The 171751-nt window shown below is 38.2% G+C and carries 177 protein-coding genes, 2 pseudogenes and 1 other annotated feature; of the genes and pseudogenes, 140 read left to right on the top strand and 39 right to left on the bottom strand.

Annotation, left to right across the window (positions count from 1 at the left end; translation table 11 throughout):
* Positions 1-1549, top strand: a 1549-nt coding sequence (locus HMPREF1518_RS08675) for a Cna B-type domain-containing protein (RefSeq protein ID WP_033585579.1), incomplete at its 5' end; no start/stop codon positions are given.
* 133 nt (positions 1550-1682) lie between these two features.
* Here HMPREF1518_RS08675 and HMPREF1518_RS08680 read toward each other — a convergent pair.
* A complete protein-coding gene (locus tag HMPREF1518_RS08680; RefSeq protein ID WP_033585581.1) occupies positions 1683-2042 on the bottom strand; it encodes a DUF3397 domain-containing protein in 360 nt (119 codons plus the stop codon).
* A 91-nt stretch (positions 2043-2133) separates the two neighbouring features.
* Here HMPREF1518_RS08680 and HMPREF1518_RS08685 point away from each other — a divergent pair, with 91 nt between their 5' ends.
* The 5 genes from HMPREF1518_RS08685 to HMPREF1518_RS08705 are packed head-to-tail and all read left to right on the top strand — an operon-like array spanning position 2134 to position 6834.
* Positions 2134-3090, top strand: coding sequence for a TIGR01212 family radical SAM protein (locus tag HMPREF1518_RS08685; protein ID WP_033585583.1), 957 nt, complete (start codon positions 2134-2136; stop codon positions 3088-3090).
* Entirely contained in the window at positions 3074-3631 is a 558-nt protein-coding gene (locus HMPREF1518_RS08690; protein WP_000828421.1) for a tRNA (mnm(5)s(2)U34)-methyltransferase, read from the top strand. Before HMPREF1518_RS08685 ends, HMPREF1518_RS08690 begins: the two co-directional genes overlap by 17 nt.
* Positions 3624-3878 (top strand): hypothetical protein, encoded by a 255-nt coding sequence (locus HMPREF1518_RS08695; RefSeq protein ID WP_000361100.1) that lies wholly within the window; start codon positions 3624-3626, stop codon positions 3876-3878. Before HMPREF1518_RS08690 ends, HMPREF1518_RS08695 begins: the two co-directional genes overlap by 8 nt.
* Before the next feature lie 11 nt (positions 3879-3889).
* Positions 3890-5944 carry a cation:proton antiporter gene (locus tag HMPREF1518_RS08700; RefSeq protein ID WP_033585584.1) on the top strand — a complete coding sequence of 685 codons (2055 nt, stop codon included), beginning with the start codon at positions 3890-3892 and terminating at the stop codon, positions 5942-5944.
* Between the two features lie 29 nt (positions 5945-5973).
* On the top strand, positions 5974-6834 hold the full coding sequence (locus HMPREF1518_RS08705) for a YihY/virulence factor BrkB family protein (protein ID WP_000759514.1): 861 nt from the start codon (positions 5974-5976) through the stop codon (positions 6832-6834).
* A 39-nt stretch (positions 6835-6873) separates the two neighbouring features.
* Here HMPREF1518_RS08705 and queA read toward each other — a convergent pair whose 3' ends face one another.
* Entirely contained in the window at positions 6874-7902 is a 1029-nt protein-coding gene (queA, locus tag HMPREF1518_RS08710) for a tRNA preQ1(34) S-adenosylmethionine ribosyltransferase-isomerase QueA (RefSeq protein WP_001090131.1), read from the bottom strand.
* 150 nt (positions 7903-8052) lie between these two features.
* Between queA and HMPREF1518_RS08715 the strand changes: the two genes are divergently transcribed.
* The 24 genes from HMPREF1518_RS08715 to HMPREF1518_RS08830 all read left to right on the top strand — a co-directional run bounded on the left by HMPREF1518_RS08715 (position 8053) and on the right by HMPREF1518_RS08830 (position 26114).
* Entirely contained in the window at positions 8053-8760 is a 708-nt protein-coding gene (locus tag HMPREF1518_RS08715) for a glucosamine-6-phosphate deaminase (protein WP_000864599.1), read from the top strand.
* A gap of 104 nt (positions 8761-8864) precedes the next feature.
* On the top strand, positions 8865-9482 hold the full coding sequence (locus HMPREF1518_RS08720; RefSeq protein ID WP_033585585.1) for a class I SAM-dependent methyltransferase: 618 nt from the start codon (positions 8865-8867) through the stop codon (positions 9480-9482).
* Between the two features lie 12 nt (positions 9483-9494).
* Positions 9495-10115 (top strand): Type 1 glutamine amidotransferase-like domain-containing protein, encoded by a 621-nt coding sequence (locus HMPREF1518_RS08725; protein WP_033585586.1) that lies wholly within the window; start codon positions 9495-9497, stop codon positions 10113-10115.
* 117 nt (positions 10116-10232) lie between these two features.
* On the top strand, positions 10233-10790 hold the full coding sequence (locus HMPREF1518_RS08730) for a hypothetical protein (RefSeq protein ID WP_000695593.1): 558 nt from the start codon (positions 10233-10235) through the stop codon (positions 10788-10790).
* A gap of 93 nt (positions 10791-10883) precedes the next feature.
* Positions 10884-11060, top strand: coding sequence for a 30S ribosomal protein S21 (gene rpsU, locus HMPREF1518_RS08735; RefSeq protein ID WP_000048054.1), 177 nt, complete (start codon positions 10884-10886; stop codon positions 11058-11060).
* 131 nt (positions 11061-11191) lie between these two features.
* Complete coding sequence (hprK, locus tag HMPREF1518_RS08740; protein ID WP_033585588.1) at positions 11192-12127, top strand: HPr(Ser) kinase/phosphatase; 936 nt, start codon at positions 11192-11194, stop codon at positions 12125-12127.
* Positions 12120-12908, top strand: coding sequence for a prolipoprotein diacylglyceryl transferase (gene lgt / locus HMPREF1518_RS08745; RefSeq protein WP_033585590.1), 789 nt, complete (start codon positions 12120-12122; stop codon positions 12906-12908). Before hprK ends, lgt begins: the two co-directional genes overlap by 8 nt.
* Positions 12909-13292, top strand: a complete 384-nt coding sequence (locus HMPREF1518_RS08750; RefSeq protein ID WP_033585592.1) for a DUF948 domain-containing protein — start codon at positions 12909-12911, stop codon at positions 13290-13292.
* A 15-nt stretch (positions 13293-13307) separates the two neighbouring features.
* Complete coding sequence (locus HMPREF1518_RS08755) at positions 13308-13706, top strand: YtxH domain-containing protein (RefSeq protein WP_033585593.1); 399 nt, start codon at positions 13308-13310, stop codon at positions 13704-13706.
* Positions 13707-13779: 73 nt separating this feature from the next.
* Complete coding sequence (hemW, locus tag HMPREF1518_RS08760) at positions 13780-14910, top strand: radical SAM family heme chaperone HemW (RefSeq protein ID WP_033585595.1); 1131 nt, start codon at positions 13780-13782, stop codon at positions 14908-14910.
* 4 nt (positions 14911-14914) lie between these two features.
* Entirely contained in the window at positions 14915-15652 is a 738-nt protein-coding gene (locus HMPREF1518_RS08765; protein ID WP_033585597.1) for an acyl-[acyl-carrier-protein] thioesterase, read from the top strand.
* Positions 15653-15662: 10 nt separating this feature from the next.
* A complete protein-coding gene (locus HMPREF1518_RS08770) occupies positions 15663-16436 on the top strand; it encodes a TIGR01457 family HAD-type hydrolase (RefSeq protein WP_033585599.1) in 774 nt (257 codons plus the stop codon).
* The gene (locus HMPREF1518_RS08775; protein ID WP_033585600.1) at positions 16426-17043 is read left to right on the top strand and encodes a TIGR01906 family membrane protein; all 618 of its coding nucleotides are present in this window, start codon (positions 16426-16428) and stop codon (positions 17041-17043) included. Before HMPREF1518_RS08770 ends, HMPREF1518_RS08775 begins: the two co-directional genes overlap by 11 nt.
* Positions 17044-17263: 220 nt before the next feature.
* Positions 17264-17665, top strand: coding sequence for a Spx/MgsR family RNA polymerase-binding regulatory protein (locus tag HMPREF1518_RS08780; RefSeq protein ID WP_002875821.1), 402 nt, complete (start codon positions 17264-17266; stop codon positions 17663-17665).
* Positions 17666-17944, top strand: coding sequence for a UPF0223 family protein (locus tag HMPREF1518_RS08785; RefSeq protein ID WP_001041959.1), 279 nt, complete (start codon positions 17666-17668; stop codon positions 17942-17944). It begins immediately after the preceding gene.
* On the top strand, positions 17934-18707 hold the full coding sequence (locus tag HMPREF1518_RS08790) for an inositol monophosphatase family protein (protein ID WP_033585601.1): 774 nt from the start codon (positions 17934-17936) through the stop codon (positions 18705-18707). The genes HMPREF1518_RS08785 and HMPREF1518_RS08790 overlap by 11 nt, the downstream gene beginning before the upstream one ends.
* Complete coding sequence (locus HMPREF1518_RS08795; RefSeq protein WP_033585603.1) at positions 18708-20012, top strand: RsmF rRNA methyltransferase first C-terminal domain-containing protein; 1305 nt, start codon at positions 18708-18710, stop codon at positions 20010-20012. It abuts the gene before it with no gap.
* Positions 20013-20222: 210 nt separating this feature from the next.
* Entirely contained in the window at positions 20223-21101 is an 879-nt protein-coding gene (locus tag HMPREF1518_RS08800) for a phosphate ABC transporter substrate-binding protein PstS (RefSeq protein ID WP_007520299.1), read from the top strand.
* On the top strand, positions 21101-22018 hold the full coding sequence (pstC, locus tag HMPREF1518_RS08805; RefSeq protein WP_033585606.1) for a phosphate ABC transporter permease subunit PstC: 918 nt from the start codon (positions 21101-21103) through the stop codon (positions 22016-22018). The genes HMPREF1518_RS08800 and pstC overlap by 1 nt, the downstream gene beginning before the upstream one ends.
* Entirely contained in the window at positions 22008-22892 is an 885-nt protein-coding gene (pstA, locus tag HMPREF1518_RS08810; protein WP_000543050.1) for a phosphate ABC transporter permease PstA, read from the top strand. Before pstC ends, pstA begins: the two co-directional genes overlap by 11 nt.
* A gap of 10 nt (positions 22893-22902) precedes the next feature.
* On the top strand, positions 22903-23706 hold the full coding sequence (pstB, locus tag HMPREF1518_RS08815; RefSeq protein WP_000049851.1) for a phosphate ABC transporter ATP-binding protein PstB: 804 nt from the start codon (positions 22903-22905) through the stop codon (positions 23704-23706).
* Between the two features lie 12 nt (positions 23707-23718).
* The gene (gene pstB / locus HMPREF1518_RS08820; protein WP_000138671.1) at positions 23719-24477 is read left to right on the top strand and encodes a phosphate ABC transporter ATP-binding protein PstB; all 759 of its coding nucleotides are present in this window, start codon (positions 23719-23721) and stop codon (positions 24475-24477) included.
* An 11-nt stretch (positions 24478-24488) separates the two neighbouring features.
* A complete protein-coding gene (phoU, locus tag HMPREF1518_RS08825; protein ID WP_000946475.1) occupies positions 24489-25142 on the top strand; it encodes a phosphate signaling complex protein PhoU in 654 nt (217 codons plus the stop codon).
* Between the two features lie 156 nt (positions 25143-25298).
* Entirely contained in the window at positions 25299-26114 is an 816-nt protein-coding gene (locus HMPREF1518_RS08830; RefSeq protein ID WP_033585614.1) for an ABC transporter substrate-binding protein, read from the top strand.
* Between the two features lie 20 nt (positions 26115-26134).
* Here the strand turns inward: HMPREF1518_RS08830 and HMPREF1518_RS08835 are convergent, their stop codons facing one another.
* A complete protein-coding gene (locus tag HMPREF1518_RS08835) occupies positions 26135-27406 on the bottom strand; it encodes an aminotransferase-like domain-containing protein (RefSeq protein WP_033585616.1) in 1272 nt (423 codons plus the stop codon).
* A 145-nt stretch (positions 27407-27551) separates the two neighbouring features.
* Here HMPREF1518_RS08835 and budA point away from each other — a divergent pair, with 145 nt between their 5' ends.
* The 9 genes from budA to alaS all read left to right on the top strand — a co-directional run bounded on the left by budA (position 27552) and on the right by alaS (position 37381).
* Positions 27552-28283 carry an acetolactate decarboxylase gene (gene budA / locus HMPREF1518_RS08840; protein ID WP_000375405.1) on the top strand — a complete coding sequence of 244 codons (732 nt, stop codon included), beginning with the start codon at positions 27552-27554 and terminating at the stop codon, positions 28281-28283.
* A gap of 9 nt (positions 28284-28292) precedes the next feature.
* Positions 28293-29045: a YhfC family intramembrane metalloprotease gene (locus tag HMPREF1518_RS08845; protein WP_033585618.1), complete on the top strand. Its 753-nt coding sequence runs from the start codon at positions 28293-28295 to the stop codon at positions 29043-29045.
* Positions 29046-29153: 108 nt separating this feature from the next.
* Positions 29154-30059 (top strand): UDP-N-acetylmuramate dehydrogenase, encoded by a 906-nt coding sequence (murB, locus tag HMPREF1518_RS08850; RefSeq protein ID WP_033585619.1) that lies wholly within the window; start codon positions 29154-29156, stop codon positions 30057-30059.
* Between the two features lie 158 nt (positions 30060-30217).
* Positions 30218-31375: an ABC transporter ATP-binding protein gene (locus tag HMPREF1518_RS08855; RefSeq protein WP_033585621.1), complete on the top strand. Its 1158-nt coding sequence runs from the start codon at positions 30218-30220 to the stop codon at positions 31373-31375.
* The gene (locus tag HMPREF1518_RS08860) at positions 31356-32162 is read left to right on the top strand and encodes an ABC transporter permease (RefSeq protein ID WP_033585623.1); all 807 of its coding nucleotides are present in this window, start codon (positions 31356-31358) and stop codon (positions 32160-32162) included. The genes HMPREF1518_RS08855 and HMPREF1518_RS08860 overlap by 20 nt, the downstream gene beginning before the upstream one ends.
* Positions 32159-32932 (top strand): ABC transporter permease, encoded by a 774-nt coding sequence (locus HMPREF1518_RS08865; RefSeq protein WP_000712722.1) that lies wholly within the window; start codon positions 32159-32161, stop codon positions 32930-32932. The genes HMPREF1518_RS08860 and HMPREF1518_RS08865 overlap by 4 nt, the downstream gene beginning before the upstream one ends.
* The gene (locus HMPREF1518_RS08870) at positions 32929-33999 is read left to right on the top strand and encodes an ABC transporter substrate-binding protein (protein ID WP_033585625.1); all 1071 of its coding nucleotides are present in this window, start codon (positions 32929-32931) and stop codon (positions 33997-33999) included. The genes HMPREF1518_RS08865 and HMPREF1518_RS08870 overlap by 4 nt, the downstream gene beginning before the upstream one ends.
* A gap of 257 nt (positions 34000-34256) precedes the next feature.
* Positions 34257-34742 (top strand): LURP-one-related/scramblase family protein, encoded by a 486-nt coding sequence (locus HMPREF1518_RS08875; protein ID WP_033585627.1) that lies wholly within the window; start codon positions 34257-34259, stop codon positions 34740-34742.
* 20 nt (positions 34743-34762) lie between these two features.
* On the top strand, positions 34763-37381 hold the full coding sequence (gene alaS / locus HMPREF1518_RS08880; protein WP_033585629.1) for an alanine--tRNA ligase: 2619 nt from the start codon (positions 34763-34765) through the stop codon (positions 37379-37381).
* An 87-nt stretch (positions 37382-37468) separates the two neighbouring features.
* Here the strand turns inward: alaS and HMPREF1518_RS08885 are convergent, their stop codons facing one another.
* Positions 37469-38917: an alpha-amylase gene (locus tag HMPREF1518_RS08885; protein ID WP_033585631.1), complete on the bottom strand. Its 1449-nt coding sequence runs from the start codon at positions 38915-38917 to the stop codon at positions 37469-37471.
* Positions 38918-39189: 272 nt separating this feature from the next.
* Between HMPREF1518_RS08885 and HMPREF1518_RS08890 the strand changes: the two genes are divergently transcribed.
* The 16 genes from HMPREF1518_RS08890 (at position 39190) to HMPREF1518_RS08965 (ending at position 57146) form a co-directional block, all read left to right on the top strand.
* Positions 39190-40353 (top strand): class I SAM-dependent rRNA methyltransferase, encoded by a 1164-nt coding sequence (locus tag HMPREF1518_RS08890; protein ID WP_033585634.1) that lies wholly within the window; start codon positions 39190-39192, stop codon positions 40351-40353.
* Entirely contained in the window at positions 40350-41027 is a 678-nt protein-coding gene (gene aroD / locus HMPREF1518_RS08895) for a type I 3-dehydroquinate dehydratase (RefSeq protein ID WP_033585635.1), read from the top strand. Before HMPREF1518_RS08890 ends, aroD begins: the two co-directional genes overlap by 4 nt.
* Positions 41017-41871 (top strand): shikimate dehydrogenase, encoded by an 855-nt coding sequence (locus tag HMPREF1518_RS08900; protein WP_033585636.1) that lies wholly within the window; start codon positions 41017-41019, stop codon positions 41869-41871. Before aroD ends, HMPREF1518_RS08900 begins: the two co-directional genes overlap by 11 nt.
* An 18-nt stretch (positions 41872-41889) precedes the next feature.
* Complete coding sequence (aroB, locus tag HMPREF1518_RS08905; protein ID WP_033585638.1) at positions 41890-42957, top strand: 3-dehydroquinate synthase; 1068 nt, start codon at positions 41890-41892, stop codon at positions 42955-42957.
* 9 nt (positions 42958-42966) lie between these two features.
* Positions 42967-44133 (top strand): chorismate synthase, encoded by a 1167-nt coding sequence (aroC, locus tag HMPREF1518_RS08910; RefSeq protein ID WP_001269893.1) that lies wholly within the window; start codon positions 42967-42969, stop codon positions 44131-44133.
* 9 nt (positions 44134-44142) lie between these two features.
* On the top strand, positions 44143-45246 hold the full coding sequence (locus HMPREF1518_RS08915; RefSeq protein WP_033585640.1) for a prephenate dehydrogenase: 1104 nt from the start codon (positions 44143-44145) through the stop codon (positions 45244-45246).
* 10 nt (positions 45247-45256) lie between these two features.
* The gene (locus HMPREF1518_RS08920; RefSeq protein WP_033585642.1) at positions 45257-45595 is read left to right on the top strand and encodes a YlbF/YmcA family competence regulator; all 339 of its coding nucleotides are present in this window, start codon (positions 45257-45259) and stop codon (positions 45593-45595) included.
* Between the two features lie 90 nt (positions 45596-45685).
* Complete coding sequence (aroA, locus tag HMPREF1518_RS08925) at positions 45686-46969, top strand: 3-phosphoshikimate 1-carboxyvinyltransferase (protein WP_033585644.1); 1284 nt, start codon at positions 45686-45688, stop codon at positions 46967-46969.
* Positions 46962-47438, top strand: a complete 477-nt coding sequence (locus HMPREF1518_RS08930; protein ID WP_001151347.1) for a shikimate kinase — start codon at positions 46962-46964, stop codon at positions 47436-47438. Before aroA ends, HMPREF1518_RS08930 begins: the two co-directional genes overlap by 8 nt.
* Positions 47435-48283 carry a prephenate dehydratase gene (pheA, locus tag HMPREF1518_RS08935; RefSeq protein ID WP_033585646.1) on the top strand — a complete coding sequence of 283 codons (849 nt, stop codon included), beginning with the start codon at positions 47435-47437 and terminating at the stop codon, positions 48281-48283. The genes HMPREF1518_RS08930 and pheA overlap by 4 nt, the downstream gene beginning before the upstream one ends.
* Positions 48280-49575, top strand: coding sequence for an LCP family protein (locus tag HMPREF1518_RS08940; protein ID WP_033585650.1), 1296 nt, complete (start codon positions 48280-48282; stop codon positions 49573-49575). The genes pheA and HMPREF1518_RS08940 overlap by 4 nt, the downstream gene beginning before the upstream one ends.
* Before the next feature lie 145 nt (positions 49576-49720).
* A complete protein-coding gene (locus HMPREF1518_RS08945) occupies positions 49721-50557 on the top strand; it encodes a LicD family protein (protein WP_009730304.1) in 837 nt (278 codons plus the stop codon).
* Positions 50554-51522: a glycosyltransferase family 2 protein gene (locus HMPREF1518_RS08950; protein ID WP_033585653.1), complete on the top strand. Its 969-nt coding sequence runs from the start codon at positions 50554-50556 to the stop codon at positions 51520-51522. The genes HMPREF1518_RS08945 and HMPREF1518_RS08950 overlap by 4 nt, the downstream gene beginning before the upstream one ends.
* Positions 51523-51543: 21 nt before the next feature.
* Positions 51544-53703 carry a LicD family protein gene (locus HMPREF1518_RS08955; RefSeq protein WP_033585654.1) on the top strand — a complete coding sequence of 720 codons (2160 nt, stop codon included), beginning with the start codon at positions 51544-51546 and terminating at the stop codon, positions 53701-53703.
* 57 nt (positions 53704-53760) lie between these two features.
* The gene (locus HMPREF1518_RS08960; protein WP_033585656.1) at positions 53761-54573 is read left to right on the top strand and encodes a LicD family protein; all 813 of its coding nucleotides are present in this window, start codon (positions 53761-53763) and stop codon (positions 54571-54573) included.
* A 44-nt stretch (positions 54574-54617) separates the two neighbouring features.
* Entirely contained in the window at positions 54618-57146 is a 2529-nt protein-coding gene (locus HMPREF1518_RS08965; RefSeq protein WP_033585658.1) for an MBL fold metallo-hydrolase, read from the top strand.
* A 45-nt stretch (positions 57147-57191) separates the two neighbouring features.
* Here HMPREF1518_RS08965 and HMPREF1518_RS08970 read toward each other — a convergent pair whose 3' ends face one another.
* Positions 57192-58670 (bottom strand): oligosaccharide flippase family protein, encoded by a 1479-nt coding sequence (locus tag HMPREF1518_RS08970; protein ID WP_000789709.1) that lies wholly within the window; start codon positions 58668-58670, stop codon positions 57192-57194.
* Positions 58671-58792: 122 nt separating this feature from the next.
* Here HMPREF1518_RS08970 and mecA point away from each other — a divergent pair, with 122 nt between their 5' ends.
* The 16 genes from mecA to HMPREF1518_RS09055 all read left to right on the top strand — a co-directional run bounded on the left by mecA (position 58793) and on the right by HMPREF1518_RS09055 (position 73367).
* A complete protein-coding gene (gene mecA, locus HMPREF1518_RS08975) occupies positions 58793-59533 on the top strand; it encodes an adaptor protein MecA (protein ID WP_033585659.1) in 741 nt (246 codons plus the stop codon).
* Positions 59534-59691: 158 nt separating this feature from the next.
* Positions 59692-60978 carry a homoserine dehydrogenase gene (locus HMPREF1518_RS08980; RefSeq protein WP_033585660.1) on the top strand — a complete coding sequence of 429 codons (1287 nt, stop codon included), beginning with the start codon at positions 59692-59694 and terminating at the stop codon, positions 60976-60978.
* A gap of 1 nt (position 60979) precedes the next feature.
* Complete coding sequence (gene thrB, locus HMPREF1518_RS08985) at positions 60980-61849, top strand: homoserine kinase (RefSeq protein ID WP_033585661.1); 870 nt, start codon at positions 60980-60982, stop codon at positions 61847-61849.
* 259 nt (positions 61850-62108) lie between these two features.
* Positions 62109-63047: a peptide-methionine (R)-S-oxide reductase MsrB gene (gene msrB / locus HMPREF1518_RS08995; protein ID WP_033585662.1), complete on the top strand. Its 939-nt coding sequence runs from the start codon at positions 62109-62111 to the stop codon at positions 63045-63047.
* A 59-nt stretch (positions 63048-63106) separates the two neighbouring features.
* Complete coding sequence (locus HMPREF1518_RS09000) at positions 63107-64831, top strand: ABC transporter ATP-binding protein (protein WP_033585664.1); 1725 nt, start codon at positions 63107-63109, stop codon at positions 64829-64831.
* Position 64832: 1 nt separating this feature from the next.
* The gene (locus HMPREF1518_RS09005) at positions 64833-66581 is read left to right on the top strand and encodes an ABC transporter ATP-binding protein (RefSeq protein WP_033585666.1); all 1749 of its coding nucleotides are present in this window, start codon (positions 64833-64835) and stop codon (positions 66579-66581) included.
* Between the two features lie 100 nt (positions 66582-66681).
* Complete coding sequence (locus tag HMPREF1518_RS09010; RefSeq protein WP_033585668.1) at positions 66682-67941, top strand: TRZ/ATZ family protein; 1260 nt, start codon at positions 66682-66684, stop codon at positions 67939-67941.
* A 61-nt stretch (positions 67942-68002) separates the two neighbouring features.
* Positions 68003-68138, top strand: a sequence feature (ribosomal protein L10 leader region).
* A 38-nt stretch (positions 68139-68176) separates the two neighbouring features.
* Entirely contained in the window at positions 68177-68677 is a 501-nt protein-coding gene (rplJ, locus tag HMPREF1518_RS09015; protein WP_001287266.1) for a 50S ribosomal protein L10, read from the top strand.
* Between the two features lie 74 nt (positions 68678-68751).
* Positions 68752-69120, top strand: a complete 369-nt coding sequence (rplL, locus tag HMPREF1518_RS09020) for a 50S ribosomal protein L7/L12 (RefSeq protein WP_001196962.1) — start codon at positions 68752-68754, stop codon at positions 69118-69120.
* Between the two features lie 201 nt (positions 69121-69321).
* Positions 69322-69495, top strand: a complete 174-nt coding sequence (locus HMPREF1518_RS09025; protein ID WP_000159606.1) for a hypothetical protein — start codon at positions 69322-69324, stop codon at positions 69493-69495.
* Positions 69492-70271, top strand: a complete 780-nt coding sequence (locus HMPREF1518_RS09030; RefSeq protein ID WP_000822774.1) for a replication initiator protein A — start codon at positions 69492-69494, stop codon at positions 70269-70271. The genes HMPREF1518_RS09025 and HMPREF1518_RS09030 overlap by 4 nt, the downstream gene beginning before the upstream one ends.
* Positions 70272-70369: 98 nt before the next feature.
* On the top strand, positions 70370-71725 hold the full coding sequence (gene dcm, locus HMPREF1518_RS09035; RefSeq protein ID WP_000668587.1) for a DNA (cytosine-5-)-methyltransferase: 1356 nt from the start codon (positions 70370-70372) through the stop codon (positions 71723-71725).
* On the top strand, positions 71709-72158 hold the full coding sequence (locus HMPREF1518_RS09040; RefSeq protein WP_000645892.1) for a hypothetical protein: 450 nt from the start codon (positions 71709-71711) through the stop codon (positions 72156-72158). The genes dcm and HMPREF1518_RS09040 overlap by 17 nt, the downstream gene beginning before the upstream one ends.
* Complete coding sequence (locus HMPREF1518_RS09045) at positions 72151-72531, top strand: arsenate reductase family protein (protein WP_000566534.1); 381 nt, start codon at positions 72151-72153, stop codon at positions 72529-72531. The genes HMPREF1518_RS09040 and HMPREF1518_RS09045 overlap by 8 nt, the downstream gene beginning before the upstream one ends.
* Positions 72532-72543: 12 nt before the next feature.
* Entirely contained in the window at positions 72544-72777 is a 234-nt protein-coding gene (locus HMPREF1518_RS09050; RefSeq protein ID WP_000840776.1) for a hypothetical protein, read from the top strand.
* Positions 72778-72779: 2 nt separating this feature from the next.
* Positions 72780-73367, top strand: a complete 588-nt coding sequence (locus HMPREF1518_RS09055; protein ID WP_000821303.1) for a CPBP family intramembrane glutamic endopeptidase — start codon at positions 72780-72782, stop codon at positions 73365-73367.
* A gap of 175 nt (positions 73368-73542) precedes the next feature.
* Here HMPREF1518_RS09055 and HMPREF1518_RS09060 read toward each other — a convergent pair whose 3' ends face one another.
* The 4 genes from HMPREF1518_RS09060 to HMPREF1518_RS09075 form a co-directional block, all read right to left on the bottom strand.
* Positions 73543-74760 carry a tyrosine-type recombinase/integrase gene (locus HMPREF1518_RS09060; protein ID WP_001291561.1) on the bottom strand — a complete coding sequence of 406 codons (1218 nt, stop codon included), beginning with the start codon at positions 74758-74760 and terminating at the stop codon, positions 73543-73545.
* 81 nt (positions 74761-74841) lie between these two features.
* A complete protein-coding gene (locus HMPREF1518_RS09065; RefSeq protein ID WP_000814511.1) occupies positions 74842-75045 on the bottom strand; it encodes an excisionase in 204 nt (67 codons plus the stop codon).
* Between the two features lie 460 nt (positions 75046-75505).
* On the bottom strand, positions 75506-75736 hold the full coding sequence (locus HMPREF1518_RS09070) for a helix-turn-helix domain-containing protein (protein ID WP_000857133.1): 231 nt from the start codon (positions 75734-75736) through the stop codon (positions 75506-75508).
* Complete coding sequence (locus tag HMPREF1518_RS09075) at positions 75733-76155, bottom strand: sigma-70 family RNA polymerase sigma factor (protein ID WP_016399599.1); 423 nt, start codon at positions 76153-76155, stop codon at positions 75733-75735. Before HMPREF1518_RS09075 ends, HMPREF1518_RS09070 begins: the two co-directional genes overlap by 4 nt.
* Before the next feature lie 503 nt (positions 76156-76658).
* On the opposite strand from HMPREF1518_RS09075, the gene HMPREF1518_RS09080 reads away from it, so the two are divergent.
* On the top strand, positions 76659-77012 hold the full coding sequence (locus HMPREF1518_RS09080; RefSeq protein WP_001227347.1) for a helix-turn-helix transcriptional regulator: 354 nt from the start codon (positions 76659-76661) through the stop codon (positions 77010-77012).
* 59 nt (positions 77013-77071) lie between these two features.
* On the opposite strand, the gene HMPREF1518_RS10760 is transcribed toward HMPREF1518_RS09080, so the two are convergent.
* Positions 77072-77263, bottom strand: coding sequence for a cysteine-rich KTR domain-containing protein (locus tag HMPREF1518_RS10760; RefSeq protein ID WP_001860868.1), 192 nt, complete (start codon positions 77261-77263; stop codon positions 77072-77074).
* 521 nt (positions 77264-77784) lie between these two features.
* Here HMPREF1518_RS10760 and HMPREF1518_RS09090 point away from each other — a divergent pair.
* The 3 genes from HMPREF1518_RS09090 (at position 77785) to msr(D) (ending at position 81141) form a co-directional block, all read left to right on the top strand.
* A complete protein-coding gene (locus tag HMPREF1518_RS09090; protein ID WP_000873143.1) occupies positions 77785-77955 on the top strand; it encodes a hypothetical protein in 171 nt (56 codons plus the stop codon).
* A 385-nt stretch (positions 77956-78340) separates the two neighbouring features.
* Positions 78341-79558: a macrolide efflux MFS transporter Mef(A) gene (gene mef(A) / locus HMPREF1518_RS09095; RefSeq protein ID WP_000417519.1), complete on the top strand. Its 1218-nt coding sequence runs from the start codon at positions 78341-78343 to the stop codon at positions 79556-79558.
* A gap of 119 nt (positions 79559-79677) precedes the next feature.
* Complete coding sequence (msr(D), locus tag HMPREF1518_RS09100; protein ID WP_000420313.1) at positions 79678-81141, top strand: ABC-F type ribosomal protection protein Msr(D); 1464 nt, start codon at positions 79678-79680, stop codon at positions 81139-81141.
* 117 nt (positions 81142-81258) lie between these two features.
* Here the strand turns inward: msr(D) and HMPREF1518_RS09105 are convergent, their stop codons facing one another.
* From HMPREF1518_RS09105 to HMPREF1518_RS09185, 17 genes and pseudogenes are all read right to left on the bottom strand, one after another.
* Entirely contained in the window at positions 81259-81558 is a 300-nt protein-coding gene (locus HMPREF1518_RS09105; RefSeq protein ID WP_001072467.1) for a DUF5960 family protein, read from the bottom strand.
* Positions 81545-81913: a hypothetical protein gene (locus tag HMPREF1518_RS09110; protein WP_000567222.1), complete on the bottom strand. Its 369-nt coding sequence runs from the start codon at positions 81911-81913 to the stop codon at positions 81545-81547. The genes HMPREF1518_RS09105 and HMPREF1518_RS09110 overlap by 14 nt, the downstream gene beginning before the upstream one ends.
* 12 nt (positions 81914-81925) lie before the next feature.
* Positions 81926-82261: a DinB/UmuC family translesion DNA polymerase gene (locus tag HMPREF1518_RS09115; RefSeq protein ID WP_000806926.1), complete on the bottom strand. Its 336-nt coding sequence runs from the start codon at positions 82259-82261 to the stop codon at positions 81926-81928.
* Positions 82258-82503, bottom strand: a complete 246-nt coding sequence (locus HMPREF1518_RS09120) for a hypothetical protein (protein WP_001813542.1) — start codon at positions 82501-82503, stop codon at positions 82258-82260. The genes HMPREF1518_RS09115 and HMPREF1518_RS09120 overlap by 4 nt, the downstream gene beginning before the upstream one ends.
* Positions 82504-82866: 363 nt before the next feature.
* Positions 82867-84786: a tetracycline resistance ribosomal protection protein Tet(M) gene (tet(M), locus tag HMPREF1518_RS09130; protein ID WP_000691745.1), complete on the bottom strand. Its 1920-nt coding sequence runs from the start codon at positions 84784-84786 to the stop codon at positions 82867-82869.
* Between the two features lie 15 nt (positions 84787-84801).
* Positions 84802-84849: pseudogene (locus HMPREF1518_RS11095) on the bottom strand (hypothetical protein); the annotation flags it as partial.
* Between the two features lie 313 nt (positions 84850-85162).
* A complete protein-coding gene (locus HMPREF1518_RS09135) occupies positions 85163-86098 on the bottom strand; it encodes a conjugal transfer protein (RefSeq protein ID WP_033585681.1) in 936 nt (311 codons plus the stop codon).
* Positions 86095-87096: a bifunctional lytic transglycosylase/C40 family peptidase gene (locus tag HMPREF1518_RS09140; protein WP_000769868.1), complete on the bottom strand. Its 1002-nt coding sequence runs from the start codon at positions 87094-87096 to the stop codon at positions 86095-86097. Before HMPREF1518_RS09140 ends, HMPREF1518_RS09135 begins: the two co-directional genes overlap by 4 nt.
* On the bottom strand, positions 87093-89270 hold the full coding sequence (locus HMPREF1518_RS09145; RefSeq protein WP_000804748.1) for a CD3337/EF1877 family mobilome membrane protein: 2178 nt from the start codon (positions 89268-89270) through the stop codon (positions 87093-87095). Before HMPREF1518_RS09145 ends, HMPREF1518_RS09140 begins: the two co-directional genes overlap by 4 nt.
* 2 nt (positions 89271-89272) lie before the next feature.
* A complete protein-coding gene (locus HMPREF1518_RS09150) occupies positions 89273-91720 on the bottom strand; it encodes an ATP-binding protein (RefSeq protein ID WP_000331151.1) in 2448 nt (815 codons plus the stop codon).
* Entirely contained in the window at positions 91704-92096 is a 393-nt protein-coding gene (locus HMPREF1518_RS09155) for a conjugal transfer protein (protein WP_000723888.1), read from the bottom strand. Before HMPREF1518_RS09155 ends, HMPREF1518_RS09150 begins: the two co-directional genes overlap by 17 nt.
* Positions 92097-92184: 88 nt before the next feature.
* Positions 92185-92682, bottom strand: coding sequence for an antirestriction protein ArdA (locus tag HMPREF1518_RS09160; protein ID WP_000342539.1), 498 nt, complete (start codon positions 92680-92682; stop codon positions 92185-92187).
* Positions 92683-92798: 116 nt separating this feature from the next.
* Positions 92799-93020: a hypothetical protein gene (locus tag HMPREF1518_RS09165; RefSeq protein ID WP_001009056.1), complete on the bottom strand. Its 222-nt coding sequence runs from the start codon at positions 93018-93020 to the stop codon at positions 92799-92801.
* Between the two features lie 42 nt (positions 93021-93062).
* The gene (gene mobT, locus HMPREF1518_RS09170; protein ID WP_033585684.1) at positions 93063-94268 is read right to left on the bottom strand and encodes a MobT family relaxase; all 1206 of its coding nucleotides are present in this window, start codon (positions 94266-94268) and stop codon (positions 93063-93065) included.
* A 220-nt stretch (positions 94269-94488) separates the two neighbouring features.
* Positions 94489-95628, bottom strand: a complete 1140-nt coding sequence (locus HMPREF1518_RS09175) for a tyrosine-type recombinase/integrase (protein ID WP_017771662.1) — start codon at positions 95626-95628, stop codon at positions 94489-94491.
* Entirely contained in the window at positions 95615-95818 is a 204-nt protein-coding gene (locus tag HMPREF1518_RS09180) for a DUF3173 domain-containing protein (RefSeq protein ID WP_017771663.1), read from the bottom strand. The genes HMPREF1518_RS09175 and HMPREF1518_RS09180 overlap by 14 nt, the downstream gene beginning before the upstream one ends.
* Positions 95815-96807: a replication initiation protein gene (locus HMPREF1518_RS09185; protein ID WP_017771664.1), complete on the bottom strand. Its 993-nt coding sequence runs from the start codon at positions 96805-96807 to the stop codon at positions 95815-95817. The genes HMPREF1518_RS09180 and HMPREF1518_RS09185 overlap by 4 nt, the downstream gene beginning before the upstream one ends.
* Positions 96808-97325: 518 nt before the next feature.
* Between HMPREF1518_RS09185 and HMPREF1518_RS09190 the strand changes: the two genes are divergently transcribed.
* The 3 genes and pseudogenes from HMPREF1518_RS09190 to lsa(C) all read left to right on the top strand — a co-directional run bounded on the left by HMPREF1518_RS09190 (position 97326) and on the right by lsa(C) (position 99382).
* Positions 97326-97619, top strand: a complete 294-nt coding sequence (locus HMPREF1518_RS09190; RefSeq protein WP_017771665.1) for a helix-turn-helix transcriptional regulator — start codon at positions 97326-97328, stop codon at positions 97617-97619.
* 32 nt (positions 97620-97651) lie between these two features.
* Positions 97652-97771: pseudogene (locus tag HMPREF1518_RS11065) on the top strand (type IIL restriction-modification enzyme MmeI); the annotation flags it as partial.
* A gap of 132 nt (positions 97772-97903) precedes the next feature.
* A complete protein-coding gene (gene lsa(C), locus HMPREF1518_RS09200; RefSeq protein ID WP_033585689.1) occupies positions 97904-99382 on the top strand; it encodes an ABC-F type ribosomal protection protein Lsa(C) in 1479 nt (492 codons plus the stop codon).
* Between the two features lie 294 nt (positions 99383-99676).
* Here the strand turns inward: lsa(C) and HMPREF1518_RS09205 are convergent, their stop codons facing one another.
* Genes HMPREF1518_RS09205 through HMPREF1518_RS09215 form a run of 3 tightly spaced genes read right to left on the bottom strand, consistent with a single transcriptional unit; the run spans position 99677 to position 101807 of the window.
* A complete protein-coding gene (locus HMPREF1518_RS09205) occupies positions 99677-101062 on the bottom strand; it encodes an FtsK/SpoIIIE domain-containing protein (protein ID WP_033585690.1) in 1386 nt (461 codons plus the stop codon).
* A 28-nt stretch (positions 101063-101090) separates the two neighbouring features.
* The gene (locus HMPREF1518_RS09210; RefSeq protein WP_000985015.1) at positions 101091-101477 is read right to left on the bottom strand and encodes a YdcP family protein; all 387 of its coding nucleotides are present in this window, start codon (positions 101475-101477) and stop codon (positions 101091-101093) included.
* 15 nt (positions 101478-101492) lie between these two features.
* On the bottom strand, positions 101493-101807 hold the full coding sequence (locus tag HMPREF1518_RS09215) for a YdcP family protein (protein WP_000420682.1): 315 nt from the start codon (positions 101805-101807) through the stop codon (positions 101493-101495).
* Between the two features lie 674 nt (positions 101808-102481).
* Between HMPREF1518_RS09215 and HMPREF1518_RS09220 the strand changes: the two genes are divergently transcribed.
* The 8 genes from HMPREF1518_RS09220 to HMPREF1518_RS09255 are packed head-to-tail and all read left to right on the top strand — an operon-like array spanning position 102482 to position 111816.
* Positions 102482-102781: a hypothetical protein gene (locus HMPREF1518_RS09220; RefSeq protein WP_003042486.1), complete on the top strand. Its 300-nt coding sequence runs from the start codon at positions 102482-102484 to the stop codon at positions 102779-102781.
* The gene (locus tag HMPREF1518_RS09225; protein ID WP_033585694.1) at positions 102771-103259 is read left to right on the top strand and encodes a hypothetical protein; all 489 of its coding nucleotides are present in this window, start codon (positions 102771-102773) and stop codon (positions 103257-103259) included. Before HMPREF1518_RS09220 ends, HMPREF1518_RS09225 begins: the two co-directional genes overlap by 11 nt.
* Complete coding sequence (locus tag HMPREF1518_RS09230; RefSeq protein WP_033585753.1) at positions 103259-105136, top strand: VirD4-like conjugal transfer protein, CD1115 family; 1878 nt, start codon at positions 103259-103261, stop codon at positions 105134-105136. Before HMPREF1518_RS09225 ends, HMPREF1518_RS09230 begins: the two co-directional genes overlap by 1 nt.
* A 20-nt stretch (positions 105137-105156) precedes the next feature.
* Positions 105157-105399: a hypothetical protein gene (locus HMPREF1518_RS09235; RefSeq protein WP_000627865.1), complete on the top strand. Its 243-nt coding sequence runs from the start codon at positions 105157-105159 to the stop codon at positions 105397-105399.
* 16 nt (positions 105400-105415) lie between these two features.
* Positions 105416-106270 carry a conjugal transfer protein TrbL gene (locus tag HMPREF1518_RS09240; protein ID WP_033585696.1) on the top strand — a complete coding sequence of 285 codons (855 nt, stop codon included), beginning with the start codon at positions 105416-105418 and terminating at the stop codon, positions 106268-106270.
* A gap of 53 nt (positions 106271-106323) precedes the next feature.
* Complete coding sequence (locus HMPREF1518_RS09245; protein WP_001097584.1) at positions 106324-106683, top strand: PrgI family protein; 360 nt, start codon at positions 106324-106326, stop codon at positions 106681-106683.
* On the top strand, positions 106634-108991 hold the full coding sequence (locus HMPREF1518_RS09250) for a VirB4-like conjugal transfer ATPase, CD1110 family (RefSeq protein WP_033585698.1): 2358 nt from the start codon (positions 106634-106636) through the stop codon (positions 108989-108991). The genes HMPREF1518_RS09245 and HMPREF1518_RS09250 overlap by 50 nt, the downstream gene beginning before the upstream one ends.
* Positions 108992-109002: 11 nt before the next feature.
* Entirely contained in the window at positions 109003-111816 is a 2814-nt protein-coding gene (locus HMPREF1518_RS09255; RefSeq protein ID WP_033585700.1) for a phage tail tip lysozyme, read from the top strand.
* Here HMPREF1518_RS09255 and HMPREF1518_RS10940 read toward each other — a convergent pair.
* Positions 111801-112034, bottom strand: a complete 234-nt coding sequence (locus tag HMPREF1518_RS10940) for a hypothetical protein (RefSeq protein WP_197018567.1) — start codon at positions 112032-112034, stop codon at positions 111801-111803. The two genes, HMPREF1518_RS09255 and HMPREF1518_RS10940, sit on opposite strands and share 16 nt — an antisense overlap.
* A gap of 142 nt (positions 112035-112176) precedes the next feature.
* Here HMPREF1518_RS10940 and HMPREF1518_RS09265 point away from each other — a divergent pair, with 142 nt between their 5' ends.
* From HMPREF1518_RS09265 to HMPREF1518_RS09280, 4 genes are all read left to right on the top strand, one after another.
* Entirely contained in the window at positions 112177-112587 is a 411-nt protein-coding gene (locus HMPREF1518_RS09265) for a thrombospondin type 3 repeat-containing protein (protein ID WP_033585704.1), read from the top strand.
* A 47-nt stretch (positions 112588-112634) separates the two neighbouring features.
* Positions 112635-118859, top strand: a complete 6225-nt coding sequence (locus HMPREF1518_RS09270; RefSeq protein WP_197018568.1) for a DEAD/DEAH box helicase family protein — start codon at positions 112635-112637, stop codon at positions 118857-118859.
* A 74-nt stretch (positions 118860-118933) separates the two neighbouring features.
* On the top strand, positions 118934-119218 hold the full coding sequence (locus tag HMPREF1518_RS09275; RefSeq protein ID WP_023916199.1) for a DUF5962 family protein: 285 nt from the start codon (positions 118934-118936) through the stop codon (positions 119216-119218).
* Between the two features lie 13 nt (positions 119219-119231).
* Positions 119232-119528: a DUF5966 family protein gene (locus HMPREF1518_RS09280; protein ID WP_000998893.1), complete on the top strand. Its 297-nt coding sequence runs from the start codon at positions 119232-119234 to the stop codon at positions 119526-119528.
* Between the two features lie 13 nt (positions 119529-119541).
* On the opposite strand, the gene HMPREF1518_RS10780 is transcribed toward HMPREF1518_RS09280, so the two are convergent.
* A complete protein-coding gene (locus HMPREF1518_RS10780) occupies positions 119542-119739 on the bottom strand; it encodes a hypothetical protein (protein ID WP_081730850.1) in 198 nt (65 codons plus the stop codon).
* Between the two features lie 159 nt (positions 119740-119898).
* Here HMPREF1518_RS10780 and HMPREF1518_RS09285 point away from each other — a divergent pair, with 159 nt between their 5' ends.
* The 35 genes from HMPREF1518_RS09285 to HMPREF1518_RS09460 all read left to right on the top strand — a co-directional run bounded on the left by HMPREF1518_RS09285 (position 119899) and on the right by HMPREF1518_RS09460 (position 153970).
* On the top strand, positions 119899-120540 hold the full coding sequence (locus HMPREF1518_RS09285; RefSeq protein WP_033585709.1) for a hypothetical protein: 642 nt from the start codon (positions 119899-119901) through the stop codon (positions 120538-120540).
* 9 nt (positions 120541-120549) lie between these two features.
* Positions 120550-121635, top strand: a complete 1086-nt coding sequence (locus tag HMPREF1518_RS09290; RefSeq protein ID WP_033585711.1) for a toprim domain-containing protein — start codon at positions 120550-120552, stop codon at positions 121633-121635.
* A 50-nt stretch (positions 121636-121685) separates the two neighbouring features.
* Entirely contained in the window at positions 121686-121919 is a 234-nt protein-coding gene (locus HMPREF1518_RS09295; protein ID WP_033585713.1) for a DUF5965 family protein, read from the top strand.
* Complete coding sequence (locus HMPREF1518_RS09300; protein ID WP_001845547.1) at positions 121916-122299, top strand: DUF5945 family protein; 384 nt, start codon at positions 121916-121918, stop codon at positions 122297-122299. Before HMPREF1518_RS09295 ends, HMPREF1518_RS09300 begins: the two co-directional genes overlap by 4 nt.
* 37 nt (positions 122300-122336) lie before the next feature.
* Positions 122337-122606, top strand: a complete 270-nt coding sequence (locus tag HMPREF1518_RS09305; protein WP_033585715.1) for a hypothetical protein — start codon at positions 122337-122339, stop codon at positions 122604-122606.
* A gap of 70 nt (positions 122607-122676) precedes the next feature.
* Positions 122677-123153, top strand: a complete 477-nt coding sequence (gene pezA / locus HMPREF1518_RS09310; RefSeq protein ID WP_033585717.1) for a type II toxin-antitoxin system antitoxin PezA — start codon at positions 122677-122679, stop codon at positions 123151-123153.
* Positions 123153-123923 carry a type II toxin-antitoxin system toxin PezT gene (gene pezT / locus HMPREF1518_RS09315; RefSeq protein ID WP_033585719.1) on the top strand — a complete coding sequence of 257 codons (771 nt, stop codon included), beginning with the start codon at positions 123153-123155 and terminating at the stop codon, positions 123921-123923. Before pezA ends, pezT begins: the two co-directional genes overlap by 1 nt.
* A gap of 254 nt (positions 123924-124177) precedes the next feature.
* Positions 124178-124861, top strand: coding sequence for a LexA family transcriptional regulator (locus tag HMPREF1518_RS09320; RefSeq protein ID WP_033585721.1), 684 nt, complete (start codon positions 124178-124180; stop codon positions 124859-124861).
* A gap of 2 nt (positions 124862-124863) precedes the next feature.
* On the top strand, positions 124864-126279 hold the full coding sequence (locus HMPREF1518_RS09325) for a Y-family DNA polymerase (protein WP_033585723.1): 1416 nt from the start codon (positions 124864-124866) through the stop codon (positions 126277-126279).
* Complete coding sequence (locus HMPREF1518_RS09330; protein ID WP_003042877.1) at positions 126276-126641, top strand: hypothetical protein; 366 nt, start codon at positions 126276-126278, stop codon at positions 126639-126641. The genes HMPREF1518_RS09325 and HMPREF1518_RS09330 overlap by 4 nt, the downstream gene beginning before the upstream one ends.
* On the top strand, positions 126631-126921 hold the full coding sequence (locus HMPREF1518_RS09335; RefSeq protein WP_033585725.1) for a DUF5960 family protein: 291 nt from the start codon (positions 126631-126633) through the stop codon (positions 126919-126921). Before HMPREF1518_RS09330 ends, HMPREF1518_RS09335 begins: the two co-directional genes overlap by 11 nt.
* Before the next feature lie 840 nt (positions 126922-127761).
* Positions 127762-129867, top strand: a complete 2106-nt coding sequence (locus HMPREF1518_RS09340; RefSeq protein WP_033585726.1) for a glycosyl hydrolase family 28-related protein — start codon at positions 127762-127764, stop codon at positions 129865-129867.
* Complete coding sequence (locus HMPREF1518_RS10785; protein ID WP_081730851.1) at positions 129854-130585, top strand: protein phosphatase 2C domain-containing protein; 732 nt, start codon at positions 129854-129856, stop codon at positions 130583-130585. Before HMPREF1518_RS09340 ends, HMPREF1518_RS10785 begins: the two co-directional genes overlap by 14 nt.
* An 82-nt stretch (positions 130586-130667) precedes the next feature.
* Entirely contained in the window at positions 130668-131306 is a 639-nt protein-coding gene (locus HMPREF1518_RS09355; protein ID WP_033585727.1) for a phosphate signaling complex PhoU family protein, read from the top strand.
* Positions 131307-131322: 16 nt separating this feature from the next.
* On the top strand, positions 131323-132798 hold the full coding sequence (gene galT / locus HMPREF1518_RS09360) for a UDP-glucose--hexose-1-phosphate uridylyltransferase (protein ID WP_033585728.1): 1476 nt from the start codon (positions 131323-131325) through the stop codon (positions 132796-132798).
* Between the two features lie 12 nt (positions 132799-132810).
* The gene (galE, locus tag HMPREF1518_RS09365) at positions 132811-133824 is read left to right on the top strand and encodes a UDP-glucose 4-epimerase GalE (protein WP_033585729.1); all 1014 of its coding nucleotides are present in this window, start codon (positions 132811-132813) and stop codon (positions 133822-133824) included.
* 143 nt (positions 133825-133967) lie between these two features.
* A complete protein-coding gene (locus HMPREF1518_RS09370) occupies positions 133968-134624 on the top strand; it encodes a DUF1868 domain-containing protein (protein ID WP_000793817.1) in 657 nt (218 codons plus the stop codon).
* Between the two features lie 37 nt (positions 134625-134661).
* On the top strand, positions 134662-135741 hold the full coding sequence (locus HMPREF1518_RS09375; RefSeq protein WP_033585730.1) for an extracellular solute-binding protein: 1080 nt from the start codon (positions 134662-134664) through the stop codon (positions 135739-135741).
* 103 nt (positions 135742-135844) lie between these two features.
* Positions 135845-136855 carry an ABC transporter ATP-binding protein gene (locus tag HMPREF1518_RS09380; protein WP_000589129.1) on the top strand — a complete coding sequence of 337 codons (1011 nt, stop codon included), beginning with the start codon at positions 135845-135847 and terminating at the stop codon, positions 136853-136855.
* An 11-nt stretch (positions 136856-136866) separates the two neighbouring features.
* On the top strand, positions 136867-138558 hold the full coding sequence (locus tag HMPREF1518_RS09385) for an ABC transporter permease (protein WP_033585731.1): 1692 nt from the start codon (positions 136867-136869) through the stop codon (positions 138556-138558).
* Between the two features lie 2 nt (positions 138559-138560).
* On the top strand, positions 138561-139271 hold the full coding sequence (locus tag HMPREF1518_RS09390) for an MgtC/SapB family protein (RefSeq protein ID WP_001191972.1): 711 nt from the start codon (positions 138561-138563) through the stop codon (positions 139269-139271).
* Positions 139272-139365: 94 nt separating this feature from the next.
* Complete coding sequence (locus HMPREF1518_RS09395; RefSeq protein WP_000870371.1) at positions 139366-139728, top strand: hypothetical protein; 363 nt, start codon at positions 139366-139368, stop codon at positions 139726-139728.
* 129 nt (positions 139729-139857) lie between these two features.
* Positions 139858-140859, top strand: coding sequence for a LacI family DNA-binding transcriptional regulator (locus tag HMPREF1518_RS09400; protein ID WP_000793419.1), 1002 nt, complete (start codon positions 139858-139860; stop codon positions 140857-140859).
* Positions 140860-140955: 96 nt separating this feature from the next.
* The gene (locus HMPREF1518_RS09405; protein WP_003042140.1) at positions 140956-141657 is read left to right on the top strand and encodes an MgtC/SapB family protein; all 702 of its coding nucleotides are present in this window, start codon (positions 140956-140958) and stop codon (positions 141655-141657) included.
* 370 nt (positions 141658-142027) lie between these two features.
* Positions 142028-142384: an SAG1252 family conjugative relaxosome accessory protein gene (locus tag HMPREF1518_RS09410; RefSeq protein ID WP_033585732.1), complete on the top strand. Its 357-nt coding sequence runs from the start codon at positions 142028-142030 to the stop codon at positions 142382-142384.
* A gap of 4 nt (positions 142385-142388) precedes the next feature.
* A complete protein-coding gene (locus HMPREF1518_RS09415; RefSeq protein WP_000401235.1) occupies positions 142389-142754 on the top strand; it encodes a MobC family plasmid mobilization relaxosome protein in 366 nt (121 codons plus the stop codon).
* Positions 142741-144570 carry an SAG1250 family conjugative relaxase gene (locus HMPREF1518_RS09420; RefSeq protein WP_033585733.1) on the top strand — a complete coding sequence of 610 codons (1830 nt, stop codon included), beginning with the start codon at positions 142741-142743 and terminating at the stop codon, positions 144568-144570. The genes HMPREF1518_RS09415 and HMPREF1518_RS09420 overlap by 14 nt, the downstream gene beginning before the upstream one ends.
* A 103-nt stretch (positions 144571-144673) precedes the next feature.
* Positions 144674-144898, top strand: coding sequence for a helix-turn-helix domain-containing protein (locus tag HMPREF1518_RS09425; RefSeq protein WP_033585734.1), 225 nt, complete (start codon positions 144674-144676; stop codon positions 144896-144898).
* A 271-nt stretch (positions 144899-145169) separates the two neighbouring features.
* The gene (locus HMPREF1518_RS09430; protein WP_003042127.1) at positions 145170-145439 is read left to right on the top strand and encodes a DUF3173 family protein; all 270 of its coding nucleotides are present in this window, start codon (positions 145170-145172) and stop codon (positions 145437-145439) included.
* Complete coding sequence (locus tag HMPREF1518_RS09435; RefSeq protein ID WP_033585735.1) at positions 145411-146598, top strand: tyrosine-type recombinase/integrase; 1188 nt, start codon at positions 145411-145413, stop codon at positions 146596-146598. The genes HMPREF1518_RS09430 and HMPREF1518_RS09435 overlap by 29 nt, the downstream gene beginning before the upstream one ends.
* 326 nt (positions 146599-146924) lie before the next feature.
* Positions 146925-150506, top strand: coding sequence for an ATP-binding protein (locus HMPREF1518_RS09440; RefSeq protein WP_033585755.1), 3582 nt, complete (start codon positions 146925-146927; stop codon positions 150504-150506).
* Between the two features lie 251 nt (positions 150507-150757).
* On the top strand, positions 150758-151660 hold the full coding sequence (locus HMPREF1518_RS09445) for a DUF2268 domain-containing protein (RefSeq protein WP_033585736.1): 903 nt from the start codon (positions 150758-150760) through the stop codon (positions 151658-151660).
* A 63-nt stretch (positions 151661-151723) separates the two neighbouring features.
* On the top strand, positions 151724-152092 hold the full coding sequence (locus HMPREF1518_RS09450) for an EXLDI protein (protein ID WP_033585737.1): 369 nt from the start codon (positions 151724-151726) through the stop codon (positions 152090-152092).
* 212 nt (positions 152093-152304) lie between these two features.
* Positions 152305-153309: an NADP-dependent oxidoreductase gene (locus HMPREF1518_RS09455; protein WP_033585738.1), complete on the top strand. Its 1005-nt coding sequence runs from the start codon at positions 152305-152307 to the stop codon at positions 153307-153309.
* Positions 153310-153325: 16 nt separating this feature from the next.
* On the top strand, positions 153326-153970 hold the full coding sequence (locus HMPREF1518_RS09460; RefSeq protein WP_033585739.1) for a TetR/AcrR family transcriptional regulator: 645 nt from the start codon (positions 153326-153328) through the stop codon (positions 153968-153970).
* A gap of 96 nt (positions 153971-154066) precedes the next feature.
* Here HMPREF1518_RS09460 and gdhA read toward each other — a convergent pair whose 3' ends face one another.
* Positions 154067-155413: an NADP-specific glutamate dehydrogenase gene (gdhA, locus tag HMPREF1518_RS09465; protein ID WP_033585740.1), complete on the bottom strand. Its 1347-nt coding sequence runs from the start codon at positions 155411-155413 to the stop codon at positions 154067-154069.
* Between the two features lie 232 nt (positions 155414-155645).
* On the opposite strand from gdhA, the gene HMPREF1518_RS09470 reads away from it, so the two are divergent.
* The 7 genes from HMPREF1518_RS09470 to HMPREF1518_RS09500 all read left to right on the top strand — a co-directional run bounded on the left by HMPREF1518_RS09470 (position 155646) and on the right by HMPREF1518_RS09500 (position 162141).
* Positions 155646-156581, top strand: coding sequence for a dihydroorotate oxidase (locus HMPREF1518_RS09470; protein ID WP_033585741.1), 936 nt, complete (start codon positions 155646-155648; stop codon positions 156579-156581).
* 32 nt (positions 156582-156613) lie between these two features.
* Positions 156614-157648: a DNA polymerase III subunit delta gene (holA, locus tag HMPREF1518_RS09475; protein ID WP_033585742.1), complete on the top strand. Its 1035-nt coding sequence runs from the start codon at positions 156614-156616 to the stop codon at positions 157646-157648.
* 72 nt (positions 157649-157720) lie between these two features.
* Positions 157721-158326, top strand: a complete 606-nt coding sequence (gene sodA / locus HMPREF1518_RS09480) for a superoxide dismutase SodA (protein ID WP_007522228.1) — start codon at positions 157721-157723, stop codon at positions 158324-158326.
* 154 nt (positions 158327-158480) lie between these two features.
* A complete protein-coding gene (locus HMPREF1518_RS09485) occupies positions 158481-159011 on the top strand; it encodes a YutD family protein (RefSeq protein WP_033585743.1) in 531 nt (176 codons plus the stop codon).
* Positions 159012-159031: 20 nt separating this feature from the next.
* On the top strand, positions 159032-160117 hold the full coding sequence (gene rlmN, locus HMPREF1518_RS09490) for a 23S rRNA (adenine(2503)-C(2))-methyltransferase RlmN (RefSeq protein ID WP_033585744.1): 1086 nt from the start codon (positions 159032-159034) through the stop codon (positions 160115-160117).
* Position 160118: 1 nt separating this feature from the next.
* Positions 160119-160598, top strand: coding sequence for a VanZ family protein (locus HMPREF1518_RS09495; RefSeq protein WP_033585745.1), 480 nt, complete (start codon positions 160119-160121; stop codon positions 160596-160598).
* Between the two features lies 1 nt (position 160599).
* On the top strand, positions 160600-162141 hold the full coding sequence (locus HMPREF1518_RS09500; protein WP_033585746.1) for an ABC-F family ATP-binding cassette domain-containing protein: 1542 nt from the start codon (positions 160600-160602) through the stop codon (positions 162139-162141).
* 55 nt (positions 162142-162196) lie between these two features.
* On the opposite strand, the gene HMPREF1518_RS09505 is transcribed toward HMPREF1518_RS09500, so the two are convergent.
* The 4 genes from HMPREF1518_RS09505 to HMPREF1518_RS09520 all read right to left on the bottom strand — a co-directional run bounded on the left by HMPREF1518_RS09505 (position 162197) and on the right by HMPREF1518_RS09520 (position 164419).
* The gene (locus HMPREF1518_RS09505) at positions 162197-163000 is read right to left on the bottom strand and encodes a peptidylprolyl isomerase (RefSeq protein WP_033585747.1); all 804 of its coding nucleotides are present in this window, start codon (positions 162998-163000) and stop codon (positions 162197-162199) included.
* 108 nt (positions 163001-163108) lie between these two features.
* Complete coding sequence (locus tag HMPREF1518_RS10855; protein ID WP_002883133.1) at positions 163109-163270, bottom strand: hypothetical protein; 162 nt, start codon at positions 163268-163270, stop codon at positions 163109-163111.
* A gap of 325 nt (positions 163271-163595) precedes the next feature.
* Positions 163596-163820 (bottom strand): helix-turn-helix transcriptional regulator, encoded by a 225-nt coding sequence (locus HMPREF1518_RS09515; protein ID WP_001041097.1) that lies wholly within the window; start codon positions 163818-163820, stop codon positions 163596-163598.
* Positions 163821-163822: 2 nt separating this feature from the next.
* A complete protein-coding gene (locus tag HMPREF1518_RS09520) occupies positions 163823-164419 on the bottom strand; it encodes a membrane protein (protein ID WP_033585748.1) in 597 nt (198 codons plus the stop codon).
* A 695-nt stretch (positions 164420-165114) separates the two neighbouring features.
* Here HMPREF1518_RS09520 and rpsP point away from each other — a divergent pair.
* The 6 genes from rpsP to HMPREF1518_RS09550 all read left to right on the top strand — a co-directional run bounded on the left by rpsP (position 165115) and on the right by HMPREF1518_RS09550 (position 167676).
* Positions 165115-165387: a 30S ribosomal protein S16 gene (gene rpsP / locus HMPREF1518_RS09525; RefSeq protein ID WP_000268760.1), complete on the top strand. Its 273-nt coding sequence runs from the start codon at positions 165115-165117 to the stop codon at positions 165385-165387.
* Between the two features lie 19 nt (positions 165388-165406).
* Entirely contained in the window at positions 165407-165646 is a 240-nt protein-coding gene (gene kphA / locus HMPREF1518_RS09530) for an RNA-binding protein KphA (protein WP_000379617.1), read from the top strand.
* 43 nt (positions 165647-165689) lie between these two features.
* A complete protein-coding gene (locus HMPREF1518_RS09535) occupies positions 165690-166019 on the top strand; it encodes a MazG nucleotide pyrophosphohydrolase domain-containing protein (RefSeq protein ID WP_033585756.1) in 330 nt (109 codons plus the stop codon).
* A 79-nt stretch (positions 166020-166098) separates the two neighbouring features.
* Positions 166099-166617 (top strand): ribosome maturation factor RimM, encoded by a 519-nt coding sequence (rimM, locus tag HMPREF1518_RS09540; protein WP_033585749.1) that lies wholly within the window; start codon positions 166099-166101, stop codon positions 166615-166617.
* Complete coding sequence (gene trmD / locus HMPREF1518_RS09545) at positions 166607-167326, top strand: tRNA (guanosine(37)-N1)-methyltransferase TrmD (RefSeq protein ID WP_033585750.1); 720 nt, start codon at positions 166607-166609, stop codon at positions 167324-167326. The genes rimM and trmD overlap by 11 nt, the downstream gene beginning before the upstream one ends.
* Before the next feature lie 11 nt (positions 167327-167337).
* Positions 167338-167676 (top strand): ATP cone domain-containing protein, encoded by a 339-nt coding sequence (locus HMPREF1518_RS09550; protein WP_001196045.1) that lies wholly within the window; start codon positions 167338-167340, stop codon positions 167674-167676.
* Between the two features lie 27 nt (positions 167677-167703).
* Here the strand turns inward: HMPREF1518_RS09550 and HMPREF1518_RS09555 are convergent, their stop codons facing one another.
* Complete coding sequence (locus HMPREF1518_RS09555; RefSeq protein WP_033585751.1) at positions 167704-168027, bottom strand: hypothetical protein; 324 nt, start codon at positions 168025-168027, stop codon at positions 167704-167706.
* A gap of 97 nt (positions 168028-168124) precedes the next feature.
* Between HMPREF1518_RS09555 and HMPREF1518_RS09560 the strand changes: the two genes are divergently transcribed.
* Positions 168125-168343 carry a YdbC family protein gene (locus tag HMPREF1518_RS09560; protein ID WP_000807426.1) on the top strand — a complete coding sequence of 73 codons (219 nt, stop codon included), beginning with the start codon at positions 168125-168127 and terminating at the stop codon, positions 168341-168343.
* Between the two features lie 33 nt (positions 168344-168376).
* Here the strand turns inward: HMPREF1518_RS09560 and HMPREF1518_RS09565 are convergent, their stop codons facing one another.
* On the bottom strand, positions 168377-168934 hold the full coding sequence (locus HMPREF1518_RS09565) for a TetR/AcrR family transcriptional regulator (RefSeq protein WP_002878417.1): 558 nt from the start codon (positions 168932-168934) through the stop codon (positions 168377-168379).
* A 559-nt stretch (positions 168935-169493) separates the two neighbouring features.
* Here HMPREF1518_RS09565 and HMPREF1518_RS09570 point away from each other — a divergent pair.
* A partial coding sequence (locus tag HMPREF1518_RS09570) for a Spy0128 family protein (protein WP_033585752.1) occupies positions 169494-171751 on the top strand: 2258 nt, incomplete at its 3' end.

A 171751-nucleotide genomic window follows, 5' to 3' on the forward strand; every position in this document is an offset into this window, starting at 1 on the left:
GGATGACGCGAATAACCAAGACGGCAAACGTCCAACTAAGATTACAATCAATCTTTTAGCAGACGGTCAGAAAGTCGCATCGAAAGAAGTTCAAGCAGCCGCAGACGGAACTTGGACTGCTACATTCGAAAAATTAGCAAAATATAAAGATGGTAAAGAAATCAAATACACTGTAACAGAAGAAGCCGTAGCAGAATACGAATCAACTATTACAGACTTTACCATCACAAACAAATATGCACCAAAAGAAATCGACTACAAGGTAACAAAAGTATGGAACGACGCGAACAACCAAGACGGCAAACGTCCTGAGTCCGTAACGGTTCAACTTTTCAAATCTGTAGATGGATCTAAACCAGTAGCCGTTGAAGGTAAGAAATTGACCTTGACAGCTAAGGATAAGACAGACGCTAACACTTGGGTAGCATCCTTCACAAATCTTCCACAATACGAAGCTGGTAAAGAAATCACTTACTCTATCAAGGAAGTAGATGTATCAGCTGGATACAAAGCCTCTGTGACTGGTCAAGTGGTGACAAACACCCATGACATAGAAACAGTCGTTCTTTCAGGAACTAAGGTTTGGAAAGATAACAACAACCAAGACGGCAAACGTACTAAATCTGTGAAAGTTCAAATTCTTAATGGCGACAAAGTCGTTCAAGAAATTGAAGTATCAGAAGCAACTGGTTGGAAGTTCGAATCAAAACCACTTCCTAAGTATGAAAATGGTAAACTAATCGAGTACAAAGTCAAAGAAGTGGTTGTCAAAGGATATACTTCAACAATCACCACAGAAAAAGAAGGTAAGTACACCATTACCAATGAATATACACCAGAAAAAATTGCTGTAAGTGGACAAAAGACTTGGATTGACAATAACGACCAAGATCGTATCCGTCCAGCATCTATCACAGTGAAGCTACTTGCGAATGGTAAAGAAACTGGCCAAGAAGCTACAGCCACAGCGGAAACAGGCTGGAAGTATGAATTTACTAATCTGGACCGTTACCAAAATGGTAAGCCAATCGAGTACACAGTCAAAGAAGTTGGTGTTCCTACAGGTTACACAGCTACTGAAACTGGTATGAATGTGACCAACGCTCATACACCAGAGAAAACATCTGTAAAAGGTAAGAAGATCTGGAAAGGTGATGAAAACCATACAGATGCTCGTCCAGCATCTATTACAGTTAAACTATTTGCCAATGGTAAAGATACTGGTAAAACTGCAATAGCTTCAGAAGCAAGTGGTTGGACTTATGAGTTTACAGACCTTGATCGTTACAAAGACGGTCAAGAAATCAAGTACTCTGTAGTAGAAGTTCCGGTTAAAGGTTATACATCTAAAGTAGAAGACTTCAATATCACAAATACATACATTCCAGAAAAACCAACACCAGGTGAACCAAATGAACCAGGAAAACCAGGACAAAAACCTCAACTTCCTAACACTGGTGAAAAAGCATCTAACACAGCAGTAGTTGCAGGACTTGCTTTGATGTCAGTGACTAGTGGATTGTACTTTGTAAGCCGTAAAAATAAATAATCTAGCGTGAGAAAGATAGTTTCCATTTGTTTTTCTTAGGTTTAATCTGTGATAAAAAGGCCAGAGGATTCCTCTGGTCTTTTTTAGATATAAGAGTAAAAGAAAGACCCAGCATTTAATACTGGGTTGGTAATTATTTTACCATCATCAATTCGACAATCATTGCTATATAGATGATTAAGGTAAGGAGAAAACCGGCTCTCCAGAAGAATTTGATGAATTTAGGGTAATAAAAACTTCGTTTTTTGACAAGGAAAAAGATTACAAGGAGGATTGCTAGGAGAGAAAGTGCGACACCAAGTCGCGGTAGAAAGTTGTGGGTAAAGGCTTTAGCAGTAATCAGATAGTACTCAAATACCAAAAGTGGAAAAGCTAGATCCGCGAAATTAAATCCTATTTTCCTAAGTCCGAAAAGCTTGGTGACAATAAAGCAAACCACCAAGGTTAATATCAATAATAAAATAGATGCTATTTTCATTAAAATCATACCCATATTGTATCATAAAAAAACGCTAAAGGAAATGAGAAACAAGGGAATTTGTAGGAAAGTCAGGCTTTTGAGATTGTAGGTGTTTTTTGTTATAATGGAAGTTATGAAATCTTATAATACCTTGAATGATTATTATCGAAAACTTTTTGGAGAAAAGACTTTCAAAGTTCCTATTGATGCGGGATTTGACTGTCCCAATCGGGATGGAACTGTAGCTCATGGTGGTTGTACTTTTTGTACAGTTTCAGGTTCGGGAGATGCTATCGTGGCACCGGATGCTCCTATCCGCGAGCAATTTTATAAGGAAATTGACTTTATGCACCGCAAGTGGCCAGAAGTTAAAAAGTATCTGGTTTATTTTCAAAACTTTACCAACACCCATGAAAAGGTGGAAGTGATTCGGGAGCGATATGAGCAGGCTATCAACGAGCCAGGTGTAGTAGGGATCAATATCGGAACACGGCCAGACTGTTTACCCGATGAAACCATCGAATATTTGGCTGAGTTGTCGGAGCGTATGCACGTGACGGTTGAATTGGGCTTGCAGACTACTTTTGAAGCAACCTCTGACCTGATTAACCGTGCCCATTCTTATGAATTGTATGTGGAAACGGTCAAACGCTTGAGAAAATATCCCAGGATTGAGATTGTTTCCCATTTGATCAATGGTTTGCCCGGTGAGACTCATGAGATGATGATTGAAAATGTCCGTCGCTGTGTCACGGACAATGATATTCAAGGAATTAAACTGCACTTGCTTCACCTCATGACCAATACGCGCATGCAGCGGGATTACCACGAAGGACGCTTGCAACTGATGAGTCAGGATGAGTATGTCAAGGTCATTTGTGACCAACTAGAAATCATTCCCAAGCATATCGTCATCCACCGAATCACAGGAGATGCACCCAGAGATATGTTGATAGGTCCCATGTGGAGCCTTAATAAATGGGAAGTGCTAAATGCTATTGAAACTGAGATGCGACGTCGTGGAAGTGTGCAAGGATGCAAGGCTGTAAAACAGGAGTTTAAAAATGAAAAGACCACTTGAGATGGCGCATGATTTTTTAGCGGAAGTCGTGACAAAAGAGGATATCGTAGTGGATGCGACCATGGGCAATGGCCATGATACCCTTTTTTTAGCCAAGCTAGCCAAGCAAGTCTATGCCTTTGATATCCAGGAGCAGGCTTTGGAGAAGACGCAAGAGCGTTTGGATCAGGCTGGAATGACAAATGCCCAGTTAATCTTGCAAGGTCATGAGACACTAGACCAGTTTGTGAAAGAAGCCAAGGCAGGGATTTTTAATCTGGGTTATCTGCCTTCTGCTGATAAATCCGTCATCACTCAACCTCAGACTACTATTGAAGCATTAGAAAAGCTGTGTCACTTGCTTGTCAAGGGGGGACGGATTGCTATCATGATCTACTATGGTCATGAAGGAGGAGACACCGAGAGGGATGCTGTATTGGATTTTGTTAGCCAGTTGAACCAACAAGAGTATACAGCTGCCATTTATCGGACTCTCAACCAAGTTAATAATCCACCGTTTTTAGTTATGATTGAAAAATTAGAAAGGTATAGACATGGATAAACAATACCTTCGTGAGAAGCTTGAGACAATGCGCCAAAATTTTGTCGAGTCAACGCATCACGAGCGAGCAGTCGGGGTGCTCGACGAAGCACATATGAGCAAGAAAATGCTTAAAATTAAGAAAAAATTAGTAGCTCTTGAAATGGAACGGTGCCAGAAAAAAATTGAGCACAAAGACTGCTCTAAGATTGATCAGAAAATCCAAGAGCAAAAGGAGATTTTTGAATCTTGTTGTAAAAAAGATTAAGGAGGAATTGTGTGGAATTACTCATTTACTTGATTCTATTTTTATTTGTCTTAATCATTTCAACTACGACCAATAAACTTCTGCCTTTTTTGCCCCTTCCTCTTGTACAAATCCTTTTGGGGATTGGGATTGGTTTATTTGTTCCCGATGCGGACTTTCATCTCAATACAGAGCTGTTTCTGGCCATGGTTATTGGTCCCTTACTTTTCCGGGAGGCAGAAGAAGTGGATATTACGTCCATTTTGAAGCACTGGCGGATTGTTGTCTTTCTGATTTTTCCTGTGATTTTTATCTCGACCTTAAGCTTGGGGGGCATGGCTCACTTCCTTTGGATGACTCTTCCTTTGGCTGCCTGTTTAGCAGTTGGAGCGGCACTTGGGCCAACAGATTTGGTTGCCTTCGCATCTCTTTCTGAACGTTTTCGTTTTCCCAAACGGGTTTCTAATATTCTAAAAGGGGAAGGACTCTTAAATGACGCTTCTGGTTTGGTTGCCTTTCAGATGGCTCTGACTGCTTGGACAACAGGAACGTTTTCTCTCAGTCAAGCTGGAACTTCCCTAGCACTTTCTATCCTTGGTGGTTTTGTAGTCGGTTTTGTGACGGCTATGGTCAATCGTTTTTTGCATAGCTTTTTACTGAGTGTGCAAGCGATAGATATAGCCAGTGAACTATTGCTAGAGCTAAGTTTGCCGCTCATGACCTTTTTCATCGCAGAAGAGTTTCATGTTTCAGGGATTATCGCAGTAGTGGTTGCAGGTATTTTGAAGGCCAGTCGCTTTAAGAAAATTACGCTCCTTGAGGCTCAGGTAGACACCGTGACGGAGACCGTCTGGCACACCGTGACCTTTATGCTAAATGGATCAGTCTTTGTTCTCTTGGGAATGGAATTAGAGTTGATAGCAGAGCCGATCTTGTCTAATTCTCTCTACAATCCCCTTCTTTTACTGCTTTCAGTTGTCGTTCTGACCTTCTTGCTTTTTGCGATCCGCTTTGTCATGATTGCTGGTTTTTACTTTGTGAGGACGCGTCGACTTAAGAAAAAAATTCATAAGTACATGAAAGATATGCTTCTTTTGACCTTCTCTGGTGTCAAAGGGACAGTATCTATCGCGACCATTCTCCTCATACCAAGTCATTTGGAGCAGGAGTATCCTCTGTTACTCTTCCTTGTAGCAGGCGTTACACTGTTGAGCTTTTTAACAGGTTTACTAGTCCTCCCCCACTTGTCTGAGGAACAAGAGGAAAGCAAGGACCATTTGATGCATATTGCGATTCTGAATGATGTGGCTGCAGAATTAGAAAAAGAGCTGGACCATCACAAGAACAAACTTCCTCTTTATGCAGCTATTGATAATTATCATGGTCGGATTGAAAATCTCATCCTTAGTCAGGAAAATAAAAGAGTCCAAGAGGACTGGGAGTCTCTCAAGCTTCTTATCTTGAGTATTGAGAGTGACGGTTTGGAGCAAGCCTACGAAGAAAATAGAATCAGCGAGCGTGGTTATCGAGTTTACCAACGTTACCTAAAAAACATGGAGCAGAGTATCAATCGGAATTTCGCTTCTAGAGTGACTTATTACTTCCTAGTTTCCTTACGGATACTGCGCTTTCTACTCCATGAAATGTTTACCTTTGGCAAAACTTTCCGTAGTTGGATGAACGAAGAATCTCGTAAACTACAAGCAGTTGACTATGATCAGATTTCAGAGTTGTATTTGGGAAATACAGAGTTGATTATCGAGAGTTTGGAAAACCTCAAAGGGGTTTATAAGAGTTCTCTGATTAGTTTTATGCAAGAGTCTCGTCTACGCGAGACGGCTATTATCGGAAGCGGTGCCTTTGTTGAGCGGGTTATCAATCGCATCAAGCCAAACAATATCGATGAAATGCTACGAGGTTACTATCTCGAACGTAAGGCAATCTTTGAATACGAAGAAGCTAAACTGATAACAGCCAAGTATGCCAAAGAACTACGCCAAAATGTGAATAACTTAGAAAATTATTCTCTGAAAGAGGCCGCAAATACCTTACCTTATGATATGCTAGATTTAATCAGAAGAACTTAGATGATGAAGAAAATGACGGAGGATGGGATATGAAAAAGTGGTGGAAGGAGCTATTGGATAAGCCCTTATTGAAAGCTTTTTTGCATTATTATCAAGCATCGGATAGTGAGTTGACCAGTGTTGCGGTTGCCTACTATTGGTTGGTTTCAATCTTTCCTTTGCTAATGATAATGGTCAATATTTTGCCTTATTTTCAGATTCCAGTCTCAAATTTCTTACTTACAATTAAGGAATTTTTGCCTGATACAGTGTATGATGTGGTCGCTAAGATTGTCCGAGAAGTTCTGACTCAACCATCAACTGGCTTGCTGAGTTTTGCTGTTTTGTCAGCCCTATGGACCTTTTCAAAATCAATGGATTTCCTCCAAAAAGCTTTTAACAAAGCCTATGGAGTGACCAAAAGTCGAGGAATTATCTCCCATCAGTTGATGAGTTTGCTTGTTAGCCTCGGCTTGCAGATCCTTTTTGCTCTAGCCTTGTTTTTGAGTATGTTTGGTCGCATGTTGCTCAACCTTCTCAAAACTTACTGGCAATCAGACAGCCCGCTATTTTCCTACCTGCAAGATTTTACAGGCCCTCTAGTCTATGCTTTGATTTTTGCCATTCTGGTTATGATTTATTACTTCCTTCCAAAAGTAAAAACACCACGAATCCGCTATGTTTTACCAGGAAGTGTCTTTGTATTGCTAACTCTTATCGGTTTATTGAATATCTTTTCTGTTTATTTTAATAACTATGTCAATCACCTAGTCGATGTCCGTTTTTTCAGTTCCATCATCGTGGTAGTCATGATGTTCTGGTTTATTCTTATTGCAAAGATTTTGATTATCGGAGCGGTTATCAATGCCAGTGTTCAGAGCTTGAAAGATCCAAAGTTTAGTATGGAATGATTAGAAAAATCCCTATTAGGTTTCCTAATAGGGATTTTCTTAATAGATAAACATGGCATCACCGAAACTGAAGAAACGGTAGTGTTCTTGAATAGCGTGCTGGTATGCATCTAAGACTAATTCACGGCCGGCAAAGGCAGAAACTAACATGACGAGAGTTGATTTTGGCAGATGGAAGTTGGTTGAAAAGGCATCTACAACCTTCCATTGGTATCCAGGTTTGATAAAGATATTGGTCCAGCCAGAATCAGCCTGGATTTGCCCGTCAAACTTGGAACCAATAGTCTCTAACGTGCGGATAGAGGTGGTTCCGACAGCGATGACGCGTCCACCATTTTCCTTAACAGAGCGAAGGGTGGCAGCTGCTTCCTCAGAAAGTTGGTAGAATTCGGAGTGCATTTCGTGTTCGTCCAGATTGTCCACAGAAACAGGTCTAAAAGTTCCTAAACCAACGTGGAGAGTCAAATAAACCAAATGGACACCCTTGGCTTGGATTTCTGCTAGCAGTTCTTTGGTAAAGTGGAGGCCAGCAGTTGGTGCAGCAGCAGAGCCACTTTCTTTAGCGTAGACGGTTTGATAACGTTCACGGTCATCCAGTTTTTCATGGATGTAGGGTGGTAGTGGCATTTCACCTAGACTTTCCAAGACTTCTAGAAAAATTCCTTGGTATTCGAAGCGGACAATGCGGCCTCCGTGGGTCAATTCTTCCGTAACGACAGCGCTGAGGCGACCATCGCCAAAGTTGACACGAGTACCAACCTTGAGGCGTTTGGCAGGTTTAGCCAGAACTTCCCACTCATCACCACTAGTATTTTTGAGTAGGAGAAGTTCCACATGGCCTCCTGTCTCTTCCTTTTGGCCATAGAGGCGGGCAGGAAGAACGCGGGTGTCATTCATAACAAGAGCATCTCCAGGTTCCAGCATATCGATAATAGAGTGGAAGTGCTTATCCTGAAATTCTCCCGTTTCCCGGTTTACGATGAGAAGCTTGGAGGCATCTCGTTTTTCAAGGGGCGTTTGGGCAATCAATTCCTCAGGCAAGTGGAAATCAAAATCAGCTGTATTCATTTTTTTCATCATTCTTTCTAAGTTCTAATCTTATCCATTATAACACGTTTCAAGTTTGGGCGCTCTTTTTTTAGAAATTAAATCGTTTTCACTTGACAAAAATTGGTCTATACCATATAATAAATATAGATTAAAACGGAGGATGAAAAGATGAAAGTTATAAAAGTTGAAAATCAAGTCGAAGGTGGAAAAGTTGCTTTTGAGATTTTGAAGGAAAAATTGGCCAATGGTGCTCAAACATTAGGACTTGCAACAGGGAGCAGTCCACTTGAGTTTTACAAGGAAATCGTTGAGAGTGACCTTGATTTTTCAAATCTAACCAGTGTAAACCTTGATGAGTATGTAGGACTTGACGGAGACAATCCTCAGTCTTACCGCCACTTTATGCAAGAACACTTATTCAACCAAAAACCATTTAAAGAAAGTTTCTTGCCTCGTGGGATTAAGGACAATGCTGAAGCTGAAGTAGAACGCTACAACCAAATTTTGGCTGATCATCCTGTTGATTTACAAATCTTGGGAATTGGTCGCAATGGACATATCGGCTTTAATGAGCCAGGAACTGCCTTTGATAGCCAGACACACCTTGTAGACTTAGACCAGTCTACAATCGAAGCCAATGCTCGCTTCTTTGACAAGATTGAAGACGTTCCAACTCAAGCCATCTCAATGGGGATTAAAAACATCTTGGATGCCAAGTCAATTATTCTCTTTGCTTACGGTGAGTCGAAAGCAGAAGCCATTGCTGGCACAGTATCAGGCCCAGTGACTGAGAACCTCCCAGCAAGTAGCCTACAAAACCACCCTGATGTGACTATTATTGCGGATGCTGAAGCGCTCAGCTTACTTGAAAAATAAAAATTACAAGAACCGCTTGCTCTTTGGAGTGAGTGGCTTTTTACTTCAAATGTCCACTATCCTGCTAAAGTGGTATAATATAGCTATACGGGGGGGCTCGAACTTTGATTTATATAATCGGTTTTATTTGTTTTTTACTTTTAATGTTTCTGTTTAGTCGCTTAATTCAGCAATCAAAGAATCCTTCGGGCTTTCTAGGAAAACGAATGATGAAATTGTGGAATCGAGCCTATCTCCCCATGTTTGTATGGGCAATTCGTCATCTGGATAGGACATTTTATCCTGTAATCTTAGATGTAGGAGTTGGGAATGGTCGTTCAACCATCCTGCTGAAAGAAACTTTTCCGCAAAGTACCATAACTGGAATCGATATTTCAGATACTGCAATAGCTCAAGCCAAACAGGTAGAGATGACTAATCTAAATTTTGAACGAAGAGACGTTAGGGAGACAGGCTTTTCTGATGAAAGTGTTGATTTAATCACAGCCTTTCAAACTCATTTTCATTGGCGGGACCTAGAGGCTTCTTTTATGGAACTTCGAAGAATACTCAAATCAGACGGGATGCTCTTACTGGCTTGTGAATATAACAAGTTGTCTTACTTTTTACCAGAGGTTCAAAGCGAAGAAGCATTTAGACGATTCTTGTTATCAGTAGGGTTTGAGCTCGTAACTAGTCAAAGAAAGGGATCATGGATCCTTTATAAAATTGTTAAACATTAATGGAGGTACATCATGAAACAATTATTTTTATGTTCACACTTTGCTGGAGTCAAAAAGCTTTTTAGCGATTATGCAAAGGAAAAGAATCTAGAAAATAAGGTTTTATTTATTCCTACCGCTGGGAACAAAGAGGACTATACTGCCTATATCGATGAGGCTCAGCAAACATTCAGGGATTTAGGATTTGAGATAGAGGTTTTAGATATTGCTTCTTGTGATCGAGAAACTGCACAGGCAAAGATTTTCCAAAGTAAGATTCTTTATATCTCAGGCGGGAATACCTTTTATTTATTGCAAGAATTAAAGAAAAAGCAACTCCTATCTCTCATCAAAGAGCAAATAAGAGATGGGTTGGTCTATGTGGGAGAATCAGCAGGGGCTATCATTACAGCCAAGGATATTGACTACAATAAACTTATGGACGACAAGACGGTAGCGACAGAGTTATCTGATACAGCGGGATTGGATGAAGTGGATTTTTACATCCTTCCACATTATGGTGAGGAACCTTTTACTGATAGTAGCAAAAAGACTTTTGAAATGTATAAAAAGCAGCTTGAATTGCTACCGCTTCATAACCACCAAGCAATTATCGTTAACGATGAGCAAATAGATATCTTAACAATAGAATAAAAGCGTGGTTGGAAAAACATTAATATTTTACCACTAAAACGATTAGGGGTTGATAACTCACTTAGCGGGAATCTGCCATGAATAGATTAATTTTATGAATTCAAGAAGGGAAAAGTTATGAAAATAAAAACGTTAGATAAAATAGGTGGGATTGTTTTCTTGTTTCTAACGATTGCTACCATTGTCGTTTTTTTATCAGATACGAGCTTCTTTGAGTGGGCGTTTACTAGACACCAGAATACTCTGAGTTGGTATATTCGCCCTCTCTTTATTATTCCAATTGTAATGGGAGCTTATAAAAAATCCTATAGCCTGATTTTCTTTTCTATATTTTGCCTATTTACTAGTATGTTTTGGTTCCCGAAGCCGGAAATAGTTGATGTAAAAGTAATTGAGTTTTTGAATTTTGAGAAGACTTATTTTACGAGCGGATGGAGTATTGAAAAAGTTATTATTCTGGCGACGATTCTAGCATTTTTTACGGCGATTATATCCTTAACGTGGAGTAGACGTTGGTATGGATTATTAGCAACGGTAGTGATCGGAGCGTTTCTGAAGGTTGCCCATAGTCTTTTATTTAGCGGAGGAAGTGGCATATCGATTGTGAAACCAGCTGTTTTGGGATTGATTCTCTGCATCTTAGTGATTTATTTCATCTTCAAAAGAAGAAAGTAAAAATAATAAAAGTTTATGGTTGCTTTTCTCTTGACAATTATTCACTTTGTGTGTAAAATGGAATAGATCTTGAACTTGAAGGGAGTGAAAAAAATGTCTAAAACAGTAGTACGTAAGAATGAATCTCTTGACGATGCACTTCGTCGTTTCAAACGTGCGGTTACTAAAGCTGGTACTCTTCAAGAAACACGCAAACGTGAATTCTATGAAAAACCTTCTGTAAAACGTAAACGTAAATCAGAAGCAGCTCGTAAACGTAAAAAATTCTAATTTGAAATGAAAGGCTAGACTTGTCTAGCCTTTTTTCTTTCCAAATAAATACTGTAAATCCTGCAAAAAAAGGAAACTTCCTACCACAATTTGATATAATAGTAGGGAGAACTCGATTGAAGGAGGAAATTATGTCGGTTTTAGTAAAAGAAGTCATTGAAAAGCTCAGATTAGACATTGTTTATGGTGAAGGCGATTTACTTGAAAAAGAAATCAATACTGCAGATATTTCTCGACCAGGTCTGGAAATGACGGGTTATTTTGATTACTATACTCCGGAGCGGCTTCAACTGTTGGGAATGAAGGAATGGTCTTATTTAGTCTCCATGTCTTCTCATAACCGTTATCAAGTTTTGAAGAAAATGTTTCTACCTGAAACACCCGCTGTCATCGTTGCTCGTGGCTTGGTAGTGCCAGAAGAAATGTTGAAAGCTGCTAGGGAATGTAAGATTGCGATTTTAACCAGTCGAACATCAACCAGTCGTTTATCTGGAGAGTTATCTAGCTACCTTGATTCCCGTTTGGCTGAACGTACGAGTGTGCATGGTGTCTTGATGGACATCTATGGCATGGGTGTCTTGATCCAAGGGGATAGTGGTATCGGTAAGAGCGAGACAGGTCTTGAGCTTGTGAAACGTGGGCACCGTTTGGTAGCAGACGATCGTGTAGATATCTTTGCCAAGGATGAAATGACCCTTTGGGGAGAGCCCGCTGAAATTTTGAAGCATTTGCTTGAGATTCGTGGAGTGGGTATTATTGACGTGATGAGTCTCTACGGAGCAAGTGCTGTAAAAGATTCTTCACAAGTTCAGTTGGCTGTTTACTTGGAAAATTATGATACCCATAAGACCTTTGATCGTCTAGGAAACAATGCTGAAGAAATCGAGATTTCTGGTGTAACGATTCCGCGTATCCGCATTCCAGTAAAAACAGGACGCAATATCTCTGTTGTTATTGAGGCGGCAGCCATGAACTATCGCGCTAAGGAAATGGGATTTGATGCGACGCGTTTATTTGAAGAACGCTTGACTAATCTCATCTCCAAAAATGAGGTGAAAAATGATTAATCCAGTCGCATTTGAAATCGGTCCTTTTTCTATTCGTTGGTATGCTTTGTGTATTGTGGCTGGTTTGGTTTTGGCAGTCTACCTTGCCATGAAGGAAGCTCCTAAAAAGAAAATTCTATCAGATGATATCTTGGATTTTATCCTGATTGCTTTTCCGATAGCTATTTTAGGTGCTAGACTATACTACGTACTCTTTCGCTTAGATTATTATCTGCAAAATCCAGGTGAAATCATTGCCATCTGGAATGGAGGCTTGGCCATTTATGGAGGTTTGATAGCAGGGGCTATTGTCCTTTATATCTTTGCAGATAGAAAGCTGATTAATACTTGGGATTTCTTAGATATTGCAGCACCAAGCGTCATGGTTGCCCAAAGTTTAGGACGCTGGGGGAACTTCTTTAACCAAGAAGCCTACGGTGCAGCAGTAGATAGTTTGGATTATTTGCCAGGCTTTATCCGTGACCAGATGTACATTGAGGGTAGCTACCGTCAGCCGACCTTCCTATATGAGTCGGTTTGGAATCTGATCGGTTTTGCTTTGATTCTGATTTTTAGACGAAAATTAAAGGGAATCAGACGTGGTCAGATCACTGCTTTCTACTTGATTTGGTATGGCTTTGGTCGTATGATTATCGAAGGAATGCGGACGGATAGTCTCATGTTCTTTGGACTGCGAGTTTCCCAATGGTTATCAGTTATCCTTATCGGACTCGGTATTTTTATCATACTTTATCAAAATCGAAAGAAAGCCCCTTTCTATCATACAGAGGAGGAAAAATAAATGTTAGAAGTTGCATATATACTTGTTGCGATTGCTTTGATTGTCTGTTTAGTCTATTTGACAATCACGATTCAAAAAGCCGGTCGTATGATTGATGAAACAGAGAAAACCATCAAAACGTTGAGCTCAGATGTGAACGTTACCTTGCATCAGACCAATGAATTACTGGTTAAGGTCAATGTGTTAGCAGACGATATCAATATCAAAGTTGCGACGATTGATCCACTCTTTACGGCTGTGGCTGACTTATCTGAGTCAGTATCTGATCTCAACCAACATGCACGTGTTTTAGGTAAAAAGGCTTCATCTGCTGGTTCAAAGACCATTAAAACAGGTGCAAGTTTGTCCGCTCTTCGTTTCGCAAGTAAATTTTTCAAAAAATAGAAAAGGAGAAATCTTATGGGAAAACTATCCTCTATCCTTTTAGGAACAGTTTCAGGTGCAGCTCTTGCTTTGTTTTTGACGAGTGACAAGGGCAAGCAAGTTTGTAGTCAAGCTCAGGATTTTCTAGATGATTTGAGAGAAGATCCAGAATATGCTAGAGAGCAGGTTTGTGAGAAACTAACTGAAGTGAAGGAACAGGCAACTGACTTTGTGCTGAAAACAAAGGAACAAGTAGAATCTGGTGAAATCACTTTTGACAGTTTCCTTGATCAAGCCAAAACCTGTGCTCGACAAGCGACGGAAGCGTCAAAAGAAACCTTTAACAATCTCAAGGAGCAGTGGCAAGAACAGTCAGCAACTCCAGACGTTGCAGAAGACCAAGAAGAAATCATCATCGATATTACTGAAGTATAATGCATCACCATCTCTGGTTTTTGGAGATGGTGATTTTTATCTGCAAGCCTGTCTTTATGGTATAATAAGTACTATGCAGAAAAAACCAACGTCCGCCTACGTGCATATTCCCTTTTGCACACAGATTTGTTATTATTGTGACTTTTCAAAAGTATTTATCAAGAATCAACCAGTAGATAGTTACCTGGAGCATCTGCTAGAGGAGTTTCGCTCTTATGATATCCAAAAGTTGCGAACTCTCTACATTGGAGGTGGGACGCCAACGGCTTTGTCAGCTCCGCAATTAGAAGTGCTCTTGGATGGCTTGACTAAAAATCTAGACTTGTCTGTCTTGGAAGAGTTGACCATTGAAGCAAACCCAGGAGACTTGGATGTGGATAAGATTGCGGTTTTGAAGCAGTCACCAGTCAATCGTGTTTCCTTGGGTGTGCAGACTTTTGATGACAAAATGCTGAAAAAAATTGGGCGCAGTCACTTGGAGAAGGATATTTATGAAAATATCGACCACCTCAAACTGGCTGGTTTTGACAATATTTCTATCGACCTAATCTACGCTCTTCCAGGTCAAACTATGGTTCAGGTCAAGGACAATGTGGCTAAGGCCATTTCGCTTGATATTCCTCATATGAGTCTTTATAGCTTGATTTTGGAAAACCATACGGTCTTTATGAACCGCATGAGACGAGGGAAATTGCCCCTGCCCAAGGAGGAACTAGAAGCGGAGATGTTTGAGTACATCATCGCAGAACTGGAGCGAGCTGGTTTTGAGCATTATGAGATTTCCAATTTCTCTAAACCCGGATTTGAAAGTCGCCACAATCTCATGTACTGGGATAATGCCGAGTATTATGGTATCGGTGCGGGTGCTTCAGGTTATGTGAACGGAGTGCGTTATAAAAACCACGGTCCTATCCGCCACTATCTCAATGCGGTAGAGGCAGGAAATGCTCGGATAGCAGAAGAACACCTGAGTCAAAGGGAACAGATGGAAGAAGAAATGTTCCTAGGCCTCCGGAAAAAATCTGGGGTTTCCATGGCGCGATTTGAGGAAAAATTCGGACGGTCCTTTGATGGATTATATGGAGAAATTGTCAGAGACTTGGTTCAACAAGGTCTCATGCAGATTGACGATGACCGTGTCCGAATGACAAAGAGAGGTCTCTTTTTAGGAGACACTGTAGCAGAACGATTTATTTTGGAGTAGAACAATGGGCTTAACTTATCAAATGAAAATGAAAATTCCTTTTGATATGGCGGACATGAACGGTCATATCAAACTTCCAGATGTGATTTTGCTGTCCTTGCAAGTATCAGGTATGCAGTCGATTGAGCTGGGAGTTAGCGACAAGGATATGTTAGAACGTTACAATCTGGTCTGGATTATTACAGACTATGCGATTGACGTGGTTCGCTTGCCTCGCTTTGCTGAGGAGATTACGATTGAAACAGAAGCATTGACTTACAATCGTCTTTTTTGTTACCGCCGTTTCACTATCTATGATGAAGCAGGTCAAGAAATCATTCGCATGGTAGCAACCTTTGTTCTCATGGACCGCGATAGTCGTAAAGTCCATGCTGTCGAACCGGAGATTGTTGCGCCTTATCAGTCTGAGTTTGATAAAAAACTCATCCGTGGGCCAAAGTATGCAAATCTAGAAAAACCGATCAGTAAAGACTACCATGTTCGTTTTTACGACTTGGATATGAATGGTCATGTCAATAATAGCAAATATCTGGATTGGATTTTTGAGGTCATGGGAGCCGATTTTCTAACCAACTATATTCCAAAGAAAATCAATCTCAAATATGTCAAAGAAGTGCGACCGGGTGGCATGATTGCTTCAGCGTATGAACTCAAGGGATTAGAAAGCAAGCATGAGATTATCAGTGATGGGGAGATCAATGCCCAAGCTATGATTACTTGGCAAGAAATTGAAGGCAATTAGAAAGGACGATATGACTTATAAAGGTTATTTAATTGATTTAGACGGAACCATTTACAAGGGGAAAGACCGAATCCCGGCAGGAGAGGCTTTTGTTCATGAGTTGCAAAAGCGAGAAATTCCTTATCTCTTTGTAACCAACAATACAACCCGCACTCCTGAGAGCGTTCAAGAGATGTTGGCTCAGAATTTTAATATCAACACGCCTCTATCGACGGTTTACACAGCGACTTTGGCAACCATCGACTATATGAATGACTTGGGACTAGAAAAGACAGTCTATGTCATCGGCGAAGCTGGGCTCAAGGATGCCATTCAGGCGGCTGGTTATGTCGAAGATAAGCAAAATCCTGCCTATGTGGTAGTTGGACTGGACTGGCAAGTCGACTATGAAAAATTTGCCACGGCGACTCTAGCCATCCAAAAGGGGGCTCACTTTATCGGAACCAATCCAGACCTCAATATCCCGACGGAACGTGGTCTTTTGCCTGGTGCTGGTTCACTTGTAACTCTGCTTGAAGTGGCAACACGAGTGAAACCAGTTTATATTGGAAAACCAAATGCTATCATTATGGATAAGGCAGTTGAGCACTTGGGTTTGAAACGAGAAGAATTGCTCATGGTGGGGGACAACTACCTGACAGACATCCGAGCAGGGATTGACAATGGTATTCCAACGCTCTTGGTGACGACAGGTTTTACCAAGGCAGAAGAAGTGGCTGACTTGCCAATCGTACCAACTCATGTGGTTTCTAGCCTTGCGGAGTGGAATTTTGATGAAAATTAAACTGACTTTTTGGGGAAGTATGCTCTTTCTCCTCTCACTGTCTATTCTCTTAACCATTTATCTGGCATGGTTTTTCTATCCCATGGAGATTCAATGGCTAAACTTAGCGGGTCGAGTCTATCTAAAGCCCGAAACCATTCAGTACAACTTTCATATCTTGATGAATTACCTGACCAATCCCTTTAGTCAGGTCTTAGAGATGCCAGATTTTCGTTCATCAGCTGCAGGTTTACACCATTTTGCGGTGGTGAAGAATCTCTTCCACTTGGTTCAGCTAGTTGCCCTAGTGACATTACCAAGTTTCTATTTCTTTGTTAGAAAGATTGTGAAAAAAGGATTTCTACCCCTATATCGTAAAAGTATCTTGGCTCTAGTGCTACTGCCTCTAGTCATTGGGCTTGTAGGAGTGTTGATTGGTTTTGAGCAATTCTTTACTCTTTTCCATCAGATTCTCTTTGTGGGAGATGATACCTGGCTTTTTGATCCAGCAAAGGATCCCGTTATTTGGATTTTGCCAGAGACTTTCTTTCTCCATGCCTTTTTACTTTTCTTTGCTTTGTATGAAGGAATGTTTGGTTTCCTTTTTGTTAAAGCTTCAAGGAAATAGTGGAAAAAGTTCTGTATTTTTAATAAAAAACGAGAGAAGTTGCCCTGCTCCCTATTTATTGTTAGGTTATCCTAAAGATAAGCTTGTAAAACGGGTAATTTTTACAGAAAACAGTCTATTTTCTATGAAAAAATAGGCTTTTTTTCTAAAAATACCTAGTCAAGCGCTTTATTTTTTTGTATAATAGAAATAGCAAGTATAGATAAAAGAAGAGAAAAGCATGATTACACTATTTTTATCACCGAGTTGTACATCATGTCGTAAGGCAAAGGCTTGGTTAGAGACGCATAAAGTGCCCTTTCAAGAGCATAATATTATGACTAGTCCTTTAACAAGAAAAGAATTACAACATATTCTTTCCTTGACCGAAAATGGTACTGATGACATCATTTCAACTCGTTCAAAAATCTTTCAAAAATTGGATATTGATGTAGAGAGTATCTCGGTATCGGAGTTGCTTCAGTTGATTGAGCAATATCCTAGTCTTTTGCGTCGCCCAATTATTACAGATACCAAACGCATGCAGATCGGTTTTAATGAAGATGAGATTCGTGCTTTTCTCCCTCGTAGTTACCGTAAACAAGAACTAAAAGAAGCAACATTGAGAGCTGGTATTGGATAGATGAACAAACAGTATAGTTACCCACTAGATTTGTCGTGGAGCACTGAAGAACTTGCTTCAGTGCTTTCTTTTTTTAATGATGTTGAAGCTGCTTATGAAGATAAGGTAGAAGCAAAAAAACTGCTAGATTCCTACAAGGAATTTAAGTCTGTCGTTCCGAGCAAAAGTGAAGAAAAGCGCCTAGGTCGAGAATTTGAGACGGCTAGCGGTTATTCCTTCTATCATGCGGTTCAATTAGCAAAAGAAAAAAGAGAAGGGAAGATTTCTCTTGGAAACTAAATTTGAATTTGCCAAACAGATTGTGCAGGAAGCTGCTGACTATATTTTGGCTCACATGAAAGAAGATTTGCAGGTTGAGTGCAAGTCTTCACCTACTGACTTAGTGACACGTTTGGACAAGGAGGTCCAGGAACTCTTGGTTGATCGGATCAAGTCCTCCTATCCTGAGGACTTGATTTGCGCGGAAGAGGGCTGTTTGCGTGCTGCGGTCAATCAAGGTTCTGTTTGGGTGATTGATCCCATTGACGGTACCAATAACTTTGTCGCTCAGCAGGAAGATTTTGCCGTGATGTTGGCTTATTTTGAGAATGGTGTGGGAAAATTTGGCATTATCTATGATGTTATGAAAGGTGATTGTTACCATGGTGGTGGTGCCTTTCCTCCTTGTCGCAATAATGAGCCCTTACCGCCTTTTAAAAAGAAGCCCCTCAGAGAATTCCTGGTTGCTGGTAACTCAGGTATGTTTGAAAGCAATGAGTGGGGCCTGGCGGATTTGGGGCGAGCAGCTTTGGGAGTCCGTGTCTACGGCAGTGCGGCCATTAGTTTTGCCAAGGTTTTATCGGGTCGTCTTCTGACTTATATTACCTACCTGCAGCCATGGGATTACGCTGCGGCCAGTATCTTAGGGGAAAGTCTGGGTTATCGTCTTCTTACAGTATCAGGTGAGCCCGCTGATTTTAAAACGCGTCAGCCTGTCATGATGGTGCCAATCGAGATGCAAGAAGTGATTCAGTCTTATATCTACGAAAGGAAAGAGAACTAAATGCAATTTCCAGAAGGATTTGTTGAAAAATATGAAGCGATACTAGAAGATGAGGCAAGAGATTTTCTTGCCTCTTTTAAGCAGGAAGCGGTTTCGGCTTTTCGGGTTAATCCCTTAAAAGAAAGTCAGTTATCGTTTGCGGATGCTATTCCCAATACACCTTGGGGGTATTATGGTAAAGTTTCTGGAAAGTCACCAGAGCACGCGACCGGTCTTGTTTATTCGCAAGAGCCTGCAGCCCAAATGGTAGCCCAGGTGGCTCAACCAAATCCTGGCATGAAGGTCTTGGATTTGGCGGCAGCACCAGGTGGGAAATCCACTCAACTAGCAGCTTATCTGGCTAATCAAGGAGTCCTTGTCTCCAACGAAATTTCAAGCAAGCGTGCTAAGATTTTAGTGGAAAATATGGAGCGATTTGGAGCGACAAACGTTGTCGTGACTAATGAATCTGCTGACCGCTTGGCCAAGGTTTTTAAAGGTTACTTTGATGTGATTGTCCTTGATGCACCTTGCTCGGGTGAAGGGATGTTTCGTAAGCAGCCAGATGCCATGGATTATTGGAGCATCGACTATCCGAGCCAATGTGCTAGTCTCCAAAGGGAAATTTTAGAAGATGCAGTGACCATGCTTGCAGAAGGTGGTCGTTTGGTCTATTCGACCTGTACTTGGGCACCTGAGGAAAATGAAGAAATCGTCCACTGGTTACTTGATACTTATGAATTTGAATTGCTTCCAGTCGAGCATGTGAACGGTATGGTGGCAGGAATTGATCTTCCTGAAACTGCGCGGATGTATCCTAATCATTTCAAGGGAGAAGGCCAGTTTGTTGCCCACCTGCAGTTTAAGGGAGAAAATCCAGCACCTAAATTCAAGGCTAGCAAGAGCAATCTCAGTCGTGAACAACTGGCTTTGTGGCATGATTTTGCCCAAAAACACTTGCGGGTCAATCTAACTGGTATCTTGCAGACTTTTGGAGATCAACTTTATCTCTTGCCAGAGATGCTACCTGATCTAGGGAAACTCAAAATTGCCCGAAATGGACTTCATCTGGGGACGTTTAAGAAGAAACGTTTTGAACCAAGCTTTGCTCTCGGTTTGGCCTTGAAACCAAGCCAAGTAAAACAAAGTGTCGAAATCAATGATGAGGACTTTGTAAAATATGTGGCTGGTGAGACCGTTCAATTGTCTGAAGCTCGACCAAATGGCTGGTACCAAGTTGTGGTTCAAGGAAACGGACTAGGCTTTGCCAAGGTAACGGGAAATGTTTTGAAAAATTATTATCCAAAAGGACTCAGATTTAGGTGAAAAAGCTAGTCAAAGAGCCTATTCTATGTTATAGTGGAAGTATGAGTTTTTTCTGATAGTCTTTCATTATTACTTATATTATACGATGGAATTTCCCGCTCCTAAGAATGTCTAGATAAAATAAAGCGGGACAATCATTGATGATAATTGGATGATCAGGACAAACGGAAGAAATCAGAACATTTATCATTATGTTCAAGGAGAATAACAGTGAAAAAAAGAAAAAAGCTCGTCATGTCTCTTGCAGCACTTTTGATGGCAGGTTCTCTAGCAGGATGCGCTAGCTGGATTGATCGTGGAGAATCTATGACAGCTGTTGGTTCCACAGCTCTTCAACCTCTTGTCGAAGCAGCAGCAGATGAATTCGGTTCTAGAAACATCGGAAAAACAGTTAATGTTCAAGGTGGAGGATCGGGTACAGGACTTTCCCAAGTTCAGTCTGGAGCAGTTGACATCGGGAACTCTGACGTCTTTGCAGAGGAAAAAGAAGGAATCGATGCTTCAGCTCTAGTAGACCACAAGGTTGCAGTGGCTGGTCTTGCAGTGATTGTAAACAAGGAAGTGGATGTTGAAAATCTCACAACCGAGCAACTTCGCAAGATCTTTACAGGTGAAGTGACCAACTGGAAAGAAGTTGGGGGCAAAGACCTGGCCATTTCAATCATCAACCGAGCAGCAAGTTCTGGTTCACGAGCGACGTTTGATACGGTGGTTATGAATGGCCAATCGGCTATGCAGAGTCAAGAGCAGGATTCTAACGGGATGGTCAAGTCCATTGTATCCCAAACTCCTGGAGCCATTTCTTATCTAGCCTTTGCCTATGTAGATGATTCCGTGAAAAGCATGAAACTGAATGGGTATGAACCTACGTCTGAAAATGTAACGACCAACAACTGGCCTTTGTGGTCTTATGAACATATGTACACACTTGGTCAGCCAAATGAGTTAGCTGCTGAATTCCTGAACTTCGTCCTCTCAGATGAAGCCCAAAATGGGATTGTTAAGGGAATGGGCTATATCTCTATCAATGAAATGAAAGTCCAAAAGGATGCTTCAGGTACCGTTACAGCAGTAGAAGGAGGTCAATAATGAATCAAGAAGAATTATCTAAAAAATTACTCTCTCCTTCAAAGAACTCTCGCCTTGAGAAGTTTGGTAAAGGTTTGACCTTCACTTGCCTTTCTTTGATTGTCATCATTGTGGCGATGATTTTGATTTTTGTAGCCCAAAAAGGCTTATCGACCTTCTTTGTCAATGGAGTCAACATCTTTGATTTCCTCTTTGGACAAACTTGGAATCCTTCAGGGAAACAATTTGGTGCCCTTCCAATGATTTTGGGTTCCTTTATTGTGACGATTTTATCAGCCCTCATCGCAACACCCTTTGCTATTGGTGCTGCAGTCTTTATGACCGAAGTCTCACCAAAGGGTGCAAAAATCTTGCAACCAGCCATTGAACTCCTCGTTGGTATTCCTTCAGTCGTCTATGGATTTATCGGTTTACAAGTTGTGGTGCCTTTTGTTCGTAGCGTCTTTGGTGGAACTGGTTTTGGGATCTTGTCAGGGATTTTCGTTCTCTTTGTCATGATCCTACCAACTGTAACCTTTATGACAACAGACAGCTTGTGTGCTGTTCCTCGTCATTACCGTGAAGCTAGTTTAGCTATGGGAGCCACTCGTTGGCAAACCATCTGGCGTGTGACCTTGAAAGCAGCACGTTCAGGTATTTTCACTGCAGTGGTCTTTGGGATGGCGCGTGCCTTCGGTGAAGCCCTTGCTATTCAGATGGTTGTCGGAAACTCAGCAGTTATCCCAACCTCGTTAACAACACCAGCTGCGACCTTGACATCTGTATTGACTATGGGTATTGGAAATACCGTCATGGGAACGGTTGATAATAACGTTCTCTGGTCACTGGCGTTGGTATTGCTCTTGATGAGTTTGGCCTTTAACAGTGTGATTAAATTGATTACGAAAGAAAGAGGAAAGAAAAACTATGCACGCTAAGAAATTAGATAAACTTGCAACAGCTGTCCTCTATACCATCGCGGGTATCATCGTTGCCATCTTGGCATCCTTGATTCTCTATATCTTGGTGAGAGGGTTACCGCATATCTCTTGGTCCTTCTTGACAGGGAAATCTTCCTCTTATCAAGCAGGTGGGGGTATCGGAATTCAGCTCTACAATTCCTTCTTCCTTCTGGTCATTACCTTGATTATCTCTGTGCCTTTATCTATGGGGGCTGGCGTATTCCTCGCTGAGTATGCCAAAAAAGGACCTGTGACCAATTTTATTCGCACCTGTATTGAGATTTTGTCTTCTCTACCATCAGTCGTTGTGGGTCTCTTTGGTTACTTGATCTTTGTAGTCCAGTTTGAGTATGGATTTTCAATCATTTCAGGTGCCTTGGCCTTGACGGTCTTTAACCTCCCTCAGATGACTCGAAATGTTGAGGACAGTTTAAAACACGTTCACCATACACAACGTGAGGCTGGTCTGGCTCTTGGAATTTCTCGTTGGGAGACTGTAGTTCATGTTGTCATTCCAGAAGCCCTTCCAGGTATCGTAACGGGTGTTGTCTTGGCATCTGGCCGTATCTTTGGTGAGGCCGCCGCTCTTATCTATACGGCAGGACAATCCGCTCCAGCCCTAGACTGGTCTAACTGGAATATCCTCAGTGTTACCAGTCCTATCTCAATCTTCCGACAAGCAGAAACTTTGGCTGTCCACATTTGGAAGGTCAACAGTGAAGGAACCATTCCTGATGCTACCATTGTATCTGCTGGTTCTGCCGCCGTGCTCCTCATCTTTATCTTGATTTTTAACTTTGGAGCTCGCAAACTCGGAAGCTATTTACACAAGAAATTAACCGCTGCCTAAAGGAGAAGCCATGTCAAAATATAACTGGGATGAAAAGCATATCATCACCTTTCCTGAAGAAAAAGTGGCCCTCTCTACCAAGGATTTACATGTTTACTACGGTAAAAATGAATCTATAAAGGGCATCGATATGCAATTTGAAAAAAATAAAATTACAGCCTTGATTGGTCCTTCTGGATCTGGGAAATCTACTTATCTTCGCAGTCTCAATCGGATGAATGATACCATTGATATTGCCAAGGTCACAGGTCAAATCCTCTACCGAGGGATTGACGTCAACCGTCCAGAAATCAATGTCTATGAGATGCGCAAGCATATCGGAATGGTCTTCCAACGTCCAAATCCATTTGCCAAGTCTATTTACCGCAACATCACTTTTGCTCATGAACGTGCAGGTGTTAAGGACAAGAAAGTACTTGATGAAATTGTAGAAACCTCTCTAAGACAGGCTGCCCTTTGGGATCAGGTCAAAGACGACCTCCACAAATCAGCCTTGATGCTTTCTGGTGGACAACAACAACGTCTCTGTATCGCTCGCGCCATCTCTGTCAAGCCAGATATCCTCTTGATGGATGAACCGGCGTCAGCCTTGGATCCGATTGCGACAGCCCAACTGGAAGAAACCATGTTGGAATTGAAGAAGGACTTTACCATCATCATCGTTACCCACAGTATGCAACAGGCTGCGCGTGCAAGTGACTACACAGGATTTTTCTACTTAGGTGATTTGATTGAGTATGATAAGACATCCAATATTTTCCAAAATGCTAAGTTACAGTCAACCAATGACTATGTAACGGGACACTTTGGTTAGAAAGGAAGCAGTATGACAGAACCGATTTTGCAGGTTAAAGACCTGTCCGTTTATTACAATAAAAAGAAGGCTTTGAATAGTGTTTCCCTTTCTTTCCAACCTAAGGAAATAACCGCCTTGATTGGTCCTTCCGGATCAGGAAAGTCCACCCTGCTCAAAGCCATCAACCGCATGGGCGATCTAAATCCTGAGGTGACAACAACTGGAACAGTGATTTATAATGGCCACAATATCTACAGCCCCCGTACCGATACGGTTGAATTGCGTAAGGAAATCGGTATGGTTTTTCAACAGCCCAATCCCTTCCCTATGTCTATCTATGAAAATGTTGTCTACGGCTTACGTATCAATGGAGTCAGGGATAAACATGTTTTGGATGAAGCGGTGGAAAAAGCCTTGCAACGCGCTTCTATTTGGGATGAGGTCAAGGATCGCTTGCATGATTCAGCCATTGGTCTCTCAGGTGGACAACAACAACGTGTTTGTGTTGCCCGTGTCTTAGCAACCAGTCCCAAGATTATTCTCTTGGATGAACCGACTTCAGCTTTGGATCCTATCTCGGCTGGTAAGATTGAGGAAACCTTGTATGGTCTGAAAGATAAATACACCATGCTCTTGGTAACACGTTCGATGCAACAGGCCTCTCGTATCTCTGATAAAACAGGATTTTTCCTAGATGGGGATTTGATTGAGTTTAACGATACGAAGAAAATGTTCCTAGACCCACAAAACAAGGAAACAGAAGATTATATTACAGGAAAATTTGGATAAGGAGTTGAATGATGTTACGATCTCAATTTGAAGAAGATTTGGAGAAATTGCACAACCAGTTCTATGCCATGGGACAAGAAGTGCTCTCACAAATCAATCGTACAGTGCGTGCCTTTGTCACACATGACCGTGATTTGGCAAAAGAAGTTATTGAGGAAGATGCAGAAGTAAATGGATATGAAGTGAAACTCGAAAAGAAATCATTTGAAATGATTGCGCTTCAACAACCTGTTTCTCAAGACCTCCGTACTGTATTGACCGTTCTTAAGGCAGTATCAGACCTGGAACGCATGGGAGACCATGCAGTGTCAATCGCAAAAGCAACTATTCGTATGAAGGGGGAACAACGCATTCCTGCAGTTGAAGAAGAGATCAAAAAGATGGGACGCGATGTGAAAAACTTCGTCGAAGCGGCTCTAGATCTCTATCTGAACGGTTCGGTGGATCAAGCCTACGAAGTAGCAGCGATGGACGAAAAAATCAACCATTACTTTGATAGCATTCGTGATTTGGCTACAGAAGAAATTAAGAAACATCCTGAAGCCATCGTTACAGGCCGTGATTACTTCCAGGTCATTTCCTTCTTGGAACGTATCGGAGACTACGCTAAAAATATCTGTGAATGGGTTGTTTACTTTGAAACAGGGAAGATTGTCGAGCTATAAGAAACGGTTTAAATATACAGAATAAAAGGCTGATTGTGATAAATCAGTCTTCTTTTTATGAGAAGAATTATTTTACATTCAAAATCTCTAAAAGGGTTGACAACTATTTTTAAAAGAGTTATAATTATTCAGAAATAACAGAAAGGTCGTTTATTTATGAAATTTAAAAAATGGATGTTAGTTGTATGTAGCATGCTTGCCAGCATGGTTTTGGTAGCTTGCCAGTCAGGAACGGATAGCTCCCAGTCTGCTGTGGACGCTATCAAACAAAAAGGAAAGCTAGTCGTTGCGACCAGTCCAGACTATGCACCATTTGAATTTCAATCCTTGGTAGATGGTAAAAACCAAGTGGTTGGGGCAGATATTGATATGGCTCAAGCGATTGCGGATGAGCTTGGGGTTAAACTTGAAATCTCTAGCATGAGTTTTGACAATGTCTTGACTAGTCTTCAAACTGGAAAGGCTGACTTAGCCATTGCGGGAATTAGTGCCACAGATGAGAGAAAGGAAGTCTTTGACTTTTCAATCCCTTACTATGAAAACAAGATGAGTTTCTTGGTTAGAAAAGCCGATTTAGACAAGTACAAGGATCTCTCAAGCCTTGCAAGTGCGAATATCGCAGCTCAAAAGGGAACCGTTCCAGAAACTATGGTGAAGGAACAATTGCCAAATGCCCAACTGACTTCTTTGACTAATATGGGGGAAGCAGTTAATGAATTGCAGGCTGGAAAAGTGGATGCTGTTCATATGGATGAACCAGTTGCTCTTAGCTACGCAGGTAAAAACTCAGATCTTGCCGTTGCAACTGTTAATTTGACAATGAAAGATGGCGAAGCCAATGCTGTTGCTATTAAGAAGAATCAATCAGACTTGAAAGCAGTAGTCGATAAGGTTATCCAAAAACTAAAAGATGACGGAACCTATCAAAGCTATCTAGAAAAAGCAGCGAAACTAACAGAAGTTGAACAATAAGAAAAGAGCAGAGTTGGACTTTAATCCAATTCTGCTTTTAGGTATTCTAATAACTCTTCTAGATTTTCGAGAGAGACTTTGGCAAACTGATAAGGACAGGCGTCCAAATAAGCCTTCTCAAAAAAGTCTAGTTTGAGTGAGCTGTGTTTTAAACTGGTGATTTTAGGATAGTCTCTCAAATCAAGCAAAAGACCATCATGTAGAGGATAGTAAGGCAAGGGACAGGTGTTTTTTTCAAGTAGCTCCTTCATCCGAGTCTGATAGTTCTCTTGAAGGGTAAGACGGGCCAGTCGATTTTTTTCAAATAGCTGGCTATCGATGTAAAGAGAGAGAGCCTTTTGCATGATGAGATTGCTGTCATAGTCTAGGATATTTTTGTAGGAAACAAAGGCCTTTTTTAGGGCATTTGGGAGAATGAGAGCGGTAATACGAAGGGCTGGAAAGAGGCTGGTTGAGAAGGACTTGATATAAATGACCCGATCCTCAGTGTCCAGATAGTGGAAGGTCTGCCCTTTTTTAGGGTCTAAATCTCCTAGATAGTCATCCTCTACGATGTAAACACCATACTGGTTTGCTAGATCTAGAATAGCCCTTTTTTCCTGATCAGAATAGGAATGACCTAGGGGATAGTGGAAGCGAGGAATGGTATAGAAAAACTTGATTTTTCCAGATTTAAACTGTTCTTCCAGTTCTTCAAGGTTAATGCCATCAATTCGGCGTTCAATGGTCTGGTAGGCTAATCCCTGAGCGACCAAGAGGCGGTTCATCCGGTGGTAAGTCGGCTGTTCAACCAAAATCTCAGCTCCCTCGCTCGGAAAGTTAATCTGAGAAAGGATAAAGAGAGCTTGCTGGGTGCCAGAAGTTAGAACCAGTTGGTCGGGTTTGCAGTAGAGGGCTTGGTCAAAGAGGAGTTGATGGACAGATTGTCTGAGTTCCTCAAGGCCTTCTTGGTTATCATAGTAGTTGAAGAGGTAGTTTTCTCGGCCTATCAGGGTTTCGTTGACGCAGAGTCGGAAGTCGTCATAGGCACTAGCATGCTCGTCAGTGACTTCAATTTCCAAGTCTTGGTGCTGTCCTTGTTCTAGAACATAGTAGCCACTTTGGGGTTTGGCATAGAGGTATTGTTCATGGCGTAATTCCAGCAGGGCTCGTTGGATAGTGTCCTTGCTACAGTGAAAGTCTTGGCTCAGTTGACGGATAGAGGGAAGCCGGCTACCTGTTGGAAATTTTCCTGATTCGATACCTTTTTTGAGAAAGGAAACGACTGCTTGGTATTTACTTTCTTTCTTCATTCCAGACCTCCCTTGATTTTGTTACATTGTACCTTTTTTTTGCTTCCTTTGCAATGGGAAAAGTATTTCTCCCTTTCACAACTAGGAGCAAATGTGGTATACTTAGAAAGTATGATGATTCATTGAAAAGAAGTTAAGAAAGAGAATGGATAGAAAAGTGCAGGAACCGGTTAAATTATTTCAATACAATACTCTAGGTGCCCTAATGGCAGGTCTCTATGGTGGAACCATGACAGTGGGAGAATTACTGGAACATGGTGACCTCGGTTTGGGAACCCTTGATTCGATTGATGGGGAGTTGATTGTCCTTGATGGCAAGGCTTATCAAGCCAAGGGGTCTGGTCAAACGCCTGAAATCGTCGAGGTGGCAGCGGATGCTCTTATTCCCTATGCAGCAGTGGTCCCTCATCAGGCAGAAGTGATTTTTCGTCAGCGCTTTGAGATGACGGATAAGGAATTGGAAAAGCGAATTGAGTCCTACTATGATGGGGAAAATCTTTTTCGTTCCATCAAGATTCATGGTGAATTTTCACAAATGCATGTGCGGATGATTCCCAAATCCACACCTGATACCAAGTTTGCTGATGTAGCGACTCACCAACCTGAATATAGCCGTGAAAATGTATCGGGAACTATTGTTGGATTTTGGACACCAGAGATTTTCCATGGAGTGAGTGTTGCAGGCTACCATTTGCATTTTATCTCAGATGATTTGACCTTTGGTGGGCATGTGATGGACTTTGTTATCAAAGAAGGAATGATCGAGGTTGGGGCAGTCGACCAGTTGGACCAACGTTTTCCAGTCCAAGATCGCCAGTATTTATTTGCGAAATTTAACGTTGACGAGATGAAGAAAGATATTGATAAGTCAGAATAGGAGAAAAAGATGACAGTACATATTATCCTCACCATGATCGCTTTAGTTCTCATTCTAGTAGGTGGAACTTGGTATGCCAAAAAACGGTTTAAAATCTCTCTTGCAGTGATGGGCTTGGGGGCAATCGCATTTTTTGTTTCTTCTCAAGTGTTAGAGAAGATGGTTCATCTTCTGGTACTCCATCCGCAAAAAGATGGAGCCATTCCGCTCATGCAGGAGCAGCCTTTCTTATACGTCCTTTATGGAATCGCTATGGCAGCCCTCTTTGAGGAAACAGCTCGTCTTGTCTTTTTTAAATGGTTGGAGAAAAAGAGAAAGTTGGAAGATAGAGATGCTTTGGCTTATGGTTTGGGACATGGGGGCTTGGAAATGCTCTATCTCGGAATGGGAAGCTTGATCAGTCTTTTGATTCTCTTTTCACTCATCCAGTCTTCAAATACTGATGTAGCCAATCTCCTTCCAAAGTCTACACTCGAAACGGTTCAGTCTCTTTCTGTATGGCAGGTTTATCTACTAGGGGTTGAGCGTGTGCTTGCTCTGGTTCTCCAAATTAGCCTTACTGTCTGGGTCTATCAAAGTGTCCGTCAAAAGAAATGGATCTATCTCATTGCTGCCTATGGCTTGCATGCTTTGTTTGACTTGGCTCCAGCCTTATCTCAAGTGGGATGGATTACAAATCCACTTTTAGTTGAGTTCATCCTTCTCGCAGAACTTATAGCTCTTGTCTGGCTAACAAAATCTACATTTTGGAAAAAATCATAAAAAGAGGGTGACCTCTTTTTTTATGTGAAGATTGGATACAGAAATTTCCAGTCGTCAAAAATCTTTAAAAATGGTATAATGAAATCACTTTACAAAAGGATGAGAGATATGACATTAGTAACTAGAATACAAGAACAATTAGAAGGAATTGATATTCGTTTTAAGGAACCATTGAAGCTCTATACCTACACTAAGGTAGGGGGACGAGCGGATTATCTGGTTTTGCCACGGAATCGCTATGAGATGGCGCGTGTCGTTCAATTTGCCAATCAAGAGAGTATTCCTTGGATGGTGCTAGGGAATGCCAGCAATATCATCGTTCGTGACGGTGGAATTCGTGGATTTGTCATCTTGTGTGACAAGCTCAATAACGTTTCAGTTGATGGTTATACCATTGAAGCGGAAGCTGGGGCCAACTTGATTGAAACGACACGTATTGCCCTTCGTCATAGTTTGACTGGTTTCGAGTTTGCCTGTGGCATTCCAGGGAGCGTCGGTGGAGCAGTCTTTATGAATGCAGGTGCCTATGGAGGAGAGATTGCTCATATCTTGCAGTCTTGTCAAGTTTTGACCAAGGAAGGGGAAATCGAGACCTTATCTGCCAAGGAATTGGCTTTTGGTTACCGTCATTCAGCTGTTCAAGATTCTGGAGCTGTTGTTTTGTCAGCTAAATTTGCCCTATCTCCAGGGAATCATCAGATTATCAAGCAAGAAATGGATCGCTTGACGCACCTACGTGAACTCAAACAACCTCTAGAATACCCATCTTGTGGTTCGGTCTTTAAGCGTCCTGTTGGTCATTTTGCAGGTCAGTTGATTTCAGAGGCTGGCTTGAAGGGCTATCGTATCGGTGGTGTTGAAGTATCTGAGAAACACGCAGGATTTATGATTAATGTTGCTGACGGAACGGCGAAAGACTACGAGGATTTGATCCAATCTGTTATTGAAAAAGTCAAGGAACACTCAGGTGTCACCCTTGAGAGAGAAGTCCGAATCTTGGGTGAGAAAGAATAAAATTTAGGCAGAAAAGCTGCTACTATGTCAATGGAAAGGGGGTGAAAGCCTATCGTTAGCGAAGATGCATGTAGGCAGTTCAATCTCCTACACGAGGTAGTAGTGGCCTGACAGAGCCCTGATTTGTTAATTTATGAAAAAGAAGGAATTTATGACAATTGAAAAAACCAATTATTGAATTCAAAAACGTCTCTAAAGTTTTTGAAGACAGCAACACCAAGGTTCTCAAAGACATCAACTTTGAGTTGGAAGAAGGGAAGTTTTACACTCTTTTAGGCGCATCTGGTTCAGGGAAATCAACCATTTTAAACATCATTGCAGGTTTACTGGATGCGACGACAGGGGATATTTTGCTGGACGGTGTCCGTATCAATGATATCCCAACCAACAAGCGAGACGTCCATACAGTCTTCCAATCCTATGCCTTGTTTCCACATATGAATGTGTTTGAAAATGTTGCCTTTCCACTCCGCTTGCGTAAGATTGACAAGAAAGAAATCGAGCAACGTGTAGCGGAAGTTCTCAAGATGGTTCAGTTGGAAGGTTATGAAAAACGTTCCATCCGTAAACTCTCTGGAGGACAACGTCAGCGTGTAGCCATTGCCCGTGCCATCATCAACCAACCCCGTGTGGTCTTGCTGGATGAACCTCTGTCAGCGCTGGACTTGAAATTACGAACAGACATGCAGTATGAACTGCGTGAATTACAACAACGATTGGGGATTACCTTTGTCTTTGTCACTCACGATCAGGAAGAAGCTCTTGCCATGAGTGACTGGATTTTCGTTATGAACGATGGTGAGATTGTTCAGTCTGGAACGCCAGTGGACATCTACGATGAGCCAATCAACCACTTTGTTGCCACCTTTATCGGCGAGTCCAACATTTTGCCAGGAACCATGATTGAGGACTACTTGGTTGAGTTTAACGGCAAACGCTTTGAAGCGGTCGATGGTGGGATGAAGCCAAACGAGCCTGTGGAAGTTGTTATTCGTCCAGAGGACTTGCGCATCACTCTTCCTGAAGAAGGCAAGCTCCAAGTTAAGGTGAATACTCAGCTCTTCCGTGGGGTTCACTACGAAATTATCGCCTATGACGAACTTGGAAATGAATGGATGATCCACTCAACTCGTAAGGCCATTGTGGGTGAGGAAATCGGTCTGGACTTTGAACCAGAAGACATCCACATCATGCGTCTCAACGAAACCGAAGAAGAGTTCGATGCTCGTATCGAAGAATACGTAGAAATCGAAGAGCAAGAAGCAGGTCTGATTAATGCGATCGAGGAGGAAAGAGATGAAGAAAACAACCTCTAAACTCTTTGTAGTGCCCTATATGCTTTGGATTGCCCTTTTTGTTCTCGCACCCTTGATCTTGATTTTCGGTCAATCCTTTTTCAACATTGAAGGGCAGTTTAGTTTAGAAAACTATAAATCCTACTTTGCGTCCCAAAACCTGACCTACCTTAAAATGAGCTTCAACTCTGTGCTTTATGCTGGGATTGTAACTCTAGTGACACTTCTTATCAGCTATCCAACAGCCCTCTTTTTGACTCGTCTCAAGCACCGTCAACTCTGGCTCATGCTGATTATCCTGCCAACATGGATTAACCTGCTCCTTAAGGCTTATGCCTTTATTGGGATTTTTGGTCAAAATGGCTCTATTAACCAATTCTTGGAATTTATCGGAATCGGTTCGCAGCAGTTGCTCTTTACGGATTTCTCCTTTATTTTTGTCGCAAGCTACATCGAGCTTCCATTTATGATTTTGCCGATTTTCAATGTCTTGGATGATATGGATAACAATCTTATCAATGCCAGCTATGACCTCGGTGCGACCAAGTGGGAAACCTTCCGTCATGTTATCTTCCCTTTATCGATGAACGGTGTGAGAAGTGGTGTCCAATCAGTCTTTATCCCTAGTTTGAGTCTCTTCATGCTGACACGTTTGATTGGTGGGAACCGTGTTATCACGCTGGGAACGGCTATTGAGCAGAACTTCCTGACCAATGACAACTATGGAATGGGTTCTACCATCGGTGTGATCCTCATCCTGACCATGTTCATCACCATGTGGGTGACCAAGGAAAGGAGAGAACGATGAAAAAATTTGCCAATCTCTACCTAGCCTTTGTCTTTATCATCCTCTATTTGCCGATTTTTTACTTGATTGGCTATGCCTTTAATGCAGGGGATGATATGAACAGTTTTACCGGCTTTAGTTTGAGCCATTTTCAAACCATGTTTGGTGATGGCCGTCTCATGTTGATCCTCACCCAAACCTTTTTCTTGGCCTTTCTATCAGCCTTGATAGCGACTATTATTGGGACTTTCGGTGCCATCTATATCTATCAATCTCGTAAGAAATACCAAGAAGCCTTTCTATCACTCAATAATATCCTCATGGTTGCGCCTGACGTTATGATTGGTGCTAGCTTCTTGATTCTCTTTACACAACTTAAGTTTTCACTTGGATTTTTGACGGTTCTATCTAGTCATGTGGCCTTTTCCATCCCTATCGTGGTCTTGATGGTCTTGCCTCGTCTCAAGGAGATGAATGATGACATGATTCATGCGGCTTATGACCTTGGCGCCAGTCAGTTTCAGATGTTTAAGGAAATCATGCTTCCTTACCTGACTCCGTCTATCATTGCAGGTTATTTCATGGCTTTCACCTATTCGCTGGATGACTTTGCAGTGACCTTCTTTGTAACAGGAAATGGCTTTTCGACCCTGTCAGTTGAGATCTACTCTCGTGCTCGTAAGGGAATTTCGCTAGAAATCAATGCCCTTTCTGCCCTTGTCTTTCTCTTTAGTATTATCCTAGTGGTTGGATATTACTTTATCTCACGTGAGAAGGAGGAACAAGCATGAAAAAACTCTATTCATTTTTAGCAGGAATTGTAGCGATAATCCTTGTCTTGTGGGGAATTGCGACTCATTTAGATAGTAAAATCAATAGCCGAGATAGTCAAAAACTGGTTATTTACAACTGGGGTGACTACATCGATCCCGAACTTTTGGAGCAATTTACAGAAGAAACAGGCATCCAAGTACAATACGAGACCTTTGACTCCAATGAAGCCATGTATACCAAAATCAAGCAGGGTGGAACAACCTACGACATTGCTATCCCGAGTGAGTACATGATCAACAAGATGAAGGACGAAGACCTCTTGGTACCACTCGATTATTCAAAAATTGAAGGGATTGAAAATATCGGACCTGAGTTCCTCAACCAGTCTTTTGATCCGGGCAATAAATTCTCCATTCCTTATTTTTGGGGAACCTTGGGAATTGTTTACAATGAAACCATGATAGATGAGGCGCCTGAGCATTGGGATGACCTCTGGAAACCAGAATACAAGGATTCCATCATGCTCTTTGATGGGGCGCGTGAGGTGCTGGGACTCGGGCTTAACTCGCTCGGTTACAGCCTCAACTCCAAGGATCCTCAACAGTTGGAAGAAACGGTAGACAAGCTCTACAAACTGACTCCAAATATTAAGGCCATTGTGGCGGATGAGATGAAGGGTTACATGATCCAGAACAATGCTGCTATTGGTGTGACCTTCTCTGGGGAAGCCAGCCAGATGTTGGAGAAAAATTCTAACCTCAAGTATGTCGTTCCGACTGAGGCCAGCAATCTCTGGTTTGACAACATGGTCATTCCCAAAACCGTGAAAAACCAAGATGCAGCCTATGCCTTTATCAACTTTATGCTAAAACCCGAAAATGCTCTTAAAAATGCAGAATATGTAGGCTATGCAACACCAAATAGCACGGCTAAGGAACTGCTCCCAGAGGAGACCAAAGAAGACAAGTCCTTCTATCCAGACGCTGATACCATGAAAAACCTAGAAGTTTATGAGAAATTTGACCATAAATGGACAGGCAAATATAGCGACCTCTTCCTACAGTTTAAAATGTACCGGAAGTAGGAGTGATGCTTTCTTGTCAACTTTCCCAGTTGACGCAGAACCCAAAAAACGATATAATAAGAAAGTTGAGAATTGATTTTCTGTCGTCTTAGTCCAGAGAAATGGCGGTGCTGCGAGCCATCTAAGCTAGGAAGTCATGCTACTCAATCATACAATTGCATAAGAATAAGAGAATGACAAGTTCATTGAATGAAGGTGGTACCGCGGTTTTTCGCCCTTCGTGATGTGAGCTTGTCTTTTGATTTTTGGAGGTGTTTATGAAGACATTTCTCGTGAAACAAAAGTTTCGTCTTGGAGGCGAACGCTTCGATATCAAGGATGATAGAGGAGTAGTGAACTATCAGGTGGAGGGATCTTTCTTCCAAATTCCTAAGACCTTTACCATCTATGACGCCTATGGTGAGCAAGTCAGTGAGATTAGTAAAGAATTTTTCACCTTGCTTCCTCGCTTTACTATCCAGTTACGAAACGGTTCCAATTTCGTCATTCGTAAGAAGTTGACCTTCTTTCGAGATAAGTATGAGTTTGATGATCTAGGTCTCCGTATCGAAGGCAATATCTGGGATTTGAATTTCAAATTGCTGGATGATCGTGATCAGCTTGTCGCCGAGATTCGGAAAGAGATTTTCCATTTGACCTCAACTTACACCGTAACCGTCTATGAAGACTCTTATGCAGACCTAGTCATTTCCCTCTGTGTCGCGATTGACTATGTGGAAATGCTGGAAAGCCAATCAAATTAAACAAGTAATAAGGAGATATTATGAAACAACTATCTAGTGCTCAAGTACGCCAAATGTGGCTAGATTTCTGGGCAAGTAAAGGCCACTCTGTAGAACCATCAGTCAGCTTGGTTCCTGTAAATGACCCAACTCTTTTGTGGATTAACTCAGGGGTAGCAACGCTTAAGAAATACTTTGACGGAACCATTATCCCTGAAAACCCACGTATTACCAATGCGCAAAAAGCCATCCGTACTAACGACATCGAAAACGTAGGGAAAACTGCGCGTCACCATACCATGTTTGAAATGTTGGGGAACTTCTCTATAGGGGATTACTTCCGTGATGAAGCTATCACTTGGGCTTATGAGCTTTTGACAAGTCCTGAATGGTTTGATTTTCCAGCTGATAAACTGTACATGACCTACTATCCAGACGATAAAGATTCTTACAACCGCTGGATTGAAGTAGGAGTGGATCCAAACCACTTAATCCCAATCGAAGACAACTTCTGGGAAATCGGTGCGGGACCTTCTGGACCTGATACAGAGATTTTCTTTGACCGTGGAGAAGCCTTTGACCCAGAAAACATCGGTATTCGCCTGCTTGCAGAGGATATCGAAAACGATCGTTACATCGAAATCTGGAACATCGTTCTGTCACAATTTAACGCAGATCCTGCTGTTCCTCGTAGCGAATACAAGGAATTACCACACAAGAACATTGATACGGGAGCTGGTTTGGAGCGTTTGGTGGCCGTTATCCAAGGGGCTAAGACAAACTTTGAAACTGACCTCTTCATGCCAATCATTCGTGAAGTTGAGAAATTGTCTGGTAAGGTCTATGACCAAGATGGCGACAACATGAGCTTCAAGGTCATCGCTGACCACATCCGTTCTCTTTCATTTGCCATCGGTGATGGTGCGCTTCCAGGAAACGAAGGTCGTGGTTATGTCCTTCGTCGTTTGCTTCGTCGTGCTTCTATGCACGGTCAAAAATTGGGCATCAACGAGCCTTTCCTTTACAAACTCGTTCCAACTGTTGGAAAAATTATGGAAAGCTACTACCCAGAAGTACTTGAAAAACGTGACTTTATCGAAAAAATCATCAAGAGCGAAGAAGAGTCATTTGCCCGTACCCTTCATTCAGGTCAACACTTTGCAGAAACCATTGTAGCTGATTTGAAAGCGAAAGGTCAAAACGTTATCGCTGGGCAAGATGTCTTCAAACTCTACGACACTTACGGATTCCCAGTTGAGTTGACGGAAGAAATCGCTGAAGAAGCTGGGATGACTGTAGACCGTGAAGGTTTTGAAGCAGCCATGAAAGAGCAGCAAGAACGTGCGCGTGCGTCAGCTGTCAAGGGTGGCTCAATGGGAATGCAAAATGAAACCCTCCAAAACATTACAGTGGAAAGTGTCTTCAACTACAATGCCAGTCAATTGCCTTCTAAGTTGGTGGCTATCGTAGCGGACAATGCTGAAGTTGAAGCTGTTTCAGAAGGAACTGCCTCCCTGTTCTTTGCGGAAACACCATTCTACGCTGAAATGGGTGGACAGGTAGCTGACCATGGTCAAATCTTGGATGCTACAGGAAAACTTGTGGCTACTGTGACAGATGTTCAAAAAGCGCCAAACGGACAAGCTCTTCATACGGTTGAAGTTCTTGCACCGCTTGCTTTGAACCAAGAATATACATTGGCCATCGATACCAATCGTCGTCACCGTGTCATGAAAAACCACACAGCAACTCACTTGCTCCATGCAGCCCTTCACAATATCCTTGGAAACCATGCGACACAAGCAGGATCCCTTAACGAAGTCGAATTCCTTCGCTTTGACTTCACACACTTCCAAGCAGTAACTCCTGAAGAATTGCGCGCCATTGAACAACAGGTCAATGAGAAAATCTGGGAAGCAATTGCAGTAGAAACTGTTGAGACAGATATTGACACTGCTAAAGAAATGGGAGCTATGGCCCTCTTTGGTGAGAAGTATGGTAAGGAAGTTCGTGTTGTTACGATTGGTGACTACTCAGTGGAACTTTGTGGTGGTACCCACGTAGGTAATACTTCTGAAATTGGTCTCTTCAAGATTGTCAAAGAAGAAGGGATTGGATCAGGAACTCGCCGTATCTTGGCAGTGACTGGTAAGGAAGCTTTTGAAGCTTACCGCGAACAAGAAGACGCTCTGAAAGCCGTCGCAGCAACCTTGAAAGCCCCTCAACTCAAGGAAGTACCTCATAAGATTGAAGGACTTCAAGAACAACTTCGTCAGCTCCAAAAAGAAAATGCTGAGTTGAAAGAAAAGGCAGCGGCAGCTGCAGCAGGCGATGTTTTTAAGAATGTTCAAGAAGCAAACGGTCACCGTTACATTGCAAGCCAAGTTTCTGTATCAGATGCAGGTGCCCTTCGTACCTTTGCGGACAAATGGAAACAAAAAGACTACTCTGATGTGCTTGTCCTAGTTGCCGCTATTGGTGACAAGGTCAATGTCCTCGTAGCAAGCAAGACTAAAGATGTACACGCAGGAAACCTGATCAAAGAATTGGCTCCAATCGTCGATGGACGTGGTGGTGGTAAACCAGACATGGCCATGGCAGGAGGAAGCAACCAAGCGAAAATCCAAGAACTCTTGGATGCAGTAGCAGGTAAATTGTAAGACAATAAAGATCTATCCATTTGGGTAGGTCTTTTTGTGCATACAAAAAAGCCAAATCTAGTTGGATTTGGCTTGTAACTGATAGGTTTATTTTGCTGCGAAGACACTGACTGAACCCGCTGCTACTGGAAATTCTCCATAACCTTCAGCATTGATTGTAACTTGTGCTGGGTGATTTTTAAGGAGGTCAACAAAGGTTTGGTCAGCCCATTCTTGCCCGACAAACATAGATTTGCTGTTTTCTTGGTCATTTGAGATGAGGACAGCGATTGGAGATTGATGTTCAGCACCTGTACGGACCCATCCGATACAGTTAGGATCATCAAAGTAGTCTGTTTGCTCTCCATAGGCCAAGTCTTTTCGAATGGCTAGGAGACGATCAAGAACTTCTTTGAAATCTTGTTGAGCATATTGCCCTGAAATGCCGTAATAATCTCCGTAAAAGACACATGGAAGACCATCTTGGCGTAATAGAATAAGGGCATAGGCTGCTGGCTTGAACCATTCTTCAACAGTAGACTCAAGGGCTTGACCTCTTTGGGTATCGTGGTTGTCGACAAAGGTCACAGCCTTATCGGGTTTTAGTTCAACCAAGCTATCAGTAAAGATAGTACGAAGGTCGTAGCTTGCTCCAGCCTGACTAGCTTCAAAGAGATTCTGGTGGAGGCGAACATCGACAAGGTCAAAACGTTCTTCTGTTTTTTCAAGGTAGTCTAGATTGGCTTCTTTATCTGGATTCCAAAATTCACCAAAAACATAGAAATCTTGCCCGTATTTTTCCTTCATATCACGGATGAAATTGCGCATAAAGAAAGAGTCAATGTGTTTGACGGCATCCAAGCGGAAACCAGCAATACCAGTCGTTTCCATGAACCAGTCAGCCCAGTCATAGATATTTTTGATCACTTCAGGATGCTTAAAGTCTAGGTCGGCATACATGAGGTAGTCGTAGTTGCCGTTTTCATTATCGACCAATTCCTCGTTTGCCCAGCCCTTGTTGTCCCCCTGGATCAGGTAAATGCCAGATTTACGGCGTTTGGCATCATAGTCTGTACCTGTGAAGTGGTACCAGTGCCAGTGGAAGTCATTGTAGGTATTTTGACGACCATCGAAAGTAAAGTGAGTCCAACCATTGATGGTGAAGGGCTCGCTTAGTTGAACGGTACGGTCCTCAGGGTCCACTTCAATAACCTGAAAGGATTCCATGTGATCGGCTGCAGCCTTGTGATTGAGCACCACATCAGCCATAGGTCGAATTCCCTGAGCCTTTAGAGCTTGAATGGCTTGAAGATAGTCTTCTTTAAACCCATACTTGGTACGGACAGTCCCTTTTTGATGAAATTCACCTAGGTCAAAAAGATCGTAAACACCATAGCCGACATCTTTTTCGTTGGTTGCCTTGAAGGCAGGTGGCATCCAGACATGGCTGATACCAAGGTTTGCTAGGTGCTCTGCGTCTTTTGTCAGTCGAGCCCAGTGTTGGCCGTCGTGGGGCAGATACCACTCAAAGTATTGCATAAGTGTCTGATTTTGCATTGTTTTTCCTCTTGCTTATCAATGATGAGTTATATTCTACCATAAAGTTTAGAACTAGGCAAACGTTTGCGCAATTTTCTATACTCATTTATGTTTTTGTCTATTTTTAGCGAATAGAATCTCTCCTTCCATTATAAGGGAAAAGATGTTTTGGTGAAAAAGTAAATGGAATAAACTTATTTTAACAAAAATGGCATTTAGTAAACTAAAGTAAAAATGGATAAGCGGTTTCTTTTTTGAGAATTGTCATAAAATTTGCTATAATAGTAGTTATGAATAGAATTAGGGTCAGCAGACATGTTGAAAAAAAGCTAGCTAAGGGTCTAGTTCTTTTGGAAGCAAGTGATTTAAGAGATATTGGTCTAACGGATCAGGCAGTAGAAGTTCTTAGTCAAGACGGGAAATTTTTAGGGAGCGCCTATCTTTCCCAGCAAAACAAAGGCATTGGTTGGATGGTCAGTAAGGAAAAGGTTAGCTTTAACCAAATCTTTTTTGAAGCTCTGTTTCGTAAGGCCAAGGAAGTTAGAAAGCCTTATTATCAGGATGACTTGACTACTGCCTTTCGCCTTTTTAACCAAGAGGGGGATGGCTTTGGCGGTCTGACTGTTGATCTCTACGGAGATTATGCTGTCTTTTCGTGGTACAACTCCTTTGTTTACCAGATTCGAAAGTTGATAGTAAAGGCTTTTAAGGAAGTTTTTCCTGAGGTCTTGGGTGCTTATGAGAAGATTCGTTTTAAAGGTCTAGACTACGAGTCTGCCCATGTTTATGGTGAGGAAGCGCCAGACTATTTTACTGTTCTTGAGAATGGCGTGCTCTATCAAGTCTTTATGAATGATGGCTTGATGACAGGGATTTTTCTAGACCAGCATGAAGTTCGTGGGAGTCTGGTTGACGGTCTAGCCATGGGCAAATCCTTGCTCAATATGTTTTCCTATACGGCTGCCTTTTCAGTTGCTGCAGCTATGGGAGGCGCGAGTGAGACAACTTCTGTCGACTTGGCCAAACGGTCCAGAGAGCTGTCAGAAGCTCATTTTCAAGCAAATGGATTCAGCACGGACAATCATCGTTTTATCGTTATGGATGTCTTTGAATATTTCAAGTATGCCAAGCGAAAAGGATTGACCTATGATGTGATTGTCCTAGATCCGCCGAGCTTTGCACGGAATAAAAAACAAACATTTTCTGTGGCGAAGGATTATCACAAGTTGATTTCCCAAAGTCTAGAGATTTTAAATTCGGGAGGCATTATCATTGCCAGTACTAATGCTGCCAATGTTTCCCACCAGAAATTTACAGAACAAATTGATAAAGGTTTTGCAGGAAGAAGGTATCAGATTTTAAACCAATATGGTCTTCCAGCAGACTTTGCCTATAATAAAAAAGATGAAAGCAGTAATTACCTCAAGGTGATTAGTATGAAGGTTAGTAAATGAAATTAGTCGTCTCAGTAATGCCAAGAAGTTTAGAAGAAGCGCAAGAACTGGATGCCACTAGGTATGAAGATGCCGATATCATTGAGTGGCGTGCGGACTTTCTTGCAAAGGACGCTATTTTACAGGTAGCACCCGCTATCTTTGAGAAATTTGCAGGACGCGAACTGGTCTTTACCCTTCGGACTCGCGCTGAGGGAGGAGAAATCGAACTTTCCTCAGAAGAGTATGTTCAAATTATCAAGGAAGTGGCGCAACTCTATCAACCAGACTATATTGATTTTGAGTACTACAGCTACAAGGATGTTTTCGAGGAGATGTTGGATTTTCCAAATCTGGTCTTGAGTTATCACAATTTCCAAGAAACGCCTGAAAACATGATGGAAATCTTGTCTGAATTGACCAGTCTCTCTCCGAAAGTGGTCAAGGTATCTGTCATGGCCCATACGGAGCAGGATGTTTTGGATCTGATGAATTATACGCGAGGTTTCAAGACACTCAATCCTGAGCAAGAGTACGTGACTATTTCCATGGGGAAAATTGGTAAGGTTTCGCGTATCACTTCAGATGTGACAGGTTCTAGCTGGTCTTTTGCTAGCATGGATGCGGCCAGTGCACCAGGTCAGATTTCTCTATCAAGTATGAAGAAAATCAGGGAGATTTTGGATGAAGCTTGATGGCTATACACGTTTAGCTGCAGTTGTTGCAAATCCCATCAGACACTCTATTTCACCCTTCATCCACAATAGGGCCTTTGAGTCGACAGCTACAAATGGTGTCTATGTGGCTTGGGAGATTAAAGCGGGTGACTTGGCAGAAACAGTAGCCAATATTCGGCGTTACCAGATGTTTGGGATCAATCTTTCCATGCCTTACAAGGAGCAAGTGATTCCTTATCTGGATGAGTTGAGTGATGAGGCTCGTTTGATTGGGGCGGTCAACACAGTTGTCAATCAAGACGGAACGTTAATTGGATATAATACAGATGGCAAGGGATTTTTTAAGAGCTTGCCTTCTTTTACAATCTCGGATAAGAAAATAACCATTCTAGGAGCAGGTGGTGCAGCCAAGTCCATTTTGGCTCAGGCTATTTTGGATGGCGCCAGTCAGATTTCAGTCTTTGTTCGTTCAGTTTCCATGGAAAAAACAAGACCTTACCTAGATAAGTTGCAGGAGCAAACAGGCTTTAAAGTGGACTTGTATGCTTTAGAAGATATTTCTGAACTGCAAGAAAAGATTGCCAAGTCGGACCTGCTCGTCAATGCTACTAGTGTGGGGATGGATGGCCAGTCGTCCCCAGTTCCGACAAGTATAGTCTTACCAGAAGATCTCTTGGTGGCAGATATCATTTACCAACCCTTTGAGACGCCGTTTTTGAAATGGGCTAGAAGTCAGGGCAATCCAGCCGTCAATGGTCTGGGGATGTTGCTCTATCAAGCTGCTGAAGCTTTTCAATTGTGGACAGGTAAAGAAATGCCGACAGAAGAGATTTGGCAGTCCTTAACAGAAAAATATAAATAGTGAAAGGGAGACCCTACTATGAAAATCAGAATCGATATTCCGCATCATCCTTATGATATTCAGATTGAAAAAGGTTGTCTGGCCCAGGCTGGTCAATGGTTGCGAGAACTCTGGCAACCACAAAAGGTAGTCATTGTGACAGATAACCATGTAGTTTCTCTCTATGCAGAGAAGGTTAAACTCAGCCTAGAAGATGCTGGTTTTCAGGTAGCTGTTTTTGACTTTTTAGAAGGCGAAGAACGAAAAAATTTAACAACTGTTCAGAAGGTCTATGAATTTTTAGTCAAGCAAGGTCTGACTCGTAGCGATGGGATTGTGGCTCTTGGCGGTGGTGTCGTTGGGGACCTGGCTGGTTTCGTAGCCTCTACCTATATGCGGGGCATTCACTTTGTTCAGATTCCGACTAGTTTGACAGCCCAGGTTGATTCTTCTATCGGTGGAAAGACAGGTGTTAATACTCCATTTGCTAAAAATATGGTGGGGACCTTTGCCCAACCAGATGGGGTTCTGATTGATCCGCTTGTCCTTGAAACACTCGGAAAAAGAGAGTTGATTGAGGGGATGGGTGAGGTTATCAAGTATGGTTTGATTGAGGATCCAGAACTATGGGCTCTCTTAACGGAGCTAGATGGTTCTGTAGAGAGCATTCTTGAACATGCAGAGACTTTGATTGAACATTCTTGTCAGGTGAAGCGCAAGATGGTGGTTGAGGATGAGTTGGATAATGGTGTTCGCCTTTACCTCAATTTTGGGCACACTATTGGCCATGCTATTGAAGCAACGGCCGGTTATGGCAAGGTCATGCATGGTGAGGCAGTGGCTATGGGTATGGTACAGATTTCCAAGGTTGCTGAGGAAAAAGGCCTCATGCCAGCTGGCATAACCCAGTCCATCACAGCTATGTGTCAGAAATTTGGCTTACCTGTTGACTATGAAAACTGGGATGTTGATAAGCTTTATCAGGCTTTGACTCATGACAAGAAAGCGCGTGGCAATACCTTGAAATTGGTCTTGGTGCCAGATCTTGGTTCGGCAACCATTCACCCAGTTTCTCTGGAAGAGATGAAAGACTACTTGGTAAAATAAGGAGAACGTATGAGATATTTAACTGCAGGAGAATCACACGGACCCCGTCTGACGGCTATCATTGAAGGAATTCCAGCTGGACTTCCTTTAACAGTAGAGGACATCAACGAGGATCTGAAACGTCGTCAGGGTGGCTACGGTCGTGGTGGCCGTATGAAAATTGAGAGTGACCAGGTTGTCTTTACATCGGGCGTTCGTCACGGGAAGACGACAGGGGCTCCCATTACCATGGATGTCATCAACAAAGACCACCAAAAATGGCTGGATATCATGTCTGCTGAAGACATCGAAGACCGCCTTAAAAGTAAGCGGAAAATCACCCATCCACGTCCCGGTCATGCCGATTTGGTTGGGGGCATCAAGTACCGTTTTGATGATTTACGAAATTCCTTGGAACGTTCATCAGCTCGAGAAACAACCATGCGAGTTGCAGTAGGAGCAGTAGCCAAACGTCTCTTAGCTGAACTGGATATGGAGATTGCAAACCATGTCGTTGTCTTTGGTGGCAAGGAAATCGATGTTCCAGAAAACTTAACAGTCGCAGAGATTAAGGAACGAGCTGCCCAGTCTGAAGTTTCTATTGTCAACCAAGAACGAGAACAAGAAATCAAGGACTATATTGACCAAATCAAGCGTGACGGTGATACCATCGGTGGGGTTGTGGAAACAGTTGTCGGAGGTGTTCCAGTCGGTCTCGGTTCCTATGTCCAATGGGACAGAAAATTAGATGCGCGATTGGCCCAAGCAGTTGTCTCTATCAATGCTTTTAAAGGGGTGGAATTTGGTCTTGGCTTTGAAGCTGGTTACCGCAAAGGTAGCCAAGTTATGGACGAAATTCTCTGGTCTAAAGAAGACGGCTATACTCGTCGTACCAATAATCTGGGCGGTTTTGAAGGTGGTATGACCAATGGGCAACCGATCGTTGTTCGTGGAGTCATGAAACCCATTCCCACTCTTTACAAACCACTTATGAGTGTGGATATCGAAACCCACGAACCTTACAAGGCAACCGTGGAGAGAAGTGATCCGACCGCCCTTCCAGCTGCAGGTGTGGTCATGGAAGCCGTTGTAGCAACGGTTCTGGCACAAGAAATCCTTGAAAAATTCTCATCAGATAATCTTGAAGAATTAAAAGAGGCAGTTGCCAAGCACCGAGACTATACAAAGAACTATTAAGGAGTCCTTATGGCAAAAACCATCTATATCGCAGGTCTCGGTTTGATTGGTGCTTCGATGGCACTCGGTATCAGGCGTGATCATCCGGATTATGAAATTATAGGTTATAATCGCAGTCAGGCTTCGAGAGACATTGCCTTGGAGCGGGGGATGATTGACCGTGCGACGGATGATTTTGCCAGTTTCGCTCCCCTAGCAGATGTCATCATCCTGACCTTGCCAATCAAACAGACCATTGCTTTTATTAAGGAGCTGGCAAACTTAGACTTGAAGGAAGGCGTCATTATCTCGGATGCAGGCTCGACCAAGTCAGCCATCGTGGATGCGGCGGAGGAACATTTAGCTGGCAATCCTGTTCGCTTTGTCGGGGCCCATCCCATGGCCGGTAGCCACAAGACAGGGGCTGCCTCTGCGGATGTTAATCTCTTTGAAAATGCCTACTATATCTTCACACCTTCGAGCCTGACAAGTCCTGACACACTTGAGGAAATGAAGGATCTGCTTTCAGGCCTTCATGCTCGTTTTATCGAGATTGATGCCAAGGAGCATGATCGGGTGACTTCTCAGATTAGCCATTTTCCTCATATTCTGGCTTCCAGCCTTATGGAGCAGACGGCAGTTTATGCTCAAGAACATGAGATGGCAAGGCGCTTTGCGGCAGGTGGTTTTCGAGATATGACTCGCATTGCGGAAAGCGAGCCAGGTATGTGGACTTCCATTCTCTTGTCCAATCGTGAGACTATTCTAGAGCGAATTGCGGATTTCAAGGAGCGCCTAGATGAGGTTGGACAAGCCATCAGCAAGGGAGATGAAGAGCAAATCTGGAACTTTTTCAACCAAGCGCGTGCGCAACGTCAGGCCATGGAAATCCATAAGCGTGGTGGTGTGGACAGTTCTTATGACCTCTATGTCGATGTTCCCGATGAAGAAGATGTTATCTTGCGGATTTTGGAATTACTTCGTGGGACTTCTTTGGTTAATATCCACATCAACGAAGAAAACCGTGAAGATGTTCACGGGATTCTACAAATTTCCTTTAAAAATGCTCAAGACTTAGAACGAGCTGAGCGCTTAATTACAGAAAATACGGACTACACAGTCGTCATCAAATAAGGAGAAAATCATGTCAAATATTTACGATAGTGCAAATGAACTTAGTCGCGGATTACGCGAATTACCAGAATACAAGGCGGTCAAGGCAGCAAAAGATGCCATCCAAGCTGATGAACAAGCTAGCAAGATTTTTGCAGACTACCTCGCTTTCCAGCAAGAAATCCAAGTCATGGCGCAAACGGGACAAATGCCAGACGCCTCTTTCCAAGAAAAGATGCAGTCTTTCAGCAAACAAATCCAAGAGAACGCTCTTTTGTCAGATTTCTTTACCAAACAGCAACAATTGTCTATATACCTTTCAGACATTGAAAAAATTGTCTTTGAACCTGTTTCAGAATTATTAAAATAGTATTTTATCTGTATAAAAGCCAGAAATTTCAGGAATTTCTGGCTTTTTTGTGATAAAATAAGAAAAAGTGTTGCAAGTATGAGGTCAACTATGAAACTAAAAACAAACATTCGCCACTTACATGGCAGTATCTGGGTTCCAGGTGACAAGTCTATTAGTCACCGTTCGATTATTTTCGGAAGTTTGGCTGAGGGAGAAACCAAGGTATATGATATTTTGCGTGGAGAGGATGTACTTTCAACCATGCAGATTTTTCGTGACCTTGGTGTTGAAATTGAGGATAAAGATGGGGTTATTACCATTCAAGGTGTTGGAATGGATGGCTTAAAAGCTCCGCAAAATGCTCTTGATATGGGTAATTCTGGTACCTCGATTCGCCTGATCTCAGGTGTCCTTGCTGGTGCAGACTTCGAAGTAGAAATGTTTGGAGATGATAGTCTTTCCAAACGTCCTATGGATCGTGTGACGATTCCATTGAAAAAAATGGGGGTTAGCATTTCAGGGCAAACAGAGCGAGACCTGCCTCCCCTTCATTTAAAAGGGACGAAAAACCTAAGACCTATTCAGTATGAGTTGCCAATCGCCTCTGCTCAAGTTAAGTCTGCCTTGATATTTGCAGCCTTGCAGGCTCAGGGGGAGTCCGTGATTATCGAGAAAGAATGTACTCGTAACCACACCGAAGATATGCTACAGCAATTTGGTGGCCATTTAAGTGTGGATGGCAAGAAAATCACAGTCCAAGGGCCGCAAAAATTGACAGGACAAAAAGTGGTTGTTCCAGGAGATATTTCCAGTGCAGCCTTTTGGCTAGTCGCAGGTTTGATCGTTCCAAATTCTCGTGTAGTGCTGCAGAATGTGGGCATCAACGAAACGCGTACTGGTATTATTGATGTCATTCGCGCCATGGGAGGAAAATTAGAAATAACTGAAATCGATCCAGTTGCTAAATCAGCAACCCTAACTGTCGAGTATTCTGACTTAAAAGGAACAGAGATTGGTGGATCCTTGATTCCCCGTTTGATTGATGAATTGCCTATTATTGCCCTTCTAGCGACCCAAGCCCAAGGTGTAACAGTTATTAAGGATGCTGAAGAACTCAAGGTCAAGGAAACTGACCGCATTCAGGTGGTGGCAGATGCCTTAAATAGCATGGGAGCGGACATCACTCCTACAGCAGACGGGATGATTATCAAAGGGAAATCAAGACTTCATGGCGCTAGAGTCAATACGTTTGGTGACCATCGAATCGGAATGATGACAGCCATCGCAGCCCTCTTGGTTGCGGATGGAGAAGTGGAACTTGACCGTGCTGAAGCCATCAATACCAGCTATCCTAGCTTCTTTGAGGATTTGGAGAGCTTGATTCATGGCTAAGGTATTACTCGGATTTATGGGGGCAGGCAAGTCGACAATCGCTAGAGGGTTGGCCCCAGACTACATTGATATGGATTCCTTAATCGAGGAACGTTTGGACATGTCCATTGCGGATTTCTTCGTTGAAAAAGGAGAAGTGGCCTTTCGTCAAGTAGAGTCAGAAGTCCTAGCTGACTTACTAAAAACGGATCACGTTGTGTCAACTGGAGGAGGGGTTGTCATTTCTCAGAAAAATCGCGACTTGCTTAAGACCAATCCTGATAACATCTACCTAAAAGCAGATTTTGAAACCCTCTACCAACGTATCGCAGCTGATAAGGACAATCAGCGCCCGCTTTTTCTTAACAAAAGTAAGGAAGAACTGGCAACTATTTTCCAAGAAAGACAAGCTTGGTATGAGGAAGTAGCCAGTCAAGTTCTTGATGTGACCAAGTTAAGCCCAAAGGAAATTATAGAGGAACTGAGATGAAAATTGCCTATCTAGGTCCCAAGGGATCTTTTTCGCATCATGTTGTGCAGACAGCCTTTCCCAAAGAGGAATTGCAGGCTTTTGCCAATATCACAGATGTTATCAAGGCCTATGAACAGGGCTTGGTGGACTATTCTGTGGTACCAGTTGAAAACTCCATTGAAGGTAGTGTCCATGAAAGTTTGGATTACCTTTTTCACCAGGCTCGCATCCAAGCAGTTGCAGAAATTGTTCAACCCATTCACCAGCAGCTGATGGCAGTTCCAGGTCAGTCAAAAATTGAAAAGATCTTTTCTCATCCTCAGGCTCTGGCTCAAGGAAAGAGGTTCATTGATGCACACTATCCAGATGCTAAAATAGAGGTAACCGCTAGTACTGCCTATGCAGCTCGATTTATTTCAGAACATCCAGACCAGCCATACGTAGCCATTGCACCAAGAAGTTCTGCCGAAGAATATGGCTTGGAATTAATTGCAGAGGATATTCAGGAGATGGAAGCCAATTTCACACGTTTTTGGGTGTTAGGGGCAGAGATACCGAAGATTCCTTTGAACTCGCAAGCTGAAAAAATGAGTTTGGCCTTGACCTTACCAGACAACCTACCTGGTGCTCTTTACAAGGCACTTTCGACCTTTGCTTGGAGGGGGATTGACTTAACAAAGATTGAAAGTCGCCCCCTTAAAACAGCCTTGGGAGAATACTTTTTCATTATCGATATAGACTATAGTGACAAAGAACTGGTTCATTTTGCCAGACAAGAACTAGAGGCCATTGGGATCCAGCACAAGATACTGGGAACCTACCCGATTTTTACCATAACTGATATAGAAAAGGAGAGTCAATGAGCAAAGAAAATCCTTTAAGTCATCACGAGCAGTTACGTTATGACTATCTCTTCAAAAATATTCATTACCTCAACGATCGTGAACGGAGGGAGTTTGATTATCTGCAACAAAAAATGACAGGTCCCAAGTCTGAAGTTCACCACTTCTCCCAAGAAGAAAAAGAAGAAACTTGGGGTAGAGATATTGATCTTCCGACTTATGGCAGTAGAAGTCGATCTAAGAGACGTGAAAAGGTAGCTCCTCTGCCTAAAGTCAAAAAGAAAAAAAGAAGAATTCGCTTCAAACGAATACTGACTTGGTTCTTGTTGTTGATTACATGTGTGGCTGCAGGGATGATTTTCATGTTTCTTCGAGGGTTCCAGTCAGCGGCCAATCCAACAAATAAGCCAGCTGACGCCAAGGCAGCTCAAGTAGAGGTCTTTAACGGTCAGGATACCAAAGACGGTGTGAATATCCTAGTCATGGGGACAGATGGCCGTATCGGTCAAAATAGTGCAGAAACCCGTACCGATACGATCATGGTACTAAATGTCAGCGGATCGGATAAAAAGATCAAGCTAGTCAGCTTTATGCGTGACAACTTAGTTTATATTGACGGATATAGTAAGATTGTAAATGGCCAGAAACAGAGGGATAATAAACTAAATGTTGCTTATGAACTTGGGGAACAAGAAGGGCAAAAAGGGGCAGAAATGGTCCGCAAGGTTCTAAAAGACAACTTTGACTTGGATATTAAGTACTATGCCCTAGTTGACTTTCAAGCCTTTGCAGCAGCTATTGATACCCTCTTCCCTGACGGAGTAACAATTGATGCTCAATTCTCAACATTGAATGGTCAACCTCTGACAGAAGCTACAGTTGGAGATGATCTGCATGCAACAGAGACTGAGTCACCAACCCAAACCATCAAAGTTGGAAAACAGCAGATGAATGGCTCCACCTTGCTGAACTATGCTCGCTTCCGTGATGATGATGAGGGAGACTACGGCCGTACCAAACGTCAGCAACAAGTCATGTCAGCTGTTCTTGAGCAGATCAAAGATCCAACCAAGCTCTTTACAGGATCAGAGGCACTTGGAAAAGTTTTTGGCATGACATCAACAAATCTACCATATAGCTTCTTGTTGACCAATGGATTATCTGTCCTAGAAGGTGCTCAAAATGGCATTGAAAGACTCACGGTACCCGAACTTGGTGACTGGGTAGATGCTTATGATGTCTATGGAGGGCAAGGACTTCTTGTCGATCAAAATAAATACCAAACCAAACTCGCTCAAATGGGAATGAGATAAGAGGCGATAAATGAAAATCAAAGTTTGATTCACTAGTGAAATGGTGGTCTGAGCTTTGGTTTTTCTTACTATCTGATAGATTTTTATAGCTTTTTTATGGTATAATAAAATGATATAACTCGTTATTGGACAGAAGAGGAGAGATATGAGTGATTTGAAAGCGATTCAGGCTCGTAGTCTGGAAATGGCTGAATATTTCGTCGCATTTTGTAAAGAACATGATTTGTTATGCTACCTCTGTGGTGGAGGAGCTATTGGCGCCCTTCGTAATAAGGGTTTCATTCCTTGGGATGATGACTTAGACTTTTTCATGCCACGTAAGGATTATGAAAAATTAGCAGAACTGTGGCCACGTTATGCAGATGAGCGTTATTTCTTGTCAAAGAGTCACAAGGATTTTGTAGACCGTAACCTTTTTATTACCATTCGTGACAAGGAAACCACATGTATCAAACCTTACCAGCAGGATTTGGATTTGCCCCACGGTTTGGCCTTGGATGTTTTGCCTTTAGATTATTATCCGAAAAATCCAGCTGAGCGTAAGAAACAGGTTCGTTGGGCCTTGATTTATTCACTCTTTTGCGCCCAAACTATCCCAGAAAAGCATGGTGCAGTCATGAAATGGGGAAGTCGCATCTTACTCGGTTTAACTCCAAAATCTCTACGCTATCGCATTTGGAAAAAAGCTGAAAAAGAAATGACCAAGTATAGTCTGGCTGAGAGCGATGGAATCACGGAATTATGCTCAGGTCCTGGCTACATGCGAAACAAATACCCAATCGCATCTTTTGAAGACAATCTTTTCTTGCCATTTGAAGGAACAGAGATGCCCATTCCAGTCGGTTATGATGCCTATCTCAGAACTGCTTTTGGGGACTATATGACACCACCACCAGCAGACAAGCAAGTACCGCATCATGATGCTGTCATAGCTGATATGGATAAGTCTTATACAGAATACAAGGGAGAATATGGAGCATGATGGGAGAAAAAATTAGCGTTATCGTTCCAGTCTACAATGTAGAAGCCTATCTGGAGCGATGTGTGGAGTCGATTCTTCAACAAACTTATGCCAATTTTGAACTAATTCTAATCAACGATGGTTCTGCCGATTCCAGCGGACAGATCTGTGATTACTTAGCATCTCAGTATGAGAATATCAAGGTTTATCATATCGAAAATGCTGGTGTTTCAAATGCTAGAAATATGGGAATTCAGCTAGCGACGGGTGCTTGGATCACCTTTATTGATAGCGATGATTTCGTTACCCAGGATTACTTAGCTACTTTAGCAAGTGCAGTTGAGGGGGAAAACATAGGCTTTGTAATTGCTCCTCTGCACCATATTAAAAACGGCATTGTAACAGACCTACCTCCACATTCTGGAAAAACAGAACTCTGGTCAACAGAAGAAACCATGAAGGAACTATTGATGACTACCAGAACGTCATTTTTTCCAGTCGCAAAACTGTTTAAGAGAGACCTGCTTGCGGATGAAAAGTTTAATACAAATTATCACCTAGCTGAAGATGCCTTATTTTTAACTGAATTGCTACTAAAGACAAGATGCAGTTGCGTATTTATTGACAAACCTGTTTATTATTATGATCATCGTGAGGGAAGTGCAACGACATCTGTTAATCGATATGTATTTGATACAATAGAAGTTTATAAGCAAATAATTGCTCAAGTTTCACAAGCCTTCCCTAATTTAAAATACGAATTAATAAATAGAGAATGTTGGTCGTACATTACAGTTTACGATAAAATTATCTTTACTTCACGTGAAGAGTATCAAAAGGAGAAAGCCGAGCTGAGGAATTGGATTGTTCAGCACCGACGCGAAATATGGAAGGATGCTTATTTCACTACTTTTCGCAAGGTAGCGATCCTATCACTTGTCATTTCTCCATGGCTATATAAGAAAATTGTTGGATTAAAAAACTAATATCATGAGAAGGAGTTGAAAATGAATTTTTCAAAAATGGATGAATACTTTGAAAAATCAAAACTATGGATTGCGTATCTATTTGTTTTCATTTCGATTTTAAGTATGAGTTCACTGGTTTATAAGATAGCAAATCCCCTCTATAAGGGATTGTCAGCGATTGTAGTGCTTTATATTTGCTATACTTTATTGTTTAAGTGGAAAGAAATCACAGTAGATCGTAAATTTCTATCCTTATTTGGACTCTTAGCTGGAAGCCATCTGCTATCTGCTATTTTCAATCGCTCGGGACATTTGATTGGAAATGTGATTGAAATACTTTTTATGGTAACCTATGTTTTATTATTTACCATGTTACAATCGGGTCAACTCAAAAAATTATTTGACTGGATTGCCTATACGGTTCAAATTGTATCTTTTTCTTCAGCAATTTTTGCGTTTGGTTTATTGCTAAGTAGAGTCCTTATCCTATTTAAGATTGGCGAGCAATCTTATTATTATGGTGTCATGAATGGACGTCTGTGGGGGATTGTCAATCCTAATGCTAGTGCGATATTTTCATACATTAGCATTATTTTGGCTATGTATTTGATCCATAAAGGAAGTAAATATTCTGTTTATCTTAAACTGAACAATGTGATTCAATTAGTTTACTTCGCTACGATGCAAAGTCGAGGAGCCTTACTTTCTTTACTTCTCATGATTGGACTCTATAGTTTCTTTGCTACTAGAGGAAGTATCGTTAAACGATTCCTCACTTTTATAGTTGCTGGTTTGCTGATTACTGCAACTAATATAGGATTAAGCTATGTAACTTCAATCTACATTTCATCTGAAACTGCGACTGTCTTAGATTTAAACAAAGGACAATCCTATGCTGAAACAGATTCGTCTGTCACTAAGAAGAACGGTGAGCTCCATCTGATTGAAACAACACCAAGTGGTAGAACCTATATCTGGAAAAATGCCATCAAGATGGGAAGTACGAAACCAATTTTTGGTTATGGTGTACGAAATGTTCCAGATTACTACACAGAATATTTCAGTAAATTTGAGATTCAAAACTCTCTTATCGGTGGGAATTTCCATAACATTTTTGTGACCATATTTGTCAGTTCGGGAGTTCTAGGCTTAGCATTCTTCCTTCTTGTACTGGCTTATGTCATCAAGCGCTTTTTAACTTATTTGATTGTTTCCAAGAAAAATACTGATAAATTGATCATGATTCTTTTCTTCGGTATCTTGCTTGGTCAATTATTTGAAAGTCAGATTATGTATTCAACCAACTTTATTAATATCATCTTCTGGCTAGCGATTGGCTATGGACTTGTAGTCTGCAAACAGGATGAAGGAATTCGGTATCAAGAAGTAACAGATGTCAGTGAAATTCAACAGATGGAACTTGGAATCATGGAGTATATTCATGATGTTTGTCAGAAAATTGGGGTTAAGTATTTCTTGGCATATGGAAGTCTAATTGGTGCTGTTCGCCATCAAGGATTTATCCCTTGGGATGATGACATGGATATCTGCATGTTACGAGAAGATTATGAAAAGTTACAAGACTACCTTATCGCTAACCCTGATGAACGTTACGAGGTCATGTCTTATAAAAATAATCTCAACTATGTCTATCCCTTCATGAAAGTGCAGGATAACCATACCTACTTGTTGGAAGAAGATGTTCGCATCGATTCAAATATGGGGATATATGTAGATATTTTCCCTGTAGATGGCTACGAGGATGACGTAGAATTTAAAAACAAGATGACGAAACTGATAAAGAAACGTCAATTGAGTTGCTACACCTTTAAAGGAATTACTAATACGAAAAGTGTACTGAATTCACTGCTACGCTATGTGTCAGTTATTATTTTCTATTTTACCAATACGAACAAATACGTTGCCCAGATTGAAGAGCTTGCAAAATCCCGTAAAGTCTCAGATTATGAGCAAGTAGATTATCTTATCTACAAAGATATGAACAAACCAGTGTGGAGACGTGAATGGCTGGAACAAGCTACTACTGGAACATTTGAAGGTAAGGAATTTACCATTCCGAAAAAATATCATGAAATTTTGACCTCAGACTACGGAGACTATATGCAATTGCCACCGGTTGAACAAAGAGTATCTCATCATGATTTTAAATTGTGGAAGATTATTAAAAGGTCTAAATGACGAGATTGAAATTAAGAAACGTTTAAAAATATAGTCAAATTTAGGAGAATAAAACCTATGTCTGAAAGAACTTTAACTCTTGAAGAAATCAAACAAGTAGAATTGGATATTTTAAAGTATCTACATGAGCTTTGTGAACAACATCAAATCAAATACTTTATTGATTTTGGAACCTTACTAGGAGCTGTACGCCATAAAGGATTCATCCCTTGGGATGATGATACAGATATTTCCTTAGCGCGTGATGAATTTGAAAAACTGTATAAGGTTTTACAAAATGAAAATCATCCCTACTATAAATTGATTTCATTCAGAGAAACAAAGGGATATCCATACAGTTATATGAGAGTCTATGATGTAAGGACACGTCGAGATGCTAACCTCGTAGACCCAACGGTCGTATTGGGAACTTGCGTTGACATTTTTCCATATGATGGTGTTGTAACACAGGAAAGTGACCGTAAGAAAATGAAACTCTACAAATATTTCGTTCGACTTTCTTCTTTGAATTTTAAAGGGATCAAGTCTGAGAATGGTGGACTTAAAAACCTCCCTCGTTATATGGGATCAGCTATTTTCCGCTTAACTTCCCCTCAGCTATGGAATCAAAAATTAGAGAGTCTTGCTTTGAGGTATAGTGTGGATCAAGCAACAGATCTTACTTGTACTATCTATGATCCTTATTATCCAGATGGTATAAAAAAAGAATGGCTCTATGATTTGATTGATATACCTTATGAAAACATTGTGGTCAAGGTTCCGAGAAAATACCATGAAATACTTGTCTACGAATTTGGAGAAAACTATATGACTCCACCCCCTATTGAGCAACAAGTTCCAGGAGGGGATAAAAACTACTGGATTGATTAGATTAGTAAAAGTTGCTTATTGTTTAAGATAAAGGAGTGTTCAAGGTGAAAAATAAATGGTTATTAAAATCAGTTAGATATAGTGTTCTCGCATTCTTTCTATTACTGATTCAGTTATCGCAAGGAGTAGATGCAGATACTATCTCTGCAGGTTCGGGCAATCGTATCCATTTCATAAATACTAAAGCAAAATCTGGAAGTGATGCCATCCTTCTGGAAAGTAATGGTCATTATGCTTTGATTGATATGGGAGAAGACTATGATTTCCCTGATGGGAGTGACCCACGCTATCCAAGCCGCTGGGGAATTTCCATGAGAAATAATCAAGTATTGGAAGATCGCTTGATTCGCCACCTGGATCAAATAGGTGTAAAAAAATTAGATTTTATTCTAGGAACTCATGTCCATAGTGATCATATCGGCGGAGCAGATGAGATACTTAATCGTTATCAAGTTGATAAGTTTTATCTGAAAAAATATTCAGATGATCGGATCACCTCACACTGGGGACTTTGGGATAATCTTTTTAATTATGATAATGCTTTGAGAGCGGCTCAAAAACGAGGGGTTACTCTTATTCAGAATATTACAGATGAGGATAGTCACTTTAAATTAGGTGATATGGATATCCAACTCTATAACTATAAGAATGAATATGATGCTGATGGGAATCTGAAAAGAGTTCGAGATGATAACTCCAACTCCATTGTTTCAGTGGTGACTGTGGCAGGAAAGAGAATCTATCTTGGTGGAGATTTGGATAATGCCGAGGGAGCAGAAGATAAGTTAGGTCCAGTTATCGGCAAGGTTGATATGATGAAATGGAACCACCATTATGATGCGACAATTTCAAATACGATTAATTTCCTTGAAAACTTATCACCAAAAATGGTTATTCAGACAACTGGTGGAGATATTAATGTTGCTTCAACCAGAGAATACCTTCAGAAGAAAAATATTCAGGTTCTTCATGCTGCTAGCCAAACTCAAGATGCTACCGTTTTTGATATTAGCGATAAAGGATTTGCTAATGTTTCAAATACCTTCCCTGATATCCCTGTAGTTGACGAAAAATGGTATCAAGAAGATGGTTATTGGAAATATCGTTTGACTGACGGAGAAATGGCTATCGGCTGGAGAGAGATTGGCGGAGCCACTTATTTCTTTAACGGAAAAGGACAAATGCAAGCAGGTCGCTGGCTTCATCTTAACGACGACTGGGGAGAAAATGCCAAAGGGAATGATTACTATCTGAACCAAAATGGTAAAATGCAAACTGGTGGTTGGTTCAAACTAGATGACTCTTGGTATTATATCCAATCAAATGGTGCTAGACGATTTAGCGAGCTCTCTGAAATTGGAGGGAAAAAGTATCTCTTTGCGGCAGATGGGAAGATGCTAACAGGACATCAAGTCTATAATGGCAAGAAGATGTTCTTTAGCGAAAGTGGTGCACTCCAAGCAGCAGGTAAGCCTTCAACTTGGCAAAAGATTGATTCAGATTGGTATTTCTATGATGAGGATGGGCTAAAGACTGTCGGTAAAAAGAATATTAATGGAAGCACGTACTACTTTAATCAAGAAGGTGTCATGCAAACTGGCTGGACCTTTGTTGATGGTCACTGGAATTATTTTGCAAGTTCTGGAGCTATGAAAACTGGCTGGGTCAAGGATCAGGAAACATGGTATTATCTGGATAAAGATGGCATCATGTTAACTGGCAGACAAGATATCAATGGTGTTCGTTACTATTTGAATGCTAGTGGTGCCATGCAAACAGGCTGGGCCTTTGTTGATGGTCACTGGAACTATTTTGCAAGTTCTGGAGTTATGAAAACTGGTTGGTTGAAAGATAATGAATCATGGTATTATTTGGATCCAGAAACAGGCATCATGGCTGTAGGCTCTAAAGAAATTGACGGTAAGAACTATTTCTTCAAATCCTCAGGCATCATGCAAGTTGGATGGCAGTGGTCAAATGATTCTTGGCATTATTACGCTACGTCTGGCGCAGTCCAAACTGGTTGGTTGAAAGATGGTGATGCTTGGTACTATCTTGAAGGAAAAGAAGGCATTATGCTGGTCGGCCTTCATCAAGTAGATGGTAAGCAATATTACTTTAGCAGATCTGGAGCCATGCAAACAGGCTGGAAATGGTCTGATAATCATTACCGTTACTTTGAATCAAACGGTGCCATGAAAACTGGTTGGATAAAAGACAAAGGCGTTTGGTATTATCTAAATCCTGAAGATGGTATCATGTTGGTTGGTCTTCATAAAGTAAATGGTGATCATTATTACTTTGATGAATCAGGAGCTATGCAAACAGGTTGGAAACAGCTTGATGGTAATTGGTACTATTTCCAAGCTGATGGTTCTTTATTGAAGAACGCAACAACACCTGATGGTTACAAAGTAAACGAAGAAGGAATCTGGAAACAGGCTGTTGCTGCTGTAAATAGCGAGGCAGTTAAGCCAGAACAGAAACAAGAAGCTAATTCCTCTATTGTTGAACAACCTAAACAAGATTCAAACCTAGAAGCCAACGCTTCTGAAAAGAAAGAAAAAGAATAAAGAAGAAATCCCCTACTGGCAACTAATTTATCAGTAGGGGATTTTTTAATTTCGTTTTAATTTAGCAAGTACAAGATTCAGTGCATAGTGGAGTGTTTTGTCTTTGGTGATAAAGAGGGTCAAGAGATAATAGATACCACAAGTTGCTACGGTAGAAAGAACCATGAGAATCATATTGAAGTTTACTGTGTAGGAATTGATTTGGAAAATCATCTTGAAAATATAGAAGATTGGGATAAAACCAAGGGATATGAGGCTATAACGTGTTAAGGTTATAAAAATTTCTTTTAAACTAATCAGTTGGTGTTTCTTGATAAAATGAATTTCAAGTAAAACAACGATAGTTTCTGCGATAATGGTCGTAGCGATGTAATACTCAGGTGCAAAAATATTATTGAAATACAAGATGCTATTTAATAGTATATTGGCACCACCACCAAGGAAGTAGAAGGCAGTTAAGCGATTTTCATGGTCGTTGATAAAGATAATCTGTTTACCAAGAATCAATTCAATAGCCCAAATGATGGTACGAAAAGCGAAGACGCTAGTTACGATACCCGCTTCAAGATATTTTTCAGAAGAATAAATAACAGTTGCGTACCGTCCCAATATCATAATCCCAATACTAGTTGGAACCATAAGGAAATAGAATAAGGATGCCGCTTGATTAACGAGATAATTGTAGGACTTGTAATCCTTTTTACCGAGATAGTAGCCAAGGCGCGGAATACTGACGTTGATAGCTCCACTCAAGACACTGGCAATCAGCATGACGATACTATAGGCAATTGTATAATAGGAAATATAGTTTTCATCCGGTCCCTTGGTGATAAACATTCTATCTAGCAAGGTATAAAGCATATTAGCGTTTGCTAAGAGAAGCATAGTGAAGAGCGGTTTAGAAGCTTTAGCTAATTCGACGAATCCAATTTTAACAAAAGAAACTTCTCTCTTAATCCAAAGAAAACTAAGCAGGTAGTTGAGGATAGTGGTCGCTGTCATAACGATAGCATAAGGAACGATATCATCTGCCGTTTTAACGAAGGCGAAGATAGCGACCAGCATGGTAATTCGAATAATTAACGTTTTGTAGAGGATGAAGGCATAGTTTTCATAAGCCTCGTTCATCCATTCGATATTGAGAAATTGGAAGAGTGCTTGGGCCCCTAGGATGTAGTAGAGGACTTTCAGATTCTCAATGCTGGTGTCAAAGAAGATAATGAGGAAGTAGATACCAGTGGTCAGGAGAGAGGTAAAAACCGAGATATAAAACAACTTAGAAAAGACGTAGTTGATTTTATTCTTGTCATCCTTGACCTTACTGATAGCTCGAATCCCGTAGTTGTATATCCCAAAGGCAGCTAGTGGAATAACAAAGCTAGCCCAGGTATTGGCCGTATTGAAATAACCGTAATTGGATTTGCTGAGAATCCGCGTCAGATAAGGGTTGGTTATCAGTGGAAAAACGATATTGAGAATATTGACCAGCAAGCTGGCCAAGGCATTTACTTTTATATTTTTCATTGAACTTTCTTTCTTAAATCTAAAATCATATCTAGTATTATATCACATTCTCGCTTCATTCTTTTGATAAAATCGTAAAAATCTAGTATAATAGATAGACTGAAAGTATGAGGTTACTAGATATGAAGATGAAACAAATCAGTGATACAACACTGAAAATCACGATGACTTTAGATGATTTGATGGACCGAGGAATGGAGATTGCAGACTTTCTCGTTCCTCAGGAAAAAACCGAAGAGTTTTTCTATGCTATTTTAGATGAGTTAGAGATGCCAGACAATTTCTTGGATAGTGGCATGCTGAGTTTCCGCGTGACGCCAAAACCAGATAAGGTCGATGTCTTTGTGACCAAATCCAAGATTGACCAAAATCTGGATTTTGAAGATTTGGCGGATCTACCAGACATGGAAGAATTAGCCCAAATGTCGCCAGATGAATTTCTCAAAACCTTGGAAAAGAGCATTGCAGATAAGACCAAGGACGATATTGAAGCTATCCAATCTCTAAAGCAGGTCGAAGAAAAGGAAGAAGAGCAAGAGCAAACTGAAAAGGAGACTGAGGGCAAGAAAGAACCTTATATCTACTATATCTTGCGTTTTGTGAATCTTGCAGACCTAGTGGCTTTTGCTAAAACAGTGACTTTTGAGATGGAAACCTCTGAACTTTATAAGATGAATGGGCACTACTATTTGACAATCTTAGTCGATGTGGAAAACCATCCTAGTCCATATCCAGCCTGGCTCTTGGCTCGTATGCGTGAGTTTGCAGACGACAGTGACATCAGTCGTTCAGTCTTGCAAGAGTATGGGCAAATATTGATTAACCATGACGCAGTTCTCGGTCTGAAAAAGATTCGTTCATAATTTTTAAAATCAGTTTTCATTTATCAAGAAAGGCGAATCAGATGATTCGTTTTTTTCTTTTCTTTTCTTTTCTATCTATAAATAGTGGTTTTCTTGGATAGGAATTTTCACAAAATTCTGTTATAATGGCTATATCAGAAAATTTCTAGGAGACAAACATGACAGTTAAAATTGCTTTACTTGGATTTGGTACCGTTGCAAGTGGCGTACCTTTCCTCCTAAAGGAAAATGGAGAAAAAATTATCCAGTCAGCTCATTCAGAGATTGAAGTAGCCAAGGTATTGGTCAAGGATGAAGATGAAAAGAACCGCTTGCTTGCAGCAGGAAATGACTTTAACTTTGTAACCAATGTAGATGATATTTTAGCAGACAAGGACATTACTATCGTAGTGGAATTGATGGGGCGTATCGAACCAGCTAAAACCTTTATCACTCGTGCCTTAGAAGCTGGGAAACACGTTGTTACTGCCAACAAGGACCTTTTGGCTGTCCATGGTGCAGAATTGTTAGAAATCGCTAAAGAGCATAATGTAGCACTTTACTACGAAGCGGCAGTAGCTGGTGGGATTCCAATTCTTCGTACTTTAGCAAATTCGTTGGCTTCTGATAAAATCACGCGCGTTCTTGGTGTCGTTAACGGAACTTCTAACTTTATGATGACCAAAATGGTTGAAGAAGGCTGGTCTTATGATGATGCTCTGGCTGAAGCGCAAAGACTTGGTTTTGCAGAAAGTGATCCTACAAATGACGTGGATGGGATTGATGCAGCCTACAAGATGGTGATTTTGAGCCAATTTGCCTTTGGTATGAAGGTTGCCTTTGACGATGTAGCCCACAAGGGAATCCGCAACATCACACCAGAAGACGTAGCTGTAGCCCAAGACCTGGGCTATGTAGTGAAATTGGTTGGTTCTATCGAGGAAACTCCTTCAGGTATTGCTGCGGAAGTAACTCCAACCTTCCTTCCTAAAGTACATCCACTTGCCAGTGTGAATGGGGTAATGAACGCTGTTTTTGTAGAATCTATTGGTATCGGTGAGTCTATGTACTACGGACCAGGTGCTGGTCAAAAACCAACTGCAACAAGTGTTGTAGCGGACATTGTCCGTATCGTTCGTCGCTTGAATGATGGCACCATTGGCAAAGACTTCAACGAATATAGCCGTGAACTTGTCTTGGCAAATCCAGAAGATGTCAAAGCCAATTATTACTTCTCAATCTTGGCACCAGATTCAAAAGGTCAGGTCTTGAAACTGGCTGAAATCTTTAATGCTCAAGATATTTCCTTCAAGCAAATCCTCCAAGATGGCAAAGAGGGTGACAAGGCGCGTGTAGTGATTATCACTCATAAGATTAATAAAGAGCAGCTTGAGAATGTTTCAGCTGAGTTGGCCAAAGCTTCAGAATTTGACCTCTTGAATACCTTCAAGGTGTTAGGAGAATAGGATGAAGATTATTGTACCTGCAACCAGTGCCAATATTGGGCCAGGTTTTGATTCGGTTGGTGTAGCTGTAACCAAGTATCTTCAAATTGAGGTCTGTGAAGAACGGGATGAGTGGTTGATTGAACATCAGATTGGCAAATGGATTCCACATGACGAGCGTAATCTCTTGCTCAAGATTGCCTTGCAAATTGCGCCAGACTTGCAACCGAGACGCTTGAAAATGACCAGTGATGTTCCCTTGGCGCGTGGTTTGGGCTCTTCTAGCTCGGTTATAGTTGCTGGGATTGAACTGGCCAACCAGCTGGGCAAGCTCAACTTATCTAACCACGATAAATTGCAACTGGCGACCAAGATTGAAGGACATCCTGACAATGTAGCTCCAGCCATCTATGGAAATCTTGTTGTTGCGAGCTCTGTTGAAGGGCAGGTTTCGGCGATTGTGGCAGACTTCCCAGAGTGTGATTTTCTAGCTTATATTCCCAACTATGAATTACGAACTCGCGATAGCCGTGGTGTCCTTCCTAAGAAATTGTCCTACAAGGAAGCTGTTGCAGCTAGTTCTATCGCCAATGTGGCGGTTGCAGCCTTGTTGGCAGGAGATATGGTGACTGCTGGGCAAGCAATCGAGGGAGACCTCTTCCATGAGCGCTATCGTCAAAGTCTGGTCCGTGAATTTGCGACGATTAAGCAAGTAGCCAAAGAGAATGGTGCCTATGCGACCTACCTTTCTGGTGCCGGACCAACAGTGATGGTCTTGGCCTCTCATGACAAGATGCCAGCGATTAAGGCAGAATTGCAAAAGCAACCTTTCAAAGGCAAACTGCATGATTTGAATGTTGATACCCAAGGTGTCCGTGTCGAAACAAAGTAAAGAAATAGAAGATAGGATGGGGAAACTCTTGATTAGAGGGCTTCCTATCCTTTTTTTGAAAAGAAGTTTATACTCAATGAAAATCGAAGAGTAAACTAGGAAGCTAGCCGCAGGCTACTCAAAACAGTGTTTTGAGGTTGTGGATAGAACTGACGAAGTTAGCTCAAAATACTGTTTTGAGGTTGCAGATGTAAGCTGACGTGGTTTGAAGAGATTTTCGAAGAGTATTAGTTAAAAACTTGATAAAGGAGAAATAAAGATGGCAGAAATTTATCTAGCAGGTGGTTGTTTTTGGGGATTAGAGGAGTATTTTTCACGTATTTCTGGAGTGCTAGCAACCAGTGTCGGCTACGCTAATGGCCAAGTCGAAACGACCAATTACCAGTTGCTCAAGGAAACAGACCATGCAGAGACTGTTCAAGTGATCTATGATGAGAAAGCAGTGTCACTCAGAGAGATTTTGCTTTATTATTTCCGTGTTATTGATCCCTTGTCTATTAACCAGCAGGGGAATGACCGTGGTCGCCAATATCGAACGGGAATCTATTATCAGGATGAAGCAGACTTGCTGGCTATCTACACAGTGGTGCAGGAGCAGGAGCGTATGCTGGGTCGAAAGATTGCAGTAGAGGTGGAGAAACTTCGCCACTACATTTTAGCAGAAGACTACCATCAAGACTATCTCAAGAAAAATCCTTCAGGTTATTGTCATATCGATGTGACGGATGCTGATAAGCCATTAATTGACGCCTCTAACTATGAAAAGCCTAGTCAAGAAGTGTTAAAAGAAAGTTTGTCAGCAGAGTCTTACCGTGTTACGCAAGAAGCTGCTACAGAGGCGCCGTTTAGTAATGCTTATGACCAAACTTTTGAAGAAGGGATTTATGTAGACATCACGACGGGTGAGCCACTCTTTTTTGCTAAGGATAAGTTTGCCTCAGGTTGTGGTTGGCCAAGTTTTAGTCGTCCGATTTCTAAGGAATTGATTCACTATTACAAGGATCTGAGTCATGGAATGGAGCGAATCGAGGTTCGTTCTCGGTCAGGAAATGCTCACTTGGGTCATGTTTTCACAGATGGACCCCAGGAGTTAGGTGGCCTGCGTTACTGTATCAATTCTGCATCCTTGCGCTTTGTAGCCAAGGATGAGATGGAAAAAGTAGGATATGGCTATCTATTACCTTACTTAAACAAATAAAACGGAGATGGTGGTGCTTCCCACTTTCTTCATTTCCAGAATAAGAATAGAAGGGATTTATGAAACACTTACTATCTTACTTCAAACCCTATATCAAAGAATCAATTTTGGCTCCCCTGTTCAAGCTGCTAGAAGCTATTTTTGAGCTCTTGGTTCCCATGGTGATTGCTGGGATTGTTGATCAGTCCTTGCCCCAGCGAGATCAAGGGCATCTATGGATGCAGATTGGCCTGCTCCTTATCTTTGCAGTGATTGGCGTTTTAGTGGCCTTGGTAGCCCAGTTTTACTCAGCCAAGGCAGCGGTTGGGTTTGCCAAAGAACTGACAGACGACCTTTATCGTCATATTCTTTCCTTACCCAAGGACAGCAGAGATCGTCTGACAACTTCTAGCTTGGTGACTCGCTTGACTTCGGATACCTACCAGATACAGACTGGTATCAATCAATTCCTGCGTCTCTTTTTGCGAGCGCCTATTATCGTTTTTGGTGCCATTTTTATGGCCTATCGTATCTCAGCTGAGCTGACTTTCTGGTTCTTGGTTATGGTTGTCATTTTGACAATCGTCATTGTAGGACTCTCTCGACTGGTCAATCCTCTCTACAGTAGTCTCAGAAAGAAAACGGACCAGCTGGTTCAGGAAACGCGCCAGCAATTGCAAGGCATGCGAGTTATTCGTGCTTTTGGTCAGGAAAAACGAGAGTTACAGATTTTTCAAACTCTTAACCAAGTTTATGCTAGATTGCAAGAAAAGACAGGTTTCTGGTCTAGTTTGTTAACACCTCTGACCTATCTGATTGTTAATGGGACTCTCCTCGTTATCATCTGGCAGGGCTATATTTCAATTCAAGGAGGTTTACTCAGTCAAGGTGCCCTCATTGCCCTCATCAACTATCTCTTGCAAATCTTGGTGGAATTGGTTAAGCTCGCCATGCTGATCAATTCTCTCAATCAGTCCTACATCTCAGCCAAGCGAATCGAGGAAGTCTTTGACGAGGCTCCAGAGGATATCCATTCAGAGTTAGAACAAAAGCAAGCTACCAGCGATAAGGTTTTACAAATCCAAGAATTGACCTTTACCTATCCTGATGCGGCTCAGCCTTCTCTGAGAGACATTTCCTTTGATATGAAGCAAGGGCAAATCCTTGGTATCATCGGGGGAACTGGTTCAGGTAAATCAAGCTTGGTGCAAGTCTTACTTGGACTTTATCCAGTAGACAAGGGGAGCATTGATCTTTATCGAAATGGACGTAGTCCTCTTAATCTTGAGCAGTGGCGGTCTTGGATTGCCTACGTGCCCCAAAAGGTCGAACTCTTTAAGGGAACTATTCGTTCCAACTTGACTCTGGGTTTTAATCGAGAGGTGTCTGACCAAGAACTCTGGCAGGCCTTGGAGATTGCGCAAGCTAAGGATTTTGTCAGTGAAAAGGAAGGGCTTTTGGATGCTACTGTTGAGGCAGGAGGTCGAAATTTCTCAGGCGGACAAAAACAAAGGCTGTCTATCGCACGAGCAGTCTTGCGACAAGCTCCATTTCTCATCCTAGATGATGCGACCTCAGCCCTCGACACCATCACTGAGTCCAAGCTCTTGAAAGCCATTCGAGAAAATCTGCCAAATACGAGCTTAATCTTGATTTCTCAACGGACTTCGACACTCCAGATGGCAGACCAGATTCTCCTCTTGGAAAAAGGTGAGCTCCTAGCTGTTGGCAAGCACGATGACTTGATGAAATCCAGCCAAGTCTATCGCGAAATCAATGCATCCCAACATGGAAAGGAGGACTAGCATGAAACGACAAACTGCAAACCAGACGCTCAAACGTTTAGCCGTAGATTTAGTAAGCCATCCTTTCCTCCTTTTCCTAGCTTTTCTAGGAACTATTGCCCAAGTTGGCTTATCAATTTACCTACCTATTCTGATTGGGCAGGTCATCGACCAAGTTCTAGTGGCTGGTTCTTCACCAGTTTTTTGGCAGATTTTCATTCAGATGATCTTGGTAGTCATAGGAAATACTCTGGTACAATGGGCCAATCCTCTTCTTTATAATCGTCTAATCTTCTCTTATACCAGAGACTTGCGAGAGCGAATCATCCATAAACTCCATCGGTTACCGATTGCTTTTGTGGATCGGCAGGGCAGTGGAGAGATGGTTAGTCGTGTGACTACAGACATAGAACAGCTGGCAGCCGGCTTGACCATGATTTTCAATCAATTTTTCATTGGCGTTTTGATGATTTTGGTTAGTATTCTAGCCATGCTCCAAATTCATCTCCTCATGACCCTCTTGGTCTTGCTGTTGACGCCCCTGTCCATGGTGATTTCACGCTTTATTGCCAAACGGTCCTATCATCTCTTTCAGAAGCAAACAGAGACCAGGGGGATTCAGACTCAGTTGATTGAAGAATCGCTTAGCCAGCAGACTATTATCCAGTCCTTCAATGCTCAGACAGAGTTTATCCAAAGACTACACGAGGCGAATGCCAACTATGCAGGCTATTCTCAGTCAGCCATCTTTTATTCATCAACGGTTAATCCTTCAACTCGCTTTGTTAATGCACTCATCTATGCTCTTCTTGCTGGAGTAGGAGCTTATCGTATCATGATGGGTTCAACCTTGACCATCGGACGTTTAGTGACTTTTTTGAACTATGTTCAGCAGTACACTAAGCCCTTTAATGATATTTCTTCTGTTTTAGCCGAGTTGCAAAGTGCTCTCGCCTGCGCAGAGCGTGTCTATGCTGTCTTAGAAAGTCCTGAGGTTGTTGAAACAGGTAAGGAAATCTTGACCAGTGACCAAGTACAGGGAGCCATTTCCTTTAAGCATGTTTCTTTTGGATACCATCCTGAAAGGATCTTGATTAAGGATTTGTCTATCGATATCCCAGCTGGTAGCAAGGTAGCCATCGTTGGTCCGACAGGTGCTGGTAAGTCAACTCTTATCAATCTCCTCATGCGTTTTTATCCTATTAATTCAGGAGATATCTTGTTAGACGGTCGTTCTATTTACGATTATACCCGAGCATCATTGAGACAGCAGTTTGGTATGGTGCTACAGGAAACCTGGCTCAAGCAAGGGACCATTCATGACAATATTGCATTTGGCAATTCTGAAGCCAGTCGAGAGCAGGTGATTGCTGCCGCCAAAGCAGCCAACGCAGACTTTTTCATCCAACAGTTGCCACAGGGATACGATACCAAGTTGGAAAATTCAGGAGAATCTCTCTCTGTCGGTCAAGCCCAGCTCTTGACCATCGCCCGAGTCTTTCTAGCTATTCCAAAGATTCTTATCTTAGACGAGGCGACTTCTTCCATCGATACACGGACAGAGGTGCTAGTACAGGATGCCTTTGCCAAACTCATGAAGGGGCGCACAAGCTTTATCATTGCTCACCGTTTGTCAACCATTCAGGATGCGGATTTAATTCTTGTCTTGGTGGATGGTGACATTGTGGAGCATGGTAACCATCATGACCTCATGGCTAGAAAGGGCAAGTATTACCAAATGCAGAAAGCTGCAGCTTTTAGCTCTGAATAATCCTTTCTATTTTGAAATCTCATGAACGAAAAAAGTTGCCTTCGGGTGACTTTTTTGTTACAATAGCTAGAAAAAATCAGGGTCTTAGAAGGAGAAAACAATGAAAGTCTATCAGCATGTAAATATCGTGACTTGTGACAAAGATTTCCATGTTTATTTGGATGGTATCTTAGCCGTTAAGGACTCTCAAATCGTCTATGTCGGCCAAGAGGAGCCAGAGATTTTAGAGCAAGCTGAGCAGATTATAGACTATCAGGGAGCCTGGATTATGCCTGGTTTGGTCAATTGCCACACCCATTCTGCTATGACAGGCTTGCGAGGGATTCGGGATGACAGCAACCTCCATGAATGGCTCAATGACTTTATCTGGCCAGCAGAAGCAGGATTTACTCCCGACATGACTACCAAGGCGGTCAAAGAAGCTCTGACAGAAATGCTCCAGTCAGGAACAACAAGCTTCAACGATATGTATAATCCCAATGGTGTGGATATTGAGCAAATTTATCAGGCAGTTATAGATTCTAAGATGCGTTGTTATTTCTCACCGACCCTCTTTTCTTCAGAGGCAGAAACAACTGCTGAGACCATAAACAGAACACGAACCATTATAGAGGAAATTTTAGGATATGAAAATCCAAATTTCAAGGTTATGGTAGCTCCACATTCTCCGTATAGCTGTAGTAGAGACCTGCTGGAAGCGAGCTTAGATATTGCAAAAGAGCTGGACATTCCTATCCATATCCATGTGGCGGAGACCAAGGAGGAGTCAGGAATTATCCTGAAACGATACGGCAAACGCCCCCTCGCCTTTCTCGAAGAACTAGGTTACTTAGATCATCCGTCTGTCTTTGCTCACGGGGTTGAACTAAACGAGAGAGAAATTGAACGCTTGGCAACTTCTCATGTGGCTATCGCCCACAATCCTATCAGTAATCTAAAACTGGCCTCAGGAATCGCTCCAATCATCCAACTCCAAAAAGCAGGAGTAGCAGTGGGAATTGCGACTGACTCGGTTGCTTCCAATAATAATCTAGATATGTTTGAGGAAGGACGGACCGCAGCTCTCTTACAGAAAATGAAGAGTGGAGATGCCAGCCAGTTTCCAATCGAGACAGCCCTTAAGGCACTGACAATCGAAGGGGCTAAGGTTCTAGGAATGGAAAAGCAGATAGGAAGTCTAGAAGTCGGCAAGCAGGCAGATTTTCTGGTTATTCAACCTAAGGGAAAAATCCATCTTCAACCTCAGGAAAATATGCTTTCTCACCTCGTATACGCAGTTAAATCCAGTGATGTTGATGATGTCTATATTGCAGGAGAGCAGGTTGTCAAGCAAGGCAAAGTTTTGACAGTAGAAATTTAAAAAAATTTTAAAAAAGTTTGCAAAAATCTTGCATTCTTTTTTTGTCTATGCTATACTTATATACGGTTTGAAAAAACTGCCTAAGACAGTAGGGGAGCTCGACTCGTAAAGATCCTACCGAGGACAAAACGTATCATGTAAAAAGAAGCGTATTGTACTTTCGTGTCTAGGTTTGGGCGCGTTTTTCTTTTGGAAAAATTCCCCAAGCAAAATAATTACGGAGGTGAACACACTAATGAGTGAAGCAATTATTGCTAAAAAAGCAGAACTAGTTGACGTAGTAGCTGAAAAAATGAAAGCTGCTGCATCTATCGTCGTTGTAGACGCTCGTGGTTTGACAGTTGATCAAGATACAGTTCTTCGTCGTGAGCTTCGTGGAAGCGAAGTTGAGTATAAAGTTATTAAAAACTCAATCTTGCGTCGTGCAGCTGAAAAAGCTGGTCTTGAAGATCTTGCATCAGTATTTGTTGGACCATCTGCCGTAGCATTTTCTAATGAAGATGTTATCGCACCAGCGAAAATCTTGAACGACTTTGCTAAAAACGCTGAAGCACTTGAAATCAAAGGTGGTGCAATTGAAGGCGCTGTCGCATCTAAAGAAGAAATCGTTGCTCTTGCAACTCTTCCAAACCGCGAAGGACTTCTTTCTATGCTCCTTTCTGTACTTCAAGCGCCAGTGCGCAACGTTGCTCTTGCAGTCAAAGCGGTTGCAGACAACAAAGAAGACGCAGCTTAATCTTAAGCTACGCAGCGTAGCCTAGCTACGGAAAAACGATTATAAAATTTAAAACTTATTTGGAGGAAATAACAATGGCATTGAACATTGAAAACATTATTGCTGAAATTAAAGAAGCTTCAATCCTTGAATTGAACGACCTTGTAAAAGCTATCGAAGAAGAATTTGGTGTAACTGCAGCTGCTCCTGTAGCTGTAGCTGCAGCTGGTGCTGCTGACGCTGGTGCTGCTAAAGATTCATTTGACGTTGAATTGACAGCTGCTGGTGACAAAAAAGTTGGCGTTATCAAAGCTGTACGTGAAATCACTGGTCTTGGACTTAAAGAAGCTAAAGAACTTGTTGATGGTGCACCAGGTGTCATCAAAGAAGGCGTTCCAACTGCAGAAGCTGAAGAAATCAAAGCTAAATTGGAAGAAGCTGGAGCTTCAGTTACTCTTAAATAAGAGGCATATACCAATTAGAATTCGGAATACTATAGTATCAGCCTTTTAGAATCGTGAACACATTTTAGAAACTGATAAATTAATTTAGTTTCCTGCCAAAAACCCTACCAAAAATTAATTTGGCAGGGTTTTTCTTTTTAATAAAAATATTTTGGAGAACAGTTGAATATTGTTCTCCTTTTTTTATTTTCTGGAGGGAAAATGACAAAAGAATTACAATCATCACGCTATATCGTCATTTCATTTTTAGTACGTGAAATGGGAATTGACATTGTTGAAGCCATCTCTCTTATGGCTGAATTAGAAAAAAGTGGCTTGGTTCGCTTGGAATCAAATGGCGATTTAATACTCAAAGAACTTGGAGGAGAGCTATGAAACGAATTACCGCAAATCAATACCAAACTTCAGAACGGTATTATAAATTACCTAAAATTCTTTTTGAGGATGAGAAATATATGGATATGAAACTAGAAGTAAAGGTGGCTTATTCTATTTTAAAAGATCGTTTAGAATTATCTCTCAGTCGTGGTTGGATAGATGAAGAAGGCGCGGTCTATTTAGTATTTTCTAATTCTAAACTGATGAGGCTGTTAGGTTGTTCGAAGTCAAAATTACTGTCCATCAAAAAAACTCTTAAAGAATATGACTTAATTGATGAAGTTCAACAGTCTTCAAGTGAGAAAGGAAGACTAGCTAATAAGATTTATTTAGGGGAATTATCTTCTACCCCAGTAGGTAATTCAAACAGGCCTAGTGTTAAAAAAAGACTAGGGCAGGTTGAAAATCAAACGGCCCCCGTCTCACATTCAGCCCCTAGTGAGACTGAAGTTAGTGAGACTAAATATAGTGAGACTGATTCTTTATTTATTGAGGATGAGGAGGATAGGAATACTCAACCTATCTTGAAAAGAAAAGTAGAAAAGGTCACAAAATATGATCGAGATTATATTTGGGGATTGGTACAAGATCAATTTAGACGCGAAGGTTTTTCTGAAACAGCCAGTGAAATTGCTATGACTGATTTTGAGAAAATCTATCAGTATGCTCTAGATAATGTCCGCTTTGTTAGACGTGCGGAAGTGCTTGCTGAATTTGTGTTTAACGGCTTGTATTCTGTTTGGAATAACCGTGTTAGAAAAGGAGGTGGTTAAATGTCGCCAATCGAGTGGATATTAGTTATGCTCATTTTCATTTCAAGTGGTTTGACTCTTTGGACATTAATAGTCGATCAGAAAGGGGTAATCAAGAAATGAAATTTATTGATTTATTTTCAGGTATCGGTGGTTTTCGACTAGGAATGGAAAGTGTCGGACACGAGTGTATTGGATTTTGTGAGATTGATAAATTTGCTAGAGAATCTTATAAATCCATTTTTCAAACGGAAGGAGAAATAGAATTTCATGACATACGAAATGTTTCAGATGATGAATTTAAAAAACTTAGAGGGAAAGTCGATATCATCTGTGGGGGATTCCCTTGTCAAGCATTTTCAATCGCAGGAAGACGATTGGGATTTGAAGATACTAGAGGAACTTTGTTCTTTGAAATTGCTCGGGCGGCCAAACAAATCCAACCACGTTTTCTTTTTCTTGAAAATGTTAAAGGCCTACTCAATCACGATAAGGGACGGACGTTCACCACAATCCTTACCACACTTGATGAGTTGGGGTTTGATGTTGAGTGGCAGGTGCTTAACAGTAAGGATTTTGGCGTTCCCCAAAACAGAGAGAGGGTGTTTATTATCGGACATTCTAGAAAGAAAGGTACCAGACTCTTATTTCCTTTCAGACGAGAAGGTCAAGCAACTAACTCTGAGATTTTAAAAACATTAGGAAATTTGAATCCATCAAAAAGTGGAATGAGCGGTAAAGTTTATTATTCAGAAGGTCTTGCGCCAACCTTAGTTCGTGGGAAAGGAGAAGGATTTAAGATTGCGATTCCTTGTATGACACCAGACAGATTAGACAAGAGACAAAATGGTAGACGCTTTAAGGAAAATCAAGAGCCGATGTTTACTTTAAATACTCAGGATCGTCATGGCATTGTCGTTGTTGGAGATTTACCCACTAGCTTTAAGGAGACCGGTCGCGTCTATGGAAGTGAGGGCTTATCTCCAACACTGACTACGATGCAAGGAGGAGATAAAATTCCCAAAATACTGATTCCAGAACCAATCCAATTTTTAAAAGTCAGGGAAGCAACTAAAAAAGGATACGCTCAAGCAGAGATTGGAGATTCAATCAATTTGGAAAGACCAAGTTCTCAGTATCGGCGTGGTAGAGTTGGAAAAGGTATAGCGAATACGTTAACAACTAGTGGTCAAATGGGAGTAGTGGGTAGCTATGAAGGAGAAGATAAACAAGTTTATCATGTAGCTGGTGTCTTGATAGATGGACAATTTTACCGTCTGAGGATACGACGAATCACTCCTAAAGAGTGTTTTCGCTTGCAGGGCTTTCCTGATTGGGCTTTTGAAGCTGCGAGAAAAGTCTCTAGTAATAGTCAGCTCTATAAACAAGCTGGTAATAGTGTAACCGTTCCTGTGATTGCCGCGATCGCAAAGAAATTAAAAGAAATAGAGGAAAAAGATGAAAGCATTAAATAAAGAATCAATACTAGATTGTGATGAATTAGAAACAGAATTACATGATGCAGAAATCAAACAGCTGGATGAACAATTATTTTTGATGCCCAATTATCCATGTGAGTTTGAAGTAACATTTTTAGATGATTACCATAAAAAACACAACTACCCACTATTTTACGAGTCCTATCTTCAAAACGTTATGGAATTCCTTGAAAGTCAAGACATAAAGAATGGGGTTGATGCCTTTGTAGATGATAATCAGAATCTTGTTTTTGTTTTATATGGACAAGGCTATCGAGCCGAGGGAAAAGAAGGAATACTTACAACCCAAGTAACTGTAAAAGCTTATGATGAAGACAAGAAATCGATTAACTTCTCAAATTCATTAGATTCCTTAATCGTCTCAGAATATCAAATGGAACCGAATCTTTGGGAGGTCTCCCATGATTGATCTCTATCTAAGTAAAAATAGCCAAAGAAATCAACTTCTTTTGGATTTCTTTCAAAAGTATGGCATCGAGGTGTCTTGTCATTCGATTTCTGAAATGACAAAGGATAAATTAATTGAGATGATGAGCTATTCTTCAGATTGTTTTGAGTTTCTATCTCCCAATTTATTACGATTTAAGAACCGTGACAATCTAAGATTAACGGATTTCATTGAAATGATATTAAAAAATCCTGAACTATGCATCAGGCTTCCTCTTGCGGTTTCAAATAAGAGAGTTTATCCAAATCTGAATTTGGAAGAGGCTAGAGCTCTATTGCCAAGAGATACGAAACAATTGATTTACATGGCACAAACACATTATTTATCTAGTTAAAGGAGAAGCAATATGGCTGAACGATTTTGGGAGAACTTGTCCATTATTTTGGCTGAAAGAAATATTAGCTGGATTGAGTTAACCAGAAAAATGTTTGCGGGAGAGTTTCACTATCCAAGTGAATTGAATCGTTTGTATCAAAAAATACGCCACTACAAGATGGAACAACGAATGCCTCAAAGTCCATGGGTAGAAAGGATTGTGCAGGTATTAGATTTAGATTATGAAGATTTATTTCGGAGGTAACTATGAAAAGAATAATTCCAGTTTATATATTCCAACAAGTAAATGTCTTATTGGTATCCCTATACTTACTGAAATTGCTTTGTATTGGTGAGTTAACCATACTACAGATTCTCTATTGTGCGTCGCTCATTTCTTTTTTATGGATGTATGGCCAACGAAAACAAGTGGTCAAGGTCAATATGAAAACTAGGATGAAATGGCTTGGTATTGGATTCGTTAGCCTACTGATTATAAGCCTATGTTTTAGTCTGATTCATGCTCAAGGAACCACGAATCAAGCAAACTTAATTGGACTTCAACATCAGGTTCCTTGGTTTTCATTTTTATTGTTCTTAATCAATGCGAGTATGGTTGAAGAATTTCTGTATCGAGAAATTTTATGGAACCTGGTCAGAAAATTAGATATTCGAGTTGCTTTGACAAGTGTTTTATTTGCCTTAGTACATCATCCAGGAACCATTCTAGCTTGGTGTTTATATGTTTCACTTGGGATCTTTTTAGGGATGGTGCGCTATAAATCGGACTTATGGGGAAGTATGGGTCTACATTTGGTGTGGAACCTACTAGTTTATAGTTTGCTGCTTTTTTAGACAAACAAAGTATAAATTTCTAATTATCTTTTTATATTTTCTAAATGCTCGTAAAGCCTTATTCTATGTGCTTTCGAGTATTTTTACTGTAGGAAGATACTTCACGTTTCTTTGCATATTTCCTCATGTCTTAGCTGTCAGAAGTGGTAAATAAGTAGTAAATTCATTTGTACTACTAAGCAACAAGACGCTCCTGTTGCTTCTCTTTATTCAAGCGTTTCATTTCTGCCATTGCAGAATCGAATGTTGCATGTGCGTAATAGTTCAGCGTCATGGCTATATTAGCATGTCCCATAATGTACTGTAATGCCTTTGGATTCATTCCTGCATTTGCATAGTTGGTACAGAATGTATGTCGCAAACTATGTGGAGTGATGTGTGGCAATTTATCCTCGTTATACTTATTGTATTTCTTAACAAGACCTTTCATCATGCCGTTGTAATCACTTGCCACTTTTGGATAGTTCTTTCTATTAAGAAAGAGGAAATCACTATATCCATCAATCTCAACACGCTTATCATTCTTTCGATTCGCTAACACTCGCTTAAATGCTTGATAGGCTTCTTCAACCATAGGAACTTGACGTTCGCCACTTTTGGTCTTTGGTGTTTCAATGTAGTACCCAATTTCAGTATCTCTCAATAGCTGATGGTCTATATTGACAAGACGATTCTCAAAATCTAAATCTGGAAGTGTCAAACCACCAAACTCTGAAATACGAAGACCTGTTTTTAAGAGTATCAGAATTTCATCATAATTTTTGCTGTAGGTTTTATCAGCTTTTGCAAAGGCTAACAGTTTTTCTTCCTGTTCTTCTGTTAGTACGGTCTTAGGGACAGTATCATCATCAAGAACTGCTTTCAGTTGAAAGTCAAATGGATTCTTCCGAACACAATCATCTTGTATAGCAATATAGAATGAAGCCTTTAAAGAACGTTTGTAGTTATTGATGGTTTGATAAGCATAACCATTTTCACTCATTCTAATAGCCCATTCTTTAGCGTCTGATGGCTTAATACTGTCAATACTTCTTACACCTAACTTGTCTTTCTTCAAAATATCCATAAGATATTTGCGTCCAGTTTCAGTGTTTTTTCTAACCTTTGGTCTTTGAGCGTTCTGTTTTGCGTAAAGCTGGCAGAGTGTCATTTTCTTTCCTACAACATCAATACCATCATGAATGTCTTTCTGTAACTCTGCGATTTTCTCTCTAAGTGAGATACAATCACGCTTTCCTGCTGGTACTCGGTCTGTAGCCACAAGTTTCCACGAGTAAACAAATTGCGGTTCTCCAAATGAATCTATATATTTGTATAAGTATCTTCCGTCTTTTCGTTGGCTCTCTCCAGTCTTTAAGATTCGACCTTTATTGTCACGTCTTTTTTCTGACATGGCATTTGCTCCTTTCCTTTATGGAAAGAGCCTTGATACGACTTAATACTATTTTATCATATACAAGACCCTTTGGCGACGCTAGATTGCGTCCAATGTATCTATAATTTTTTCAAATTGTTTTCGTTTAATCTGAATACGATTGCCATTCATAATCAGCCAATTTGCATTTTTATTTTCCTCTGCCAAGCGTCGTAGCTTGTTTTCGCCAATACGAAAATATTTTGACGCTTCTTCAATGGTTAGGGTATAACGTTCCCAAATAGGAATGTCAGTCTGCTTCATAAAATCCTCCTTTCCAAATCACTTATTTGGATTTCATAAAAGTTGTTTTACCAGCAATCGAACAGCTTTAGCAAAGCTCACGGGAGTTCCACCCCTGCATGGTTCTCATGTAGCCATACTCATTGCCTGCGACGGTTTTATCACGCTCGGACTATTGACTGTATGGGAGTATCATTATCACGATAAGAATGTCGTTGCAGGCAATCCTGCTAAAGATTGCTTCTCGGATCACTAACATGAATCGCTCGCTATCTTTATAAGATAGGTCATGGCGGTTAGTTCCGTTGGCTCTTTTCTTATCGAAACGTATTCGATTACTTTTATTCAGTTTTCAAAGAACAATGGCTCGTTAGCCTATCAAAACACATTGAAAGCTCAATATGCTTTGGTGGAATAACAAACCTCCCTGTTCGGGAAGCGTGGAATGGTTTAGCACGCTTCCACGAAAGGAGAGAGGATATTACTTAATTTCAAATGACAAAATCTTTGTAATCAGTCTGGTTTCCATTCTTCCACGTAAGACTTCATCAACGACCATACTTTGATTGCCATATTCATCTTTCATAAGTCGTAGGGAACGCTTCGTTATGTACCCTCTGTAATGATGTAGAATCTGGTTAATCGCTTCGGTATCGCCATCTGTTGCCTTTACAATGAGAGGAAAGGGAATCATAGGATATTGTGTTTTCATTCTTCAAATTCCTCCATAAACTTTTTAATTAAGGCTAGTCCACTGGTTCTATGCCGATAGACAGTAGAACGGTTCAATTTCAACAGGTCTGTAATTTCTGAATCGCTCATGTCCATAAAGTAAAACAGCAGTAGAATTTCACGTTTCTTGTCTGGCAACTCACGTAATGCTTCACTCAACAAATCATTTTCAACGCCTACTGATAACCCATTGAGTGTAAAAATCTGAAAGTCAGTTGAATAGTTATCTGTTGTCGCAAACTGGCTAACAAGATAATCGCCAACATCCGAAAAGGACACCTCACGCTTTGCAATCCTTGAAAGATAAAGCATATAATTCTTTCGCTCGTCTTCCATAGCACGTTTACAGATATAGTCAAACTGATTTTCTATTGTGGTCTGAAAAGAAGATGGTTTCATGTTTCTCACCCCCTTTCTGTCTAGGAAAGGAAGTGAGCCTTGCTCGTTTATCTCCTTTCACTCTTAGTCCCAATGTGAAAGGGGGATTTGTTGCATTACTGATAAATAAACTTTGTAAAAAAGTTCTGAATAGCCAAAAAAGCATATAAACAGATTTATTTCTCTGTTTACATGCTTCTGTTATTCTATCTATATGATTTATAAAACCACATTGGTGGACGTACTTATCTATTGCAGATAGACGACTTTTTTTGACAAGAACCCAATGTAAGGAAATTTATTGTATATGATGTACTTCATGGCGACGTTGACCTCCAACAAACCGCCATTTGGAAGTAATATACAATATTTTAACAGCGTAAATAGCACTACCATATAACGGTTTTTTTATTGGCGTTTAGTAGTGCTTTTTATTAAATATAAACCTATAAACCATATAACACGTTTTTCTATACCTGTTTTTAATTCAGTAGGAACAATAAAATGTATAGAGGTGGTCTACTATGCGTAAAAAAGAAGATAAATATGATTTTAGAGCCTTTGGTTTAGCCATTAAAGAAGCTCGATTGAAACGAGGTTTAACTCGTGAACAAGTGGGAGCATTGATTGAAATTGACCCACGGTACTTAACTAATATTGAAAATAAAGGGCAACACCCCAGCATACAAGTTCTTTATGACCTTGTATCGTTACTTCATGTTTCCGTTGATGAATTTTTCTTACCTGCTAATAACTTGGTAAAAAGCACCCGACGATTACAGATAGAGAAATACATGGATAGCTTTACAGACAAAGAACTATCCTTAATGGAATCTTTAGCCAGCGGTATCAACGAAGCAAGAAACATCGAAGACTAATTAAAAGAATCCATACATAACGGAAAGAGCCGATAAAATGAGATTGTATTAATCTCATTTTATCGGCTCTGCGTCTTTGCGTCTGGCTCTGTAATCACAGTTACTTTGAACTGCTTTATTTCAATTAAATTTTCTTGTCTGCATTTCGGACAATAGAGGGGGAATTTTTTTAATTCAGTATCTTCCCTTATCTTTAATCGTGTTTTATTTCCACATACAGGACATGTTGAGGCGGTAAGTTTGCTAGTCAAGGAGTAAAACGACGAAGATTAGCATTTACTTCCGCCCATGCGATAGCTGTCCGTGATTGACAAGTGCTAGCACGCAGACAGAACGGAGATAGCGAACCGCTGAGTGTGTCGCTCTGCTCGTAAAAGCTTAGAAACCTTTGAACGAAAGGGATAATGAAAGCCTTGATTGCAAGGCTTTTTGCTTTATGGTGGGTAAGTATCAGAGTGAGAAAATTTTTGGAATGAGTAGAAGTGATAGCTAGAAATTATCAGTTTCTATTTCCATTTACCCTGTGGGTACGTGTTTGTTTCCATTGACAAGGAGTTTGTGGGAATAGAAATGTACCCACCTTGTTTGAATCAAGTGAAGTGTAGTTGAAGGAAATCTGTTGAAAGCAATACTTCATTTTACCGAATAAGTAATAATTTAGGCAACTTCAAATCGATTAAAAAAAACTATTTTAAAGGTTAAGAGTAGACAAAAATTGTCCACTCTTTTTTGCAAACTCAATTTATCAATAAATGAAATGAGGGAATGTAAAATGAAATATTTTGAGGTTGAGTTAGAAAATCCTGATGAATTTTTAAAACTACAAACAGAAGATTTTGTGAAAGCTAATCGCTTGCTACTAAGGAAGATAATCCAGAGCGTTACAGTCTATGAAGAAAACTTCGTCATATCCTTTAAATCTGGCATCGAATTGGAAGTATGAGTCTCATTCCATAACTTTTATATTGAACATATCATCTTGTTGTGTTATACTATAAATTGATATAAACAAAGATGTAGGAGGAACCGAAACTATGACAGCCTCAATGCGTTTAAGATAAGCTGGCAATAAAAAAAGCAGAATCTATACCCGATGATAGGCTTTTTTGTTGTGCTTATTTATACGATATTGAGCATTCATTAGTTACGGTGAGGATATTGGTTATTTAACTATACCTTTATTTAACTATGTCTTTAATATGAATGTTTCCAAATTGTATGTATGCAGACCAAAAGCCACATTGTGGGGTTTGGCCTGCATTTTTTATTGCCTAGAATGCTATTCAAAATAGAAATTCAAGCAAAATAATATGCAGGAGATAATATAAATGGAAAAATACAACAATTGGAAACGAAAATTTTATGCAATATGGGCAGGGCAAGCAGTATCATTAATCACTAGTGCCATCCTGCAAATGGCGATTATTTTTTACCTTACAGAAAAAACAGGATCTGCGATGGTCTTGTCTATGGCTTCATTAGTAGGTTTTTTACCCTATGCGATTTTGGGACCTGCCATTGGTGTGCTAGTGGATCGTCATGATAGGAAGAAGATAATGATTGGTGCCGATTTAATTATCGCAGCAGCTGGTGCAGTGCTTGCTATTGTTGCATTCTGTATGGAGCTACCTGTCTGGATGATTATGATAGTATTGTTTATCCGTAGCATTGGAACAGCTTTTCATACCCCAGCACTCAATGCGGTTACACCACTTTTAGTACCAGAAGAACAGCTAACGAAATGCGCAGGCTATAGTCAGTCTTTGCAGTCTATAAGCTATATTGTTAGTCCGGCAGTTGCAGCACTCTTATACTCCGTTTGGGATTTAAATGCTATTATTGCCATCGACGTATTGGGTGCTGTGATTGCATCTATTACGGTAGCAATTGTACGTATACCTAAGCTGGGTAATCAAGTGCAAAGTTTAGAACCAAATTTCATAAGGGAGATGAAAGAAGGAGTTGTGGTTCTGAGACAAAACAAAGGATTGTTTGCCTTATTACTCTTAGGAACACTATATACTTTTGTTTATATGCCAATCAATGCACTATTTCCTTTAATAAGCATGGAACACTTTAATGGAACGCCTGTGCATATTTCTATTACGGAAATTTCCTTTGCATTTGGGATGCTAGCAGGAGGCTTATTATTAGGAAGATTAGGGGGCTTCGAAAAGCATGTATTACTAATAACAAGTTCATTTTTTATAATGGGGACCAGTTTAGCCGTTTCGGGAATACTTCCTCCAAATGGATTTGTAATATTCGTAGTTTGCTGTGCAATAATGGGGCTTTCGGTGCCATTTTATAGCGGTGTGCAAACAGCTCTTTTTCAGGAGAAAATTAAGCCTGAATATTTAGGACGTGTATTTTCTTTGATCGGAAGTATCATGTCACTTGCTATGCCAATTGGGTTAATTCTTTCTGGATTCTTTGCTGATAAAATCGGTGTAAATCATTGGTTTTTACTATCAGGTATTTTAATTATTGGCATTGCTATAGTTTGCCAAATGATAACTGAGGTTAGAAAATTAGATTTAAAATAAACAATATTGGAGGAATATTTATGTATCTTATTTTCATGTAACTCTTCCTGCTAAAATCGCAGGGTTTTCCCTGCATACAAGCAAATGAAAGCATGCGATTATAGACAGGAGGAAATGTTATGGAATTAATATTAAAAGCAAAAGACATTCGTGTGGAATTCAAAGGACGCGATGTTTTAGATATAAATGAATTAGAAGTATATGATTATGACCGTATTGGTTTAGTAGGAGCAAATGGTGCTGGAAAAAGCACTTTACTCAGGGTACTTTTAGGAGAATTAACTCCCCCAGGATGTAAAATGAATCGTCTGGGTGAACTTGCCTATATTCCCCAGTTGGACGAAGTAACTCTGCAGGAGGAAAAAGATTTTGCACTTGTAGGCAAGCTAGGTGTTGAGCAATTAAATATACAGACTATGAGCGGTGGTGAAGAAACAAGGCTTAAAATAGCACAGGCCTTATCGGCACAGGTTCATGGTATTTTAGCGGATGAACCTACGAGCCATTTAGACCGTGAAGGAATTGATTTTCTAATAGGACAGCTAAAATATTTTACAGGTGCACTGTTAGTTATTAGCCATGACCGCTATTTTCTTGATGAAATAGTAGATAAAATATGGGAACTGAAAGATGGCAAAATCACTGAGTATTGGGGAAACTATTCTGATTATCTTCGTCAGAAAGAGGAAGAACGTAAGAGCCAAGCTGCAGAATACGAACAATTTATTGCGGAACGTGCCCGATTGGAAAGGGCTGCGGAGGAAAAGCGAAAACAGGCTCGTAAAATAGAACAGAAGGCAAAAGGTTCTTCAAAGAAAAAAAGTACTGAAGACGGAGGGCGTTTAGCTCATCAAAAATCAATAGGAAGTAAGGAAAAAAAGATGTATAATGCTGCTAAAACCCTAGAGCACAGGATTGCGGCCTTAGGAAAAGTAGAAGCTCCGGAAGGCATTCGCAGAATTCGTTTCAGGCAAAGTAAAGCATTGGAGCTCCATAATCCATACCCTATAGTCGGTGCAGAAATTAATAAAGTATTTGGGGATAAGGCTCTGTTTGAAAATGCATCTTTTCAAATTCCGTTAGGAGCAAAAGTGGCGTTAACTGGTGGTAATGGAATCGGAAAAACAACTTTAATCCAAATGATCTTAAACCATGAAGAAGGAATTTCTATTTCGCCTAAGGCAAAAATAGGTTACTTTGCACAGAATGGTTACAAGTACAACAGTAATCAGAATGTTATGGAGTTTATGCAGAAGGATTGTGACTACAATATATCAGAAATTCGTTCAGTGCTAGCATCTATGGGGTTCAAACAGAACGATATTGGAAAAAGTTTATCTGTTTTAAGCGGTGGAGAAATTATAAAATTGTTGCTTGCTAAAATGCTCATGGGTAGATATAACATCCTAATAATGGATGAACCCAGTAACTTCCTTGACATACCAAGTTTAGAGGCTTTGGAAATACTAATGAAGGAGTACACCGGAACTATCGTGTTTATCACCCACGATAAACGATTACTCGAAAATGTAGCAGATGTAGTTTATGAAATTAGAGATAAGAAAATAAATCTGAAACATTAAATTTAAGGTAGTCGCTGGTCAGTATAGTCTGTTCTGGTTGGCGACTCCATTGTTAAAGAGTATAAAGACTTTAGATTTTATGAATATTAAAAATAGGAACAGTCAATTGAACTGCTCCTATTTTTCTGCTAAATATATTGTAGTTTTCTTATATGTATAATGATAGATTAGCGGATTCTCATCTACGGTACTTACTTCAAATATGAAGAAGTGATCGCGGTTATCTCTGGACTTTTCCTTATTGAGGACAAAGTAATTCTTACGTGAAGTCGCCATTGTTTTTAGGATATCATCAGTTAGGAAGGTCAATGGAATATTCATGTTAGAGTAGCGGTAGAAGTCACGTTCAAAATCTTGGTAGCTCTCGCTATAATAGTCCATTTGTAGGTGATTACGCTGAAACTCAAGCTGATTCATAGAGCACCTCCTCGACAAGTTCAATACTAATAATGTCTTTTAATTTCAAATTGATGTGACCTGTTGTAGTTTTTATCAAAATGAAATCTTTGGTCAGACTTGGTATTGTTCCAGTGTAGGAAACACGCTTGTTTTTTTCAATCACTTGAATGCGTGTGCGTAGCTGCCCGGCGTATACTTGACTGAGGAGTAATAATTTCTTCTCTAGTGATAAGTCAGACATGTACGTTACTTTGTTTGTATCATCAGAGAGTGCTGATGCATGTTCAGATAGGAAAAAGCCCATCCATTTTTGCATCTTTGTATCCTGGTACTCTCTTGCTGATTGAAATGGTAAATATGAACGGTCAATCATATCAAATCCTTTCTATGCAGAGGCAAGGGTATTTTTATCAAATTGAATCGTAAAACCTTGAATTCCCCCACCTGTGTAACATTCTTTAAAGCGATTGATTACCTCAGTATAGATTATCACAGATGAGCTTGTTGGCTTAATGCTAAATGTAAATTCCAATGGTAATCGGTTTTCAGATTTAGCATGTACTAGTCGTATCGATATTTCAGTTGTTTTGAGTTTTCTCTGACGAAGTTTTGAAGTTGCTGTTTCAACGATTCCATGTAAAAATCTTTCAAGCATTTCAATATCATTACATCCTTTGCTACGGATTTCTGAAAATTGTACTGTATTTTTTTCTTGTTTCATTTTAATCCCTCCAATCCACCCGCGGAATGACCACCGATAAGTTTACTGCGTTCAATATTTCTGGAACCTTCAGTTAGGACGGTTCCTTTTTGTATGGCTAAAAAACCAAACTGTTCTCTGACAACATCAATAGCTGTCTGAAGTCTATTATCTTTTTCAATTTGTTCTACATCATCAAAGAGTGATAGTAGAGTATAGCTTTCATCTACGAAGCCACTATAAGATACACCAATTTGTCTCACTGCACCAGAGGTGTATTTTTTCGGAATAATACAAGTACATGACTCACCATTGTTTTGGGGAGATTTGCGGGTTCAATTTTATTCTGAGCATTTATAGATTTTTTCATCTCAGTCCTAGAATAGCCAATATGAATAGAAACGACAGTAGTCAATACTAGGGCTACTGTTCCGTTCCACAGTATCATTTAAAAATCATTTTCACACCCTTTCGTCTATTAGTATAGAAGAAAGCTCTCAGCACACAATATCCACTTGTAGTTTATAATAACTATCTCCTCCTTTACACTTTAATTCAAATCTTTATTAAAAAATATTTCATCTTATTTAACAAGAAACCATATTTATATAACAACATAAAATACACTAAGTTATTTTATTGAACATATATCGTACTTTATCTATCCGACTATTTGGACGACGGGGCTGGCAAACAGGTTCACCGGTAGTAACATGGTACCCTTTTAACTCTGTTAAACAAACACTACGTCCATTTGTAAAGAAAGTTAAATCACTACGATATTCTTGAATACACCGAGCAGGGATTTCTCCACTAAGAATGACCTCATTATTTTTCAATTGAGTGTCTACGATGTTCGCACAATATTTAGGAGCATCGGTGTATGCTCGTGAAAGATATTCCTGTGGCGCATAAATTTTAAAACTAAGATATGGCTCTAACAATTCTGTTCCAGCTTTTTTTAAGACTTGTTCCAATACAATAGGAGCAAGCATCCGAAAATCTGCTGGGGTACTAACAGGGCTATAGTATAAGCCATACTTAAAACAGATTTTACAGTCCGTCACATTCCAACCATACAATCCTTGTTCACAGCCATAGCGTATCCCTTCCATAACTGCATTTTGAAATGATTGATTTAAGTATCCAAGAGAAACCGAGCTCTCATACTGCATTCCACTTCCCAACGGAAGCGGTGATACAGATAAACCAATGGAAGCCCAGAAAGGATTCGGTGGAACTTCGATGTGAATGGTATACTCTGCTTTTTTTAACGGTCTTTCCATATAAATGACTGTAGGCTCTTTTATTTCTATCTCCACATGATACTTTTCTTGCAGCAGAGCACAAGTCACTTCCATTTGTACTTTCCCTAAGAAAGAAAGTATGATTTCATGTGTCGCAGAATCCACATAATATCGCAGAAGCGGGTCACTGTCGGAGATTTCTAAAAGTGCATCAAGTAACATTTCCCTTTGTTGAGGTTTGCTCGGTTCAACAGTCGTTTGCAGCAGAGGGAGGGGATTTTCAATTCTCTCTCTCTGTGGCAATAGCTTTGTATCTCCAAGAACACTATTTAACTTCAAAAACTCATTCTGCAAAATAACAATTTCCCCGGAATAAGCCTTATCGATTTTACATAATTCACCATTTATTGAAGTATACATTTCTGTAATTTTTATTTTTTCCTTTTCCGATATTCTAACCGAATCTCGCAAATGCAGTACGCCACTATAAAGACGTATATATGCAAGACGCTGTCTTTTTTCCGAATACTCAATTTTGAAAACTTTTCCGCAAAGTTCAGACTGACCTCGATGTGTTGATGAATAAAATTTATTCGTAATCACTTCTATAAGGTTATCAATCCCTATATTGTTTTTTGCACTTCCGTGATAAACAGGGAACAGAGAACAATTCTGAAATCTTATGCTTTCCTCTTGTTCGAGTTCCAATGCTTCTAATGATTTACCGGACATATATTTCTCTAAAAGGTCATCGTTTCCCTCTATTACCGTATCCCATTGTTCAGATTCGGTAAAGTTCGTCACACACATATTAGGATACAGTTCTACCTTCTGTTTGATTACAATTTCGGCAGAAAGTTTCTCTTTAATATCCTGATAAACCGTTGATAAATCAATTCCATTTTGGTCAATCTTATTGATAAAAAAGATTGTGGGAATCCCCATTTTCCTAAGTGCATGAAATAATATACGAGTTTGTGCTTGTACGCCATCTTTTGCAGAAATCAGTAGAATTGCCCCATCTAAAACTGATAATGAACGATATACTTCTGCTAAGAAATCCATATGTCCTGGCGTGTCTATGATGTTCACCTTCGTATTTTCCCACTGAAAAGAGGTTATTCCTGTCTGAATTGTAATTCCTCTCTGACGTTCTAAAAGCGTATTATCCGTCCTCGTTGTACCTTTGTCCACGCTTCCTAATTCTGTAATCGCTCCACTGTTATATAATAAGCTTTCTGTTAAGGTAGTTTTTCCTGCATCAACATGAGCTAAAACTCCAATATTAATAATTTTCATGTGATTTTCCTCCATTCAAAAACCCAAAAGGGCATAAAAATCCCAGTGATAAATACTTTTATCACTGGGATTTTTATGCATAACCATAGGTATACAAAGCATACAGATATTCTCTGGATACTTTAGAATCACATGATAAAGGTATTCTTAAACTGGGTACAAAAAACTAAGCCCTCCTAAAAAAGGACATCCAATTATTTGTTCCCACTATCAAATTGACAGTTTATTTAAGAATACCTTGCCGCATATTTATTAACTCCTTTTAAATAGATACTTAAATTATAGCACGTAAGAGCATATTTGTAAAGGAATCTCCAATTTTTTATCAAAGAGAGTACGTGATTACAAAATAGCTGTAATAATGTACCAATATTTGTTATTCTATAATCTTCCAATTACTCCCGTTCTTTTCAAGTACCAAATCAAATTGAGATACCTGCGTTGCTTTGGTCTGCTGGTCGATATACTCCACTGTCAGCGATACCGTGACTTGATTATCCTTACGATTGTGAATAGGATTTACCAGTTCTTGAAAGATGTACTCTTTTCCGATTGGTTTTAATATCCCGTCATTCACATAGTAGGAAAGTTCACTGGCTGTCGCTGTAGGATAGAGCTTGAAGAACGTCGTTAAAAACTCATTGATTTCATTGGTTGTAATGGAATCAACCGTCCCCTCACTTTCAATGGCTTTTGGTTTATAACTTGATTTCTTAGGTATGTTGGTAATGGTCGGATTCTTAACCAGTACCATATTTCCAGAACCATCTACATAGACACTCACTATATAAGCAGAGTGGACGGTCTTTGTATTTTCTCCCTCTGTAATGAGCTGGTCTACACTGTAGGTTACATTAAACTCATTGTCGCCAGTTGGCTCTACCGTCCATATCTGAAATCCTCTTACAGAAGACGATACAGGAATATCTTTGCGTACTGTATCAACATTGAGAGCTTGAAGTTCATCTGTCAGATAGCCTTTTAGACTTTCCATTCGATTATCAATGGACTTATCGGATTGCTCCCATGAATAGTAGACTTTCGCAAAGTTCTCTACAAAATTTTCTACATGATGAGTATCAACGTATTCCTTTTCTATGATAGTTGTTTCGTGAATAGTATGAGTATCTATAGCTGTAAAGTGCTTGAATATCGCAAAGCTGAAACTAAGCACTAAAAGTACCCACAAGGCAATCACAACCTTTTTATGAGGATTGACCTTATAGTAGACACGAGGTTTCTTTTCCTTTGGTATCTGTTTTTCTTTATTCTGATTTTTTCTAAATTTCATCATTAAATCTTCCTTTCTCATTGTTTGATTCGTCCTGCTCCCACTAAATGCTGTTGCCAGTAGGGGCTTGTTAAGTCGGCATAACCGATTGGGTCGCCTGCATGAAACATACGGTTATTGCCAAGGTATATCCCAACATGAGTAATATAAGAGCCAGCGTTATAGGTAGAATGAAAGAAAACCAAATCGCCAGCTTGTGCTTCCGATAGTGGGATATGCTGGGTCACATCATATTGCTGTTGTGCGGTTCGTGGTAAGTTAATTCCAGCTTTTCCATACGTCCATTGTGTCAGTCCGCTACAATCAAAAGAAGTAGTCGGGGAAGCTCCACCGTAAACGTATCGCCAGCCCTCATATTTCAGTGCTTCGTCCATGATGGCTTGTACCGTATCATCATCAAACTCTGTTGTGACAAGATATTGCGTTACCAGTTGCACATAAAACATATTGCCATAGTTGTATCGCCAGCCCCCATTGATAGGTATGGCTATGGGATTGGGGTAAGACACTTTTTCGCCACCTGAATACTCTTTTGAGAAACTTTGAGCCAGTTCAAAGGTATATTTATTTCCACGATTAGCCACATACCCTAAGAAACCACCACCATAATTGTAGGACTGGATAACCGATTCTAAATCTACACTGAGCCTTTCGCTACTGGCTAATAATTCACTGAAATACTTCACACCTTGCTTAATGGATTCTTCTGTACTCAATGAATTAGGTGGAAGACCGAGGGATTCCGAGGACTGCATAACATCTTCCGCAGTACCGCCCGATTCCACCTGTATAATCGCAAGAAGTATGTTGACATATTCTTCAACGCCATATTCTTTGGCATATTTTTCTACCATAGGCTTATGAGCCAGCACTTCTGCGGAAACATTCACACCTCCATAATGAATATTGGAAATTCCGCTGTCCTGTTCATCTGAAAATAAAATGGCAACAAACAGAAGCAGTGAGAAGACCATCAAGAATAATCCAGAACCACCAATCACTAAAGTTTTCAACTTCATGGTTTCTTACCGACTTTCTTAATGGTGGCGGTTTTGATTGGTGGTCTACTTCTTGTATTTTGTAGTGGTACTCTTTGAACAGTAGACGGACGTTCTTTTGTGATTGGACGTTGTGAAGTTCTATCTGCTGTAGTGGTTGAAGTTGCTGGCTTTTGAACGGTTTTTTCTTGAACGGTATTGCCTTGGCGTTCCACTTTTGGACTTGAAAAATCGGACTTAACTGCTGGACGCTCTTGTTTGGCTTGTTGAGATTCCTTATATGAAGTCTGAATATTAGACTGTTTTGAGGTCTGTTCATCATGATATTGTTCTTGTCTTGTAGTCGGTCTTTCATGAACAGAAGAAGCAGGCTGTTTTTTCTGTTTGACCTGTTCCATTTCAGAGCGACGCTTCGCAATGGTTTTTCGCCTTTGTTCCTGCTGTTCCTTGCGTCCACTGGCTCTGTCCGCTTTGGTTTGAGAAATACTACTGGTTAAATCACGGACATTCTCTTTTACTTTGGATTTTCCTTGATATACTGCATATCTTGCATTGGTCGGCAAATCTTTAACCTGTTCTTTCAAACCACTAGCAGTGTCTACCATTCTGTCTTTGGTATCAGCTACTGTACCGATGGTTTGACCGATACGTTTTCCAAGTGTTGATTTTTCCTTTCCGTCTGGTCGGGAGTGATCTGCTTGTGTCCTTGCAGAACTCCCCGAACCCGACTGTCCTTTTTTACCTGTAACAATGGCAGACCCAGCCCCTAGAGTAGTCATGGAACGTCCAAGTTTCCGCTGTAGACGGTGCATGTGAGCGTGCATAAGCATACGAGGTTTTCTCATCACACGACTTCCCACACTTTGAGAATCGTTACTCTGTAGAGAAAACATACTCATTAAATCGCCCAGCTTGAAGTAGATTCCTGCAAAGGTCACAATCTGTAGAAAAGCAATCAAAAAGAACGGATAACCAGCCGATAAGGTATAGAGCATGGTTGAAATACTAAATGCTGTCGTAATAATCAATGTGATTCCAGCTCGTGTCAAAATGGTATTAAAGAGCTTTGTTATGGCTCGTTTTGACATACCATCAAATGATGGAATCATGCTTAAAATAAAGCTCACAGGCAGAAACATAGCATAGATGATAAAAAGTACCTGCGAGAAAATCATGATTCCTGTTAATAGGAATACAAATATGGAAATCCCAATATTGAAGACAAATAGGAAGAAGACTGTACCTAAACGGTTAATGGTCTTTGTAATGGTTAGATTGGTATTGCTTCTGTCTTCAATTTCTTCCGCAACAATTTTTTCTCTGTCTTCGCCATTGTTGGAATCTGGGCTGGTGGAGAGCAGGCTTTCCACACGGTCAATACCGATACTTTCAATGTCTGAACTGTTGTATTGAAGCAGTAGCCACGGTTGCTGAACCTGTATGGAAAACAGGCTATCTCTGATTAAGTCCACGCTGTCCTTGCCTTGACTATCGGAATGGGGCATGACAATCTTCGTGCCAAGTGATAAACTGGCATTACTGATGTCTGATGAAAAGTCATTGATTTTTTTAATGTAGTCGGGAGCGTAGGCAATAAAGGAAGCCGATAGGATAAACACCAGCACAAAATTCATAATGGCATGAATTGCCTTTGTGGTTTCTCTCTTTATCAGTCCCGTATAGGCAACATAAACCCCAAGAACCAAAATCAAGAGTAAGAGGAATCCAACATAGAAACCCTCTGTTGAAAATCCGTTTGCACTCACACCAGCTAAGGTCTGCATATTCTTACCAATGGAATCTGCTGTAGCGGAAATGAAGTCTAAGGAATAGGCTTCCTGTACTAAGTAACCTGTCGCATTGGAAACATACAAACTGATTGTCCAAATAAAATTGGTAATGGCATATAGTCCATACATGACCTGTTTTCCAATCCCGTCCGACCAGTTCCACGGAAGCCAGCCCCAGCTATTATCCACATAAAAATCCAGTTGATAGTTTTCAAGTGGGTATCGGCTGTATTCATTTGCCACATTGACCGTATCATCTACCAAGCCCGCAGCTTGAACCACCGTTCCCAGCATGGCTAAAAGAAAAATGGCAATCACAAGTGTGAAAGCCACTGTCATTGCCACTTTACCTAGACGTTTCAGCGTCCAGTTTGATTTTATTCTGTTTACTATTGATGGTTTCACATTTACACCTCTTTTCGCACAGGTGGTCTGGTATCAAAGGCATGGAGCAGTTCTTCAAATACAGGGTGGAACTGTATCACACCGACACGACCATATAAATCACTGATAAGGCATTGCCCGTTTTCCAAATCACGCAATCGCTTCTGATTGTTTTCGTCCTCTGGGTCTACACCAAAAAAGGCTAAGGTCTTTTTAATCTCGTTAAGGTCAGTGGAACGAAATGCAAATTTTAAGCCGAGGTTATTTTTCAGTTTTTCATCTAAGAGGTCGTCTGTATTTTGGGTCACGAAATATACCCCAGCGTTCATAGCACGACCAGCCCGAACCAGCTTCATAGATAGTGTTTTTCCTTGTGCTACCTGTAAAAAGCTCCATGCTTCGTCTAAATCTACAATCTTGAAAATGCTTCGGTCTGTATGGATAAAGTCTAAAGCAAAGGTACTAATGACAATCAGCATAGCAACGGATAAAAGCTCCATAGTGGTATATTCCTCAAAGGAAGTTTCCTTGTCGGGAAGTACCAAGTCCGCAACCTGTATAATGTTCAGTTGTTTTTCTAAGCTGATAGACTGCTCCACATAACCATTACTGAATAATAAATGTGCAAAGTCATAGTCTGTAAAACTTTCGATATGGTCGGCTATACTGGTACTTAGTGGCGTATTCTCAACCCGTAATTCCTCAATCACTTTCATCAACCCTCGTACTTCACTATTGGTTACTGCACGAATGGCTTTTCTAAGGATTGGGAAGCGTTCCCCATCACGAGAGGAAATCCCCGTAAGGAATGTCAGAATATCAATAGCCAGTGATTCAGAATCTTTGGGATTTTTCATAATCACATAAGGGTCAAGTAAGCCTTTGTTTTTCTCATCAGAAGTCAGAGTGACGATATTGATTTCATGGGAAATCTCTGGCAAGGTTTCTTTCCATCTGCCACGTTCTGCTTTTGGGTCTACAATCACTGCTTGTGCCCCATAAAGCACCGCATAATAGACGATAAGGTTATTCGCAAAGGATTTACCACCACCCAGCGAACCAACAAAAGCCGACGCTAACGCATTGGTTACTGAACCCTTAACCCCTTGACTGGCAAGAGCAGGTTTCAGATAGACATTGCGTCCAGTATCTAAGCTGTAGCCAACATAAATCCCCTCATTTTCCCCCAGCATTTGAGTAGCACCAAAACCTAAACCAGCGAGGAAATCAGAGGTCACGTATTGAATATAATCATTCATATAACGCTTGCTGGCAGGTAAAAATTCTTCATGTAAGCCGAGCATATCCCCAAATGGTCGTACCAGTTTTACGCTTAAATCGTCATAAAAATCTTTCACTTCATTACAACGACGTTTGAGTTCGTCAAGATCATTTGCTGATACCCTTACCACATAAGACAGCTTGTACATAGATTCCTTGCTTTGGTCTAAATTGGTTTCCAGCTCATTCACACTTTCCAGAGCTTCCGCCACATTGGAGCTGGTTTCATTATCACTTTGCCAAGCGTGGTTATCCAAGTCTTTCAGTTCTTTCTTTTTATTGCGGACAGTAGATAGGGCTTTACGATTCGCTACAATTTCCACATTCATTGACGTATCAATCGGGAATGTAAATTGCTGTTGCTGGTAGTAGAAGATTTCAGAGGACGGGAAGTCCAGTTCTCCGACAATGCTGTTAATGGTAAAGTAAGCTACATAGACGGTTTCATCTTCCTGCTGGATTTTCAAATATCGCTGTTTTTCTTCCACCAAACAGCGAGTAGGCTTAATCAAGTCATAGTATTTAATCAGCGTTTCATTATCCAGCTTTTTCTTTGATAGATGGTACTCATACTCTTCATAGGCAGTGCCTGTCTGTCCGTAAAGGTGTTCAATCAGATAGCCGAAGTCGTCCTTATCTAACCTGCGGATTTTGAAACGACGAGAGATTTTATTTTCTAAGAGCTTTTCCATCTTCTGAAAACGCAGGATTTCATCATTACTCATACTAACAAAATCGTCCATCAGCTTATGGTTCACATCATAGACAAAATCAGACAAAGCATTTTTTGCTTCAACGGTAAGACTTTTCATAGAAAACTCCTGATCGTTGAGAAGCAACTTAAAGCCGATAAAGAAACGGTAGTTCACTTGATTTTCGCCAATCATGGATATTAAAGCGTCTGTCTGTTGGTCGATTTTGTCATAGGCAACCGCTTTGAGCTTGCCAGTGACTTCATTTTTGGAACGCTCTTGTGCAGAACGTATGCTGGATTCTGTACTGATTTGTAAAGCATGAATTTTGCCATCACGATTTTGTGCGATAAGCTGTCTGAAAGAATCATGCACTTGTATTTTCTGTTCTGGACTTAGAAATGAGTAATTGTAAGGAACAAGCTCATAGTAAGCATAACATTCCCCGTCTTTATTCCAGACGAGATTGTTTTCAATGTATTTAATTGGATATGCCATAAAATTCACTCCTAACTGCTGTAATGGCTTCTTGTGGCTGGTTTCTGCCAAGCGTTACTTTTTTTCCTGCATAGGTCAGCTTTGGTCGCAGTGCATAAGCAATGACAGACTTCAAAAATCCATAAGGCTTTTTACCATCAAAAGTTTTTGTAGACATAAACCATGTGAAAGCCACAGGAATCCCAAAGTATTTGAGAAATGCTCCCTCTATCATGGAAAGAGGGGGCAAGTTGCCAAGTATCATCACTGCAAAGAGTGACACGACAAACCATGTCATTTGCGTAAAGGTTATGGGAAACGGAAGTCTAAAATCATTGATAGAATACAGTACCTTTTCCACAGACCAGATACTGGTATAGCTTCGTATTTTCTTCATGTAATCAATCCTTTCATAAAAAATAGGGGTAGCTGATTGAGCCACCCCGTAAAATAGAAAATCTGCCAGTAGTAATGTACCGACAGATTTAATAGACGATTTCAAAAATCCCATGATTGGTTGAGATAAACGTTCCTGAAAGGTCTAAATCCCGACCATAGGCTTGATAATCAATATAGTTTTGAAGACTAGCTGGTACTTCGCCTAAAGCACCCGTTTCTTCAATGTAGTAGCGTGCCACGTCATACATATCATCACAATCGGAATGAATGATAATATCCTCTTGATGTTCGCTTAGTTCTTCAATGCTTGAAAAATGAGTGAGCAGAGCAGATAGCTCCGATTGTAATTCTTCGGGTAATTCCGATACCATTTCCCATAGTCGATTGAGTTCGCCAATGGAAGTGTATTCGTCAACCGTAAAGGGTAACTCGTAGTCATGAATGGCGTATTCCTCATATTCATCATTCAAGCCGATTTTCTCTTTGACTTCCTCAAAGTCAATGGGAAAGGTAAACCACGCACCGACCAATTCGCCCTCATTGTATTTGCCTAAATTCGCAATATAGACTTGCATATCGTCCATATATTCACGTCCTTTCTTTGTAGAGATTCAAAAATCCCTACCGCACTTCGTTTGGTGTACCATTCCTTTGCGGAACATAAGAAAACCACTTATATTCCACAAAAGAACGGTTTTATTTAAGCACCAATAATGCGATTGAATAGCTCTAGTAAAATGTCTTTTACTCCAGCAGCGTTGAAGACTAAGCCAACCGCAATAATCGCAATAATTAAAAAGCCAATCAGTTTGCTAAACTCACGCTTGAAGCCAAGATACAAGCCAATCACAACGATTGCTAAAAGCACCAGTGATTGAGCGTTTGATAGAAACCAGTTATAAAGGTTTTGTCCAAAATTCATAAAAATGTTCTCCTCTCTATATTCAATGAATTTGTATTTGAGTTATTTTTTTGTTGTTATCACGTCCTGTTCTTTTACTGACTGTTGCTTCAAAATCTGCTTGTGTCGGTCTGTCAGTTTCGCATGGTCGAGAATGTCTTTTACAACCTGCGTCTGGTTGATTTCATCAAGTTTAATCGCAACCTTTAAGGTCGGGGCAACTTGATGAGATAGCCAGTTCAGCGTCCTTTGGAAGGAGTAAGGCTCTGGTTTTGTGGTTAGTTTTAATCGTTCACGATTGTTCCCAATAAACCAAGCCCATTCTTCATTCAGTTTCCAATCAGAACGAGGTTTGGAATCGTCTTTATCTACAAAACGGATATACCGATTGATAATTTTAAAGGCGGTATGCTCTGGATTGTCATAGACGAGTAAATCACGGACTGCATAATAGGCACGCTCATTTTTCAATCGAATCTCAAAACGGTTTTTTACTTCTGCGTCTTCAATGGGAATATCATTTTTCTTGTACTGCTCGTAGTCCTTTTCATAGATACAGAAATAAACTTCACTTTGTAATGAACCGATATAGAGGGTGTTTCCCATACATTCCTTTTCCTCTTTGCGTACCAGTTCGCCACTGCGATAGCTTTTAAAACTGCGGAAGACGGAGATACATTCTTCCTGTTGGCACTTTTCAGTGAGTACAGGGATATTCAAAATCCCTGTCTTATCGTTAATGGCAATGTCAAGGCGTTTCATCACACCGCCAGCCACCAAAACGTCCATAAAGAACTCATACCAGCTTCTTTGTTGTGCCAGAAGATAGCTTTCAAATTGTCTGCACCCACGACCTTTCAATTCCACCAGAACTCCTTTGTCCAGTTCATGGGAGCAAAGGACGAATATGTCGCCTAAAGCATAATGCTCTGAATAAGAATAGAAACCATAGTCCTCATGAAGAAAATAGGACAGTTTCAGTTGTAAGATGTTTTCGACCACCTGCTGTACGTCTGTTGTCGGAAAGCGAATCCTTACATAATCAAACAGCATTTCAAGGGGAGCGTCGGGATTGAAGCGTTCCAGAGCTTCCCAAAGGGACTGCTGTAAATCCTCTGGTGGCTTGACTTTTCCTGTTTCAATATCGCTTAGATACTGCCTTGTAATACCAGTCGCAACAGCTAAACGGTTTTGAGATAGTCCATAAGCCAAGCGTTTTTCTTTTAAATGCTGTAACCAAGTTTGTTCATTCAGTAAAAATCCCTCCAATCAAAAAGGCGTATGTCAACTTTTAAAGCCCATTTGACATACGCTGAAATTTTGTAAATCCCTTGTAACCAAAGGATTTTCTAATGTTTTTTTGACTGTTTCCTGTCGATTTGTACCCCCCTGTTAGAAATAGTGGGAAAAATTCAAAAAAAGCCCTTTAAAATAAGGCTTTTTAGATACTTTTCTATTTTTTGGTAGCTCTTTTGGTAGCTAAGTAGACTTAATCAATAAAATCATTTGATATGAGATTGAGTTTATCAGTTAGTTCGGTATCTGCGTTGGGGTATAAATGACTATAAATGCTAAGTGTTGTTTTGACATCAGAATGGCCTAATCGTCTTTGGATATATAGGGCATTTACATTATATTCATTAATAAGCAAAGATGCGTGGGAGTGTCTCAAACCTTTTGGTTGAATGTATTTAACACCAGCACGTTTAGAGTATTTTAAAATTTGGTCTCTAATACTACGTTTACGATATGGAACTCCGTCGGGCGACAGAATGAATGGTATTTTATCGACTTTTTCTTGTCTTTCTTTCCACTCCTTAAGAACCTTTAAAGTATTATCATCGAGTCCAATAGTACGCCGAGAGCTTTCAGTTTTTAGCTTGTTACGGCGCTCCCAGTTTTCACGATTTATATACTGTAAGTTGTGATTGATTGCTAGTGTTTTCTTTTCAAAGTCCACATCTTCCCAATAAAGAGCAGTCGCCTCATTTACACGCATTCCCGTAAAATAATAAAGCCAAAGGAGTGTATAAATAAAATGCTCAAAATAACTCTCTTTATCAAGGGATTGTATTACTTTTTGAAATTCATCTTTTGTCCAAAAGTCGATATGTTTTTTTGTTATTGGAATAGGACTGATATTACTTGTAGGTATTTCATGGAAAATTAACCCATACTTTTTTGCGGTTTTCAAAACTTGATTAAGTAATGCCATTTTGTTTCTTGCGTATGAATTTGAATATTTTTCTAATAAACTATTTCTATAATTTATTACATCATAAGTTGTAATTTCTCTAGGTTTTTTCTTACCAAAATATTGAATAAATTCATCAAATATAATTTGACGTCTTCGTTCGAGGTCTGGACTTGTAGTAGCATAATAGTTTGGTATAAATACTTCGTCCATAAATTGTTTAAACGTCCACTGAGTGTGCTTAATTCCACCTTTTTGATGCACTTTATTTAAAGCCCTTGTTCGTGCCTCAAAGGCTTCTTTTGCGGTTTCAAAACCACGTCTGCGTTCTTGATATGGTTTACCAGTAGCTAGGTCAACTCCAGCTTTAAAATAATAAGTATATTTCCCAGTTTTATCGTCTCTAGTAACACCAGTATATCTAGTTTTTGACATGTAGTTCCTCCAATCCAAGAATTTCTGATACAACTGATACGGGAACGGTTCCGAGCCCTTTATTGTTATAGAAATCGAAACCACGTTCAACCATAATGTGTTTTGCTTGTCGTAAAATATTATAAGCAGTCCATTTTGAGAACCCTAAGTCCATAATATCTTGTACTGTCATAGTGAGTTTATCGTTCATAAAATATCTTCTCCTTTACTAGTAAGTTCAATGAATTCGCCTATTAATTGTTTTAATTCATTGTTTAATCGTGGTGTTTGTTTTTTAAGTGCATCTTGAAGCTCTAAAGAAAATGAGTTACTATCAAATGCTTTTAGGTGTTTTCTAAGCCTAGTTTTTTTGACTCTTATAGTGTTAGGTTTTAGATAGGGAAATAATTCGGGTAAAAGAGCTGGTGCATGGAGAAAGATATAAGCAAATGCCTTGCTATCATCTGGAACACTTGAAAGACTAAAAAAACTAAAATTCTCTAATCGTTTAGAAATCTCTGAAATGGTTTCTGCGTTTATAGCCTTTGTTCTAAGTTGAAACTCCAACCGCCACCAAAAAGGTTTACTCTCGATATTCAATTTATCGGCTCTTTTATGACTTAATACCTCTATGTTCTTATCGTATAAACGTACTTGAACATTACTACCACTAGCACCCCAGTATTTACTTTCTATGTTTCCTCCTCTACCATAGAATATTTTATGACTAACTCCACCTTTGATATGTTGTAAAAAGACTATTTCTGGTCTGTTAAAGATATCAAAAGCAAGGTCTAAACGTGATAGTCTAACATCTAATCCATTTAATCGAGCATAATTCATAATCTGTCTCCATACTTGAAGACCTCCAAATTCTTTAAGCGAGTTTGGGTTAAAGTCTAAACGTATGACTTGATAACCACCATAGGTTGATAATTGGAAGAAAATTAGATTAATACTATCCTCATTTATCATTTTATAAAGTGTAAAATAATCTTCTCTTAGATTTGCTTGAATGCTAAATTCTTGAATAATAGAATCGATAGAATTTCTTAATTCCCAAAATATACGTCTTAGTGAACAGTTTTCTCTATCAAGGATTACTGTTAGTCGGTCAATACTGATATAAATAGATTTTTCTAGTTCTGATAAATCTACTCGACTTTGATATTCTCGTAGTGCTTGAAGGTTATTTTTCATCTGTAACGCCTCCTTTCTATAATTGCTAAATGCGTAGGTCAATGTTACTATTGAGTTTTGCTGACGACACGTTACTTAGGACGTTGCCTTAAGTGTATCTGTTTGCTGGCTGTTAGAAACGCCAGCTTTTTCTTAGAGATTGAGAGAACTGCGTGCTTCGGGCGCATTGCCTTCGGCTTGCGCCCTTGCTCTTGTCTCACAATCTCCAAACTAGGCGAATGGTAGAAGTAAGTATTGCCAATTTCTCTGACATTTACTGTATAGAAGCCATAATATCCTTAGACTAGCCATATTTCGCTTCTTATGGACTTTTTATTACAATTTTGGTATAATCAAATTGGTTTTAAACGAAAGCCTCAGAATGCTTTGCAGAGCTTTCTGGGGTGTTTTTTCATATTCATAAGCGGACTGGTATTACCTACAATGTATATCTTTTAGTTATATAACCAAAATGGTTATATAACTATGATACAACCATTTTGGTTATAGGTCAATAGAAAAGCGAAAGGAATTTTAAAATGTTGAAAGATAATATAAAAAAAGCCCGTCTTAAAGTGGGACTTACTCAATCAGAAGTTGCTGAAAAGTTAGGTGTAGCTCAAGCCCAATATGCTAGGTGGGAAAATGGAGGGAGAAATCCGAAAGATGAAACAGTAGAAAAATTAGCTGAAATCTTTGGTACGTCTTTTGAGATTTTAAAAGGACGTGATGACGGACTAGAAGAAATTGTTAGTTTATTGAGAGAATATGAATTGACAGAAGCAGATAAAAACAAAATTATTAAAACTTTAAAGGATTTATTACATAAATAAATCAAAATAATGTGGTAGTTGGAGAGCACAAAGTGAATAATATCCGGGAGCAAAAAAAGCAAGCTAAAGGATTTATTAAACGCTGGGAAAACCGTGGCAATGAAAGACAAGACAGTCAGTCATTTTGGCTTGATTTGCTCCAATCTGTTTATTGAATTGATAAATGAGAAGATTAAAGCGTTGTAGGAAAATAGATATTTTATGAGGAGGCGAGGCAACTTGAAAGAATATATTGTAAGTTTGGAAAAAGAAATACTCAAATCTGAATTTGAGGGGGTGTTTTTATGTCAACAATTAAAATTGAAAACCTTACTTTCTCATATTATGGCTATGTAAAACCTGTATTTGAAAATGTATCATTTTCATTTGATACGAACTGGAAAACAGGACTAATAGGAAGAAACGGAATTGGGAAATCAACACTATTTAAGCTGCTTCTAAACCAAGAAGTTTATAAGGGGAAAATCAGCAAAAGTGTTGACTTTATTAAATTCCCACCCAATTTAAGTGATACTTCAAAATTAGGGATTGAGTTATATAGAGAACTAATATCAGATGAGGAAGAATGGAAATTATTTAGAGAACTTCATTTGCTAAAGGTAGATGAGAGTCTTATTTACAGAAAGTTTGAAACGCTTTCTAAAGGAGAACAAACAAAAATCCTTTTAGCTATTTTGTTTACAAGAGAAGATGGTTTTTTACTTATAGATGAACCAACAAACCATTTAGATATGGACGGAAGAAAAATTGTCAGTGAATATCTGAAAAATAAAAAAGGTTTTTTGCTTATATCACATGATAGAGATTTTTTAGATGGTTGTATCAATCATATTATTTCTATTAACAGGAATTCTATTGATGTCCAATCAGGAAATTTTACATCGTGGTATGAAAATAAATTGATGAAAGACCAATTTGAGATTAGTCAAAATGAGAAATTAAGAAAAGATATTAAACGATTAAAAGAAGCTGCAAGACAAAGTCAAATTTGGTCTGATAAAGTTGAAAATACTAAAAACGGCGTGAAAGTATCAGGTGTAAAACCAGACAAGGGGCATATAGGTCATCAGTCAGCTAAGATGATGAAAAAATCTAAGAATTTGGAGAATAGACAAAATAAGGCAATAGAAGAAAAACAGAATTTACTAAAAGATATTGAAACAAAGGAAAGTCTATTATTGCATCCGTTACATCACCACAAAAATCCTCTAATATCAGTTTGCGATTTATCATCATATTATGGAAAAAAGCAGATATTAAGTAATATAAGTTTTGATATAAAGCAAGGTGATATAGTGGCTATATATGGGGGTAATGGTAGCGGAAAATCAACCTTGATTAAAATTTTATTAGGTCTAAATCACGAGTATTCAGGTGATGTAAAATTAGCAAGTAATTTAAAAATATCATATGTTCCTCAAGATACATCCAATTTAACAGGTAGCCTAAACGAGTATATTCATAAGCAAGGTGTTGATGAAACATTGTGCAAAACAATTCTTAGAAAATTAGATTTTGCAAGAGAATTATTTGAAATAGATATGAAGAACTATAGCGATGGACAAAAAAAGAAAGTTTTAATTGCTGTAAGTTTGTCAAAGTCAGCTCATATATTTATTTGGGACGAACCACTGAATTATTTAGATGTAATATCAAGAATACAGATTGAGGAAGTTATAAAAGAAGCAAATCCTACACTCATATTTGTGGAACACGATAAGAGGTTTGTAGAAGATATAGCGAATAAAATAATACGATTATAAACTAAATAATATCTTTTAGTTTGTCGAGGTAAACCTTTTTAACAATAACCTTATGCTATTGTTAAAAAGATTGAAACTCAGTAATAATGTATATTACTAAAAATCATATTAAAAATAATTCAAATTTATTGGTAGCCTTTTGGTAGCTAAACAGACAAAAGTTAATATCTTCATAAAAAAATACAGTTAGAGAATGTTGATTTATCAGCATTCTTTTTTATTTCAAATAGTTTCTCGGAATTAGATACGGGGGGTTAAGTGCTGGCGTGGCTATTGCCACACCAGCCAGCAAGATCAGTCCACACCTGCGACTTCCGCTTCGCACGTCGCCTGCGTGGACTGTCTGCTGTTGGATAACTTTTTAATTTCCTCCAAGAAATCATATCCTTTTGGTACAAGGGGAGTATAAAACTCTGATATGACACTTGTTCCTACATCAACATAGCCACGACCTTTGATTCGCTTTAAGAAGAAATCCTTTTGTACGTCACTGCCAAACATCATGCCATAGCCCATTTCAGACATACGACCTAAAGCCACTCTGAAATTAAACTGATCACGGATTCCGTCGCCTAAATATTTTGCGTCTGGACGTTGACAAGCCAGTATTAGAAAGAAGCCAGCTTGACGACCTAACATGACAATCTGTTTCAGCTTATTCATAACTGCGGTGTTTTCTTTTGTTCCCAGCATTTCCATGAAAGCGACGTATTCATCAAAGATTAAGAAGTGTGCCGGGAGACCTAAGTAAGCATAATTTTTGCCAGTCTTATAGTTCCTCATCTGCTTCATTTCCTCACTACGTTTCATCATTTCTTCATAGAATGTTTCAATGCAAGAAAGCAAGTCTTCTTTTCTATAGTAGACATTTGCCATCACAGAACCTAAGTCCGCAAGGTCAGCATTTTTCGGGTCAAGAATATACAGTTTTGAATCTGTATGAAGCAAGGCTTCAATCAGTGTCAGTATAAAGTAAGTTTTACCGCCACCTGTACCACCAGCAATCAACATATGAGGGAGCTTATCATATTCCCACCATACGTTTTTCATTAAGCGAAGTTTACCATCTTTAGCTTCTACTTCATCAATAGAAATACGACTGGCTATGGTGTCATAGAGCAAAGTATATTCCACATAGGAATCCTTTAACTCTTTATCCGTCAGCTCACAGTACAAGCCACTCTCTAATTTCTTTTCCAAGTGTAAGAGTTGGTCTTGATATTTTCCCAGCGTGATTTCCACCCGTATCTGTATCAAGCCATTTTTAAGTCGATAATACATTTTAGGGAAGTAGGTTATCTTTTCCTTTGTACGACCAGCACTATCTTTAAAGAAACCCTCTGTTTTGACCTGTTCAGATTCATACCACTTGTTTTCAAGTATCATCTTTGCCAGTTTTTGACGGTGGTAAAGTTGTTTAACCGTATCATAGCGAACCCGTTTGAATACAAACGCTACCAGCAAGCAGATAAGAATTGCGACACTGAAACTGATAATTAAATAGGGAATGTCAATCTTATCTGCTTGTGATAGGTTAAAATCCTGCCAGTTGATCTGCTGGATTGTCTTCACATGAAACAGTCCGACAACCAGCAGGAAAACAGGCAGGAGTGACGCTATCGTAAAATGAAAGACTAAATCTTTACCAGATGGGCGAATCCTTTTACCACGCTGTTTCATGCGAAAAAGTCTCCTTTCTACCTAGCGACTATTTGTCTTGTGTCGGTTCTTTCTTTGCTTGTGGTTGAGCTTTGAATGAACTAGAATCCTTTGTCAGCACAATATCGTCTGCCTTGATATACCAGTCAACATCTGCTCCTTGATAGGTGGCAGTAGCAACGGTGTCCGCAATGGGATTGATAAGTTCCACCCGTGCGTTATAATCAAACTCTTTCAAAGGCACGCTGGCAGGAATACTTACTTGAATCATGCGTCCTTGTCCTTTGGATTTTAAGTCATAGGTACGTTCCTTGATTTCATCTGAAACCGACCCGTCTTCATTTTGGATTCTCACTTCACGACGTAGAGCAGAGAATTTCAATTCTCCAAAAGTCGTGTCTTTATCTAATACAATGCCATTTGCTAATCTCATCATTTTTCCTCTCTTTCTTTATTCTTTTATCATGTCGTCAGCATGTAAAAGGTAATTTGTAAAACCACGAGTGCCGATTTTGTAGCCCTCTGCGGTAATACGTGGATTGACTAACTTCACACGTTCCTCAAAGCCGAAATGTTTTTCGCCAGCTTCAGCAGGAAGCACCACCACAATATCATCTGCTCTTTGAACATCAGAATAGAGATTATAGCTTCTTGATAAGACAGTTAGCCGTCCGTTGATTCTTCGCTGAACGACTTTATCCTCGCCAGCAAATTCTAAATTGCCGAATGTTTTTTCCATGTTGGGAATCACAAATTTAAGTTCCATATTTTTACCTATCCTTTCTTTTTTATTGGCTGAATGAATGTTTGATGGTCTTAAAGAGTGGGGAACGACCTTTTGATTCTTGATTTTTTGTTTTCATAAGTTCACTTCCTTTCAAAATCGGGTAAAAAAATAGACACCTCATTTTTTGAAGTGTCTACCTATTAAATATTCAAATTTTATTGGAAGTATCTTTATATCTTCACTTTTCAAGGATAAATCGTCGTATCAAAGCTCATTCATAAGTAGTAAATTAGTAGTAAATTGAGTGGTTTTGACCTTGATAAAGTGTGATAAGTCCAGTTTTTATGCGGATAACTAGATTTTTATGCTATTTTTTCTGGTAAAAATTAGCTTATTTTAGGGAAATGAAATGCTAACGTTATGTAACAATGTTAGTCTTTTATTTCAAAATCTTTGTTTAGTATGAATTTAGCTCTACAGGAAAATAAAAAATGTGATAAAAATTTCAACTACTCTTATCTATAATAAAGCTACCTGTTCTTTGAAAATTGAATTCACTCCGTCTTGATTAGCGTGCCTGTGTAAGTAGGGACTGAGAGTATTTCCCTGTGAAGGGCAACTGGCACAAGACGTGTGTGAGAATTTTCTAACAGACACGGAGTTTATCGTTACCAGACTTAAACGATGCGACAAACTAGATAAAGGAGTTAATCATGAAGGTAGTAAACTTGTATGATTTGAAACAAATGGGAAATAAAGGTGGTTGTACCATCCAATTGATTCATCACTTTCCTTTTGGTATGGGCTTAGGACATCTCAAAAAAGACTACATTGAATTTAAACGTGTTGGTATCTTTGATGGGAAAGCAGTAGAAGTCACTCTTCGAGAACCTTATTCGAGAGATCTACTGCAGGTTGTCAAGTCGATTAAGCAACATCAGAAATTGATAGCTTATCGCTATAAAGAAGGAAAACTGCTATTTGTGAAGAAGGAGGCGTCAGATGTCCTCTGAACAACAGGAACGAATGGCAGTTCAATATGCAGAGCGTAGTCTTTTATTTACTGTAAGAAGTCTCTTAAAGATTTTAGAATGGTCTAGACGTCAGGCTTTAGCACAAGATTCCGCCTATAAAATAGGGGTACAGAAATTAGAAGAATTGCTACAATCTCCCTATGCGATTGATACGATTAATCTGAAAAAAGATTTTTTAGACAAACCAATTGATATAGAGAAATTTAAAGCCTTTTTAGAAAAAGAAGAGATTCCTTTAGCCATCGCTTGGCAAGGGGATTCTCTACATTTCTACACGAAAGACCGTTCAATTCTAGACAATCATTTAGACCATCTATTAGAAAAAATGGTTAATGATCCGGAGAAATTAGCTGATTTTACCATGGATAAGTCTTTAGACGATGCAATTGATGAAGCTAAATCCCAAATAACCTTTAGAGAAGAAGGGGCCGTCAAACAGAAAGAGATGGTGAGATGATGTACAGTGGAAAGAAATTCCTACTATTCTCCCTGTTAGGCATCTTACTAGGCTATATCTTTCACCGTTTGACGCTTTTGTATGATTCCTATACTGGAAATACCTTAGATAAATGGACTCATCTTCTGATGGAAGGTCAAGATGAAGTTCTTCAGTCGCCATGGAATGTTTCCTTTACTGGAAAATCAAGTGCTTTTTTTCTACTAGGCTTTGTGATGATGTTGCTGGTTTATCTCTATCTAGAGACTGGTAAAAAACAATACCGAGAAGGGGTAGAATACGGGAGCGCCCGTTTTGGAACTCTAAAAGAAAAGAAGCTCTTTTACGGTAAGGAATTTTCTCATGATACGATCTTAGCTCAAGATGTTCGTTTGACATTATTAGATAAAAAACCACCCCAATATGATAGAAATAAGAATATTGCGGTGATCGGAGGTTCAGGAAGTGGGAAGACATTTCGCTTTGTGAAACCTAATCTGATTCAGATGAATAGTTCTAATATTGTAGTGGATCCTAAAGATCACTTGGCCGAAAAAACAGGCAAACTCTTTTTAGAACATGGCTACCAAGTAAAGGTGTTAGATTTAGTCAATATGAAGAACTCAGATGGCTTCAATCCTTTTCGCTATATAGAGACAGAAAATGATTTGAATCGCATGCTGACGGTTTATTTCAATAACACCAAAGGCTCTGGCTCCCGTAGTGATCCATTTTGGGATGAAGCTTCTATGACTTTGGTACGAGCTTTAGCCTCTTACTTGGTCGATTTCTATAACCCACCTAAAACAAGAGAACAGCTCATAGAAGAAAGTCGTTTAAGTCAAAAGGAATACCAAAACTTGTTGAAACGTCAAAAAAAAGAAGTGGAAGAGCGAAAAAAACGAGGGCGTTATCCAAGTTTTGCTGAAATCTCAAAACTCATTAAACACTTATCCAAGGGTGAAAACCAAGAAAAAAGTGTCTTAGAAATTCTATTTGAAAATTATGCTAAAAAGTATGGAACTGAAAATTTTACCATGCGAAATTGGGCAGATTTTCAAAATTATAAGGATAAGACTCTGGATTCTGTTATAGCTGTAACCACTGCTAAATTTGCCTTCTTCAATATTCAAAGTGTCATGGATTTGACCAAAAGAGATACCCTTGATATGAAGACATGGGGCAAGGAAAAATCAATGGTTTACTTAGTTATCCCAGATAACGATAGTACCTTTCGCTTTCTTTCAGCCCTCTTTTTTTCAACAGTATTTCAAACTCTAACAAGACAAGCAGATATTGATTTTAAGGGGCAATTACCTCTTCATGTGAGAGTCTACTTAGATGAATTCGCAAATATCGGAGAAATCCCAGATTTTGCTGAACAAACCTCAACAGTCCGTTCTCGGAATATGAGTCTCGTTCCTATTCTGCAAAATATTGCTCAACTTCAAGGACTCTATAAAGAAAAAGAAGCTTGGAAAACTATTCTTGGGAACTGTGATAGCTTAGTCTACTTAGGTGGTAATGATGAAGATACTTTTAAATTTATGAGTGGGTTACTCGGTAAACAAACCATTGATGTTCGAAATACTAGTCGTTCCTTTGGCCAAACAGGTTCAGGATCCCTTTCTCATCAAAAGATTGCTCGTGATTTAATGACACCTGATGAAGTCGGAAATATGAAACGGCATGAATGCTTAGTTCGAATTGCCAATATGCCTGTCTTTAAAAGCAAAAAGTACAATTCAACTAAGCATCCAAACTGGAAGTACCTTGCCAATCAAGAAAACGATGAACGGTGGTGGAACTATCAGATCAATCCTTTGAATCAAAGTCAGGAAAATCATCTTGAAGGCCTTAGAATTCGTGATTTAACTTTTGAATCTAGTTTAAAATAAAAATAGAAAAGAGGAAATAGATGATTACGCATTTTAAAGGTTTTGTTTATGGAGTAGACGCAAGTGCTATGTTTGCACAAGCTATGTCTTTGTTACAGAAGGGATTGATTGCGGTTGGTGCCTTTCTCGTTGTTGTTGGGATTGTCAATCTTGCAACCAACATTAAAGACGGTGGACCAGGTGTTCGGAATGCCATTCTTGAAATTGTCGGTGGTGTTATGGTCGGGGCTGCTGGAGCCTTTGTAACCCAGATTTCAATTTAGGAGGATAAACAATGACATGAATCTTAGTTTAGTCTCACCCTTTGTTTACCTTGCATCTGAAAAAATATCAGCTGAAAATTTATTTGAAGGATTTAATGTGGATTTACAATCTACGGTAGATCTGATTAAATCACTATCTAGCTACAATCCAACAGTTTGGACTTATATGTCTAGTATTACTAAAAGTGTCATGCAGCCCCTTGGAGTTGCGATTTTATCAGTTGTTCTCATCTTAGAATTTTCGAAGATGGCAAAGAAAATTGCTAACTCAGGAGGAGCGATGACCTTTGAAGCATTAGCACCGATGTTGATTAGTTATATTATGGTCGCAGTTGTAATTACCAACACTACCGTTATTGTAGAAGCTATCATCGGGATTGCGAGTCACGCCATTGAACAAGTGGCTTCCATTGTGGCTCACGGTGGGTCAAAGTATGATACCATCTCTGGATTAAAAGGGTCAGGATTTATTGGCCGGATGATTGTGGGCTTTTTCGCCCTCCTCATTTGGCTTGTTCGGATAGTAAGTGCAGCCATGGTTAATCTTTTGGTATCTATTCGATTTATTCAACTCTACCTTATGATCCCATTTGCCCCTCTTACGATTCCAACATTTTTAAGTGATGAATGGAAGTCTATTGGTATAGGCTATTTAAAAAATATTATGGTCTATGCGGTACAAGGGGTTCTTATTTTTCTGATTGTTTCTCTTGTTCCTTTGTTTGAATCTGCTGGTAAAATAGCTGTTTCAAATGGTGCAGGAGTCCTGCAATCACTTGCGATTATGTTTGGTAGTTTGGTACAAGCTATCTTACTGATTATTGCCCTCGTTGGTTCTCAACGTACGGCTCGCTCAATCTTAGGTATGTAATTAGATAAAGGCTAGGAAGTGGTTGCTTCTTAGCCTTTTTAGAAAGGAAAGTCATGAATACACGTGTCTTTAAAGACATCTCAAAATACCAACACAGGGCTTGGTTAGGTTTCACCACAAGACAAATCATCTTTGTTATACCAGCCTTTATTGTCACAATTATTGTTTTGGGCTTGAATCTCTTTTTCTGGCAATTTGGAGATTGGTTTGTTTACGGTTTTGTGTTTGCTTTTACCATCCCCCTCTTGCTTTTTGGAGTCTATAAACCCAATGATTTATATTTTGAACATTATTTGAAATACCGTCTTCATTTTGAACTAACGGTTCCCCTACGCACAATTACAGGAAAGAAAGGACTTGAACATGAAAAGAAAATTAAATACATTAAAGAAACAAAAAACTTCAACGACTAATAAAAAGGAAGAAGTTAAAGATAAAAAAGAGGAAGTGTTACCATCAACGGCTAATACTCTTTCCTATCAAGCCTTGTATCAAAATGGTCTGATGCAGGTAAAAGAAGATTATTTTTCACAAAGCTATTTACTTGGTGATGTCAATTACCAGACCGTTGGTTTAGAAGATAAGAGCGCAATCATTGAGAAGTATTCTGATTTGATTAACTCTTTAGATGACCAAACCAACTTCCAATTGACCATTTTTAATAAAAGATTGAATTTAGAAAAATTCAGACACAGTGTTTTGTATGAGGAAAAAGAAGATGGGTACGATAGCTATCGTAAAGAATTGAATCGGATGATGATTCAAAATTTAGATAGTGGTGAAAATAACTTTTCGGCTGTGAAACTGATTAGTTTTGGTAGAAAGGATTCTAATCCCAAACAAGCCTATCGTTCCTTGTCTCAAATAGGCGAATATTTCAAGAGTGGTTTCTCAGAAATTGATGCTCGATTTGGATCCTTGACTGGAGAAGAACGGGTGAACTTGTTGGCAGATATGCTTAGAGGAGAACACCATCTTCCTTTTTCTTATCGTGATTTAACGAGATCTGGCCAGACAACTCGTCACTTCATAGCACCTAATCTCTTGGATTTTAAAAACAAGAATTACCTACAAATCAATGACCGCTTATTACAGATTGTCTATGTGAGAGACTACGGTATGGAATTAGGGGATCAGTTTATCCGAGACCTCATGCAAGGAGATCTGGAATTGATTGTAAGCCTTCATGCTCAAAGTTCGACCAAGGCAGATGCCATGAAGAAACTACGAACAAAGAAAACCTTAATGGAATCCCAAAAGATTGGGGAACAACAAAAACTAGCTCGTACAGGTATCTATTTGGAAAAAGTAGGTCATGTATTAGAAAGCAATATCGATGAAGCTGAGGAACTCTTAAAAACCATGACCGAGACAGGAGATAAACTATTTCAAACGGTCTTCTTGATTGGGGTCTTTGGTCAGGATGAAGAAGAACTCAAACAAGCCCTAGACACTATCCAACAAGTGGCCGGCTCAAATGACCTAATGATTGATAAACTTCCATATATGCAAGAAGCAGCCTTTAATAGCTTGCTGCCATTTGGTTGTGATTTTTTAGAGGGAGTATCACGGAGTTTATTAACATCTAATGTAGCAGTGAACTCACCTTGGACTTCAGTAGATTTACAAGACCGTAGTGGGAAATATTACGGTATCAATCAAATCTCAAGCAATATTATTACCATTGATCGTAGCCTATTAAACACACCGTCTGGTCTGATTTTAGGAACATCAGGAGCTGGTAAAGGCATGGCAACCAAGCATGAAATTATCACGACCAAAATCAAGGAATCTGGTGAAAATACTGAAATTATCATCGTGGATCCAGAAGCAGAATACAGTGTCATTGGACGAGCTTTTGGGGGAGAAATGATTGATATTGCGCCCGACTCCCAAACTTATCTCAATGTCCTTGACTTGTCTGAGGAAAATATGGATGAAGATCCTGTAAAGGTAAAATCAGAATTTCTTTTATCCTTTATCGGCAAGTTATTGGATAGAAAAATGGATGGAAGAGAAAAATCGATTATCGACCGAGTCACCAGACTCACCTATCAGTCATTTAAAGAGCCTTCTTTGGAAGAATGGGTCTTTGTCTTGAGCCAACAACCAGAAGAAGAAGCGCAGAATTTGGCACTTGATATGGAACTGTATGTCGAAGGTTCTCTTGATATTTTTTCTCATAAGACCAATATTCAGACAGGATCTAATTTCTTAATCTATAATGTTAAAAAGTTAGGAGATGAGCTGAAACAAATCGCTCTCATGGTAGTGTTTGATCAGATATGGAATCGTGTCGTTCGGAATCAAAAATTAGGGAAGAAGACCTGGATTTATTTTGATGAAATGCAGCTTCTCTTATTAGATAAATATGCCAGTGATTTCTTTTTTAAATTGTGGAGTCGTGTCAGAAAATATGGAGCTAGTCCGACTGGAATAACTCAAAACGTCGAAACCTTATTGTTAGATCCAAATGGTAGACGGATTATTGCAAATAGTGAATTTATGATTCTCCTCAAGCAAGCAAAAAATGACCGAGAAGAACTGGTTCAACTCTTAGGCTTGTCAAAAGAACTCGAAAAATACCTAGTCAATCCAGAAAAAGGGGCAGGACTAATAAAAGCTGGTTCAGTTGTCGTTCCCTTTAAAAATAAGATTCCTCAAGGTACTCAATTGTTTGATATCATGAGTACGGATCCTGATAAAATGACTTCTAATTAAGGGGAAGGTAAATGAAGGATAAGAGAGAAATCATACGTGCCCGAAAGGCATTTAGAAGAAGTCTAAAAGATGAGAAGAAATTCTTGAAACAAGGAAAGAAGGAGGTAAGGAAACAGAAAAAAGATTCCGCTGTACTGGATGAAAAAGAATGGAAAAAAGAGATAAAAGAAAAGCTAGAGGAGATGAGAGAAGCTTCAAAGAAGAGAGTAAAACAAGCAAATGAAGACTACAATCATATTCTTCAAAATAGTCCTCCATCTCTTTTGAATCGTAAAGAATTAAGAGACAGACGATTACCTCATGCTAGGAAACGATTGAAAATAGCCAAGAAGCAATTTAGAGAAGCCAAGGTAGAAGCAAAAGAAGAAAGAAAAGAGAGTCGTAAAGAAAGAAAAACCAATCAAAAATTTCTTTATGGTCAGCAATCGAAACAAAAATCTAATTTTTTCTTTCAAGGGAAGAGTTTAGAAGAATTAAAAGCTAAGAAGGAAGTCAAGGCTGCTAAAGAAAATTTAAAATCTACTAAACAAGCCTATAAGTCCAAAAAAGTCAGTAGGAAAGCCAAAACTTTTCTTTATGTCCTTGGACGTGAAGGTGGAGAGTTAGCTTCAGAAAATGAAGATTTAGAAGGCTATCGCACACTTCAAGAGACCATTAGAAAAGGGAAACGCTACAGTAGACTTTCTTATAACCTTGGAAAAGCTAGTATCAAAACAGGACGAGCAACAGGTCGTTTTACCAAAAAAAGACTGACCAACACAAAAGAGCGATACCATCATTTTAAGAATGGAAAAGGATGGAAACTAGCGAAAGAGAATCCAAGTTCCTTTAAAAATCGGTTTCGAAAATTAAAGAAACAAGGTCTTACAAGTGTCCGAAATATCTATCAAAAACTAAAAGCAGCCTTTTCCTTCTTTACATTTGCGGCTGGAAATCCTGCAACATGGATAGTTGGAGGATTAGTCTTTCTTCTCTTATTTATGATGAGTTTCTTTTTAGGATTTTCATCTGCTAGTTTGATTCAACAAGATGAATTTGAATTAACAAAAGCTTATACCCACCTAACTTGGGAAGACGCAGAACATACTCGTACAAATGACAAAGGAATTACCTATTACACAAAAGTTGATGATGTGATGGGGTATATGAACTTTAAATTCCATGACTATGAGTTACACAAACCAGTTCACTTATTTAGTTCAGAAACTTACAAGGATTATCTATCTACTTTGTGGCATGATTTAAACGATGGGGAAGATTTGAAATCCATGCAAGACCTCTATGAAACTCCTAAGTATAAACTATCAAAAGACGATCAAGAGGAAATGAAGGAACTAAAAGAAGAGGGTGTGTATGCTTCCATGCAGGAATTGGACAATCCATTTGAGGGGAAAAGCAACGAAGATAGTCTAACCATGACTTATCGTTATGGATACTATGATTTAGACGGAAAACCTACTCTTCAGGAGTACATTCTACTAGAAGCCAAGGCTCACCAAACGATTGTAGCACCAATGGATGGGGTAGTATCTCTAGATGGTGACAATGTAATTCTCACTAATGGAAAAGGAGAGAATGAAAGTCGTTTAACCTTGTATTCTATTCATAATGGCCGTGCGATTGAGGGGACAAGAGTCCTAACAGGTGATATTATTGGTGAAACACCAGACGATACAGGCTTGAAAGTTTCCTATCAAAAGTATAAGAACAAGAAAGAAAAATTGGTGTATGTCAATCCGCAATTTTATTTTCCCAAAGTCATTCAACTTCAGACAACTATCTTACCTGCCATTGGTCAGTTTGGTGGGGATGAGTTTGAACGAGCGAAACATATTTATGAGTTTTTGAAATCTCAAGGGGCAAGTCCCCAAGCCATTGCGGCTATTTTAGGAAATTGGTCGGTAGAATCTTCCATTAATCCAAAACGTGCTGAAGGGGATTATTTATCTCCTCCAGTTGGCGCTACCGATTCCTCATGGGATGATGAAAGCTGGTTAGCAATTGGGGGTCCAGCTATTTATGGAGGTGCTTATCCTAATATTCTTCATAGAGGTCTAGGTTTAGGACAATGGACAGATACCGCAGATGGGTCAACACGTCATACAGCCTTGTTAAATTATGCACGCACCCAAAATAAGAAATGGTATGATTTAGATCTCCAACTTGATTTTATGCTTCATGGGGATAGTCCTTACTATCAAAGTTGGTTAAAGGATTTCTTTGGAAATACGGGCAGTGCAGCCAATCTCGCTCAACTCTTCCTTACCTATTGGGAGGGAAATTCTGGTGACAAACTACTGGAAAGACAAACCAGAGCAACGGAATGGTATTACCAAATTGAAAAAGGCTTTAGCCAGACAAATGGAGGACATGCAAAAAGTGACCCACAATCCCTTGAAGGGGTTCGTGGGGACTTGTATGATCATTCTGTTCCTGGTGGTGGAGATGGTATGGCCTATGCCTATGGACAATGTACATGGGGTGTTGCGGCTCGTATGAACCAGTTAGGATTAAAGCTAAAAGGTAGAAACGGAGAGAAGATTTCAATCATTAATACCATGGGAAATGGTCAGGACTGGGTTGCGACAGCTTCAAGTCTTGGTGGGGAAACTGGCTCTACACCAAGAGCAGGTGCCATTGTTTCTTTTGTGGGAGGTACACATGGGACACCAGCAGACTATGGTCATGTGGCTTTTGTCGAGAAAGTATATGATGACGGTTCTTTCCTTGTGTCTGAAACCAACTATGGTGGCAACCCTAACTATACCTTTAGAAAAATCTCTCAAGCAGATAGTGCCATCAGTTTTGCTTATACGACCAAATAAAAGAGTTTACACTTGAAATTGTAGCTATTTAAAGATAAAATATGTTTATAAATGAGTGGTCGGCTCATGGTCAATCTGATAGTAATCTTGGACATAAGGGCCAAGCGGTGGCGGACACCAGAACGAAATCCGATAGCAATCTTGGACGTAAGGGCCAAGCGGTGGCAGACACCAGAATAAACCGACTGACTAGGTGGCTTACAGGTTCTGTAAGTCATCTTTTTTACTTTGATAGTAATGTTTTATCACTTTAAGGAGGACGCAGTTTTGGCTCGTTCTCTTTTTTGTTGTGATACTTCTTTCAAGGAATATTTGGTAGGATTGGAGTGAAAAAAGATTAACTAGGAAAGAAGGAAGTATATGGAAGCCATTTATCAGCGTGATTCGGATCAAGATGGACTGACTGATGCTCAAGAATTGGCGCTAGGAACCAATCCTCTTAGCGCAGATTCTGATGGTGATGGACGTTCAGATTTAGTGGAAGTAGAAGAAGGAACCAATCCCTTAGAAAAGGATTTACAAGACATAAACCAAACAAGTCTAACTGAACCATCATCAGTATTTATGGAAATGAAACAAAAGATTTCAGATATGATGGAGAGTCACTACAAGGAATTTATACAGGCTCTGATTAGTATTGAAACAGGGATTGAAAACCAACAAGACCTAGAAGACTTATATACTTACTACATGAGAACAGATTCTGTTTCTCTTTTGTCTAGTGATTTAGAAACCAGTCCTCAAGAGGTTGAAATGGAGATAGAGTTGTAGGGGAATCATGTGATTCTCCTATTTTCGTATAGATGAAAGGAGCGAGTATGGAAGTAATACAATTATTGGCTATGTTTCGTGGAACAATTCCAAAAGATAGGGAGAAAATGGACCTATTTCTTCGCTATCAGGCGCAACATTTTGATGAGAAATGGCAGGATTTGGTAGAGAGTTTTTTGGCTGAAGAGGGCAAGATAGAAGAGATACCTCACGTATATTCTTTTGATCAAGATATTGTTTCTTTCCTAGAGGCTAGTTCTGAAAATAATGACCAAGATTTAGAAAGTTACACAAGAAATTTTGGACAAGCGGGTCTAGATAAATTATCTCAATTAAGTAGTTGGGAGAAATACTTGGTGCTAGAAGTCGCGACCTATAATCTTTCCACTCGATTTTACATTCAATCTGAAAAAGAGAAGCTAGAACAACTAAGTGAGCTTATCTTTCATCAGAATCAGGATGTCAATTTGGTCAATGTCTATCGGGTTGCGAATAATCTATCTGACCGTATTAGTAGAGATATAGAGGAATTTCTTCTAATGGTTGACTTAAAAGAACTAAAAAAAGAGGTTCTTGAGATTCATTTTGAAGAAAAAGAGGGAGATGTTCTAGCCTATTTGGGTTCAGAATTAATGGCTACTTTAGATACCGTTACGGATCTTGTCCATCATGAAGAAAACTACCAACAACTCCCACTGACACAAAAGCTGAAGATTATTACTCACTTTGATGATGTAAAAGCTAAAATCGAAAAGTCTAAGCAAGTAGCGGAAGCGGTCTTACCTTTAGATAATATTGACAAGGTAGAAGAAAATGTGGAAGTTCATTCCCTATCTAAAGTAGATAAAATTGTAGAAGAAGCTTTGAGGGAATATCCAATCGATTCACAAGTAAGTTATAAAGGACAAGTATTTCAGTTGGTTTCGATTGAAAATGCACAGTTAAATGACTTAGTTCGATTAGAGTTATTCAATGATTCCAACCAGTTATTTGAAGAGAATCCTATCTTATACTTGAACAGTTTGGAAGAGATTAAACAAGTATTGTCTCTCGTAGAACTTGAAAAAGAAGATTCAGAGATTGAGATGGAATCACCAAGTGAAAGCCAGGAAATAGATTTGTTTTCCTATCTGGAAGAAGAAAATGAAAAAGATAAGGATAAGGAAACAGAAACGCTTATTGTAGGCATAGAAGAGACGGATGTCCCTGTTCTAGATTTTGTTTTTCCAGATGATTTAGAGGACTTTTATCCTAAGACAAATCGAGAAAAAATTGAAACGAATATCGCCGCAATTGAACTTGTTAAAAGATTAGAAAAAGAGGGACGACAAGCGAATCCAGAAGAACAAGAACTACTAGCCAAGTATGTCGGATGGGGTGGCCTTGCCAATGAATTTTTTGATGAACTCAATCCAAAGTATGAAACAGAACGTTTAACTCTCAAGAGTTTAGTAAGTAAATCAGAATACTCGACCATGAAACAAAGTTCTCTCACAGCCTATTATACAGACCCAATGATTATTCGCCAGATTTGGCAAAAATTACTGGATGATGGTTTTGAGGGAGGGAGGATATTAGATCCTTCTATGGGGACTGGGAACTTCTTTGCGGCGATGCCTAGAAGTATACGAGAGAAATCAGAACTCTATGGGGTTGAATTAGACAGTGTGACAGGCGAAATCGCAAAACAACTCCACCCCAATACCCATATTGAAGTGCGAGGATTTGAAGAAGTTCCCTATCAAAATAATAGTTTTGATTTAATCTTAACGAATGTTCCATTTGGAAATTTCCGCATTGCCGATAAAAACTATGATAAACCTTATATGATTCACGACTACTTTGTCAAACACTCACTTGATTTAGTAAGAGACGGAGGACAAGTGTCGATTATCTCATCTATCGGGACAATGGATAAGCGGACAGATAATGTCTTACAAGAGATTAAAACCAACACTCATTTTTTAGGGGGAGTTCGTTTGCCGGACACGGCTTTTAAAAAGATTGCAGGTACTCGAGTGACCACAGACCTCCTCTTCTTTCAAAAGGATCAAGCAAAGAATCTTAATGAAGATGAGCTTGTCTTTAGTGGCTCTATTCCCTTTGAGGAGGATAAGCGTGTCTGGATCAATCCTTATTTTGATGGGAAATACAACACACAAGTTTTGGGTGAATATGAGGTACGTAATTTTAATGGAGGAACCCTCAATGTTAAGGGGGTATCAGAAACATTAGCTGCTGAAATAATGAAAGCATTTGAGAATGTGGAAGCACCTAAACAAATTGACAATTCTTTGAAAGCACCTGTTTTTATCCAAGAAGAAGTGGATAATTCTATCCCAAGTCGTATACGTGAGGACTTAGCGCTCTTTTCTTTTGGATATGAGGGAAATCAAATTTATTACCGAGATACGCATGGCATTCGGAAAAGTTCAAAAGTAGACGAAATTAGTTATTATGTAGATGAGAAGGGAGATTTTAAAGCTTGGGACAGTTCTTTGTCTGAACATAAAATAGACCGATTCGTGCAACTTCATTTGACAGATGAGGAAGCACTAGATGTTTACAAGTCAGAAGAAGCGAGTAAAAGGGGGAAATATAAGGGACTGTTCAAAAAAACTGTCTTTTATGAAAGTCCCTTATCGGATAAGGATATTAGTCGCATTAAGGGCATGGTTGATTTGAGAGAGACCTATCAATCCTTAATTGAAATTCAACGTCATCAAGATTATAGTCGGACAGATTTTCAGCTATTACTTAGTAAACTCAATCATGACTATGACCGCTTTGTAAGTCAATTTGGATACTTGAATGCCTCAGTCAATCGGAACTTATTTGATAGTGACGATAAGTATTCTTTACTAGCAAGTTTAGAAGATGAATACATTGATTCTAAAGATCAGAAAGTAAAATATAAAAAATCTTTAGCCTTTGAGAAAGCATTGGTTAGGCCAGAGAGAGTGATTGCAAGAGTTTCAACGGCTCTAGATGCCTTAAACTCTAGTTTATCGGATGGTAGAGGGGTTGATTTAGACTATATGGTATCAATTTACCCTGAACATAGCCAAGCTGCTATTTTAGATGAGTTAGGTGACCAGGTTTTAATGGATCCAGAAAGCTATTTAAGAGGGGAAAGAAAATATCTTTCTAAGAACCAGTTTTTGTCAGGAGATATTCTCAACAAGATAGAAGTAGTTCAACTATTAGTGGAGGAAAACAATCAAGAATGTGACTGGTCTCATGCTTTAGATTTGTTAGAATCTGTTCGTCCTCCACGGATTCATCTGGCAGATATTGAGTTTAAAATAGGGTCACGTTGGATTCCTCAATCCGTTTATGGTAAATTTGCCTTTGAATGTTTTACCAATCGTGAATTTGAATTGTCTTCGCCTGATGTTGAACAAGTCATTGAAGTGAATCCTGTCGATGGCCAGGTTCATTTAAGGACATCATTTGCTTATCGCTATCCAAGTGCCAAAGATAGTAGTCTTGGAGTCAGTGGGTCACGTTATGATACAGGAAGAAAGATTTTTGAGAATTTACTAAATTCAAACCAACCGACGATTACTATGACTGTTACGGAAGGAGAAAAGAAAAAGACTATCACAGATTTGGAAAAAACCTCTGTTCTAAGAGCAAAAGAGCAGCATTTACAAGAGCTCTTTCAAGACTTTGTCTCACGGTATCCAGAAGTCCAACAAGTCATTGAGGAAAGCTACAATCGTCTTTATAATCGAACAGTTAGTCGAGAGTATGACGGTAGCCATCTAGTCATTGATGGCTTGGCACAAAACATCAGTCTTCGTCCTCACCAAGAGAATGCCATTCAAAGAATCGTAGAAGAAAAAAGAGCCTTGTTAGCTCATGAGGTAGGTTCAGGAAAGACCTTGACCATGCTTGGTGCTGGGTTTAAATTAAAGGAGTTGGGGATGGTTCATAAGCCCTTGTATGTAGTACCTTCTAGTTTGTCCGCTCAATTTGGCCAAGAAATCATGAAATTTTTCCCTACCAAAAAAGTCTTTGTGACCACTAAGAAAGATTTTGTGAAGGCGAGAAGAAAACAATTTGTATCACGCATTATTACAGGAGATTACGATGCCATTGTCATTGGGGATTCTCAATTTGAAAAAATTCCTGTCAGTAAGGAAAGACAGATGAATTATATCGAGGATAAACTTAATGAACTACGAGAGATTAAAACACATTCTGAAAATAAGTATACTGTCAAAGAAGCAGAGCAATCAATAAGTGGTCTAGAGAAACAATTGGAAGAACTCCAACGCTTTAATCGTGATAGTTTTATTGATTTTGAGAACTTAGGAATTGATTTTCTCTTTGTGGATGAAGCACATCACTTTAAAAATATTCGTCCAATTACTGGACTTGGGAATGTAGCAGGGATTACTAATACAACTTCTAAGAAGAATGTGGATATGGAAATGAAGGTTCGACAGATTCAGGAAGAACATGATTTTAAAAACATTGTCTTTGCGACAGGAACACCTGTTTCCAATTCTATTAGTGAGTTATATACTATGATGAACTACATTCAACCAGATATCTTAAAACGCTATCAAGTTGATTATTTTGACTCTTGGGTAGGTGCTTTTGGAGAAATTCAAAACTCTATGGAATTAGCTCCTACAGGGGATAAGTACCAACCTAAGAAACGATTTAAAAAGTTTGTCAATCTACCTGAGTTGATGAAAATCTATAAAGAAACAGCTGACATTCAAACACAAGATATGTTGGATTTACCTGTTCCAGAAGCCCATATTATCCCTATTGAGAGTGAGTTAACTGAAAACCAGAAACTCTATTTAGAAGAATTAGTTATGAGGTCAGATATGGTCAAATGTGGAACAGTTGATCCGAGTCAGGATAACATGTTAAAAATTACGGGTGAGGCACGAAAACTAGCAATTGATATGCGTTTATTGGACTCTAGTTATAGTCTAGCAGACAATCATAAACTGCTTCAGGTAGTGGATAATGTTGAAAGAATTTATCGTGATGGAATGGAAAATAAGGCTACTCAGATGATTTTTTCAGATATTGGAACACCTAAGAAAAAGGATAATGGCTTTGATGTCTATTCTGAAATAAAGTCTTTATTAGTGGATAGAGGAATCCCTAGTAAGGAAATTGCCTTTGTACATGATGCCAATAGTGATGAAAAGAAGAATAGTTTGTCTCGAAAGGTCAATGCAGGAGAGGTGCGGATTCTCCTTGCCTCAACTGAAAAAGGAGGAACAGGTTTAAATGTTCAGAGCAAGATGAAAGCAGTACACCACCTGGATGTACCGTGGAGACCAAGTGACATTCAGCAACGTAATGGACGTATTATCCGACAAGGAAATGAAAACAAGGAAGTGGATATTTACCACTATATTACCAAAGGTTCATTTGATAATTATCTTTGGGCAACTCAGGAGAACAAACTCCGTTATATTAAGCAGATTATGACTTCTAAGGAGCCGATTCGTGCTGCAGAAGACATTGATGAGCAGACCATGACAGCTTCTGATTTTAAGGCACTAGCAACAGGTAATCCTTATCTCAAATATAAGATGGAACTAGAGAATGATCTAACTCTATTAGAAAATCAAAGACGCGCCTTTCAACGTAGCAAGGATCACTATCGTCATACAATCTCCTACTGTGAAGAAAATATGCCCATTCTTGAGAAACGATTAAGTAAGTATGAAGGCGACATTCAACAGTCTGAAATGTCGAAAGACCAGGCATTTTCTATGACAGTTGGCAAGCAAGCTTTTGAGCAACGAGCTGAAGCAGGGGAATCCCTACACCGTCTTATCCGTCATAATCAAGCTGACAGCAAAGAATTTCGTACCTTAGCAAGCTATCGAGGATTTGACATTAAAATGCTTAGTCTTCCAACAAATCAACCTCTTCCTGAAACCTTCTCTGTTAAGATTGTAGGAGAAAATCAGTATTCTGTCAGTTTAGATTTGTATTCTCCTTTGGGGACAATTCAAAGACTTCAGCATACGATTGATCACATTAAAGAGGACCAAGTGAAAACTCAGAACTTATTGGATGAATTAAAGGATAAATGGACTACTGCTAAGGTAGAAATTGAGAAAAACTTTCCAAAGGAAGAGGATTATCAAACAAAAAAGGCCGAATACGATGTACTTGCGCCATTGATTGAAACAGAAACGGATTTAGATATTATTGATCAGGCCTTAAGACAATTCCACGAAAAAGGAAACGAAAAGCAGGAACAACTTTCTTTTGAATTGGATTAAAAAATAGATACAAATAGCGGACAAGAAATGAAAAGCGCGGTAGAATAAAGATAGAAAGAAACGAGGTAACAATTATGATGGAAGATACCTATTATCAATTAGAAGAGGCTTTGGTACAGGGATTTCAAACACCTGAAGAATACCAAGCCTACAAGGAACTAAAGGAACATTATGAGGAAGTGACAGGCGATTACAGTTTTTCTAAACGAGAACTCACTAGCCAATTGGAAATCACTCTTCAAAATCATCGAGGTGTGGACTTTGAAGAACATGAAAAAGAGGAGTATTTGGACTTAGTTCAAAAATTAGAAGAGTTTGATTCCTCTCTTGCCACCCATTATCGTCAATTGATTGATTAGGAAGGAGAAAGTCATGAATGATTTACTCCTTATCCCAGTAATTTTTTTAGCAGTAGGAGGAATTCTCATTCTTTTATGGAGACTCTTTCTTATTGCCAGTGGACTTTTCCTTATTGGTTTTATCAGTTTTCTTATTTTCGTGGAGGTCTATGGAATTTATTTGTTCTTTACTGAACCGACTTTATACTTTGATGATATCAGACAACATGGTTTAACTAGTTTTACGGCTGTGTACCTTTTCATCAATCTGATGTTGGTTTTAGGATTCAGTTGGCGTTTCATAAACTCCAAAACTAAGGAAAGTATGTAAACTTGTTAGATGGTTAAAAAACTTTATCTGAATCTAAATTCGGATAGGGTTTTTTATTTGCCTTGATTCTTTCATATACTTCATAGCTAAATTGGAGTAATAATTTATGAAAATCATAATCCTCACTATTATTACTTGTATTTATGGCTTGTTTATGGCGTTCAATATGAGAAAGAGCTCTTCTCAAATTTTCTTCTTTTAATTTGTTCATATTTATATTATAAACTGAAGACAGCTAATTTTGATATTTTTCTCTGAACTGTACGATTTTGCGCCTGAAATGTAGGAATCACCTTTCGTTGTGGTGTGATAAAACTTACAAGTCCTTTTTGTTATTCTTGACCTAGTTTTTATAGAAAGAAGGTCTAAGATGTTAAATAAAGTCAAAACTAAAGCCTTAATTAGTGTCGGAGCAGTGGCTGCAACTAGCTTTATTCTCATGATGGGATATACTGCTGGTCAACATTCTACTGCTAAACAAAGTCGCAAAGAAATCGAATTGGTTGCAGCTAAACTTGTAGAGGACAAACAAGCAGAAGATAAAGCCAGCATTTTGTCATCGGATACTGTAAAAGAATTTTTGACGCAGTACTATACGAAAGAAAAGCTCGGAGAAAATAATACACGTATTCAACCTTATATGACTGAATCGGCTTATTCTCAAGAATTGTCAAGTCAAAATGATGCCATGAACCAAGTTTATAAGGACTATATTTTGGATTATCATTTTGAAAAAGCAGATATCTTTGTCAATCAGACTACGAATCAAGCCATTGCCATGGTCTCTTATAATGTAACCTATGTATCTGATTTAAAGAATGCCAACCAATCAAAGACCAATCAGACAGAAACCAGAACGGTTAAGTTGTCTTATTCGAAACTACCAGGTAAGTTATTGGTCAATCAAGTACAGGTTTGGAAATCTGGGTTAGATGATTTGGATAAGGCCACTCCCAAAACTTTGGAAGAATCCTCATCTGTTCCATCACTGCCAAATACTACAACAAAATGATGATATTGCATGGAAATAGAAGAATGTAAGCAAATTTCAATTCTTGATGTAGCCAATCGTTTGGGGATCTCCTTTAAACAAGTTTCGAGCAGTGTCTATGAACATCCTGAACACGATTCATTCCGGATTTTTTCAACTACCAATACTTTTAAATGGTTTTCAAGAGATATTCAAGGTGATGTCATTGATTTTGTTCGACTTGTTAAGGGAATTTCCTTTAAAGAAGCTCTAGCCTTTCTTTCTGAAGAACCTTTTCAAAAAGAAGCTGTTCAAGAAAAAAGAGAGAGACCATTTTATTACCCTTTAAAGAGAATAGAAGATTCTAACTGTAGTCTGGCCAGATATTATTTAACAGAATGTAGAGGAATTTCAGAAGAAATCATACAAAAGATGATTCAACAAGGTTTGATGTCACAAGCCACTTGGAAAACAAATGAAACTGTTGAACCTGTTATTGTTTTTAAAAGCTTTGATCATCGACACAAACTGCAGGCAGCAAGCCTACAAGGGATTTATAAGAATCCCGCTCTTTCTAGAAAGAGGTTAAAAACGATTCTAAAAGGAAGCCATGGACATATTGGAATATCCTTTGACATTGGTAAACCAAATAGACTGGTCTTTTGTGAATCGTTCATCGACTTGATGAGCTATTACGAACTTCATCAACAAAGTCTATCTGATGTTCGTTTGGTATCTATGGAGGGATTAAAAAGGTCCGTTGTTGCTTATCAAACTTTACGACTGATAGCTGAAGAAAATCAGAAGTTGGAATTTTTAGATACAGTAATACCTTCAAAATTATTGCCTTTGATCAATACAATTCGTGATACCACCAGCTATTTTAATAATCATCCTGATTTATTGACCCTGGCAGTAGATTGTGATGATGCAGGTAAAGATTTTTCTGATAAGTTATCTAGATCAGGATTTCCTGTTTTACTGGATTTACCTGATAATGAATCTGGGAAAGAAAAAAGAGACTGGAACGATATTCTTCGAGAAAAGAAATCAGATTTACAATTGATGATCGAGAATGCAAAAGAGACATTGAGGAATCAACCAGTAAGACAAACCTCTCAATGTTTAGAATTGTGATAACAAAATCAAGATGTTTTAGCTAATATTAGAATGAAGGAGGATAGTATATGACCATTATTGAACGCTTAGAAGAAAAGGTCACTAGGCAAGAAAGTAAGGTAGCAAGAGAGACAGAAAAACTCGCTGCTTACAAAGAGCAACTGGAGACAGCGATGTTTGCGACGTTCAAAAGGCGTCAAAGCATTAGTCACATGAGTTTTGAAGAAGCTCTTGACCATGCCTTCGGTAGAGAAAGACAATTCGATGATTCTGAATTTAGAAAGGATAAAATGAGTGAATGACAAAAGATTGGAATTTTAATCAACCATTAGAAAGTAAATCAGAAAATCAAGAAGATCCAGATAAAATTGCGGCCTTATTTGGAAATCATCAAGGAGGTAATGATGTAAATTATGAAGCAGCTTTTCAAAAGCGCAAACAAGCACCTGTGACGGAATCAAATTCTAGTTCTAAACCCAAAGTTACAGAGGTCAGAACAGGAAAAGAGACAGATATCACTACAAGTTATCAGCAACATCTTAAAAGGCTGATTGCGGATAACAATAGCGATATTGAAAGTAGTCAAAAGAAAATTGAAGAGCTACATACGTTGATCGACACAAAGAATAAAGACAATAAGAAATTGCAGTCCATTTATGATGCGATTTCCGAATTACACTAAGCAGTCCTAAGAGGCTGCTTTTTTTGAGAGGTTATAGATGTTTACAAAACTTTTTAAGAAAAACCAAGACAATAGTGACGTATTTAAGAAGCTAATTCATAGACTATCTGATATGTCTGTCCAAGATCTTGAAAAAATAGACCGACTGATAGATATCATTTTCACTCCAAATCAAGAATCACAACAACTAAAAACAGAAGCAACTTACAGAGAAGAAACTTTGGAGGACACATTAAAGGAAGCTAAGAATCAACTTCATAAGGAACAATTGGAGAAGAATTTAGAGAGGTTTAGGAAAAATAGTTAATAACGCACCATTTTTGGTGCGTTTTGCTTTTTTATGCTATAATGGAATTATAAAAATAAAGGAGTTTGCCATGATTGGAAAGAACATAAAATCCTTACGTAAAACACATGACTTAACACAACCCGAATTTGCACGGATTGTAGGTATTTCACGAAATAGTCTGAGTCGTTATGAAAATGGAACTAGTTCAGTCTCTACAGAACTAATAGATATCATTTGTCAGAAGTTTAATGTATCTTATGTCGATATTGTAGGAGAAGATAAAATGCTCAATCCTGTTGAAGATTATGAATTGACTTTAAAAATTGAAATTGTGAAAGAAAGAGGTGCTAGTCTATTATCTCGACTCTATCGTTATCAAGATAGTCAGGGAATTAGCATTGATGATGAATCTAATCCTTGGATTTTAATGAGTGATGATCTATCTGATTTGATTCATACGAATATCTATTTAGTAGAAACTTTTGATGAAATAGAGAGGTATAGCGGCTATTTGGATGGAATTGAACGTATGTTAGAGATATCTGAAAAACGGATGGTAGCCTAATGGATATCCAAGATTATACTGATAGTGAATTCAAACATGCTCTAGCACGGAATCTTCGTTCACTGACGAGAGGAAAAAAGTCCAGTAAGCAACCTATAGCGATTTTGCTTGGAGGGCAAAGTGGTGCCGGTAAGACTACAATTCATCGTATTAAACAGAAAGAATTTCAAGGAAATATTGTTATCATAGATGGTGATAGTTTTCGTTCTCAGCATCCACACTATTTAGAACTGCAGCAAGAATATGGCAAAGACAGTGTAGAATACACCAAAGATTTTGCAGGAAAAATGGTAGAGTCTTTAGTAAGAGAATTGAGTCATTTGGGATACAATCTTTTGATTGAGGGAACTTTACGGACAATTGATGTTCCAAAGAAAACAGCAAAACTCTTGAAGAGTGAGGGATATGAAGTACAATTAGCCTTGATTGCGACAAAGCCTAAGCTGTCCTATCTGAGCACTCTTATCCGATACGAAGAACTGTACGCTATCAATCCAAATCAAGCACGCGCAACTCCAAAAGAACATCATGATTTCATTGTAAATCATTTAGTTGATAATACACTGCAATTGGAAGAACTAGCTATCTTTGAAAGAATTAAAATTTACCAACGAGATAGAAGTTGTGTATATGATTCGAGAGAAAATACAACTTCAGCAGCAACCGTTCTTCATGATTTACTATTTGGAGAATGGAATCAAGTGGAGAAAGAGATGCTTAAATCTGGAGAAGAAAGATTGAAAGATTTAACTAATCGAAATGGTTGTTAGAGTTAGAATTTTAAAATAAAGTCTATTGGATCGTCAATTAAAAAATAACGATCCTTTTTTATATTCTCTATTTGCTTGCTCTTCATCTTTTTTTAAAAGTTATATTCTTTCTTCAGTGATGATTTCTTAACAATATAAGTACGAATTCAGCATAGTTTATGATTAATTTAAATCTAGGTGCTTATTAAACTCTTGATTTTTTCAATTAGCTATGGTATTCTTTTGTTAGCTAATAAACTTACAAAGGAGAAAAGATGTTTTCACCTACTAAATTAAAAGAAAAAAGAGAAAGCCAAGGATTGTCTCAATCTCAACTTGCCTCTAGTTTGGGAATTAGTAGAGCCTCATACTTTAATTGGGAAGCGGGTAAAACAAAACCTAATCAAAACAATCTAAGTAGGTTGAGCCAGATTTTAAATGTAGACCCTCGATATTTTGAATCAGAGTATGAAATAGTTGAAACCTATCTCAAGCTAACTAAAAAGAATCAAAAAGCAACACTTCATTATGCTACAGAACTGTTGAACAAACAGAATGCGAAGGTTGTAGACATTCCTGAGCGTTTTGCTTATAAAGTTTACGAAAAATTATCAGCTGGTACAGGAACAGCTTATTTTGATGATGGTAATTACGATACAGTTTATTTTAATCATCAATTTGATTATGACTTTGCATCATGGGTGTTTGGAAATTCAATGGAACCGACATATGAAAATGGTTCTGTAGCCCTTATTAAGCAAACTGGATTTGATTATGACGGGGCTATCTATGCCATAGATTGGGATGGTCAAACCTATATTAAGAAAGTGTATCGTGAAGAAAATGGGCTTCGTTTAGTTTCACTCAATCGGAACTATTCAGATAAGTTTGCGCCTTATGATGAGAATCCTCGCATTATAGGGAAAATAGTTGGGAACTTTATGCCTTTAGAGGACTAAGTATGAGTTGGTTTGATTATAGTCTCGAACCTCAAAGTGACATTGCCTTTATTGATATGAAATCTTTTTACGCAAGTGTAGAATGTGTAGATAGAGGATTACACCCACTTAAGACTTCGCTTTGTGTTATGAGTCGTGCAGATAATTCTGCTGGTTTAATTCTTGCATCCTCTCCTATGTTTAAAAAGGTCTTTGGGAAATCAAATGTTGGACGTTCCTATGATTTACCATTTGATGTAAAGACTCGCAAATTCTCTTACTATAATGCTAGAAAGCAAGGTTTACCGACAACAATAGACTATGTCCATTATATAGAAGAATGGGCAAAATCAACAGTGATTGTTCCTCCGAGAATGGATACTTATATTGCTGTCAATATGGATATTCAAAAAATCTTTCAAGATTTTGCAGCACTAGACGATATTTATCCCTATTCAATTGATGAAGGATTTATTGATTTAACAAGTTCATTAAATTATTTTGTACCTGATAAAAGTATTAGTAGGAAAGATAAATTAGATATTATTTCGGCTGCTATTCAAAAAAAGATTTGGAGAAAAACTGGAATCTATTCAACTGTAGGCATGTCTAATTCCAATCCCTTATTAGCTAAGTTAGCACTAGATAATGAAGCTAAAAAAACTCCGACAATGAGAGCCAATTGGTCCTATGAGGATGTCGAAAAGAAAGTATGGACTATTCCTAAAATGACAGATTTCTGGGGAATTGGAAATCGAATGGAGAAGAGATTGCATAATCTAAGTATCTTTTCGATTAAAGAATTGGCACAGGCTAATCCTGACTTGATTAAAAAAGAGCTTGGCATCATGGGATTAGAGTTATGGTTTCATGCTAATGGGATTGATGAAAGTAATGTTCATAAACCTTATAAGCCGAAGTCAAAAGGGATAGGGAACTCGCAAGTTTTACCTAGAGATTATGTAAAGCAAAGAGATATTGAAATTATACTTCGTGAAATGGCAGAACAAGTTGCGGTTAGATTGAGAAGAGCAGGTAAAAAAGCAACAGTCGTTTCTATACACTTAGGCTACTCTAAAGTGGAACAGAAACGATCTATTCATACTCAAATGAAGATTGAGCCGACCAATCAAACAGCACTACTTACAAACTACGTTTTAAAGTTATTTCATACTAAATATACTTCAGGAGCTATTAGGAATGTTGCGGTTAATTATTCTGGTTTAGTAGATGAATCCTTTGGGTTTATTTCATTGTTTGATAATATTGAGAAAATAGAAAAAGAAGAAAGGCTCCAGTCCGCAATTGATGCTATTCGAACAGAATTTGGTTTTACTTCACTATTGAAAGGAAATGCCCTGGATCAGGCTTCTAGAACAATTGCAAGAAGTAAACTCATTGGTGGTCATTCAGCTGGAGGATTAGATGGGTTAAAATGATGAATCGGTCTTATTTGCCGTTTTTATCTGCAAGAGAGTATCAAGATCGTGGGATGGCTAAGTGGATGGGATTCTTTTTGTCAGAACATTCAAGTTCTCTTTGGGAAGAAAAAAATAAAGAAGATGTCTCAATTACTTTATCAATGGAAGAGAAAGTTTTACTTGTTCGTCAACTTTATACGAATACATTCCCTGCAACGTTTATTTTGAAGCACTCAAATAGAAGAAAAGTAGTATCGGGTATTGTTAAAGAAATTGGGAAAGAGTTTATATCTATAAAATCAGACATTGGATTTCTTCGATTAGAATGGTTAGATATACTTGATATCCAGATAGAAGGTGAGGGGTTACATGAATCGTAAAGAATTATATGACGATAAATTGCAGCTGGACTATTTTTCTGATTCTTATTTAAGGTTTGAGTCAGATTTTTATAAGTATTCTGCTTTAGACATACCATTAACATTTATTACCGATGATATTTTACGTACAATGGCTATGTCTCAAAAACATTATTTTAAACTAAACAAAAGTAAATCTTTAGACTGTCGGGACCATTACTTTGTTTTTTCTATCAAGATGAATAAAGATAGTAGTGGGATTAGGCAGTATGAATATCAGAGACATTGCTTTAGTTTATGAAAATTATTGAACAATTGAAAACAAAAATCAATAGATAAAATTAAAGATTAATAAAATAATTTTAATTGTGAAACAAGAAATATAGTAGTTGAATAAATAAATTAAAAAATATCACGACTGTTTTAATACTATAATTAAAAACTATATCATACTAATATTGACAACATCCAAAGAATAATAGGAGGTGATGAATTAACTATTTCGTTTGACATGATTATAAAGGAAAAATTAGGACTCCAAGTAATTCTATAACAATACTGGAGGCTGGGTAAAACTCAATTTAAAGAAAAAATGAAGTAAATCTTTCCACAAGAATGCATATTATTAAGGTTTTAGATACCTGATAATATGCGTTTTTTGATTTTAAAGACTTTTTACCAATCGTTCTTTTTATGTGACTATTAGTCCGTCTCGCTCCGCTAGGTGTGAGACGGACTAATAGTCACATAGTGAAAGCCAGCGTCTTAAGACGCTAGCTGGTAATCTGAACTTATAGCTCTGGTACAGACCACCTGTTTGATGGGTGATCATGATTTTAAATTATAATTAAAAGATTACGACTTTTATTAAATAGAATTTAGTGATAATTTAGAAGATTTTATCTTTGAAACAATGAAACTATTATCTCAAACTAGAAATGTTTGGAATATTAATGGTGTATAGTTTGGATATATAATTCATTAGATGATTGCGTTTTCAAAAATATTGTCTTTTGTTGTGTTATTTCTTGACAATTCAAATTTTAAAATATATTATAAAGATAATGACAGCGGTGTCATTTTATCAATTTTAAGAAAAGTAATAATAAATTGTAAATAAATAAAAATATTGGAGGTCTTTATGAAACACATTTTTCATAATGAAGTATTTAGCATTCGTAAATTGAAAGTTGGAACATGCTCAGTTTTATTGGCTATTTCAATTTTGGGAAGCCAAAGTATTTTAGCTGATGAAGTTGGCACTACTACACCACAGATTGATACAAAAGAGATTTCTAATGTAACTACTAATGATTTAGGTTACTCTCAAAATATTTCTAATAATGATTCTATTGGAAGTATCGATACTAATTCATCTACTAATAATTTAGATAGTTTGTCAAGTGTTAATCGTGATAACTCTAAAGATACTATTCATTCTGATTCACAAGATAATAAAACAGTTGAATCTATAGAAAAATCTAATAATGAAAGTAAGAACAATAAAGAAGATATTGTAAATGATAGCACTATAAAAAAAGATTTTGAAAAAATTGCTTTAAATGTAAAAGATTATGGTGCAGTAGGCGATGGGGTTAATGATGACCGACAAGCAATTCAGGATACAATAGATGCAGCTGCTAAAGGATTAGGTGGAGGGAAAGTATATTTTCCTGAGGGGACTTATTTAGTTAAAGAGATTGTCTTTTTGAGAAGTCATACACACCTAGAAGTACATGAAAAAGCTACCATATTAAATGGTATCAATATCAAAAATCATCCTTCTATTGTATTCATGACAGGTTTATTTACGGATGATGGTGCGCAAGTAGAATGGGCCCCAACAGAAGATATTAGTTATTCTGGTGGTACTATTGATATGAACGGTGCTTTGAATGAAGAAGGAACTAAAGCAAAAAATCTACCACTTATAAATTCTTCAGGTGCATTTGCTATTGGGAATTCAAATAACGTAACTATAAAAAATGTAACATTCAAGGATAGTTATCAAGGGCATGCTATTCAAATTGCAGGTTCGAAAAATGTATTAGTCGATAATTCTCGTTTTCTTGGTCAAGCTTTACCTAAAACTATGAAAGATGGGCAAATTATAAGTAAGGAGAGTATTCAGATTGAACCATTAACTAGAAAAGGTTTTCCTTATGCTTTGAATGATGATGGGAAAAAATCTGAAAATGTTACTATTCAAAATTCATATTTTGGTAAAAGTGAAAAATCAGGTGAATTAGTAACTGCAATTGGGACACATTATCAAACTGCAACAACTGAAAATCCTTCAAATATTAAAATTCTAAATAATCATTTTGATAATATGATGTATGCGGGCGTTCGCTTTACAGGATTTACTGATATTTTAATAAAAGGAAATAGGTTTGATAAGAAAACTAAAGAGGAAAGTGAACACTATCGTGAAAATGGTGCTGCTTTAGTTAATGCTTATAGTTATAAAAATGTTAAAGACGTATTAGATCTGAATAAACATGTGACTATTACTGAAAATGTATTTAATATTGCTGATGCTAAAACAAAAGCAATACGTGTTGCAAAAGATAGTGCAGATTATCTTGGAAAAGTAACTGATATTACTGTAACAAAGAATATCATTCATAATAATTCGCAAAATACAGAACAGCCAAATATTGAATTATTAAGAGTCAGCAACAATTTGGTAGTATCTGATAATATCATCTCGGGAGGTAAAGACGGAATCGTAATTGAAGAATCCGCTGGAACTATCACTGTCCTAAATAATCAACTTTCCAATTTAACAGGAAATCATGTTTCTTTACTTAAAACTGATTTTAATGGGACCAGCTCAGACACAAATAATAGTGTCGGTGATTTTAATATTATAACTGAGAATGAAAGTTATAAAATCTTTTCGCAAAATTCAGGTAATCACTCAGACAACCACTCAGATAAGCATGTAGAGGAAATAAAACCTGTAGCTGAAAACAAAAATAATTTAGCTAATAATTACTTAGTAAATAGTGTAGATGATAAAATTGAAAAATCAAATCATGATTCAGGTAATGTAGTAACAGGAGAAATTTCACAAAAACAATATGACGTAACTAATGTTAGTGAAGTAGTTAAGACAAAAAATAATCAACATGCATTACCAAAAACTGGATTAAATAAAATGGTTGAGTTGCTTTTAACTATTATTGGAATTTGCCTTCTATTTGGACAATGGAGTTTAAAACGTCGTTATGAAGATAGATAGAATTTGCTCAATACAAGGTAGTGCTAAAGAGAACGAAGATAGCGTAGATTACAAAAATCAATATTTCTGGATTATAGATGGAGCAACAGATTTATTTAATTCAAAAGACTCTATAGGTTATTCAGTTTCGGAAGTATCTCATCTTATTTCTGAGTGTCTCAAGCAGTATTGTAACGATTCTTTATCATTGAAGAAAATTTTCGAGCTTGCTTTAGATGACGTTAGAAAAATAATAGAGATAGATAAGTGTGAGTTTGATGATTATTACCAGTTACCAACTTTTGCCTTTATTTTTGCGAAATTATCTGGTTTAAAATTAGAATACATAATGATTGGCGATTGTGTTATGATAGTCAACAATCAAGTGATTACAGATCATAGAGTAGATTGTCTTTTTGAGCAAGGAAAATTTGCAATCAAATCTAATGATGAAGCTGATAAAAAGACTATATTACAAAATATTAGGAAGCTAGCTAATAAACCAGATGGATATTGGATAGGTTCACTAGACAAAAGTAGTATAAATCATGTTATCAATGGTAGTTTGGAAGTAACTAGTAATCATATTGTTTTAATGACTGATGGTTTTTACGATTTTTATACTCAAAATTCAGGCTACAATTTTGGAGAGTTAATTGAAATGAGAAAAGAATCTACAAATATTGATCCTATTTATGGTAAAAAAGATGATGCAAGTATTTTGATAATTGATGTTTAAAATAATTTCATCATATGATGAACTATAAAGACAGTTATCTATACGAGTTCTTTATAGTGCAATTGATTATTGAGGTTAGATAATGTTGAGAAAGCATTTTGACAATGAAATTATTGAGTTGTCTAATAATCTAGAAGATATATGGATTTCTATAATAAAAAAATATGAAATTATATTTGATGACTTAACCGAAGTTCAAAAACAAAGTATTATAGATAATGATTTAGTTATTAATGAAGCAGTTGTTACAATAGATATGAAAGGTATTGAACTCATCTGTTTACAACATCCTGTTTCTGTTGATTTGAGAAGAATTATAACTATAGTAAAATTATCCACAGATATTGAACGTATTGGTGATCGAATCATTGAAATAGTTAAGAATTTAAAAAATATTCATACAATGCATGAATGGGGACCATTATTTTATGAAATGCTAAAAATACATTTTATTATAGGGGATCACTTAAAGAAAACTCTAACATGGTATAAGAATAGAAACTATGAACCTGACGTATATGACTATAATAAAAAATGTAAGTTGATATCTGGTCTATGTCAAAAACTAGGAGACAAAGTAGTAGAGAACTTTCTTATTGAATTCTCAAATGTTGATGAAGCTATTGTATTTTTAGAAGTTATTAATATTCTTGATAAGATATCCCATACAACACAATCTATTTATAAATGGTTAGATTATCAGGAAATTGGAGTATTATAGTTAAAGAGGAGTATATATGCAGACAATAGTAGATAATTTTGCTAATAAAATTATTGAATATGGAATTTATAAATCGATGGACCAAATATATATAAAAAATAGAATATTGGCTTTAATCGGTGAAGAAGGAACTGATAAGATTTCAAATGAGAGTGATCTTAAAAAATTAAAAGACAATTTAGTAGAAATAGCTTTAAAGAATGGTAAAATTGCTGATTTAGCTGAGGCAAAGGAATGTTTAGGTGCAGAGCTGATGAATTTTATCGTTCCATTACCAAGTCGCCTTAATGATATTTTTTGGAGTTCATATGATGTTTCGCCACAGGAAGCAGTTGAAGAGTTCTATCAGTTAAGTAAAGATAGCGACTATATTAAATTGTCAGCTATCGCTAAAAATATAGCTTTTCATACTGAAACTAATTATGGTTCACTTGAAATTACAATCAATTTATCAAAACCGGAAAAAGATCCGAAAACAATCGCGGCAGAGAAATTGGTAAAGTCATCTAATTATCCAAAATGTTTACTTTGTATGGAAAATGAAGGTTATCAGGGGAGAATAAATTATCCAGCACGTGCAAATCATAGAATTATTCGGTTGGAACTGGGAGACGAAGTATGGGGTTTCCAGTATTCCCCATACTCATATTTTAATGAGCATGCGATATTCTTGAATAGTCAACATGTACCAATGGCTATTACGTCCAAAACATTTGAACAATTATTGGAGATTGTTGATATTTTACCAGGGTATTTTGCTGGTTCAAATTCTGATCTTCCTATCTCAGGAGGTTCTATTCTTAGTCATAATCACTACCAGGGAGGAAAACATATTTTCCCAATGGAAAAAGCAAAATTTGAGAGAGAATTTCTTTTTAAAGACTTTGAGGATGTTAAAGCAGGTATTGTAAAATGGCCGATGTCAGTGATTAGGCTACAAGGTGAAAATAAAAATCGTTTGGTAGAATTAGCTACTAAAATACTAAATATCTGGAGAGAATATTCAGATTTAGAAGTAGACATCATTGCTAAGACTGAAGATATTCCACACCATACGGTGACTCCTATTGCTCGTAAAGTGGATGGAAGATATGAACTGGATATTGTTCTGAGAGATAACCATACTACTAAACAATACCCAGATGGTGTTTACCACCCTCATCAAGATGTACAACATATTAAAAAGGAAAATATTGGGTTAATCGAAGTGATGGGACTTGCGATTTTACCACCTCGTTTGAAAACAGAGTTAGAAGAAGTTGAGAAATATCTTTTAGGAAAAGATAACGCAATTGCTGATTATCATTTAGAATGGGCCGTTCAATTGAAAGAAAAATATCCTGGACTTAAAGAGGAGGAGGTTCATAGCGTAGTTCAACATGAAGTAGGGCAAGTATTTGCGAGAGTTCTCGAAGATGCAGGTGTTTATAAGAATACTCAAACCGGACATGAAGCATTTATGAGATTTGTTAAATCGGTTGGAATTAATTAGGAGGAAGTAAAAATGGCAATATTGGTAACAGGCGGAGCTGGTTATATTGGTAGCCATACCGCAGTAGAATTACTAAATTTAGGTAAGGAAGTCGTTATTGTCGACAACCTTTCAAACTCAAGCATTTTAGTATTAGATCGTATTGAAGCAATTACAGGGCAACGTCCTGCGTTTTACGAATTAGATGTTTGTGATAAACAAGGATTGAGAAAAGTTTTTGAACAAGAATCTATTGAGGCTGCAATTCATTTTGCAGGATACAAAGCTGTCGGCGAATCCGTGCAAAAGCCTGTAATGTACTACGAAAATAATATTATGAGCACATTAGCTCTTGTTGAAGTGATGTCAGAGTTTAATGTAAAAAAGATTGTGTTTTCATCGAGTGCGACTGTATACGGCGTTCACAATCAGTCTCCCCTTATTGAGACGATGCCGACAAGTGCAACGAATCCGTATGGGTACACAAAAGTGATGCTTGAACAAATTTTAAAAGATGTTCATGTAGCAGATTCAGAGTGGAGTATTGCGTTGCTTCGTTATTTCAATCCGATTGGTGCTCATGATTCGGGGTTGATTGGAGAAGATCCATCAGGAATTCCTAACAACTTAATGCCTTTTATTGCACAAGTAGCGGTAGGTAAGCGACCAGAGCTAAGTGTTTTTGGAGATGATTATGATACGGTAGATGGTACTGGTGTTCGCGATTATATCCATGTAGTGGATTTAGCGATAGGGCATATAAAAGCTTTAGAGAAAGTATCTGAAAAAACAGATGTTTATATTTATAACCTTGGTTCAGGAGAAGGCACAAGTGTATTACAACTTGTAAATACATTTGAAAGTGTCAATAAAGTTCCAATTCCTTATAAAATTGTTCCAAGACGATCAGGAGACGTTGCGACTTGTTATGCAAATGCGGATAAGGCGTATGAGGAATTAAATTGGAAGACTACAAAAACGGTCGAAGACATGTGTAGAGATACATGGAATTGGCAATCAAAAAATCCTAATGGATACAATAAATAATAAAGTTCGAGTAGTCTTGTAATATGTATATAATAAAAAAATAAAAAAAAAATAATGAAAGCGCTTGACAAAGTAAACGATTACATTGTATAATATAAATATGAATGACACCGATGTCAAAAAATAAAAAAGAAGGTCTTTTTATGAAAAACTTAACAAAAATTAAGTTCAAAGAGAACGGGGAATTTAATCATTTCCCGGGGAATACAGTTGTAGCAAATCTTTATACTAATTCAGATTTGATGGAAGTTGTTGATATCATTCAATCACGCTATAGAGAGTTACCATTTATAGATAAATTCACATTAACTCCAAGAGATTCTATTCATATGACTGTAATTGAATTGCTTTGCCATGAAAATCGTGAGCCAGAATTTTGGAGTAGCCATCTACCATTGGATACGCCATTACAAGAAATTCATGATTACTTTGCAAAACAACTAGAAATTTTCCCATTGCTAAACGAAGATATTCATATGCGTGTGACTGAAATGGGAAATCAAAACATTTTAGTAGAACCAGCCGATGAGAAATCAGCTAAACGATTAGAAGAAATTAGAACATATGTTTCTGAAAAAGCAGGTGTTCGATTCCCTAATCATGATCGCTATCAATTCCATATCTCAATTGGATATCTTCGAGTTCCATTAACTGAAGAAGAAAATGAAGAGTTTACTAAAGTGAAAAAGGAATTAACCGAAGTTCTGCTTGAAAAGATTCCTGTCATTACAGTAAATCGTATCGATTACACAGTATTTGAAGATATGAGACGTTTTGTTCCATATTGCGAAAAATTTTAAAATAAAATTATAATTAAAAATAAAAAGGAGATTTCATATGAAAAAATCTAAATTATTATCGTTTTTAGCTGCAGGGGTTGCGGTTACAACATTGGCAGCATGTTCAAGTGGTTCAACTAATTCATCAAATTCTTCGAGCGATACACCTCAATCAGAAGAAAAAGCTGACAAGAGCCAAGAATTAGTAATTTATTCTAACTCTGTTTCAAACGGACGTGGGGATTGGTTAACTGCTAAGGCTAAAGAAGCTGGATTCAATATTAAAATGGTTGACATTCCAGGTGCTCAGTTGGCCGATCGTGTTATTGCTGAAAAAAATAATGCAGTAGCTGATATGGTATTTGGTATTGGAGCTGTTGATTCAAATAAAATTAGAGATCAAAAATTATTGGTACAGTACAAACCTAAATGGTTAGATAAAATTGACCAATCTCTATCAGATAAAGATAACTACTACAATCCTGTAATTGTTCAGCCATTGGTCTTGATTGGCGCTCCTGATGTTACTGAAATGCCTAAAGATTGGACTGAGTTAGGCAGCAAATATAAAGGTAAATATTCAATTTCTGGACTTTCAGGGGGAACAGGGCGTGCGATCTTGGCAAGTATCCTTGTTCGCTATCTCGATGATAAAGGAGAATTAGGCGTTTCTGAAAAAGGTTGGCAAGCAGCTAAAGAATATTTGGAAAATGCGTACACTCTTCAAAAGGGTGAAAGTTCAATTGTTAAAATGTTAGATAAGGATGACCCAATCCAGTACGGTATGATGTGGGGTTCTGGTGCATTAGTTGGACAAAAAGAACAAAATGTTGTATTTAAAGTAATGTCTCCTGAAATTGGTGTTCCGTTTGTAACTGAACAAACAATGATTTTGAATACTAGTAAGAAACAAGCTTTAGCTAAAGAATTTATTGATTGGTTTGGTCAAACAGAAATTCAAGTAGAGTACAGCAAAAACTTTGGTTCTATTCCTGCAAATACTGAGGCAGTGAAAGAGTTACCAGAAGCTACTAAGAAATTTGTTGATCAAGTGAAACCGCAAAATATTGATTGGGAAGCTGTTGGAAAACATTTGGATGAATGGGTTGAAAAAGCTGAACTAGAATATGTAAAATAGGACATAAGTGTAAATTTTAAAATTCCAGGTCTCTCTAAAGTTTCTAAACCTACATGAGAAATTAAGAGAGACTTTTCATTTATAAGTAAAGGAAGTTAGTAATATGATTAAATTTGATAACATTCAAATTAAATACGGTGATTTTATCGCGATTGATAATCTAAATTTAGATATTAAGGAAGGAGAATTCTTTACCTTCCTTGGACCATCTGGATGCGGTAAATCAACAACTTTGAGAGCTTTGGTAGGTTTTTTAGACCCTTCATCTGGAAGCATTGAGGTTAATGGGAAAGATGTTACTCATATGGAGCCAGAAAAACGTGGAATCGGGATCGTATTCCAATCTTACGCACTATTTCCAACAATGACAGTTTTTGATAATATTGCATTCGGTCTAAAGGTTAAAAAAGTTGCTCCAGATGTTATTAAAGCCAAGGTTTCTGCAGTGGCTGCTAAAATTAAGATTTCAGATCAACAATTGCAACGTAACGTTTCAGAATTATCTGGAGGACAACAGCAGCGTGTAGCTTTAGCTCGTGCTCTTGTTCTGGAACCTAAAATCCTATGTTTGGATGAACCCTTGTCAAACCTAGATGCAAAATTACGTGTGGATTTGAGAAAAGAGTTGAAACGTCTTCAAAAAGAATTGGGAATTACGACTCTATATGTTACACATGACCAAGAGGAAGCGTTAACGCTATCTGATAGGATTGCTGTTTTTAATAATGGTTTTATTGAACAAGTGGGAACACCAGTAGAAATTTATCATAATTCTCAAACAGAATTTGTATGTGATTTCATTGGAGACATTAACGTACTTACAGATGAAACTGTTCACGGAATTCTTCTAAATAATGCTCATGTTCTTTTGGAAGATAAAAAAGGTTACATTCGTTTAGAAAAAGTTCGCTTCAAACGTGAAACGGATCAGGATTTTGTCTTAAAAGGTTCAATTATTGATGTGGAATTTTCAGGAGTTACAATTCACTATACTGTTCAGGTATCTGAAAATCAAATTCTTAATGTAACAAGTATCGATAGTCAGTCAGCTATTAGATCTGTCGGAGAAAGTGTGGAATTATTTATCACACCATCAGACGTTCTGCAATTTTAAGGAGGTGCAGTATGCGTCATAAATTAAATTGGAAAGATTGGCTCATTCGTTTAGGCTTAATCTGGTTCTTGGTAACTTTCATCATTTATCCAAATTTTGATTTAGTAGTTAATGTATTTGTGAAAGGTGGGGAGTTTTCACTTGATGTCGTACAACGAGCTCTTAAATCTCAACGTGCGATTCAGAGTATTATGAACAGTTTTAAGTTAGCATTCTCACTAATTATAACTGTTAATGTTGTTGGTGTACTTTGTGTATTGTTTACAGAATATTTTGATATTAAAGGAGCTAAAATATTAAAACTAGGATACATGACGTCACTAATCTACGGTGGAGTAGTTTTGGCTACTGGTTATAAATTCGTTTATGGACCATATGGAATGATTACCAAATTTTTACAAGGTATTATTCCATCTTTAGATCCTAACTGGTTTATTGGTTATGGTGCAGTTCTATTTATTATGACATTTTCTGGTACTGCTAATCACACCTTATTCCTAACTAATACAATTCGTAGTGTAGACTATCATACTATTGAAGCTGCACGTAATATGGGTGCAAAACCATTTACAGTGTTTAGAAAAGTAGTATTGCCAACTCTTATTCCTACTTTATTCGCTCTGACAATTATGGTTTTTCTAAGTGGGTTATCAGCAGTAGCAGCACCTATGATTGTTGGTGGGAAAGAATTCCAAACTATTAACCCAATGATCATAACATTTGCTGGAATGGGAAATTCTCGTGACTTAGCCGCCTTTCTAGCAATTATTTTGGGTGTTGCCACTACGATTTTGCTTACTATTATGAACAAGATCGAAAAAGGCGGAAATTATATTTCTATTTCTAAAACGAAAGCACCTTTGAAAAAACAAAAAATCACATCTAAACCATGGAATATCATTGCACATATTGTTGCTTATGCTTTGTTCACTGTTTTCATGTTACCATTGATTTTCATTGTATTGTATTCATTTACTGACCCAGTTGCAATACAGTCAGGAAACTTATCATTGTCAAACTTTACTCTTGATAATTACAGATTGTTCTTTAGTAATAGTGCTGCGTTTTCTCCATTCCTAGTCAGCTTTATATATTCTATCATTGCAGCAACTACTGCAACAGTTCTTGCTGTTGTGTTTGCACGAGTAGTTCGTAAACATAAAACTCGATTTGATTTCTTGTTCGAATACGGAGCTCTTCTTCCTTGGCTATTACCAAGTACACTTCTAGCAGTTAGTTTATTGTTCACTTTCAACCAACCTCAACTTTTAGTCTTTAACCAGATTCTAGTTGGTAGTTTAGTAATTTTGCTAATCGCTTATATTGTTGTAAAAATTCCATTCTCTTATAGAATGGTACGTGCAATCTTATTTAGTGTTGATGATGAGATGGAGGATGCTGCTAGAAGTATGGGGGCTTCACCATTTTACACAATGATGAAGGTTATTATTCCTTTCATCTTGCCGGTAGTTCTTTCTGTTATCGCACTCAACTTTAACTCTTTATTGACCGATTTCGATTTATCTGTATTCCTTTATCATCCATTGGCTCAACCATTAGGTATTACGATTCGTTCTGCAGGTGATGAAACAGCAACATCTAATGCACAAGCTCTTGTATTTGTTTATACAATTGTTCTAATGATTATTTCAGGAACTGTATTGTACTTCACACAGAGACCGCGTGGTAAGAAAAGGAAATAGTAATGCAATCATCCAGCATGGGACTATCATACATTGAAATTATTATTAGAGTCGTGTTGTCTTTGGTCATTGGAAGTATTATTGGCTTAGAAAGAGGAAGTAAATCTCAACCAGCAGGTATTCGTACACATAGTATCGTTTGTATGGCTGCTTGTTTGATTATGATGACTAATGAATTTGTATCTTATAAGTTTGGAACAGGAGATCCGACACGTTTAGGTGCTCAAGTTATTTCTGGTGTTGGTTTTCTTGGAGCTGGAACAATTCTTATCACAGATAAAAAGAAGGTCACGGGTCTGACAACTGCAGCAGGAATCTGGGCTTCTGCAGGAATAGGTTTAGCTATTGGAGTAGGTTTTTATGAAGGTGCTCTGTTAGTAGCTATTTCTGTGTGGAGTGTGATTTCTATGTTTCAGCCTTTAAAAAAATATCTTCAAAGTCGTTCAAAAGTTATTGAATTATATATTGTAGTTAAATCTACTGAGGCATATAATCGAGTATTAGTTTATTGTGCAGAAAATGGAATTCGATTGAATGATTCAAGAACTGCTTTTGGAGATGTTAATTCTGAAAGAATTGAATATTTTGATGTTCCAGACAAAAGAATAGCATCATTTATGACTCTAGAACTTTCAGGTAAGTTTGAACATCTTAAACTAATGGAAGAAATAGCAAATATTGTTGGTGTTATTTATGTGGAAGAAGTTAGTTGATATAGAATAAACAAAGGGGCAGTTATTCTTGTCCCTTTGTTTTTTAGGTGATAATTGACTCGAAATTATTTGCAAAGTATAAGGATAAACATAAATGAAGGTATATAATATTAATTTTGACTGTGGAAGAATAACGTATTTTGAATATAATTCTTTAGTGCAAGTATATAGATTTCATTCTTTTTATGATATTTGTGAAATTGTATTTTCGTCTTCTTTACCAGCTGATGATATATTAGCAAAAGTTATTGTTAAGGAAAAGATTATTCCGATCTTAGACTGCTATGTCCAAATGTTATTAGATACTTTTATAGTTTCAATGGATTTTACCGAAAATGATTTTTTATATTTTCGTGGTAAGTTATTTTCATACAAGTTTATCAGTTGTGAAGTAGAAAAAATTGTAAAGAATAAAAATTTTAATTGTCAATGTTATTTTTTTGAATCGGAAGAATAGAGTATAAAATAGAAAATTTTGAAATTAAAGTTTTTGTTAAGATACATTAAAATATTTTACTAAATTCTCTTGTTAAAAAAAGTAAATATTGTATAATAAAATTAGATAAATCATAAATGGAGGACTAAAGTGAAAAATTTAAACGATAAAAAGGTAACTATTTATGATATTGCGCATTTATCAGGTTTTTCTCCAAAAACTGTTTCACGTGTTATTAACGGTGGTGAAAAGGTAAAAGAAGAAACTTATCGAGCTATTCAAAAAGTCATTGATGAGTTGTCGTATGTTCCAAATGCATATGCAAAAAATTTGACTAAGAAAGAAACTACAAACATTTTGATTTCCGTTAAAAAGATTGATTCTTTTCCCTTGATTTGGTTTCAAACTTTACTAGATAGAGTTCTACAAACTTGTAAAGAGTTTGGTGTAAACGCTATTGTTGAATACTTTGGTGAAGAAGATACGATTAGGAATTCAATAATTTCAAGTACAGGAAGCTTAATAGATGGAGTAATAGTATTTTATGAAAGTAAAGACGATATTCGGATTAATTATTTACAGAAAAATAATATGCCTTTTATAGTTTTTGGAGAATCTCGAACACCTGATGTTGTTTATGTATCTAATAACAATTTTCAAGCCACTTATGATATGATGGAATTAGTAACAAAAGAGAATATTAAAAGTATGTTGTTACTTATGGGAGGGGAATCTCTTGTTAATAAGGATCGTGAAAAAGGTATTCGTACTTTTTTGACTGATAAAAATTATTTAATGGATTTGCAAGTTATTTATGGTTTAACTACAATTGATTCAGTTTATTCATATGCTATAAATAATTTATCTAATCAAAATCATCCGGATATGATATTTGTTTCTGGGGATGAGAAGGTTCAAGGGCTGATTCGTGCATGCTATGAGAAGGGGATTACCATTCCTGATGATATTTCAATAATTGGATTCGATAATATTCCTATTTCGCAATATTATACTCCAGCACTGTCTACTATTTCTCCTAATTATGCTATGTTAGCCCAAAAAATGATAGAAGGTGTTTTAGCAATCATTAACGGTGAAAATATAGAATCCGTTGAAATATCTTCAAAAATTATTAGAAGACAAAGCTTTTAATCGGTAAAAAATACCGATTTTTTATTTGATAAAATATTAAAAAAGTAGTAGAATACAACTTATGACACCGATGTCATTTTAGAGTAGGAGGGATTAATGTCTACAATTTTTAATCATTCATTTAATAGTATTGTCGAGTTAAGGCATGTTATTTCAATATTAATTGCTTGTGCATGTGGATGGGCAATTGGTTATGAACGTAAGGCACGTAATAAGCAAGCTGGAGTAAAAACTCATATAATTGTCGCTTTAACTTCGGCTTTAATGATGATTCTTTCAAAAGAAGCATTTTTAGATACACCATCTTATGATACTTCTCGGGTTGCAGCTCAAATTGTTAGTGGTATTAGTTTTATAGGTGGAGGAATAATTTTTACTCGAGATAAGAAAATTAGTGGAATAACTACTGCTGCTGGTATATGGGCTACAGCTGGTATTGGTATGGCAATTGGTGCTGATTTTTGGATATTTGGTTCTTTTTGTAGTTTTATAGTTGTTCTGGTGCAATTAGTGACACATAGTAATGTAAGAAATCATGTAATTTATCAAGCGAAGATTGTGTTAGAAACAAATGATATTTCTCTTGCTGGTAAAATTTATGCTAACCTTGGTGCACTAGATTTCAAAAAATCTAATGTTGAGTTGAAAGAACAGTTATCTAATGATTCTTATGATATTTTGATTTCTATTGAGAATGATAAGGAGATTTCAATATTAGATATTGAAGCTTTTTTGCTTAATGAAGATAAGAATCTAAAAATAAAAGAGTTTAAATTAAAAAATTATATGAAGAGTTAAATTTTCTATTTAAAATTTTTATTTTTCTAAAAAAAGTACAACTATCTTTTGTTTCTAATAGATTTAAGCTTGTAAGAGTCCGTTAGGGCTCTTTTATTCTGTGATAATTTTTTCAAATAGTATTTGTTATACTTTATTTAATTTAGATTTATGTTGGGGGTTTGGGGGCTAGCCACCATATTTTCATATCGTTTGTCTTTTGAACAGTATGGTTTGAAATGGCAAGCGATATGATTTTTGGGATATTGTGGACACAATATCTGAGCTCGCAAAGCCTTACAAAAATAATGAATCTATTTTGTAAAACGTACTGACAGTGTCTGTAAGCTTACATTGTCAGTAAAGGTATCAATGAAGGAGGAAAAGTCATATGAAAAGAAATATACGTAGTATTCGGAAACAATTTCGCTTAACAGAAACGGAAGAAAAACAAATACTAGATTTAATGAGAGAGAAAGGAGAGGATAATTTTTCTGATTTTCTCCGTAAAAGCTTACTATTGTCTGATGGACAAAAACAGATGGAAAAATGGTTCAACCTTTGGAAAAAACAAAAGTTGGAACAAATTAGCCGTGATGTTCATGAAATATTAATAATTGCTAAAATAAATCATCAGGTTACTCAAGAACATGTTTCTATATTGTTAACCTGTATTCAGGAATTAATTGAAGAGGTAGAAAAAACAAGTCCTCTTAGTGAAAATTTTCGTAACAAATATATGAGGTAGTACAGTGGAACACAGATATAGAACGAATTTAAAAAAAGTCTTTTTATCTGATCTAGAATTAGTCAAATTAAATGAAAATATCTCAAAAAGTAACTGCTTATCATTCTCAGAATATGCTAGACGAACTCTACTAGATCCTGGTATGAATTTTATCACCATTGATACAAATAGTTATCAAGATTTGATTTTTGAATTAAAACGAATCGGAAATAATATTAATCAAATAGCCAGAAGCATAAATTATTCGAATTTAATAACGGAAGTTGAATTAAATGAGTTGAGAAAAGGTATAGAAGAGTTAATAGTAGAAGTGGAGAAAGATTTTCTTATTCAATCTGAAAAATTGAGGAAATTTTATGGTCATCACTAAACACTTTGCGATTCATGGAAAAAATTATCGTAGTAAACTAATCAAATATATTTTGAATCCAAGTAAAACAAACAATCTAACACTAGTTTCAGATTTTGGTATGAGAAATTATTTAGATTTTCCTAGTTATAAAGAACTAGTGAAGATGTACAATGATAATTTTTTAAGTAATGATACTCTTTATGAATTTCGTCATGATAGGCAAGAAGTAAATCAACGAAAAATTCATTCTCATCACATCATTCAGTCCTTTTCTCCAGATGACCATCTCACTCCTGAACAAATCAATCGGATTGGTTATGAGACAGTTAAAGAGTTGACAGGAGGTATATTTCGTTTCATTATAGCAACTCATGTCGATAAAGAGCATATCCACAATCACATCATCCTAAATTCAATTGATCAGAATTCTGATAAAAAGTTTCTATGGGATTATAAGGCAGAACATAATCTACGAATGGTTTCTGATCGTCTTTCAAAAATTGCAGGGGCAAAAATTATAGAAAATCGTTATTCGCATCGTCAGTATGAAGTTTATCGCAAAACAAATTACAAATATGAAATAAAACAACGAGTATATTTTCTAATCGAGAACTCGAAAAATTTTGAAGATTTCAAGAAAAAAGCAAAAGCTTTACATTTAAAAATTGATTTTAGACACAAGCATGTCACTTTTTTTATGACTGATTCAAATATGAAACAAGTCGTACGTGATAGTAAATTGAGTAGAAAACAACCTTATAATGAAACTTATTTTAAGAAAAAGTTTGTTCAAAGGGAAACCATAAACATCTTAGAATTTTTACTTCCGAAAATGAAGAATATGAATGAATTGATTCAAAGAGCAGAATATTTTGGATTAAAAATAATTCCGAAAGAAAAACATGTTCAATTTGAATTTGATGAGATTAAGATTTCAGAGCAGGAATTGGTAAAAACGAATCGGTATAGTGTTAGTTATTTTCAAGACTATTTTAATAACAAAAATGAAACTGTTGTCTTAGATAATAAAAATTTAGTTGAACTTTACAATGAAGAAAAGCTAATTAAAGAAAAAGAGTTGCCGACAGAAGAGGTGGTATGGAAATCCTATCAAGATTTCAAGAGAAATAGGGATGCAGTTCATGAATTTGAGGTAGAGTTGAATCTTAATCAAATAGAAGAAGTAGTAGACGATGGAATGTACATTAAGGTACATCTTGGCATCCGACAAGAAGGACTTATTTTTGTACCAAATATTCAAATCAATATGGAAGAAGAAAAAGTTAAAGTATTTCTCAGAGAAACTAGTTCTTACTATGTATACTATAAAGATTCAGCAGAAAAAAATCGCTTTATGAAAGGTAAAACTTTGATTAGGCAATTTAATCTTCAGTATGAACCGCAGTATATGTATAGAAGAATTCCTCTTAGCAGAATTAAAGAAAAAATAGAACAATTAGATTTTCTTATATCTGCGGAAAATAGTCCGAATGATTTTGAAGATATAACAAATGATTTCATTGCCCAAATATCATATCTAGAGAATATGATTGAACAAGTCCAAAATAAAATTGATGATTTAACTAATTTAGAGGAAATATTGTTGAATAATACGACAAATAGTTCTGGGAATTTAGAAAAAAATATTCAAGGTAAAAGTTCGGTAGATACAATAGAGAAGGATTTATACATATATAAAGGAAGAATTGAAAAACTGAAGGAGAAGCATAAAGAAATTATAAACTTATTTGAAAAGTTTAATCGTACGATAAAGAAGTATAAGAAAGTAAAAAATACGAAATCTAGTAATGAAACCGAGATAACTCTGGAGTAAATAGTTTCCTAAAAAGTATATATAGAAGACTTTAATGTGCCAATTTGTCACATTTCACAAAATAAGAAAATAACTATATTATACTTGTTTCAGGAGACATTGGATGTTGAAAAGGATTAGAGGTTTACGTGAGGATACTGATTTAACACAAGAATATATTGCTAAAACAGTCTTGAATTGTACAAGGTCAGCGTATTCTAAAATGGAGTCAGGTACCAGGTTAATCTCTATAGATGACCTTATTAAACTTGCAGATTTTTATAAGGTAAGCTTAGACTACCTTGTAGGTCGAGTGGATAACAAAGAAGACCATTACTTCAAAAAGTAGTAGGTTAAGAAAGCACATTGACAATTGAATAGTCCAAAATGGTACTTTCCTCATTTGTGGAGCAGATTTGAATGGCTCGCCATGATAAGAGCGATTTTAAAACCATCAATAAAATAGAGCGATACTTTATATGCCATGATACAAATGATATACAATGATACTTCTGACCGTTCAGGCTGCCACCGTAAAAGAGCAGCAAGTGAAATTCTTATGATGACTTCATCAGTCATGCCATGGAGGTAAAATATCTAAGAAAGGAAGTAATAAAATCATGGAAACTGTAAACTATAAAGATTTAGTTGCGATTGGTTTTCCAGAGCACACATCGAGAAATATTATTAGACAAGCAAAAAAGATTGCTGTAAAAAAGTTTGAAGAAGCTAGAAAAAATGATAAGAATGCGGTACAATTAGGATGTTCACCTTTCAATAATAAAAGGTTAGGCATTGCTCCTAAAAATATTGTAGAAAATTTAATTGGTATTTCTTTTTCAGATATAGAAGGTGAGAAAAATGGTTATATCAAAGACAAAGAAATATAAAGGTGTATACAAAGATTCAAAAGGAAAAATTTATTTTCAAATTGAATTAGGAGTTGATCCAATAACTGGGAAAAGAATTCAAAAGAAAGGAAGGAAAAATCAACAGGGACTACCGTTCAATTCTTTTAAGGAAGCATATGAAGAGATACTTCGTTTAAAACATGAATTTGTGAACTCTACTATTAATAATAGTTTTCTAACTTTTAGAGAGTTTATGGAAGAGATTTATTTAAAATATTATCAACAAAAAGTTCAATTTGTAACTTATCAGACCGCTTTACCACATCATCAGTTATTTATTAAGCAATTTGGTAGTAAAAAATTATCAGATATTAGTACTATTGACTGTGAAAGATTTCGCTTAGCTATTATAGACAAGTATTCTAGTAACTATGCTAAAAATATGTGGTCTAGATTTAAAGCATGTCTGGGTTATGCAGAAAGATTGGGTTATATTGATAGAGTTCCTTTTAAAGGATTAGATAATCCTAGAGGAAAGCACCCTGATACAAAATTTTGGACTTTTGATGAATTTAAGAAAGTAATAAACTCTTTTGATATTAGTGAGTATGAGGGACTCCATAACTACATGACAATCTGGTTATATTTTATGACTGGTTTAAGAGTTAGTGAGGGTATTGCTCTTAAATGGGAAGATATTGATTTTGAAGGTAAATGGATTCATGTTCATTCGACAATTGAAAAAGATAAAAACGGTGTATGGTATGCTAAACAACAAACAAAGACAATAGCAGGGAATCGTAAAATTGATTTAGATGATTTTACGATTACAATACTTAAAAAATGGCGAGAAGTTCAAATCAAGAATGATGATAAAGATTATGTAGTATCACGTTTTGGTGCCCCCTTGTGTAAGTCTACAATTTCCAGGATAATAAAAAGGCATGCTAAGATTACTGGTGTACCAGAAATTACAGGTAAAGGATTAAGACATAGTCATGCATCTTATCTTATAAATGTGTTACATAAGGATACTTTATATGTTTCATATCGATTAGGACACGCTGATAAGTCAACTACGTTGAATACATATAGTCACTGGTATTATTCAGGTGATTCAACAATTTCAGAAGAGATTACAAACAGTTTAGATAATCTTGGATTATCAATTTACCTACCAAATTCCTGCCAAAGTTGAAAATTGAGGAATTAACCCACTAATACTGGGGGAAAATAGGATTTGCAAATTGTTACTCTTAAATAATAGAGCAACTACTTTTGTAGCTTAAAAACATGATTAAACTGCTATTCTTAGGAATAGCGGTTTTTCTTTTTGTTCGAGAAGGGCAAAAAAGGGGCAAACTATTTTATAATTTATCTAAGAGACAAACAAGTTTTGAATAATAGGCTTTCCATTAAACATTGGTGAAGTACAGTCTCTGGTTTTTTCCTTGATCTATAACTCATTGTTTGGTTTAGTATGATATAATAATATCGAACTACATTTTTGGAAAGGTTATTATGATGAGTTTAATAAATAAAATTGAACAAGGTATTAAAGAGTTAGAGGGAGGAGGATTTCAAAAACTAGGTGATGCGTACCTGAGAAGAAAATACAATTTAAAAATTGTTTCATTAGGTTCACAAGAAGGAACGGATAAGACTACTAAAGGAATTCCTGATTCTTATGCTGAGGAAAAAGGTAAATATGTTTATATCATGTATGGTACACATAAATCTATAATATCTAAATTAAAAGAAGATATTCATTCAGTTAAGAAAAAAATTTTAGATGAAAATATTTCTGAAGATAAGGTTGCGAGACTTATTTGTTGTCATACTTCTTCAAATATAACAATTAAACAAAAAGAAGATCTAGAAAAAATAGCTGAGCCTTATCAGCTAGAATTGATTGGAATTAATGAAATTGCTGATGATCTTACAAAGTTAGATTTTCAATATTTAGCAAAAGAGTATCTATCAATCAGTGAATCTACAGAGCAAGTTTGGTCTATCAATGACTTCATAAGAATTCATGATGAGAGTAAAATTAATGCACCTATATCAAATGACTATATTGGAGATGTAAGTGAAATTATAAATACCATTAAATCAAGTGAAAAACGAATCTTCTTAATATCTGCTAAGCCTGGAACAGGGAAAACTAGATTAGCAATTGAAATTTGCTCTTTGCTCGATCGAAATAAATATAACATTATTTGTGTCAAGAGCAATAATCAGGATATTTACCAAGATGTAAAACGCAATCTAAATTTACACAAAGAAAATATTGTTTTTATTGATGATGTTAATACTACACAAAATTATATTTCTACACTTGGGCTACTGAACACGACTAGTAATATTCGGTTTATTCTTACGGTACGTGATTATGCTAAAAAAGATATAATAAATAATGTTAAAGTTTATGGGTACAATAATATTGAGCCAGAACTTATAAAAGATGATAATTTTAAGGAATTACTCAATCAATTCTCTCGAAACGATTTTACCAATAAAGAAATTGAACATATAAAAACGATATCTAAAAGCAATCCGCGTATTGCAGTCATTGCAGCGAAGTTATCTAGCTCTCGGGATTTGACTAATTTTAATGACGAGATTGATATTTTAAAAGATTACTATGAAGAAATTTTAAATAAAAATAACATTATTTATGCAGAACAAAAGACTTTATTTATTTTATCTTACTTAAAAAAGATTAGACTGGAAAGTTTAGAAGAGAACCAGGAATTCAAAAAATTACTAAAAATAACTGATATAACAAATACTGACTTTAAGAGTGCAGTGGAGAAGCTTCACGAGAGAGAGTTGTGTAATATTTATAACGACAAAATTGTAAAGATAGCAGATCAATCATTAGATGATTATATAGTTATCAAGTTTTTAATTAATAAGAAAATATCAATTTTAGAAATTTTACATGAGTTATATCCAGTAAACGATCAAAGAGTTGTTCAAATACTAAATCAATGTTCCAATTTTATTAGGAAAGAGGGTGATTTAAAAGGCGTTTCTGATGCAGTTAAATCATATTATTACAATGAAAGTAATTTTGAAAGCGATGAGCTTAAAGAAAAGTTTTTAATACAATTTGGAGTATTACTTCCTCTAGAAGCAATTTCACACGTTAAAAATAAAATTGATAATATAGAGTCTCAGGCTTATACAAAGACTAATTTTATTAATCAGAAGGATAAAAAGGAATCTATTAAGGATTCAGTTTTAAATATTGTATTTGTAACTACACGGACAAAATATTGTAGTCAAATTCTCCAATTATTGTTAAAGTACTTTGATAAAAATCCTAATAAGATTTCTGAGGTTTATAGTATTCTTGAAGCAAACTACGGGTTGGTTACAGAAAGAGAATATATTGATTATACCTTAGCTGAAAATACTATTTCTGAACTTGCTAATCTTGATTTGATGAAAAGTTATAATCAAGAATTAAGCGCGACAATTTTGAAGCAGTATTTTAAAATTACTATCGATAGGACAGAAGCTTATGAGGAATCATTTACGTTTAGGAAATGTATCATTCCTGATAGTGAAAAACTGAAAGAGTATCATAGAAGTATACTAAAACTTTTAGCAAAGATATATAATGTTGGAAGTGTTGATATTAGACTTTATATTGAGAGAATACTGTATGATTACAGAAGAAAAATTTTGACTTATTCAGAAAGTCATCGTATGACTATTAATAGAGATTTGAGAAACATTAGAGAATTATTTTTTGAAGACATAAAAAATTTATCTATGATTGAAGAACAAATAGTTTATACTTTACATAAAGCTGAAGTGGAAAAAAACTTACCGAGTGTGTTTGACGATTATATGATTTCTGAGAGACAAGATATATATAATAATTTGACCAATCATAATCATATCTGGATTCATAAAGATGATGTTAAAATAAGACTACAAGAAATTGCATATAGATATTCAAACAATTGGCAAAATATTTTCAATTTTGCAAATCAATTCAAACATAGCTTATTTATGAATGACAATAACATTGAGCTAGTACTATTCAATATGTTTTTTCAATTAGAAAATGAGAAAAAAATTGAATTTTTAAATTTAATGTTTAAATCAAACTATCATTTCGTAACTAGGAATCCAATTAGTTTTTTAGAAAATATTGAGAAAAGTTCAATGCGGTCTGTTATTGATTCCTCTCCAGAATCAGAAAAATATGAATGGCAACTTGCTTATTTAACACAAATTGAAAATGTTAAAAATGAAGATATACAAACATTAAAGAGTATTCTAGAAGCTAATTCTTTACCATATTATTTTACAATTTTAAATTTTGAGAGATTGATTTTGAAAGATCCTAGATTAAAAGAGTTGTTAATACAAAAAGCTGGGAATACAAATTTTGTTATTTCTGATTTTATAAGAGAAGAAGAGGTGCCAAAATTAATAAATCTAATTGGAGAAAACGATTTAAAGTCTCAGTATTTAATCAATTTAGGGAGCAGTAAGGATCACACCTATAAGCTTTTTCAAAAATTAGGAGGAAATGATATTAATTTTGCGGTAGAAGTATTGAAGAAAATTGATGAGCTAAAAATGGGAAGCTCTAATTTAGGATACATGGTATTACATACTATAAATGGATTTAGAGATAAGAAAGAAATTTATAAAAAGTTTATCCGCTTTGCAATAAATAGGCCATATTACTACTATAACAATATGCTTGAAGATATTATAAAAAATGACAGTCAGATCATATTAGAAATGCTTGAGGAAACAAACAATGAGCAATTTGCAATTAGATTGGTCAATCTAGGTGTAGAATTTTTAGAAAACAGCAATCAAAAACTAATACTATTTAATCTTCTCAGAGCTAAAGGATTTGGCAAGAAGTCATTCCAAGAAATACATTTTAGTCCCTATTCACATTTTTTTACTGGTAGTCACGTTCCGGTGTTGGAATTAGAAAAAGAACTCCTAGAAAGAATTAAAGAGATATTTGAAACTGATATAGACTACATTAAGTTGTTATGGTACTTGGATAAACTAATAGATGGCAAGCGCAATGCGATTGAAAGAGAATTGGAAAAGGAGTTTTAAATTATAATTTATATTTATTACTTCTTAAGGTGCTAGATAAAATCAGTAAATTCTACTGTTTTATAGTATTTTAGTGAAATATTTGGTTTGATTTAAAATGGGTAAACCTACTTGAAATTATAGTCTGATACGAAAGTTCTAGGGTGCTTTTTTCTAACAGTTACTAGAATCTTGATAGAAATTCGATTTTCTTCTTGACTCCGACCTTAGGTAAGGGATTATACTAATAGTAGATAAGAAAGGAGATTACTATGAAAATTAATATGATTCGTTCGGATAAAGTTTATCAAGAGATGCTAGAGCTACCCTTAGAAAAGAGAGAAGGTTGCTTTCGAGCCAAAATATTAGCACCTTTTGCAACGAAATACCAAACTCAACACATTCCTTTAAAAGCGAAGTATCCTGGAGGATTTGATGCTCTGTTTCTACTTGGCTTTATGAATCAGTTGCCTGCAACTCTCTCGGAAAAGGATAGACCAGCTATCGACGCTCTGAGCTCTGATCAACTCTGGCAAAATTGTCAAGATACCATCAAGAGGAGTATTGGTCTTTTTGAGCAAGCTGGCTATGATTTAGAGGTTGAGGATTACCATTTTACTATTTTATTGGGCAACTCTGAAAAGGCCATGTTACAGCTCAATAAGGGTTATAGCGGAGATGGTGGAATTCCAGGTTACCTCATGCTTAGTCTGCTACCGAATGACTATACTTTGCCACGAGTACAAGCAGCGTTAGCTCATGAGTGTAACCATAATGTCCGTTTCCAATTTATCAAATGGAATCAGCAGACGACACTCGCAGACTGGGTAGTCAGTGAAGGATTGGCAGAGTCTTTTGCAGCTGAGCTTTATGGCAAAGATCTAATCGGATCTTGGGTCACTTCAACCAGTCCAGAGCAGTTAGAAGAGATTAAGCCCATCATCTCAAGTCAGCTTCAGCTAACAGGTATGGCGGAAATGGCTCCTTATCTCTACGGTGATGAAATTGCTGAGATTCAAGGTCAAATACCGGTTGGAATGCCCTATGCTGCAGGCTATGCTTATGGTTATCATTTGATACAAGCTTATCTGAAAAAGACTGGCAAGAACATTATTGAGGCTACAGTGACGCCTACAGAAGAGATTTTAGAGGCGACGAAAGACTTTTGGAAATGACACTTTTTGCTTGCAAATCTGCCAGAGTTTGATATAATGTAGGTAATTTCTGGAGGTGACTATATGCACTATAAAAGAGTTGAATTAAAACTCACAAATCAAGGTATCCATGAGCGCAAGATTTTTCAAGGTGTTAAGATTTTTAGTCGCAGTAAATTGTCCAAAGATCAGAAAAGTATTCTAACACAGAAGCTTTACCTGACTCTGAAGCAAAACATCGTTTACTATCAACGTACAGATGTCAACTATGATCAGAACTGGAATCATCATAAGGACTATTACGAATTAGCTTATGGTCAGATGGATAGAGAGACGGTTTTTAAGGTTTGCCAAGATTTTGACGAACTAAGTCCTTTTCTGGAAAATGAACTGCTGGAGAAGTTAAAAGAAAAGCAGTCAACAGGCAAATTTTTTGAAAAATTAGATATATAAAAATCCGGCTGCTTTTATAAGCAGTCGGATTTCTCTAATTTATAGTTTGATAATCTTTCATGATAAAAATAGATCTATTTTTATCATGAACAGCTAACTTAGTTAGAAATTGTAGAAACAGTATAGTTGAAATCTATGAAGAATAAGTGTATAATCAAGAAAAATGATTGAGCGCTCACTCAATTTTGTAGATGTGTAAAGGAGTTCATACAATGGTTGTTCAAGCAATACAATATAGTCGTTTCGGTGATGAAGAAGTGCTAGATTTGGTGAACATTAAATCTGATGTTTTGGAAGTGAATCAAGTTAGGGTAGAAGTTCATGCTGTTGGTTTAAATCCTATTGATTATAAGACTTTTGAGGGGGCAAAGCCACTTAGATTTTTATCTTTTATGACGAAACTAAGGCATCCAAGTCGTTGGTTTGAGTCAAAATCATCTCTTTTTCCAAGAGGTGTTGGTCGGGATTTTGCTGGAGTCATCACAGAAATTGGTGAAGGAGTAAGACGGTTTGCAGTAGGGGATAAGGTTTTTGGAACAATGATCAGTGACCCTGGATTGGGGACCAAGAGGGGAGCTTTGGCAACAGAAGTTTGTGTCAATGAATCAGAAATTGTGTTGAAACCAGAGATGATTGATATGTACCATGCAGCTACTATGGGTGTAGCCTCTCTAACAGTGGGAGGTGCTTTTAGAAAGATTGAGCTAAACTCTAAAGATGTTGTAGTTATTTCAGCAGCAGCAGGTGGTATTGGAAGTATCGCAGTACAGTATGCAGTTGCTAAAGGTGCGACAGTTATTGGAATTGCAAGTAAGAAAAATTCAGAATATCTGAAGTCCTTAGGTGCCATACCGGTAGCTTACGAAGAGAACATCCAGAATGCTCTTCTATCAGCAAGTACAAAGCCAATTACAAAATTCTTGGATTGCTATGGAAGTGATTATGTTAAATTGGCTTTCAGTTTAGGATTGAAGGGCACGGCTATTGGAACGCTAGTACCTTCACCATATGTTATGATAAGAGGAGCTCAGTTCACGGGTCCGAGACATTCTACATATGATGATTTTAACACTCTAGCGGAAATGGTCTCAGATGGGAAGGTTCGGCTGAATATTGACCAGGTTTATGATTTTTCTCTAAAGTCAGTTAGAGAGGCATATCGTAGCCTGAAGTCGGGACATACTCGAGGTAAGAAGGTTGTAAAAGTAAGAGAGTAGCAGAGAGGTGCCAGCAATGGAAAGTTTAGAACAAAAGTATGCTCAGACATTAGAAAATAGCAACTTGAGTTTAAAACAACGTCAAGTATTGTTATCAAGTCTAAAGCTATTTTCAGAAATTGGCTTTGAAAATACAACAGCTAGCCTTATTTCTAAGGAGGCTGGAGTTTCAGAAGGGACAGTTTTTAGTTACTTTAAAACTAAGGAAGGCATCTTAGAAGCTATTCTGTCAACTTTTCTCGAACAGGTTATTCCAGATATGATTGCTGATTTTTCTGAGAAGAAATTTACAGCAAACCAAGAGTCTTTTCCGCTATTTTTGAGAAGCATTGTTCGAGATAGACTGGTTTTCATTCAGGAGAATCAAATGCAAGTTAAAATTCTCTTGAGTCGTTCTTTTATTGATAAAACTATTTCTGACCAGTTAGGGAATGTCATTGTTCACTCTATCATTAAGCCAATTAGTCCAGTTCTGAATCAGTTTAAAGAAAATGGTGTTATCCGAGATTGGTCAAATGAAAGAATTGTTCGCTATATTTTAGCTTTGAGTCTTTCTTATGCTCTTCCAATGATGTTGAATAATAATGAGGACCTAGACATAGATGAAGCAGTAAATGAAATAGTTGAATGCCTGTCTTTTGCCTTAGTAGAGGTAAAATAAATCTTGATTTTAAGCTTACTATTTTAAATAGTGAGCTTTTTTGAAGCCAACATAAAAATCCCCAATCATAATGATTGAGGATTAAGCAAATGAATTTTAAACAATACCTTGTGCAATCATAGCGTTGGCTACGTTTTCGAAGGCAGCGATATTTGCTCCTGCAAGGTAATCAGTACCAAGACCGTATGTTTCAGCGGTTGTTTTAGCTGTGCTGAAGATATTGGTCATGATGTCTTTGAGACGGCCGTCAACTTCTTCACGTGTCCATGAAAGGCGAAGGCTGTTTTGGCTCATTTCAAGCGCTGATACAGCTACACCACCAGCGTTGGCAGCTTTGGCAGGTCCGTAAAGGATTCCGTTTTCTTTGTAGACTTTAATCGCATCAAGGTCACTAGGCATGTTAGCACCTTCTGATACGCAGATAACTCCTTGAGCAACCAAACGTTTAGCTGCGTCACCATTGATTTCGTTTTGAGTTGCACATGGAAGAGCGATATCGTAGTTTCCAGCGTAAGTCCATACAGAACCTTCATGGTAAGTAGCAGTGGCTTTTTCAGCAGCGTATTCAGTCAAACGTGCACGACGGTTATTCTTCACATCTGCTAGAAGGTCGAAGTCGATACCATTTTCGTCAATGACATAACCATTTGAGTCAGATACAGAGATGACAGTACCACCAAGTTCAGTTGCTTTTTGAAGAGCGTATTGGGCCACGTTACCAGAACCTGAAATCACAACCTTCTTACCAGCAAAGCTGTTACCGTTAGCTTTGAGCATCTCTTCAGTATAGTAAACCAAACCGTAACCAGTTGCTTCTGGACGAATCAAGCTACCACCGAATCCAAGAGGTTTACCAGTCAAGACACCAGCATCAAATTGGTTAAGGCGTTTGTATTGTCCGTAAAGGTAACCAATTTCACGTCCACCAACACCGATATCACCAGCAGGTACGTCAAGAGATGGTCCGATGTATTTTTGCAATTCAGTCATGAAGCTTTGGCAGAAGCGCATCACTTCAGCATCAGTCTTCCCTTTAGGATCGAAGTCTGATCCACCTTTACCTCCACCGATTGGAAGTCCAGTTAAGACGTTTTTAAAGATTTGTTCGAAGCCGAGGAATTTCAAGATCCCTTGGTTTACAGTAGGGTGGAAACGAAGTCCGCCTTTATATGGTCCAACAGCTGAGTTGAATTGAACACGGTAACCACGGTTGACTTGGACTTTTCCATCACGGTCAACCCAAGGAACACGGAAAGAAATTACGCGCTCAGGCTCAGTGATACGTGCCAAGATGTTTTCTTCGATATACTCAGGATGTTTTTCAAATACAGGTTCCAAAGTGCTGAAGAATTCTTCAACCGCCTGGAGAAATTCAGCCTCATGCCCGTTACGAGCTTTTACAGTTTCAAACACGCTTTGGATATATTCTTTAGCAGATGTCATATCGTTCTCCTTTTGTTGTCATATTTTATTACATGAGCCATTATAGCAGAATTTTTTTTCACTGTAAAGAAAAAAACGAAAATTTTCTAAAAATTCTTTCAATTTATATTCAGTCAATACTAAGAGCATTATCAAAAAAACGAACGTTTTCTCTAGAAATAACTTTCTCAAAGAGAAAATCTTAAAGTATGGTATAATATTAGAAATAAAAGGAATCTGGAGGATCAGAATCATGGTATCAACAAAAACACAAATAGCTGGCTTTGAGTTTGACAATTGCTTGATGAATGCAGCGGGTGTGGCTTGTATGACGATAGAGGAACTAGAAGGGGTCAAAAACTCAGCAGCAGGAACTTTTGTTACGAAGACTGCGACCTTGGACTTTCGTCAGGGCAATCCTGAGCCACGTTACCAGGATGTTCCACTTGGTTCTATCAATTCTATGGGTTTGCCAAATAATGGATTAGACTATTATCTGGACTATCTTTTGGACTTGCAGAAAAAAGAGCCAAACCGAACTTTCTTCCTATCTCTAGTCGGCATGTCTCCAGAAGAGACACATACCATCTTGAAAAAAGTTGAAGAGAGCGAGTTTAAAGGACTGACAGAGCTTAATCTCTCTTGCCCAAATGTTCCAGGAAAACCTCAGATTGCCTATGATTTCGAAACAACAGACCGTATCTTGTCAGAGGTATTTGCCTACTTTACCAAACCTCTTGGAATCAAATTACCACCATATTTTGATATTGTTCACTTTGACCAAGCGGCAGCTATTTTCAACAAATATCCGCTCAAGTTTGTTAACTGTGTTAACTCTATCGGAAACGGCCTTTATATAGAAGACGAGTCGGTCGTGATTCGTCCTAAAAATGGTTTTGGTGGAATTGGTGGAGAGTATATTAAACCGACTGCTCTTGCTAATGTGCACGCCTTTTATCAACGCTTAAATCCGCAAATCCAAATCATCGGAACGGGTGGTGTTCTGACGGGTCGTGATGCCTTTGAACACATCCTCTGCGGTGCGAGTATGGTGCAAGTAGGGACTACTCTTCACAAAGAAGGCGCCGGTGCTTTTGAACGCATTACCAATGAACTAAAAGCAATCATGGCGGAAAAAGGGTATGAGAGTCTAGAAGATTTCCGTGGGAAATTGCGCTATATTGATTAAGTTTAATAAAAAATAAGAAGAAAGGAGAGAAGATGCTAGCCATTGAAGACAGTCAGAAGTTGACTTTATCAAATCTATCTAGCTTGAATCTATTTACTGGGACAGACCAGGGTCAGTTTGAAGTTATGAAGAGTCAAGTGTTGAAGCAGATTGGTTATGATCCAGCTGATCTCAATTTTGCTTACTTTGATATGAAAGAAGTAGCTTATAAAGACTTAGAGTTGGAGTTGGTCAGTCTCCCTTTCTTTGCGGATGAGAAAATCGTGATATTAGACCATTTTGTCGATATCACAACTGCCAAGAAACGCTTTTTAACAGATGATGAGCTCAAGTCGTTTGAAGAATACCTTGATAACCCTTCACCGACGACTAAACTCTTGATTTTTGCGGAAGGAAAACTGGACAGTAAGAGACGGCTGGTCAAATTGCTCAAACGAGATGCGACTGTCTTTGATGCTATTGAACCCAAGGAACAAGAAGTGCGCCAGTATTTCCAAAAATGGAGTCAGACTCAAGGTCTGCAGTTTGCAGAAAAGTCTTTTGAAAATTTACTTATCAAGTCTGGTTTTCAATTTAGTGAAATCCAGAAAAATCTCCTTTTTTTGCAGTCTTATAAGTCAGATGGTGTGATTGAGGAGAAGGACATTGTCGAGGCTATTCCAAAGACCCTGCAGGACAATATTTTTGATTTGACTCAGCTTATTTTAGCTAAGAAGATCGACCAGGCGCGTGACTTGGTTAGAGATTTGACCTTGCAAGGGGAAGACGAAATTAAGCTCATAGCTGTCATGTTAGGACAGTTTCGTACCTTTACCCAAGTGAAGATTTTATCAGAAGCTGGTCAGACGGAATCACAGATTGCAAGCAGTCTGGGAACTTACTTGGGGCGCAATCCTAATCCTTATCAAATCAAGTTCGCACTGAGAGATTCGAGAGGGATTTCCTTGAGCTTTCTCAAACAAGCTATCTGCTATTTAATTGAAACAGACTATCAGATTAAGACGGGTGTCTATGAAAAAGGCTACCTTTTTGAGAGAGCGCTGTTACAGATATCTAGCCAAGCGTAATGAGCATAAAACTTGAAAAAAGAGGATGATTGCGTTATCATCTTCATATAGAAAGAAAAAGAGGTATTACAGATGGCTATTATCTTACCAGATCTTCCATACGCATATGACGCTTTGGAACCATACATCGATGCAGAAACAATGCACTTGCACCATGACAAACACCACCAAACTTATGTAAACAATGCAAATGTAGCTCTTGAAAAACACCCTGAAATCGGTGAAGACCTTGAAGCTTTGCTTGCTGATGTAGACTCTATCCCAGCTGATATCCGCCAAGCGCTTATCAATAACGGTGGGGGACACTTGAACCACGCTCTTTTCTGGGAATTGATGACTCCTGAAAAAACTGCTCCATCAGCAGAACTTGAAGCAGCAATCGATGCAACATTTGGTTCATTTGAAGAATTCCAAGCAGCCTTTACAGCAGCAGCTACAACTCGCTTCGGTTCTGGATGGGCATGGTTGGTTGTCAACAAAGAAGGGAAGCTTGAAGTAACTTCAACAGCAAACCAAGACACACCAATCTCAGAAGGCAAAAAACCAATCTTGGGCTTGGACGTTTGGGAACATGCTTACTACGTGAAATACCGCAATGTACGTCCTGACTACATCAAAGCTTTCTTCTCAGTCATTAACTGGAACAAAGTAAATGAGCTTTACGCAGCGGCTAAATAAAAAATAGGAAGGGAAGAGTCAATCTTCTCTTTTTTGCTTTATATGGCAGAAGTCTGACAAAATCGTCAGACTTTTTTCATTTTTATGAGAAACGTGCTAACTGCTAGAAATTATGGTAAAATAGAGTGTTAAGTAATCGTGGAAAAGGAAGACTATGCGTAAAGAAATTGCACCTGAATTATACAACTATAACAAGTTTCCTGGCCCAGAATTTCATGTAAATGGGGATAAGGTTGAGACTGAAGGGATTGCTTTTACCTTGGTTGAAAATATCAAGGATGCCTTCGATGTGACAGTCTTTAATCAACGCTTTTCAGAAGTGTTGACCAAGTTTGATTATGTCGTGGGGGACTGGAGTAATGAACAGCTCCGCCTACGTGGTTTTTACAAAGACGATCGAACAGAGGAAAAAAATGAAAAGATCAGTCGTTTACAGGACTATCTTTTGGAGTACTGTAGTTATGGTTGTGCCTATTTTGTCCTTGAAAATCAAGCACCGAAGCGTGCTTCATTTGACAAGAAAATGCGTAAAAAAGAGGAGGAAAACCCTTCTAGAAGAGGCAAGAAACCTTCGCAAAACAAGAGAAAACCAAATGCGGATAAGCGAAATAGACGTCGTCATAAGGACCAAAAGTCTCAGAAAGAGGACAAGGGACAGCGCCATTTTGTCATTCGTCAGAAATAGATAGAGAATAAGGAGAAGAGATGAAACCGTCTATTTATAGTTTAACACGTCAAACCATGCAAGAATGGGTATTAGAGCAAGGAGAAAAGAAATTCCGTGCAGATCAAATCTGGGAATGGCTCTACCGTAAACGTGTCCAGTCATTTGAAGAAATGACCAATCTTTCCAAGGATTTGATTGCTAAGCTCAATGAGCAGTTTGTCGTAAATCCTTTGAAACAACGAATTGTGCAAGAGTCAGCTGACGGTACCGTTAAGTATCTTTTTGAGTTGCCAGATGGCATGTTGATTGAGACAGTACTGATGCGTCAACACTACGGTTTGTCAGTCTGTGTGACCACTCAGGTCGGTTGTAATATCGGTTGTACCTTCTGTGCCTCTGGTTTGATTAAGAAGCAACGTGACCTTAATAACGGGGAAATTGTAGCGCAGATTATGCTGGTTCAGAAATACTTTGATGAGCGTGGCCAGGACGAACGTGTCAGCCATATCGTTGTCATGGGAATTGGTGAACCGTTTGATAACTACAACAATGTTTTGAATTTTGTCCGTACCATCAATGATGACAAGGGGATGGCTATCGGTGCTCGTCACATCACAGTTTCAACTTCAGGTTTGGCCCATAAAATTCGTGACTTTGCTAATGAAGGCGTACAGGTTAATCTCGCTGTTTCCCTTCACGCACCAAACAATGATCTTCGTTCAAGCATCATGAAAATTAACCGTGCCTTTCCGATTGAAAAACTCTTTGCTGCTATTGAGTACTATATCGAAACAACCAATCGCCGTGTGACCTTTGAATACATCATGCTCAATGAAGTCAACGACGGTGTTGAACAAGCCTTGGAGCTGGCGGAATTGCTCAAGAATATCAAGAAATTGTCTTATGTAAACTTGATTCCCTACAACCCAGTTAGTGAACATGACCAATATAGCCGTAGTCCTAAAGAGCGTGTGATGGCCTTCTATGATACCCTCAAGAAAAAAGGGGTCAACTGTGTTGTCCGTCAAGAGCACGGTACAGATATTGATGCAGCTTGTGGACAATTACGCTCCAATACAATGAAACGTGACCGCCAGAAGGCAGTCGCAGCGGTAAATCCATAAAATGACTAAAAAAAGAGAATTAACCTTAAGATTGGGAGTGGCTGTTTATAGCCTATGCATTGTCTGTTTTTGCTTCACTCCCCAGCCTCAACTTCCTACAGGAGTGGAAACTCCAGGTATTCAAACTTTTGGACGCCTGGTTTTTCTTTTAACACCCTTAAACTCCCTTTGGAATCTGGGTGAAGTGACCAGTTTGGGACAAGTCCTTTGGATCTTTTTGCAGAACATTTTAAATGTTTTCTTGCTTTTCCCTCTGGTCTTTCAACTAATCTATCTCTGTCCAAACTTGCGGCAAACGAAAAAAATCCTCCTTCTCAGTTTTTTACTGAGTCTGGGAATTGAGTGTACGCAACTGGTCTTAGACTTTTTCTTTGATTTTAATCGCGTCTTTGAGATTGATGATTTGTGGACCAACACCTTGGGAGGCTATCTGGCTTGGCTCCTCTATAAAGGACTGCATAAAAACAAGATAAGGAATTAGAATGAGTATTTTAGAAGTTAAAAATCTGAGTCACGGTTTTGGTGACCGTGCAATTTTTGAAGATGTGTCTTTCCGTCTCCTCAAGGGAGAACACATCGGTTTAGTCGGTGCCAATGGTGAGGGAAAATCAACCTTTATGAGCATCGTGACTGGTAAGATGTTGCCAGATGAAGGGAAGGTGGAGTGGTCCAAATATGTGACTGCTGGCTATCTGGACCAGCACGCTGTGCTAAAGGAAGGTCAAACTGTTCGTGATGTGCTCCGTACGGCCTTTGATGAGCTATTTAAAGCAGAAGCACGTATCAATGACCTCTATATGGAGATGGCGGAAGACGGAGCCGATATCGATGCGCTTATGGAAGAAGTTGGCGAACTCCAAGACCGTTTGGAGAGTCGTGACTTCTATACTTTGGATGCTAAGATTGATGAAGTAGCGCGTGCTCTCGGTGTCATGGACTATGGCATGGATACGGATGTAACAGCATTATCAGGTGGACAAAGAACCAAGGTCCTTTTGGCTAAACTTCTCCTTGAAAAACCAGATATCTTGTTACTGGACGAGCCAACCAACTACTTGGATGCTGAACACATTGACTGGCTCAAACGCTATCTCCAAAACTATGAGAATGCATTTGTCCTTATTTCGCACGATATTCCATTCCTCAACGACGTGATCAATATTGTCTACCATGTGGAGAACCAACAATTAACTCGCTATTCTGGCGACTACTACCAGTTCCAAGAAGTCTATGCTATGAAGAAATCTCAGTTAGAAGCGGCCTATGAACGTCAACAGAAAGAGATTGCAGACCTCAAGGATTTTGTCGCTCGAAACAAAGCGCGTGTCGCAACGCGTAATATGGCCATGTCCCGTCAAAAGAAACTCGACAAGATGGATATTATCGAACTGCAAAGTGAGAAGCCAAAACCGTCCTTTGATTTCAAACCAGCTCGTACACCTGGGCGCTTTATCTTCCAAGCCAAGGACTTGCAGATTGGTTATGACCGTCCCCTTACCAAACCCTTAAACCTCACCTTTGAACGCAATCAAAAGGTTGCCATTATTGGGGCAAATGGTATCGGGAAAACAACCCTCTTGAAGTCTCTCTTGGGTATTATTCCACCAATCGCTGGAGAAGTCGAACGCGGTGATTACCTAGAACTTGGTTACTTTGAACAGGAAGTAGAAGGAGGCAATCGTCAAACACCATTAGAGGCCGTCTGGAATGCCTTTCCTGCACTTAATCAAGCAGAAGTTCGTGCAGCCCTTGCTCGTTGTGGCTTGACGACCAAGCACATTGAAAGTCAAATTCAGGTCTTGTCAGGTGGGGAACAAGCCAAGGTGCGTTTCTGTCTCTTGATGAACCGTGAAAACAACGTTTTAGTGCTGGACGAGCCGACCAACCACTTGGATGTAGATGCCAAGGACGAACTCAAACGTGCTCTCAAAGAATACAGAGGAAGCATCCTCATGGTTTGTCACGAGCCAGACTTCTATGAAGGCTGGATGGACCAAATCTGGGACTTTAACAAGCTAACTTAAAAATGAGGAAAAAAGAAATACAGTATCGAATGCGGATACTGTATTTTTAGGTTATTTAGGATTTAAAATCGTAATCCTTCACTACTTCGATGCTATCGATAGTGATAGCAGTCGTTGGCTTGTCTTTTTCATCTTTTTCAGCCTTGGCAATCTTATCCACAACATCCATACCGTCAATCACTTGACCAAAGACTGGGTGTTTACCATCTAGACTTGGATTTCCACCTTCTTTATAGGCTTCGATGATTTTCTTTGGATACTTGCTGGTAGGGAGTTTAGCTGAAATATCTGTTGAGTTTTGGTTGATGAAGAACTGGCTACCGTTGGTGTTTGGTTGACCAGTGTTAGCCATAGCAAGGGCTCCGCGGATATTGTATAGGTAAGGAGAAATTTCATTTTTGAAACCAGTTCCCTTGTCCTTCGTTTTATCCTTATCATGCCAGATAGATTGACCACCTGTACCATCTCCCTTAGGATCTCCAGTTTGGACCATAAAGCCATCGATGACACGGTGGAAAGTGATGCCGTTATAGTAGCCTTCTTTAGCGTGAGTAAGGAAGTTTTCAACTGCTAGAGGTGCTAGTTTTGGAAAGAGTTTGATGCGTATATCACCCTGACTTGTGTGGAGAATGACTTCAGCTTCATCTTCAGCAACTTCTTTAGAAAGTTGAGGGAAGTTAGCATTTTCATTGGTCAGAGCATCGTTCAAATCTTTGGCGGCCTGAGCAGCTGCTTTTGAGCTTTCTTCAGCAGAGATACTGGAGTCGACATAGTCATCACCACGGAGACCACGTTGGATACTAGTACATCCTGCAAGGGCTACAGTTGATAGTAAAAGAAGGGTTGCTAGTTTTTTCATTGTTAACCTCTCAAAAATTCATTTCTACCATTGTACCTTAAAAGTAAGGGGATTTCAAATATTAGTGACAAGGTAGTTTAAGAGGAAGCCGACCAGAAAGTCGCTTGCTTAGAGATTTTTCTTTGGATGACGGTCGATAATGTCCTGGTACTGTTCCAGTATCTGCTCTCCCTTTGGAGTCAATTTGTAACCACGAATTGAAAAGTAACTTGCTAATTCTTCTCCTGAAAAGTTGTCACGAAGGGATTGGTCCAAATCTGGAGCCTTCATCTTAGAAAGTACTGTAACTCTCCTTACTTTTGAGGATATTCTCTTTCATAGTGGTATTTAGATGATCCAGCGAGTCAAAGACAGTTTCGACAAGAGCATAGCCTTTTTCAACAGGTATTTCTAAATTTTTTGGGGCATCAATGCTATAAGTCTACTTGAAGTATTTAGAAAACCAGTTCTTAAGAAAGCTCGTAAAGAATCACAATTAGTAAACGTTAATTCGAAAGAATTACTATGTTTTAAAAGAGCACATTTTAAACGGATTCTTTCTTTCGGCTTCAATTCCTAATTAATCAATGAACTTAATACTAGGTCTCGAAAAGAATTATGCTTCCTCTTTCTGTCTGAGTTCAAAGAGGTCTTCTACTTTCAGATTAAAAACTTGAGCAATTTTAAGAGCCATTTCCAGCGAAGGATTGTAACGATTATTTTCCAAGTGCAGAATTGTCTCGCGTCGCATGCCAATGAGGTCGGCTAACTCCTGCTGGGTCATGCCTGTGGACTCACGAACAGATTTGAGATTAGTAATAATCTTGCTTTCTTTGGCCATGCTTATCCTATCCGTTCTAAGATAAGATAGACAACCGCAAAGATGCAAATCAAGACAGCTATGCTAATAAAGATCTGGCCCATGTAAAGAGTGAGAGACCCCATATACCCAATGATAACTGCTAGGATCATCAGTGCGCCTAGTATAAAAACAAACATCAAGCTAGCTGCCTTGGCTAAATTAGCATAAAAGCGTTCGTCCGGGGTTTCCTTGACATTTTTCAAACAGAAAAAACCAAATACAATCACTTCAATAACGAGGCCAATTCCCAAAATCCATTCTTTAATACCAGAACTTTCGCTTGGGGTCGCAACCCAAATCCCTACTGTATAAAAAATGCTTGCTGCAAACAAAAGTATCGTGTAAAGCTTAGCAGACAAGTCAAAAATAGTCTTTCCTTTACCTTTCTGACTCTTATGAGGCCATGGTTTCATATGTAGCCAGCCCCAAATAGCTACAATCTGACCTAACACTGAAATACCAGCAATAACTAACTTGGGTCCCCAACTAAGATTAGAACCAAATAAAACAGTAAAATCAATAAAGAGAGCTGAGGAAATCATTGTAATGAGGCCACCCGTTTTTTGACTTTTTTTCATGATAGACTCCTTTCCTTATGTTAGAAATATTTAACAATCTTTATGTTATAAATATATCACACTTCAATTTGGAAAGCAAGAATTTATGTGTCAATGAGACAATTATTTGAAAAAATTTTTTAATAAAAGCCTTCGCTAGTCAAACAACTAAAGAATTCTTTGAAGCAATGCATCGTATTTGGTTTGATAGTTTCGTTAATAATATTTGATGATAAAGAATTTTTGGAAAATCTAGACACTGTATGAATCTCTACTTTTTTTCTTAGGCTTTTATAAAGTCTGTCAGAATAGGCTTTGTAGGTGTAGAAGTTAATTTTTACAGAACTAAATTATTCCCCTATTTAGAATCTATTAATTCATATTTTATAAATTAATTAGTAGATATCGTTCTTAAAATCCTTGATATTTCGCTTGGGAACAGGCTTGGAATTTAGGAGCCAAGCATCCAAATCACGTTCAGGAGAGATGAAGGGTTTGACTTGATGGTCTTTATAAAATGTTTCTAAAATAGTATTTATGACATTCTCTTTCTGATTTTTCTTTAAAAATATAACAAATTTCTAAATGGTTTAAAAATTTTATAGTCTGTCAAGTTTTTTTCTTGACACCGGTCAGAAATCTGCTATAATAGAACATGTGCTAAATAGCTCAGCTATTTCACCGAAATAAAAAAATAAGAAAAGAGACATTAAAAAATGGCAGTTAAAATCCGTTTGACTCGTATGGGTTCTAAGAAAAAACCTTTCTACCGTATCAACGTAGCAGACTCACGTTCACCACGTGACGGACGTTTCATCGAAACAGTTGGTACTTACAACCCACTTGTTGCTGAAAACCAAGTAACTTTGAAAGAAGACCGCGTTCTTGCATGGTTGGCTGATGGAGCTCAACCTTCAGATACAGTTCGCAACATCCTTTCAAAAGAAGGCGTATTGAAAAAATTCCACGATTCTAAATTCTCAAAATAAGTTTAAAGTAGGTTGACAGATGGATACGATTGAAAATCTCATTATTGCGATTGTGAAACCTTTGATTTCACAACCTGATGCCTTAACTATCAAGATTGAAGACACACCAGAGTTTTTGGAGTATCACTTGGATCTTGACCAAAGCGATGTCGGTCGTGTTATCGGTCGTAAGGGTCGCACTATCTCAGCGATAAGAACGATTGTCTACTCTGTCCCAACTGAAGACAAAAAAGTAAGAATCGTTATCGATGAAAAATAAAGAAAGCGGGACAGAAGTCTCGCTTTTTTGTGAGGAGGAGAAGATGAAGGATCTAACGTTTAGACAATTACAAGACTACTTACTCGAACATTACCAGCAATCTCGAACTGAGGAAGGCCTCTTTATCAAGCTAGTGGAGGAAGTCGGAGAGGTAGCAGAGGTCTTGAATGGGCGCTCTGGTCGAAAAGAGGGTGTCCAGGACTCAAATGAGGAACTAGCCAAAGAACTGGCTGATATTATTCACTACACTGTCGCAATTGCGACCATCAACGATATTGATCTAACCAAAGCCATCTTTGACAAAGATAAGAAGGCTGCCATTAAGTACCAACATGAACGTGATTTAGAAAAGTTTTTAGACGCTCAAAGCTAATTGCAGTCACTGTTCTTCAACTTGTGAAAATCCTTGGAACGTGATAAAATAAAGGATAGAAATAGATACAGGAGACAAGATGAAGTACTTTAATGTTGGGAAAATCGTTAATACGCAGGGTCTGCAGGGTGAGATGCGCGTCTTGTCTGTGACGGATTTTGCCGAGGAACGATTTAAAAAGGGAGCAGAGCTGGCTTTATTTGATGAAAAAGATCAGTTTGTCCAAACAGTAATAATCGCTAGCCATCGTAAGCAGAAGAACTTTGACATTATCAAATTCAAAGATATGTACCATATCAATGCGATTGAAAAGTACAAGGGTTATAGTCTCAAGGTCGCTGAGGAAGACCTAAATGATTTAGATGATGGTGAATTCTATTATCACGAGATTATCGGTTTGGATGTTTACGAGGGAGACAACTTGATTGGAACCATCAAGGAAATCCTACAACCAGGTGCTAACGATGTCTGGGTGGTCAAACGAAAAGGTAAGCGTGATCTGCTTTTACCTTACATTCCGCCAGTAGTTCTCAATGTTGATATTCCAAACAAACGGGTTGATGTGGACATCTTAGAAGGGTTAGACGATGAAGATTGATATTTTAACCCTCTTTCCTGAGATGTTTTCTCCATTGGAACACTCGATCGTTGGAAAGGCTCGAGAAAAAGGGCTCTTGGATATCCAGTACCATAATTTCAGAGAATACGCTGAAAAGGCCCGTCATGTTGACGATGAGCCCTACGGAGGTGGTCAAGGAATGTTGCTCCGTGCCCAACCTATTTTCGATGCCTTTGATGCCATTGAAAAGAATGATCCCCGCGTCATTCTTCTCGATCCTGCTGGGAAACAGTTCGATCAAGCGTACGCTGAGGATTTGGCTCAAGAAGAGGAACTGATTTTTATCTGCGGTCACTACGAAGGGTATGACGAGCGCATCAAGACCTTGGTAACCGATGAAATTTCCCTAGGAGATTATGTACTGACTGGTGGTGAGTTGGCAGCCATGACCATGATTGATGCTACGGTTCGCTTGATCCCAGAAGTGATTGGTAAGGAGTCTAGCCACCAAGATGATAGCTTCTCTTCGGGACTTCTCGAATACCCTCAGTACACACGTCCTTATGACTATCGTGGCATGGTGGTTCCAGATGTGCTCATGAGTGGGCACCATGAAAAGATTCGCCAGTGGCGGCTGTATGAAAGTCTAAAGAAAACCTACCAGCGCAGACCTGACCTGCTAGAAAACTATCAACTGACAGCCGAAGAAGAAAAGATGCTGGCTAAAATTAAAGAAAACAAAGAATAAAGGAGAACCTTATGCAAGTAATCAAACGTAATGGAGAAATTGCTGAATTTGATCCAGATAAAATTTACCAAGCTGTCCTAAAAGCAGCTCAAACCGTTTATGTTTTGACAGATGATTTGCGCCAAAACCTTGCACAAGTTACTAAAAAAGTCGTTTTGGACTTGGAAGAAGCAAAAGTAGAACGTGCCACTATCAGCATGATCCAATCAATGGTTGAGCACCGCTTACTTGGAGCTGGCTACATTACCATTGCAGAACACTATATCTCTTATCGCTTGCAACGCGATTTGGAGAGAAGTGGTTATGGCGACCATATCGCCGTTCACCTTCATTTTGAACAAATCCGTTAAGAAAAAGAGTGGGATGCAAAGAACATCTCACTCTTTCTTAAATAGACTTTTCTGAGCTTTTTGTACGGTTGAGGGAACAAAACGAAGTCGTTTAATATCACTGATACGAATGATTCGGGTCACGTTTTTTGAAAAATTCTTGACGATAATTTGTTGGCGATTGGCGTCGTGTTTGACAATATCACCCGTAAAACTTGTCTCAGCAAGTATGATATGAACAGCCGTCGTCTTTTTCTGGATGGCTTGTTCAATCATAGCGGTGAGGGAGTTATCCTCGATTTGAGGATGATCATCATTCCCATTGAGAAAACTATGTAGTTTATCTAGAACTAGTTGGAATGCCTGTCTCATAGAATCCTCCCTTCTTACATATCCACATTATATAAAATTTTTTTAAAAACTACAAGATTTTTCGAATAATCTAATGAAAACTAAAAAGGAGAACAAAATGGCAGAATTTACATTTGAAATCGAAGAACACTTACTGACCTTGTCCGAAAATGAAAAAGGATGGACCAAGGAAATCAACCGCGTCAGCTTTAATGGAGCCCCTGCAAAGTTTGACATTCGCGCTTGGAGTCCGGATCATACTAAAATGGGCAAGGGAATTACTCTTACAAATGAAGAATTTCAGATAATGGTTGATGCCTTTAAAGGTGGACAATAAAAAGAATCTTGAGTGGAACTCAAGATTCTTTTTTTATGACACAATATAGTCACAGAGAGAAGTCTTAGCCAATTGAATAAAAGTCTCTCTAAATTCTTCGGGTGGTGTTGGATTATCCTTACGAATCCACACTTCAATGAATGAAATCGCCATGGCCGTAATGATATAGGCCATGTCCTCTTCACTAAAATTATATTTCAGCTGGTAGTTAACATTTTTTAGTACCCACTGAGAATATTTCTCACGTAGAAACTCCCTCCAACAAGTGGTGGCTTGAGAATTGTACAAGGTACCGACGACTTCTCGCTTTTCATAGATGAGAGGGAGAATGTGGTCTGCTAAGAAAGTGATGGGATTGCCATCTCGTTCAGGACAGTAGTTGTTAAAATTATTAAAGATCTGTTGATCAGTCTCCTTGTGGATATAATCGATAATATCTTCGAAGTTATTAAAGTGCTTTTGATAAATCGCTTGGCGGGAAATACCAGCTTCTGCAGCAATCTCAGTCATGGTAAAAGAAGTCCGCTGAGGGTTTCTCCTTGCAAGAGTGATAAAAGCACCTAAGATTAACTCTCTAGTTTTATTTGCCATAGCTTTACCTTCCTATCTATAAATATTAAAAATACTAGATTTAGTATTACCCCAAGTTTTCCTTTTAGCATAAATAAACTGAATAGATGATTATTCGAAAGCCTTTATAAGACTATTATATCATAGATTCATTATAAATAACAGATTATTACGGGGAGCTAGTACTATTTGAAAACTCCTATTATATCAGTATTTTCAAACAATTCTTAGGATAGTCACTTTTTATATGGTATCATGAAATAATATATCAAAAAAGTTGACATCGTGTAAATAAATAACAAGGTGAATTGCAAGGGTTTAATAGAAATATTCAATGATATGTAGTATAATAGTCATGGATAATATTTTGCTATATTTCCATCTGACCAAGAGTAATGATACTCCTGCTAAAGATTGAATTGAATAAATATTTCAAAATACTATAATAGTGTACTCATTTTCCAAAGCAAGTGTTACAAGTATGTTATCGTCTAACAAATCATGCGATTGAAAGGGGTGTTGCCTACTGGGAGAAGAAGATGCACTATTCATCAATTTCAATCATTTAGAAAGGAAAGTCATGAAATTTAAGAAATTGTGGCTCTATATTTTAACGCCACTACTCGTTTTATTGGGTTCTGCTGCTTTGACAAATACAGTTCAAGCACAAGAACTTAAAAATGTCATTACCAAAGTAGGAATTTGGGAGACTGATAATGGTAAGTTTGTGACACCAGATGCTAAAGGAGTTTACAACCTATCACCACAAAATCAATCTTACGAAAACTATAAGTTTGCTGCTGATTTTGATTTGAGCGCTTATGATGGAAAACTGAAGGATGGTGATACCTTTACATTCACTATTCCAGCTCCATTATCTGTTCGTGCTGAAACCTTTGAACTCAAAGATAAAGAGACTGATACTGCTGTAGGTGATGCAACAGTTGTTTCTAATGGTGACAACCAAGGTGGTAAAGTTACCATTACTTTGAAAAACCTTGCTGAGTACCTTAAGAAAAAAGGTGGTACAGATGTTCGTGGTGTTTCAGGTACCTTCTACGTAGCTTTCAGCTCTAAGAAAGAAACAGAAGAAGAATCAATTCAACTTGATAAGACAGAAACAAAAGATGATGTCAATTTTAAGATGAAGTTCAAAAAAGGTGGAGAACAGGACTATTCTAAGGGTATTGGTAAAACAAACATTAGCAAAGTTAATGGTACTATCAATAAAGAAAAATGGGAATCAGCTCTCCTTGGAAAATCAGGAGATTATGTTCACAAGTGGAATCTTCGTGTAAACCCTAAACAAGCTGAGTACAACAAGATTGTAGTTCGTGACTGGGTTGACAAAGACTACTCTCCAATGCAAATCATCCCTGAATCAATCGTGGTTACTGCTGGTTACTACAACAAGGTATACGCTTTAGTTGACGATGTAACTCTTGAAGCAGGTAAAGACTACGAAATCAAGTGGAATGATTCTTACACTGAATTTACAATTACCTTTAACAATGCAAAAGCAATCCGTGCTACAAACGGTAAAGCAGCAGCATTCCGTATTGTCTATAACACAACAGCGCCAGCTGACGGAACAAAAGTTCAAAACAATGCTGAAATCACAGCTGATGATAAAGTTCTTCCTGTGAGCGATGATCGTACTGAAACTATCACAAAAGTTATTGGTAACTCAACAGTTACATCAGGTGGTACTATCCAACTGAAAACTGGTTATCGTATCACGCTGTATAAAGTAGATGAAAAATCACTTGACCGTCTTGCAGGAGCTAAATTTAAAATCACTCCTCCAGAAGGTGCAACTACAGCTAAAGAAGAAATAGTAACAACAGACGCTAGTGGTGTTGCCCAGTCTAAAATCTACACTGATGAAGACGTTAAAAAGGGTGAATTCACCATCACTGAAGTTGAAGCTCCTAAAGGTTACCAATTGGATTCTACTCCAATCAAAGTAACTGTTGGTCAAGAAGGTGTTATCAAAACAGTCACAAACAAACGCAACAACACAAAAGCTCAGATCCAAGCAATTAAAAAATTGACTGGTCGTGCGATGAAAGCTGGCGAGTTTGAATTTGACTTGTTTGATGATAAGACAAATAAAGTTGTTGAAACAGTAACAAACGATCAAGACGGAAACATTAAGTTTGCTGAATTGACATTTGACAAGGCTGGTACATACAACTATCACATCGTTGAGAAAAAAGCCAATAAAACAGAAAAAGGTGTTACTTATGATGCTAACCCTGTTGGCGTTACAGTCACTGTAACAGCAGACTCTGAAGGGAAATTGGCTGCAGCTGTGTCTTACGAAAGTGATGATAAGACTTTCGAAAACACTTACGCTGCTGAAAAGACTTCAGCTTCTCTTGAAGTGACTAAGAAGTTGACTGGCCGTGAGTTGAAAGCTGATGAATTTGAGTTTGTCTTGAAGAATGATGCAGATGGTTCAGAACTTCAAAAAGTGAAGAACACTGCTGACGGTAAAGTAACATTCGCTCCAATCGAATATACTAAAGCTGGTACATACAACTATACCATTGTTGAAACAAACGCTGGTAAGACTGTTGATGGTGTGACTTACGATAATCTTGAAGTTAAAGTCACAGTAGAAGTTACAGATGACGGCGAAGGAAAACTTCATGCGAATGTGACTTACCCAGCGGACAAAGAATTCAATAACAGCTATGGAACTTCAAAAGCAAAAGCAGCTCTTGAAGTGACTAAGAAGTTGACAGGACGTGAGTTGAAAGCTGATGAATTTGAGTTCACTTTGACAGACCAAGACGGTAATGTGAAAGAAACCGTGAAGAATGACAAAGACGG

It is taken from the genome of Streptococcus sp. SR1 (genome assembly GCF_000526075.1).
In the GTDB taxonomy this organism is placed as follows: Bacteria; Bacillota; Bacilli; order Lactobacillales; family Streptococcaceae; genus Streptococcus; species Streptococcus halitosis.

Bases quoted from the DNA above. Each gene is read 5' to 3' on its own strand.
- HMPREF1518_RS08775 (WP_033585600.1), top strand. From the start codon at position 16,426: ATGAAAATTAAACTGACTTTTTGGGGAAGTATGCTCTTTCTCCTCTCA.
- HMPREF1518_RS09240 (WP_033585696.1), top strand. From the start codon at position 105,416: ATGAATCTTAGTTTAGTCTCACCCTTTGTTTACCTTGCATCTGAAAAA.
- HMPREF1518_RS09110 (WP_000567222.1), bottom strand. From the start codon at position 81,913: ATGATTGACCGTTCATATTTACCATTTCAATCAGCAAGAGAGTACCAG.
- HMPREF1518_RS09330 (WP_003042877.1), top strand. From the start codon at position 126,276: ATGATGAATCGGTCTTATTTGCCGTTTTTATCTGCAAGAGAGTATCAA.
- HMPREF1518_RS08940 (WP_033585650.1), top strand. From the start codon at position 48,280: ATGAGCAAAGAAAATCCTTTAAGTCATCACGAGCAGTTACGTTATGAC.
- HMPREF1518_RS09090 (WP_000873143.1), top strand. From the start codon at position 77,785: ATGAAATATTTTGAGGTTGAGTTAGAAAATCCTGATGAATTTTTAAAA.
- HMPREF1518_RS09520 (WP_033585748.1), bottom strand. From the start codon at position 164,419: ATGAAAAAAAGTCAAAAAACGGGTGGCCTCATTACAATGATTTCCTCA.
- HMPREF1518_RS09505 (WP_033585747.1), bottom strand. From the start codon at position 163,000: ATGAAAAAACTAGCAACCCTTCTTTTACTATCAACTGTAGCCCTTGCA.
- HMPREF1518_RS09470 (WP_033585741.1), top strand. From the start codon at position 155,646: ATGGTATCAACAAAAACACAAATAGCTGGCTTTGAGTTTGACAATTGC.
- HMPREF1518_RS09155 (WP_000723888.1), bottom strand. From the start codon at position 92,096: ATGAAGAAAATACGAAGCTATACCAGTATCTGGTCTGTGGAAAAGGTA.
- HMPREF1518_RS09180 (WP_017771663.1), bottom strand. From the start codon at position 95,818: ATGAACGATAAACTCACTATGACAGTACAAGATATTATGGACTTAGGG.
- HMPREF1518_RS08955 (WP_033585654.1), top strand. From the start codon at position 51,544: ATGAATTTTTCAAAAATGGATGAATACTTTGAAAAATCAAAACTATGG.
- HMPREF1518_RS08920 (WP_033585642.1), top strand. From the start codon at position 45,257: ATGTCAAATATTTACGATAGTGCAAATGAACTTAGTCGCGGATTACGC.
- HMPREF1518_RS08730 (WP_000695593.1), top strand. From the start codon at position 10,233: ATGAAAATAAAAACGTTAGATAAAATAGGTGGGATTGTTTTCTTGTTT.
- HMPREF1518_RS08865 (WP_000712722.1), top strand. From the start codon at position 32,159: ATGAAAAAATTTGCCAATCTCTACCTAGCCTTTGTCTTTATCATCCTC.
- HMPREF1518_RS08755 (WP_033585593.1), top strand. From the start codon at position 13,308: ATGGGAAAACTATCCTCTATCCTTTTAGGAACAGTTTCAGGTGCAGCT.
- msrB (WP_033585662.1), top strand. From the start codon at position 62,109: ATGGCAGAAATTTATCTAGCAGGTGGTTGTTTTTGGGGATTAGAGGAG.
- HMPREF1518_RS09450 (WP_033585737.1), top strand. From the start codon at position 151,724: ATGCACTATAAAAGAGTTGAATTAAAACTCACAAATCAAGGTATCCAT.
- HMPREF1518_RS09255 (WP_033585700.1), top strand. From the start codon at position 109,003: ATGAAGGATAAGAGAGAAATCATACGTGCCCGAAAGGCATTTAGAAGA.
- HMPREF1518_RS09430 (WP_003042127.1), top strand. From the start codon at position 145,170: ATGGAAACTGTAAACTATAAAGATTTAGTTGCGATTGGTTTTCCAGAG.
- HMPREF1518_RS09040 (WP_000645892.1), top strand. From the start codon at position 71,709: ATGAAAGCATTAAATAAAGAATCAATACTAGATTGTGATGAATTAGAA.
- pstB (WP_000138671.1), top strand. From the start codon at position 23,719: ATGACAGAACCGATTTTGCAGGTTAAAGACCTGTCCGTTTATTACAAT.
- pheA (WP_033585646.1), top strand. From the start codon at position 47,435: ATGAAAATTGCCTATCTAGGTCCCAAGGGATCTTTTTCGCATCATGTT.
- HMPREF1518_RS08885 (WP_033585631.1), bottom strand. From the start codon at position 38,917: ATGCAAAATCAGACACTTATGCAATACTTTGAGTGGTATCTGCCCCAC.
- HMPREF1518_RS09075 (WP_016399599.1), bottom strand. From the start codon at position 76,155: ATGAAACCATCTTCTTTTCAGACCACAATAGAAAATCAGTTTGACTAT.
- HMPREF1518_RS08750 (WP_033585592.1), top strand. From the start codon at position 12,909: ATGTTAGAAGTTGCATATATACTTGTTGCGATTGCTTTGATTGTCTGT.
- alaS (WP_033585629.1), top strand. From the start codon at position 34,763: ATGAAACAACTATCTAGTGCTCAAGTACGCCAAATGTGGCTAGATTTC.
- HMPREF1518_RS08765 (WP_033585597.1), top strand. From the start codon at position 14,915: ATGGGCTTAACTTATCAAATGAAAATGAAAATTCCTTTTGATATGGCG.
- pstA (WP_000543050.1), top strand. From the start codon at position 22,008: ATGCACGCTAAGAAATTAGATAAACTTGCAACAGCTGTCCTCTATACC.
- HMPREF1518_RS09320 (WP_033585721.1), top strand. From the start codon at position 124,178: ATGTTTTCACCTACTAAATTAAAAGAAAAAAGAGAAAGCCAAGGATTG.
- gdhA (WP_033585740.1), bottom strand. From the start codon at position 155,413: ATGACATCTGCTAAAGAATATATCCAAAGCGTGTTTGAAACTGTAAAA.
- HMPREF1518_RS09445 (WP_033585736.1), top strand. From the start codon at position 150,758: ATGAAAATTAATATGATTCGTTCGGATAAAGTTTATCAAGAGATGCTA.
- HMPREF1518_RS09560 (WP_000807426.1), top strand. From the start codon at position 168,125: ATGGCAGAATTTACATTTGAAATCGAAGAACACTTACTGACCTTGTCC.
- HMPREF1518_RS09045 (WP_000566534.1), top strand. From the start codon at position 72,151: ATGATTGATCTCTATCTAAGTAAAAATAGCCAAAGAAATCAACTTCTT.
- HMPREF1518_RS09420 (WP_033585733.1), top strand. From the start codon at position 142,741: ATGGTCATCACTAAACACTTTGCGATTCATGGAAAAAATTATCGTAGT.
- HMPREF1518_RS08715 (WP_000864599.1), top strand. From the start codon at position 8,053: ATGAAAGTTATAAAAGTTGAAAATCAAGTCGAAGGTGGAAAAGTTGCT.
- HMPREF1518_RS09270 (WP_197018568.1), top strand. From the start codon at position 112,635: ATGGAAGTAATACAATTATTGGCTATGTTTCGTGGAACAATTCCAAAA.
- HMPREF1518_RS09250 (WP_033585698.1), top strand. From the start codon at position 106,634: ATGAAAAGAAAATTAAATACATTAAAGAAACAAAAAACTTCAACGACT.
- HMPREF1518_RS08930 (WP_001151347.1), top strand. From the start codon at position 46,962: ATGGCTAAGGTATTACTCGGATTTATGGGGGCAGGCAAGTCGACAATC.
- HMPREF1518_RS09245 (WP_001097584.1), top strand. From the start codon at position 106,324: ATGAATACACGTGTCTTTAAAGACATCTCAAAATACCAACACAGGGCT.
- HMPREF1518_RS09230 (WP_033585753.1), top strand. From the start codon at position 103,259: ATGTACAGTGGAAAGAAATTCCTACTATTCTCCCTGTTAGGCATCTTA.
- HMPREF1518_RS09190 (WP_017771665.1), top strand. From the start codon at position 97,326: ATGTTGAAAGATAATATAAAAAAAGCCCGTCTTAAAGTGGGACTTACT.
- HMPREF1518_RS08960 (WP_033585656.1), top strand. From the start codon at position 53,761: ATGTCTGAAAGAACTTTAACTCTTGAAGAAATCAAACAAGTAGAATTG.
- HMPREF1518_RS08725 (WP_033585586.1), top strand. From the start codon at position 9,495: ATGAAACAATTATTTTTATGTTCACACTTTGCTGGAGTCAAAAAGCTT.
- HMPREF1518_RS08945 (WP_009730304.1), top strand. From the start codon at position 49,721: ATGAGTGATTTGAAAGCGATTCAGGCTCGTAGTCTGGAAATGGCTGAA.
- HMPREF1518_RS09210 (WP_000985015.1), bottom strand. From the start codon at position 101,477: ATGATGAGATTAGCAAATGGCATTGTATTAGATAAAGACACGACTTTT.
- HMPREF1518_RS09455 (WP_033585738.1), top strand. From the start codon at position 152,305: ATGGTTGTTCAAGCAATACAATATAGTCGTTTCGGTGATGAAGAAGTG.
- HMPREF1518_RS08835 (WP_033585616.1), bottom strand. From the start codon at position 27,406: ATGAAGAAAGAAAGTAAATACCAAGCAGTCGTTTCCTTTCTCAAAAAA.
- HMPREF1518_RS09390 (WP_001191972.1), top strand. From the start codon at position 138,561: ATGCAATCATCCAGCATGGGACTATCATACATTGAAATTATTATTAGA.
- HMPREF1518_RS08845 (WP_033585618.1), top strand. From the start codon at position 28,293: ATGACAGTACATATTATCCTCACCATGATCGCTTTAGTTCTCATTCTA.
- phoU (WP_000946475.1), top strand. From the start codon at position 24,489: ATGTTACGATCTCAATTTGAAGAAGATTTGGAGAAATTGCACAACCAG.
- HMPREF1518_RS09565 (WP_002878417.1), bottom strand. From the start codon at position 168,934: ATGGCAAATAAAACTAGAGAGTTAATCTTAGGTGCTTTTATCACTCTT.
- HMPREF1518_RS09355 (WP_033585727.1), top strand. From the start codon at position 130,668: ATGTTGAGAAAGCATTTTGACAATGAAATTATTGAGTTGTCTAATAAT.
- HMPREF1518_RS09555 (WP_033585751.1), bottom strand. From the start codon at position 168,027: ATGAGACAGGCATTCCAACTAGTTCTAGATAAACTACATAGTTTTCTC.
- HMPREF1518_RS08785 (WP_001041959.1), top strand. From the start codon at position 17,666: ATGAACAAACAGTATAGTTACCCACTAGATTTGTCGTGGAGCACTGAA.
- queA (WP_001090131.1), bottom strand. From the start codon at position 7,902: ATGAATACAGCTGATTTTGATTTCCACTTGCCTGAGGAATTGATTGCC.
- HMPREF1518_RS09380 (WP_000589129.1), top strand. From the start codon at position 135,845: ATGATTAAATTTGATAACATTCAAATTAAATACGGTGATTTTATCGCG.
- HMPREF1518_RS09370 (WP_000793817.1), top strand. From the start codon at position 133,968: ATGAAAAACTTAACAAAAATTAAGTTCAAAGAGAACGGGGAATTTAAT.
- holA (WP_033585742.1), top strand. From the start codon at position 156,614: ATGCTAGCCATTGAAGACAGTCAGAAGTTGACTTTATCAAATCTATCT.
- budA (WP_000375405.1), top strand. From the start codon at position 27,552: ATGGATAGAAAAGTGCAGGAACCGGTTAAATTATTTCAATACAATACT.
- HMPREF1518_RS09280 (WP_000998893.1), top strand. From the start codon at position 119,232: ATGAATGATTTACTCCTTATCCCAGTAATTTTTTTAGCAGTAGGAGGA.
- HMPREF1518_RS09000 (WP_033585664.1), top strand. From the start codon at position 63,107: ATGAAACACTTACTATCTTACTTCAAACCCTATATCAAAGAATCAATT.
- HMPREF1518_RS09340 (WP_033585726.1), top strand. From the start codon at position 127,762: ATGAAACACATTTTTCATAATGAAGTATTTAGCATTCGTAAATTGAAA.
- HMPREF1518_RS10855 (WP_002883133.1), bottom strand. From the start codon at position 163,270: ATGAAGGCTCCAGATTTGGACCAATCCCTTCGTGACAACTTTTCAGGA.
- HMPREF1518_RS09225 (WP_033585694.1), top strand. From the start codon at position 102,771: ATGTCCTCTGAACAACAGGAACGAATGGCAGTTCAATATGCAGAGCGT.
- HMPREF1518_RS09405 (WP_003042140.1), top strand. From the start codon at position 140,956: ATGTCTACAATTTTTAATCATTCATTTAATAGTATTGTCGAGTTAAGG.
- HMPREF1518_RS09295 (WP_033585713.1), top strand. From the start codon at position 121,686: ATGACCATTATTGAACGCTTAGAAGAAAAGGTCACTAGGCAAGAAAGT.
- HMPREF1518_RS09275 (WP_023916199.1), top strand. From the start codon at position 118,934: ATGATGGAAGATACCTATTATCAATTAGAAGAGGCTTTGGTACAGGGA.
- kphA (WP_000379617.1), top strand. From the start codon at position 165,407: ATGGATACGATTGAAAATCTCATTATTGCGATTGTGAAACCTTTGATT.
- HMPREF1518_RS08770 (WP_033585599.1), top strand. From the start codon at position 15,663: ATGACTTATAAAGGTTATTTAATTGATTTAGACGGAACCATTTACAAG.
- HMPREF1518_RS08980 (WP_033585660.1), top strand. From the start codon at position 59,692: ATGACAGTTAAAATTGCTTTACTTGGATTTGGTACCGTTGCAAGTGGC.
- hprK (WP_033585588.1), top strand. From the start codon at position 11,192: ATGTCGGTTTTAGTAAAAGAAGTCATTGAAAAGCTCAGATTAGACATT.
- HMPREF1518_RS08870 (WP_033585625.1), top strand. From the start codon at position 32,929: ATGAAAAAACTCTATTCATTTTTAGCAGGAATTGTAGCGATAATCCTT.
- galT (WP_033585728.1), top strand. From the start codon at position 131,323: ATGCAGACAATAGTAGATAATTTTGCTAATAAAATTATTGAATATGGA.
- rpsP (WP_000268760.1), top strand. From the start codon at position 165,115: ATGGCAGTTAAAATCCGTTTGACTCGTATGGGTTCTAAGAAAAAACCT.
- HMPREF1518_RS09005 (WP_033585666.1), top strand. From the start codon at position 64,833: ATGAAACGACAAACTGCAAACCAGACGCTCAAACGTTTAGCCGTAGAT.
- HMPREF1518_RS08705 (WP_000759514.1), top strand. From the start codon at position 5,974: ATGAAAAAGTGGTGGAAGGAGCTATTGGATAAGCCCTTATTGAAAGCT.
- HMPREF1518_RS09440 (WP_033585755.1), top strand. From the start codon at position 146,925: ATGAGTTTAATAAATAAAATTGAACAAGGTATTAAAGAGTTAGAGGGA.
- HMPREF1518_RS09030 (WP_000822774.1), top strand. From the start codon at position 69,492: ATGAAACGAATTACCGCAAATCAATACCAAACTTCAGAACGGTATTAT.
- pezA (WP_033585717.1), top strand. From the start codon at position 122,677: ATGATTGGAAAGAACATAAAATCCTTACGTAAAACACATGACTTAACA.
- pstB (WP_000049851.1), top strand. From the start codon at position 22,903: ATGTCAAAATATAACTGGGATGAAAAGCATATCATCACCTTTCCTGAA.
- HMPREF1518_RS09080 (WP_001227347.1), top strand. From the start codon at position 76,659: ATGCGTAAAAAAGAAGATAAATATGATTTTAGAGCCTTTGGTTTAGCC.
- HMPREF1518_RS08685 (WP_033585583.1), top strand. From the start codon at position 2,134: ATGGAAGTTATGAAATCTTATAATACCTTGAATGATTATTATCGAAAA.
- rlmN (WP_033585744.1), top strand. From the start codon at position 159,032: ATGAAACCGTCTATTTATAGTTTAACACGTCAAACCATGCAAGAATGG.
- HMPREF1518_RS08780 (WP_002875821.1), top strand. From the start codon at position 17,264: ATGATTACACTATTTTTATCACCGAGTTGTACATCATGTCGTAAGGCA.
- HMPREF1518_RS09055 (WP_000821303.1), top strand. From the start codon at position 72,780: ATGAAAAGAATAATTCCAGTTTATATATTCCAACAAGTAAATGTCTTA.
- aroB (WP_033585638.1), top strand. From the start codon at position 41,890: ATGAAAATCAGAATCGATATTCCGCATCATCCTTATGATATTCAGATT.
- HMPREF1518_RS09485 (WP_033585743.1), top strand. From the start codon at position 158,481: ATGCGTAAAGAAATTGCACCTGAATTATACAACTATAACAAGTTTCCT.
- HMPREF1518_RS10785 (WP_081730851.1), top strand. From the start codon at position 129,854: ATGAAGATAGATAGAATTTGCTCAATACAAGGTAGTGCTAAAGAGAAC.
- pstC (WP_033585606.1), top strand. From the start codon at position 21,101: ATGAATCAAGAAGAATTATCTAAAAAATTACTCTCTCCTTCAAAGAAC.
- HMPREF1518_RS09150 (WP_000331151.1), bottom strand. From the start codon at position 91,720: ATGGCATATCCAATTAAATACATTGAAAACAATCTCGTCTGGAATAAA.
- HMPREF1518_RS09235 (WP_000627865.1), top strand. From the start codon at position 105,157: ATGATTACGCATTTTAAAGGTTTTGTTTATGGAGTAGACGCAAGTGCT.
- HMPREF1518_RS08875 (WP_033585627.1), top strand. From the start codon at position 34,257: ATGAAGACATTTCTCGTGAAACAAAAGTTTCGTCTTGGAGGCGAACGC.
- HMPREF1518_RS09025 (WP_000159606.1), top strand. From the start codon at position 69,322: ATGACAAAAGAATTACAATCATCACGCTATATCGTCATTTCATTTTTA.
- HMPREF1518_RS09160 (WP_000342539.1), bottom strand. From the start codon at position 92,682: ATGGACGATATGCAAGTCTATATTGCGAATTTAGGCAAATACAATGAG.
- HMPREF1518_RS09410 (WP_033585732.1), top strand. From the start codon at position 142,028: ATGAAAAGAAATATACGTAGTATTCGGAAACAATTTCGCTTAACAGAA.
- HMPREF1518_RS09165 (WP_001009056.1), bottom strand. From the start codon at position 93,020: ATGAATTTTGGACAAAACCTTTATAACTGGTTTCTATCAAACGCTCAA.
- HMPREF1518_RS10940 (WP_197018567.1), bottom strand. From the start codon at position 112,034: ATGACTTACAGAACCTGTAAGCCACCTAGTCAGTCGGTTTATTCTGGT.
- HMPREF1518_RS09395 (WP_000870371.1), top strand. From the start codon at position 139,366: ATGAAGGTATATAATATTAATTTTGACTGTGGAAGAATAACGTATTTT.
- HMPREF1518_RS09495 (WP_033585745.1), top strand. From the start codon at position 160,119: ATGACTAAAAAAAGAGAATTAACCTTAAGATTGGGAGTGGCTGTTTAT.
- HMPREF1518_RS09435 (WP_033585735.1), top strand. From the start codon at position 145,411: ATGGTTATATCAAAGACAAAGAAATATAAAGGTGTATACAAAGATTCA.
- HMPREF1518_RS09185 (WP_017771664.1), bottom strand. From the start codon at position 96,807: ATGAAAAATAACCTTCAAGCACTACGAGAATATCAAAGTCGAGTAGAT.
- HMPREF1518_RS09535 (WP_033585756.1), top strand. From the start codon at position 165,690: ATGAAGGATCTAACGTTTAGACAATTACAAGACTACTTACTCGAACAT.
- HMPREF1518_RS08830 (WP_033585614.1), top strand. From the start codon at position 25,299: ATGAAATTTAAAAAATGGATGTTAGTTGTATGTAGCATGCTTGCCAGC.
- galE (WP_033585729.1), top strand. From the start codon at position 132,811: ATGGCAATATTGGTAACAGGCGGAGCTGGTTATATTGGTAGCCATACC.
- HMPREF1518_RS08890 (WP_033585634.1), top strand. From the start codon at position 39,190: ATGAATAGAATTAGGGTCAGCAGACATGTTGAAAAAAAGCTAGCTAAG.
- HMPREF1518_RS09050 (WP_000840776.1), top strand. From the start codon at position 72,544: ATGGCTGAACGATTTTGGGAGAACTTGTCCATTATTTTGGCTGAAAGA.
- HMPREF1518_RS08950 (WP_033585653.1), top strand. From the start codon at position 50,554: ATGATGGGAGAAAAAATTAGCGTTATCGTTCCAGTCTACAATGTAGAA.
- HMPREF1518_RS09105 (WP_001072467.1), bottom strand. From the start codon at position 81,558: ATGAATCAGCTTGAGTTTCAGCGTAATCACCTACAAATGGACTATTAT.
- HMPREF1518_RS08970 (WP_000789709.1), bottom strand. From the start codon at position 58,670: ATGAAAAATATAAAAGTAAATGCCTTGGCCAGCTTGCTGGTCAATATT.
- HMPREF1518_RS09325 (WP_033585723.1), top strand. From the start codon at position 124,864: ATGAGTTGGTTTGATTATAGTCTCGAACCTCAAAGTGACATTGCCTTT.
- HMPREF1518_RS09460 (WP_033585739.1), top strand. From the start codon at position 153,326: ATGGAAAGTTTAGAACAAAAGTATGCTCAGACATTAGAAAATAGCAAC.
- HMPREF1518_RS08860 (WP_033585623.1), top strand. From the start codon at position 31,356: ATGAAGAAAACAACCTCTAAACTCTTTGTAGTGCCCTATATGCTTTGG.
- HMPREF1518_RS08695 (WP_000361100.1), top strand. From the start codon at position 3,624: ATGGATAAACAATACCTTCGTGAGAAGCTTGAGACAATGCGCCAAAAT.
- HMPREF1518_RS09375 (WP_033585730.1), top strand. From the start codon at position 134,662: ATGAAAAAATCTAAATTATTATCGTTTTTAGCTGCAGGGGTTGCGGTT.
- HMPREF1518_RS09265 (WP_033585704.1), top strand. From the start codon at position 112,177: ATGGAAGCCATTTATCAGCGTGATTCGGATCAAGATGGACTGACTGAT.
- thrB (WP_033585661.1), top strand. From the start codon at position 60,980: ATGAAGATTATTGTACCTGCAACCAGTGCCAATATTGGGCCAGGTTTT.
- HMPREF1518_RS09290 (WP_033585711.1), top strand. From the start codon at position 120,550: ATGGAAATAGAAGAATGTAAGCAAATTTCAATTCTTGATGTAGCCAAT.
- HMPREF1518_RS09060 (WP_001291561.1), bottom strand. From the start codon at position 74,760: ATGTCAGAAAAAAGACGTGACAATAAAGGTCGAATCTTAAAGACTGGA.
- rplL (WP_001196962.1), top strand. From the start codon at position 68,752: ATGGCATTGAACATTGAAAACATTATTGCTGAAATTAAAGAAGCTTCA.
- HMPREF1518_RS08900 (WP_033585636.1), top strand. From the start codon at position 41,017: ATGAAGCTTGATGGCTATACACGTTTAGCTGCAGTTGTTGCAAATCCC.
- HMPREF1518_RS08690 (WP_000828421.1), top strand. From the start codon at position 3,074: ATGAAAAGACCACTTGAGATGGCGCATGATTTTTTAGCGGAAGTCGTG.
- HMPREF1518_RS09385 (WP_033585731.1), top strand. From the start codon at position 136,867: ATGCGTCATAAATTAAATTGGAAAGATTGGCTCATTCGTTTAGGCTTA.
- HMPREF1518_RS09115 (WP_000806926.1), bottom strand. From the start codon at position 82,261: ATGAAACAAGAAAAAAATACAGTACAATTTTCAGAAATCCGTAGCAAA.
- dcm (WP_000668587.1), top strand. From the start codon at position 70,370: ATGAAATTTATTGATTTATTTTCAGGTATCGGTGGTTTTCGACTAGGA.
- HMPREF1518_RS09550 (WP_001196045.1), top strand. From the start codon at position 167,338: ATGCAAGTAATCAAACGTAATGGAGAAATTGCTGAATTTGATCCAGAT.
- pezT (WP_033585719.1), top strand. From the start codon at position 123,153: ATGGATATCCAAGATTATACTGATAGTGAATTCAAACATGCTCTAGCA.
- murB (WP_033585619.1), top strand. From the start codon at position 29,154: ATGACATTAGTAACTAGAATACAAGAACAATTAGAAGGAATTGATATT.
- HMPREF1518_RS08795 (WP_033585603.1), top strand. From the start codon at position 18,708: ATGCAATTTCCAGAAGGATTTGTTGAAAAATATGAAGCGATACTAGAA.
- HMPREF1518_RS09065 (WP_000814511.1), bottom strand. From the start codon at position 75,045: ATGAAGCAGACTGACATTCCTATTTGGGAACGTTATACCCTAACCATT.
- lgt (WP_033585590.1), top strand. From the start codon at position 12,120: ATGATTAATCCAGTCGCATTTGAAATCGGTCCTTTTTCTATTCGTTGG.
- aroC (WP_001269893.1), top strand. From the start codon at position 42,967: ATGAGATATTTAACTGCAGGAGAATCACACGGACCCCGTCTGACGGCT.
- HMPREF1518_RS08915 (WP_033585640.1), top strand. From the start codon at position 44,143: ATGGCAAAAACCATCTATATCGCAGGTCTCGGTTTGATTGGTGCTTCG.
- hemW (WP_033585595.1), top strand. From the start codon at position 13,780: ATGCAGAAAAAACCAACGTCCGCCTACGTGCATATTCCCTTTTGCACA.
- HMPREF1518_RS09515 (WP_001041097.1), bottom strand. From the start codon at position 163,820: ATGGCCAAAGAAAGCAAGATTATTACTAATCTCAAATCTGTTCGTGAG.
- trmD (WP_033585750.1), top strand. From the start codon at position 166,607: ATGAAGATTGATATTTTAACCCTCTTTCCTGAGATGTTTTCTCCATTG.
- HMPREF1518_RS09070 (WP_000857133.1), bottom strand. From the start codon at position 75,736: ATGAAAACACAATATCCTATGATTCCCTTTCCTCTCATTGTAAAGGCA.
- HMPREF1518_RS09010 (WP_033585668.1), top strand. From the start codon at position 66,682: ATGAAAGTCTATCAGCATGTAAATATCGTGACTTGTGACAAAGATTTC.
- aroA (WP_033585644.1), top strand. From the start codon at position 45,686: ATGAAACTAAAAACAAACATTCGCCACTTACATGGCAGTATCTGGGTT.
- HMPREF1518_RS09205 (WP_033585690.1), bottom strand. From the start codon at position 101,062: ATGAAACAGCGTGGTAAAAGGATTCGCCCATCTGGTAAAGATTTAGTC.
- HMPREF1518_RS10780 (WP_081730850.1), bottom strand. From the start codon at position 119,739: ATGAACAAATTAAAAGAAGAAAATTTGAGAAGAGCTCTTTCTCATATT.
- aroD (WP_033585635.1), top strand. From the start codon at position 40,350: ATGAAATTAGTCGTCTCAGTAATGCCAAGAAGTTTAGAAGAAGCGCAA.
- mecA (WP_033585659.1), top strand. From the start codon at position 58,793: ATGAAGATGAAACAAATCAGTGATACAACACTGAAAATCACGATGACT.
- rplJ (WP_001287266.1), top strand. From the start codon at position 68,177: ATGAGTGAAGCAATTATTGCTAAAAAAGCAGAACTAGTTGACGTAGTA.
- HMPREF1518_RS09140 (WP_000769868.1), bottom strand. From the start codon at position 87,096: ATGAAGTTGAAAACTTTAGTGATTGGTGGTTCTGGATTATTCTTGATG.
- HMPREF1518_RS09175 (WP_017771662.1), bottom strand. From the start codon at position 95,628: ATGTCAAAAACTAGATATACTGGTGTTACTAGAGACGATAAAACTGGG.
- HMPREF1518_RS09500 (WP_033585746.1), top strand. From the start codon at position 160,600: ATGAGTATTTTAGAAGTTAAAAATCTGAGTCACGGTTTTGGTGACCGT.
- HMPREF1518_RS09335 (WP_033585725.1), top strand. From the start codon at position 126,631: ATGAATCGTAAAGAATTATATGACGATAAATTGCAGCTGGACTATTTT.
- HMPREF1518_RS09300 (WP_001845547.1), top strand. From the start codon at position 121,916: ATGACAAAAGATTGGAATTTTAATCAACCATTAGAAAGTAAATCAGAA.
- HMPREF1518_RS09305 (WP_033585715.1), top strand. From the start codon at position 122,337: ATGTTTACAAAACTTTTTAAGAAAAACCAAGACAATAGTGACGTATTT.
- rpsU (WP_000048054.1), top strand. From the start codon at position 10,884: ATGTCTAAAACAGTAGTACGTAAGAATGAATCTCTTGACGATGCACTT.
- HMPREF1518_RS09215 (WP_000420682.1), bottom strand. From the start codon at position 101,807: ATGGAACTTAAATTTGTGATTCCCAACATGGAAAAAACATTCGGCAAT.
- HMPREF1518_RS09425 (WP_033585734.1), top strand. From the start codon at position 144,674: ATGTTGAAAAGGATTAGAGGTTTACGTGAGGATACTGATTTAACACAA.
- HMPREF1518_RS09220 (WP_003042486.1), top strand. From the start codon at position 102,482: ATGAAGGTAGTAAACTTGTATGATTTGAAACAAATGGGAAATAAAGGT.
- rimM (WP_033585749.1), top strand. From the start codon at position 166,099: ATGAAGTACTTTAATGTTGGGAAAATCGTTAATACGCAGGGTCTGCAG.
- HMPREF1518_RS09285 (WP_033585709.1), top strand. From the start codon at position 119,899: ATGTTAAATAAAGTCAAAACTAAAGCCTTAATTAGTGTCGGAGCAGTG.
- HMPREF1518_RS08680 (WP_033585581.1), bottom strand. From the start codon at position 2,042: ATGGGTATGATTTTAATGAAAATAGCATCTATTTTATTATTGATATTA.
- HMPREF1518_RS09135 (WP_033585681.1), bottom strand. From the start codon at position 86,098: ATGAGAAAGGAAGATTTAATGATGAAATTTAGAAAAAATCAGAATAAA.
- sodA (WP_007522228.1), top strand. From the start codon at position 157,721: ATGGCTATTATCTTACCAGATCTTCCATACGCATATGACGCTTTGGAA.